Origin of the sequence: Pseudocitrobacter sp. 73, assembly GCF_008369545.1 — a bacterium.
Classification (GTDB): domain Bacteria; phylum Pseudomonadota; class Gammaproteobacteria; order Enterobacterales; family Enterobacteriaceae; genus Pseudocitrobacter; species Pseudocitrobacter vendiensis.
The window spans coordinates 57,518-288,203 of the sequence record NZ_VTZO01000010.1; the positions used below are offsets into that span (position 1 = coordinate 57,518).

The window sequence follows — 230,686 nt, forward strand, 5'->3', positions numbered from 1 at the left end:
TTTTCTAAATATTAATGGTGGGATTATTCGATAAATATTGAGTTATTTAATCGGAAAAAATGAGTTATAGAATTCGCCATTAATTCTAATGGCGAATTCTTCATTTACTCACTAAGGAATAATTCCAATAGCGAGTTCAAAAACAGTTTCCCGTGCTCGGTAATCTGCCAGTACTCTGCGCATTCGGTCAGATATCCCTGCGCCAGCGCTTCGTCAATTTGTGGGCGAATCGCTTGCTCACTGAGCCCCGTATAACGGCTAAACTCATGGCGCGGGGCGGGTTCCAGCAGGCGGAAGCGGTTCATAAAGAACTCAAACGGTTTATCGGCCGCATCGACATCATGCTGGCGTTCCAGGTAGCGTCCTTCCATATAGCCGCGCGGGTGGCGCGTTTTCGCGGTACGTAGAATGCGCCCGTCCGGGAAGGTAACTTTGCCGTGTGCGCCGCAACCAATGCCGAGGTAGTCGCCAAAGCGCCAGTAGTTGAGATTGTGCTGGCACTGATAGCCCGGTTTTGCATAGGCCGAGGTTTCATACTGCTGATAACCTGCTGCCGTCAGCAGCTTATCGCCCTGCTCGAAGATATCCCACAGCGCGTCGTCATCCGGCAGCACCGGTGGGCGCGAGCCAAACAGGGTGTTGGGTTCAATGGTTAATTGATACCAGGAAAGATGCGGTGGATTGAGTGCAATCGCCTGGCGCAAATCGTCGAGTGCTTCTTCCAGAGACTGGTCCGGCAGGCCGTGCATCAGGTCAAGGTTGAAGCTGCGCAGGCCCAGACCTGTCGCCAGATTCGCCGCGCGTTTGGCTTCTTCAGGGCCGTGAATACGCCCCAGTCGCGTTAACTTGGTTTCGCTAAAGCTCTGCACACCAATGGAGATTCGGTTCACGCCCGCACGCTGGTAATCGACAAAGCGATCTGCTTCCACCGTGCCGGGGTTCGCTTCCATGGTGATTTCTGCATCTGCCGCCAGAGTAAGACGCGCACGCACGCCATCCAGCAACGTTTGCATCGCCGGGCCTGAAAGCAGGCTCGGCGTACCGCCGCCAATAAAAATGGTCTTTACTTCACGTCCCTGCGCGTAAGCCACGTCAGCATCTAAATCACTCAGCAGATGCTGAACATAATCGTCGTGCGGCACCTCGCCTTTCAGCGCGTGCGAATTAAAGTCGCAGTACGGACATTTCTGCACGCACCACGGGATGTGAATATAAAGACTCAGAGGCGGCAAATTAGCCATTTCGTAATGCTTCCAGTAACTGTTTCAGCGCCTGACCACGGTGAGAGATGGCAATCTTCTCTTCACGCGTCAATTCAGCGGCGGTTTTCCCAACAGAGGGGACATAAAAAATAGGATCGTAGCCGAAGCCACCGTTGCCCGCAGGCGTGTGGGTGATGACGCCCGGCCAGCGGCCGTGGCACACCAGCGGCGTGGGGTCTTCCGCATGACGCAGGTAAACCAGCACACAGTGGAACTGCGCCTGACGCTGGCCGTCTGGTACATCTTTCAACGTTTCCAGCAGTTTTTGCAGATTGCGCTCGTCGGTCGCGCCTTCACCGGAATAACGTGCGGAATAGATACCCGGCGCACCGCCGAGATAATCCACCGCCAGCCCTGAGTCATCGGCAATTGCGGGCAGGCCGGTAACCTGCGACGCATGACGCGCCTTAATGATCGCGTTCTCAATGAACGTCAGGCCAGTCTCTTCGGCGGAATCGACGCCAAGATCGGTTTGCGCAACGATATCGAGACCAAAATCGCTCAGCAACGAGGCGAGCTCGCGCACTTTACCGGCATTACCGGTAGCGAGGACAACTTTTTGCATGGGATATCCTAATTTATGAGGGTGTCGACGCCCGCTGGGATGTGCTGCGGATGAATGATTTTAACCTGTTTATGGCGACCCAGTTCACCTTTCTCGATGATGACCTGACTTTTGGCGACCTTAAACTGTTTGGCGAGAAATTTCACCAGATGGGCATTGGCCTGCCCATCGACCGGCGGGGCGGTAATGGCGACTTTTAATTCGTCGCCATGCTCACCCACAATGCTGTCACGACTGGCCTTCGGCTGAATATACAGCCGCAGTACCAGCCCGTCGTCGCAGGATATTACGGCACTCATAGCGCCATCCAAAGCCCCGGCAGCAGCATGTTGCCCGTTGCCTGTAACACTTCGGCGATGCCCATATTAAGTACGTAGAGCAGCAACACGAGGATCATCGGCGAGAAATCGATACCGCCCATTGAAGGCAGCAACTTGCGAATTGGGCGCAGCAACGGATCGGCAAGCTGCATCAGTACAAACTCAACCGGGCTACGGCCCTGGCTTACCCAGCTCATAATCGCCATCAGCAGCAGTACCCAGAAGATAAGCAGGCCGGTGGTTTTCAGCAGGATCAGCACCGCCGCAATCCAGATTATCGGCTGGAAGGTGATGACCATAAACAGGGTAATCGCCTTGATAACGCTCAGAATAAAGGCTACCAGCAGAGAAGAACTGTCGAGCGGTCCCATCGCCGGAATGATGCGGCGCAGCGGCCCCACGATAGGTTGGGTGATTTTCACCACAAACTGGGAGAACGGATTGTAAAAATCACAGCGTGCCCACTGCATCCAGACGCGCAGCAGTAGCACCATTGTGTACAGTTCGATCACTGTTGAGAGCAGGAAAGTCAACGTCTTCATGGCGTTCCTCAGAGTTCCTTATTTTTTGTGTAATCACGCGCACCGAAAATCGCGGTGCCGATGCGTACCATAGTGCTACCCGCCGCAATGGCGGCTTCCATATCGTCTGACATGCCCAGTGAGAGCGTATCAACTGTAGGGTAGTGCGTCTTCAGCCGCGCGAATGCTACCGCCATTTGTTGGGCGACGGCAAACTGCTTATCGTACTCGGTTTCCGGTGCCGGAATGGCCATTAAACCGCGCAGACAGAGATTAGGCAGGGCGGAAACCTCCGCCGCTAACGCGTCAACCGCCTCGGGCGCGATGCCTGATTTACTCTGCTCATCGCTAATGTTGACCTGAATGAGCACGTTAAGCGGCGGCAAATGCGCAGGGCGCTGTTCGCTGAGTCGGGTGGCGATCTTTAACCGGTCAACCGTGTGGCACCAGTCGAAATGCTCCGCCACCAGGCGACTTTTGTTGGACTGCAACGGGCCAATAAAGTGCCATTGCAGATCCGTTATGCCTTTGTCCTGAAAGAAACGGATTTTTTCCACGCCTTCCTGAACGTAGTTTTCGCCGAATGCACGTTGGCCAGCAGCCATTGCTTCTTCGACGGCGCTCGCAGGTTTGGTTTTACTCACTGCAAGCAACGTAACTTCTTCTGAAGGCCGGCCGCAACGTGCAGCAGCGGCTGAGATTTTGTCCCGGACCTGTGCCAGGTTATGCGCTATATCGTTCATATTTGCTGGTGGGTCTTATGGAAATACAAGAAATCGTGGCGCTTAGTGTAAAGCATAACGTGTCGGATCTACACCTGTGTAGCGGGGTAATGGCGCGATGGCGACGTCGTGGCTTGCTCGAATCTGCACCATTTTTATCGCCGGAACCAGAAGCACTGTTAGGGCGTTGGTTAAGCGAAGCACAACATCGGCAATGGCGGGCGCAGGGCCAGCTTGATTTCGCAATAGCGCCTTCTGAGGGGCCACGCCTGCGCGCCAACGTATTTCGCCATGCGCGCGGTGTTTCGCTGGCATTGCGCGTGCTACCGACACGCTGCCCAACGCTCGCTGAACTCGGCGTGCCTGCTGCTCTACCCGAACTGTTGCATGAAGAGGGTGGGTTGATACTGGTCACCGGCGCAACGGGGAGCGGTAAGTCAACAACGCTTGCCGCGATGGTTGATTACCTCAACAACACGCTGGATGGGCATATTCTGACGCTGGAAGATCCGGTGGAGTTTATTCACACCAGCCAGCGCTGCTTAATTCAACAACGTGAAATAGGTCAACATACCGCTTCATTCGCTGAGGCGCTGCGCGGCGCGTTACGACAGGACCCCGACGTTATCCTGCTGGGGGAGTTGCGTGATAGCGAGACTATCCGGCTGGCATTAACCGCCGCTGAAACAGGTCATCTGGTGCTGGCGACATTGCATACGCGCGGTGCAGCTCAGGCGATTGAACGTCTGGTTGACGTTTTTCCGGCGCAGGAAAAAGAGCCAGTGCGCAGCCAACTGGCGAACAGTCTGTGTGCGGTGGTGGCGCAAAAACTGGTCGCGGATAAACAAGATGGACGACTGGCGCTCTTCGAGCTGCTGGTGAATACCCCAGCGGTAGGTAACCTGATCCGCGAGGGGAAAAACCACCAGTTACCGGGTGTCATGCAAACTGGACAGCAGGCAGGGATGCAAACTTTTACGCAAAGCTATCAACAATGTATGGCGAAGGGTAAGCTATAAGGATTAGGCTATTTCTCCTGTACTTATTAATTCTATTTCTAATAGATAAGTGTTATTACTGTGATGGCAGTAGGGTTTTTGGAATTAATCAGCAAGGAAAAATGTTTCAATATATGATGAATGTGACGTTTGTTCGTTATTCTGTTGTAATAATGTTTTATTTGTGAATTCAACACTCCGTTATTATTCTGCGAAAATATAATCATCAGTGAAACATGCTGTACCTAAGCTATAATATCTAAGTAATAAGGCTGACGGATTTTTATACGAATGCACAACATTATCTTGTGCAGACATAGAAAAAAAGGGTGATATTCTTTTGACACTCAGCGGGGATCGTTCTATTCTAATTATGGAATTAGGATTATTCTTATGAAATATTGTTTCACTTCATACTGTCTTGATTATTATTATGCATGACAATTAAGATTGCTTTGATTTATTAAAACACCATGATGGTGGCAAAATACTAAGGAGAGTTTCAAATGCTTGATGTATCAGAGAGTGTATCTAAATCCCGCAAAATCATTTTAATCACCCACCCGTCAGTACAGGCCAATGCATTCGCTGGTTATCTTTCTGATTTACTTTCAGTTTCTGTAGATGTTCACAATATCAACAAGCCGATGGTACAGCGCCTTGCTAAAGGTACTGTGGTGCTGTTTGATATCGCGGTATCGAACAAAAAACTGAACGGTATCTGGCGCGATATTATCCGCTCGCAGTTTGATTCTCCACGTCTGCTTATTATTAACAGTGCGCAAAAGTATGAATTATACGAAATGGCGCAGTGGCCCGCGCTGTACGGTGTGTTCCGTCATGATGATGAAGAATCGCGCTTAATTGAGGGTGTCAAAGCCGTGCTGAACGGTGAACAGACTGCTGAATTGAGCGTAATGCATCCGGCAATGTACGCAGTTGAACAGCCGACTGAATCATCAGACAATATTCCGCTGACCGAACGTGAATGCGAAATTCTTAATGAGTTACGTCATGGTGCGACCAATATGGATATTGCTCGTGCGCTGTTCATCAGTGAAAATACAGTCCGTACACACTTATATAATGTTTTCCGTAAGTTAAGCGTGAAAAACAGAACCCAGGCTGTCAGCTGGGCGAATGAAAATTTGCGCCACTAAGTTTTACACTGGAAACGTTGTAGGCCGGATAAGCGCTAGCGCCATCCGGCTTTCCTGTCTCTAACGCCCACTATGTACACGTTATGCTAGCCTGACTACTGACTGTAGCTTTGCTCGAAGTAACTCTCCAGAATCACCACCGCAGAGGCCGAATCCACGCTGCCTTTATCCAGCGCACGAAAACCACCGTGCTCGAATAACCCGGCGCGGGCTTCAACAGTACTCAGACGCTCATCGTGCAGTTTAATCGCCACACCGAAACGGCCATGAATTTTATTGGCGAAGTTACGTGCACGCGCGGTAAGTGGCTGCTCAGTGCCGTCCATATTCAGCGGCAGGCCGACAATCACTAACGCCGGTTGCCACTCTTTCAGCAGCTTCTCAATAAGCGTCCAGTCTGGCGTGCCGTTTTGCGCTTTCAGGGCGTTAAGTGGGCGCGCGGTACCGGTAATTTGCTGGCCGACCGCGACGCCAATGCTGCGGGTGCCAAAATCAAATGCGAGAAAGGTTCCGCTCATTATGCGTGCCCCGCCACACCAGGCATGGTGTGAATATCGATGCCGATAAGTTTTGCCGCGTCGCGCCAGCGATCGGCGATCGGGGTCTTAAACAGAATATTGAGGTCGGCAGGCGCAGTGAGCCAGACGTTATCGAGAATTTCCTGCTCCAGCTGGCCTTTCTCCCAAGATGCGTAACCCAGCGCAACCAGCACGTCAGTTGGCTGTGCCGCTGTGCCCAGGGTTTCCAGCACGTCGCGCGACGTGGTGACGATGGTGTTATCAGAGATACGGATGCTTGAGGAAAACGACGCCGGTGGCGTGTGCAGAATGAAGCCGCGATCTTCCGCCAGCGGGCCGCCGAGCATCACCGGTTTATCGAGGCGAATCGACGGATCGCGCGGATCGGGCGTGATCTTCAGTTTTTCCAGAATGCCTTCAACTTGCAGGTTTTCCAGCGGCTTATTGATGATAATCCCCATTGCGCCATCGTCGTTATACTCGCAGATATAGACAACCGAACGGCGGAAGATGGGGTCCTGAAGAGCCGGCATGGCAATAAGAAAGTGATGCTGTAAATTCATTGTCAGAGGTTCTGTCCTGGTTCAAAAAGCAGCAACGTCCAGTATGCGGGGAAAGAGGCGTGCTGTCACCAGGCAGTCCTGTAAACGCGCGTCAGCGCCTGGCAGAAAAGCCTGGTTGTGGCGGGTTCCCTCCCGCCGCAGAAGTTACTTACCTAAACGTTTTTCGATAGCGTCCATCAGCATCCCGGTGATGGAAATCGGGAACTCCGCTTCGATTTCACGCACGCAGGTTGGGCTGGTGACGTTAATTTCGGTCAGGCGATCGCCGATGATATCCAGGCCGACAAAAATCAGACCTTTCGCTTTCAGCGTCGGGCCCACTTTGCGGGCGATCTCCCAATCGCTTTCGCTTAGCGGACGCGGTTCGCCACGGCCACCGGCGGCCAGGTTGCCACGGGTTTCGCCGCCCTGCGGAATGCGCGCCAGGCAGTATGGAACAGGTTCGCCATCGACGACCAGCACGCGTTTGTCACCGTCTTTGATTGCTGGCAAATACGTTTGCGCCATGCAATAGCGGTTGCCAAGCTCGGTCAGGGTTTCAGCGATAACGCCAATGTTAGGATCGCCTTCCTTCACGCGGAAAATCGACGCGCCGCCCATGCCGTCAAGCGGTTTCATGATGATATCGCCATGCTTTTGCCAGAACGCTTTCAACTGCGCTTTGTTGCGCGTGACCAGTGTTTCTGGTGTTAGCTCAGAGAACCAGGCGGTGAAGAGCTTCTCGTTACAGTCGCGCAGGCTCTGCGGTTTGTTGACGATAAGCGTGCCTTTCTCTTCCGCGCGTTCCAGAATATAGGTCGCGTAGATGAATTCGGTGTCAAACGGCGGATCCTTACGCATCAGAATCACATCGAGGTCGGCAAGCGCGATATCCTGCTCGCTGCCAAATTCGTACCATTTGTCATAGTTCTGCTCAACATTCACCAGACGCGTACGCGCGCGGGATTCGCCGTTGGTCAGATAGAGGTCATTCATCTCCATGTAATGGAGTTCATAGCCCCGGCGCTGTGCCTCCAGCAACATCGCGAAGCTGGTGTCTTTTTTGATATTGATGTTTGCGATGGGGTCCATCACGATGCCGAGCTTAATCATTCTAGTTCTCCTGGAAGCCGGTATTAGCCCAGATCGCCAAAGCGCACCTGCAGTGCGGTAATGGCGGTGAGCGCGGTAGTCTCAGTACGCAGAACGCGAGGTCCCAACAGGATATCAGTAAACTGGTAGCGTGCGGTCATGGCAATTTCATCTGCCGAGAGACCGCCTTCCGGGCCAATCAGCAAACGCACGCGCTCCACCGGCAGCGGCAGCGTATTGATGCTGGCGCTGGCACGCGGATGCAGGTTCAGCTTCAGCCCGCTATCTTCTTCGGCGCACCACTGTTCCAGATTCATCGCCGGGCGAATTTCCGGAATCGTGTTGCGGCCACACTGTTCACAGGCGGCAATCGCGATTTTTTGCCACTGTTGGATCTTCTTATTCAAACGCTCGGCATCCAGTTTAACGCCACAGCGCTCAGAAAACAGTGGCGTTATGAGGCTTACACCGAGTTCTATTGATTTCTGGATGGTGAATTCCATTTTATCGCCGCGCGACATTACCTGGCCCAGGTGAATGTGAATGGGGGATTCGCGGTTATCAATTTCCCCGCTGACAATATTCACGCGCACGCTTTTTTTATCGGCGTGGGTAATTTCGGCATCGAAGATCTGGTTACTGCCATCGAAAAGCTGAATCGCCTGACCCGGCCCCATGCGCAGCACACGGCCAACATGGTTTGCCGCGTCTTCCGACAGGGCGATTTCATGCCCGGCGGTGATGTGTTCAGGGTGATAAATACGGGGGATGCGCATGATGTGACGTTCCATTAATAGCTTAGGTACCAGGCACTGCCCGTTCCCTCTCCCTGAGGAAGAGAGCCAGGGTGAGGGGGAAATGTCCGGCAGAAAATTAAACAATTAGCCGCTAGTGTAGGTTAGCTCTTTTGCGCCTGGCAAGCCTGCAACACGTAAGGGTTATGGTTACCCTGAATTTTGGCGATGCGCCTGTCGCGCTCGCACTCCCATTCACTGACCGGATACAGCTTATTCCACGCGTTGAAAAGCTGCGTCTGCTGGCGGGAAAGATTGATTTGATACGTGTCACGCATATAGAAGTAGGTGCGGGCAATGGCGCCGCGCGAGCGTGTCGGCGGCTCGGCCACTTTCTCTTTAAAGTTTACCTTCATGGCGCACTGACCGTACTGGCCTTCGCCGCCGTTCCACTGGCTATACATAAAGTTACCGCGATCGCCGTTCACCTCTCCGACCGCCGGTTGCAGGTTATGCATATCGCTTTCAATTTTGCGGTACAGCGGATCTTTGGCGCAGTTTTTCCGCCCGCCATCCTGCCAGCACTGACGCTGGTGACCAAACTGCCAGGCGGGCATCACGTGTTCCCATTCAACGCGGCTGGCGCGGTTTTCATTTTTACGCACTTTGTAACCGCAGGACTCAAGGTCAATGACGCCTTTCTTACCCTGCCAGTTAATTTTACAGCCGCAGTAGAAATCACCCGGGACATCGCTGTTAACTTTTACGCCAGCGGTTTTGGCCTGGGAAAAACTTTTGATACCTTCGGCCAGCGCCTGGCCTGAGAGCGCCGCCGTTAAAAACACGACTGCGAATGCTACTTTAGGGGACATCACGAACTCCGTCTCAAAACGAGCCCGCAACGTAGCGAAAGCACCGGTCAGATGCAATCAGTCAGATCAGAAAACTTCCAGAAAATTCCATCAGTTACAATTCGGCAACTAATGGCTCGCCGCAGTGTACACAGCGATAGGTCGCTTCACCGCGCACCACGCGATTATGGCGGCGAATGGTCAATTGATGCAGCTGGCAGCGGCAGCGGTAGGGGAAGGTTTTGCTGCGTATTGAGCTCAGTTCAAACTGATGCGTACGGCGTGCCGGAACGCCGAGTACGGCTTCCATCATCCATTTCCACTCTTTCCCGTGCGGCGCGACGCGGCCAAAGTGTTTCCAGACCAGCAGATGCGCCAGTTCGTGCGGAACCACTTCATCAATAAATGCCTGCTGATTTTCCGCCAGCAGTACCGGATTGAGGCGAATTTCATACTCCTGCAACCACGCGGTACCCGCCGAGGTGCCGCGCTGTTGATAAACCAGCTTTGGCTCGGGGTAGTTACGCTTGAGCGCAAGATTTGCTTTGGCAAGATTTTCCCGCAGACAACGCATCACACTTTGCTGGAGGGCGATAGGAATTCGAGGGCTTTTCATGGAGCAGAGGATAGAGCGGGAAGCAGGGCAAGTGCAAGAGGAAGGTTTGCCCAATGGCGCTTCGCACATCGGGCATACAAGATGATAGGTAGGTCGGGTAAGCGCAGCGCCACCCGACACACCAGGGGGAGATTAGTCGTGTGCGCCGATTTCGCGCAGCTTGCGACCTTTCATCAGGTTACGTTCAATATGTTCCAGCGACACATGTTTGGTTTCCGGAACCAGCCAGATAGTCAGGACGATGAAGAACAAGTTCAGACCGGCGTAAACCCAGAAGGTGTTAGCGTTGCCCAGCGAGTTGAGCATGGTCAGGAACGTTGCGCCGACGATCATGTTGGCAATCCAGTTGGTCGCGGTAGAGCAGGTGATGCCGAAATCGCGGCCTTTCAGCGGCTGAATTTCTGAACACAGTACCCAAATCAGCGGGCCGGCGCTCATGGCGAAACCCACGATAAACATCAGCAGCATGGCAATCGCGAAGTACTGTGCAGACGGCGAATGGATACCGACGTGCATCATTGTACCCAGTACGCCCATGCCGATGGCCATCACCAGGAAGCCCAGCGTCAGCGTTGGTTTACGGCCCCAGCGGTCAACCAGCCCGATGGCAATAAAGGTCGCCAGTACGTTGGTCAGGCCGACGATAACCGTGCCCCACATCTGTTCGTGTGTGTTGGTATAACCCGCCAGTTCGAAGATTTTCGGCGCGTAATACATGATGACGTTCATCCCGGTGAACTGCTGCATTACCTGTAACAGCACGCCCAGGAACACCGCGCGGCGGAAGTTGCTGTTCTCTTTAAACAGCGCCCAGCCACTCTGTTTGACCTGCAGGCTTTCACGGATTTCATCCAGCTCGCGTTTCGCTTCCGCGCTGGTATCGCGCAGACGAAGCAGTACGCGTTCCGCGTCGTGGAAGCGGCGTTTGGCCGCGAACCAGCGTGGGCTGTCCGGAAGGAAGAATACGCCAATCAGCAGCAGAATCGCCGGAATGATAATCACGCCCAGCATCCAGCGCCATGCGCCAGAGTAGCTGAATGCGGTATCTGACAGGTATGCGCCGAGGATACCGATGGTAATCATCAACTGGTACATAGAAATCATACTGCCGCGAATTTTTTCCGGTGCGATTTCAGACAGATAGAGTGGCGCGGTATAAGATGCGACACCCACGGCCAGGCCCAACAGCACGCGAGAGATAATCAGCACTTCCGGGTTTGGCGCGGCAGCGGAGAACAGCGAACCGAGAACAAACAGGATGGCGCCAATCATCAGGCTTTTTTTACGCCCAAGTCGGAAGGAGAGCCAGCCACTGCCGACCGCACCAATTGCGGCACCAAACATCATGGAACTGACCACCCACTCCTGGGTGTGTGGAGAAATCTGAAATTCATCGGTGATAAAGGGTAGGGCACCGGCAATAACACCAATATCAAGACCGAAGAGAAGTCCGGCCAGGGCGGCCAGGAAGCAGACAAAGAAGGTCATTGTCTTGTTAGAACGCCCCTGTTTTTTATTGTCAGGCATTATGCCCTCCATTTGAATTATTAGATTGGTCGATGTAAAGGTTAAGTGAGTCAGGCGTAAAAAGATGTGATAGTAATCACATGAGTGTAATCGCTTACACTATCATTCACAGTGACTATGCATTAAAAATTATAGTAATCAAATGGTTAATTGTGAAATGTGGCGGGAAAAAATAATACTTAAGATTAGCCTGAAAAATAAATGTAACAACAGAGCATTTGCTATGTAACATGCCTGGCTACGTCAATTGGCTTGACAGGCTGTGGCGTGTAATCGCTTTCATAAATCGCGCGTTAGAAATAAAAAAAGGCCAGCGCGAGGCTGGCCTTCAGGCAAGACGGTGGTGAGATTATTTCAGGCCGGCAGCATCGCGCAGCAGCGCCGCTTTGTCGGTTTTTTCCCACGGGAAATGTTCGCGGCCAAAGTGGCCGTAAGCTGCGGTCTCTTTGTAGATCGGGTGCAGCAGATCCAGCATCTGAATCAGGCCGTATGGACGCAGGTCGAAGAACTCGCGCACCAGCAGGGTCAGTTGTTCAGAAGGCACTTTCTCAGTACCGAAGGTTTCCACCATGATGGACGTCGGTTCTGCCACGCCTATTGCGTAGGAAACCTGAATTTCACAACGGTCAGCCAGGCCCGCAGCAACGATGTTTTTCGCTACATAACGTGCCGCGTACGCTGCGGAACGGTCAACTTTAGACGGATCTTTACCAGAGAATGCGCCGCCGCCGTGACGCGCCATGCCGCCGTAGGTATCAACGATAATTTTACGACCGGTCAGACCGCAGTCGCCCATCGGGCCGCCGATCACGAAACGACCGGTTGGGTTGATGAAGAATTTAGTAGACGCGTTCAGCCATTCAGTCGGCAGAACTGGCTTGATGATCTCTTCCATCACTGCTTCTTGCAGGGATTTCTGATCGATGCTTTCAGCGTGCTGGGTGGACAGGACGACCGCATCAATACCGACGATTTTACCGTCGTCATACTGGAAGGTGACCTGGCTTTTCGCATCCGGACGCAGCCATGGCAGCGTGCCGTTTTTACGCACTTCAGCCTGACGCTGCACCAAACGGTGTGCGTAGGTGATCGGCGCTGGCATCAGCACGTCGGTTTCGTTGGTTGCATAACCAAACATCAGGCCCTGGTCGCCCGCGCCCTGTTCCAGCGGGTCAGAACGGTCAACGCCCTGGTTGATGTCCGGAGACTGTTTACCAATTGCGCTCAGTACGGCACAGGAATTGGCGTCAAAGCCCATATCCGAATGCACATAGCCAATTTCGCGAACGGTGTTACGGGTGATCTCTTCGATATCAACCCATGCGCTGGTGGTGATCTCACCGCCAACCAAAACCATGCCTGTTTTTACGTAGGTTTCACAGGCTACGCGCGCTTTCGGGTCCTGTTCGAGGATAGCGTCAAGCACAGCGTCGGAGATTTGGTCCGCAATTTTGTCAGGATGCCCTTCGGATACAGACTCGGACGTAAATAGGTGTTTTGCCATAATTTCTTCACCCTGGAAAAAATAGAGTTAGATAAGCTTCATGTGGCGGTGCCCGCGCGATGCGATGCGCAAAAAACAGGGCAGCAGGTCGGCACACAAGAAGTCAGTATAGACGGATTAACTTCTGGACGGCTATTCTAGGTTACTTCTTAATCCGATTTCCAGCGTTTTTTGATTTGGCTCGCATTCTTGCGCAACGCAAGGTGGAAATTTTTCCTGACATTGCTGGCAGAGCCCGTATTTTTATTTTGCTTTTTACCCGTCTTCCCGGTATAAAACGCGGCGCGCGGCTCATACCAAAAAAGTGCACGAATTGATTTCGTGACGCCACTTCCAGCCGGGCTAAAACATGCGTTTTTTGGCTATAGCAAGCTCTGCGGGGCTGGCGTGGAGGTGATATCAAATAATGAACCGTTGTATTGTGCCAATTCTGTCACACCGTCCTGGTGTGAACCCGACTCCCGTTCTCAGTATCTCTGCTTTGTATACCTGCCGATGTTTTACCCATTTCGGCGCTTCTCAGGACTCCAGGGCCGGCCAGGCTTTCCGGAACTGAACAAGGGCGCTCTTGCAACGGCAAGAGATTTCTCGTGGTTTCTCCGAACATCGTCTTAAGTTCGGTTGTGTGTTTTACAATGATATGAACAAGAAACCGGTCGCACAGTCGATGCACCAGCATAACGCGCTGGGAAATCAGGCTGTATATGGGTTGTTATCGCATCGTTACGCTGCGATAGTAGTTAACTGTTTTACACTAGATACAAATTATTGAGGTTCGCTATGTCTGACGACATGTCTATGGGTTTGCCTTCGTCAGCGGGCGAACAAGGTGTACTACGTTCCATGCAGGAGGTTGCGATGAGCTCCCAGGAAGCAAGCAAGATGCTACGCACATACAACATTGCCTGGTGGGGCAATAACTACTATGACGTCAACGAGTTAGGCCATATCAGCGTATGCCCTGACCCGGACGTTCCGCAAGCTCGCGTTGACCTGGCGCAGCTGGTAAAAGCGCGTGAAGCGCAGGGGCAGCGCCTGCCTGCGCTGTTCTGCTTCCCGCAGATCCTCCAGCACCGTTTGCGCTCGATTAACGCCGCGTTTAAGCGCGCGCGTGAGTCTTATGGTTACAACGGCGATTATTTCCTGGTCTACCCGATCAAGGTAAACCAGCATCGCCGCGTCATTGAATCCCTGATCCACTCCGGCGAACCGCTGGGGCTCGAAGCAGGTTCGAAAGCGGAACTGATGGCTGTACTGGCGCATGCCGGCATGACCCGCAGCGTGATTGTGTGTAACGGCTACAAAGACCGTGAATACATTCGTATGGCGCTGGTGGGCGAGAAGATGGGCCATAAGGTCTATCTGGTTATCGAAAAGATGTCCGAAATCGCCATCGTGCTGGAAGAAGCCGAACGACTGAACGTTGTACCGCGCCTTGGCGTGCGTGCGCGTCTGGCCTCGCAGGGCTCTGGTAAATGGCAGTCTTCTGGCGGTGAGAAATCCAAATTTGGCCTGGCGGCAACGCAGGTGCTGCAACTGGTGGATATTCTGCGTGACGCAGGCCATCTCGACAGCCTGCAACTGCTGCATTTCCATCTGGGTTCTCAGATGGCCAATATTCGCGACATCGCCACTGGCGTGCGTGAATCGGCGCGTTTCTACGTTGAGTTGCATAAACTGGGTGTGAACATCCAGTGCTTCGACGTCGGCGGCGGCCTGGGCGTTGACTATGAAGGGACACGTTCCCAGTCCGATTGCTCGGTAAACTACGGTCTTAACGAATACGCCAACAACATCATTTGGGCGATTGGCGATGCCTGTGAAGAGAACGGCCTGCCGCACCCGACGGTGATCACCGAATCTGGCCGCGCGGTTACCGCGCACCACACGGTGCTGGTGTCGAACATCATCGGCGTTGAGCGCAACGAATATACCGAGGCGACCCCGCCTGCTGACGACGCCCCGCGTGCGCTGCAAAGCATGTGGGAAACCTGGCAGGAGATGCATGAACCCGGCACGCGCCGCTCGCTGCGCGAATGGCTGCACGACAGCCAGATGGATCTGCACGACATTCATATTGGTTACTCCTCCGGCACATTCAGCCTCAAAGAACGTGCATGGGCAGAGCAGCTTTATCTGAACATGTGCCACGAAGTGCAGAAACAGCTTGACCCTAGCAACCGCGCGCATCGCCCAATTATCGATGAACTGCAGGAACGTATGGCGGATAAAATTTACGTCAACTTCTCTCTGTTCCAGTCGATGCCGGATGCGTGGGGTATCGATCAGCTGTTCCCGGTGATGCCGCTGGAAGGCTTAAATCAGGTACCGGAGCGCCGCGCGGTGCTGCTGGATATCACCTGTGATTCCGATGGCGCGATTGATCATTACGTCGACGGCGACGGGATTGCCACCACCATGCCAATGCCGCAGTACGACGTGGACAACCCACCGATGCTGGGCTTCTTCATGGTTGGTGCGTATCAGGAGATCCTCGGCAATATGCACAACCTGTTCGGCGATACCGAAGCGGTTGACGTGTTTGTCTTCCCTGACGGTAGCGTAGAAGTCGAGCTGTCTGATGAAGGCGACACGGTGGCGGATATGCTGCAATACGTGCAGCTTGACCCCAACACGCTGCTGACTCAGTTCCGCGATCAGGTGAAAAACACCGGTCTGGACGACGCGCTGCAACAGCAGTTCCTGGAAGAGTTTGAAGCGGGGCTTTACGGGTATACGTACCTGGAAGACGAGTAACAGACACCCTCACCCTAACCCTCTCCCTGAGGGAGAGGGGACAGAGCGTGCGGGTTTTCTCCCTCTCCCTGTGGGAGAGGGCCGGGGTGAGGGCATCAGACCGCACATTTGCTACACTCACTTGAACCCGCGCAAAATAACGGCGATAATTCGCCCCAACAAGCTGTAATCCAAATCAATCCCTTCCTCGTCGGGCCTAACGACGCGGAGGGGATTTTTTTTACCGACTTTAGATGAGGTCATAGCCATGAGTACCTTAGGAAATCAGTACGATAACTCTCTGGTATCTAACGCATTTGGTTTTTTACGTCTGCCGCTGAACTTCCAACCGTATGACAGCGACGCCGACTGGGTGATCACTGGCGTACCGTTTGATATGGCGACCTCGGGTCGTGCCGGTGGCCGCCACGGCCCGGCGGCGATCCGTCAGGTGTCGACCAACCTCGCCTGGGAGCACAACCGCTTCCCGTGGAACTTCGATATGCGCGAACGCCTGAACGTTGTTGACTGCGGCGACCTGGTGTATGCCTTTGGCGATGCCCGTGAAATGAGCGAAAAACTGCAGGCGCACGCAGAAAAACTGCTGGCCGCAGGCAAACGCATGCTCTCCTTCGGGGGTGACCACTTCGTTACGCTGCCGCTGTTACGCGCGCACGCGAAACACTTTGGTAAAATGGCGCTGGTGCATTTTGATGCCCACACCGACACCTATGCGAACGGCTGTGAATTCGACCATGGCACCATGTTCTATACCGCGCCGAACGAAGGTCTGATCGACCCGAATCATTCCGTGCAGATTGGTATCCGTACCGAGTTCGATAAAGACAACGGTTTCACCGTACTGGACGCCTGCCAGGTGAACGATCGCACCGCTGATGACATCATCGCCCAGGTGAAACAGATTGTCGGTGATATGCCGGTTTATCTGACGTTCGATATCGACTGCCTCGACCCGGCTTTCGCGCCAGGGACCGGTACGCCGGTGATCGGCGGCCTGACCTCTGACCGCGCCATCAAACTGGTGCGCGGCCTGAAAGATCTCAACATCGTGGGTATGGATGTTGTGGAAGTGGCGCCAGCCTACGATCAGTCGGAAATCACCGCGCTGGCAGCCGCGACCCTCGCCCTGGAAATGCTTTACATCCAGGCTGCCAAAAAAGGCGAGTAATTCGTTACGCGCTTACCGCTGCTGCGCGACGCATGCGCAGCAGCAACATACCGCCCGCCAGCAGCGTCACGATTTGCGACGCCACCAGAACTGAAAATCCAGCGCTCACCGACCCCGCATATTTCATCACGACGCCCATCAGGAGCGGAATAAACGCCGCGCAAATATTGCCAATCCCGTTAATGATTCCATAGGCACTGCCCACCGCATCGTGCGCCGCGTGATGCTGTACTACCGCCGGAATGGCTGCGCCCTGTAATCCCCAGAAAATATTGGCCGAGAGTAAAAATAGCCCCAGCATAGCAGGCTGATGGCTGAGCATGAGCGCCAGCACCGAGCACGCCGTCAGCGCGCCACCGGCGACGAACAGCAGCGGGGCCTGTTCCGGGCGTAGTTTATCGAGCAGAACCCCTCCTAAAAATTTTGACCCCAGACTCAGCAGAAACGGAATGGCGGCCAGAAAACCGGTCGCGTGCAGCGAGAAGTGATGCTCATCGCGTAGCCAGGCCGGAAGCCACGCGCTGCTGCCCCACAGATAGCTCAGGGTGGCAATCTCAACCAGCAGGATCCAGCCGAGCAACGGCGTGCGCCAGGCCAGCATAAAAGTCTCGCTCAACCCTTTTTTGCTGGTGGGATTCGCTTTCTGTGGCGCGGGCAGAAAGTGATAAATCAGCCCGCCACCCAGCAGCAGATTCAGCGCGGCAAGCGCATAAAACGACCCCATCCAGCCCAGATGCTGCATCAGAAACGTGACCAGCGGGAAGCCAACTGCCAGCCCGAGCGATACACCCAGGGCGCTTACGGCGTTCGGTTTGCCAATCTCCTGCGCGGCAAAGTGGTCGCTGATGTAACGTGTCTTCAATGAAAAGAGCGGCCCTTCAGCAATGCCGAGGATCACGCGTGCGATAAGCATGCCGAATAGCGATCCGAGTAGGGGAGAGATGGCGCAAACCAGCGCCCAAACCGCGATGCTGATCAACAGTCCCTGGCGATAATCGAGCTTACTTTCCATTACGGGAGTTAATAGTAAAGCCGATAATCCATAACCCAGAAGAAAGAATGTCATTAACATTCCTTGTAACATTCTGTTTTCATTTATATGGAAGTGATTGACAAAATCGGCGTTGAGAATCATCACCGAAATATTTACCCTATCGACATAAGAAATCACAATTAGAAACAATAACGCGATGACGCCCTGCCAGCGTGCTGAAATCATCTCATTTCTCCTGCCACAAATGTTATTTATTATTTTGCATTTATAGTTTCACGTTGAAAATGTATTACCAGTGAAACGGATTGATATTAAAGACAAATTTATTTTACAGTTTCACCTGTGAAACTGAACGGCGAAGCCTTGTGCTATTTATTAATAATCGCATTCTGCAAAAGTCAATATCTTTGAAAGTGAATATCACGCTATTTATAAAACCGATTCTTTACACCTTCATAAATCACAATTTCATATCGATGCAGTTTTTCGTGATCGATTACACACTTAGCTAATTAATTGCATTTCACTTAACAAAAACGTCACATTTGCGCTTGACGAAACATTCACCGCTTTTATATTGAGCGTATTAAATAAGAAACACAGTTTCATATATGAAACAAAGGCCTGGAGGAATGCGATGAGCTGGATAGGCGTATGTGACGCGGAGCAGGTACAGGAAGATTTCCCTTATAGCGGCAACATTGAAGGTAAAGAGATCGGTATTTATCTGGTCGATGGCGAGTTTTACGCGCTGGAAGACGTTTGTCCTCACGCTTACGCGCTGTTGAGTCAGGGGTTTGTCGAAGAGGGAAAAGTGGAATGTCCGCTGCATGAAGCGGTGTTCGACGTTAAAACCGGCCAGTGCCTGCACGGGCCCGGTGGCCGCAACCTGAATCGCTACCCGGTACGGGTAGTCGAAAACCAAATTCAGATCACTTTCATTGAGGAGACCGTGGCATGAGCGAAACCCTGGATTTCAACCCGGCGTTGCCGGAACGCCGCCAGTTTACCCCGCCCGCAGAAGGCGGTAACGGCAACATTCATAAACCGGGTGATTACCAAAACATCATCTGGCAAACCCGCAGCCGCGTGCCGGAGAACTGGGAACTGCTGCTGATTACCGCGCTGGAAGAGTTGTTCGAACAGGGCGTGGAGACGCTGCCGGAACTGGTCAACGGGCTGAACGCGATTCGCATGTACGACCAGCAGGGCGCGCCATGGAGCGATGACAGCTTCCAGGCATTCTTACAGGTTAACGGTTACTGAGGGGCGGGTGATGACAACAACAGTACAGAGCTATCTCGATAAAGGGTTACGCGGTTTGTGGTATCCGGTTCTGGCGAGCTGGGAAGTCCAGTCCGCGCCGGTCGGGATCACCCGCCTGGGCGAACAAATTGTGGTGTGGCGTAACAAAGATGGTCAGGTACAGGCGCTGGAAGATCGCTGCCCGCACCGTGGCGCGCGTCTGTCGATGGGCTGGAACCTCGGCGACCGTATTGCCTGCTGGTACCACGGCGTGGAAGTAGCGGGCAACGGTGAAGTGAAAGATGTTCCGGCGGTGGATCGCTGCCCGCTGGTCGGTCAGCAGTGCGTACGCAGCTACAACGTGCAGGAAGCGCACGGCGCGATTTTCCTGTGGTTTGGCGTCACCGCTGATCAACAGCCGGAAGAACTCACCTTCCCGGAAGAGCTGGCGGACACCGAAAGCTACAGCAACTTCCTCTGTTCCGCCGCGTGGAAATGCAATTACCAGTACGCGCTGGAAAACGTGATGGACCCGATGCACGGCACCTACCTTCACTCGTCTTCGCACTCGATGGCGGAAGGCGATCGCAAAGCCGACATGGTGCTGCAACCGACCCAAACCGGCTTCATCTTCGAGAAAAAAGGGCAGAGCGGCGTCAACTTTGACTGGGTTGAGCTGGGCAATAGCGGCACTTACTGGATGCGTCTCTCCATTCCGTATAAAAGACGTTTTGGGCCGGGCGGTCACTTCTGGATAGTCGGTATGGTGGTGCCGGAAGATAACGACAACTGCCGCGTCTTCTTCTGGCGTATTCGCCGCGTACAGGGCTGGCAGCGCGATCTCTGGCGTTTCATGTACCGCAATCGCCTGGAAAAACTGCACTGGGAAGTGCTGGAGCAGGATCGCGTCGTGCTGGAAAGTCTGGCGCCGAACGCCCGCGATCATGAATATCTCTATCAGCATGATGTCGGCCTTTCCCGCCTGCGCCGCATGATGCAGAAAGCGGCCAAAGAGCAGTTGGCGACGCGCGATGCGCAGCAGGGAGCGGCCTGATGCACGGTTTACTCGACGGCAAGCGTATCGTGGTAACCGGTGCGGCACGCGGGCTCGGCTTCCACTTTGCCAAAGCCTGCGCAGAGCAGGGCGCAACGGTTGTGATGTGCGACATCCTCGCCGGCGAGCTAGCGGAAAGCGCGCACAGCCTGCGTGAGCAGGGCTACCGTATTGAAGATTACGTGATTGATTTAGCCGATAGCGCCTCCATTGACGCCACATTTTCCGCCATCGCTGAACGTGGGGCGATCGACGGGCTGGTGAATAACGCGGCAATGGCGACCGGCGTCGGCGGCAAAAATATGATCGACTACGATCCGGATCTCTGGGATCGGGTGATGAACGTCAACGTCAAAGGCACCTGGCTGGTGACCCGCGCCGCCGTACCACTGCTGCGTGAAGGATCGGGGATCGTTAACGTGGCCTCGGACACTGCCCTGTGGGGCGCGCCGCGTCTGATGGCCTATGTTGCCAGTAAGGGCGCGGTGATTGCCATGACGCGTTCAATGGCGCGTGAACTGGGCGAAAAACGCATCCATATCAATGCTATTGCGCCGGGTCTGACCCGCGTGGAAGCCACAGAATACGTGCCCGCCGAGCGTCATCAATTGTATGAAAATGGCCGGGCGCTGTCGGGCGCGCAGCAGCCGGAAGATGTCACTGGCAGCGTATTGTGGCTGCTGAGCGATCTCTCCGGGTTTGTAACCGGGCAGCTTATTCCGGTCAACGGCGGCTTTATTTTTAACTGATCAGGGCGGAGGCAGTATGGCGAACGAGCACGAAATAAAGTACCTGGTGCCCGGTCTGGAGCGCGGTTTACAACTGCTGCTGGCCTTTGGTGAACAGCACCGCGACCTGACCTTCGCCGAGCTGCATCGGCTGGTGGATATGCCGAAAGCGACGGCTTATCGCGTGGTTCAGACGCTGGAGTACATGGGGTTTCTGGAGCGCAACCCGCGTACTAATACCTTTTCTCTTGGGATGAACGTGCTGCGTCTTGGCTTTGAATATATCGCCTCGCTGGATGTGGCGCAGGTCGGGCAGCCAGTCATTGAGCAACTGCGCGACAGTAGCCAGTGCAGCAGCCACCTGGCGATCCGCGACGGACGCGACATTATCTATATCGCCCGCGTCAGCGCCGCCGGTTCGCGTATCAACCATGTCAGTATCGGCACACGCCTGCCGGTGCACTGCACATCGCTGGGCCGCATGCTGCTGACGGATGTGTCGCGCAGCGAGTTTGAACAGATTTTCCCGAATGAACGTTTGCCGGGGAATACGCTGGGTCAGCCGCATGATCGGGAAGCGTTGTGGCAAATGGTGCAGGAAGATAAAGCGCGCGGCTACGTGATTGGCGAATCATTCTTCCGCGAAGGGATCTCCTCCATCGTCTATCCGGTTTATGACCGCAGCGGGCGCGTGGCGGCGGTCGTGAGCATTCTGGTGCCCTCGGAACAGGTGCCGCAAACCGATCGCTGTCGGTTGCAAAACGACGTTCGCATGGCGGCGGACAAAATCTCTGGCTTTTTAGGGTATCTGTCACAAGCCAGTTAAATCAACCAGTTAGATGCAGGCGCTGAATGGCGTCGGGCATGCTTTACGCCCAAATCTGGGCGTGGGGCGGCAAAGAGGCAACGAACCATGAGTGTAATCGGAATTGAAAAGCTGGAATTTGGCGTCGATGACGTGGCCCATAGCGCGAAATTTATGGCCGATTTTGGCCTGAAAGGCGATGCCAGCGGGCGTCGTTTCACCACCCTGAGCGGTGCAAGCGTTGAGCTGAATCCGCAGGATACCCCCACGCTGCCGGACGCTTTTGAAGCGGGCAATACGCTGCGTCGCATGACCTGGGGCGTGGCGAGCCAGGCGGAACTGGATGCGTTGCGCCCGAAGCTTGCCAGCCAGCCGGGTTTTCGTGAGGTGGACGGTGCGCTGGAATGCCGTGACCCGAACGGCATGACCCTGCGCGTGCAGGTTAGCCAGCAGCAGGCAGTTGAACTCAACGTAGAGCCGATTAACCAGTGGGGCGATGCGCGCCGCATCGACACGCCAAGCCCGGTTTACGATCGTGCGGAGCCGATCAACATCGGCCACGTGGTGTTCTTTGTTGAAGAACTGGCGGCGGTGGAAAAATTCTATCGTGAGGTGCTGGGCTTCCAGGTCTCTGACCGCTACATCAACCGCGCAGTCTTCCTGCGTTGCCAGGCGCGCGGCGGCCATCACAATCTCTTCCTGCTGCAATTGCCCAACCGTAAGCGCGGGCTGAATCACGTTGCTTTCACCGTGCGCGACATCCACGAAGTGATCGGCGGCGGTATTGCCATGAACAAACATGACTGGAGCACCTTTATCGGCCCGGGCCGTCATCCGGTCTCTTCCGCCTATTTCTGGTATGTGAACAGCCCAACCGGCGGCGCGTTTGAGTACTACACCAACGACGACTACCTCACCGAGAAGTGGCAACCGCGCGAGCTGGAACATTCGCTGGTCTCCTTTACCGAGTGGGCGGTGGAAGGCGGTATCGACCACGACACCCGCCGCCAGCAGAAGAAGCCGGAGGCGGTATGACGGCACGCATCGTGATTATCGGCGGTGGTCAGGCGGGCGGCTGGGCGGCGAAAACCCTGCGCGACGACGGATTCGACGGCGAGATCTGCGTGGTAGCGGAAGAGGAGTGGGATTTCTACGAACGCCCGCCGCTGTCGAAAGCCTCGCTGCTGGAAGCATCCCCGACGCTGCCGCGTCTGTTTAGCGAGGACGCGCAGCAGGCGCTGAACCTGCGCTGGTATCGTCCGCTTCGCGCGCAGGCTATCGATCCACACGCAAAAACCGTTGCGTTGAGTAACGGAGAGTCACTCAGCTACAACCAGCTTTTGATTGCTACCGGCGGCCGGGCGCGCCTGCCGGGAGACGCGTGGGCGACGCATCCGCAGGTGTATACCCTGCGCCACTGGCAGGATGCGCAACGTCTGAAAAAACGTCTGTCAGAGAGCCAAACGCTGGCGATTATCGGTGGCGGCTGGATTGGCCTGGAGATTGCCGCCTCGGCGCGCAAAAGCGGTATTGCGGTCACTCTGTTTGAACAACAGCCTGAGCTATGTATGCGCTCGGTCAGTGCGGAAGTCTCCGCTGAACTGCTGGCGATACATCAGCAGCAGGGCGTGGATGTACGCACCGGATGCGGCGCTATCGAACTGGATGAGGGTAATGACAACACCGTGATCCACTGCGACGGCCAGCGCGAAATTTTTGATGCGGTGGTGGTAGGGATCGGTGTCGATCTCAACCTGGAACTGGCACGCGATGCCGGGCTGAAAACCGATCGTGGCATTGTGGTCGATGCCCATGGGCGCACGTCAGATCCGTCGATCTTCGCCGTGGGCGATGTGGCGCAGCACGTGCGTTACGGCCTTTGCGTACAGTCCTGGGCATTTGCGCAGAATCAGGCGGTGGCAACGGCCAAAGCGATGCTGGATGCCAGCGCACCCGGATACGACGAGGTGCCGTGGCTGTGGTCGGATCAATACCAGCACAATATTCAGATCCTCGGCATTCCGCAGCCGGACAGCCGGACGGTGGTTCGCCGGGAGGAAAAAGGATCGCTTTTCTTCTCGCTCAACGCTGACGGCACGCTGAATCAGCTAGTGGCATTTAACGATCCGCGCACCGTGAAGCTTGCGAAACGCTGGATAGCGAGCGGACGCGATCTGAGTGCCGAGCCATTGGGCGATCCCGAATTTTCACTGATGTCACTACGCTAACCGCGACGTAACCCTCAGGGGGGAACATGAGCACATTAGAGAACAACACCGCGTCCGTTGAGGCGCGCGGTGAGGGCGTCTGCACGCCTGAAACGACCGTTCGCTGGGCTATTCCGCTGTCGCTGCTGGCCTGCGTCCTGTTGGCGTTTTTCGACAAAATCAGTATTGCCGCACTCTTTTCTGACAGCCATTTCCAGCAGGCGATGGGCATCGACTTCGACACCACGCGTCTGGGCATTCTGATGAGTGCGTTCCTGCTGAGCTACGGTTTTTCCTCCGTACTGCTGAGCGGGCTGGGAGACAAAATCGCGCCGCTGCGCCTGCTCACCGGCATGATGGTGGTGTGGTGTGTGTTGATGGTGATGATGGGCTTTACGCATAACTACACGCTGATGGTAACGCTGCGCATTCTGCTCGGCGTGGCGGAAGGGCCGCTGTTCCCGCTGGCGTTCGCCATTGTGCGCCAAGCCTTCCCGCAGCATTTGCAGGCGCGCGCCACCATGCTTTGGCTGCTCGGTACGCCCGTGGGTGCGGCAATTGGTTTCCCGCTTTCCATTTGGTTGCTTAATAACTTTGGCTGGCAGAGCACCTTCTTCACCATGGCGCTTCTCACCATCCCGGTGTTGATTCTGGTGCGCATTGGCCTGCGTGGCGTGCAGCTGGCGGCGAAACAGGAACCGACGCAACAGTCGCAGCAGGAGCGTCGGGCGGCGCGTCAGGAACTGTTTGTCAGCACTCACTTCTGGATGATTTGCGTCTTTAACATCGCTTTCCTGACCTATCTGTGGGGCATCAATGGCTGGCTGCCGGGTTACCTGATTAAAGGCAAAGGCATTCACCTGGAGCATGCGGGCTGGCTGTCGTCGATGCCATTCATCGCCATGCTGCTGGGTGAAGTGATAGGCGCGTGGCTTTCCGATCGCGTCGATAAACGCGCAGCCGCCTGCTTTATCTCGATGGTGGGGGCGGCCATTGGCCTGACGGCGGTCATGCATCTGGAAACGCCGCTGACCATCATCGCCGCTATGAGCTTCAGCACCTTTATGTGGGGCGTGGGCGCGCCGAATATTTTCGCCCTGCTGGCAAAAGCGACCCATCCACGGGTGAGCGCCACAGCGGGCGGTATTTTCAACGGGCTGGGAAACTTTGCCGGGGCGTTATCGCCGGCGGTGATGGGGGCGCTGATCGCCTTCACGCACAGTATGGATTCCGGGCTGATCTTTCTGGTGGTGATGGCGACCGTAGGGTGCGTCCTGTTACTGCCGCTGCTTAAACGTTACTGAGGAGTGTGTCATGTCTGATTCAACCGTAAGCGCGAAAACCGGCATCAAGCCAGAAAATCTGAGCATGGAAGAGTGGGTGGAGTCGCGTATTGCCCGCTTTGAAGGCCGAAAATATGACTGGAACGCGCTGAAGTTCCAGGCCGATTTTGACCCGAAATATCGCCGTGCGCAGATGCGCTATATCGGCACCGGGGCGACTGGCGTCGCCAGCGATACCAACACCGTGGCGGCGGAACACTTCACCTTCTCCACCATGGTGCTGCCATCAAAATGTGAAGGCCCGCTGCATCTGCATGATGACGTGGAAGAGGTCTTCTTCATGCTGAAAGGGCAGATAACCCTGATGATTCAGGATGGCGATAACTACACCGAAACGGTACTGCGCGAGCGCGATCTCATCTCCGTTCCGGCGGGGATCTATCGCGGCCTGTTTAATCACGGCGAAGAAGAAGCGCTGATGTGCGTGATGCTCGGCACCAAAAAGCCGGAGATCCCAACCTATCCGGCAGACCATCCGCTGTCGAAAGTGAAACGTAACTAAGGAATGACGATGACGGGTTTTCGTGAACAGGGCCATGGCGTACCGGTGATGCTGCTCCATGGCATCAGTTCTGGTGCCGCTTCCTGGCATAAGCAGATGGCGCTACCGGGCTGCCGCGTGCTGGCCTGGGATATGCCGGGCTATGGCGAAAGCCCGATGCTGGCAACAGAACGAGCGAATGCGGGCGACTACGCCGATGCGCTTGCACTGTTGCTTGACCGGGCGGGCGTCTGGCAAACGGTGCTGGTGGGGCATTCGCTGGGTGCGCTGGTGGCCAGCGCGTTTGCCGCGCGTTACCCCGAACGGGTAGTGCATTTGCTGCTGGCCGACCCGGCGCAGGGTTACGGCAATGCAACGGCGGAAAAGCGCGAGCAGGTGTGGCGCAACCGGGAACAGCAAATCGCGATGGGCGGCGAGATCCTCGCACAAACCCGCGCGGCGGCACTGCTGCAACCGGCGGCACGCCAGGACGATGTGGCGACAGTGGCGGCAGGGATGCGACGTCTGCGTCCCGAAGGGTATCTGGCGGCGGCGTGGATGCTGGCGCACGACGATATTCACCGCTGGCTAGAACAGTATAGAGGCGCGTTCAGCGTGTGCTGCGGCGAGAAGGACACCATCACGCCACCGGATGCGGCGCAGGCGCTGGCCGCCCGTTACGGTATGCCTTACACCGCCGTTCCTGAGGCAGGGCATGCCAGCTATCTCGATAACGAAACGACATTTAATCAATGGCTTTTGCAGGCAATGGAAGAGGTGCGCGATGAATGCACAAATTGAAGGGCGTGTAGCGGTAGTCACCGGAGGATCGTCGGGAATCGGTTTCGAAACCCTGCGCCTGTTACTGGGCGAAGGCGCAAAAGTGGCGTTTTGTGGCCGCGATCCGGACAGGCTCGCCAGCGCGCACGCCGCGTTGCTCAACGAATTTCCGCAGGGTGAGGTTTTCTCTGCCTGCTGTGATGTTCTGAAAGAAGAAGATGTACAGGCGTTCGCCGCCGCCGTTGAGGCGAATCTGGGCCGCGCCGACATGCTAATCAACAACGCCGGGCAGGGCTTTGTCGCCCATTTTGCTGACACCCCGCGCAGCGCATGGCTGCATGAAGCCGAGCTGAAATTGTTTGGCGTCATCAACCCGGTGCAGGCGTTTTTAAGCCAGCTTGAGGCGTCGGATATCGCGTCGATCACCTGCGTCAATTCGCTGCTGGCGCTGCAGCCGGAGGAGCACATGATCGCGACTTCCGCCGCGCGCGCCGCGTTGCTGAACATGACGCTCACCTTGTCGAAAGACCTGGTGGAGAAAGGCATCCGTGTGAATTCCATTCTGCTGGGGATGGTGGAATCCGGCCAATGGCAGCGCCGCTATGAGCAGCGCAGCGATAAAAGCCAGAGCTGGCCGGAGTGGACTGGTGACATCGCCCGTAAACGCGGCATTCCGATGGGTCGCCTGGGCAAACCGCAGGAACCCGCGCAGGCGCTGCTATTCCTGGCATCTCCCCTGGCTTCGTTCACGACCGGCGCGGCGCTGGATGTCTCCGGCGGTTTCTGCCGTCACCTTTGAGGAACAACGATGAAAAAGATCATGTTAATTGGCTACGGCGCGATGGCGCAGGCGGTGATCGAACGTTTACCGGACAACGTGGCGATCGGCTGGATCGTGGCGCGGGAATCACATCATCAGGCGATCCTCGACCGTTTTCACGGTGAGGTAGTCCCGCTGGTTGATCCGCTGGCATGCGATGCCGCGCCAGATCTGGTGCTGGAGTGTGCCAGTCAGCAGGCGGTCGCGCAGTACGGCGAAGCGGTCCTCAAACGCGGCTGGCATCTGGCGGTTGTCTCCACTGGGGCGCTGGCCGATAGCGAACTCGAACAGCGGTTGCTGAACGCAGGCGGGAAATTAACTCTGCTGGCGGGCGCGGTGGCGGGTATCGACGGTTTATCGGCGGCGAGAGAAGGCGGCTTGCAGCGCGTGACCTATCAGTCGCGTAAAAGCCCGGCCAGCTGGCGCGGGAGCTACGCCGAGCAACTGATTGACCTGGCGACAGTGCAGGAAGCGCAAATCTTTTTCGAAGGCAGTGCGCGGGAAGCCGCACGCCTCTTCCCGGCGAATGCCAACGTGGCGGCAACCGTGGCGCTGGGCGGTGTGGGTATGGATGACACCCGTGTTCAGTTAATGGTTGATCCGGCGACGAAACGTAACACCCACACCCTGCACGTTGAGGGGCTGTTTGGCGAATTCCACCTCGAACTCAGCGGCTTGCCGCTCGCCAGTAACCCGAAAACCTCCACTCTGGCAGCACTGAGCGCGGTGCGCGCCTGCCGTGAACTGGCTCAGTGCTAAGAGGCTGATATGCAAGAACTCTCTATTTTTGTTGGCGGAGCCTGGCGACGTGGTAACGGTGAAGCGATGCAGAGCACCTTCCCGGCGGACGGTTCGCTAAACGCCACCCTCAACGCTGCCAGCATCGACGATCTGAATGACGCGGTGAAAAGCGCAGAGCGCGCCTGGCGTGACCCGGCATGGCGCACTGCGCTGCCGCATCAGCGGGCGAAAGTGCTGCACAACGTGGCGGACATTATTGAATCGCGCGTGGATGAACTGGCCCTGATGCAAAGCCGCGACAACGGCAAACCGTTGGCGGAAGCGCGCGGCCTGGTACTGAGTGCGGCGGGAACGGCGCGTTATTTTGCGGCGGCCTGCGAACTGCTGGAAGGCGAGCTACCGACCCCGCGCATGGCGGAGGTATTAACCCTCAGTCGCTATGAGCCGCTGGGCGTCGTCGCGGCCATTACGCCGTGGAACTCGCCGATTGCCAGCGAAATGCAGAAGGTCGCTCCGGCGATTGCGGCGGGCAACGCGGTTATCCTCAAACCGGCGGAAGCCACGCCGCTGATGGCGCTTGAACTGGCACGTATTTTTGAACAGGCAGGGCTTCCCGCCGGGCTGTTGAGCGTGTTGCCGGGGAAAGGCTCGGTGATTGGCGATGCGCTGGCGCGCCATCCTCAGATTCGCAAAATCTCTTTCACCGGTGGCACGACCACCGGGCGGCATCTGGCGCACGTGGCGGCGGAAAAACTGATCCCCGCCTCGCTGGAGCTGGGCGGCAAATCGCCGACCATCGTGCTGGAAGATGCCGATATCGAACAGGCGGCGCGCGGCATTTGCTACGGCATTTTCAGTTCGGCAGGGCAGGCGTGTATCGCCGGTTCGCGTCTGTTTATTCACGAATCAGTTTATCAACCGCTGATGGCACGGCTGCTGGAATTAACCCGTGGGCTGCGCGTTGGGCACCCTCATCAGGAAGGCACGCACATTGGGCCGCTGATTAACGAAAAGCACCGTAAAAGCGTGATGGATTACGTCGCGCTGGCGCAGAAAGAGGGCGGGCGCGTGCTGTGTGGCGGTGAAATTCCCGCTGACCCGGCGCTTGCCAGTGGCAGCTATTTCCAGCCGACGATTATCGATGGCCTGAATAATCAGGCACGTGTCTGTCAGGAAGAGATTTTTGGCCCGGTGCTGGTGGCTATGCCGTTTGCCGACGAAGAGGCGCTGATTTCACAGGCGAACTCATCGGTTTACGGGCTGGCGGCGGGGATCTGGACACGCGACACCGGGCGAGCGCTGCGCTTAAGCGAGCGGCTGGAAGCGGGTACGGTGTGGATCAACACCTACAAAGTTTTTGCCATTTCGACCCCGTTCGGGGGCTTTAAAGAGAGCGGTCTGGGCCGCGAAAAGGGTATTCAGGGGCTGAAAGCCTGGATGCAACAAAAGAGCATTTATCTGGCGACAGGCAATAGCGTCAACCGCTGGTGCGACTAAGAATAAGGGTGAGTTATGAGTGAAATGATTTCCGTCGGCGAGGCCATTGCCAGAACGCTGGAGCAGTATCAGGTAGATGCCATCTACGGCGTTATCTCAATCCACAACCTGCCGATTGCCGATGCCGTCGGGCAGCGCGGCAATATCCGTTTCGTCCCGGCGCGCGGGGAAGCGGGATCGGTGACGATGGCGGATGCGCACGGGCGTTTTTCCGGCCTGGGTGTGGCGCTGACCAGCACCGGCGCAGGTGCGGGCAATGCGGTTGGCGCGCTGGTTGAGGCGATGAATGCCTGTACGCCGCTGCTGCATCTGACTGGCCAGGTGGAAAAAGCCTGGCTGGATGCGGATACCGGGTTTATTCACGAGACGCGCGACCAGTTGACTTTTCTGAAGGCCAGCTCAAAACGCGCCTACCGCATCAGCAATGCCAATCAGGCGATAGCGATTCTGCATAAAGCGATTCAGGACGCACAGACACCGCCGTGTGGCCCGGTGTCGGTGGAAATCCCTATCGATATACAGGGTGCGAAAATTCCCGCTTCGCTGGTGACGGCGGCGGTGCGTCCGGCGACACCTGCGGCGGCGGACACCGCAACCGTTGATGCGCTGTGGGCGCAGCTTAAGCAGGCGAAGCAACCGCTGCTGTGGTTGGGCGGCGGCGCGCTGTCGAGCGCTGCGGCAGTCAAGACGCTAGCCGATGCCGGGATGACGGTCATTTCCAGCACCCATGCCCGCGGTGTGTTACCAGATAATCACCGCGCCAGCCTTCGTGCGTTCCATAACTCACCTTCCGTGGAAGCGATGATGGAAACCTGTGATTTCACCCTGGTGGCGGGCTCGCGTCTGCGCAGTAATGAAACCCGCTCCTGGACGCTGACGCTGCCGGAACCGCGTGTGCAGGTTGATATCGACCCGGCGGCGGCAAGCCGGAATTACCTGATGGATCAAACCATTATCGCGGACTGCGGCGCATTGCTGACGGCGTTAGCTGCAAAAGTGCAGGGGCGTGAATGGGGCAACAGCGCGTGGGATGAGCAGGTGCAACAGGCGGTCGTGGCAGCAGAGCAGGGGTTGCGCGAGCAGTGTGGCGCGTATGCCGGGCTGAATGACGCCATTGAACATGCGCTGCCGGACGATGGCATTCTGGTGCGTGATATCACCGTTTCCGGCAGCCTGTGGGGCAGTCGTCTGTTCCGGGCGCATCAACCATTGAAAAACATCCACTCCCTCGCCGGAGCAATTGGGATGGGGCTGCCGATGGCGATTGGCACCGCAATTGCGAATCCGCAGCACAAAGTAGTGGGGCTGGTGGGCGATGGCGGTCTGAGCCTGAACCTGGGTGAACTGGCGACGCTGGCGCAGGAAAAAGCCAACGTCACGCTGCTGATTATGAATGACGGCGGCTACGGCGTGATGCGCGGTATTCAGGACAAATACTTCGGTGGTCGCCAGTACTATAACGAACTGCACACGCCGGACTTTACCGCGCTGGCGCAGGCCATTGGCTTACAGGCGTGGACGGTGAACCGTGCGGAAGATTTCCAGGCGGCGATGACCGAAGCGCTGGCGATGCCGGGGCCGTCGGTGGTGGAAGTGCGAATGGGTGAGATTGGCGCGTTGCGTTTTGCCGGGCCGCCGCAGAAGACGTTGTATTAAGGTGCGGTCTTTTTCCCCCTCACCCTAACCCTCTCCCAAAGGGCTGAGGGAACAAACAACGCGAGATGTGACATTTTGCGCAGGGTTTTACCCTCTCCCTTTGGGAGAGGGCAGGGTGAGGGGCGGTTTATATCAGAATACGTTGAACGGATACTCGACGTACACGCGAACTTCGTTCCCGCTCACGTTATAGTCGCTGGCGTTGTTAGAGACGCGCAGTACGGAGTAACGGACTTTGAATTTCAGATCCTTCGCCACGCCGTCCTGAACCTGGTATTGCACCTGGTTGAACCATTCGTGTTCCTTACCGTTGCTGGTCTGCGAGGTTTTGATGTTATCGCCGCGCACGTAAGCGGTGGTCCAGCTCAGGCCCGGTAAACCGAGACCCGCGAAGTCCAGGCCGTAAGATGCCTGCCATGAACGTTCGTCTTCCCCGTTAAAATCGGACCAGTAGGAGTTCGCCAGCCAGATGGTGTTGCCGCCATCGCCTACGCCGCCCTGATTACGGTAACCGCCATAGTTATAGCCAGTGCTGCCGCTGCTCTGCTGGTAAGCAATTTTAAAGGTATGAATATCCCAGATATAGCTGGCAGCCAGGCTCCAGATGCTGTTGCTGCGGCCGGTGTCCAGCGATTCAGCATAGCCCGGAGTCAGGCGAGAGTTATAACCGTTGAAATCAAGAACCAACTGCTGGCCGGTGCTGAACGGTTGTTTGTAGTTCAGGCCCAGGTACTGTTTGTTCATCACATCTTCAATGTGAGACGCATAGATTGCCCCGCTGAACTGGTCGTTAAACTGATAGCTCGCGCCGCCGAAGGAGATGCTTTCGAGGCCGGAGTTATGGCTATCGTCACTCTTACGCTGTTCGTCGGTAAAGTGACCGGCGTTCACTTCCAGGCCATCGATCTCTTTAGAGGTCAACAGGGTACCGGTGTAGGTTTCGTATAACAGACGAGAATCATCCGCCGTCAGAATCGGCAGCGCCGGGCGCTGGGTACCGTAGCTCAGTACGGTATTCGAGAAACGGGCTTTAACCGTCGCGCCAAATTTCGCGAGGTCAGATTTCGCGCGACCATCGTTATCCTGGGCGAAGAAGTCGATCCCGCCCGCGCCGCTGCGGCCACGGCCACCGTCCAGACGCACGCCATACTGCGCAATACCGTCAACGCCAAAACCCACCACACCCTGGGTGAAACCAGATTCGAAAGTCGCGATAATACCCTGACCCCATTCGGCTTTATCTTTCAGCCCATCCTGATAATCACGGTTGATATACGCATTGCGCAAAAATACGTCTAAATGGCTGTCATCAACAAAGCCCTGGCTTTCGGATTGCTGGCTGGCAAATGCAGGTGTAGCGGCGATCAGGCCTAATGCAATTAACGATAATTTATTTTTCACGGCGGGAACGTCTCTGTCTGTCTATATTAAAAGTATTGAGTTCCTCGCGATATTCTCCTGAATGAATAACGATTGCAATCATTATGTGTGTAAATGTTTCTTCGTTATTGCCGGGTATGTCAGGCCCCTGCTGGCAAGGCTTACAGGGGATGGACTATGGATTATATGGCATTGGTTTATTCTCAAGGAGAGAATGAACATGAAGTTTGTAAATGGCAAAATAAATATCTTTTGAAACGCGATCTTTTGAAATTATTTATTTGGAAATTTTCAGTTGTTGTTAGCAAATCGTGCTGTTTAATTAGCGATTGATGCGATTTAATGATGAATAAAATAAATGCATTAGCTTTGAACAAATATTCATAACGAGGATGAACGGGAGGGAATGTGCGCGCTGATGCCCTCACCCCGGCCCTCTCCCACGGGGAGAGGGAGAAAACCGGTGCAGAACTGTTCCCTCTCCCTCAGGGAGAGGGTTAGGGTGAGGGGGAGTTACTTAATCCCGTCTGCCGCCAGACGCTGACGAATGTGCGCCGCACGTTCCTGCGATGCCGGGTGATCGTCGAACATGGAACTCTGACGACCGTCTTCCAGTTTCGCCAGTTTTTCAAAGCTGGTGGCAAGGCCGGTTGGGTTGATCCCGCGTTTACGCAGCAGGTCATAAGAGTAATCATCCGCTTCGGATTCCTGGCGCTGTGTAAACTGGGCGTTGACCAGTTTTTCACCCAAATCGCCTAATTGAGACTGGGAAAGACTGCCGACAATTCCACCTGCCGAAGCCGCCGCGGCGCGCAAGGCATTTGTGCCAATGGCCACCTGCATTCCTTTTTTCACGTGACCTAATGCAACGTGACCCATTTCGTGACCAATAACAGCTTCAACTTCATTATCGTTCATCAAGTCCATCAATCCGCTGTAAACGCGGATGCAGCCATTTGCCATGGCGAAAGCGTTGACGTCTTTGGCGACGTACACTTTGTAGTTTACCGGTTGACCGTTGATGTCATTGCCCAATGCCGCGGCGATTTTATTCAGGCGTACTGTGTACTCGCTACTGGCCGGAGCGATGGTTGCTTTACTGTCCATATCCTTACAGGCCTGATCGCTTAACGACTGTACCTGCTCATCACTCAGCGAAAAGGCCTGAAAGGCACCCGCGCCGGAGTTTAACATGCCGTTTGAATCCATATTCTGACAGCCGCTCAGCAGCAGTGAAGCGCCCAGAGCCAGCACGATTGTGCGTGTTTTCATGATGTTTACCGAACTCGCTTATCGATATAAATGTGTAAAAGTGCTCCAGGTAAACGGAGCGGGATTGTAGCTAAGTATAAAGAAAATCCTTAAAGATGAGCGAGAGGTTTGCACAGAGTGTGCCCTGTTCCGGAGATTTCTGAAGCGGCAAAAGGATGGTCCATGTACATGACTTGTCGCTTGGGTTACATTGTTGGCACTTTTTTCTGGCGTAGCCCATAACGCGCGGTCGTCAAGTCGTTAAGGGGCATAGCCTTCAACAGTCCGAACTGGAGTCAAAATGTCCTCACGTAAAGAGCTTGCTAATGCTATTCGTGCGCTGAGCATGGACGCAGTACAGAAAGCCAAATCCGGTCACCCGGGTGCCCCGATGGGTATGGCTGACATTGCCGAAGTCCTGTGGCGTGATTTCATGAACCACAACCCACAGAACCCTTCCTGGGCTGACCGTGACCGCTTCGTGCTGTCCAACGGCCACGGCTCCATGCTGATCTACAGCCTGCTGCACCTCACAGGTTACGATCTGCCGATGGAAGAATTGAAAAACTTCCGTCAACTGCACTCCAAAACTCCGGGTCACCCGGAAGTGGGCTACACCGCCGGTGTAGAAACCACTACGGGTCCGCTGGGTCAGGGTATTGCGAATGCGGTCGGTATGGCGATTGCAGAAAAAACGCTGGCGGCGCAGTTCAACCGTCCGGGCCACGACATCGTTGACCACTTCACCTATGCGTTCATGGGCGACGGTTGCATGATGGAAGGTATCTCTCACGAGGTATGTTCTCTGGCAGGTACCCTGAAACTGGGCAAACTGGTTGCGTTCTACGATGACAACGGTATCTCTATCGATGGTCACGTTGAAGGCTGGTTCACCGACGATACCGCTAAACGTTTTGAAGCTTACGGCTGGCACGTTGTTCGCGGTGTTGATGGCCACGATGCTGATTCCATCAAACGCGCAGTAGAAGAAGCGCGCGCAGTGACTGACAAACCGTCCCTGCTGATGTGCAAAACCATTATCGGTTTCGGTTCGCCGAACAAAGCCGGTACCCATGACTCCCATGGTGCGCCGCTGGGCGACGCTGAAATCGCGCTGACCCGCGAAAAACTGGGCTGGAAATACGCGCCGTTCGAAATCCCGTCTGAAATTTACGCGCAGTGGGATGCGAAAGAAGCAGGTCAGGCCAAAGAATCTGCCTGGAATGATAAATTCGCTGCCTACGCGAAAGCCTTCCCGCAGGAAGCTGCTGAATTCACCCGTCGTATGAAAGGCGAAATGCCGTCTGACTTCGATGCGAAAGCCAACGAATTCATCGCAAAACTGCAGGCTAACCCGGCGAAAATCGCCAGCCGTAAAGCGTCTCAGAATGCGATTGAAGCGTTCGGCCCGCTGCTGCCGGAATTCCTCGGCGGCTCCGCTGACCTGGCTCCGTCTAACCTGACCCTGTGGTCTGGTTCTAAGCCTATCAACGAAGATACTGCCGGTAACTACATCCATTACGGTGTACGTGAATTCGGTATGACCGCGATCGCCAACGGTATCTCCCTGCACGGTGGTTTCCTGCCGTACACCTCTACCTTCCTGATGTTCGTTGAATACGCGCGTAATGCCGTTCGTATGGCTGCGCTGATGAAACAGCGTCAGGTGATGGTTTATACCCACGACTCCATCGGTCTGGGCGAAGATGGCCCGACTCACCAGCCGGTTGAGCAGGTCGCTTCTCTGCGCGTGACCCCGAACATGTCCACATGGCGTCCATGTGACCAGGTTGAATCCGCGGTTGCGTGGAAATATGGCGTTGAGCGTCAGGACGGCCCGACTGCGCTGATCCTTTCCCGTCAGAACCTGGCGCAGCAGGAACGTACTGAAGAGCAACTGGCAAACATCGCGCGCGGCGGTTATGTGCTGAAAGACTGTGCCGGCCAGCCGGAACTGATCTTCATCGCAACCGGTTCTGAAGTTGAACTGGCCGTAGCGGCATACGAAAAACTGACTGCCGAAGGCGTGAAAGCGCGCGTGGTTTCCATGCCGTCTACTGACGCATTCGACAAGCAGGATGCGGCTTACCGTGAATCTGTACTGCCGAAAGCCGTTTCCGCACGCGTTGCTGTGGAAGCCGGTATCGCAGACTACTGGTTCAAATACGTTGGCCTGAACGGCGCGATCGTCGGCATGACCACCTTCGGTGAGTCTGCGCCGGCAGAGCTGCTGTTTGAAGAGTTCGGCTTCACCGTTGACAACGTTGTTGCGAAAGCAAAAGCGCTGCTGTAATCGGTTAGATACTTGTGAGAAGGGCCGCGAAAGCGGCCCTTTTTTATTTCGTCGATATAAACGGCACCGTTGCACCCGGAATCATGGTATCCGGCAGTTTACCGTTCCAGCGTTCAGCAGTCGTTAGCGCGATGAGATTCGGGTTATCGCGCAGCGCTTCTCCTCTCCGCGCAGACGAATGGCTTCTGCTTCTGCTGCCCCTTTTAAACGAATGGTCTCTGCTTCGGCTTTGGTTGAGGCCAGCTTACTTTCGGCTTCTGCCTGCGCCTGGGTGATGGCTATCTGCGCCTGGATTTTTTCGGTCTCCAGATTTTGCTTACGGGTGGCAATGGCGACTTCCGCCTTCATCCTGTCTTCAATCGATTTTTCATAAGCGTCGGAAAAATCGATATTTTCAATTTGTACCCCATCGATAACTACCGGGCCAATGACGGCTTTACGCATCGCGTTTTGCAGATCCTGCACCAGCTTTGTACGATCCTGTACCGCGCTGATGGCGGTGTACTGACCAAATACGTTTTCCAGCTGTGTAGGAAGCTGGCGGACAATCAGCCTGTCTTTAAGTGCGTCAATAGTGTTGTAGGTGGTGTAGACCGCGCCAGCTTCTGAAGGCGGAATATGGAAGCTGACGGATACGGTCATTTGCGCGGGCTGTTGATCGCGACTGTAAGCCTGAAGCCCCTGATAAACCACGGCCTGATTACGAGTGGAGATCTTTTCCACGCTTTCGATAAACGGGATTTTAAACCCGAGACCCGGCTCGGCGACTTTCACAATTTTTCCATAACGCAAGAGAATACCGCGTTCACCTTCGTTGACGGTGTACCAGGAGAGAAGCATCAGGAAAAGAATAATGAGTCCCGAAAAGGTGATGAATACAATTTTTTGGGGCTGAAAAGGTAACTTTAGGGCAGGCGCTTTCATGGCTTTCATCCGTGAGTTAAAAACCGGACGATGGCATAAGAAGTGTGGGGATTGAAGCGCACCAATGCACTTTCAGAATTCATAAAGGGAAGCCCGGCCGGTGGTAAAACGACCGGGCACTCCCTTTTTACTCCACTTTAAGTGTTAAATGATCATAACCCCGTAACCGGTTTTTTTCCTCCGGCTCGCCCATGGCGTTGCACAGATGCGGCAGCCACGGCGCGGGAATCGGTAATTCCTCTGCTGAAGGGTTGTAAAGCCGCACCAGCGTTTGCCCGTACAGCACGTCTACGCCGCTAACGATGAATCCTTCTGGTAGCGCGTTCAGAATTTTCAACCGTGCCATTTCCTGCCGCGGAATATGCAGATCAAAATTATCCAGTCGATGCAGACAGCTACGATCGTGCTGCCATTGCCAGAGTACCGGCGAGAAGCTGTAGTGTTGCTGACGAATGGCAAGCTGTGCAGGCGAGAGCCCTGCCAGGCAGAGTGCAAATTCAAAATGCAGCTTACCAATGAGGTTGCCTTCGGGTGTTGCCATCCGCTGCCCGGAGGCGCGACCCGGACGATAAAGCAGATCATCTTTGCCAAGATTGCCGGTGCCGCGAAACAGCGTCACCCGCAACTCCTGCCCGTGATATTCATACTCTTTCAGGCCACGTGCAAAAAAATGGAAATCAGGATGCGCGCTAAGCTGGTGCATAAACGGTTCGATATCGACAGGCATTTCGGCAAACCCCGCCGCGCTGTTGATGGCCTGGTTTTCGCGCGCGATTGAACCGAAAGGCACGTCGGCGTTTACCGCTCTGATCACTTTTCCGCTGTTAAAACGCAGCTGCAGGCGATGCTCGCGTACCTGATTATCGACGCTCATGGCAAAACGGATGATGTCGTCTTCGAGCGTAACGATCAGTTCTACGGCGACAGATCGTGTGTTTTCACTACGCGTGCGGCGATCGTCGTTCAGCGCTTCCGGCAAAGTGAGCGTGGCGCGAAGGTGCATCTCCTGATGTGCCGGATGAAGGCGTATCGCCACGCGCTGAAATGCCGAAAAGAGCAGACCGTCGTCGCCGGGAAGAGGAGAGAAATCATAAAGATCGCCATCGTCACTGATGTCGTGAAGATGCAGAAGCGGCTCCAGCACGCGGCCCTGAATTTTGTCCTCCAGCCGCAATGCGTTGCGGTGCAGGCTCAGGCGATAGTACGCATTTTCAATCGCTGTCGCTTCCGGCGTGCTGACGAGCAAAGGCTGTGGCGCAGAAGCTGGAGCAACGAAGAATAGCGCCAGACTCAGCGGCGGAACGGGCGCATTAAGGATATCCACCACATTTTCGTAGTACCACGCCTGCTGTTCGGTTTCGACTTCGCCATCCGGGGTGAGTAACACGTGACGCGGGCGCTGAATTTTCTGCTGCTGACGTAAGACAACCTGCAGCGGCTGACCTGTTTTATCCAGTACGCTGAAATTGGGTTGCGGCGTGATGAGCGTTTGGTGACGCACCGTGACGGTTGGGCTACTGGTGCCGTTGCTGAGCAGGAAGCGATAGTTTTTGTCTGGTGCGAGATTCGCCAGAATCTGACGCGCGTGGAGGCTGTAAATCGCTTCGCCAATCTGTTGCGCCTGGCGGCAGCGGTGAAGGATGTCGCGGTTGGTTTCGTCACTGTTGCAGCCGCCCATGCTGTCGTGAGCGTGACTTTCCAGCAGCCAGCGCCACGCCTGTTCAAGAAGTGCGTCGCCGTGGGCGATGCCGTTCAAACGTGCGATTGCCAGCATCGGTTCCGCCAGACGGGTCAGGACCTCTTCGGCATCGAAATTGGCTTTTTTGATGTCGTAGCGTGACGAGCCAATGCTTTTGTGCACGCGGGCAAGGCGTGGGATACGAAACTCTCCGCGCCAGTGCGCTAACGTTTTGCCCTCTAATGTGGCAAAGAAGCGTTCATAGCTGCTCACTTCCCAGCGATCGTGACTGTGATGGTTGATCTCCTCAATAAGCCTTTCGAAATCTGCGTCGCAACTGACCTGATCGCCGCCGATCGGGCAGAGAAGATCTGCCGATGTCGTCAAAGTTTTCATTCGCGCGATCAACGGGAAGGTCTCTTCATCCAGATGGTGGCGAGAGAAATTTCGCCAGCGACCGCCGCGTTCCGGGTGCGCCAGTGAATAGCCGAACGGCGTGATGACGGTGGTTACGCTGTCGCCATTCAGCGCCTCCCAGTTGAGCTCTGTTGGGCCCATCACGTCGGGGTCATAACCGCGCCGCAGCAAAATGGCGGGCAGGCCAAACGCGCGAGCAATTTGAGGAAGCTGCGCGTGGCTGCCAAAGGTATCGGGCAAATAAAGCACCTGCATGCAATAACCCGCCTGATTCGCATGATGAATGCCGATGCGCAGATTACGGAACAGTGACTCGGTGCTGATGTTGAACAGGTCTGGTTGTGTGTACCAAGGGCCAATCAACAACCGCTTTTGTGCCACCAATGCCTGAGCGCGTTGAGCCATTTCGGGCCTGAGGCGAACGAAATCATCGAAAATGGAGCTTTGTCCATCAAGATGAAAAACGAAACGCGGGTTGTTCTCCAGCGCGTCGATTAACTCGCTGAATGCCTTAAGGGCAAACAGCTGCGTATCGAGCGTGGAGAAATACCATTCGCGGTCCCAGTGGGTGTGCGATACCGCGTGGATGGTGCGGGCGTCGCTCATGCGGTTTCTCCCAGGTGGAAATGCAATTGATATTCAGCGTGAATATCTTCCTCATACCACATCGGGAAATTGGTGCCCCAGATGTTGTTGTAAAGCTGGCCGTAGAGGCTGGTGCTGGTTTGCGGGTGATCGTTAAAGCAAAGTACGCGCGGTTCGAACAGTGCCAGCAGCGGGGCGTCAATGGGTTCCAGCGTCCAGTTCGGGGTGCTGGCTGACTCCACGGCGTGCAGGTTGCGGTTGCCATTTTTAATGATGTTATGCCAGTTCAGCGGGTAGCCCAGCTTGTCGCACTGGCTGTGTTGTGTCTCGGCAAGGCCGAGTTGCAGCCAGATCTCCTCCGGCAAGCGGTTGGCCTGTTTGCCAAAAATCGAGACGCGCAGGGTGACATCGTGGTGGCTTTTACTGAAACGGTATTCGGTCCGGATTTCCTCCGGCAGACGGATGATCATGCTGTTGTCCGCCATCGGGCGTGTTATCGCCAGTAAATACCAGGCCTCATCGTCTTCACGCCAGCGGGCCTGGTGTAGCGCAAAATCCGCCTGTTGTGTGGTGACAGGGCGCGAATAGAGCTCCATGCCTGGTTTGGTGAAATCGGAGAGCGACCAGACGGAGGTCACCTCCATGTTTTGCATATAGCGCGCGCGGAACTGGTCATACTCCTGATAACCCACCTGACGGTAAATCAGCCGTCCAAGGGGAGCCTGAAGCTGTTCAGCTTCGCGTATCTGCAGCGAGGTCAGGCTACCATCCTGCGCCAAAGAGAGGGTGTAATCACCAAAGCGGAACAGGCGAGAAGCCGTGACTTCACCCTCCACAGCAACGGGAATGGGCTGGCTTGCCTGCACCAGCGTGTCGGGAAGATGGGTAAACGCGCTCTCCAGATAGTTTCTCTGCTCCTGCCACGACCGGGCAAAATGGCGATAACCCCGAATTTTACGGTGCGGAAGTTTATCGACAAACTGCTGAATAAATGCGTATTTCTCAGGCATCGGTTCGGTCACGTTATCGGCCTTACGCGCGCAATCAAACTCCTCGGGCAGGTAGTGGTTGTAATCGCCAAGATGCAGTTTGAGATCCATACCCCAGGTATGCTCCGGGATCATCAGCAGCGCATCCAGCGCCTGCGGATTGGGCTGCGGCAGTTGTGCAAGCAGGGTTGTCACCCGACGGTAGCGGCTGACTTTTGCCGGGTCGGTGCCGATTCCGTGATTCCAGGTGTCACCCATTTCGGCCTCAATCACCGGTAGCATGTGACGCACGGTTTCCAGCCGCGCGGCGAAGTTATCGAGCGTGGAGGCGCTGACTTCCGCCTCCGGATAGCGCTCCCGGTAGCGGTCGATAAGCTGCAATACATAGCTTGCCGAGGGTGGCGAGCAGTTATCTTCTGCATGGCAGAAGACCAACAGCTCATCCAGCACTTCGCACCAGGTTTCATTGCCATAGCCGCCGAAGGAGTAGTTAACGATCAGACTCTTGTCGCCATATTTCCACAGGAACAGCGGCGGCACGTCGGGTGGGCAGGATGCCGGGTTAACGCCAAGATGCAGATAACTAACGCCCGCATCAGCAAGCCAGGGAATCAGCGTTTGAGGATGGCCAGGAACGTCGGTCATTTTCGCGGCGATGGTGTGACGTCCGAAACGCGCATCCAGCGCCTGACTGTATGAAAGACCGTGTTGTAACAGCTGCGGTGTCAGCAGTTCGCTGTGGGTGGTGAACGGCAGCGCATGCCAGACAATATCGCCCTGCTTAATTGCCTCGACAAGCCTCTCCTGAGACGCGCGATCCGCCTTCTGGAAATAGCGCTGAATGAGCCAGGAGCCGCAGCTCCAGATAAAGTTTTTTTGCCCGTCGCGGTTCACCTGCTGGGCAAGATTGATGACCGACGGAATAAACTCATTCAGGTATTTATCTTCAATCACCTGCGCAAAATCGGTGAAACCGATGTCCAGATGTGTTTTATAGATAATGTGTACGCGTTTCATTTTTCACTCCCTGAAAATGGGGTTGGTAATCAACTGGGCTGTCTGTTCGCGATTAACCCGTAAAAAAGCAAATGTGCTGTCGCTGCAATCGACGTCCTGATTGATATGGCCGTTACGGTTGTTGAGCAGATAGATTTTCTTCTGCGTGTAAAGCATGACCTGGTTGTCGGGGCGGGTATCGAGATTGACCTGAAGCACATGGCTGTTCGTGGTTTCGCCAATACCGACGTCGCCCATGACAAAACGGTTTAGCCGGGTTTCACTGTCGCTATGCAGATAACTTTGCCCACGTTCAAGGCCACGCAAGATATCCTCGCGCTCGGCGCTTTGCGTCAGTACGCTGATGCGCGGCAGGATCTGATCTTTCTCTTTATGAAAATCGCTACCTGCGGTAACCGGTACTTTGATGCCGTCGTACAGCAACTGTAACCAGTACTGGAAGGTCATCTCATTGCCGGTGGCATCCCATGGGCCATTCCATAGCTCCAGCCAGTCGTGGCCGCGAAACGGCAGCATCCAGGGGCAGTAGTGGCAGAAAGGGTGATTGATGCCGATGCGTGCGCCGTTGCGGCGAGCCTCGTCCATTTTGGCCGTGATATCTTGCTCGCTAAAATGCGGAAGAAAGCGTTCCACGGGCTGGGTCAGACCAAGAAAGTTAACGTGCCCGCGATCGGTGGTGAGTTCCATGCCGGGAATTAGCGTCAGCGGCGCGTTCATTCCGGCAATCACCCGGTTCTGTGAGGTGGTGTTGTGATCGGTCAGACACAGGAAATCGAAGTTCAGTCCCATCGCGCGCTCAATTAATGCCTCCACGGAAAGCTTGCCATCGCTGTGTTCCGAGTGGACATGCGTATCGCCCGTCAGCCATCGAGCCGTTTTGCGCTGCAAAGTGATATCGATATCGATGCGGCATTCGCCACGAATTTTGTACAGACCGAGCAGCACCGACCAGGTGCCTTTGCTGATGGGCGTTCGGAGGTAGCCCGGCGTGGCGAATGATTCGCTGATAACCAACTCCTTTCTCGCGCCGCCGCTCCAGCCAATGATCTCATCACCGCGTGCGAGGCCCAGATCCACCACATTTCCTTCGCTAAAACGGTAGCTGATAATCAGCTTATCGACCTCGCCGTCCACTTCGAAGGTAACGGGCATGAGCTGTTTCTCATCGTAAGGATGGGCAACAACACTTTGGTGCAGAGTAGTGGATTCCATTACGCTTCCCCCAGCAGTTCTTTGCAGTCGCCGGCAATCATCACCACTTCCGCGCCGTAAATAACCTGCAGGCCTTTTTCACTGACGTGGACGACGCCTTTCGCACGCAGGCTTTTTTTCCAGACGTCGTCGCTGGCGACGCGAGCCGGGTCAATGACCTCGACGCGGAGTCGGGATATACAGTTATCGAACTGCGAAATATTTTGTGGGCCACCCAGGGCATCAATAATCTGCTGGGCAAAAAGGGTGCTTTGCGGCGTGCTGGCATTCGCTTTGTCTTTAAAGTCTTGCTTACTGAACAGCCTGACGCCTTCGTCTGCGGCGGCGTCCTCTTCGCGGCCTGGGGTCATCACGTTAAAGCGCGTAATCAGATAGCGGAATAAAAAATAGTAAACGGCGAAGAAGAGCGGGGTCAGCCACAGATAACCCCACATATCGAGTTTATCCGGCTGAAGCAGTACAGGAAGAATGTCTTTCAGACAGCCGCCATATACGGAAATATTCGCCATTTCTGACAAGACAAAAATCAGGCCAGTTAGTGGTACGTGCACAAAGTAGAACAGCCATGGCGCGACGAACAAAAAGGTGTATTCAATGGGCTCGGTAATGCCAAACAGCATCATGGTTGCGACGACGGGGAGCAGTAAGCCGGCGACCACTTTTTTATGACTTGAGCGTGAACAGTGGTACATCGCCAGGGCGGCACCCGGCAGTGCACCGAAGTGAATCACCACGCGGCCAGACTGAAAACCGCGTACCAGTAGCTCGTGCGAGGATTCACAACCCAACTGCGCCATATAAATATTGGTGGTACCGCTGACCAGGTTACCGCAAATTTCCATCGAGCCGCCGAGTTCGGTCAGGCGGATAGGTGTCGTGATAAGGTGGTGCAGCCCTACGGGGAGAAGCGATTTATCAGCAATCGCCCAGATAAAGGTGCCGAACAGACCGGAATCGCCGATCATTTTACTGAAATGCGCCAGCATCCAGCCAATGGGGGGCCAGATAAAATAGAGCGCCACGCCCATCAACGCCCCAACAACCAGCGTAACAATGGGTACCGTACGCGTACCGGCAAAGAATGAAAGCACCAGCGGTAGCTTCACGTTATACAGACGATTGTGCAGCCAGGCGGTGGTCAGGCCAACCGCCATCCCGCCAAAAACGCTCATGCGATAGGTGAACATGCCCAGTTCGGTGGTATAGATTGAAGCTTTCTGTACGGCCGCTACCGGGTCCATGTGCTGCTGAGTGATAAACCAGTCTGCGGTGGTAGTCTGCGCGCTGATGCCCTGGGAATCCAACAGTGTGTTGAGGATATAGTGCATCGCCATAAAGCACACTGCGCCAGAAAACGCGGCCCAGGCTTTCTCTTTCTTTGCCAGCCCGAAAGCGACGCCGATGGAGAAAAAGAGCGGAAGATTGCGAAATACGACATCGCCAGTGGCTTTCATGACGCTAAAGGCGATGTATCCAGGCGAACCTTTGCTGATGAGCGAGGAGAGATGCAACGCTGCAAGGGTTTCTGTATTCGTGAAGGCGCTGCCAAAGCCCATAAACATGGAGCCAATGGTGATAATTGATATAGGGACCAGCATGGCCTGGCCAATCATTTGCATCTGCTGCTTCATAAATTATCCTTGTGAATATATCTTCCGATGATAAATCGGCTGAATTCCTCTGTTTTTATTTGCGGCCTTCTGGATTTTTATATTTATATTGCAAATGTTATTAGCGTATTTTTTATTGATGACGCTAATAATTATTAGTTACCACGCAGGCCGCATGGCTGCAGTGTTTATTTAAAAACGAACGGGAAGTTTATCACTGTAAAAATGGGATTGTGTGACAGGGGCGACGATAAATAAATATTGAAGATATCTATGATTAGTGCGTATTTATTTATCGCAAAGAAAAGCTCCGCCGAAGCGGGGCTAGTCAAGGTACAACGTTAGCCAGTTTCAAATTAAGAATAGCGGTACGGAATTTCTCCTTCGCTTAGCGTGTAAATAACGCGATGAACCGGAGAGGGGTGTAAATCATTATGTATCATTGACGATACTGTTATATGAAGTACAACCATCAACATAGCGAATTTCAGAATATCCATACCGCAAATCCTGCTTGAAGCGGCAAGCGTCAGCGGCTATCCTGGACATCTCTGGTGTCATGGATCACCCCCGTAGTTTGCCTGTTTTTATACCGCAACGACGGGGGTTTTCTTTTTTCAGTGCAAGGAGCCGCACGGAAAAAGTCCCCGCGCCGTTGCACCTGTCGATGATTCACGCATCGACGAGCAAATTTTACCCTTCATTTCGCCTCATCACTCATTCAAAGATAGTCTAAATCCGTACCCGGTCTTTATTCCATCGCCCGACACGTTCTGGCATAACGCTGCTAATTATTCCTGTAGAAATGTGATGTATGTCAGATTCCTGGTGCGTTTGTCTGGACAATCATTCCTTTTATTCCAGGTTTCGCTTATTCTGGCTGAAGCGTTTCAGTCGATGAAGTGTTCGACATTTGACCAATCAGTCACTGTTTGTGGCAGGTAAGGTTTCCCGGAATGATTTGCTGCATTACTCTGTCAGCCACATTGCTTTGGGATGACCTTGCAGGAGACCTATGACCGTACGCGTAGCGATTAATGGCTTCGGTCGCATTGGGCGTAACGTGGTTCGTGCTTTGTATGAATCCGGACGCCGTGCGGAAATCACCGTGGTGGCAATCAATGAACTGGCGGATGCTGCGGGCATCGCGCATTTGTTGAAATATGACACCAGCCATGGCCGTTTTGCCTGGGACGTTCGCCAGGAACGGGAACAGCTGTTTGTTGGCGACGACAGCATTCGTCTTCTGCACGAGCGCGAGATTAACGCGCTGCCCTGGCGTGAACTGTCGGTGGATGTGGTGCTTGATTGTACCGGTGTGTACGGTAGTCGAGCGGACGGCGAAGCGCATATCGCCGCAGGCGCGAAGAAGGTGCTCTTTTCACATCCCGGTAGCAACGACCTCGACGCCACGGTGGTTTATGGCGTGAACCATGACGCGTTACGCCCCGAACACCGAATTGTCTCCAATGCCTCCTGTACCACGAATTGCATAATCCCCATCATAAAACTGTTGGATGATGCCTGGGGCATTGAGTCGGGGACGGTGACGACGATTCACTCCGCGATGCACGATCAACAGGTGATTGACGCCTATCATCCGGACCTGCGCCGCACGCGTGCCGCGAGTCAGTCGATCATTCCCGTTGATACAAAGCTTGCCGCAGGAATTACGCGTATTTTCCCGCAGTTTAATGACCGATTCGAAGCGATTGCGGTGCGTGTACCAACCATTAACGTCACGGCAATCGACCTGAGCGTAACGGTGAAAAATCCGGTAAACGCTAATGAAGTCAACAAGTTGCTGCAAAAAGCAGCACGGGATGCATTTCATGGTATAGTTGACTATACGGAATTACCGTTGGTCTCAACAGATTTTAACCACGATCCGCACAGTGCCATTGTCGATGGCACCCAAACGCGGGTGAGTGGGGCGCATCTGATCAAAACACTGGTCTGGTGCGATAACGAATGGGGCTTTGCTAACCGAATGCTCGACACCACGTTAGCGATGGCCGCACAAGGTTTCAGGTAGGACGCGAATGCGTCTGCAAAACTTTATGAATCAACGAGAGGATTCACCATGTCTGTAATTAAGATGACCGATCTGGATCTTGCTGGTAAACGTGTTTTTATCCGTGCGGATCTGAACGTACCAGTTAAAGAAGGGAAAGTAACCAGCGACGCGCGTATCCGTGCTTCCCTGCCGACCATCGAACTGGCCCTGAAACAAGGCGCGAAAGTGATGGTAACCTCCCACCTGGGTCGTCCGACCGAAGGCGAGTACAACGAAGAATTCTCTCTGCTGCCGGTTGTTAATTACCTGAAAGATAAATTGTCTGCTCCGGTACGTCTGGTTAAAGATTACCTGGATGGCGTTGAAGTTGCTGCAGGTGAACTGGTTGTTCTGGAAAACGTTCGCTTCAACAAAGGCGAGAAAAAAGACGACGAAGCACTGTCCAAAAAATACGCTGCGCTGTGCGACGTATTCGTAATGGATGCTTTCGGTACTGCTCACCGTGCGCAGGCTTCTACTCACGGTATCGGCAAATTCGCTGACGTTGCGTGCGCAGGCCCGCTGCTGGCTGCTGAACTGGACGCGCTGGGTAAAGCACTGAAAGAACCGGCTCGCCCGATGGTGGCTATCGTGGGTGGTTCTAAAGTTTCCACCAAACTGACCGTTCTGGACTCTCTGTCTAAAATCGCTGACCAACTGATCGTTGGTGGTGGTATCGCGAACACCTTCGTTGCCGCTCAAGGCCACAACGTCGGTAAATCTCTGTATGAAGCTGACCTGGTTGATGAAGCCAAACGTCTGCTGACCACCTGTGACATTCCGGTTCCAACTGATGTACGCGTAGCAACTGAGTTCTCCGAAACTGCGGCAGCGACTCTGAAATCCGTATCTGACGTGAAAGAAGACGAGCAGATCCTGGATATCGGCGATGCATCTGCACAGCAGCTGGCTGAAATTCTGAAAAACGCGAAAACCATCCTGTGGAATGGTCCGGTTGGCGTGTTCGAATTCCCGAACTTCCGTAAAGGTACTGAAATCGTGGCGAACGCTATCGCAGACAGCGAAGCATTCTCCATCGCAGGCGGCGGCGACACTCTGGCTGCTATCGACCTGTTCGGTATCTCTGACAAAATCTCCTACATCTCCACTGGCGGCGGCGCATTCCTCGAATTCGTGGAAGGCAAAGTACTGCCAGCAGTTGCAATGCTCGAAGAGCGCGCTAAGAAGTAATGTTTGAGCAGGCGGGGAAACCCGCCTGTTTTTCGCGCGCTACATAGCTCGCACTTCTTTTTCTAACGGCCGAAGATACAGATAGGACTCGTAAACATGTCTAAAATTTTTGATTTCGTAAAACCTGGTGTTATCACTGGTGATGACGTTCAGAAAGTGTTCCAGGTAGCAAAAGAAAATAACTTTGCACTGCCAGCAGTAAACTGCGTGGGCACCGACTCCATCAACGCCGTTCTGGAAACCGCTGCAAAAGTTAAAGCACCGGTTATCGTTCAGTTCTCCAACGGTGGCGCAGCATTCATCGCGGGTAAAGGCGTGAAAACTGACGTTCCTCAGGGCGCAGCTATCATGGGCGCTATCTCTGGCGCGCATCACGTTCACCAGATGGCAGAGCACTACGGTGTGCCGGTTATTCTGCACACTGACCACTGCGCGAAAAAACTGCTGCCGTGGATCGACGGCCTGCTGGACGCGGGTGAAAAACACTTCGCTGCTACCGGCAAACCGCTGTTCTCTTCTCACATGATCGACCTGTCCGAAGAGTCTCTGCACGAGAACATCGAAATCTGCTCCAAATACCTGGCGCGTATGTCCAAAATGGGCATGACGCTGGAAATCGAACTGGGTTGCACCGGTGGTGAAGAAGATGGCGTGGACAACAGCCACATGGACGCGTCTGCACTGTACACTCAGCCGGAAGACGTTGACTACGCGTACACTGAACTGAGCAAAATCAGCCCGCGTTTCACCATCGCCGCTTCCTTCGGTAACGTACACGGCGTATACAAACCAGGTAACGTGGTTCTGACCCCGACTATCCTGCGTGATTCTCAGGACTATGTTTCTAAGAAACACAACCTGCCGCACAACAGCCTGAACTTCGTCTTCCACGGCGGTTCCGGTTCTTCTGCTCAGGAAATCAAAGATTCCGTAAGCTACGGCGTAGTGAAAATGAACATCGATACCGATACCCAATGGGCAACCTGGGAAGGTATTCTGAACTACTACAAAACCAACGAAGCTTACCTGCAGGGCCAGCTGGGCAACCCGAAAGGCGAAGACCAGCCGAACAAAAAATACTACGATCCGCGCGTATGGCTGCGCGCTGGCCAGACCAGCATGAGCGCGCGTCTGGAGCAGGCTTTCAAAGAACTGAACGCGGTTGACGTTCTGTAATTTGAGGCAACATGATTGATAAAAGGCTTCCTCCGGGAAGCCTTTTTTTGATTAAAGAACAGATCGTTAGACTGAAATGCAGGTGCCTTTTTTTCCTGCAAGTATTTGTGGCGCATCTTTCAGCGCACCAATAAACGCTGCATTTCCTGTTTGCTTTACAAACTGAATGACCGCAGCGGCTTTTGGCCCCATCGCTCCATCCGGTGCGGCGAACGGGGCCAGTTCCGCAGGGGTAACGTGACGTAAAGCGCGGGCCTGTGGCGTACCCCACTTTTCATACACCGCATCGGCATCGGTCAAAATGAGCAGATGGTCGGCGTTGATTGCCTGAGCCAGCACAGCCGCGGTCAAATCTTTATCAATGACGGCTTCGATTCCCTGATAGCCGCCCTCTTTTGCAATGACCGGAATCCCGCCGCCCCCGCAGCAAATCACCAGATGCCCGTCATCCATTAGCGTGCGGATCGCCTCGCTATCGATAATTTTCAACGGGGTGGGGGAAGCAACCACGCGGCGAATATACTGGCCATCTGCCTTCATTTGCCAGCCATAGCGCGCCTGCAGTTCTGCCTGCTGCTCTGGTGGATATACGGGCCCGATGTATTTGCCTGGCGATGCAAAGGCATCGTCATTCGGATCAACTTCTACGCGAGTCATCAGCGTGGTGATCGGTGCGCTGCTGTTGGCCGTGAGCTCCTGGGCAATCGCAAAGCCAATCATCCCCTGGCTCTCGGCAACCAGGATATCCAGCGGCCAGGCAGGCGCATCCTGATAGGCGGCATTCTGCAACGCCAGCAGACCAACCTGCGGGCCATTGCCGTGAACGATCACCAACTGATAATCACGCTCCAGTTGCGCCACCATTTGGGAAAAGAGTTGAATGCTTTTCTGCTGATTTTCAGCGCTGAGGATCTCGCCACGCTGTAATAATGCATTACCACCAAGGGCAATGACCAGTTTCTTTTTCATTCTTGCCTCACATAATAGATGATGTCGCGCTCAATATAGTTTCTTCATTTCTATTCACTGTGATGGCGATAATGATTTAATTATCGCGAAAAATAACTTGTTAATCCTCGCCATTTTAATTGTTTTTATATAACTAAATTTAAAAGTGATTATTAGACTTTTTTTAATAATTATGCAGTGAGTTACCAGGAATTTATAACAATGGTTTTAGTGTGACTTTGCTCAAATGAAAACTGACTTAACCCCGATATGGTTAAGTCAGTTCAAACCTCACGCCTCCTGACAGAGGCATTCAGCGGTAATGATTACCGGGAGTTCACTTATGTCTGATTCATGTGAAGTGACTGATGTCACAAAAAGAAAAGGAATACCGGCCTGGTGGGTCACCGTATTCCTGTTCTGGTTGGGCTGGATTTTTATGTATGCCGACCGTACCGTTCTTAATCCGGTAATGGGCGAGCTGGAAAAAGAGTTTGGTTTAACAGGGACACAATTAGGTATTCTTAATTCAGTATTCTATTTTTCTTACGCCTTATTACAGGTGCCAGCAGGGATCCTTGGCGATAAAATTGGCAAGAAAAAAGTGTTGGTGCCCGGATTTATTTTGTTTGGCGTTTTTACTGCGGTAACGGGCTGGGCAAAAAGCTGGTACACATTACTTTTTGCTCGCGTGGTCACAGGCGCGGGCGAGGGAACCTATTATGGCCCGCAGTACGGCTTGTCTTCAGAGCAGATCCCGAAAAAATTCCGCTCGCTGGGAAGTGCGATCATCAACAGTGGTATGGCGTTTGGTATTGCGCTGGGCCTGATGACCTCAAGCTGGCTGGTTTACGATCAGGGCCATTCCTGGAGGATGCCGTTCTATGCTATGGCGGTGCCGTCGGTTCTTGTTGGTCTGGCTATTTGGTTCTTTGTCAAAGAGAAGAAACGCACAACAGAAGTTGACGGTAAGCCAATTAAAAAAGGGAAATTTAGCGACCTGCTGAAGAACCGTAATTTAATTCTTACCTACATCATGGTGTTTTGTAGCTTGTTTGGTTTCTTCGTTATCCTGACCTGGCTGCCTTACTATTTACAAAGTGAGCGTGGTATCGCCGGTAGTGAAACAGGATTTATTTCATCACTGGTGGCGTGGATCTCCATTCCAGGCGCACTGTTATTCTCCAGCCTGTCAGATAAATTAGGTAAACGGAAACCATTAATCATGTTCCTGGTGCCCGTTGCCATTCTCAGCATGCTTTCCATCGTTTGGATGCCGAATATGACTGGCGTCATTGTTGCCCTGTGTATTTATGGTTTGGTGGGCAAACTGGCGCTTGATCCGGTATTGGTTGCGCTGGTGGCTGACAGCGTGGATGAAAATAATTACAGCACCGCTTTTGGCTTATTTAATTTCATCGGCATGAGTTCATCTATTCTTGCGCCGATTATCGCCGGTGCGGCACGAGATATGACCGGAAGTCTGGCCTCCAGTTTTTATGTTTCAGCCGTTCTATTGGCTATTGGTCTGGTCGCCATGCTGTTTTTAAAAGAAAAACGTACATAAGAGGTAGCGGTAATGATTTACGCCTTTATTAAAAAGGGAAGTTTTCAGGACTCCGTCAGCCTGATGATTATTTCCCGCAAATTGAGTGAACGTCCGGAAGTGGATCAGGTATCGGTAATGATGGGTACGCCGGCGAATAAATCGATGCTTGAATCGACCGGTTTCTGGCATGACGACTTCGCTGAAGCCACACCTAACGACATCTGTGTGGCGGTACGTACTGAAACAGAACAACCGGCGATTATGGATTTAATCCGTGAGCAACTGGAGAAAGAACTCAGCGCTATTGCCAGCGCATCAGGCAGCTCACAACAACTGCTGAAAGCCCGCCGTTGGGAAAGCGCATGTCAGAAATTACCGCAGGCTAATCTGTTGCTGGTCTCGGTGGCAGGGGAGTACGCCGCCTCGGTGGCAAAAGAGGGGCTGCAGGCAGGTAAAAACGTGATGTTGTTTTCCGATAACGTCCCGCTGGCGCAAGAGTTGGAACTGAAAACGCTGGCGCGTGAACGCGGGCTTATCGTTATGGGGCCAGACTGCGGTACAGCGATGATTGCCGGGAGCCCGCTGGCGTTCGCTAACGTACTGCCGGAAGGGGGCATCGGTGTGATTGGCGCCTCGGGGACGGGCATTCAGGAGATCACCTCGCAGGTGGCCTTGCATCAACAGGGCATCAGTCATGCGATTGGCTTAGGCGGGCGAGACTTAAGTGCCGATATTGGCGGCCTCAGCGCATTGACCGCGCTTGAGATGCTGGCCTCTGATGAGGCGACTCAGGTGATTGCCTTTGTCTCGAAACCTCCATCACCACAGGTTCGCACGCGGATCATCGCGGCGATGCAGAACGTCGGGAAACCCGTCGTCGCGCTCTTTCTTGGCAGTAAGCCGGAACAGCACCGGGAAGGAAACGTCTGGCTGGCGAACTCGTTGTCTGAAGCCGCGCGCCTGGCGGTATTGCTGATGCGCGTCGCGCGGCAGCGGCAGATTCAACCGGAAGTGGCGGGCAAAGGTATTTACGGGCTGTATGCCGGAGGAACCCTGGCGGCGGAAGCGGCGATGCTGCTCTCTGCGGGGTTAAATGTGCCGGTGAGTGAAAGCCATGCGCAAGGCGTGATGCTGGACGCTGGTGGTCACCGGATTGTTGACCTCGGGGATGACAGTTACACCCTCGGCAGGCCACATCCGATGATTGACCCGACTACCCGCAGTATTGAAATCGAAAAACTGGCCGCACAGCCGGATGTTGGCGTGCTGCTGCTGGATGTGGTGCTCGGTTACGGAGCATGTGAAGACCCAGCGGGAGCGGTGGTTCAGACGCTGGAACAGGTACGCGCACGCCGTGCCGCGCCGTTGGTCACTATCGCCACGCTGACGGGCACCGAAGGCGATCCGCAGGGTCGCACCGCACAAAGCGAAAAACTTCGTGAAGCGGGCGTTGCGGTCGTCGAGACCCTGGAAGAGGCGATTCTGCTCGCCATTAGCCTGACGCATCACCAGGAAAGCCATTCGGCAGAAAAACGCTACCCGCTGCTGGACGGCGTGCAGGTCATCAACGCCGGTTTACGCAGTTTCGCGCTGGATCTGCAAAGCAGCGGCACACCTGTTGTGCACTATCAGTGGGCGCCTGTTGCCGGCGGCAACGCGCATCTGGCCAGTCTTCTCAAACAGTTACATTAAGTTAGAGGTACGGATATGTATTCATCAATTGCACAGGCTAACGAAGCCATCATTGAACGCATCAAAGCTGCCCGACCGCACTGGGTTGCCGTTCGACCCGCGAAAGAGGCGGTCGTCACGCTCGCATCAGGCCGCAAACTGCTTCACGCGGGGCCGCCCATTGCATGGGAAGAGATGACCGGGCCGATGCGTGGCGCATGTATTGGCGCGTCACTGTTTGAGGGCTGGGCTGCAACGGAAGAAGAGGCGGTCCGTTTGCTAGGACAGGGCGAGGTAGAATTCATCCCTTGTCATCATGTTGGCGCCGTGGGGCCGATGGGGGGAATCACCTCTGCGAATATGCCGGTTCTGGTGGTGAAAGATACGGTCCACGGTAACCATGCTTGCTGCAATCTGAACGAAGGCATTGGCAAGGTGATGCGCTTTGGTGCCTACGGCGACGACGTCCAGCAACGTTTGCGCTGGATGCGCGATACGCTGGCGCCGGTACTTCAGGATGCGATTAGCAAACTGGATAATGGCATCGATCTTACCGCGCTAATGGCGCAGGCCATCACCATGGGCGATGAATTCCATCAGCGTAATATCGCTGCCTCTTCACTCCTGCTGCGCACGTTATCTCCGGTGATCGCGGGCCTGGCTCGCCCTAAAGCCGAAGTGATTGAGGTATTACAGTTCCTCAGCGTGACCGATCAGTTCTTCCTGAATCTGGCGATGGCCTACAGCAAGGCGGTGATGGACGCCGCGGCAGTGATTAAAGCGGGCTCGGTGGTCACCGCGATGACGCGTAATGGTCGCGAATTCGGTATTCGCGTGAGCGGCACGGGCGATCGCTGGTTTACCGCGCCGGTAAACACGCCGCAGGGGCTATTCTTCACCGGCTACAGCCAGGCGGACGCTAACCCGGATATTGGTGACAGCGCGATCACTGAAACGCTCGGTATTGGCGGTGCGGCGATGATTGCTGCACCGGGCGTAACCCGCTTTGTTGGCGCTGGCGGAATGGGTGCTGCGCTGGAGACATCGGAAGAAATGGCGGAGATCTATCTCGATCACAACCCGCTGTTCCAGATCCCCTCCTGGGATTTTAAAGGCGCGTGCCTGGGGCTGGATATCCGCCGCGTTGTAGAAACGGGCATCACGCCGTTGATTAATACCGGCATTGCGCACCGCGAGGCGGGAATTGGCCAGGTTGGCGCGGGCACCGTACGTGCGCCGCTGCTTTGCTTCGAGAAAGCGCTGGAAGCGCTGGCGGAGCTGCACCACATCACTGCGTAACAAGAGAAGGGGCGGCAGTGCCGCCCCGGAGTGCTGCTGATGAAAATCATTAATGCTCAGGCGTGCGCCGGGTTATCTCATTTACCCGATGGTGAATGGACGCTGCATAGCCGCTTTTCACAGGCAATAAACTACTGTCGCCCGGATGGTACCCTGTTAACGCTTTTCCGCTTCGGCAAAGGTATGGGCCCGGCGGGCGTATTGCTTACCACCCATCACTTTGCAACGTGTTCTCACCTTACGCACGTTATCAAGCAGGGCAATCTGCTTTGGGGGGCGGATATCTTGATTCGCCCGCGTCGCGTGCTTTCACTCACCCCGGAGGTTGCCGAATTCAGGCAGGATAACGTGCATGTCTCGCCTCAACTGAGTGGTTTGTGCGGCGCGCTGAATCAGCCGCTGACAGCAATGCCGATTTTTGACCGTTTCACGCAGCAACTGGAACGCTGGCTAAATGGTGATACGCCGGACTGGTCATGGCTGATTGGTTGCGGACCCGGCCTGACGCCGAGCGGTGATGATATGCTGATTGGGGCGCTTGCTATCTTGTATGCGACAGGTCTCGCTTCACCACAGCGTCCGTTTTTACCCCCGGCGGATCAACTCGCGCATCTCACGACTTCAGTAAGCTGTTGCTATCTTAACAGCGCACGTCACGGCACGTTCTCGACGCCAGTGTTAAGGTTGTTACGGCGCTGGCAATCCACGCGCTGCGCGCAGTCTGCGGTACGGCGTCTGTTGAATATTGGTCACACGTCCGGCGCTGACACATTGGTAGGAATGGCGATGACGCAACAGGGGTTGCGGCAAAGAGAATCAAGGAGAGTGCATGCTCGATCAGGAAACAATACGCACGTTTATTCGGGTTGCTGAAACGGAGAGTTTCTCTCGAGCCGCCAGCGCGTTGCATAAAACGCCAGCGGCGATCAGCTATCGCATTAAGACCCTGGAAGAGCAGGTCGGCACGCAACTCTTTTTACGCACTACCCGCTCTGTCAGCCTTACGCGCGCCGGGCAGCATCTGCTTGAACACTGCCGCCAGTGGCTCAACTGGCTGGACGCCATGCCGGATGAGCTACAGCAAATCAACGCGGGCGTTGAACGACAGGTGAATATTGTTATCAATAACCTGCTCTACCAACCGCAAACCACGGCAGACCTGCTAACCTGGCTGCATCAACAGTTTCCTTTTACCCGTTTTCAGATTTCGCGCCAGGTCTACATGGGTGTGTGGGACTCACTGCTTTACGATGATTTTCAACTGGCGATAGGCGTCACAGGTTCGGAGTCGCTTTCCAATAATATTTCATTGCTGCCGTTGGGCGATATCAGTTGGCAGTTTGTGGTGGCGGCCAATCATCCGCTTGCCACGCTTCCGGCTTCACCGCTTTCGGATGATATCCTGCGGCGTTATCCAGCCATTAATATCGAAGATACTTCAAGAACCCTGACGCGCCGCGTGGCATGGTTATTGAGTGGGCAAAAAGAGATCAAGGTGCCCGACCTCAGCACTAAACTGGCTTGTCATTTAAGCGGCCTTGGCGTCGGTTTTCTGCCGGAACGGATGTGTCGGCCCTATGTGGAATCGGGGGCGCTGGTGGCACGCGACGTTGTTCATCCGCGCCAGCCTTCACCGCTTTCTCTCGCCTGGAAGAATGCCGGCAGCGGCAAGGTGGTGAGCGAAATTGCAGAGATCTTTAAGCAGCGAAACGCCTTAGTAAGTGGTTTCCTGCGTATGGTCGATCGCCCGGCTGGCAACTGATCTCACTGCAATTCACTTTCTGAATCATATTGAAAAATGGAATATTTGACGCTTTTTGTTTACCTTTAAAGAGTCATTTTTCGTGAGAGCCAACTCACATTTTTTTATTTTCGGGGAGTTTGAATGGAAGATTTAAACGTAGTCGACAGCATTAATGGGGCGGGCACCTGGCTGGTGCGCAACCAGGCGCTGTTGCTCAGTTATGCCGTGAATATCGTCGCGGCCATCGCGATTATCATCGTCGGGATGATCATCGCCCGCCTGGTTTCTAACACCGTAAACCGTCTGATGCGCGCGCGTCACATTGACGCCACCGTGGCGGATTTTCTTTCTGCACTGGTTCGCTATGCGATTATCGCGTTTACGCTGATTGCCGCGCTGGGACGTGTAGGCGTTCAGACCGCGTCGGTGATTGCGGTGCTGGGTGCCGCGGGTTTAGCCGTGGGTCTGGCGTTGCAAGGCTCACTTTCCAACCTGGCGGCGGGCGTGCTGCTGGTGATGTTCCGTCCGTTCCGTGCGGGCGAGTATGTTGACCTGGGCGGCGTGGCCGGTACTGTGCTGAACGTGCAGATTTTCTCCACTACCATGCGTACCGTTGACGGTAAAATCGTGGTGATCCCGAACGGGAAAATCATTGCCGGTAATATCATTAACTTCTCGCGTGAGCCGGTGCGCCGTAATGAATTCATTATTGGCGTTGCGTATGATTCTGATATCGATCAGGTGAAATCCATTCTCACCAATATCATCCAGTCCGATGAGCGTATTCTAAAAGATCGCGAAATGACCGTGCGCCTGAATGAGCTTGGCGCCTCGTCGATTAACTTTGTGGTGCGTACCTGGAGTAACAGCGGCGACCTGCAAAATGTTTACTGGGACGTGCTGGAACGCATTAAACGTGAGTTTGACGCCGCCGGTATTAGCTTCCCGTATCCGCAAATGGACGTGAATTTCAAACGCGTGAAAGAAGACGCAGAATAATATTTCCTGCCAATGGCGGAGCGCTGCTCCGCCATTATTAGCCTGCCTTATAAGCGATTAAAATTATCAATTTCCGCTAATGATCATCCCGCGCTATAGTCTGCCGTAAACAGACACAGCTCAGGATAAATCTCGTGATATCTTACTACTTTCAAGGGCTTGCGCTTGGCGCTGCCATGATTCTTCCCCTCGGCCCCCAGAACGCGTTTGTGATGAACCAGGGCATTCGCCGTCAGTACCACATCATGATTGCGCTGCTCTGCGCCGTTAGCGATCTGCTGCTGATTTGCGCCGGTATTTTTGGCGGCAGTGCGCTGCTGATGCAGTCGCCGTGGCTGCTGGCGCTCGTAACGTGGGGTGGCGTCGCCTTTTTGCTCTGGTATGGCTATGGCGCACTGAAAACGGCCATGAGTAGTAATCTGGAACTCGCCAGCGCCGAGGTACTCAAGCAGGGCCGCTGGAAGATTGTCGCCACTATGCTGGCAGTGACCTGGCTGAATCCGCACGTTTACCTCGACACGTTTGTGGTGCTGGGGAGCCTTGGCGGACAGCTTGATGTGGAACCTAAGCGCTGGTTTGCGCTCGGCACTGTCAGCGCCTCGTTCCTGTGGTTCTTTGGCCTGGCACTGTTGGCTGCCTGGCTGGCGCCGCGTCTGCGCACCGCTAAAGCCCAGCGCATCATTAACACCCTGGTCGGTGTGGTGATGTGGTTTATCGCTTTCCAACTGGCGAAAGAGGGCATCGGGCATGTTCACGCCTTGTTCAACTAAGCGTTGTCCGATGGACTTTCGCTTATGAAGCGCTAAGCTTGGATGCGAGTACCTGTATTTTCGGGTGATAACGTAACATGGAGAGACGACAGTGAAGTTTAAAGTGATGGCGCTGACAGCATTAATGGGTTTGAGCGCGATGTCGGTACAGGCGAATGAATTACCTAACGGCCCGCATATTGTCACCTCCGGTACGGCCAGCGTAGATGCGACCCCGGATATTGCCACCCTGGCAATTGAAGTGAATATCGCGGCTAAAGATGCGGCGACGGCGAAGAAGCAGGCGGATCAGCGCGTGGCGCAGTACCTCTCCTTCCTTGAGCAGAATGGCGTAGCGAAGAAAGATATCAGCTCGGCCAACCTGCGTACTCAGCCTGATTATGACTATCAGAACGGCAAAAGCATTCTGAAGGGGTATCGCGCGGTGCGTACCGTTGAAGTGACGCTGCGTCAGTTGGATAAGCTTAATTCTCTGCTGGACGGCGCGTTGAAAGCCGGCCTGAACGAAATTCGCTCTGTATCGCTGGGCGTGGCTCAGCCGGATGCTTACAAAGATAAAGCGCGTAAAGCGGCAATTGATGACGCAATTCATCAGGCTAAAGAACTGGCAGCGGGCTTTAACAGCAAACTGGGGCCGGTTTACAGCGTGCGTTACCACGTGTCGAACTATCAGCCGAGCCCGATGGTTCGCATGATGAAAGCGGATGCCGCACCGGTATCAGCGGAAGAGACTTACGAACAGCCGACCATTCAGTTTGGTGATCAGGTAGACGTGGTATTTGAGCTGCAACCTGCTCAGGCGCAGTCTCAGCCAGCCACCCCCGCGAAAGCGCAGTAATCGTTGATATGTCGGATGGCGCAGCGCCATCCGACGTTAACCTTTAATCCTGCCGTAACACCCGACGCCCATAGGCCAGCAGCGCATCCGTCACATTGCGCATCATGCGGCTTTCCGGCGCAAAGCGGTGCCAGTACAACATCCGACGCTGGAACAGTCCCGGTGTCAGGTCAATCAGCTCACCTGAAGCCAATTCTTTTTCAATCTGCAAATGCGGGATCATGCAGCAGGTCGTTCCTTGACGCGCCAGCTGAACGAAGGCTTCTGATGAATTCACGATATGACACGGCACGCTGCCCGGCGGCAAATCAAAGTTTTGCTGCAGGAAGGCCTGATGCATATCGTCGAGATGGTCGAACGCCACGGCAGGCGCTTTCAGCAGCGCTGAACGCGTCACGCCATTCGGGAAATAGCGCTCGGCAAACGCTTTTGAACCGACAAACAGATAGTCCAGCGCGCCTAACTGATCAACCAGGCAGCTTGGTAGGGCCTGCGGCTGGATACTCACCGCGCCAACCACTTCACCGCGACGCAAGCGTTCTTGTGTGCGAGTTTCATCCTCAACCTGCAAATTCAGACGGATAGGCGAGTTAACCAGCACATCGGCAAGCGCTGGCAGCAGCCAGGTTGCCAGACTGTCGGCGTTGACCGCCAGCGATAGCAGCAGCGGCGTCGAACCCGTTTGCTCATCGCCAAGCCACTCGTCTTCCAGCAGCTCAACCTGACGCAGTAGCGCCAACAGCTTTTGACCCTGCTCCGTAGGGCGTGGCGGCACGGTTCGCACCAGCAACGGTTGCCCGAACATGTTTTCCAGTTGTTTGATTCTCTGCGATACGGCTGACTGGGTGATGCAAAGCTTTTGCGCTGCGCGCTCAAAGCCGCGTTCCCGAATAACCGCATCCAGCGCCTGTAATGTTCTGTAGTCAGGACGTTTCATTGCGTTGAGGGGCTCCTCTAAAATCGTTATCTCGCACTATGACATAAATTGCAGGCAGATACAGACGAAATTGGTGCCTGGCGCAATGCGCCATTGTGTACATATGTTCTATAATGCGGCAAATATCATTACAGCACGGGCAATAATCATGACGCAGGATGAACTGAAAAAAGCAGTAGGCTGGGCGGCGCTTCAATATGTACAACCGGGCACCATTGTTGGAGTGGGCACAGGCTCTACCGCAGCACACTTTATTGATGCGCTGGGTACCATGAAAGGGCAGATTGAAGGCGCGGTATCCAGCTCTGATGCTTCCACCGAGAAACTGAAAAGCCTGGGGATCACTGTTTTTGACCTCAATGAAGTTGACCGTCTGGGGATCTACGTTGACGGTGCGGATGAAATCAACGGCCACATGCAGATGATCAAAGGTGGCGGGGCGGCGTTGACGCGTGAAAAGATTATTGCCTCTGTTGCGGACAAATTTATCTGTATCGCAGATGCCTCTAAGCAGGTCGATATTCTGGGCAATTTCCCGCTGCCGGTTGAAGTCATCCCGATGGCGCGCAGCTGCGTGGCACGCCAACTGGTGAAGATGGGTGGTCGCCCGGAATACCGTCAGGGCGTCGTAACTGACAACGGCAACGTGATTCTGGACGTACATGGTCTGGAAATTCTTGATGCCATCGCGCTGGAAAACGCCATCAATGCTATTCCTGGTGTGGTGACCGTAGGATTATTCGCCAACCGTGGTGCTGATGTGGCACTCATTGGTACGGCTGATGGTGTGAAAACCATCACGAAATGATCTGACTGGGGGAAGCGCAATTCCCCCAAAATTTTTTATCTGCCTCATTTTGGTGACTTGTGTCACATTTTACAAAACCACTTCATTAACATCCCATCTGATTTCTTATGTGTAGCATTTTATGCTGACATTCTGCCCCGCGTGAAATTTCCGCATGACGTACACGCAAACGTTTAGATTGCCGCGATAGTTTTTTTTGATATGTTGCTTAGGTGAACTTTCGTTCATCACAACATCAGTAAAACAAAGACAGGGCGGGGAAATGGCTAAGGTATCACTGGAAAAAGAGAAGATTAAATTTCTGCTGGTAGAAGGCGTACATCAGAAGGCTGTGGATAGCCTTCGTGCAGCAGGTTACACCAACATCGAGTTTCACAAAGGCGCGCTGGACAGCGAGCAGCTGAAAGAGTCTATCCGTGATGCCCATTTCATTGGCCTGCGCTCCCGTACGCATCTGACCGAAGAAATCTTTGCGGCGGCGGAAAAACTGGTGGCTGTGGGTTGCTTCTGCATCGGCACCAACCAGGTTGACCTGAAAGCGGCTGCCAAACGCGGCGTACCGGTCTTTAACGCACCGTTCTCGAACACCCGTTCCGTGGCCGAGTTGGTGATTGGCGAACTGCTGCTGCTACTGCGCGGCGTGCCGGAAGCGAACGCCAAAGCACACCGTGGCGTGTGGAATAAACTGGCGGTGGGCTCTTTTGAAGCGCGCGGCAAAAAACTGGGCATTATCGGCTACGGTCATATCGGCACACAGCTGGGCATTCTGGCGGAATCGCTGGGGATGCACGTTTTCTTCTACGACATCGAAAACAAACTGCCGCTGGGCAACGCGACGCAGGTTCAACATCTCTCCGACCTGCTCAATATGAGCGATGTGGTCAGCCTGCACGTGCCGGAAAACGCCTCCACCAAAAACATGATGGGTGTGGAAGAGCTGGCGCTGATGAAGCCGGGCTCGCTGTTGATTAACGCCTCTCGCGGCACCGTTGTGGATATCCCGGCGCTGTGCGATGCGCTGGCGAGCAAACACCTGGCGGGCGCGGCGATCGACGTCTTCCCGACTGAACCGGCAACTAACAGTGACCCGTTCACCTCGCCGCTGTGCGAGTTTGATAACGTGATCCTGACGCCGCATATTGGCGGTTCAACGCAGGAAGCGCAGGAAAATATCGGCCTGGAAGTGGCGGGTAAACTGGCGAAATATTCCGACAACGGCTCAACCCTTTCTGCGGTGAACTTCCCGGAAGTCTCACTGCCGATTCACGGTGGCCGCCGCCTGCTGCACATCCATGAAAACCGTCCTGGTGTGTTAACTGCCATCAACCAGATTTTCGCTGAGCAGGGCGTCAACATTGCCGCACAGTACCTGCAAACCACGCCGCAGATGGGTTATGTGGTTATCGATATCGAAGCAGAAGAAGACGTGGCACAGAAAGCGCTGCAAAGCATGAAAGCGATTCCGGGCACGGTTCGCGCACGCATGCTGTTCTGATTCTTACGCCTTCACGGGCGGGCCGCTGGCCTGCCCGTCATTTCCCGCTCATCTGCCGCTGTTTTCCATCCTGAAACGAATGTAATCAACCATTGCGAAGCGAGTCGTAAAAGGCAACTAAAGCCGCGCGACGGCATCTTTACGTGTGCAGGAAAGATTAGGATAGGGGCAGCATGATGCTAAAACGGGAAAGCCCCTACCGAAGCAGGGGCTCAAAGGAGAAGGGTTATGATGAAGTTAGTCATCATCCTGGTTATTCTGTTGATGATAAGCACGCCAGCTTTCTAAACAGTGTTCCAGAGGGAGGAGCAATCCTCCCTTACCCTTACTCACTAAATTAGGGCAAAGAATCAGCAAAGTCAATCGGGGCGGAGTGGGAAACTTCGCCCTACCACACCCAGGTTTTCGACGGCGTCACCACCGCTGGCAGAGGGATATCCCATTCTTCAACCGGCAAGCGTTCCACCAACTGACAATCGTGTGCGTAGCCTACCGGGCTGATGCCATGCTGCTGCCAGTTTTGCAGCGTGCGATCGTAAAACCCACCGCCCATTCCCAGTCGTTGCCCTTGCTCGTCAAAAGCGACCAGCGGCGTGATCAGCACATCCAGTTTGCTCAACGGCAGAACATTGCGGACATCCAGTTTTGGTTCGTGGATTTTCAGGCGATTCACCACCAGTTCGCTGTGTGGGTGATAGTGCAGAAACAGCAGGTTTCCAGGGCTGAAGGGATGAAGCACTGGCAGATAGATGCGTTTACCTGCGCGCCAGAGTTGTTCTATTAGCGGTTGAGTGTCGAGCTCGCCATCAAAGGACAAAAACAGCGCCACCGTATGCGCCATCACCATGGGCGGATACGCCATCATGCGGGTGGCGGCCTGTTCGCCGAAATCGATTTGCTGTTGTTCTGTTAGCGCGCGACGCCGTTGCCGAATCATCTTGCGGATGTCTTGTCGGGAGAGGGCGAGTTCAGGAAGTTGAGTCATAAGGGCTGGTAGTAAAAGAAGGGGAATCTCCGAGATGCCGCCGCAGGCTGTAACCCTTGAACCCTTGGTTCAAGGTGAATGTGTCGTCACAGTTTTAAGGCTTCTCGGACGGGCCGAGCATGCTCACCAACCATGGAGCGCCACATTCTTGTGGTATGAAATATCGGCTCAGGGGACTGGCCCGCTTGCGAACATCTCAGAGAAATTTTGTCTTCACAGTCACTCTACCACAGTAAACTGCAAAGTGTTATTCAAAGTTTTGCCCTGACTTTTCGGAGGTGCGACCCTGGTCAAGCAATGCTTGTTCAATGGTCTGCTGAAGCATCCGAATGCGCTGCTCCATACTGGAAGCGTAGTCGCGCGTCTTGGACTTTTCCTGAGTTAATTCATAGCTGATGTTCAACGCGGCGATGAAGACCAACTGCTCAGTATTTGTGACTCTAGTGCGTTCTTTCAGATCTTGCAACCGCTGATTCAGATCGTCCGCGGCCTGATTCAAAGCATCCCTTTGTTCAGGCGGGCAATTCACGCGAAGCGAACGGCCAAAAATGTGAATATCGACGGGTTCTGCAGACATGCCACCTTCCTGCTGATTGACTGCGCGGCCTTCACACCCAGGATGCGAAGGGGCGACACTATAGCTACCCTGGTATGAACATACAAGCCCTTTTCTGGTATCACCAGGGTCCAAAGTGGTAGCATACCATGAATATTCCTCCCAACGATGATGAATGCGCATGTCTATACAGAACGAAATGCCTGGTTACACCGATGTGAACCAGTTACTGAACCAACAAGGGGTAGGCCTGACGCCTGCGGAAATGCATGGCCTCATCAGCGGGATGCTCTGTGGCGGAAACAGCGACAGCTCATGGCAGCCGCTGCTTCACGACCTCACCAACGAAGGGCTTGCCTTCGGCCACGAGCTGGCTGAAGCGCTACGTACCATGCATGCGGTGACTAGCGATTCGCTGGAAGACGACGGTTTTCTTTTTCAGCTTTATCTGCCTGAAGGCGACGATGTCAGCGTGTTTGAACGCGCCGATGCGCTTTCTGGCTGGGTGAATCACTACCTGCTGGGGCTGGGCGTGTCTCAGCCGAAGCTGGATAAAGTGAAAGGCGAAACCGGGGAAGCGATTGACGATCTGCGCAATATCGCGCAGCTGGGCTATGACGAAGACGAAGACCAGGAAGAGCTGGAGATGTCGCTGGAAGAGATCATCGAGTACGTGCGCGTTGCGGCGCTGCTGTGCCACGATACCTTCACGCGCCCGCAGCCGACGGCGCCGGAAGTGCAAAAGCCAACGTTACACTAAATATTCAGGGTTGCGGGTCAATGTGCGTTCTGCCGGCTTTGCCCGATGGCGCTGCGCTTATCGGGCCTACAAAGTGATGTCGTCGAACTAGGTCGGATAAGGCGTTGCTGCCATCCGACAAACCGTCCGCATTTTACGTATTAAGGAGATGTCATGACACAGCAAGAGTTTCTCCGTCGCCGTCAGGCACTGCTGGCGCAAATGCAGCCAGGCAGCGCGGCGCTGATTTTTGCCGCGCCGGAAGTGACCCGCAGCGCGGATTCCGAGTATCCCTATCGCCAGAGCAGCGATTTCTGGTACTTCACAGGCTTTAACGAGCCGGAAGCCTTGCTGGTGCTGATTAAAAGCGATGACACTCACAACCACAGCGTGCTGTTTAACCGTGTTCGCGACCTGACGGCGGAGATCTGGTTTGGCCGCCGTCTCGGCCAGGATGCGGCCCCGGAAAAGCTGGGTGTAGACCGCGCGCTGGCTTTCAGCGAAATCAACCAGCAACTGTTCCAGTTGCTCAATGGGCTGGACACGATTTATCACGCGCAGGGTGAATACGCCTGGGCCGATGAAATCGTCTTCACCGCGATGGACAAACTGCGCAAAGGTTCGCGCCAGAATCTGGTGGCCCCGTCCACGGTGATTGACTGGCGTCCGCTGGTGCACGAAATGCGGCTGTTCAAATCGGAAGAAGAGATTGCCGTGATGCGCCGCGCTGGTGAAATCAGCGCGCTGGCGCATACGCGCGCGATGGAAAAATGCCAGCCGGGGATGTTTGAGTACCAGCTCGAAGGGGAAATTCTGCACGAGTTTACCCGCCACGGCGCGCGCTATCCGTCTTACAACACTATCGTTGGCGGCGGCGAAAACGGCTGCATTCTGCACTACACCGAAAACGAATCCGAACTGCGCGATGGCGAACTGGTGCTGATTGACGCCGGTTGCGAATACAAAGGCTACGCCGGTGATATCACCCGTACCTTCCCGGTGAACGGCAAGTTTACCCCGGCACAGCGCGCCATTTACGACATCGTGCTGGAATCGCTGGAAACCTCGCTCAAACTCTATCGTCCAGGCACCTCCATTCAGGAAGTGACCGGCGAAGTGGTGCGCATCATGATTACCGGCCTGCGCGATCTGGGGATTCTGCACGGTGAAGTCGATGAACTGATCGCGGAAAACGCCCATCGCCCGTACTTCATGCACGGCCTGAGCCACTGGCTGGGGCTGGATGTACATGACGTCGGCGTTTACGGCGTGGATCGCTCGCGCGTGCTGGAGCCTGGCATGGTATTAACCGTCGAGCCGGGCCTGTACATCGCGCCGGATGCAGATGTGCCGGCCGAGTATCGCGGCATCGGTATTCGTATTGAAGATGACATTCTGATAACCGCAGACGGCAATGAAAACCTGACTGCCTCGGTAGTCAAACGCGCGGATGATATTGAAGCGCTGATGGCGGCGGCGCGTCGCCTATGAGCCTGATTATTGTCGGCGGTGGGATGACCGGCGCGACGCTTGCGCTGGCGGTGTCGCAGATGACCGGTGGGCGTTTACCTGTGCATCTGATTGAAGCGGCGGAAGTGGATTCTCTGCAACATCCGGGCTTTGATGCCCGGGCGATTGCGCTGGCGGCGGGCACCTGTCAGCAACTGGCGAAAGTCGGCATCTGGCAGGCCATCGCTAACTGCGCGACGGCAATCCATACCGTTCATGTGAGCGATCGCGGCCATGCCGGGTTTGTTACGCTGGAAGCAGAAGATTATCGTCTGCCTGCACTTGGCAACGTGGTGGAACTGCATGATGTCGGGCAACGTCTTTTCGCGCTGCTGCGCAAAGCGCCTGGTGTAACGTTGCATTGCCCCGCGCGCGTTTCCCGTGTCAATCGCACTCAGGATGCCGTGAGCGTCACGCTTGAAAGTGGCGAGACGATCAACGGGCAAATGTTGGTGGCAGCCGACGGTTCCCGCTCGGCGCTGGGTGAACAGTGCGGAATTAGCTGGCAACAAGAACCGTATCAACAGCTTGCTGTTATTGCCAACGTTACTACCGCCGTTCCGCATCAGGGGCGCGCATTTGAACGCTTCACCGCGAATGGCCCGCTGGCGATGCTGCCGATGTCACAAGGCCGCTGCTCGCTGGTGTGGTGCCATGCGCTGGAAAATCGTGATGAGGTGATGGGCTGGTCGGACGAACGTTTCTGCAATGAACTTCAGCAGGCGTTTGGCTGGCGCTTAGGACGCATTACACAGGCTGGCGCACGTAATGCGTATCCGTTGTCTCTCACCACGGCCACTCGGGCTGTATCACACCGTCTGGCGCTGGTCGGTAATGCGGCGCAGACGCTGCATCCGATTGCCGGGCAGGGATTTAACCTTGGCCTGCGCGACGTCATGTCGCTGGCGGAACTGCTGGCGCAGGCGCATGACGCGGGTCAGGATATCGGCAGCTATGGGCTGCTGTGTCGTTATCAACGTCAGCGCGCGGACGATAAAGCCGCCACTATCGGCGTGACCGATGGTTTAGTGCATCTGTTTGCCAATCGTTGGGCCCCGCTGGTTGTTGGGCGCAATGTCGGTTTAATGGCGATGGAATTATTTACCCCGGCACGCGATGTGCTGGCGCAGCGTACGCTGGGCTGGGTAGCCCGTTAAGGAGTCAATGTGCAGAGTGTAGATGTCGCTATCGTTGGCGGTGGAATGGTGGGCCTTGCAGTTGCCTGTGGTTTACAGGGCAGCGGGCTGCGCGTCGCGGTGCTCGAACAAGCGTTGCCCCAGCCGCTGGCGGCGGATGCGCCTCCGGCGTTGCGTGTGTCGGCTATCAATGCGGGTAGCGAAAAATTACTCAACAAGCTGGATGTATGGTCCGCCATTCTTGCCCATCGCGCCAGCCGCTATCACGGCATGGAAGTGTGGGATAAAGATAGCTTCGGGCGCATCGCCTTTGATGATAAAAGCCTGGGTTACGGTCATCTCGGCCATATCGTTGAGAACGCGGTGATCCACAACGCGCTGTGGGAAAAAGCGCAGCGTTGTCAGGATATTACCTTAATGGCTCCCGCTGAACTTCAGCAGGTTGCCTGGGGGGAGAACGACGCATTTCTGACGTTGAAAGATGGCACGATGCTGACGGCGCGTCTGGTTGTGGGGGCCGATGGCGCAAATTCCTGGCTGCGTAATAAAGCGGATATCCCGTTAACCTTCTGGGATTATAAACATCACGCGCTGGTGGCAACCATTCGCACCGAGGAACCGCATGATGCCATCGCCCGTCAGGCATTCCATGGCGAAGGTATTCTGGCCTTCCTGCCGCTTTCCGACCCACATCTTTGCTCGATAGTCTGGTCGCTGTCGCCGCAGGAAGCTGAACGGATGCAGCAGGCCGATGAGCATACATTTACCAAAGCGCTCAACATCGCTTTCGACAATCGCCTCGGTTTGTGTACGCTTGAAAGCGATCGTCAGGTTTTTCCGCTGACCGGACGTTACGCGCGTCAGTTCGCCGCGCACCGTCTGGCATTAGTCGGCGATGCGGCGCATACCATTCATCCGTTGGCGGGTCAGGGCGTTAACCTGGGCTTTATGGATGCGGCTGAACTGATTGATGAAGTTCGCCGTCTGCACGCGCAGGGCAAAGATATCGGTCAGCATTTCTATCTGCGCCGCTATGAGCGTAGTCGTAAACACAGTGCGGCGATGATGCTGGCCGGCATGCAGGGTTTCCGCGAACTCTTCGCGGGTGAAAATCCGGCGAAAAAGCTGCTGCGCGATATTGGCCTGAAACTCGCCGATACATTACCGGGTGTTAAACCTCAGTTAATCCGCCAGGCAATGGGTCTGAATGACCTTCCAGAGTGGCTTCGTTAACTGCGTCACACTTCTTCTCCCGGCGCTCTGCCGGGAGATCCTTCCTCTCGTTTGAAATATTCTAATTTCACGCCTTTTTTCGCATTAGTTTTTCTAATTCAGCGTTTTTGAGATAACGAAAAACACGCCTCGTTTTCCGCACTAAATATGGTTTTATGCTAAACGCTCATGCACGAATGTTAATTATATGTGGCTCTATTCGCATTTTTATAGCGAATAACTCTGTAAGCTTTTTGGCTGATTTTGACCATAAGCTAATCTGATGACCTGCCTTTGCTTATGGTTTACCGACGATTTCGGTGGTAAGTTCAGGCAAAAGAGAACGTTTGCGTCGGAGCCTGTTCGCGCTGTCGACGCCAGATTTTTCTAATGGAATGTGGTTGGCTTTGCTTACTCAACGAGGACAAGATGGCACAACAAACGCCTTTGTATGATCAACACGTGCAGTGCGGCGCGCGAATGGTGGATTTTCACGGCTGGATGATGCCGCTGCATTACGGCTCGCAAATTGATGAGCACCATGCGGTGCGCACCGACGCCGGGATGTTTGATGTGTCGCACATGACCATCGTCGACCTGCACGGCAGCCGCACCCGCGAGTTTCTGCGCTATCTGCTGGCAAACGACGTTGCCAAACTAACGAAACCCGGCAAAGCGCTTTACAGTGGCATGCTAAATGCCTCGGGCGGCGTGATTGACGACCTCATCGTCTACTACCTCACCGAAGATTATTTCCGCCTCGTCGTAAACTCCGCCACCCGCGAAAAAGACCTCTCCTGGATCACCCAACACGCTGAACCGTTCGCCATTGAAATCACCGTTCGTGACGACCTGTCGCTCATTGCAGTTCAGGGGCCAAATGCCAAAGCCAAAGCCGAAACCCTGTTTAGCGATGAACAGCGTCGGGCCGTTGAGGGCATGAAGCCGTTCTTTGGCGTACAGACGGGCGATTTGTTCGTGGCCACCACCGGCTATACCGGTGAAGCGGGATACGAAATTGCGATGCCGCGCGAGAAATCCGCCGATTTTTGGCGCGCGCTGGTTGAAGCGGGTGTAAAACCGTGTGGTCTGGGCGCGCGCGATACGCTGCGTCTGGAAGCCGGGATGAATTTATACGGTCAGGAGATGGATGAAGGTATCTCTCCGCTGGCGGCCAACATGGGCTGGACGATTGCCTGGGAACCTGCCGATCGCGACTTTATCGGTCGCGAAGCGCTGGAGATGCAGCGTGAAAAAGGTACCGAGCAACTGGTTGGCCTGGTGATGACCGAAAAAGGTGTACTGCGCGGTGAACTGCCGGTGCGTTTCACCGACGCCCACGGCAATGCACAGGAAGGCGTGATCACCAGCGGGACATTCTCCCCGACGCTCGGTCACAGTATTGCGCTGGCTCGCGTGCCAGCGGGCATTGGCGAAACCGCGATCGTCCAGATCCGCAACCGTGAAATGCCGGTAAAAGTAACGAAACCTGTTTTTGTGCGTAACGGTAAGGCCGTCGCGTAATTCCCCCTTTTCTGGAGACTTTTTGATGAGCAACGTACCCGCAGAACTGAAATACAGCAAAGAACACGAATGGCTGCGTAAAGAAGCCGATGGCTCTTACACCGTGGGCATCACCGAACACGCACAGGAATTACTGGGCGATATGGTGTTTGTTGACCTGCCTGACGTCGGTGCGACAGTTGCCGCAGGCGATGACTGCGCAGTCGCAGAATCCGTTAAAGCGGCGTCTGACATCTACGCGCCAATCAGTGGTGAAATTGTTGCGGTAAATGATGAACTGAGCGACTCGCCGGAGCTGGTCAACAGCGAACCGTACGCGGGCGGCTGGATCTTCAAAATCAAAGCCAGCGATGAAGCGGAAGTTGCCGCGCTGCTGGATGCGACAGCCTACGCAGCACTGTTAGAAGACGAGTAACCGTTTTTCTCCCTCTCCCTCAGGGAGAGGGCCGGGGTGAGGGTGCCAATGTGCTCCTTACCCTAACCCTCTCTCCAGGGGAGAGGGCATTCTAAAATCACCGCACGTTTCAGGAACCATCGCTCATGACACAGACTTTAAGCCAGCTTGAAAACCGTGATGCTTTTATCGAACGTCACATCGGGCCGGACGCTCAGCAACAGCAGGAAATGCTGAAAACGGTTGGCGCGGATTCATTAACTGCACTGATTTCTCAAATCGTGCCGAAAGATATCCAGCTTGCCACCCCACCGCAGGTGGGCGACGCGACGACAGAATTCGCCGCACTGGCGGAGCTGAAAGCGATTGCCGGACGTAACAAGCGCTTTAAGTCTTATATTGGCATGGGCTACACCGGCGTCCAGTTACCGCCGGTTATCCAGCGCAATATGCTGGAAAACCCGGGCTGGTACACCGCGTACACCCCTTATCAGCCGGAAGTTTCCCAGGGCCGTCTTGAGTCACTGCTGAACTTCCAGCAGGTGACGCTGGATCTGACCGGTCTCGATATCGCCTCCGCTTCTCTGCTGGACGAAGCCACTGCCGCCGCCGAAGCGATGGCGATGGCAAAACGCGTCAGCAAACTGAAAAACGCGAATCGTTTCTTTGTGGCTGCTGACGTTCACCCGCAGACGCTGGATGTGGTACGCACCCGTGCAGAAACCTTTGGTTTTGATGTCATTGTTGATGATGCCAGCAAAGCGCTGGATCACCAGGACGTTTTCGGTGTGCTGTTGCAGCAAGTGGGCACTACCGGTGAAGTCCACGATTACACGTCGCTGATCGCTGAACTGAAATCCCGAAAAGTTGTGGTAAGCGTTGCCGCTGATTTTATGGCGCTGGTGCTGTTAACCGCACCGGGTAAACAGGGCGCGGACATTGTTTTCGGCTCAGCCCAACGCTTCGGCGTTCCGATGGGCTACGGCGGCCCGCACGCGGCGTTCTTTGCCGCGAAAGATGAATTTAAACGCTCCATGCCGGGCCGTATTATCGGCGTATCGAAAGATGCGGCGGGTAATACCGCGCTGCGCATGGCGATGCAGACCCGCGAGCAGCATATCCGCCGCGAGAAAGCGAACTCCAATATTTGTACTTCTCAGGTTCTGCTGGCCAACATTGCCAGCCTGTATGCCGTTTTCCACGGCCCGGTTGGCCTGAAACGTATCGCCAATCGTATTCATCGCCTGACCGATATCCTGGCGACCGGCCTGCAGCAGAAAGGGCAGAAACTGCGCTTTAAACACTTCTTCGACACCCTGTGTGTCGAAGTGGCGGACAAAGCCAGCGTGCTGGCGCGTGCCGAAGCGGCAGAAATCAACCTGCGCAGCGACATCCACAACGCGGTAGGTATTACGCTTGACGAAACCACCACGCGTGACGATGTACTGAAGTTGTTCAGTGTGATCCTCGGTGACAACCACGGCCTGAATATCGACACGCTGGATAAAGACGTGGCACTCGATAGCCGTTCGATTCCGGCGGCGATGCTGCGTGATGACGCGATCCTGACGCATCCGGTCTTTAACCGCTATCACAGCGAAACCGAGATGATGCGCTATATGCACTCGCTGGAGCGTAAAGATCTGGCGCTGAATCAGGCGATGATCCCGCTGGGTTCCTGTACCATGAAACTGAATGCGGCCGCCGAGATGATCCCGATCACCTGGCCTGAATTTGCTGAACTGCACCCGTTCTGTCCGGCAGAACAGGCGGAAGGATATCATCAGATGATCGGTCAGCTTTCTGACTGGCTGGTGAAACTGACCGGTTACGATGCGGTTTGCATGCAGCCGAACTCCGGCGCGCAGGGCGAATACGCGGGCCTGCTGGCGATTCGCCATTATCACGAAAGCCGCAATGAAGGCCATCGCGATGTGTGTCTGATCCCGGCTTCCGCGCACGGTACTAACCCGGCTTCCGCACAGATGGCGGGAATGCAGGTTGTCGTGGTTGCCTGTGATAAACAGGGCAACATCGACCTGGCCGATCTGCGTGCGAAAGCCGAGCAGCACGGCGAGAGCCTCTCCTGCATCATGGTGACTTACCCGTCCACGCACGGCGTGTATGAAGAGACGATCCGCGAAGTATGTGAAATTGTGCATCAGTTCGGCGGTCAGGTTTACCTTGATGGCGCAAACATGAACGCACAGGTCGGGATTACCTCGCCGGGCTTTATCGGCGCGGATGTTTCGCACCTTAACCTGCACAAAACCTTCTGCATTCCGCATGGTGGCGGCGGCCCGGGTATGGGGCCGATCGGCGTGAAAGCGCATCTGGCGCCGTTCGTTCCAGGCCACAGCGTGGTGCAGATTGAAGGCATGCTGACCCGTCAGGGCGCGGTTTCAGCGGCACCCTTCGGAAGCGCTTCTATTCTGCCAATCAGCTGGATGTACATCCGCATGATGGGTGCGGAAGGGCTGAAGCAGGCAAGCCAGGTGGCAATCCTGAATGCGAACTATATCGCCAGCCGTCTGAAAGACGCTTTCCCGGTGCTGTATACCGGTCGTGAAGGTCATGTAGCGCACGAATGTATTCTTGATATTCGTCCGCTGAAAGAAGAAACCGGCATCAGCGAACTGGATATCGCCAAGCGTCTGATCGACTACGGTTTCCATGCGCCAACCATGTCCTTCCCGGTTGCGGGTACGCTGATGGTTGAACCGACGGAATCGGAAAGCAAAGTTGAGCTGGACCGCTTTATCGATGCGATGCTTGCCATTCGTGCGGAAATCGACCGTGTCAAAGCGGGTGAGTGGACGCTGGAAGATAACCCGCTGGTGAACGCCCCGCACACGCAGAACGAGCTGGTTTCTGAGTGGAACCACGGTTACAGCCGTGAAGTGGCGGTCTTCCCGGCAGGCGTGGAGAACAAATACTGGCCGACCGTGAAACGTCTGGATGACGTCTATGGTGACCGTAACCTGTTTTGCTCCTGCGTGCCGATGAGCGAATACCAGTAAGCTATTCAGCTATGCTGTTAAGGGCGCTTCGGCGCCCTTTTTTACAGGAGACAGTTATGGGCATTGCACTGGTAACCGGCGCGAGTCGGGGAATTGGCAGGGCTACTGCGCTGCAACTGGCGCAGGAAGGGTACAGCGTTGCCGTCAACTATCGGCATAACGTGCAGGCGGCAGCCGATGTGGTACGCGAGATAACCGAAGCCGGTGGCGAGGCTTTCGCCCTGCGTGCTGACATCAGCGATGAATCGCAGGTAGTGGCGATGTTTGAGGCCATAGACAAGCACAATCAGCCGCTGGTGGCGCTGGTGAATAACGCGGGTATTCTGTTTCAGCAAAGCCGCGTGGAGTCGCTCACGGCAGATCGCATCAACCGCGTGCTGGCGACCAACGTGACAGGATATTTCCTCTGCTGTCGCGAAGCGGTTAAACGGATGGCGCATCAGCACGGTGGCGTGGGTGGGGCTATCGTGAATGTCTCTTCTGCGGCGGCGCGATTGGGGGCGCCGAGTGAGTATGTGGACTATGCGGCGTCGAAAGGGGCGGTGGATACCTTAACCACCGGGCTGGCGCTGGAAGTCGCCGCACAGGGGATTAGGGTAAACGGCGTGAGGCCTGGATTTATCTACACTGAAATGCACGCCGACGGCGGCGAGCCGGGACGGGTTGAGCGGGTGAAATCGGTGTTGCCAATGCAACGTGGTGGTCAGCCGGAAGAGGTTGCGCAGGCGATTGTCTGGCTGTTAAGCGATAAAGCGTCGTATGTGACAGGGAGTTTTCTCGAGCTGGCGGGCGGGAAGTAGTTTGTTGTCGGGTGGCGGCTGCGCCTTACCCGACCTACAACGTGCGGGCGGGAAGTGAGGTTTTTTGTTTCCCCTCACCCTAACCCTCTCCCACAGGGAGAGGGAATCGATCGAGCGTGGTCTAAAGAACTGCGCGGGTTTTTACCCTCTCCCTGCGGGAGAGGGCAGGGTGAGGGGGCCGTATTTAAAGCGTCTCGCCGTTGCTGGCAATCACCGCTTTGTACCACTCAAAACTTTTCTTGCGTGAGCGCGACATGTCGCCCGTGCCGTCGTCGTGCTTGTTGACGTAAATGAAACCGTAGCGCTTGCTGTACTGACCGGTGGTGAACGAAACACAATCGATGCAGCCCCACGGCGTGTAGCCCATTAAATCCACGCCATCGTAGGTCACCGCTTTCATCATCTCTTTGACGTGCGCGCGCAGGTAGTCGATGCGATAGTCATCGTTGATGCTGCCGTCTTCTTCCACTTTGTCGTACGCGCCGAAGCCGTTTTCGACAATAAATAACGGTTTCTGGTAACGCTCATACAGCTCACACAGCGAATAACGCAAGCCTACCGGGTCAATTTGCCAGCCCCAGTCGGAGGCCTTCACGTGCGGGTTTGGCACGCTACCCTCGAAGCCGGAAATAGCATCCCCGCTGCCGCCTTCTGCTTTAACCGCGTTGGTCATGTAGTAGCTGAAGCCAAGATAATCACAGGTACCTTCGCGCAGAATCGCTTCGTCGCCGTCTTCCATCTTGATGTTAAAGCCACGCCGTTCCCACTCGTTCAGAACGTAGGATGGGTAATAACCGCGCAACTGGACGTCGGTAAAGACATAACGCTCGCGCATTGATTCCTGAGCGAACATCACGTCTTCCGGTTTGCAGGAGAACGGATAGAGCGCCACCATTGCCAGCATGCAGCCGACTTTCATTTCCGGGTTGATGCGACGTGCCGCTTTCACCGCCAATGCGCTGGCAACGAACTGATGATGCAGCACCTGATACATTGTCTCTTCCGGGTTTTCATGCTCGGTGTAAACCACGCCGGAGCAGCAGTAACCGAACAGTGGCGCGCGCCAGTTGCGCTGGTTGTTGATTTCGTTGAAGGTCATCCAGTATTTGACCTTGTGTTTGTAGCGCTCGAAAACAACCTCAGAGAAACGGACAAAGAAATCAACGACTTTGCGGTTGGTCCAGCCGCCATATTCCTGCACCAAATGCAGCGGCATTTCAAAGTGGGAGAGGGTGATAACCGGTTCGATGTTGTATTTCAGCAGTTCATCGAACATGTCATCGTAGAATTTTAAGCCTTCTTCATTCGGCTGCATTTCGTCGCCTTTCGGGAAGATTCGCGTCCAGGCGATAGAGGTCCGGAAACATTTGAAGCCCATCTCAGCAAACAGCTTAATGTCTTCTTTGTAATGGCCGTGAAAGTCGATGGCTTCGTGGTTTGGGTAGTATTTCCCGGGAACCACTTCCTGAGTGATTTCGCGCGGTACGCCGTGTGCGCCGCCGGTCAGTACGTCGCAAATGCTCGGGCCTTTGCCGCCTTTATTCCAGCCGCCTTCAACCTGATGCGCTGCGACCGCGCCGCCCCATAAAAAATCTTTCGGTAAGGTCAGTTTTTTCATTGTGCTCTACTCACTCGTTAATACAATTAAAGTGAGTCTAACAAAGGGTATCGAAAAGTCACGATATAACAAATGTTGCGCCGTGTTATATGTTACATCGGAAAAACACCCTGTATTTTTATGCTAATTTCTTCGCCAGTTTACGGCCCAACGATTCCAGAATATAAACTACCGGGATCTGCGTCGTAATATCATAAACGCCACCAATACGCGTTTGAGGGAAATGCCAGGAGAGATTAAAGTCGGCGAGCTTTGCCAAACGGGAGTGTTCGTGGCTGGTTATGGACATCACCTTGCAGCGATGCAGGCTGAACTGGCTGGCAAAGCGCAGGATCTCCTCTGTTTCTCCGGAAACAGATAACACAATTGCCAGCGCGTTTTTCGCCATGTCGTTGGTTACCGGGAAATAGGGGTCATCAATGTGATTACTGAATTTACCGATATTCGAGAAAAAGCGTGCGCCATATTTTGCCAGCGAGCCTGACGTGCCCGCGCCGACGAAAATAATTCGTTCCGAAGATAATATGATATCGACGGCATCATCGAGTAATTTATCAAACTCGTCATTGTTGACGCTTTTAAAAAAGCCAATAATTTCACTGGCACCGAAATTAGCCTGTTGCGGCTCGTTTTGTTCCAGATACAATTTAAAACGTACACGAAATTCAGAGTAGCCGTCGCAGTTGAGCTTGCGACAGAAACGCATCACGGTGGTGGTGGAGACGCCCGCCGCATCGGCCAGTTCGCGAATGGTCATATACATCACTTTGTCGCGGTTTTTGATAACGTAGTGATAGACCATCATCTCAAGATTATTGAGGCTGGCAACGGCGGTGTGGGTAAACATGCTCACGGTGGCGATACTCGTATAATTCATAGACCTTAAAGGAATAGTACCATGCAGCCCAACGACATCACTTTTTTTCGCCGCTTTCAGGACGATATTCTGGCAGGGCGGAAAACGATTACCCTGCGTGACGATGCGGAGTCTCATTTTAAGGCCGGAGATATTTTACGCGTCGGGCGTTATGAAGATGATGGTTACTTCTGCACCATCGAAGTGCTGGCCACCTCGCGCATTACGCTTGATACGTTAACGGAGTGGCACGCGCAGCAGGAAAACATGACGCTTGCCGAACTGCGCCGGGTGATTACCGACATTTATCCCGGCCAAACGGTGTATCACGTGATTGAGTTCAAATGCCTGCACGAAAATAATGAACAAGTGTGAGGTGAATGATTTTTATAACTATATGATTTTTAGTTATTTATAATTATACATCTTTTTATTTTAGCGAACAGGTGTTCACTGGAATCATTCTCAGTTACGCTAGGGGCGTTTAACAGATTGTGTTGTTCACCCGGAGTACGTAATGGATCAGAAACCGCTCATTAAACAGGGTTACTCGTTGGCAGAGGAAGTTGCCAACAGCATCAGCCATGGAGTGGGTTTTGTATTTGGTATTGTGGGGCTGGTTCTGCTGCTGGTGCAGGCGGTGGATACCAACGCCAGCGCAATGGCAATCACCAGCTATAGCCTTTATGGCGGCAGCATGATTTTGCTGTTTCTCGCCTCGACGCTGTACCACGCGATCCCACATCAGCGGGCCAAAATCTGGCTGAAGAAATTTGACCACTGCGCTATCTATTTGCTGATTGCGGGGACTTATACGCCATTTTTGCTGGTGGGCCTCAATTCCCCGCTGGCGCGCGGGTTGATGATAGTTATCTGGAGCCTGGCGCTGCTGGGGATCTTGTTTAAGCTCACCATCGCGCACCGCTTCAAAGTGTTGTCGCTGGTCACCTATCTCACGATGGGCTGGTTGTCGCTGATCGTGGTGTATCAACTGGCGATTAAGCTGGCGATTGGCGGTGTGACGCTGCTGGCTGTGGGTGGGGTAGTGTATTCGCTGGGCGTGATTTTCTACGTCTGTAAGCGTATTCCCTATAATCACGCTATCTGGCACGGTTTTGTGCTGGGCGGCAGCGTTTGCCACTTCCTGGCGATTTATCTTTATGTTGGGCAGGCGTAATTGATTGCCGGATGGCGCTTCGCTTATCCGGCCTACAAACCACGTCATGCCTGGCGTGGGCCGGATTAGGCGAAGCCGCATCCGGCACTGGCATCCTTACTCTTCCAGCGAATACGGTAGCGGCTCTATGCTTAAGGTATTGGCATCGTCACGCACGCGGAACACGCTATCAGGTTCCATATCGTTATTCATCACCGCCTGCACCAGCAGTCGGCCATCATCAAGCTGTACCGCGGCTAAAACGGTACCGGTACGGCGCCAGTTCTCGCCCATCTTCAGTTCCAGGTCTTCCCCGGCATCAGGTACGCGGCTGGCCGTTCCCGCCAGTGACCACAACGCACGTTTGTTGGCGCCACGGAATTTGGCGCGCGCCACCATCTCTTGCCCGGTGTAACAGCCTTTCTTAAAGCTGATGCCGCCCAGCGCCTGAATGTTGGTGGCTTGAGGAATGAACTGCCCGCTGTTGGCTTCATCAATAACCGGTAGACCCGCTTCAATGTTCAGCGCCAGCCACTGCTGACTATTGTTGAGCTGCGCTTCGCCGCGCAGGGCGTCGGTGACGCGCGTGGCGGTGGCTTCGTCGGTGACAAGAAGGAAGCGCTCGTCCGGGTGGGCAAACCACAGCAGTGAGGTTTCGCCTTCCTGCACCAGTGGCTTGTCGGCATCTGGCAGTTCGGCAAACAGATTCGCCAGCGCCGCACGCGCCTGGAAGCCCGCTACGCCAAGCAGCACCAGCGTATCGTTCGGTTCGATAACCACTTTTGAGAATACAGCATACTTTTTCAGCTGCGTCAGCTGCGCGTCACGCAGGCTGCGACGTTCGATCCAGGCGAACCCCTCGTTACGGCGAAACAGGCGCAGGTTGCTCCACATCTTGCCTTTGGCATCGCAATGGGCCGCTAACAGATGTTGATTGGCACCCAGTTCCGCGACATCGGCGGTAACCTGGCCTTGCAGATACTTTTCACTGTCGGCACCGGTAAGGGTCGCCAGCGCCCAGTCATCAAGTGTCATAAGCGTCAGCGGTAAACGCGCAGAAGCGGAAGGCTGACGAGGAGGAAAAGGTGTAAAAGCCATAGTGATGTCCTGAATTGCTTAACGCACGGGTAGATAACTCATGGTAAAAGAGATGGTCATCAATGCAAGCGCTTTCAACAGCCGATTCGTGCCCTGACGCGCGGTTTGCGATAAGGTACGCAGGCAATCTGAAAATCCATTTAGTTTGCGTGGTTTTTCTGAATGTTGCCCGCGATTAACGAGATTGCTGTAAAGTAAGTGCAAAAAACACGTTAAACTAATGACATCGTTATGCTGGAAGGAAATTATGGACATCAATAATAAAGCCCGTATCCACTGGGCATGCCGTCGCGGTATGCGTGAACTCGATATCTCCATCATGCCGTTTTTCGAGCATGAGTACGATTCGCTGAGCGACGGCGACAAAGCGATTTTTATTCGTCTGCTGGAGTGCGACGATCCAGATTTATTCAACTGGCTGATGAATCACGGTAAGCCGGCGGATGCTGAACTTCAGCGCATGGTGCATTTAATTCAGACTCGGAATCGGGAACGTGGTCCTGTGGCAATCTGATTTACGCGTCTCCTGGCGCTCACAATGGCTCTCTTTACTGCTCCATGGCCTGGTGGCGGCATTCATCTTGCTGATGCCCTGGCCGTTAAGCTACACCCCGCTGTGGTTGTTGCTGCTGTCGCTGGTGGTTTTTGACTGCGTGCGCAGTCAGCGGCGGATCAACTCTCATCAGGGAGAGATCAAACTGTTGATGGACTCGCGCCTTCGCTGGCGCGATCAGGAGTGGGAGATCCTCGGGCAACCGTGGGTACTGAACTCAGGCATGATGCTGCGCTTACGCAGGCTGGCAAGCCGTCGTCGTCAGCATTTATGGATTGCAGCAGACAGTATGGATGCCGAAGAGTGGCGCGACCTGCGGCGTATCGTGATGCAGCAGCCCGCGCCGAGTAAGCATTAAGAGAACTGTTCGGCCATTTCGCCAAGAATTTGTTCACACCAGTTCTGAATGCGTTCATCGCTAAGGTCGTACTGGTTGGTTTCGTCGAGTGCGAGGCCGACAAACAGTTGACCGTCGGCGATGACCGGTTTCGGGCTGGTGAATTCATAGCCTTCGGTCGGCCAGTAGCCGACAAATTTCACGCCTTTGGTCGCCAGTTTATCGTGCAGCATGCCGAGCGCGTCCAGGAACCATTCGCCGTAACCTAACTGATCGCCCATACCATAGAGCGCAACAACTTTGCCCTCAAGATTCAGCGTATCCAGTTGTTCCCAGATGGCTTCCCAGTCTTCCTGAATCTCACCGAAATCCCAGGTCGGAATGCCGAGGATCAGCACATCGTACTGCTCCATGAGCGCCGGAGCGTCATCTTTCACATTGTGCAGCGTCACCAGTTCCGGGCCGATGATGTCGCGAATTTTCTCCGCCGCCATTTCGGTGTAGCAGGTACTGGAACCATAAAAAAGGCCGATGTTCATAACGTAAAGGTCTCGATTCTTGCAGTGACTATGCGGCCAGTGTACCAGAAGAGACATCAATTCAGGCATAATGGTGCCGATGAAACAGGCAAAGGGGAGAACGTGGAACAGGATCTCGCACGAATCGAACAATTTCTCGATGCGCTGTGGCTGGAGCGCAATCTTGCCGAAAACACGCTGAGCGCCTATCGTCGCGATCTCACCATGGTGGTTGAATGGCTGGCGCATCGTGGCCTGACGCTTGATACCGTGCAGCATGATGATTTGCAGAATTTGCTCGCGGAACGCCAGCAGGGTGGGTATAAAGCCACCAGTTCGGCGCGTCTGTTAAGCGCCATGCGCCGCTTTTTCCAGCATCTTTATCGCGAAAAAGTGCGTGCCGATGATCCCAGTGCCTTGCTGGCCTCGCCGAAGCTGCCTCAGCGTTTGCCGAAGGATTTAAGCGAAGCGCAGGTTGACCGGCTGCTTCAGTCGCCAGTGACCGATATCCCGCTGGAACTGCGCGATAAAGCGATGCTTGAGGTACTCTATGCCACCGGCCTTCGCGTCTCTGAGCTGGTCGGGCTAACGATGAGCGATATTAGCCTGCGTCAGGGCGTGGTGCGCGTCATCGGCAAAGGCAACAAAGAACGCCTCGTCCCGCTGGGGGAAGAAGCGGTATATTGGGTGGAAACGTATCTGGAACATGGCCGCCCGTGGCTGCTTAACGGGGTATCGATAGACGTTCTGTTTCCCAGCCAGCGCGCGCAACAAATGACGCGCCAGACGTTCTGGCATCGCATTAAACACTATGCTCAACTGGCGGGTATCGACAGCGAAAAGCTCTCCCCGCACGTGTTACGCCACGCATTTGCCACCCATTTGCTCAACCACGGCGCAGATTTGCGTGTGGTGCAGATGCTGTTAGGTCATAGTGATTTATCGACAACACAAATTTATACGCATGTGGCGACAGAGCGACTGCGACAACTACATCAACAGCACCACCCACGCGCGTGATGCTGACTACAAAGGACGAGTTCATGAAAAAAGGTTTAGTGATGTTTACCCTGCTGGCGGCGGCTTTTTCCGCCACTACCCACGCGGATGATGCGGCGATTAAACAGTCGCTGGCTAAACTGGGTGTTCAGAGTACGGATATCCAGACTGCGCCGGTCGCGGGCATGAAAACCGTGCTGACCAACAGCGGCGTGCTTTACGTGACTGAAGATGGCAAACACATTATTCAGGGGCCGATGTATGACGTCAGCGGCGCGCAGCCGGTCAACGTGACCAACCAGTTGCTGATGACCCATCTGAACGCGCTGGAAAAAGAGATGATTGTCTACAAAGCGCCAAAAGAGCAGCACGTGATTACCGTCTTTACCGATATCACCTGCGGCTACTGCCACAAGCTGCATGAAGAAATGAGCGACTACAACGCGCTGGGTATCACCGTGCGCTACCTCGCTTTCCCGCGTCAGGGCATTCAGAGCCAGGCCGAGCAGGATATGAAAGCCATCTGGTGCGCGAAAGATCGCAACAAAGCGTTTGATGACGCAATGAACGGCAAAGGTGCACAGCCTGCCAGCTGCGATATCAATATCGCGGATCACTACGCGCTGGGTGTGCAGTTTGGCGTTAACGGTACGCCGGCGATTGTCCTGAACGATGGCTACGTTGTGCCGGGTTATCAGGGGCCGAAAGAGATGAAAGCCTTCCTCGACGAACATAAAAAACAGACCAGCGGTAAATAATTCGCGTGAAACCACAGATTCAACTTCGCCGCCGCGAGGCGGTTGATTCAGATTCGCTGCCCGCTGATTTACCGCCGCTGCTGCGTCGTTTGTACGCCAGCCGTGGCGTGAAGTCGGCGGACGATCTGGAGCGCGGCCTGAAAGGCATGCTGCACTGGCGCACATTAACGGGCGTCGAAAAGGCCGTTGAGATGCTGCACGATGCGTTCGAGAAAAACCTGCGCATTATGGTTGTCGGCGATTTTGACGCCGATGGCGCGACCAGCACCGCGTTGAGCGTGCTTTCGCTGCGCGCGATGGGCTGCCATAACGTGGAATATCTGGTGCCGAACCGTTTTGAAGACGGTTATGGTCTGAGCCCGGAAGTTGTCGATCAGGCGCATACGCGCGGCGCGCAGATGATCATGACGGTGGATAACGGGAGCTCTTCCCATGCGGGCGTCGATCATGCGCATGCATTGGGGATCAGCGTGCTGGTGACCGATCATCACCTGCCAGGCGAGACGCTGCCGGATGCTGATGCGATGGTGAACCCAAACCTGTCTGACTGCCCGTTTCCGTCGAAATCGCTGGCGGGCGTAGGCGTGGCGTTCTACCTGATGCTGGTGCTGTGTAATCATCTGAAGGCCAAAGGCTGGTTTGAATCGCGCGGCATCGCGGTGCCGAAGATTGTCGAGTTCCTCGACCTGGTGGCGCTGGGCACCGTCGCCGACGTGGTGCCGCTGGACGCGAATAACCGCATTCTGACCTGGCAGGGCCTGAGCCGCATTCGCGCGGGTGTATGTCGTCCTGGCATCAAAGCCTTGCTGGAAATTGCCAATCGCGACCCGCAAAAGCTGGTGGCGAGCGATCTCGGTTTCGCCCTCGGCCCACGCCTGAATGCTGCCGGTCGTCTGGATGATATGTCTGTTGGTGTAGCGCTATTACTGAGCGAAAACCTCGGTGAAGCCCGTATGCTGGCAAATGAACTCGATGCGCTCAACCAGACGCGTAAAGAGATTGAGCAGGGCATGCAGGCAGAAGCGCTGACGCTGTGCGAAAAGCTGGAGCGAAGCAGCGAAACATTGCCCGGCGGGCTGGCGATGTATCACCCTGAATGGCATCAGGGCGTGGTGGGCATTCTTGCCTCGCGTATCAAAGAGCGTTTCCATCGCCCGGTGATTGCCTTTGCCCCTGCCGGAGACGGCATGCTGAAAGGGTCTGGCCGTTCGATTCAGGGCTTACATATGCGCGATGCGCTGGAACGCCTGGACACGCTTTATCCTGGCCTGATGGTGAAGTTTGGCGGCCACGCGATGGCGGCAGGTTTATCGCTGGAAGAAACGAAGTTTGATGAGTTCCAGCAGCGTTTTGGCGAACTGGTCACTGAATGGCTCGACCCGGCCCTGTTGCAGGGGGAAATTCTTTCAGATGGCGAACTTTCCCCGCAGGAGATGACGCTGGACGTGGCGCAGATGCTACGTGAAGCCGGGCCGTGGGGGCAGATGTTCCCGGAACCGCTTTTTGATGGGCATTTTCGTCTGCTGCAACAGCGCATTGTCGGTGAACGTCACCTGAAAGTGATGGTGGAACCCGTGGGCGGCGGCCCGCTGCTGGACGGCATCGCGTTTAACGTTGATACCGCCTGCTGGCCGGATAACGGCGTGCGCGAAGTTAAGCTTGCCTACAAGCTCGACATCAACGAGTTTCGCGGAAACCGCAGTGTGCAGTTAATCATCGACAATATCTGGCCAATTTAGCGCCAGTAATCGCTATAAATAAGGGCGCAGATCCGGTAAAATCTCGCCCTTATAACCGCATTTTGACTCGTCCATTAAAAGAAAACAGACCATGTTTGAAATTAACCCGGTAAATAACCGCATTCAGGACCTCACGGAGCGCTCTGACGTTCTTAGGGGGTATCTTTGACTATGATGCCAAGAAAGAGCGTCTTGAAGAAGTAAACGCCGAGCTGGAACAGCCGGACGTCTGGAACGAACCTGAGCGCGCACAGGCGCTGGGCAAAGAACGTTCCTCTCTTGAAGCCATCGTCGATACGCTGGATCAAATGTCTCAGGGCCTGGAAGATGTCTCCGGGCTGCTGGAGCTCGCTGTAGAAGCGGATGACGAAGAGACCTTCAACGAAGCCGTTGCGGAACTCGATACGCTGGAAGAGAAGCTGGAACAGCTGGAATTCCGCCGCATGTTCTCCGGTGAATACGATAGCGCCGACTGCTACCTGGATATCCAGGCAGGTTCCGGCGGCACCGAAGCGCAGGACTGGGCCAGCATGCTTGAGCGTATGTATCTGCGTTGGGCTGAAGCGCGCGGCTTCAAAACCGAAATCATCGAAGAATCTGAAGGTGAAGTTGCGGGTATCAAATCCGTTACCATCAAGATTTCCGGTGATTACGCGTACGGCTGGTTACGTACTGAAACCGGCGTTCACCGCCTGGTGCGTAAGAGCCCGTTCGATTCTGGTGGCCGTCGTCATACCTCTTTCAGCTCTGCGTTTGTTTATCCGGAAGTGGATGACGATATCGATATCGAAATCAACCCGGCTGACCTGCGTATTGACGTGTATCGCGCGTCAGGGGCGGGTGGTCAGCACGTTAACCGTACAGAATCTGCGGTACGTATTACCCATATTCCGACCAACACGGTTACCCAGTGCCAGAACGATCGTTCTCAGCACAAGAACAAAGACCAGGCCATGAAGCAGATGAAAGCGAAGCTTTATGAACTGGAAATGCAGAAGAAGAACGCGGAAAAACAGGCGATGGAAGACAACAAGTCCGACATTGGCTGGGGTAGCCAGATTCGTTCTTATGTCCTGGACGACTCCCGCATCAAAGACTTGCGTACCGGTGTAGAAACCCGTAACACGCAGGCGGTGCTGGACGGCAGTCTGGATCAATTTATCGAAGCAAGTTTGAAAGCAGGGTTATGAGGAACCAACATGTCTGAACAACAAGCACAAGGTGCTGACGCGGTAGCTGACCTTAACAATGAACTGAAAGCGCGCCGCGAGAAGCTGGCAGCACTGCGCGAGCAGGGCCTCCCGTTCCCGAACGATTTCCGTCGCGACCACACCTCAGACCAACTGCACGCTGACTTCGACGCCAAAGAGAACGAAGAGCTGGAAGCGCTGAACATCGAAGTGTCCGTTGCTGGCCGCATGATGACCCGCCGTATTATGGGTAAAGCCTCTTTCGTGACCTTACAGGATGTGGGTGGCCGCATTCAGCTGTACGTTGCCCGTGACGATCTGCCGGAAGGCATCTATAACGAGCAGTTCAAGAAATGGGACCTCGGCGATATTCTCGGCGCGAAAGGTAAACTATTCAAAACCAAAACCGGTGAACTGTCTATCCACTGCACCGAGCTGCGTCTGCTGACCAAAGCGCTGCGCCCGCTGCCGGACAAATTCCATGGTTTGCAGGATCAGGAAGCGCGTTATCGCCAGCGTTACCTGGATCTCATCTCTAACGATGAATCCCGCAAAACCTTTAAAATCCGCTCCCAGATTATGGCCGGTATCCGCCAGTTCATGGTTGCCCGCGACTTTATGGAAGTGGAAACCCCGATGATGCAGGTGATTCCTGGCGGCGCGTCTGCTCGTCCGTTTATCACCCACCACAACGCCCTGGACCTGGACATGTACCTGCGTATCGCGCCGGAACTGTACCTGAAACGTCTGGTTGTTGGCGGCTTCGAACGCGTCTTCGAAATCAACCGTAACTTCCGTAACGAAGGTATCTCCGTACGTCACAACCCAGAGTTCACCATGATGGAACTCTATATGGCGTATGCGGATTACAAAGACCTGATCGAACTGACCGAATCTCTGTTCCGCACCCTGGCGCAGAATATCCTCGGTACCACCGAAGTGCCTTATGGCGAAGAAACCTTCGACTTCGGTAAGCCGTTCGAAAAACTGACCATGCGCGAAGCGATCAAGAAATACCGTCCGGAAACGGATATGGCCGATCTGGATAACTTCGACTCGGCAAAAGCGATTGCGGAAAGCATCGGTATTCATGTTGAGAAGAGCTGGGGTCTGGGCCGTATCGTGACCGAAATCTTCGAAGAAGTGGCCGAAGCGCACCTGATTCAGCCGACCTTCATCACTGAATACCCGGCTGAAGTGTCTCCGCTGGCGCGTCGTAATGACGTTAACCCGGAAATCACTGACCGCTTTGAATTCTTCATCGGTGGTCGTGAGATCGGTAACGGCTTTAGCGAGCTGAACGATGCAGAAGATCAGGCACAGCGTTTCCAGGATCAGGTTGATGCGAAAGCCGCAGGCGACGACGAAGCGATGTTCTTCGACGAAGACTACGTAACTGCACTGGAACACGGCCTGCCGCCGACTGCGGGTCTGGGTATCGGTATCGACCGTATGGTGATGCTGTTCACCAATAGCCACACCATCCGCGACGTGATTCTGTTCCCGGCGATGCGCCCGGTGAAATAAATCACTGAGATGTAAAAAAGCCCCGATGTGTGAGCATCGGGGCTTTTTTTAACCCCTCACCCCGGCCCTCTCCCCAAAGGAGAGGGAGAAAACCAGCGAAGATTTCAACCACTTGCACAATCTGTTCCCTCTCCCTGTGGGAGAGGGTTAGGGTGAGGGGACAAACCGCGCCAGCTTATCCCGCGCTTCTTGCGAACGATACTGCAATATCATCCACGGGCTAAATGCCCACGGCGTGGCAGCCAGCGCCTGAAAAAGCGCATCTAATGAAACCCAGTGGCTATCCATCACTTCGTCCGGGTTCAATGCAATGGTATTGGTTAACCTTGCCGCATAGACCGGGCAGACTTCATTTTCCACAATACCGCTGGCGTCCGTTTCGCAATAACGAAATTCAGGATAAACCGGCGTAATGTCGGTGAGTGCCGCGCCGACTTCGAAACGGCAGCGACGGGTAATCGCCTGCTCGAACGATTCGCTCAGTTGCGGATGACCGCATACCGAATTGGTCCAGACGCCCGGCCAGGCTTTTTTGCTGAGCGAGCGTCGGGTAATCAGAACCTCACCCTGGTTATTGAAAATCCAGCAGGAGAAGGCGAGGTGGAGAGGCGTGTGGGCGGTATGTACGGCATATTTTTCCGCAGAGCCAATCTGTTCACCTTTTTCATTCAGCAAAATGACGTGTTCTTGCCCTTTCATCCTGGCTCCCGATAGCGAATTCAAAAACGCCGGATGGCGCTACACCACCGGGCAAAGCTATTATACCTCAGGCTTAAGGAAACAAACTGGCCCGCAGTGCGGAAATTGGCACAACCAGAATTAAACCCGACAGCATATTAGTGATGGATTTGGTGGTGGAAGGGTATTCTTTCAACACTCATCCTTCTGTCTGAGATATTGGCATCCGCCATCAGCCTGCTATCATAGGCGACCTGACTGAACTAACCTGAGGACGATGTTTTGCTAGCAGGATGCCTGAGTACCCAGCCAATGCGTTTTATACTGTGCCTGTTTCTCGGCGTGGTGCTGGTGGGCTGTTCCGGGAGCAAATCGGGCTCCGGCAGCTATGATGGTTCGGTCTATACCGTCAAACGCGGCGACACACTGTCGCGTATCTCTCGTGCAACCGGCACCAGCGTGGCCGAACTGGCGCGTCTGAACGGTATCAAGCCGCCCTATACCATTGAGGTCGGGCAGAAGATTAAAACCGGCAGTTCCTCAAAACTGTTAGGTAAAAAATCAAGCAGCACGGCGAAAGTGACACCATCCTCGGCCGTGCCGCAGGCATCATGGCCTCCGGTGGGGCAACGCTGCTGGCGCTGGCCGACCAGCGGGAAAGTGATCATGCCTTACTCCACCGCTGACGGCGGTAATAAGGGTATCGATATTTCCGGCAGTCGCGGTCAACCGGTGTATGCAGCAGGAGCCGGGAAAGTGGTCTACGTCGGCAACCAACTGCGCGGTTACGGTAATCTGATCATGATTAAACACAGTGAGGATTACATCACCGCCTACGCGCACAACGACACGCTATTGGTGAACAACGGCCAAAGTGTGAAGATTGGCCAGAAGATTGCCACCATGGGCAGCAGCGATGCAGATTCCGTGCGTCTGCACTTCCAGATTCGCTACCGCGCGACGGCGATTGACCCACTGCGCTACTTACCGCCGCAAGGCAGTAAGCCTAAGTGCTAAAAGACTATTTTATCGCCAGTCAGTGGCGATGAGGCTTGCCAGCGAGGGCATAAGGTTTATAATGCTCCTCGCACACGCCGAAGCGGGCGTAGTTCAATGGTAGAACGAGAGCTTCCCAAGCTCTATACGAGGGTTCGATTCCCTTCGCCCGCTCCAAACTCCTGATAAATCAGCAAGTTAATATCGTTCAGTTAATTACGTTGCCTCGTCTTAGCAGGTACAACTTAAACTCCCCTTTGCTCTACGCCCGCACCTGTCGCATGATTGGTCTGTGGTACAAGAGAGCATATCATCACGCTGGCGGTGGTTCCTGCTTCTTACCGCGACAGCGCAACAATGAATGAAATTCCGCATGCCAGGCATAACTCCCGAAACAGATTGATCACACGCATTCAAGCCCAATGTGTGGCCCTATGAGCCACGTAAAGAGCTAATAGTGGTAATGCCCCGGTAGCTACAGATCCGGCTCTGCCAGCTTCGCTCACGCTCCTAACGGTACACGAGCACTCTGATAAGGTGTGATTTCTCTTTTCTGAACATTGATGTAGTCACCTAACTGCTTCGCTTGTTGCTTGTGTAAATAGACCCGTTTTAGTTCCATGCATTTTTTGAGAACCCGCCCAAGATGTTCCTGGCCCAAAATCAATAGGGCCATATCCCGTTAGCCCCTCTCGTAAAAGCTCTGTGAAAGTGCTTTATGATACGTCTACATCAAGTTTTCAGGATTTATGATTGGACTGACATTTGATTCATCTTCTGATTTATGACCATTTAAAACAATAAAAACACGAATTATTAATGTAATTGCAACAATCTAGAATCATAAAAAAAACACCCTCACGTTTGAGAGATTATTTTTTAACTATTTGTGCTGTTATTTTTTAACCGATTACATGCCTGAACACTGGAATATTCCTACATCCCTCCAGGATAATCTTAATGTTTTTTTCAGGAACTTAAATCTCACTAGGAAAAATCCTATCAAAAATAGATGGTTATAAAATAAATGTTATTTCATGACCTTAAGAATTTCATGAGATTTTAAACACTTAACATTTGTGCGTTAAAGTTGTCACATTAGTTTACTGTACGTAATATGTACTCACCGCAGGACGTGAACATTAAACGGAGGCTTTTATCGAGAATGCCTTTGCAGAAATATGAGTTAGTACGTTGCATAAGTTGTCATTATCGGTGTGAACTAACAGCTCAGCCTACTGTGAAAATGATGAACTGCGTTGAGAACCAATATTGCATATGGCCAAATGACAATACGTATTTGCAAATTGGGATAAGAACGCTTCTTATCAATACATATTACACTCTTACGCATACGGGGCTGATTTTTGTTGATTTTTCCAGGTATAAAATAAATCTGTTCACCAACAGCAAGTGGATTGAACACCTGAAGAAGACAGGTCTGAGAATAATTCTTGTATCAGATAAACAGATGCAGCTATTAGCATCCTATTGGAAGAAGAACTATCAACAGATTGTTTCAATTATAGGCGCTACCGATAGCCATGAGGAGGTTAAGAGGAAGATCCGAACCTCGTTTTTGGGGCGCAGAGATATGTCTATATCAAGGAATCAACTAACGGATTTGGAAATACATGTCCTTGATCTTTTTATTAGTGAATACACGGTGCGGCAAATAGCGGCAATACTGAATATAACTAATAAAAAGGTCTATGCAACAAAGCAGAGCTTGAAAAATAAAATGGGAGGAAGGGGGATATTGAATAGCATCATCTCTGGATAGTACGAATACAGTTATTTGAAAAATAATGGATATAAATTTACTCACTCAGGATTAATTAAAATGAAAAAAATTGTATTAGCTGGTTTAATTGCATTAGGTTGCGTCTCCTCCCAGGCTATGGCTGATGTTACTGCGTCTGCAACTGCCAGCTGGGATGCAAGTGCAACCAAAGATACAACCAGTGCTTTGGTTGTTACCCCATTAAAATCACTGACGTTCCAGTATGCCGAAGGTATTAAATCATTTAATACCCAAAAAGGCGCATTTGATATCACTATCGAAGGCCAATCCGGCGCAACTGATTTTATGTTGACCTCGCAGATTGTCAATAACACCCTGAGCCGCACGACTGACGCATCGACACTCGATGTGGGTGTTAACTGGAACGGTGCCGCACTGAGCAAAACAACCCCAGTAACGATGATTGATACTGCCAACAATATCTCAGCTGGCCTTGATGCTCTGGCCGTAAGTACCGCTTACGCAGGTACCGATCGTGTAAGTACTCAGGGTAACTTCGATTTCAATATTGAATCAGCGACTTCTGACGGTAGCACCGCAGCAGAATTCAGTGCACTGACTGACGGTTATTGGAGTGGAGATGTCCGCGTTCAATTTAATGCCGTTTGGACCATCTGATTTATAGCTCTCCTGCCCGGTGATTTAAAGGAGGCTTCGGCCTCCTTTTGAGGATATAAGATGAAATACTGCGCTGCTTTTGTTCTGGTCATGTCATCAGCCAGTCCATTCTATGCAAATGCGATAAATGTTGGTGAAGTTACTTCAATGATGAGTAGCGATGCATCGAGTCTGGCTAAGGAGATTAAAAACACAACGGATGTCGCCCGCTATGTGAGCGTGTCGTTAGAGCGTATCAGTTCTCCAATGGCAGGTGGGAAGGTTATTCCCATGGATTCTAAAGGCGAATTATTATCCACCCCTGCGAGTTTAATTTTACCCGGCAACTCAAGTGAAAACTTTAGGTTTTTTTATAAAGGACTCCAGGATAACAAAGAGCGTTACTACCGACTTTCGTGGACAGACGAGCCTGTTACTGAATTTGATAATGTGAAAAAAAAGAAACAGGGTGAAGCAACAACATCCGCAATTATTGGAACAATTTTGGTTGTAGCTCCACACGATGAAAATTTTGATTATACCTGGCAAGGCGATACGGTTACAAATACAGGGAATGTCTCATTCCGTGTGATTTCGTACGGGCCATGCCGAGATAAGTCTAAAGATGCCGGTGAAGGGTGCAGAGAACGTTATTATCTGATGCCAGGAATAAGTGTGAAGGTAAAATATACCGACCTTACTAATAAAAAAACGCGAATCGGCATTTGGCATAATGAACAGTACATTAACGTAAACTGAGAATAGCTATGGATAATCTGGGGTATGTGAAAGGGACTCTACTTCTGGGGCTTATGATTTCTTTAAATCATAGCCTCTCGGCAGCCCCGATGACTCCTGTTAGAGTCAGTAATTACGTTATTCCTTCTGTATTTGCCAATGCGCTTTATCAGGGGATGACGGTTCCCGTTTTCATTCGATATGAGGGTGATGACAGTACTCAACGCAGCCAACAAAAAATTGCTGATGCGGTACTAACCATCAAAGATAACGAGTTTCGATTAAACCAACTGACGTTAAGTGAGTTACCTGACCGTACAGAGCTTTCCCCTAAAATTAAAACATTAATAGCAGAACTTCAGAACAAAAATATCGGAGATGGTAACCGGATTTGGCTCAGTAAAGATGCATCACTTACTCTGGATACGCGTTCTTTCTATATAGAGCTTACTGTCAACAAAGAAGCGATGCAGGCAGCGATATTGCCACGTTCGAATGTGCTCGGCGAGTCATCTTCAGAACATTTGTCCTCGGTATTAAATTACTCTGTGGGCAGCTATTACAATAAATATAAAGATAATGATAATGCCAGTAGCTATCTGACGCTTGATAATACGGTTTCTCTTCGCGAGCATCATGTTAACTTGAACGGGTCGGTATACGGTATAGGGACAAGTAACCAGCATAGTGATCTGTATCGAGCAATGTATGAACGGGATTATACCGGTCATCGCTTTGCAATGGGGATGGTTGATACCTGGAATTTACAATCAATTGCCAGTATGAGCGCCCTCAACTCCAGCCGGATTTATGGGGTAAGCTATGGGAACAAGAGTAGCTCTCAGATAGAAGATAATACATTAGCACTTATTCCCGTGACCGTTTTCCTGCCAGCCGCAGGTGAGGTTCATGTGTACCGTAATGGAAAGCTACTGAGTATCCAAAATTTCTCGATGGGGAGCTATGAGCTTGATACTTCTCGCTTGCCTTTTGGTATCTATGATGTTGATGTGCAGGTTGTTGTGAATGGTAGAGTAGTCAGCTCGCGCACGGCCAACATTAACAAAACGTTCGCAAGAAAGTCGAGCGTCACAGGAAACATTTCCTGGCAAATGTTTGGCGGTAGTCTTGAATATAATAAAACAGATTACCGACGTCATACCAATATCAACTACGGCAAAAAAGACACATGGATTGCTGGTATTGCTGCCGCCACTAGCCAACCCTGGTTATCTGGTGTAAATCTGAAGTCAACGTTCTACGGTTTTGATAACAATGGAATTAACGAAACAGAAGCTAATGTGATTTTCAATAATGCATTTAGCTATAATCAACAGATGTTGCTCGCAACAGATAGCAGTTGGCAAAGCATCTCGACTCTTAATTTAAGTGTCCCGGGCGGATATGGTAATGTTTGGGGTTCACGTCAATTCAGTAGAATTGGCGATCGCTTGCCTATGCAACAAAATGATTATGTCACTATTGGGGCAACTGCTAATTTGAGAAAAATTGTACCATTCCTTGGTACACTTACCGTTAGCCGCACTAATAACAAATACAATAAAAACACTTATACCAATATAGATTATGATCAGTCACTTTTCGCTAATCGTTATGCTACCGTCTCTTTACGAACCGGTATACAGAATTATCAATATGACGATCACGAGAGCCTAAGAGAGAAATATATCAATATAGATGTGTCGATTCCTTTTGGCACATGGTTTAGTACCGGTATCTCTAGCCAGAACGGAAATATGCTGGCAAATGCTACCGTAAGGAAACGGTTCGAAAACAGTGCGATTACCCAGGTTGGGGCCTCGTTATCGAAACGTATCAAACAAAATAATGATGACAATGGTAACTATCGCTCAGATGATTTTGCCGCTAATGGGTATGTCACTTACGATACGAAATATAATGCAGGTACTGTTGCTGTTACCCGGTCGTCGGATCGCAGCGCAAACTACAGTTTGAGTTCACAAGGCAGTATCGCCTGGACGCAAAAATCAATTTACGCCGGGAAAGGTTCGCAAAGTGCTGGTCTGGTGATTAATACTAATTTCCGCGAGCAGGGGAAAATGATGGCGCAGGTTAACGGTCAAAATTATCCGCTTACGGGTAAAAGTAATTTTATTAGTCTGCCACCGTATGCTGAATACAAGGTGGAACTCATGAACGATAAAAATTCAGAGGATAGCGTAGATATTATTAGTGGGCGTCGGAATCGAGTTGTACTTTACCCTGGGAATATTGGCGTGATTACACCTGAAATAAAACAGCTTGTCACCGTTTTTGGTCGGATGAAAAATCCAGCTGGTCATTATTATGTCAATGCGGATATTCACAATCATATAGGTAAAACTAAAACCGATAATAACGGTGAATTTGCTATGGATGTTGATAAAAGATATCCAGTGATTACTGTACTTGAAGCGAATGGAAGCCTTTGTGAAGCCGATCTTGACCTTAAAGACTCTAAAGGGGCTGTATGGCTTGGTGATATTCAATGTGAAGGACAGCAACAAACAGCATCACGAAATGGAGAAGTAGAATATGTTTATTAAGCCCTCTACCATTTTACTTTTTTTTAGTGTGTTTGTGGCTAATCCAGCCATTGCATTAACATCAAGTAGCAGTGGGAGTGGTAGCAATACCTATCTCTTTATTGACAATACTATTGATAATGAGTATTTCATAACATCCGGCTCACTTTCTCCACGTTTTAGTGGCGCAAATGTATGGACTAAATATAAAACTAACCAGCGAAGTCTGGGATATATGGGCAACTCCGGGTGGAGTTACAGTAATCGTTACTTTGACTTGTGGATTACGAACTCACCCATTACTCAGCCATTTCTTGGTATTCGCTGCATGACAACTGGTAGTGATTGTCCTGCATCGGGGTATATTTCTCCAGATGTCATGGATAATGAAGGATTTTTTCATGCAAAATCAGGTAGTAGTGCTGCAAACGGCAGTTATGGTGCGGGAACTTTAAGCCCGGTTGCCTATGAGTATTTCCGTAGCCAGTCAGTCGGTTCCAGTGATACTTTCGAACTTAATCTGTGCTACATGAATTCCAATACGGATTATGACTATGCTGCAGGTGAACGCTGTAAGGACCTGGCGAAGGGTGGTACATGGCGTTACTACACAATGACCCTGGAGAAAGTAGGTCATCTAACGCTTAATAGTACGGGTGCAATGGCAGAAATATGGGTTGCAAGTGATGGCACACCCAGTGTGAATGTCGGGTCTGATCTTTGCCAGGTGGGGGTTGTAGCTGGTTCTACCGGGCTTATCTGTAAAATGGTCTCTTATACACTCCAGCAGACCAAAAATGTGACTAACTCTCTGGATTTTCAGATGGTTATTGATACCGCCCTACTGGGTTTTTCACCTTCATCATCCGATGTAAAGTACAGTGGTGATGGTTCCAGTTGGAGTAACTATTCCTCGTCGAGTACTTACTCAAAAGTTTTCACGACCACTGGGGAGTATGTTTATGTTTTTTTATCAAACTCTTTCTTTAAAAAGGCACTCGCGGCCGGAACGAGTTTGTCTAATAAAGATTCATTATTTACTTTCTATTTTGATAACTCTGTTACCCCGCAATCAGGATACTATCAATTTACCCCCTCGACGCTTATCAACATTACCCCTAAAGAATATGGGATCAGTATCGTATCAACAGATGGAACGACAACACCTTCGGCATCAGGAAAGATTGGTGATGAAAATCCAATTACCTTTGAATATAAAGTAACGACATCGGCAATACGCCAGGCCGACAGCATCACTGCACAGGTAGTGGGGGATTCAACAACACTCAATGGTATTCCGTACTGTACTTTTACATCTTCAGATTCTTCAATGACTGTCCCCATCCCGGCTTATCTATCATGGATATCGGCGTCTGGAGGTGAAGTTAAAGCCAGAAACAGTTGTAGCGAAGACCCTATTAATATGACCAATGCAAATTGGGTTCAAACCGCATGGAACGCGAATGTCGATGAAGGGTATTATTTCACGACGACATTAAAACTGCTCTTTCCTATGAATGATACCCGATCAAAACTGACTGTAGATGGAAGTGACTGGATGGGTACGGTAAATGCAAGTGGCGAAGTGAAGGTCACTGCGACGTGGGTCGGTGTTGATAAGTAGGAATACGGATGAGATTTTTATTTGCTTTTTTTCTTAGTTGTTCTGTTTTTTTTGTTTCAACACAGGCTTTTGCGGTTTATTTTAATGCCATTATCTATGATATGGATTCGAGCAAGAGTTTTACGGCCAGGCCTATCTATAATGATACCCAGGCGACTAATTTTTATACGATCTCTGCCTATAAAATTGCTCGTCCAGGCGATGGTGATGAAGCCAGTGTCAAGGAGGAGAGTAAAGATCTTATCTGGTCACCACTAAAACTGACTGTGCAACCGAAAGGAAAAGAGTATTTTAAACTATACTATCGCGGTCCGTCTGACAGCACTGAAAGATATTATCGTGTTATATTCAAGGAGGCACCTGTTACCCTGTTTCCATTTCGAATGACTCAAAAGCATATGGACGTCGTTCCTGTTGTTTCGATGAGTACTATTCTTATCGTTCGGCCAAGAAATATTGATTTAAAGTATGATGTTGATGAGTTAAATGGGGTTATAAAAAATACCGGCAATACCTTTTTTAGAGTGATACTCCAGAAAGGGTGTGATGGAGATGATGAAAGCTCAAAACAATTCTATATGTTGCCTGGCGAAACCTGGCGTGGTAAGGAAGCAAAATCCAGTAATAGAAAGTTTATTGTTGCACAGGAACGCTATCATCATCTTGGGAAAGGATGTTTCGATACGGACTAGCTATTACTGTATGTTAATTATAGTGAAAAGGTCCTTAAAATTATTTAATCCACCTATTTTCCGGCGTAGTGAGTATCGAGAGTCATAAACGTTGCGGACAGTACAGCTCAACTTTTTTGCAATATCTCTGGTTGAGTAACCCTGAAGTAACAGTTTGAGTGTGGTCATTTCCTTTCGTGAAAATACAGGGCGTTTTCGTCCTGGTATCCAGCCTCCTTCTAATAACTTTCTGAATCTTAGGATGATGGTGTTAATACCATCATCAACCTCTATAATAGACAATATGGATTCAGAGCGATTCAACCAGTAATTAGCGAGGGCAACCATTGATGCCTCAGCTACAATGATAATCTTTAGGCCAATCTTTTCTAACTCGTTTATCCAGTTTTCGTCCAGGTAATGTGTGATGTTAATACATGAGAAATCGACCACAATGACGCCATCAATGAAGCAACACGTGACTTTCTCTATAAAAATATTATGTATTGCTATCTTGAAATAATGATTTCTTTCTGGCCATATTACAAGTTGCTTAAAGCTACATCGTAATTCATATTTACATATATCAGGTAAATGACTGCAGTTGAGCCCACAGCCAATACAGGTTACTTCCATTTTTTGTTCTCCTTGACAAGACGTCTTCCTTAAACTAGGCCGTGCTATACGGCATCCGGTTCACGGCGAACCATTATAGTGAAAAATATCTTAACTCAGTTTATCGGTAACAGGGTATTTACGGTAAATATAAAAATAATAGAAATCTTTAAGCAAATGATTGTAATTGATTCGTTTTTCATCAAATCGAATGTTCTCTGATGTAAGGTAATGGTTAAAAATTATAATAAAAATTTGTTTCTACCGCGATCGGAAGTATAATTTCCATTTCTGCATATAATCCTTTCATCAAATCCACAATAGCTATTTGTTTTCGCTGTAAACGACTTCGCCTGCTTCAAAACCAGCGCCTTGCTCGTCTCTTTACCATTTAGTTCGCGCCCCGAATGCTTATTGAACAACCCCTTTCGCCATCGCCGCGCCAATTTCTGCGCACACTACCAGCCCCTGCACAAACGGTCTGTCATGCATCAGCCAGGGCAACGCGCCAAAGGCAATTCGCCCGCGCACGTTCTCCGGCGCCTGTAAGGTATAGTCGTCATCTACATCCGGGATGTTATCGCCGCAGGCCAGCAGCTGTTTACGCAGTGTGGGGAAGGGGAGGTCTTTAGTTTTTAGCGCCTTCTGGCCACGGGCGTCGATAAACATATCAAACTCATAACGCGCATCATCGGTGGTAATGATTGTCAGGCCGTCGTTGACCTGCATCTCATAGTCGTTACCCAGTGCCCGGATATGTATCAGCCCGGCTTCGCGAAGCGCCAGTAGACGGCGGATAGATTCAGACGGAATGGCGGCATAGTTGTCGATAAAGACGCGCGCTAACCCTTTTTTAAAACGCTGATGATCCTCTTCATTCAAATGCGGGACAATCTGCTCCACCACTTCATGCAGCCGCAGAACGGTATAGCGCCAGGGTACCGTGTGTTTCTCGCGCTTATTGCGTTCCACTTCTTCAAGATTTTCCACTGCCCAGTGAAAAGGGTCGTGTGCTTTACGCTCGGCAAACCAGGCGTCGGCAAGCGTGTCGGCATTAAGGGTTTTTAAGCCTATTTGCGCAGCCCATTGTGGGTCAGCCTGTTCCAGCTCAGCAATAATCAACTGAAATACTCTATTCAACAGGCCATCACTGCCCTTCGCGATTTCAGCTTCAATGGTCAGCTCCGTCACTATCGCCAGTGGCTCGTAGGGCAGCGGACAGTAAAAATCAGCCTCCGGCAGAATGCCGCTGCGGGACATTAGCGTCAGCTGAAGCGTCTGGCTTTGCGCATTAAGTTGAAAAGAGGCAGTTTTGCCCTCTTCAATAATAAATTTGCCATGCTGGGAGACGACGGCCATTGCCGCATCCAGACCACTCAACGATGCGCCCGTAATGCCCACCCGGCATGGTGCGATGCGCGCGTCCATCAGGCCAGTCCACGGGCTGGGATAAAAGTCACGCGGCGAGTCATCGTCTTCAGGCCACAGGTGTCCGGTGGCGATAACCGCATAATCAAAGGGTTCCGGGGTATTACGATTTTCGCTCCACAACAATACGCCATCCCCGGCGGCTTTCAGATCGGTGACTTTGCTTGCTTCACGCACTGAAACGCTAAATCCTGAACGCTCTGCTTTTTCGACCAGCGCCAGAAAGCGGTCACGGTAATAATCGCCGAGGATCACGCGCGGCAAAAATTGTCTGTCATGCAGTGCTTCACGTTTAATCTCAAAGCGCGCCAGGTAGCTGTCGCTCTGTTGATGCAGCCATTCAAGATAAGTGATAAAAATTGGCGGGATCTCGATGCTGGCGATATTCGCCAGCATCAGCGTGGCAGTATTATCATCGTTATAGGGCATGCCGACGCCTGCTTCTTCAGCCTGCTCAAAGAGCGTAATTGCAAGCGGTTCGCCGCGCTCAATAAGCGCATAAAAGGTGTAAATCCCGGTCGGCCCGACGCCGACAATCGCTACGTTTTTCATGATTATCCTGAATGAGAAACACAGCGATAAGTCTGGTTGAAAAAGGCGATTGCGCCAGACCCGGCAGCATAAATTCGGAAAAGGGAAAAACGGCACCGGGCGGTGCCGTTAGTGGAAATCAGAAGCTATAGGTGCCGCTGACCGAGAAGTTACGCGGTGCGCCGTACACGCCGTAAGTGCCCAGGTAGTCGTAATACTCTTTATCGAACAGGTTGTTCAGGTTGGCCTGGAGGGCAAAGTTTTTGCTGACCTGATAACGGCTGAAGAGATCGACCACCGCATACCCACCCTGTTTAATGCGCATATCGCCGTTCGGCCCGGCAATATCCTGCCAGGTTTTATTCTGCCAGCGTACGCCGCCGCCGACTGCAAGTTCAGGCAACATCGGCAACTGATAGCGGGTAAACAGTTTCGCCGTAGTGCGCGGTTGCTCCGGGTTCACTGCCACGCCGTCACCGTCTTCTGCGATGTAGCGTGATGCGCCGAAGGTGAGCTGCCAGCGGTCGGTCAGTGCGCCGTTTATTTCAAATTCCACGCCTTTACTCACGGTACCATCGACTGATTTATACGCCGTCTGGCCGCCGGAGCCAGGAATGGTCTGCCCGGTGCTGACGGCAACTTTATCCTGCTCGGTACGGAATACGGCAAGCGTCGCGGTCAGGCGGGTGTTAAACCAGTCACCTTTCACGCCCGCTTCATAGCTCTTCCCGGTGGTTGGATCGAGGAACTCGCTGTTAGCGTTACGCTTACTGGTTGGCTGGAAAATAGAGGTGTAGCTGGCATAGGCCGACCACTCATCATTGATGTCATATACCAGGCCCGCATACGGCGTAACGTCATCGAATTTGCTGTCGCGGGTTTCGTCCGGTTTGCGCTCCAGATTGTAATGGGCGCTCCATTCTGTCCAGCGCACGCCGAGGATCAGATTCAGCGGGTCGGCCAGCGAGAGACGCGTCGCGGTGTAGAGCGATTTCTGGCGGATGATATCTCGCTGATAGAGTGCCCAGTCAGACCACTCCGGATACGCCAGTTTGCCGTCATAGTTGTGAATATTGCCGACATCCATCAACCCGTAGTTATCGGTAACCGGATACGAGTTGTCGTAGTTGTTGCGCTGACGGCTGTAGCTGCCGCCGAACATTATCTGGTGCTGGCGGCCAAACAGTTCATAACCACCGCGCACAAAGGCGTCCACGGAGTCCTGTTTACGCTCGCCGCGGTTCCAGCCGCCCCACGCCCCCTGGTACAGTGCGCCGTTATACAGGCCGGTATTTTTATCCGGGAAGCCGTCGATATACATCAGGCGGCTGTCAAAATTGGTTTCCGCGTGCATGGCGTTCACTTTCGCCTCCCAGCCGTTGTCGAAACGCTGGGTCAGGTTAGCGAAGACGCGCGAGGTATCCTGATTAGAGTAGGTCCAGTCGGCGGCGGTATTGAATTCGCGGCGGAAATCGGTGCGGCTGCCGTCGCTCCACAGGGAAGGGAAACCGCCCCAGGTTGGGCTGTCTTCTTCGCTCTCCTGGTAATCGTAGGCCAGCGAGAGGGTGGTGGAGTCAGTGATATCGGCATCCACGACGCCGGTGATGAATTTTTTGCGGTAGTGGTTGCGCTCAAGCCAGCTGTCGTTGTCCTGATACCCGGCAATCACGCGGCCACGCACGTCACCGGACTCAGTCAGTGGGGCTTGTAAATCCAGCACATAACGTTGTTTATCCCAGCTACCGTAGGTTGCGGAAGCCGAGCCTTTAAACTCACGGCTATCGGCGTGCTTACGCACCATGTTGACGTACGCCGATGGGTTGCCCGTGCCACTCATCAAACCGGCAGCGCCACGCACGACCTCGATGCTCTCAAAAATCGCCGTATCGCCCGCTGTGTCGCCAAAATTCCAGCGATCGTCGAGGAACGTTGGCATATCGTCGAAGGCAAAGTTACTGACGAAGAAACCGCGCGAGAAGATATTGGTGCGATGGCTGTCGATACGGGAAACGCTCACGCCGGTGGTGTTATCCAGCACTTCTTCAATCGAATTCAGCTCCTGATCTTTCATTCGCTGCTGGCTGATAACGCTGACCGACTGCGGGATATCGCGCTGCACCAGCAGCATTTTGGTGCCGGTGGTGGTGGTTTTAACGCTGTAATCCTGGTCCTGACCTTCGTCACCCGGCGTGGTGCTCTCTTCCACCACAATGGTGTCATCGCTGTTCGCAGCGGCGGCAAATGATAGCGCAGGCGTAAACGCCATCGCCACGGAGAGGGCGAGCAAAGAAGGGGAACATCCGAGCGGGCGACGCGTTTCCCGGATCTGATAAGTGAAAGACATGATAAACCCTTAAGTGTGTTTGCGGGATTGCCCGACAGCGGTACATAGCCGCGCCGGGATCTGTATTTTTAAGTAATCAATGAGCATAAAAATGCGAATGAGAAATATACGCATTAGTGTTTTAGATGTAAATGGATGTAAGCGGATTTTATGGAACCGCTTTCACATAAGGGGAACAGCCTGCAGAACGTCAGGGATGTTTATTACGTAGCGCGTCGACCACCAGGGAAAATGCCGGAGAGGGCTGTTTACGGCTGGGATAGTAAAGATAGTAACCGGGGAAAGGCATACACCAGGGTTCGAGTATGCGAATCAGGCGACCTTCGGCAATGTGTGTTCCAAACTCTTCTTCAGGCAGGAAAGCGATACCAAAACCGGCCAGCGCCGCATCAACGATATGTTCTGAGGTGTTAAAGGTGAGCTGCCCGCTGACGCGCACATTTAAATCCCCGCCGTCCTGGTCGAAATCCCACACATACAGCCCGCCGGATTTAACCATGCGCTGATTAATACACTGATGCTGCGTTAACTCGTGGGGCGTGGTGGGCACGGGATGACGGGCAAAGTAGTCCGGTGAGGCGACCGCCGCCATGCGCAGTTTCGGGCCAATCGGCACTGCAATCATATCCTGGTCGATGGTATCGCCCAGACGCACGCCTGCATCGAAGCGATCCGCCACGATGTCGCGAAAGCCGTGGTTGGCATCAAACTCAACGTGAATGTCCGGATATTCGCGCAGCAGCGGCGTGAGCTTTGGTAAAAGCGTGGTACGCAGGACGTTGGGCCCGCAGGTAATGCGTACGGTGCCTGCCGGTTTGTCGCGCAGTTCGGTCAACATATCCAGTTCGGCTTCGATTTCATCAATGCGCGTACCGACTGATGCCATCAACCGCTCACCCGCCGCCGTGGGCGACACGCTGCGGGTGGTGCGGGTGAGCAGGCGAATCTGCATCCGCGCTTCCAGTGCAGAAATCGCCTGACTGATCGCTGGCTGCGTGACGCCCAACAGCGCCGCTGCGCGGGTGAAGCTTCCTTCGCGGGCAACGGTCACAAAATACAGCAGATCGTTCAGGTTACGTTTCATGGTCGGAATGCCCGATTAATAAGTATGGCTTATAAGCCTATTAAGTATTCATTAGCTAGTTATCCTACGCCTGCCGTGTAAAATTTTCAGCAACGAATATTCCCGCCAATTTAATGACGTTATTCCTGCGAATAACGTGCGGCCCCGGCTTGCCTGAAAACAGCCGGTAAAACAGGAGATAAAACATAATGGCTTTGCAGGCTGAAGTTCAACGCGCCCATTGGGGCGGCATTTATGCCATGACGCTGTGTGTTTTTGTATTAATTGCCTCCGAATTTATGCCGGTCAGTTTGTTATCGCCCATCGCGGCTGATTTAGGCGTGACGGAAGGCCTGGCGGGCCAGGGCATTGCCATTTCCGGGGCGCTGGCGGTCATCACCAGCCTGACGCTCTCGCGGCTCACCGCTGGGCTGGATCGCCGATATCTGCTGCTTGGCATGACTGCGCTGATGGCATTCTCAGGCGCGATGATCGCCATGGCCGCGAATTATGTTGTTTATATGGTGGGGCGTGCGCTGATTGGTATTGCCATTGGCGGCTTCTGGTCCATGTCGGCAGCGACGGCTATCCGTCTGGTTCCTGAATCGCAGGTGCCTCGCGCATTAGCCATTTTCAACGGGGGTAACGCGCTGGCGACGGTGATTGCCGCGCCGCTTGGGAGTTATCTCGGCGACGTGATGGGCTGGCGGGGCGCATTTTTCTGTCTGGTGCCTGTCGCGATTGCCGCTTTCATCTGGCAATGGTTTAGCCTGCCAGCTATGCAATACAGCCAACAGCGCAGCAGGGTGCTTCCTCTCTTCGCACGTCCTGTTGTGGCAGTGGGGCTTCTTGCTTGCGGCCTCTTTTTTATGGGCCAGTTCACGCTCTTCACCTACGTGCGTCCTTTTCTTGAAGGCATCACGCAGGTGAGGGGAACGGCCTTGTCTGCCGTTCTGCTGATCATCGGTGTGATGGGATTTATTGGCACGCTGATAGTGGGTCGCCTGCTGAAACAGGGTATTTATCGCACGCTAATTCTCATTCCACTGTTTATGGCAGCGATGGCTATCGCACTGGTGATTTTTGGTCATCAGCTTTGGTTAGTCGCGCCCCTGTTGGGCGGCTGGGGGCTGGTCGCAACCGCAGCTCCGACAGGCTGGTGGACGTGGCTCGCGCGGACGCTACCCCATGACGCGGAAGCCGGCGGCGGCGTGATGGTCGCCATCATTCAGCTTTCTATTGCCCTGGGATCCACGCTGGGTGGCCTGATGTACGACCATCACGGCTGGCACAGCACCTTTGTACTGAGCGCTGGCGTTTTGCTCTGCGCGTCGGTCATCACTTTCACAACCTCACGTAAACACACACTCAGGAGTTAACCTATGAAAAACGTCACACTGGCGTTGGGCTTACTGATTAGCGCATTTGCCTCTTCCGCTGCGGATATGTCACGCGGAGCGGACAATTTCTACAAAAGCGACAGCGTGACCCAGCAGCGCGTCAGCTTTAAAAACCAGTATCAAATGAACGTGGTGGGCAATCTGTTTATGCCTGAGGGGCTGGATAAAAACACGAAGCATCCGGCGATTATCGTTGGGCATCCGATGGGCGCGGTAAAAGAACAGAGTTCAAACCTCTACGCGCAAAAACTGGCGGAGCAGGGCTTCGTTACGCTGGCCATTGATCTCTCTTTCTGGGGCGAGAGCGAGGGCAAACCGGGCCATATGATTTCGCCGGAAATCTACGCCGATGATTTCAGCGCGGCTGTTGATTACCTCAGCACGCAGCCGTGGGTGGACGCGGAAAATATTGGCGTACTGGGTATCTGCGGTAGCGGTAGTTTTGTGATCAGCGCAGCTAAAATCGACCCGCGTATGAAAGCGATAGCGACCGTCAGCATGTACGACATGGGCGCCGCGTTTCGTAATGGCCTGAAGCATTCGCAGACCGTTGAACAGCGCGAAGCGTTGATTAAGACGGCCATTGAGCAGCGCTTTGCCGAGTACAAAGGCGGTGATACTGCTTATATTCCTGGCACCGTGAACGAGCTGGATGACTCCACGCCGGAAATACAGCGCGAATTCTTTGATTTCTACCGTACGTCACGCGGCGGCTATACGCCGAAAGGCGAGAAAGAAGCGCTGACGACCAAACCCATGCTGAGCAGTATTGGTAAATTTATGAATTTTTATCCGTTCAATGATATCGAGACAATTTCGCCACGACCCATGCTGTTTATCGCCGGCGATCGCGCGCATTCTAAGGAGTTTAGTGAAGATGCCTATCAACGCGCCTGGCAGCCGAAAGAACTGTATATCGTGCCGAACGCCGGGCATGTTGATCTCTACGATCGTACCGATCTCATTCCCTTCAACAAACTGACGGCATTCTTTAAAACCAATCTGAAGTAAATCCTCAGCGTTATCCGTAATTATTATTACGTATATCCTGATGTGCATTATTTGTTATAGAATATCGCCTGATGACATTTTTATCAGGCGATTTTTATATTTATCCCTTATCGTCTGGCGCAAAAAAGGAAAGTTGCGATGGAAATGAGCCAGGGAGGTTCAATGAAAATGGTTTCGTTAATTACGTTATCGTGTGCGGGTATTTGGCTTATCTTGCATGGGCTCTGGATGTGGTTGCCCCTACGATAATCACGCGGTTAATTATAACGCCATACGCGTTCATTACTAATAACGGGCGTTATCTCTTCGCAGAAAATCACTTTGTCAGATAAGCCGACATATTTTCGCGTCATCTGTTTTATATCGACAATCCACTTATATACCCCGGCGCTGGCCACCAGAGAACAATACTCTTCATAGCCTATTTCACCTGCGAAATGGCGGCGTGACGCTGCGCGAATGAGGTCTTCATTGGCCCGCAGATTGACGCGTTTGAGGCTGTACTCGCCTTCTATAATACGAATACAACCGTCGTTATCGACCAGATTGACGTTCCCGGTAGAGACGAAATGAACGTAGAAAACGATGTTCTGTTTTTCGAGTTCTTTGATCAGTTCATGCAGCGTTATCTGCGTTCGAGCCTCAGAAAATAGAGTGCGTAAAATAATCTGTGCCTCAATAATAATGATTGCAATAGTTACAATAATGCTAATTAAAGTAAGCAAAGGTAACTATCTTCTAACAGAGAGCCACTATACGGGCAAAACGAATCCATAGACAATTGAAATTTGTGTTATCTCTATCACAAAAAATGACTATACCAAATTTCATGTTTCCGCTTTGTTTCTTTAATTCATATTCTTGATGGAATATATCAACATCATTAATACATATGATCGATTTTTGATCTAATTTAGGTACTATATATCATCGAATATTATGATAATACTTTAGTGGTGTATTATTTATCAGAGTGATATTCACGTTATTATTTAACAATGAAATCGTTTTCCTGCGCTGAAAAGGGCGTTGGGGTACACAGCGTCACAATTCGATTTTCAGACCAACGGAGTTGGGCTAAAAACAGTGGTGTGGGCAAGCAACTGTCGAAATCGGCGATGCGCCAGATCTGGCTGCCTGCCTGTTTAAGCATCGCCTCTTTGCGCGTCCAGATTTGCCAGAACGCGACGAGCTTATCTTCCGCCGCTGCAATCTGCGCCTGTTCACCGGGGCTGAATACCGATTCAACAATACGCTGGCTATTTTTACGCGGGCGTATGACTTCAATATCGCAACCCACCTCGCCCTCGTCGCTCAGCAGCAGCACAATGTCATCGCCGCTGTGGCTGATGTTAAACCACAGCGGATACCCACGAGCAAAGCCGGGTTTGCCGTTAGGGTTGCGAGTAATCTCTGGCAGCACGGCGGGGAAAATCGCCCGTTCAAGCAGAGCGCGTCCCGCAGCCTGAGCGTCGATGTAGTCCGATACCTTTCCGCGCAGCAGGCGATACATGCTTATGCCCAGCGCTTGATGACCAGCGAGGTGTTGATCCCGCCGAAAGCGAAGTTATTGCTTTGCAGATATTCGCAGTCAATGTGACGCGCTTCGCCCATGATGTAATCCAGCGCGCCGCAGGCTTCATCGGGCTGTGTCAGGTTAATGGTCGGTGCGAACCAGCCTTCGCGCATCATCTGTAAGCTCATCCACGCCTCCAGTGCGCCGCAGGCTCCCAGCGTATGGCCGAAATAACTTTTCAGCGAGGAGATCGGCGTGGTATCACCGAAGATCGCCGCCGTCGCCTGGCTTTCCGCCAGATCGCCGCGATCGGTGGCCGTACCGTGTGCGGAGATATAGCCAATCTGCTGAGCGCCAATACCCGCCATCTGCAACGCCTGCTCCATGCAAATTTGCATCGTATCGCGCTGCGGTTGGGTGATATGCGCGGCATCGCAGTTGGTGGCGAAGCCGACGATTTCGCCGTAGATGGTCGCGCCACGCGCCTTCGCGTGTTCCAGTTCTTCCAGAATCAGCGTACCGGCGCCTTCGCCAATCACCAGCCCGTCACGCGTCTGGTCGAACGGCGAGGGCGTGGTTTTCGGCTGATCGTTACGCTGGCTGGTGGCAAAGAGCGTATCGAAAACGGCGGCTTCCGAGGGGCAGAGTTCTTCTGCGCCGCCCGCGACCATCACGGTTTGATAGCCGTGGCGAATCGCTTCCCAGGCGTAGCCAATCGCCTGGCTACCGGAAGTGCAGGCGCTGGAGGTGGGAATGACCCGCCCGCGCAGGCCGAAAAACAGCCCGGTATTCACCGCCGTGGTGTGCGGCATCATCTGTACGTAAGTGGTGCCGGTAATATTATTGGTATGCTTTTCGGTCAGCATGGTGGCGAATTCGCTCACCGGGCCGGTGCTGCCGGTCGATGAACCATAGGCGATACCGGTCTGGCCGTTGGTCAGAACCGGGTCGTCAATCAGCCCGGCCTGCTCCAGCGCCAGTTCAGTGGCGCGGGTAGAAAGCAACGACACGCGACCCATGGCGCGGATGCGCTTGCGGGTGTAGTGAGCGGGCAGCGTGAAGTCATCGATGGGCGCGCCCAGTAGGGTATGCAGGCCAGCGTAGACCTGCCACTCCGGCATATGCCGCACGGCGTTTTCATAATCCAACAGGCCGCGCGATACGTCCTGCCAGTTTTCGCCGAAAGCGGTGACGCCGCCCATGCCCGTGATCACGACACGACGTGTCATAACATGCCTCCGTTGATCGAAATCACCTGCCGGGTGACGTAGCCCGCGATGTCCGACATTAAATAACTCGCCAGCCCGGCGACCTCTTCGGCCTGACCCATGCGTTTCATTGGGATCATCGCCATGGCATCTTTCAGCGCGGCCTCTTCCATTGCAATCATTCCGGTGTCAATCAACCCAGGGGCGATACAGTTGACGGTGATTTTGCGCTTGGCGAGTTCAATTGCCAACGCTTTGGTGGCCCCGATGATCCCCGCTTTGGCGGCGCTGTAGTTCACCTGCCCTCGGTTACCCATCATGCCGGAAACGGATGACAGCGTGATAATTCGCCCGCCTTTGCGCGCGCTTATCATGGGCATGATGCAGGGGTGAATCACGTTGTAGAAGCTGTCGAGGTTAGTGTGAATGACCGAATCCCAGTCTTCTTCGCTCAGCGCCGGGAATGCGCCGTCGCGGGTAATTCCGGCGTTGCTCACCACGCCGTACCACGCGCCGTTCTCGGCCATATCCTCTTCCAGCACCGCTAAGCACTGGGCGCGATCGCCCACATCAAAGCGTAGTAAACGTCCTTTGCCGCCAGCCTGCTCAATGGCGACCAGCGTTTCGCGCGCGCCGGGTTCATCCTGATGATAGTGAACACCAAGGGTAAAGCCATCAGCGGCCAGCTGAAGGGCAATAGCCCGGCCAATACCTTTGCTGGCGCCGGTAACCAGAACGGAACGACTCATGCGCTTTCTCCCTGCTGAAACAGCGACGTTAACTCTTCGGTCGACGGCTGGAATGTGTTGACGCGGCCCGTGGCGACCACGGTGTTATTAATCATTATTGTGCATTCAAAACTGCCGAAACGGCTGTCGCGCATCAGCAGGTGAGCGTGAATATCCAGCGTGGCGTGTGCCGGAAAAGAACCCGCCGCGCACACCAGTTCACGCGCGCCGAGGACCATGCCCAGCGTCAGTTGTTGCTCGCCATCATCCTGACGGTGCCAGCCGGACCAGACGCCGACCGTCTGCGCCATCAGCTCCAGCGCGTACCAGCCGGGCAGATTGCCCGACGCATCAAGAAACGGCCCCAGCACGCCCGCAGAATTAACCGTCACCCGGCACTGCACATCGTTTTCGCCGACGGCGGAAACCTGCTCAAGCAGCAGCATCGGCGCGTCGTGCGGCAAATAGTCCGCTGGCGGTAAGTAGTGGCTCATGGGTGTCGTCCTAACAAAATACTGGTGTTGTTACCGCCAAAGGCGAAAGAGTTGGAAAGAATCACCGGGCGCGCCAGCGGTGCGGCGGTGTGAAGCAGGCCGCAGGGCAGCAGCGTGTCATCGACGGGCATTTGGCTGAAGTCCTGCGGTGGCAGCGGCAGGTTATGCTGCAAAATCAACATGGCAATACCTGCTTCGGTGATACCCGCCGCGCCTAACGTATGTCCGGTAAGATGTTTTGTGGAGCTACAGGGAACGGTATCACCGAAGATATGATTCACCACCTGCGATTCAATTTTGTCATTCAGCGGTGTGGCGGTGCCGTGCATATTGATGTAGCCCACGTCCTGCGGCGCGAGGTCGGCCTCTTTCAGCGCCTGAAGAATTGCGCGAATTGCGCCTTCACCTTCCGGATGCGGAGCTGACATATGCCACGCATCGCTCGATTCGCCGACGCCCAGCAGCGCGATTGGCTGCGGCTCGCGGGTCAGCAGCATCAGCCCCGCGCCTTCACCGATGGTAATGCCGCTGCGATCGCGACCAAATGGCTGGCAGCGTGAGGGTGAGAGCGACTCCAGGCTGTTGAAGCCGTTGATCGGCATCCGGCTCAAGGTGTCCGCTCCGCCAACAATCGCCACATCCGCTAAACCCGCTTCAATCAGACGGCGACCGCTAATAATGGCGCGCGCACTGGATGAGCAGGCGGTGGAGAGGGTAAATGCCGGGCCGTCGAGCGCCAGCCAGTGGCTGAGAAATCGCGATGGGTCGCCCAGTTCCTGCTGTGCGTAGTGCCACCGGGGATGTTGCTGGCTGACATGTTTATCGCCTTCGTCCAGCCCGGAGGTGCTGGTGCCCATCACCACGGCAACGCGCTCGCGCCCATAGCGGGCAATCGCGTCATCCACCTGCGGCTGGATTTGCGCCAGCGCCGCCAGCAGGAGCTGATTATTGCGGCTGTGATGTTCGGCAAAGGTGTCCGGAATGACGGGCAGTTCCGCCTCAACGCCGCCAAAAACGGCATCTGAATTGCCCTGCAACCAGCCTGCGCGGGCACGCATTCCGGGCGCGATGCCGCGCGTCAGGTTCGTGGCGACCTCAAGCGCGTTGTTACCCAGCGCGTTAATCATGCCCACGGCAGAGATATAAATCATATCAGTCATCCAGGTATTGAATGGTGATGTAGTATTTGAAGGCGTGCTGCTCAATGCTGACCGGCTCGCGTTTGCCTTTGCGCGTCAGGTAGGTTATCTCGGTTACCGTTTCGCCACGGGCGTTACGCAGCGCGCGTTTGTCGCCCGCATCGGTGAGCGTCCAGCCTTTCGGCAACTGCGGCTGCCACGCGCTAATCGGCAGATAGCTGAGCATCACATCAGCCAGCACCTGGCTTGCGGGCGGCAATTGCGGTACGACGATGTTTTGTTCCGTGCGCAGGCCTTTTTCATCATAGGTCAGCAGGAAAAGACGGATCCCCAGCGACGATAGCCCGGCGAGGGTAATTTTGTGTTCATCGGCATCCAGCATCACCATTAATGATTGGGTTTTGCCGTTGAAGGTGCCGGTCAAAAGCTGCTGCGACGTAAAAGCGGGCGACATGCCCGCTTCAGGCAGCGTCACGCGCGCGCCCGGTTGCAGCCAGGCGGTGGGGCGTGTGCTATCATGATCGTGGCTACAGCCCGCAAGCAGTAGCGCGGTTGCCAGCGCAAGGGCGCGCCAGGCGTTGCGTATCATCATCGTTTTTCTCTTTTTTTCGTTGGCATCGCCAGCGGCGACAGTAGCCAGGCAGTGAAGATACCGCAGACCAGGACAATCCCAAAACTGCTAATGGCCTGGGTGCTGCTGAAGACCAGCATGCCCAGGGTCAACAAGGTGGTCATCATTGCAAGCGTGATGGCGAGCAGCGACGTCAGTGGCGTGCCGCGCGGGTTGCTGAAGAACAGGGTGTAGTTAATGCCGATACCCAATACCAGCACCAGCGCCAGCAGTGAGAAGAGGTTGACGCTGTGCCCGCTCAAGGAGAGCGCCGCCAGCCCGCAGCCCAGCGAGAGCAGGGACGGAACCAAACTGATTAACCCCTTTCGCCAGCCCATTCGTACGACTGCGCCAATCGCGATAGCCGCCAGCGCCACGCCAAGCAGCACCGTTAATACAGTGCGGTATAGCGCGAACAGCGCATCGAAACTCTGTTTTCTGTCAACCCAGGCGACGCCGGTGTGGTGTTCCGCCAGCGCCTTTAACGCCGCGCTATCTTTCACGCCGTCCACGGGAATAAGCACGCCACTTATGCCGTGCGGCAGCGTCAGCCACATCAACCGCCAGCCTTCACTGACAGGGCTTGCCAGCCAGTCGGATACGTTCACCGGCATCGCGCGAAGGTCGGGTTTCACGTCATGCAGTCCCGCCTGTAACAGTGCCTGGCCGATTGCCGGCGCAGCGTGGTTGAGCAGCGCCAAATCCTGCGCCTGACGCGCCTGTGAATTGAGCGGAATCGTGCGATAACGGGCGAGTAAGCCTTGCTGGCGAGCGGTATCCAGATGCGCGGTAAACGCCTCCATACGCGTCAGCGTCTGCTCTGGCGAGTCACCGTAAACCACAAACCATTTCTGATCGACGTTCTGCCCGGTGAGCTGCGTGATCTGCTTTTCCTGTTCCAGCAGATGCGGCGGCAGCGCCTGCAACTGGGCGATATCATCGTTAACGTGAAGTGTGGAAAGGCCGATCAGCGAAACCACGGTCAGCGCGGCGGGCAGGCCGTAAATCAGGGCGTTATTGCGTCGCCACAGGGCGAGCCAGCGCAGCAGCAGGCCGAGCATCGGCACCGGGCGCACCGGCAGCCCGCGGCACAGCCACGGATGCCAGAACACCACCGTCAGGCAGGACGCGCTCAGCCCCACGGCGGCAAAGATTGCCATCTGGCGAATACCCGGAAACGGGGCCAGCATCATAATCAGATAGGCGACAACTGTGGTCAGCAATGCCAGCAGCAGCGCGTTTCGTACTTTGGCGAGACTCTGCCACGGCGAGTTCTCCGCGCCGTGCACCATCCGTTCGGTCAGATAATAGAGTGTGTAATCGGCGGAGATGCCGATAATGCTCATGCTCATCACCAGCGTCATCAGATGCAGTTCGCCAAACAACAGTAGCGTCACCGTGGTACCCGCCAGTGCGCCAATGCCGATGGAGAGCAGGCTCAACAGCAGCGGACGCAGCGAGCGGAACACCAGCACAATCAGCAGCAGCACGCCGAATACCGTTGCCGCGCCGAGCGTGGAGATATCGCGTTTCGCCTGCTGGCTGGCGTAATCGCTGTACAACACCGTGCCGCGCGATAACACCTGCGCCTGCGGGAAGCGTGTTTTAAGCCGGGCTTCGGCGGCGGTCAGTTCCTGCACCAGTTGATGGGTTTGCTGCATATCAAACGCGTCGCTTTGCAGCTCCCCGTGTAACAGATACCAGTAGTTACCGTCTTTATCCTGCGTGGCCAGCCAGCCGTCCATCAGGCGTAAGCGCTGGCTGTTTTGCATTAACGCCAGTTGGGAACCGCGCGTCAGCATGAAGGGATCGTTTTGCAGTTCTTTGCCGCTGACGCCGGAAAAGGCGGAGTAGAGCTGCGAGAGGACCCACTGCGCCTGTGCCTCGCCGCCGTTTTGCAGGCGAGCGCGGGTGGCGCTGTCGACCATGCCGTTGCGGTGCTGCCAGTAAAATGTGCCCCAATCCTGCTGGCTTTTGGCATCCATCGGCCCTTTTACCTGCGCCAGCGCCGGGGTGCTTTTCAGTTGATCGAACCACGCCTGCGCGACGTGGGGATCGGGCGTTTTACCAGGGCTAACCAGCCACATCATTTGCTTATCAAGGCGTGAGATAAAACCATCATTCAGCGCGGGTGGAATATCACCTAACGCCTGCTTTGGCAGCATCGCCAGCACGCTGCTATTCATCCTCGCGCCGGGTAACAGTGCCAGCAGCGTGCCCAGCAATATCAGGCAAAAAACAGCCCAGATCAGCGCCGGACGGCGGGCGTTATTGGGCGCTAAAACGTTGTTGTTCGTCATGGGTCAGGGTGGCTGGCGTCAGGCGGTGTTGTGAGAGGGCGATATCGGTGCGGTCACCCTGTTGATCATTCAACTGGATAGTGTCGAGAAACTGCTGCCCGCTCAGGTCGATAGAGGCAAAAATCTTATCCAGCGGCGAGGTGATGGGCGTCAGGCGCAGCGCCCAGCGGTTATCACCTTTGTCCTGAAGGTTGATGCGGAAGTTTTGTTCCAGCACGCGGCGATCGGCCTGGAATAAGGCGCGCAGCAGATGATTAAGCTGAAACATCTGCGGGTTATTGTCGGCGGTGATCACCTGCGGCGGCTGGCCGTTAACCTGCTGTACCATGCGGGTGTCGGTAAGCATCAGCTGCATCGGGAACGGCGTTTTCTGATCCCACAGTAAGCCGTTGTCACGCGCAATCAGCATCTCGCCCTGAGAACGCAGCGGCTGCGGCATCGTTTTAATGGTGCGGGTTTGCTCGAAGTGGGCGCGCACAATCGGCTGTTCGGTAAAACGCTGTTGCAGGGTGTCCAGCGTCACGGCGTGTACCCACGGCGCAATCAACAGGAAAATAAGCGGCAGGAGTTTCATGGCGCGACTCCCATACGTTCAAAAAGGATAGCCGGGCTGACGAAGCACATCTCTTTGCTGGCTTCCTCAACCGCCACCTGGATGGTGTAGCCGGTGGTGGTGCGCTTGCCGCTTTCGGCGTCGAAAATCTGGTAGGCAATGCGCAGTCGATTTTCATACTCTTCCAGATGCGCTCGCACGCGGATACGCTGCTCGAAGGTCAGGGCATCGCGATATTTGACGCGCGTATCCACCACTGGCCAGACATAGCCTGACGCTTTCATCTGGCGATAGCCGTAGTCGAACTGGTTGAGTAGCGCTTCGCGGGCGATTTCGAAATAACGGAAATAGTTGCCGTGCCACACCACGCCCATCGCATCGACGTCATGAAACGGGATGGTGAGTTCAACCTCAGTGGTAAAGCGGGGATCGTTAAGCACCCTTTACTCCTTATTGGCTGCGTCGGGCAGCCGCCAGAAATCAAAAAAGTTAAACCAGTCCAGCGGCGCCAGAAGCGCATAATGCTCCAGCCGCTGTGCATAGCGGTCTACTGCCTGCTGAAGCGCCGCCTGGCGCTCTGCGCGCGGCAGCAGCAACGGGTCGGCGAACGGTTCGCAATGAATGTGTAATTGGCCCTGCTGTTTCAGTGCGAAAATCAGTAAGGTCGGGCAGCGCAGCAGCGCGGCGAGAATAAACGGCCCCTGCGGGAACGGCGCGGGCTGGCCCATAAAGCGGCTCCAGATAACGCGCCAGTCGCCGCCGCGCTGACGGTTAACGGCAATGCGATCGCCGACGATCGCCACCCATTCGCCGCGATCCAGTTTCTCTTTCAGCAGCATGGCGGTATCCGGGCCGATATCGGTGACCGGCATCAGGTTCAGCCCGGCCTGCGGCGCCATTTCCTGCATGATCTTCTTAAATCGCTGGGCGTTTTCACTGAACACCAGCGCGTTGATCACCCGGCCTTCTTCGCGCTGCGCCAGCGCCCGACAGGCTTCCACATCGCCAAGATGCGATGCCAGTAGCAATTTGCCGCGCGGTTCATGCATTGCCAGCGCCGCTTCCGCGCCGGGGGCAAACACCACCTCGTGGCCAAAACGCAGCTCCCCGCGCCAGCTGGCGACTTTATCGAGCATCGCCTCGCCAAAGCGCAGAAAGTGGCGATAGCTGCTCAGTGGCTTCGCGTTCGGCTGCTGTTGATGTACGCGTGAGAGCCACTGCTGCGAGGCGCGTCGTTCAGCCCCTGCAATCAGCCAGTACACTGCGACCACCGGTTTCAGCAGCAGTGAAAATGCGCCACGCCCCAACCGTTGCCACACACGCAGCATCAGGCGCATGCCCCATAATCCCTTTACCTCTTTTTGCTCTGCCCAGTGCACATTGCGACGGCGAAACAGCAGCGACGGAATACGCGGCAGCATGCCGAAGAAAAGTCGGGTGTGCATCCATGAGATGCGCACGTTGTCTTTCAACGCATCGAAATGGGAAAGCCCATCCTGCGGGTAGGTGACGCGCGTTGGCAGAAAATAGCTGCGATGACCTTGCCAGTAGAGACGCACCATCACTTCGGTGTCGAAATCCATTCGCTTGCCGAGCGGCACACGCTGTGCCAGTTGCAGCGTCGGCGTAATCGGATAAACGCGAAAACCGCACATGCTGTCTTTAAGCTGCAACGACAGCGTTTCAATCCACACCCAGACGTGGGTTATCCAGCGGCCATACAGGCGCGAGCGGGGGATGGAGTCATCGTAAATCGGCTGACCCGAAATCAGCGCCTCGGGATGTTGCTGCGAAAGCGCAAGCAGCGCCGGGATATCTTCAATCGCGTGCTGACCGTCAGCATCGACCTGAACCGCATGGCTGAAACCTGCGCGCGCTGCCTCTTCCAGCCCGCGGATCACCGCTGCGCCTTTCCCCGCATTTTGCGGCTGGCGAATGAGCGTGACGCTGGGGTGATTCTCGGCAAGCGTGTGTAATTCGCACCGGGTCGCGTCGTCGCTGCCATCGTCGACGAGGATAATGGGCAGGGCAAACGGCGCAAGACGCGCCAGCACCCGCGCCATCATCGCGCCGTGGTTGTAGCAGGGGATCACCACGCAGGGCGTGAAGGTTAACGGCATAAACGGATTTTCCCGCTGCTGGTGGTGTGGCGCGCATCGCCGTCGTGGCGCTGGTAGCGGAAGGCGAGTATCTGGCGCGACGCCTGCCAGGTCAGCGTTAAGGTGATGCGGTTTTCCGGCAGTAGCGGCGCCTGGAACTTCACATTTTGAATGCTGTGAAAGCGATAGTCAGGCGTCAGTAAACGGCTGGCATAGTGCATGACCCACTCCAGCTGTGCGACGCCCGGCAGCAGTGGCTGGACGGCAAAGTGCCCCTTAAACCAGAACAGCGTGGCGGGCAGGTGCAGGACAATCTCCGCCTCGTCCTCGCCCGTATGCTGGCAGGAAATTTCATCGGGCGACATGGTCATGAAAGCACTCCTGTAATTGCGCATCGATGCGCTTATTCATTGTGTTTGTCGGAATAGCATCCACCACGCGCCAGTAACGGGGAAGTGCGACGGACTCCAGCCAGGGGCGCAGCGCCTGACGCCACGCCAGCTCCTGTTTTCGGCTCGCGCGCTGCCAGGCCTGGCGCATAGCATCATCAAGCACCAGCAGTACACCAATGCTCTGGCGCGTGCCGCGCGTAATCAGTATGGCTGCAGCATCGCGCACGCCCGCCAGCGACAACACGCGCTGCTCAACTTCGGCCAGCGAAATCCGTTTTTCGGCGATTTTCACTACACGCCCGCGCCGCCCAAGCAGATGAAAGTGGTTATTCGCCGTGAAGCGCAGCGCGTCTTCCAGCACCAGACCACCAGGCTCGGCAATCAGCGGTGATGTCACACGCCAATTATCATTCTCTGCCGTGAACGTCACGCCGGGGAAGGGCTGCCAGGGGGTATCGTCCATGCTGCGTTGCCGCCATGCGAGGACACCCGTCTCGCTGCTGCCATAGATTTCGTCGGGCCAGATGTGCAGCCAGAGGAGCGCGTGTTGCGCGTCGCGCCAGTGCAGCATGCCGCCCGCGGTTAACACCATGGCGACGTCAGGGGCCGTCAGCCGCGTATCCAGATGCTTCAGAAACGCCGGGCTGCTGATAAACAGGTAACGCGAACGCGTATCGAGCGCAGCCAGCTGTTCAGGCCAGGCAAGGGTGTCGGCATGCAGCGGCAGGCCCAATGACATCGGCAGAAAAATACGGAAGGTCAGGCCGTAGAGATGCTGCGGCGAGACGGAAGCAACCACCCGGCAATCGGCCAGCCGCCCGGCGAAGCGCGCGGTCAGCAGGGCGGATTCCGCATCCAGCACCGACAGACTTTTATGAATGCGTTTGGGCTGCCCGGTGGAGCCGGAGGTAAACAGTTCCAGCCCGGCGCCATCGGGGATCGCGGGAAGCGGTTGAGCATCTTCACGGGCGTGGGTATTGATGATGTGTAAAGGGCCATCCCAGCTCAGAGGTCCATCGCTTAAGACGCCGTCGAATAACGCACGTTGTTCCTCAAGCTGCAAAGGGCGAGCGTGACCTGGCAGCACCGGCGTTTTTCCGGCATGCAGCGTCGCCAGCAGGGCGACAAGAAACAGATAGCTCTCTTCCAGACACAGCGCCCAGCGCTGGCCCTTCTGCGTTTGCAGCCACGCGCAGTGCGTGGCCACGTCGTTACGCAGTTGGCCCAGCCTCCAGAGGCGCTCGCCTGACCAGGCGACGGGCGTGGTATCGGGACGTTCGGTACTCAGCCAGCAGGATAACGGGCGCGGCGCGTTCATGCGGTTTCTCGCTTCATCACCCGGCGGCGCACCAGCCATTCACCAGCCATGAGCGCCCCCATCAGCAGGTAGGCGATCATCCCGTTCCACGCGCTCCATAGCGCCATATCGCCGATCCGCGCGGTGATCAGGGCAACGCTACCATTGAGAATAAAAAAGCCGCACCAGATTTGCGTCACGCGTCGCGTGTAGCGCACACCCTGCGCGGAGAGTTGCGGATATTGCAGGCGCGCCAGCCGTTCAAGCAGCGGCATCGCGCCAAACAGCGAACTGCCAAACAGTGCGAGCATGATGCCATTGACCGCCACAGGCCAGTAGAGCAACAACTGATGCGTTCCCAGCAGCGCGCTGGCAAGACAGAGCGCCAGCCCGGCTAGTGCGACGCTTTGCATCACCCGGCGCATCGGCCCGGCGTTGTCCTGCGCCTGACGCAGACGAAGCAGCAGAACGACCGCCAGCGTGGGCAGCAGCCATTGCAGGCCGTTATGCGCCAGGCCAAACCAGACCAAAAATGGCCAGGCCAGCAGCACACACGCGGTGATTATCTTGAGGAGCGGTAAACGCACGAAAAATCAGGCTTCCCGCAGCAGGCGCTCAACGGCGTCAACCACATCCTGCACGGTGCGCACGGCTTTGAACTCTTCCGGCTTAATTTTTTTGCCGGTCTTCTTCTGCAACTGGACGATCATATCAACGGCATCAATGCTATCGAGTTCAAGATCTTCATACAGACGTGCCTCGGGGGTGATGGCCGCCGGGTCGACTTCGAACAGTTTTACCAGCAGGGAAGTGACTTCCTGATAGACAGCAGTTTGGTCGGTCATGATGGCATCTCCTCAGGCGCGTTGGGATTGAATAAAAGCAGCGAGCGTCGCCACCGAATAGAAATGCTGACGCATCGCTTCATTTTCAGCAGAAAGCACAATGCCATACTGGTTTTTTACCGCCAGCCCCAGCTCGAGCGCATCAATAGAATCCAGGCCTAAACCGTCGCCGAACAGGGCCGCATCGGTATCAATGTCGTCCACGCTCAGTTCGTCCAGATTCAATGTGTTAATGATGAGATGTTTAATCTCAGAATAGAGCTCTTGCATCGTTAATTCCTGCACAATGATGTTTTAACAAATTAATTGTAATTTCTGTAAAAGATGCCGGTTTAGCGCGCGCGCGGCCAGCGCCGGTTCTTGCTTATTCACGGTAATAAAGTCGTTAATACAGATTTTCTCCCGGACGATAACCTCAAACTGCGGCGTCGTCTCCGGGACGTGATACCACGGACGCTGCTTATCAAGCAGGTGCTCGCTACAGCGTATGTTCACCAGACGTAAATCGCGTTCGCAGCGTACCGCGATATTGGCGGCACCGCGCTGGAGAGTCATGGTTTCGCCGTGACGGGTACGCGTACCTTCCGGAAAGATAATCAGCGTGTCGCCGCGCTGCAAACGGGCCTGGCTTTCGGCCAGCAGTCGTTCTGCCTCGCTGTTTACCAGGTAATCTGCTGCGCGGATCACACCACTGACAAACGGGTTCTTTAATAGCGCGCTCTTAACCAGACAGTCTGTTTCCGGCATCACCGAGGCCAGCAGTACATAATCAATCAGCGTCGGATGATTCGCTACCACCAGGCAACCGCGCGCCTGACGTAAAATATCGGCGCCCTGCACGCGATAGCGCAGCACTCCCGTCATGCTGGCAAATCTTAAAAAGGCGCGGAAGCTGGACGAAATGCTGCGGCGCGCCAGGCGGCGGCGTTTATCGTCATCGCGCATGACCAACAGCAGCAGGTTAAACCAGAAAAGCGACAACAGCAGGCCGCCCAGACCAAACAGCGCAAAGCACAGTACGGTCATCAGTAATCGCCAAAGGTGATTGACGCGCCTGGCGATCATGTTCGGCTCCAGCACCAGCGTAACCGTTCGCCTTCAAGGACGAAATGGGCGTTGCGGCCCAGGTAATTCTGTAAAAATTGCAGGCTTTGCGGCAGCGCAGGCTCTTCTTTCGTTCCACCCGGTTCGGTGTTGCACTGAACCTGGGTACCCGCTTCGATCACCAGCGCTGTCGCAAAGGCCCAGGTGGGCATCTGGGCGGGTAGTGAGGCTCGGTAAAAATCTGGCAGCGTACCGTCAAAATCGACCATTAAAATACGCTGGTGGCCCGCCTGTAGCAGGCACATCACCTCACATAAGCCTTGCAGGAACGTATCGCGCCCGGCGCTGAGCGATGACGAGACAATCGCCTGCTTTGCGGCAATGGTGAGATTCCCGACCGCCGCGTTATGCACTGACATCGCGAAATCGGTCGGTGAAATGGTCTGTTCGCTCGCCAGCGCGCTAAGGATACGGTAATTACGCTCCAGCTCGCCGTGGCGACTGGTGTAGATCACGGCATCAATAGCATGGCGACGCAGCAGAGTAAGGCCACACTCTACGGCCAGCTTACTGCCTGAACTCAGACGGCGCGCGGTCATCATTGGCAATTCAACCAGTTTCGCCTGCGGGCTGGCAGGGTCAATGGCATAAGGCGATTGCGCCCACGAAAGCCACTGGTCAGCCTCGCCCAGTCCAGGCGCTCGGGCGATCCAGTCGATGATATTGAATGCTAATTTCATTAACGCGCGTCCGCGGGGAAAGAAACGTACTTAAAATACGCCGGGCGTAATGCCGCGATCGCGTTATTTTAACGTCCAGGGTATTTCTTATCTATCTTCTACAAAATAGTGGGGACTTTACAAAAAAAAACCATTTTAGTCATGCGGAACAAACTGATTTTTGCTCATCGAATGAATTCAGGAAGGATAACAGGGCAGCCAGAACTGCCCTGTTATCGGCGTTAGCCGAGGAACATCACGGAGACGCAGAGCAGACCCACAATCAGCGTAATCAGGCTGCCGATAGAGCGGTATGGCTTCAGCGACGGGATGAGATACGTAGAAAGCGTCGGCATGATAAACAGAATCATGGCAATCAGCGGGCCGCTTATCGCGTAGATCATCGAAATGGCGTTCGGGTTGATGCAGCACACGATGAAGGTCAGCGTCGAGACCAGCAGAATCGACATCATGCGGTTAAACGAACGGCTTTTGCGCACGCCAACCTGATTCAGCGACGCCTTAACCATCTCGCTCGCGCCTTCAATCACGCCAAAGTAAGTGCCAAGGAACGATTTCGACATCGCCACAATCGCCACAATAATACCGGATACGGACAGCCAGTTTGGCGAATTGGGCATCATTGACAGTGCTGACAGAATCGTCACGCCCTGATCTTTGGCGGTATTGATGTAATCAACCGGAATAGAGAGCAGGCAACTGAAGACAAAGAACAGCACGCTCAGGCAGATAATCAGATACGCGACCTTCATGATTTTTTTGCATTTACCCATCGCAAGCTCGCCATATTTCTCTCTGCGATCAATGGCAAAGGTAGAGATAATCGGCGTATGGCTAAAAGCAAAAACCATCACAGGAATGGATAACCACACCTGATGCAGCGTGTGCGGCGTCACTTCCATTTGCCCGGTGAGTAGTGCGGGCTGCCAGCTGCCTGTCAGGTAGATTGATAAAAACAGGAAGTAGGCGATCAGCGGGAACACCAGGAAGCCCATCACTTTGATGGTGGCCTGGCGACCGGCAAGGAAAATCACGTTCAGCAGCAATACCACGCCGAAACTCACCAGCACGCGTAGCGTAAGATCGACCGGCATATGCTTGGCTATCTGTTCGGTGATGGAGTTGGTGATGGCAACGGCGTAAATCAGAATCACCACAAAGAACGCCAGGAAATAGAGCGAGGTGATGAGGTTGCCAATTTTCCTGCCGTAGTAGTGGGTGACTGCGCCGGTTATCCCGACACCCGCTGGGGTGTTGGAGGAGAGGATAAACTGACACAGGGCGCGATGGGGCCAGTACGTCAACGGCCACGCGACCAGCGCGGTAACAAACAGTACCACTGCCCCTGCGGACCCTAACTGGATCGGCAGGAACAGCGTACCGGCGCCTACAGCCGTGCCGTACAGGGCAAAGCTCCAGAGCGTCTCTTCTTTTGACCAAATTTTAGACATTGTGCGAATTTAATAACCATGGAACATACAAAATGGAGCGTAATTTACCATAATTATGATTCGTGGTGGTTATGAATACTATTGAGTGTTTTTATCCCTCACCCTAACCCTCTCCCAGAGGGAGAGGGGACAGATTGTGCACATACGTAACTCACCCTCTCCCTGTGGGAGAGGGCCGGGGTGAGGGCATCAGCGCGCACAATCCAACGCCCGTTGCACACGGCGCTTCATTACGCGCTCGCGCAGCATGTCGTACACCCAGTTATAGAGCATGGTGTACGGCAGGAAGAACAGGAAGAAACCAATCTCCAGCGTGAGTGCCTGCATCAGCGTCACGCCCAGCACCGCCGCCACAATGCTCACGCCAATCACAATAAAGCCACACTCAAATCCCAGCGCGTGGAAGGCGCGGATTTTTGCCGTACGGGTAACGCGCGTCACCGGCCACAGGCGGTCAAAAATGGCGTTATAAATGATGTTCCACACCATCGCCGTGGTGGCGAGAATGATGGTTAACCCACCCATTTCAAGCACCGAACGTTGCATCAGGTACGCGGCGGTTGGGGCGAGGATCGCCGTGGCGATGCCCTCAAAGCACACGGCGTGGAAAATGCGTTCCGGCAGCTTTCTGCGGTGAAGGTTGTCGTGTTGCATGGTATATGACCTCAATTTGTGACCTGTATTGCTAGGCATTTTATGGATTAATATGATAAGTAAAAGATAGATTCCATCGATAAAGTAGATAGGTTATGCGCTATTCTCCCGAAGCTCTTACCGCATTTGTAGAAACCGTGGACAGCGGTTCGTTCTCTGCGGCCGCGCGGCGCTTACGAAAAAGCCAGTCCACCATCAGCACCGCCATTGCCAACCTTGAGGCCGATCTCGGTGTGACGCTGTTCGATCGCACATCACGCCAGCCGGTGCTGACGGCTGAAGGCCAGCGTGTGCTGAGTTACGTGCAGGCGATTCTGGCCGCCAGCGAGCGACTGGATGAGCTGGCGGTGGCCCTGAGCAGCGAAACGGAAGCGCGGCTGGCATTTGTGTTGTCTGATACGCTCCATCCGGATGTGCTGGAGGATTTAATGGTGCAGTTCGATCGTCGTTTCCCGCACACGGAGTTCGAATGTCTGGTGGGCGAAAATGACGATGTTATCGATTTGCTGCAAAAAGGGCGCGCGCAGGTGGGGCTGATTGAGGCGCGCGAAAGTTATCCTACCGATATTGGCCACACGCGCCTGCCGATGCAGACGCATATGGCGATTTACGTTTCCCTCGATCATCCTTTAACCGCACAGCCCAGCGTCGAGTGGGATCAACTGCATACCTGGCGCGAACTGCGGCTGAATACCTATCTTGAAAATCGCCCCACGCCTGCGCGTGGGCCGGTGTGGTCTGCACCTAACTATCTGATGTTAATGAGTATGGCCGCACAGGGATTCGGCTGGTGCGTGCTGCCCTGTGCGCTGGTGGAGGAGTTTTCCTGCTCCGCACCGTTAACGATGCTGACACTTCCTGGCTGGCCGATTGCTGTCTCCATCGATTTGCTGTGGAACAAAAGCGCGCCGCCGGGCGCGGCCGGAAGCTGGGTCAAAGCGTATCTGCAACAGGTGTCAGCCTGATGGAAAACCTTTGTGATAAATCTCACTTTTTTTAAACAATTACGATAAATGTTGATAACAATAATCTACTATAGCCGGGTTATTTTGCGCTGAGGTAGAGATGAAAGATGTCGTTATCGTAGGTGCAGTCCGTACACCCATCGGCTGCTTTCAGGGGGCGCTCTCCCGCCATTCGGCTGTCGAACTGGGCAGCCTGGTGATCAATGCGCTGGTCGAACGCAGCGGGATTGAGCCGCATGTTATTGATGAAGTGATTATCGGTCAGGTGCTGACGGCGGGCACCGGGCAAAACCCTGCCCGGCAATCGGCGATCAAAGGCGGCCTGCCCAATACCGTTTCAGCCATCACCATCAATGACGTCTGCGGCTCGGGTCTGAAAGCGCTGCATCTGGCGACGCAGGCCATCCAGTGCGGTGAGGCGGATGTGGTGATTGCGGGCGGACAGGAGAACATGAGCCGTGCGCCACACGTTTTGACCGACAGCCGCACCGGCGCGCAACTGGGTAACAGCCAGTTGATTGATAGTCTGGTGCACGACGGATTGTGGGACGCGTTTAACGATTATCATATGGGCGTGACGGCGGAGAATCTGGCTCGCGAGTATGGCATCAGCCGTGAACAACAGGATGCATGGGCGCTAAGTTCCCAGCATAAGGCACGCAAGGCGATTGATTCCGGGCGCTTTCGTGCTGAAATCGTCCCGGTAGTGAATGCGCAGCCTAACGGTGAAACCCTGCGCGTCGAAACCGATGAACAGCCGCAAACCGATCCCAGTGCGGAAGGTCTGGCGCGGCTTTCACCGGCATTCGATCAACTGGGTTCCGTCACCGCCGGGAATGCGTCGTCGATCAACGATGGCGCTGCGGCGGTGTTAATGATGAGCGAAAGCAAAGCGCTGGAGCTGAATTTACCGATCCTGGCGCGCATCCGAGCGTTTGCAAGCGTCGGTGTCGATCCCGCACTGATGGGGATTGCTCCGGTGTACGCCACCCGCCGTTGCCTGGAGCGTGCGGGCTGGCAACTGAACGATGTTGATCTTATCGAAGCTAACGAAGCGTTTGCCGCGCAGGCGATTTCTGTCGGCAAGATGCTGGAGTGGGATGAGCAAAAAGTGAATGTAAATGGCGGCGCTATCGCCCTGGGTCATCCTATTGGCGCTTCCGGCTGCCGTATTCTGGTTTCTCTGGTTCACGAAATGATAAAACGCGATGCCCGCAAAGGCCTGGCGACGCTGTGTATTGGCGGCGGTCAGGGCGTGGCGCTGGCCGTGGAACGTGATTTGCCTGCTGCATAATCTCTTACAACGCTACTAAAATCCCCGGTAGCGTTAAGATTACCCTGAGTTAATCCCTCTTTATCCTCCTCACTATTAACGCTAATACAAATGACGTAACGAAAAGCGTTTTGCTTACACTTTTGTCGTCGTTTGTAATGTTTTGCGTTGCGTAAATTCTATAAAAAGCACATTAATAAAATCCTTATTATTTGATGAAATAAAATAACCCTGGTTATTTTATTTTTTACTGCATTCATAACTTGTTGATTTTTATTGTTTATTTAAAAGGTGTGTTTTAGCAGATTATGTGTAAAAAATGAATTACATGTGACTTATATCTCATATTTATGGTGTTTTGATATTTTTTTATTGAAGCCGATCACGCCATTTCGTGCCGTATTTTTTGAAACAAATAATTACGATCCTGATCACTAAAACACATGGGTTAAAAAAATAAAATGCAATTCCATAAAAACGAAACATGATTTCAATTGAGGGATGGCAAATGTTTAAAAAAACTCTGGCCCTGGCTGTATTGTGTGGAGCATCTTTTGCTGCATCAGCGGTAACTGTCGATTTACGTCATGAATTCATTGATGGTGGTAAAACAGATAAATCTAACGCTGACCGCGTTTCTGTTTCTCATCGATTTGCAAATGGCTTTGGTTTCTCTGTTGAAGCAAAGTGGAAGTCGGGTGGTGATAATACCGATAAGCCGTATGCGGATTTTATCGGTAATGGTCATGAAGAATCGATTAGCTGGCAGTGGAAAGCCAATAAGAATTTCTCGGTAACGCCGGGGTTCAATATTGAGAGTAATGATAGCCGCTCAATTTATAAACCGAACCTGCGTGTTCAGTACAGCTTCGACAGCGGTTTTTATGTCGCCGCACGTTATCGTTATGATTACACACGCTATCCTTCAAATGCCGGTAAAGACGATGACAAAGTTAACCGTGGCGATGCCTGGGCGGGTTATGTGTTCGGCGACTGGCGTACCGAGCTGAACTATGTTTATGCGCGCAGCAGCGAAGGTACCGCGCGTAATAATAACAAACCATATTCTCAGGAATATAACGTTAAGCTGGCTTATCGTTGGGATAAAAACTGGGCACCGTATGGCGAAGTGGGTAACGTGGGTGTGAATGACCGTAGCGATCGCCAGACGCGTTTCCGTGTCGGTGTGGCGTACACCTTCTAATTAATTCTTCCACCTCGTTATTAACCCGGCGTAGTTAGCCGGGTTTTTCTGTTTTCTTTTTTCTAATATAAATGGCAGACAAAAAAAGGCCCTCCATAAAGGAGGGCAAGGCCAGTTACAGAAACACTACATCAAACACTCAGTCACTCATACTTTATATTCAGCCATTCAGGCCTGAATGAAATCACGCTGCGTCGGTAATTTGGCGATATAAAGCGCCGGTTTGCCGTCTTTATCGGAGCTGAACAGCACCGCGCCATCGTGTGGCAGGAAAGAAGGGTGTGGATGCGTGACCTGGCGACTGTTTTGTACCGTCGCCCAGGAGGTGTCGTGACGCGCGATGCGGAAGTACGCTTTTTTCGCCACGTCGAAACCGTATAAATAGGGATCGTTGTCGATGGTGTAGCCGCTGGTGTCTTTCACATCGACCGGTGTACCGGAACCATCACCGACCAGCAGCGTACCGTCAAAGTTGCTCATCAGATGCGAACAGGCCGGCATCTGCATCAGCGCTTCGTTAACCCCGGTGTCCGGGTTGTAACGATAAATCGTTCGACCCTGCTTGCCCTTCAGATAAGAGACATACACCAGCGCTGAGCCGTTTGGTACCCAGAATTCATGGGTGCAGCTTTCGCCTTCCGCATGCTCTTTGACTTTGCGCACATTGCTGCCGTCTTCGTTAACCAGCCACATACGGGCATCGACTAAATCGTGCGGGCCTTCGTGGCAGAACGCGACGGTATTATCGTCAAACGGGCGGTAAATGGGGTGACCGAGCCAGTTTTTTTCTTCGTGAATAACCGAGCTTTCACCGGTTTGCAGGTCAACGCGCAGCAGGCGGCAGTGTGGCCCTTTATGGAAGAAGTCGTGGAACAGCTGCCAGCTGTTGAGCGGCGTCCAGTCACTTTTGGCAATCTCAATGCCCACCAGTTTGGTGCAGTCGCTGTTGGAAACCCAGGTACCGTAGCCGACCCATTCGTCCGGCACGCGATACACTTCCCGTTCCACCAACGTTTTCAGGTTAACTTCCAGCAGGGTGCGATCGTTTTTCACGTAATAGAGCGATTTGTCATCCGGCGAGAGAAAACCACCGAAGGTGTTATCGCCTTCACCTTCCGTTAATTGCACTGCTTCTGCATTGGCGACATCCAGCAGGTAGTAGTTCCAGTGGCCGTCGAATTCACCCGCGAAAAGAAGATGGCTGCCATCATTGAAAAAGCACTTCTGATAGAAGTAGTTACGATGACAGGTGACGTCTGGTGGGGTTAAGCGGGTGACTTCCGCGCCTGTGTCTGGATCGCGGCTGACCTCATAGTTCAGTTTTACCCGCATACCTTTAGCCATGTTGCACTCCTTTTTCTCAAGCAATGGTGGCGTAACGCTCACCGGCCGATGTGGATGTCGTTTTAAAAATGTAGTGATAATTTATCAAAACATTGTTTCATTGTTTGTGATGATGAGCGCATTTTGTACGAAAAGGCAGTAAATTCAATCCAGAGGACGTTGCCCAACACGATGTCTCCATAAATGAACTTTGTTTTCTGACGGATATTTCTCACATTTCAGCTAATTCTTAATGTTTCTATTTTACTGAATTACAAAGGCTTTATTTAATCGCGGGTGATAAGGAGAGGCATATTCGTGATCCCTTCTGCATTTTCAGTAATATCACGCAGAAAAAGTGAAACAACGTTTTAATTTTAATTGAAAACCCATTTCATCAGCGATAAGATGACCTCATTGACAAAGCGGAACCCTGTTTCAGGTCCCTTAATAAAGAACAACAGATTTTCTGGAGGCATTCGGTGGACGTAAGACAAAGCATTCATAGTGAACATGCAAAAACGCTGGATACGCAGGGCCTGCGCAACGAATTTCTCGTTGAGCACGTCTTTGTCGCGGATGAGTACACCATGGTGTACAGCCACATCGACCGCATCATTGTCGGCGGCATTATGCCGGTGGCGAAAACCGTTTCCGTGGGCGGTGAAGTGGGCAAACAACTGGGCGTAAGCTACTTCCTGGAACGTCGCGAGCTCGGCGTGATTAACATCGGCGGCGCAGGCACCATTACCGTTGACGGTAAATGTTATGAAATCGGCCACCGCGACGCGCTGTATGTCGGGAAAGGGGCAAAAGAAGTGGTCTTCGCCAGCGTCGATACGACGAAACCGGCGAAGTTCTACTATAACTGCGCACCGGCCCACACCACTTATCCGACCAAAAAAGTCACGCCGGATGACGTTTCTCCGGTCACGCTGGGCGATAACCTCACCAGCAACCGTCGCACCATCAATAAATACTTTGTGCCTGATGTGCTGGAAACCTGCCAGCTTAGCATGGGGCTGACTGAACTCGCGCCGGGAAATCTGTGGAACACCATGCCGTGCCACACCCACGAGCGCCGTATGGAAGTGTACTTCTACTTCAATATGGATGAAGACGCCTGCGTGTTCCACATGATGGGACAACCGCAGGAAACGCGTCACATCGTGATGCATAACGAACAGGCAGTGATTTCGCCGAGCTGGTCTATTCACTCTGGTGTGGGCACCAAAGCGTATACCTTCATCTGGGGAATGGTTGGCGAGAACCAGGTCTTCGATGACATGGATCACGTGGCGGTTAAGGATCTGCGCTAAGTCGCGGGCAGCAAAAGAAACAATGCCTGTCGCGAACAGGCGCAATCAATAAGGAATTTAACATGATTTTAGATGCATTCTCTTTGCAGGGTAAAGTAGCGGTTGTCACCGGTTGTGATACCGGCCTGGGTCAGGGTATGGCTGTTGGCCTGGCGGAAGCGGGCTGCGACATCGTGGGTATCAACATTGTTGAGCCAGCTGAGACCATCGAGCGCGTCACCGCGCTGGGTCGTCGCTTCCTGAGCCTGACTGCCGATCTGCGTTCTATTGACGGCATTCCTGCGCTGCTTGATCGTGCCGTTGCGGAATTCGGTCATATCGATATCCTCGTAAACAACGCCGGTCTGATTCGCCGTGAAGACGCTATCGACTTCAGCGAAAAAGACTGGGACGACGTGATGAACCTGAACATTAAGAGTGTGTTCTTTATGTCTCAGGCAGCGGCGAAACACTTCATCGCGCAGGGCAAAGGCGGCAAAATTATCAATATCGCGTCTATGCTCTCCTTCCAGGGCGGGATCCGCGTGCCGTCTTACACCGCATCGAAAAGCGGCGTAATGGGCGTCACTCGCCTGATGGCTAACGAGTGGGCGAAACACGGTATTAACGTGAACGCCATTGCTCCGGGCTACATGGCGACCAACAATACCCAGCAACTGCGTGCAGATGAAGAGCGTAGTGCGGCGATCCTCGACCGTATCCCGGCGGGTCGTTGGGGTCTGCCGAGCGATCTGATGGGGCCGATTGTTTTCCTGGCTTCTCCGGCGTCTGACTACATCAACGGCTATACCGTTGCAGTCGATGGCGGCTGGCTGGCTCGCTAATTTCTGGCTGGTGGTAATAACCCTGCTTCGCGGCAGGGTTTTTTTTGCCTGTTAATGGCATAGATCCATATCGTAAAAATTGATTTATCCATGTGATTATTGCTTTAATGAAATTAATAATAATAAATTTGTTCAAAAACAGTTAATTAAAAATAATTGATTCAATGTGTCTCATTTTTAAAATTGTAATGTCCATCACATAACCGATATGCCCAGCTATTTAATCCATATCTACGCGATGAACCGCCTGACGTATTTCCATAGAAATCCCGTATGTTCAGGGAATGTTTTATACAGTGCAGGCAGGAAAAGATGGTTACCTTAAATAGTGATTCAGTTGTGTCTCCACGCTCGCTGCGCGATACGCGGCGAATGAATCTGTTTGTCTCCGTTTCTGCGGCGGTTGCCGGTCTGTTGTTTGGTTTAGATATTGGGGTGATTGCCGGAGCGCTACCCTTTATCACCGACCATTTTGCCCTGAGCAGCCGTTTGCAGGAGTGGGTGGTCAGCAGCATGATGCTCGGCGCGGCGCTGGGTGCGTTGTTTAACGGTTGGCTCTCTTTCCGCCTGGGGCGTAAATACAGCCTGATGGCCGCGGCGGTGCTGTTCGTGCTGGGCTCGCTGGGTTCTGCGCTGGCCAGCAGCGTGGAAATTCTGATTGCGGCGCGTGTGCTGTTGGGCGTCGCGGTGGGGATTGCGTCTTACACTGCACCGCTTTATCTCTCTGAAATGGCGAGCGAAAACGTGCGCGGTAAGATGATCAGCATGTATCAGTTGATGGTTACGCTGGGCATTGTGCTGGCGTTCCTCTCGGATACCGCATTCAGCTACACCGGTAACTGGCGCGCGATGCTTGGCGTGCTGGCGTTGCCAGCGGTGATCCTGATTGTGCTGGTGGTCTTCCTGCCGAACAGCCCGCGCTGGCTGGCGGAGAAAGGGCGGCATATCGAAGCAGAAGAAGTGTTGCGGATGCTGCGCGATACCTCTGAAAAAGCGCGCGAAGAGCTGAATGAAATTCGCGAAAGCCTGAAGCTGAAGCAGGGCGGCTGGAAGCTGTTTAAAGCTAACCGCAACGTACGCCGCGCGGTGTTCCTCGGTATGCTATTGCAGGCGATGCAGCAGTTTACCGGGATGAACATCATCATGTATTACGCACCGCGCATCTTCAAAATGGCGGGTTTCACCACCACGGAACAGCAGATGCTGGCGACGCTGGTCGTCGGGTTGACCTTTATGTTCGCGACCTTTATCGCCATCTTTATGGTGGATAAAGCCGGGCGTAAACCGGCGCTGAAGATTGGTTTTAGCGTGATGGCGCTGGGTACGCTGGTGCTGGGCTACTGCCTGATGCAGTTCGATAACGGCACGGCGGGGAGCGGGCTTTCATGGCTGTCGGTTGGCATGACCATGATGTGCATCGCTGGCTATGCGATGAGTGCCGCGCCGGTGGTGTGGATCCTGTGTTCTGAAATTCAGCCGCTGAAATGCCGCGACTTTGGTATCACCTGTTCCACCACCACCAACTGGGTTTCCAATATGATTATCGGCGCAACCTTCCTGACGCTGCTCGATAGCATTGGCGCGGCAGGCACGTTCTGGCTCTATACCGGGTTGAATATTGCGTTTATCGGCATTACGTTCTGGCTGATACCGGAAACCAAAAATGTCACGCTGGAACATATCGAACGCAAACTGATGGCAGGAGAGAAGCTGCGAAATATTGGGGTGTGAAGGACAGTTGGGGTGTGTGCGCGCTGATGCCCTCACCCCGGCCCTCTCCCACGGGGAGAGGGAGAAGTAACAATTGTGCACCGTCAGTCCCCTCTCCCTGAGGGAGAAGTAACAATTGTGCACCGTCGGTCCCCTCTCCCTGAGGGAGAAGTAACAATTGTGCACCGTCGGTCCCCTCTCCCTGAGGGAGAGGGTTAGGGTGAGGGTTTACACCTTTGCCAAATACAGCGCCGGCATCCCCTCAACATCCGACGTATACAGCACCCATTGATTATCCGGTGAAAACGAAGGATGCGGATGTGTCACCTGGCGGTCACCGTCCAGCACCTTCCAGCTACTGTTATGCTGACACACCGCTTTCTGCTCCCCGCTGTGAATATCAAATACCCAGATAAACGGATCGTTGCTACCATTATGCGGTGCACCGTCGCCCACAATGAGCGATCCGTCATGATTACTCATCAGGTGAGAGCAGGGCGGGATCGCCATCAGTAGCGTATTCTCAAACGTTATCGGGTCGGCGCGATATAAATAGCGCTGCGGAGAATTGTCCTGATGCGCCACGTAATAAAGCGCAGTTCCATTTGGCACCCAGAATTCATGGGTAAAACTTTCACCAGGCTGATGCTGGCGAACCTTGCGCAGGTTACTGCCGTCGGCATTGACTAGCCACATACGTGCATCGATTGCATCGCGCGGGCCTTCGTGGCAGAACGCCACCGTATTATTATCAAACGGGCGGTAAATCGGATGCCCCAGCCAGCGCTTCTCCTGCAAAATAGTGCGCTGTGCGCCCGTTTTCAGGTCGATGTTTATCAGACGGCACTCCGGCTGCGTAAAGTAGAAATCGCGAAATTTGCTCCAGTCGGTCAGCGGCTGCCAGTCGTTTTTTTTGATTTCGATACCGACCAACTGGGTACAGTCGCTGTTGGCGACCCAGGTGCCATAGGCCACCCATGCTTCATCCACTTCGTAAATCACGTGCTCTTCCCGCGAATCGAGATCCACACGCCTTAACTGGCGATTGTTTTTCACATACCACAGCGATTGATCGTCTGCGGAGAGGAACCCCCCAAAGGTGTTATCGCCTTCGCCGTCCGTCAATTGCGTAGCGTGCTGCGCTTCAAGATCCAACAGGTAGTAATTCCAGTGCCCTTCAAACGCGCCGCCAAAAATGAGTTTTTTGCCATCGCGCGTAAAACACTTCTGATAGAAGTAGTTACGGTGACAAATAATATGCGGCGGCGTCAGGCGAATAACCTCATGCCCCGTTTCGGGGTCCGGCTGTGAACGGAAATTTAGCGGGATAATTTTACCTTTCATTAATCAGCTCCTGATAAAAAAATACCCCGCCGCCGAAGCGCCAGGGTATTGAGAGATAAGGTCGGGATTAACGCATGGCGCGACGCAGAATACGTTCCGCCTGGCGCTGGAAGTCTGTGGCAGCATCTTCCACAGATTTCTGACCGTAATCGATGTATTGCAGCGTGGTGCCGAACTGAGCGACGATCTGCGGGTCATCAAAGTACGGAGACACGCTCAGTTTGGTCGGCAGAGACTGTGCCAGACGCAGGCCGGAGACCGCCGGGTCATCCTCTTTGATGATGCCGTCTTCGGTCAGGAATTTCACCGCGGCCTTGCTCAGCGGCACGCCGCGCTCCAGGCCCAGCGTATCGACCGCTTCTTTATTGTTAAGCAGGAAGTTGATCAACTTCGCTGCCGCTTCCGGGTTTTTCGTCGACTTACCGATAGAGAGCATTTGCGCCGGTTTGAAGAACAGGCCCGCGTCGGTTGCGCCTTCCAGCATCGGATAGTTACCCAGCTCCAGTTTTGCTGGCGGCTTCAGGTTGTCGGAATATTTATTGATGGTGGAGTTCCACATGTAGGTTCCCCCCCATTCACCCTGGATCCACGGCTTCATTTCGTACATGTTGCTCTTACCGAAAGAAGCGTAGTACTTGGTATCCGGCATCACGTGACTGTCGACGAGCTTTTTGTACATCTGGAAAAACTCATTCCACTGATCTTTGCTCCAGGCCAGCTTTTTGGTCTTCTCATCAATGGCGGCCGTGTTGTACTTCTGCACCATATACGAGTTCAGCAGCGCCAGGGTATCCTGATGCTCAAGCACCACCGGGTAGTACTGTTTACCCAGTTTGCTTTCGAAGGTTTTCCCCGCTTCCATCAGCGCGTCCCAGGTTTTCGGGTACTCCACGCCAGCTTTTTTCCAGGTTTCATCGTTGAAGTAGAATACGCGCGCCGTGACGGAAATTGGAATACCGTTCAGCTTGCCGTTCACCGTGGTTGTTTGCAGCTCTTTGGCATCGAACTGGCTCAGGTCGATGACATCTTTCATTTTATTCAGGTCGTAGAAGCCATCACCCGTTTTGGAGAAAATCGGCAACCAGTTCCAGTTGGTTTGCATCACATCCGGCTCGGTACCGCCCGCAATTTGGGTGGTCAGACGGGAGAGGTGACCATCCCAGCCGGTATATTCCGCTTTAACGTTGATGTCAGGGTTCTGTTTATGGAACTCTTCCAGCGCCTTCAGAGTGACCTGGTGACGGCCATTACCGCCCCACCAGGACATACGTAAATCCACATCTTTTGCCATTGAGGGTAAAGCAGTCAGCCCCAAAATGGTGGAGATTGCTGCGCTTAAAAGCACTTTTTTCATTTTAATACTCCATTAAAGAGAGAGGTTCTGTTCTGTTTTTGCGTCAAAGATATGACACTTATTCATATCAAACTTAAAGTACACTTTACGGTTAAGCCCTTTATCAATCATTGGCTTAGCTTCATCCGATGGAATGCGCGCCGTCAGCTCGTAGTTGGCGACTTTCAGGTAAACGAAGAACTCATGGCCCATGTTTTCAACGCGAACCATCTCGCCGGTGCAACCGCCTTCGGCATAAGGCTCATCTGATACGGAAACGAATTCCGGGCGAATGCCGTAGAACACGTCTTCATTTTTATGGCCCGCCAGTTTCTGCTCTAACACGTTGCTCAGCGGCAGGAACTCGTCACCGATGGTCAGAGAGAGGTGTCCTTCTTTCTCCACCAGTTTGCTGGCGCGAATGTTCATTTCCGGTGCGCCGATAAAGCCCGCGACGAACATGTTTTTCGGCTTGTGGTAGAGGTTGTCCGGCGTATCGACCTGCATGATGTGACCCAGCTTCATGACGCAGATACGGTCGCCCATGGTCATCGCTTCGGTCTGATCGTGGGTGACGTAAACGGTGGTCGCCGGTTTGCCCGATTTCTTCAACTGCTTATGCAGGTCAGAAATACGGATGCGCATCGACGCACGCAGTTTGGCGTCAAGGTTGGAGAGCGGTTCATCGAACAGGAACACGTCTGGCTTTTTCACAATCGCGCGCCCTACGGCCACACGCTGTGCCTGGCCGCCGGAGAGCTGGCGCGGCAGTCTGTCCAGCAGTTCATCCAGCTCAAGAATTTTCGCCGCTTCATCGACCCGCCTGTCGATTTGATCTTTTGGCATTTTGCTCAGCTTCAGGCCGAACGCCAGGTTCTCGCGCACGGTCATGTGCGGATAAAGCGCGTAGTTCTGGAACACCATCGCAATGCCACGCTCTTTCGGCGCGAGGTTATTCACCACTTTCTCGCCGATGCGCACTTCGCCACCGCTGATGGTTTCCAGCCCGGCCAGCATGCGCAGGGTGGTGGATTTGGCGCAGCCCGATGGGCCAACGATCACCATAAATTCGCCTTCAGCAATTTTAAGGTCGATACCATGTACCGCTTTGAAGCCGTTGGAGTACACTTTTTCCAGTTTGTTGAAAATCACTTCAGCCATGATATATCCCTCTTAACCTTTAATTCCGCTGCTGGTCACGCCCTGTACGAAGTAGCGTTGAGCCAGGAAGAACACAATGATGGACGGCAGAATGGAGATGCTCGCCATTGCCAGAATTTCGTTCCACGGCGCACCTTCGGTGACGTCGATGGACATTTTCAGTGCCAGTGCAATCGGGTACTTATCGACGCTGTAGACGTAGATCAGCGGGCCGATAAAGTCGTTCATGGACCACATAAACTGAAACAGTGCGACGGAGATAATGGCCGGTTTCAGAATCGGCACCACCACGTACCACAGCACCTGAATAGAGTTACAGCCGTCAATTTGCGCCGCTTCTTCCATGTCACGCGGTACACCGCGCAGGAACTGAATCAGCATGAAGACGAAGAACCCCTGCGTGGCGAACGCCAGCGGCAGATACAGCGGCATGTAGCTGTTCAGCATGCCCATTTCACGGAACATCAGGTACTGAGGAATCAGCAGTACGGTGCTCGGCAGCAGCATGGTGGTGATGAGCGTGGCAAACCAGAATTTCTTCCACGGAATTTCGAAGCGGGCAAAGCCGTAGGCCACGATAGTGGAAGAGATAATGGTCAGAATTACTTTCGGGATCACATACTTGAAGGTGTTCAGCATGTAATGGCCGAAGTTGTATTCGGTACCGGTTTTCCAGCCGTTGATAAACCCTTCCCAGGTGGCGTTTGCTGGCCACAGGCCCAGGGTGGTGAAGATCTCGTGGTTCGGTTTGAACGACGCCGAGAACATCCACGCCAGCGGGTAAAGCATCAGCAGGCCGACAAACAGCAGGATGGTGTAGCGAACCCAGGCGTTAATCTTCTCGCGTCTCAGGGTGCGGGCAACCTCACGTTCAGCGATGCTTCTTGCTTCGTCGATTTGTTGAATATCAGCCATTTTTGCCTCCCTTATCGGCGGAGTAGAACACCCAGTATTTTGAAGACTTAAAGGCGATGGCGGCGAAGACCGCGACGACCAGGAACAGAACCCACGCCAGCGCTGCGCCATAACCCATATCGAAATATTTAAACGCGGTGTCGTAGATGTAGAGCGAGAACAGGTACGTGGAGTAAGTTGGGCCGCCGCCGGTAATCACATACGGGCCGGTAAACTCCTGGAACGCCTGAGTGGTTTGCATGATGAAGTTGAAGAAAATAACCGGCGTGATCAGCGGCACGGTGACCTTCATAAACATCTGCCATTTGGATGCGCCATCGATCATCGCGGCTTCGTACTGCGATTGCGGCACGTTTTGCAGTGCGGCCAGGAAGATAACCATCGCGGAACCGAACTGCCAGACACGCAGCAGCGTAACGGACATCAGCGCCAGAGACGGCTCGCCCAGCCAGTTAATAGCATCAAAACCGAACACGCCGAGGAAGCTGTTCAGCAGGCCGTCGATGGCAAACAGGGCGCGCCACAACACGGCAATGGCTACAGAACTGCCAAGAATAGACGGAATATAATAGGCGGTACGGAAGAACCCGATGCCGCGTAATTTAAAGTTAAGAACAAACGCAATGCCAAGGGCGAAAGCGAGTTTCAGTGGAATGGTTAAAAATACATACGCGAACGTCACGCCCATTGATTTCCAGAAGAGCGTATCTTCGGTAAACATATAGCGATAGTTCTCAATGCCGTTAAATACCGGCGGACTCATCAAGTCGTACTCAGTAAAACTGAGAAAGAAAGATGACACAAACGGGAAGGCCGTAAAGATTATCAACCCAATGATATAGGGCGAAATCCAGGCCAAACCCAGCATTCTGTTTTCATTCATAGATACCTACCTGGCAAACAAGTTTGTAAAACGGATTGAGGTTCGGTCATCGCTCCACACGAGGGGCACGGGGCGCGGAATTCACGGTGTTAGCTTGGTGTCGGTCATACGATCCTTCCCTGTAAATAAATGTTATGTAAGACTTTTTTACTACTCATTCCATTGGTGGCGTTTTGCTGTTTCATCTCTGGCGTTTTGTAACGTGCGATTAGTAAAACGCCGTTTTAATTTTATTTTATTGCTATTTGTTTCCGCGTCATGCGTTTAATGATGGAAATGTGATCGAAGTCGAAACGATGTTTCAATTAAGTGAGATGGGTGGTGTTTCTACTAAGGTGGTATGGAAGTAGATAAGAGAAAACACGCATTAACCGGCTGAAATTAGTGGTTCCGTTAATGGTTAACAGGCTAATGCTTAATTATTTGAAGTAAAAAAAACCTTCGCTAAACGAAGGCTTTTGGTGGTGTGAAAATATTAGCCCTTGAGGAAATCCTGGCGCATTGGGGTAAAGGTATCCAGCAGCGTACCGGCTTGCAGGCAAACACAACCGTGCATAATTTCCGGTTTTTTATACAGCGTGTCGCCTGCGCGCACGACGTGTTTTTCGTCGCCGATCGTGAACTCAAATTCACCGGAAAGCACGTAGGTCAACTGCTCGTGCGGGTGGTTATGCAGCGGGCCAACGGCGCCTTGCTCAAAGTTGACCTCTACCGCCATCATCTTGCCCTCATGGGCGAGGATACGACGGGTGACGCCGTTACCCAGGTCTTCAAGGGTGGTCTCTTTATGAAAAATAAACATCAGGCAGTCCTGTAGTAAGTTGAAACAATGTTTCATTTAACTTATCTCAGAATACGTGAAAAAGAAAACCACGGCTGGAGAAGTGGAAAGTTGATCACAAGTTTGCTTCACTGGAAGGCACGCGAAAAACCGAGGCATAAAAATGAAAACGATTGGGCTGTTAGGTGGCATGAGCTGGGAATCGACAATCCCCTATTATCGGCTGATTAATGAAGGCGTAAAGCAGCGCCTGGGTGGGCTACATTCGGCGCAAATACTGCTGCATAGCGTTGATTTTCAGGAGATTGAAGCCTGTCAGTCGAGCGGTGACTGGCAGCGCGCGGGCGACATTCTGGCGCAGGCGGCAAAAGGGCTGGAGCAGGCCGGTGCACAAGGGATTGTGCTGTGTACCAACACCATGCACAAAGTGGCGGATCACATCGAGAACGCTGTGACTGTGCCGTTCCTGCACATTGCCGATGCGACCGGACGCGCCATCCAGAAAACGGGAATGCGTAACGTTGCGCTGTTGGGCACACGCTACACCATGGAACAGGATTTCTATCGCGGCCGTCTGCAACAGGAATTTGCCATCAGCACGCTGATTCCGGACAGCGACGACCGCGCGCGTATCAACCAGATAATCTTTGATGAGCTGTGCCTTGGCACCTTCAGCGAGGCGTCACGTGACTATTACCTCGAGGTGATTTCGGCACTTAAAGCGCAGGGTGCGCAGGGCGTGATTTTTGGCTGCACCGAAATTGGCCTGCTGGTGCCTGCGGAACTCAGTCCGCTGCCGGTGTTCGATACGGCGGCGATCCACGCCGCTGATGCGGTGGATTTCATGCTCTCCTGAGCCTTAATGCCCGGTGGCGCTTCGCTTACCGGGCCTACAATATTGCCGCCATCCGGCAAACACGCACGATTCGTAGGCCGGATAAGGCGCAGCCGCCATCCGGCAAAACACGCACGATTCGTAGGCCGGATAAGGCGCAGCCGCCATCCGGCATCCCTTTACGGTGCGAGAACCTTATTCAACGTATCGGTAATCACGCCCAGGTTTGCCTGCATATGCTGCGTAAATGCCTCAACCAGCGCCGAACCGGGTCGGTGGAGCGGACGAATCAGGCTCACGGTAAACGGCACATCTCTACTGAAACGGCGGATCACCACACCGCTATTAACGTAATCCAGCGCGGTGAACGGGTTAACCACTGAAATTCCCGCGCCTGCCCGCACCATCGCACAAATTGACGCCGCGCTGTGGGTTTCTACCACCATTCTCCGTTTCACCTGATGCTCGGTGAATAATGCATCCAGCAGTTGGCGATAGCTGTCGGTACGCGACAGGCTGATGTAATTTTCGCCCTGAAAATCTTCCGGCGTCAGTACGCTTTTTGCCGTCAGTGGATGATCCTGCGGCAGCACGCAGACTTCGTTGAGCGTCAGCAGAGGCGTGCGCTCAGTCCCTGCGGGCGTGTGCAGCGTTTCCGTCAGCCCTAAATCATGGCGCTGTGCCGAGAGCCACTCCTCCAGCAACGGCGACTCCTGCGGCACGATTTGCAGGCTGACATCCGGGTAGCGCGCCAGAAAAGGCTGGATCAACAACGGTAAAAAGGATTGTGAAAAGACCGGCAGGCACACAATTGACAGCTCGCCCTGGCGGAACTCGCGCAGGCTTTCCGCCGCGCTAACGATACGATCGAGCCCGTACCAGGAGCGTTGCACCTCTTCAAACAGTCTTAATCCTTGAACGGTAGGATGTAAGCGGCCACGGCTGCGTTCAAAGAGCTTCAATCCGAGCACTTTTTCAAAGCGCGCCAGTTCGCGGCTGACCGTGGGCTGCGAGGTATGCAGCAGGCGCGCGGCTTCCGTCAGGTTACCGGCGGTCATAACCGCATGGAAGATTTCAATGTGGCGCAGGTTGACGGCGGGCATTGTGGGCTCCTGGTTTGTGGGTTTGTTTGACCCCTCACCCTAACCCTCTCCCCAAAGGGGCGAGGGGACTGACCGTGCGCGTGTTTCTCCCTCGCCCCTTTGGGGAGAGGGTTAGGGTGAGGGGTATACCGCGCACAAATCCAAACCATATCATTTTTGCATAGACTCGCCATAAAACGATATTTTTTATTCCCTTCATCCTGTGGCGTAATCGGTAAAAAGCAACATCTGACACCGGAGCCTTTTATGCCACGCCCGCTTAACAGTACCGACACCGACCTGACTGCAGAAAATCTGCTGCGCCTGCCCGCTGAATTTGGCTGCCCGGTCTGGGTGTATGACGCGCAAATTATTCGCCAGCAGATTGCCAAATTGAGCCAGTTTGATGTCGTGCGTTTTGCCCAAAAAGCATGCTCGAACATCCATATTCTGCGTCTGATGCGCGAGCAGGGTGTGAAGGTAGATTCAGTGTCATTGGGTGAGATTGAGCGCGCGCTGGTGGCGGGCTATCAGCCGGGTGCTGATTCTGATGATATCGTTTTCACCGCTGACACTATCGACGAGGCGACGCTTTCGCGCGTGCATGAGTTGCAGATCCCGGTTAACGCCGGTTCCGTCGATATGCTGGCGCAACTGGGTGAGGTGTCTCCAGGTCATCGCGTGTGGCTGCGCGTGAATCCAGGCTTTGGTCACGGTCACAGTCAGAAAACCAACACCGGCGGCGAAAACAGCAAACACGGTATCTGGTATAGCGATCTTCCGGACGCGCTGGACGTGATTCAGCGTTATCAGCTAAAGCTGGTGGGCATTCACATGCACATCGGTTCCGGCGTGGATTATGGGCATCTGGAACAGGTTTGCGGCGCAATGGTGCGTCAGGTTATTGAATTTGGTCAGGATCTGGAAGCGATCTCTGCGGGGGGCGGGCTGTCTATCCCCTATCGTGAAGGCGAAGAAGCGATCAACACCGATCACTACTACGGCCTGTGGAACGGTGCGCGTGAACAGATTGCCAAACATCTGGGGCATCCGGTCAAGCTTGAACTTGAGCCGGGGCGCTTCCTGGTGGCGGAGTCTGGCGTGCTGGTGGCGCAGGTGCGTAGTGTGAAAGCGATGGGGAGCCGCCACTTTGTGCTGATCGATGCCGGATTTAACGATCTGATGCGTCCGGCCATGTACGGTAGCTATCACCACATTTCAGCGTTCGCCGCTGACGGGCGCGACCTCTCCCAGGCACCGCTGATTGAAACGGTGGTTGCCGGCCCGCTGTGCGAGTCGGGCGATGTCTTTACGCAGCAGGAAGGTGGAAAAGTGGAAACGCGCGCCTTGCCTGCGGTGAAGCCGGGCGATTATCTGGTACTGCACGACACCGGTGCGTACGGTGCGTCGATGTCATCGAACTACAACAGTCGCCCGCTATTGCCGGAAGTGCTGTTTGATAATGGCGCGGCGCGTTTGATTCGCCGCCGCCAGACAATTCAGGAACTGCTGGCGCTGGAACTGGCGTAAAACGGTCCCGTCGTCACCGTATCACGTAGCACGAGCGTGCCGGTAAACGGCGGGATGGTTTCAATTGGCTCGTCATTGGCGAGCTTAATGGCTTGATCGATAGCGGTCACTATCATGTTATCGATCGGCAGATAAACCGTCGACAGCCCCGGCTCCAGCCATTTCGCGCTCGGCGCGTCATCGAACCCGAACAGTGAAATATCCTGCGGAATGCGTAGCCCCGCCTGATGCAGCGCTTTTGATGCGCCCAGCGCCATATCATCGTTACAGGCAAACAGCGCGCTAAATGGCACCTTTTCGCTCAGCAGTTCATTGCACTTCTCAAAGCCGCAGGTCATACCCGCATCGCCATATTTTACCTTCGCCGGATCCCATGCAATACCATGTTTTTCCAGCGCATTTTTATACCCTTCTAAACGCGCTTTCCCGGTCGGCGTGTGGATGGGTACCGTGAGGCAGGCGATGTCGCGATGGCCCTGAGAAATCAGGTACTCCACTGCCTGAAAGGCGGCATCCTGCTGTTCGAAGAAGACGCAGCGCTCGCGCGCCTGACTGACGTCGCGGTTGATCACCACCAGCGGCATGGGAATGGAATCGATGAGCGACATGATGGTTTCTTCGCTCATAAAACGGGTGTAGAGCACAATCGCATCGCACTGGCGATCGGCCAGCATCTGCACTGCCTGCTTTTCTCGCTCTGGCTCGTCGTGCCCGTCGGCGACAATCAACTGCTTGCCCCAGACTTCCGTCTGACGCGATGCCTGTTGTAACAGGCGGCCAAAATAGAAGCCGTCAAAGGTTGAGACAATCAGCCCAATGCTATTGCTGGTGCGGTTTGCCAGTGAGCGCGCCAGAAAATTTGGCCGGTAGCCCAACTCTTCCATTGCTTTGAACACCTGCTGACGGGTGCTCTCTTTTACCTGACCTGTGCCGTTCAAAACGCGGGAAACCGTTGCTTTCGAAACGCCTGCGCGAATTGAGACATCCAGCATTGTTGTCATTGTCTGTTCCTGATGCCACGTGATTTCCGCAGTTTATCACAGACATTCAGGGGCATATGCTTTGAGAACGCGGCAAATAACTATCGGGATCACGCTTTTTAGCGTGAGGGGGAGAAAAATAGCCGTGATTTTAATGTGGTATACCAATGATGATATTTTTGCTTATTTTGGAATACCAGAAGAGAAGGTGAGAGTTTAATCACAGAACTTTTTCTGACCTGTGACTATTTTTGGTATGCCAAATGGTATTCAGCTGTCTACCCATTCGATAATAAAGCCCTACATTTTTGAGGTACCAACTCATGGCATTTCAGGAAAAAGTCATCGATTCCCTGGGAAGTTTCGCCACAAAATTCAATAGCTACCGCTATATAATGGCGATCAAATCTTCCTTTATCACCCTCATGCCGGTGATCATCGTCGGCGCGTTTTCAGTGCTGATTTCTAACATGGTACTGGATCCAAAAAATGGTTTAGCCAGCTTCCAGGCGCTCTCGTTTCTGGCGGCATTAAAACCTATCACCAGTGCAATTAACTATGCGACGCTTAACTTTCTTAATATCGGCGCCGTGTTTCTAATTGGCATCGAGTTAGGCCGAATTAACGGCATAAAAACCCTGTTTCCCGGCCTGCTGGCGGTGATCTGTTTTATCTGCGTGACGCCTACCACCGTTGAGATGATGGTGGATGGGCAGATGCATGAAGTTAAAGATGTGCTACTGCGCCAGTTCTCCGATACCCGCAGTCTGTTCCTCGGCATGTTTATCGCTATTTTGTCGGTAGAGGTTTATTGCTGGCTTGAGAAGCGGGAGGGGCTAAAGATCAAAATGCCCGATACCGTGCCGCCAAACGTCTCGGCCTCATTTTCTGCGCTGATCCCGGCGATTATTACCACCACGGCAATCGCCACCTTTGGCTTTATTTTTCATCAACTTACCGGCATGTATCTCTACGATGCGGTATATCAGGTGGTGCAGCAACCGCTGGAACGTGTGGTGCAAAGCCTGCCGGGGATCCTGCTACTGATGTTTGTCGCCCAGCTGTTTTGGGTGATCGGCATTCACGGCAATCAGATGATCAAACCGATCCGCGAGCCGCTGCTGCTGGGGGCGATCACCGTCAACATGAGCGCTTTTGAACAGGGCAAAGAGGTGCCGAATATCATCACCATGCCGTTCTGGGACGTCTACATGAGTATTGGCGGCTCCGGTCTGACGATCGGCTTGCTAATTGCAGTCATGATTGCGACCAAACGCAAAGAGATGAAAGAGATAGCCAAGCTGTCGATAGGTCCAGGGCTGTTTAATATCAATGAGCCGGTGATCTTCGGCATGCCGATCATGCTTAATCCGATCCTGGCGATCCCGTTTATCATCACCCCGCTGGTGACCGGCACGATCGGCTATTTTGCAACGTTAACCGGTTTTGCCGGGAAAGCGGTGGTAATGGTGCCGTGGACCACACCGCCGTTGATCAACGCCTGGCTTTCGACGGCGGGGTCGATGGGCGCGGTGGTCACGCAGCTTATCTGCATCGTGACGGCGGTGATTATCTATCTGCCGTTCGTCAAAATCGCCTCGCGCCGTGCCGCGCTGGCTCAGCAGGCTGCGGAAAATCAGCAAGCCGCCAACAACGCGTGAGGGAAAAATGAGCGTAAAAACAGCAGAAATTCCGCACGATTTTATTCTTGGCGCGGCCGCATCCGCCTGGCAAACCGAGGGCTGGAGCGGGAAAAAAGAGGGCCAGGACTCATGGCCCGATCTCTGGTATAAAAACGACCGCCACGTTTGGCACAATGGTTACGGTCCGGCGGTCGCCACCGATTTTATCAATCGTTTTCGCGAAGATGTGCAACTGATGAAGCAGGCGGGGCTCACCCATTTTCGCACTTCAATTAACTGGTCACGTTTTCTCACCGACTATGAAAATGTGTCGGTCGATGAAGAGTACGCCCGCTACTATGACCAGCTATTCGACGAGATGCGCGCCAACGGCATCGAACCAATGATCTGCCTGGAACATTACGAGCTACCGGGTTATTTGCTGGAAACTTACGGCGGCTGGGGCTCGAAAAAAGTGGTCGAGCTATATGTGCGTTACGTTGAACAGGTGTTTGCCCGCTATCACCTGAAAGTGACACGCTGGTTCACCTTCAACGAGCCCATTGTGGTGCAAACCCGCGTTTATCTGGACGCCCTGCGCTGGCCGTATGAGCAAAACACCAGTACCTGGATGCAATGGAACCACCACAAGGTGCTGGCGACTGCCAAAGTGGTGAAGTTGTTTCGTGAGAAAGGTTATCGCGGCAGTGTGGGTTGTATTCTTAACCCGGAAGTGACCTATCCGCGATCTCGCGCTGCGCATGATAAGCGCGCCGCCGAGGTGTACGATCTCTTCTACAACCGTGTCTTCCTCGATCCGCTGGTGCATGGTGAATATCCCGCCGAACTGGTTTCCCTGCTGGAGCAGCATCACATCGCGTGGGATTACAGCGAAGCAGAGCTTACGCTTATCCGTGAGAATACAGTCGATGAGTTGGGCATCAATCTATATTATCCGCACCGCGTGAAAGCACCTTCGCGCGCGTGGCACCCGCAAACGCCGTTTCACCCAGCCTGGTATTACGAACCCTTCGAGCTGCCGGGGCGCAAGATGAATAACTCGCGCGGCTGGGAAATATACCCGCAGATTATTTACGACATGGCGATGCGCATCAAAAATGAGTACCGCAATATTCCATGGTTCGTCGCGGAAAGCGGCATGGGCGTTGAAAATGAAGGGCAATTCCGTAACCGTGACGGCGTGATTGAGGATGATTACCGCATCGATTTCATCAGCCAGCATTTGTGGCAAACGCTACGTGCGCGTGCTGATGGCGCTAACTGTCACGGCTATATGCTGTGGGCTTTTACGGATTGTGTCTCGCCGATGAACGCGTTTAAAAATCGCTATGGGCTAATTGAAATAGACCTCGATAATCATCGCGCACGGCGGGCGAAAAAATCGGCCTCGTGGTTCAGAACATTGCGCGAATCGCGAAGCCTGACGCTGACGATTGATGACGAGTGGAAATAAGCCGGGCAAATTTTGTTAAGATACTCGCCAGGACATCCGTTATCTGAAACAGGTGATATTGTGGAAAAGGCCGTCACTCCGCCGGAAAAAAAACCGTACCAGGAAATAGGTGAGGATCTCCGCTCGCAAATTATTCAGGGGCAGTATCCCGTCGGCTCGCGGCTGCCGCCGGAGCGCAATATCGCCGAAAAGTACGGCGTTAGCCGAACCATTGTCCGCGAGGCGCTGCTGATGCTGGAACTACAGGGGATTGTCGATATACGCCAGGGCTCCGGTGTCTATGTGATGCGCGTCCCTCAGGAGAATGACGGCGATGAAGAGCAACTGCTGAACAGTGACGTTGGCCCGTTTGAGATCCTTCAGGCGCGTCAGTTGCTGGAAAGTAATATCGCCGCTTTCGCCGCCAAAATGGCCACGCGGGCGGATATCGACAACCTGAGGCGCATCATCGAGCAGGAGCAGCACGCCATCGCCAGCAATGATACTCGCCAGGATAACAGTAAAATGTTTCACCTGGTGCTGGCGGGGGCGACGCAAAATCAGATGATGCTGGCGACGGTCGAGCGCATTTGGCTGCAAATGGACAGTAGCCCACTATGGCAGCAATTTAATGTGCATATCGCCAGCCGCGCTTACCGGCTGAAATGGCTCGGCGAGCGGCAGGCCATCCTTGCCGCGCTGCGCCGTCGCGATGTAATGGGGGCCTGGCAGGCAATGTGGCAGCATCTGGAGAATGTGAAAAACAGTATGCTTGAACTTTCGGACGCCGACGCGCCCGATTTTGATGGTTTCTTGTTTGAATCGGTGCCGATTTTTCAGGGCAAGCTGATGTAAACGCGGTTAAGCCTTATCGCTCTCTGCCGGCACCGACACCGAATGACGACGCACAAGCGTCGGGCTGAAGAGGTGGGTGACATCCGGCACCGGGCGTTTTTCCGCCAGTGCCAGCGCCAGCTCTGCTGCCTGCGTCGCCATGGTCACGATTGGATAACGAATAGTGGTTAAACGCGGGCGCACATAGCGTGATACCAGTACATCATCGAAACCAATCAGCGAAATCTCCTGCGGCACGTCGATGCCGTTATCATTGAGCACGCCCATTGCGCCTGCTGCCATCGAGTCGTTATAGCAGGCCACGGCGGTAAACTGTTTTCCGCGCCCCAGTAGCTCGGTCATTGCCTGCTCGCCGCCGCTTTCGTCGGGTTCCGCGAAGGTCACCAGCCGATCGTTACACGGCAGCCCGTTCTCTTTTAGCGCGTCGTAATATCCCTGCAAGCGGTCTTCCGCATCGGAAATCGCGTGGTTTGAGCAGATGTAGCCAATCCGGGTATGCCCCTGCTGAATCAAATGACGTGTCGCGAGCCACGCGCCATAGCGGTCGTCCAGCGCCACGCAGCGTTTTTCAAAGCCGGGCAATATGCGGTTAATCAGCACCATGCCGGGTATTTGCTTCATCAACCCGACCAGTTCCGCATCAGGAATCATTTTGGTGTGTACCACCAGCGCCGCACAGCGATGGCGAATTAACTGCTCAATGGCCTGACGCTCTTTTAATTCGTTGTGATAGCCGTTACCGATCAGCAAAAAGTTGCCGGTGTGATACGCCACCTGCTCAACAGCTTTGACCATGGCGCCAAAGAAGGGGTCAGACACATCGCCTACCACCAGCCCCACGGTTTCCGTTGACTGCTGCGCCAGGGCGCGCGCGTTAGCGTTCGGGTGGTAATTGAGTGTTTCCATGGCCGAAGACACCGACTGACGCGAAGCATCGCTGGCTTTCGGGGAATTATTGATTACGCGGGAGACGGTGGCGACAGAGACGCCAGCCAGTCGAGCCACATCTTTGATAGTCGCCATACACTGCCTTTTCGATGGGTAAACGGTTACACCACTGTAGTGTTACGGAAATTTCGCGCAGGTTCAAGGGCGCGAGGCGCTTGAAGGGAAGATCTTTGATAGTCCCCTGTTGACACGAAAAAGCACTAAGTGATTCTAAAAAAACGAATACAAACTTTTGCTTACACTTTGCGAAGGGCTGTTGCGGTTCTGTACTGGAGAAAACAGCGGCGGGATTGCTACTCTGATTATCCCAGAGGTATTGATAGGTGAAGTCATCCGTAAGGTTGACTGACTTGAATTACACCAACCTGCGCAGATGCGCAGGTTTTTTTTTGTCAAGAATTGGGGGTTTACTGCTTTTACGCTGTTTTCTCATGTACCCTTCATGCAGAGAAAACTTTGGCAAAAGGAGTTGGTATGGTTATTGGCTTTTTTCGGCAGCTTTTTAAAGTTCTGTTTCGGGTAAGAATGACCGGCGACACAGCGGCTTTAACACAATCAAAGGTGCTGATTACCCCGAACCATGTCTCATTTATTGATGGTATTTTGCTGGCGCTATTTCTGCCAGTACGTCCGGTATTTGCAGTTTACTCCTCGATTTCGCAAAAATGGTTTATGCGCTGGCTCACGCCACTGATCGACTTTGTACCGCTCGACCCGACTAAACCAATGTCTATCAAACACCTGGTGCGCCTGATTGAACAGGGTAGACCGGTGGTGATTTTTCCCGAAGGGCGTATTTCGGTTTCTGGTTCGCTGATGAAAATCTACGACGGCGCGGCCTTTGTGGCGGCAAAATCGGGCGCGACCATTATCCCGGTACGTATTGAAGGGGCAGAACTGACCTACTTCAGCCGCCTGAAAGGGCTGGTGAAGCAGCGTCTCTTCCCGCAAATTCGGCTGCATCTGTTGCCGCCAACCCGTATTGAGATGCCGGATGCGCCGCGTGCGCGCGATCGCCGCAAAATTGCTGGCGAAATGCTGCATCAAATTATGATGGAAGCGCGGATGGCGGTGCGTCCGCGTGAAACGCTTTTTGAATCGCTGATTAACGCCCAGTATCGTTATGGCGCAAAAAAACCATGCGTGGAAGACATTAACTTCCAGCCCGACAGTTACCACAAACTGATGACCAAAACGCTGTTTGTGGCGCGTATCCTCGACAAATACACCCGGAAAGGCGAACGCATCGGCCTGATGCTGCCGAACGCAGGGATCAGCGCGGCGGTGATTTTCGGGGCGATTGCGCGCGGGCGTATTCCGGCGATGATGAACTACACGGCGGGCGTGAAGGGGCTTTCCAGCGCGATTACCGCGGCGGAACTGAAGACGATATTTACCTCACGTACCTTCCTTGATAAAGGCAAACTCTGGCACCTGACCGAACAGCTGACTCAGGTACGTTGGGTGTTCCTCGAAGATTTAAAAGGTGATATCACTCCCCAGGACAAACTGTGGATTTTCTCGCGCCTGCTGGTGCCGCGTCTGGCGCAGGTCGAACAGAAACCGGAAGATCCGGCGATTATCCTCTTCACTTCCGGTTCTGAGGGGAACCCGAAAGGTGTGGTGCACAGCCATAAAAGCATTCTGGCGAACGTCGAGCAGATTAAAACCATCGCCGATTTCACCGCTAACGATCGCTTTATGTCCGCGCTGCCGCTGTTTCACTCTTTCGGTCTGACAGTTGGGCTGTTTACGCCGCTGCTGACGGGCGCTCAGGTTTTCCTTTATCCGAGCCCATTGCATTACCGCATCGTGCCGGAGCTGGTTTATGACCGTAACTGTACCGTACTGTTTGGTACCTCCACCTTCCTTGGTCACTACGCGCGCTTCGCGAATCCGTATGATTTTTATCGTCTTCGCTACGTGGTCGCGGGGGCGGAAAAACTGCAGCAAAGTACCAAAGAACTCTGGCAGGACAAGTTCGGCCTGCGCATTCTGGAAGGCTACGGCGTGACGGAATGCGCGCCAGTGGTTTCTATCAACGTGCCGATGGCGGCGAAGCCGGGTACTGTGGGGCGCATTTTACCTGGAATGGATGCGCGTTTGCTGGCAATCCCTGGCATTGATAAAGGCGGACGTTTGCAGTTGAAAGGGCCGAATATCATGACCGGCTATCTGCGCGTCGAGAACCCTGGCGTGCTGGAAAAACCGAGCGCCGAGAACCAACACGGCGAGCTGGAAGAGGGCTGGTACGACACGGGCGATATCGTCGCCTTTGACGAACAGGGCTTTGTGCAAATTCAGGGCCGTGCCAAACGCTTCGCGAAAATTGCCGGGGAAATGGTATCCCTGGAAATGGTCGAGCAGGTGGCGCTGGCGGTATCCCCAGAGAAAATGCACGCCACAGCTGTGAAAACAGATGCCAGCAAAGGGGAGGCGCTGGTGCTGTTTACCACCGATAATGAGCTGACCCGCGACAAACTGTTGCAGTACGCGCGGGCACATGGCGTACCGGAACTGGCCGTGCCGCGCGATATCCGCTGGCTGAAACAACTCCCGCTATTGGGCAGCGGCAAGCCGGACTTCGTGACGCTCAAAGGTATGGTTGAAGAGGCAGAACAGCACAATGAGTGAGTCAGTACACACTAACACCTCTATCTGGTCGAAGGGCATGATGGCGGTGATTGCCGCTCAGTTTCTCTCCGCGTTCGGTGATAACGCCCTGCTTTTTGCCACGCTGGCATTGATGAAACAGCAGTTTTATCCCGACTGGAGTCAACCGGTTTTACAGATGGTGTTTGTGGGCGCTTACATTCTTTTCGCACCGTTCGTAGGGCAGATAGCAGACAGCTTTGCCAAAGGTCGCGTCATGATGATGACCAACGGCCTGAAACTGATTGGTGCAGCGAGCATCTGCTTCGGTGTAAACCCGTTCATCGGTTATTTGCTGGTGGGCATTGGGGCGGCGGGTTACTCACCGGCCAAGTATGGCATTCTGGGCGAGCTGACGACCGGCGATAAACTGGTGAAAGCCAACGGGTTGATGGAAGCATCGACCATTGCCGCCATACTGCTGGGCTCGGTGGCGGGCGGAGTGCTGGCCGACTGGCACGTGATTGCGGCGCTGGTAGCCTGCGCTATCGCTTACGGCGGCGCAGTGGTCGCTAACCTTTTTATTTCCAGGCTTGCGGCGGCGCGCCCAGGGCAATCCTGGCGATTTCGCCCGATGACCAACAGTTTCTTCAGCGCTTGCAAAACCCTGTGGCACAACGGCGAAGCGCGTTTCTCGCTGTTGGGGACCAGTCTGTTCTGGGGCGCCGGCGTGACGCTGCGCTTCCTGCTGGTGCTGTGGGTACCTGTGGCGCTCGGCATTACCGATAACGCCACGCCCACGTATCTTAACGCCATGGTCGCCGTAGGGATTGTGGTCGGTGCAGGCGCAGCGGCCAAACTGGTGACGCTGCAAACCGTCGCCCGTTGCATGCCAGCAGGCGTGTTAATTGGTGTGGTAGTGGCGATTTTCGCCCTGCAACACGCGATTCTGCCAGCCTATGCACTGCTGTTTGTCATCGGGATTTGCGGCGGTTTCTTTGTCGTGCCGCTTAACGCGCTGCTTCAGGATATCGGCAAACACTCGGTGGGCGCAGGTAACGCTATCGCCGTGCAGAACCTGGGCGAAAACAGCGCGATGCTGATTATGCTGGGAATTTACTCGCTGGCGGTGATGGTAGGAATTCCGGTCATTGGCGTAGGCATTGGCTTTGGCGTGCTGTTTGCGCTGGCGATTATCGGCCTGTGGCTGTGGGGGCACAGGCGCTAAGCGTGAATAGGGTGGCGTTTAACGCCACCCGCTGAATTTATAATCCTGAAGGCGTGATTTTTTTCGGATACTTCACCGTATAGGAGAACGGCAAACTGACGTTCTCTTTCCCCGCCAGATGCAGTTTCCAGCTCAGCTCGCCGGTTTTGGCGTTGTACTGCGCCTGGCCATACTGCACTTTTTCCACCGTAATATCGCTGTTGGCGCTGACCGGGATTTGATCGAGAAGGGTTAAATCCACGGCTTCGGCATAGCTGTTTTTCACGTTCAAGGAATAGCTGAAGTTGCGTACCGCATCGTCGTTAAAGATTGAGACCGCATTCTCTTTCTTCTGCACCGTTTTACGCTGGATAATCAGCTTCGGATCACGATTAAGCTGAATGTTCAGTGATTTACCATCTTCCGGCGGCTGTAAATAACCGACTCCGGTACGGTTGTTGCCAAAGAAAATCTGGCTTTCGCCGGGGATCAGGTTCAGATCTTCCCACGCGTTAATCTGCACCTGCAAATAGGCGTCATTGCTGATTTTCGGAATCGCAAAGAAGCGATAGTTGCCGGAGACGGACTCTTCTTTAATCACCACCGTACGCGCGTTGTTATCGCTGTCGATTTGCCAGGGAAGGGTGAGCGCATAACGGACGTTTAATGCGGTGAAGTTTTCTGCGGGCCGTGGGGATGGTGCTTTTACCGGGGCGGCATAACGACGACCGGCTTCTGCTGCTTTTTTATCAGCGGCGGCTTTTGTCGCCGCTGCCGCTTCCTCGGCGGCATAAGCGTCCTTACGAGCCGTCGCTTTCTCTTGTGCCTGGAAGGCCGCATCAAGTGAACCGCTGCCGGATCCGTATGCATAGCCCGACATCTTTATACTCTCATCGCGTACATCCACATACTGCGTCTCCATGCGCGGCAACGTCAGATGCGTATTCGGCTCGCTGGTGGAGAGCACCAGCTTAACGTTCTTCCACGCCAGCCCCGTATACTGGCGAATACTGGCCTTATAGACCAGCCGCAGCGGTTGATTAATGGCGCTGGCGTGAATATCGTAGAGCGGCGTCCATGAGGCGGCTCGGGTCATATAACGCACCACTGCCCGGGAGCTGACGGCTTTGGGGGCATACACTCTGGCGATAATCACCTGCGGTTCGTTTTCGCCGCCCAACTCACCTTTGCTCATACTTTCGCGCAGCTCCAGCTTATCGATATCCCGCTGCTTGTCGCTGATTTTCTGCGTCAATTGACCGGCGGCTAACAGCAGTTCACCGTTCTTTTCTTTGACCATTTGCAGATATTTTCCCACCTCCGCCGCGCTCTTGGTGGTTAACGAACGGTTAGCCTCCAGCACCTTAATTTGCGCGTTGATATTGTTTTTCTCGGCGGTCAGTTTCTCTTTTTCTTGTCTGGCGGCGTTAAGCTGCTGCTGGATGTCGGACAGGTCCGCGCCGGATTGTGTTTCCTGCAGCGCGACGCGCGAGGAAAGTACGGTGACGCCGTTATCCATGGCAATGGCGATGCTGTCAGGAAGAACGGAATCGGCAACCTGCGTAAAGGTAATTTCGCTCTCTCCGGCAGGGAGATTTAGCGCCTCTTCACTTTGCAGACTCGCACCGCGCAGATAAACGGTGACCTCTTTAAGCGAGAGCGGCTGCGTAAGCTGTGCAGACCAGGCTGATGAAACGGACGCGCCTGCCAGAAACAGGGCGAGGGGAAGCGGTTTTAAAATAAACATGGTTGTCCTTAACGAAGAAAAACGCCCGCGTGGCGTCGGCGTAAGTCTATTGCGCGTCGTTAAGAAAAACGTGACTAAAACGTGTGAATGAATTCTGAAAAAGGGGAAAACGAGAGGCCTGACGCAAAACGTCAGGCCGGGGAATTACGGTGCCGGATAGGTATAAACCTGATGCACCGCTTCAATCTCTGCCAGCACCTCTTCGCTTAGCTCAAGGTGATAGCTCTCGACGTTGGTTTTCAGCTGTTCAAGCGTGGTGGCGCCCAGCAGCGTACTGGCGACAAACGGCTGACGACGCACAAAAGCCAGCGCCATCTGCGCCGGGTCGAGCCCGTGGCGTTTGGCGATATCGACATAAGCTGCCACCGCTTTCTGCGCCTGCTCACCGCTGTAGCGGGTGAAGCGGCTGAACAGCGTATTGCGCGCCCCAGCGGGTTTTGCGCCGTTAAGATATTTGCCGGTTAATGTGCCAAAGGCCAGGCAGGAGTAGGCCAGCAGTTCAACGCCTTCAAACTGACTCACTTCCGCCAGACCCACTTCATAGCTGCGGTTGAGCAGGCTGTACGGATTCTGGATGGTGACGATCCGCGGCAGATCGTGTTTATCCGCCAGATGCAGATAGCGCATTACACCGAAAGCCGTTTCGTTCGAGACGCCAATGTAGCGAATTTTCCCGGCGCGCTGGAATTCGCTTAGCGCGTCCAGCGTATCGAGTAATGAGACTACCGGCGCAGAATCGGCCCAGGTGTAGCCCAGTTTGCCAAAGCAGTTGGTTGGGCGCTGCGGCCAGTGTACCTGGTATAAATCGAGATAATCCGTTTGCAGGCGGGTCAGGCTGTCATGCAGGGCTTCACGAATGTTTTTGCGGTCCAGCGCCTGATTCGGGCGGATACCGCTGTCGTTATTGCGTGAAGGGCCGCTGACTTTTGAGGCCAGGATCAGTTTTTCGCGGTTGCCACGTTTGGCAATCCAGTTACCGACGTAGGTCTCGGTCAAACCCTGTGTTTCCGGGCGAGGAGGCACCGGATACATTTCGGCGACGTCAATTAAGTTGATACCCTGACTGACGGCGTAATCGAGCTGTGCGTGGGCGTCGGCTTCACTATTTTGTTCACCAAACGTCATAGTGCCCAGCCCAAGAGTACTTATCTCAAGTGAGCTGTGGGGAATACGGTGGTAGTGCATAGCCAGCTTCCTTTTTCTTAACAACGTCAGGAATATCCCGACAAAGGAATATAAAAATGGCAGAGGGAGAGAGAAAGTGGAAGCAAAAAGATCAAAAAAGGCCAGCAGGCGGCTGACCTCATTTTCTTAGCGTTTAATGATTTGCGAAACGTCGTCGCGATTAATCTGCATTCTGTTGCCCTGCTGATCTTCGTAGCTAATCAGCCCGGTGTCGTCATCGACCTCCGGTTTTCCGTCCGTCAGGATCATCCTGCCATCCTTGGTTGCCATCACGTAATCACTGCTGCAACCCGATACAGCAAAAGCCAAACCCACTGCGGAAATCAACACTGCCCATTTTTTCATCCTTAATCCCCTTTTATGGCCGCACGTTTATCATTGTAGTAATAACTCAATATTTTGAGAGGATAAAGCAGTAAAGTCTTAAAAAAATAAGACTCAGCCCTCAAAAGAGGGCTGAAGAGAGGGATTAAAGCGGATTCTTTTTATTGCGGATGAGGTTCAGGCTTTCTACGGCGATTGAGAAGAACATCGCGAAGTAGATGTAACCTTTCGGCACATGAACGTCGAAACTTTCCAGAATCAGGGTGAAACCCACCAGAATCAGAAACGACAGCGCCAGCATTTTGACCGACGGATGGCGGTCAACAAAATCGCCAATTGGACGCGCGGCAAACATCATCACACCGACTGCAATCACCACGGCGGCCATCATGATAAACAGGTGATCGGACAGCCCCACCGCCGTAATCACCGAATCAAGGCTGAAAATAATGTCGAGCAGCATAATCTGCACAATGGCGCCCATGAAGGAGTGAACGTTGGTTTTCAGCCCCTCTTCATCGCCTTCAATAGACTCGTGGATCTCTTTACTGGCTTTCCAGATGAGGAATAGCCCACCGACCAGCAAGATGAGATCGCGCAGCGAAATTTCCTGTCCCATCACAGAGAACAGTGGGTTTGTCAGTTTGACGACCCAGGCGATGGAAGCCAGCAGGCCCAGACGCATAATCATTGCGCCCAGCAACCCTAAGCGACGGGCGTGGGCACGTTGTGCGGTGGGAAGTTTCGCGACAACCAAAGAGAGGAAGATAATATTGTCGATCCCAAGGACGATTTCCAGAAGCGTCAGTGTTCCAAGCGCCAGCCAGGCGTTGGGATCGGTTATCCATGCAAATAACATCTATAAAGTCCTGCCAAAAACGAAAGCGTTAATTATAAGCTTGTGCGGCGGCGGGGTAAAAAGATTAATACGTTTGTAGCATGAAGTGACGGGCCAGCAGGGCGGAGGTGAAGTTTTTCTTCAGATAAAAACCGCGCGGAAGCGTCAGAATGGGTTCGCCGTGTGCGCCAATGGCTTCGGTCAGCGCTTTACTGTTGGCGGCTTTGGGGCGCAGTTGCAGCACTTCGCCGTGGCGGGCGGTGATCTTCTCGACCTGTCCGAGCACGATAAGATCCATCAGTTCCTCCCAGTCCATCTGCAACTGTCTCTCTTCTTCAGCGCTCGGCGTCCACAGCAGCGGCGATCCCACCCGGCGTTCGGCCAGCGGAATGGAACGCTCGCCTTCAACCGGGATCCACAAAACGCATTTCAGTTTATGCCGAACGTGACTGTTCTCCCAGGTCACCCCGGTATTGCCGGTGAGCGGTGCAACACAGACAAACGTGGTTTCCAGTGGGCGGCCCAGACTATCAATCGGAATCGTTTTAAGCTCGACGCCGAGCGCAGCGAAATCTTGCTCAGGTTTACTGCCGGCGCTAGCCCCCAGCCAAAGCTCCAGAAGAATGCCAATCCAGCCTTTATCGCGTTTCAAATCTTTCGGAATGGGTAGCCCTGCCATCGCCGCCAGTTCCCCCAGTGAATACCCGGCAAGACGTTGCGCTTGTGTTAACAACTCAAGCTGAGTTTGCGGGGAAGTGGTCAATGGAATCAGGGCGGACATGGGGTTAAACCTTTTGGTTAAAAAATGAACGAGAGTTTTGCACACTGTGGATAGAGTTTAACTTTTTCTGAGTAAATATACCAATGTCATGATTAATATGGTTTTTTTCTCAGTCTTTGCTCATGAAAAAGTTGTAGGAAAAAGGTTTTCCAATTCTGGTCACTGGCAATGAACAGGATCTTACACCATGTTATCCACAGAAAAGTGGGATAACTGGGGAAAAGCCCCACTACTGTTTCGATTTACAGCCTTGACGTGCGACGAAAATCGAATTTTCGCACAAAAGATGCCTAAGATATTGGCACAATCTGTGGATAAAACCTACGTTGCTCGATCTTTCATCAATCAAAGGATCGGTGATGTGATGATCATCACGTTATGCTGTAATAACTGATAAATGATGATAATAACTTTATGAAAAATAGCGTTTTCCTGAGATGCTCTCATCCCTGTTGATTAGGACTACTCCGGGTTTTCCCTGGTTAATTCCATACTTCTTCACAACTCTATCCACAGAAAAAGTGAATAAAATCGCCTTTGTGCTCGCGCCTCTGTTTATAACTCGGGTCATTACTGTGAGTTATTCAAATGTTATTCGTTGTGAGCGGGGTGATAGAGTGGTTTACCGTTTCCGGGGAGTATGAAACAATCATTCACATTGAAGCTTATTTTGAGGTAGTCCGGTGATTGATGACGATGGCTACCGCCCAAATGTTGGTATTGTAATTTGCAACCGTCAGGGCCAGGTTATGTGGGCTCGGCGCTATGGTCAGCACTCCTGGCAATTCCCGCAGGGCGGGATAAATCCAGGAGAAACCGCAGAGCAGGCGATGTATCGGGAACTGTTTGAAGAAGTAGGATTAAGCCGCAAGGATGTGCGGATCCTCGCTTCAACCCGAAACTGGTTGCGTTACAAGTTGCCGAAACGTTTGGTGCGTTGGGACACAAAGCCGGTTTGTATCGGCCAGAAGCAGAAGTGGTTTCTCTTGCAGTTGATTGGCAATGACGCAGATATCAATATGCAAACCAGCAGCACGCCGGAATTTGATGGCTGGCGCTGGGTGAGTTACTGGTATCCGGTGCGTCAGGTCGTCTCGTTTAAGCGCGATGTATACCGCCGGGTGATGAAAGAGTTCGCCAGTGTTGTGATGGCGCTTGCGGAAAGCAATTCCAGACCGCAAAGCGCACCAGCTTATCGACGTAAAAGAGGTTAAGCCACGCACATTATGCTCACTCGCTTACGCGAAATTGTCGAGAAGGTTGCCAGTGCGCCGCGTTTAAACGAGGCGCTGGATATCCTGGTTACGGATATCTGCCTGGCGATGGAAACCGAGGTGTGCTCGGTTTACCTGGCCGACCACGACCGACGCAGCTATTACCTGATGGCGACGCGCGGCTTAAAAAAACCGCGCGGTCGTACGGTCACGCTCGCCTTTGATGAAGGTATTGTCGGCCTGGTTGGCCGACTTGCCGAACCCATCAACCTGGCCGATGCGCAGAAACACCCCAGTTTTAAATATATTCCCTCCGTAAAAGAAGAGCGTTTCCGCGCCTTCCTTGGCGTGCCGATTATTCAGCGGCGACAGCTGCTTGGCGTGCTGGTCGTTCAGCAGCGCGAGCTGCGTCAGTACGATGAAAGTGAAGAGTCTTTCCTGGTCACCCTCGCGACGCAAATGGCGGCGATACTTTCGCAGTCGCAGCTGACGGCGCTGTTTGGCCAGTATCGCCAGACGCGTATTCGCGCGCTTCCGGCGTCGTCCGGGGTGGCGATTGCCGAAGGCTGGATGGATGCCACGCTGCCATTAATGGAGCAGGTTTACGAAGCTTCGACGCTCGACACCGCGCAAGAGCGTGAACGCCTGACCGGCGCGCTGGAAGAGGCGGCCAATGAGTTCCGTCGCTACAGCAAGCGTTATGCCGCTGGCGCACAGAAAGAAACGGCGGCGATTTTCGACCTTTACTCACACCTGCTTTCCGATGCCAGCCTGCGCCGGGCGCTGTTTGCCGAAGTGGATAAAGGCTCGGTCGCTGAGTGGGCGGTCAAAAAAGTTATAGAGAAGTTTGCCGAACAGTTTGCAGCGCTGAGTGACGGCTATCTGAAAGAGCGCGCGGGCGATCTGCGTACGCTGGGCCAGCGTCTGCTGTTCCATCTCGACGATACCATTCAGGGCGCAAATGCCTGGCCGGAACGTTTCGTGCTGGTGGCGGATGAACTCTCGGCTACCACGCTTGCGGAAGTGCCGCAAGACAGACTGGTGGGGGTGGTCGTTCGCGATGGCGCAGCAAACTCGCATGCGGCGATCATGGTACGCGCACTCGGCATTCCTACCGTCATGGGCGCGGATATTCAGCCGTCGGTGCTGCATGGTCGCAACCTGGTGGTGGATGGCTATCGCGGTGAATTGCTGGTTGACCCTGAACCGATCCTGATTCAGGAATATCAACGCCTTATCAGCGAAGAGCATGAACTCAGCCGCATCGCCGAAGATGATGTGGAACGCCCGGCGCAGCTTAAAAGCGGCGAACGGGTAAAAGTCATGCTCAACGCCGGTCTTAGCCCGGAACATGAAGAGAAACAGGGGCGGCGCATTGACGGCATTGGCCTCTACCGCACCGAAATTCCGTTTATGCTGCAAAGCGGCTTCCCGTCGGAAGAGGAACAGGTCGCCCAGTATCAGGGCATGTTGCAGATGTTCAACGACAAACCGGTAACCTTGCGTACGCTTGATGTTGGTGCGGATAAACAACTGCCTTACATGCCCATCAGCGAAGAGAACCCGTGCCTGGGCTGGCGTGGGATCCGCATAACGCTCGATCAGCCGGAGATCTTTCTGATCCAGGTGCGCGCTATGCTGCGTGCCAACGCCGCGACCGGTAACCTCAGCATTTTGCTGCCGATGGTCACCAGCCTTGAAGAGGTTGATGAAGCGCGAAGGCTTATCGACCGCGCCGGGCGGGAAGTGGAAGAGATGATCGGCTATGCGATCCCGAAACCGCGTATCGGCATCATGCTGGAAGTGCCGTCGATGGTCTTTATGCTGCCGCATCTGGCGAATCGCATCGATTTTATTTCCGTCGGGACCAACGATCTTACCCAGTACATTCTGGCGGTCGATCGTAACAATACGCGCGTGGCGAGCATCTACGATAGCCTGCATCCGGCCATGCTGCGCGTGCTGTCGATGGTGGCTCAGGAAGCGGAGCGCTACGATATCGATCTTCGTCTGTGTGGTGAAATGGCGGGCGACCCAATGTGTGTGACGATTCTGGTTGGGCTGGGTTTCCGGCATTTGTCGATGAATGGCCGCTCCGTAGCGCGCGTGAAGTATTTGCTTCGCAACGTTGAGCTTGAAGAGGCGCAAACGCTGGCGCAGCGTAGCCTGGAAGCACAACTCACCACAGAAGTACGCCATCAGGTGGCGGCGTTTATGGAACGTCGCGGGTTGGGTGGGTTAATTCGCGGCGGGCGGTAAATCGGGGGAGTGGGCACGCTTTTGCCCTCTCCCTATACACATCTTTTACATCTTCCCGGCATCCTCTCCTGCAAGCCTTGTGCTATCATTCTGCCCTTTGGCGCGCTCGTTTCACGTAGGCGCACATCCATACCGCTGACCACTTTCGGCGGAATAACAAGAACTTGTGGTGACAGATGAATAGTGGGTATCTGCGTTTCCCGGAATTTGACCCGGTAATTTTTTCGATTGGACCGGTCTCGCTGCACTGGTATGGCGTGATGTATCTGGTCGGCTTCGTCTTTGCGATGTGGCTGGCGGGCCGCCGGGCGAATCGCCCTGGCAGTGGTTGGACGAAAAACGAAGTTGAAAATCTGCTGTATGCGGGCTTCCTCGGGGTATTCCTCGGCGGGCGTATCGGTTACGTGTTGTTCTATAACTTTGACCTCTTCCTGAGCGATCCGCTGTATCTGTTCCGCGTCTGGGATGGCGGCATGTCCTTCCACGGCGGCCTGATTGGCGTGATTATCGTGATGATCGTCTTCGCGAAACGCACCAAACGTACCTTCTTCCAGGTTTCTGACTTTATTGCTCCGCTGATTCCGTTTGGTTTGGGTGCCGGGCGTCTGGGCAACTTTATCAACGGCGAACTGTGGGGGCGCGTAGACCCCGGCTTCAAGTACACCATGCTCTTCCCGAATTCACGCGCGGAAGACCTGGCGCTGCTGCCATCACACCCGGAATGGCAATCGCTGTTTGATACTTATGGTTCGCTGCCGCGTCATATGTCTCAGCTGTATGAAATGGCGCTGGAAGGTGTGGTGCTGTTCCTGATCCTCAACTGGTTTATCCGCAAACCGCGCCCGGCGGGGTCGGTCTCCGGTTTATTCCTGATCGGCTATGGCCTGTTCCGTATCATCGTCGAATTCTTCCGCCAGCCGGATCAGCAGTTCACCGGCGCGTGGGTACAGTACATCAGCATGGGACAGATCCTTTCCATTCCAATGGTGCTTGCGGGTATCATTATGATGGTTTGGGCATTCCGCCGTCCGCAGCAACACGTCTCCTGAGGAATCATGAAACAGTATCTTGAACTGATGCAGAAGGTGCTTGATGAAGGCACCCAGAAAAATGACCGTACCGGCACGGGCACGACCTCTATTTTTGGCCACCAGATGCGCTTTAATCTGCAGGATGGCTTCCCGCTGGTGACGACGAAACGTTGTCATTTACGCTCCATCATCCACGAACTGTTGTGGTTCCTGCAGGGCGACACCAACGTGGCGTATCTGCGTGAAAATAACGTCACCATCTGGGACGAATGGGCCGATGAAAACGGCGATTTAGGCCCGGTTTACGGCAAACAGTGGCGCGCCTGGCCGACGCCGGATGGCCGTCACATCGACCAGATCGCAACAGTAATGAATCAGCTGAAAAACGACCCGGATTCCCGCCGCATTATTGTGTCGGCATGGAATGTCGGCGAGCTGGATAAAATGGCGCTGGCGCCGTGCCACGCGTTTTTCCAGTTCTATGTTGCAGATGGCAAACTCTCCTGCCAGCTCTATCAGCGCTCCTGCGATGTGTTCCTCGGCCTGCCGTTTAACATCGCCAGCTATGCGCTGCTGGTACATATGATGGCGCAGCAGTGCGATCTTGAAGTGGGCGATTTTGTCTGGACGGGGGGCGACACGCACCTGTACAGCAACCATATGGAGCAGACCGCGTTGCAGCTGACGCGTGAACCACGCGCGTTGCCGAAGCTGGTCATTAAACGTAAGCCAGAATCTATCTTTGATTACCGTTTCGACGATTTCGAGATTGAAGGCTACGACCCGCATCCGGGAATTAAAGCGCCTGTGGCGATTTAATCGCAGTGTATGAAAAACCGGCACCTTCTGCGTGCCGGTTTTTTTATGTCTGGAATTCGTCTTCCCATTTTTTTGCAAGCCGCTGCAATCACGTAAATTCACTGGAAAGCCCCTCGTAGAAATGCAATCTGCCCCTCGCAACGCATCTCCGGTTTGCTGATACTCCCCGTCATGAACAAGCAAACGGGTTATACCCTGATTGAAACATTGGTTGCGGTCTCGCTGGTTATCATCCTTAGCGCGGGTGGACTATACGGCTGGCAAAGCTGGCAGCAGCAACAGCGGCTATGGCAAACCGCGACGCAGCTGCGGGATTACCTGCTATTTCTGCGTAATGACGCTAACTGGCATAACCGTGATCGGATGATTAAAGCTCATTATGTCGATACGCGCTGGTGTCTGGTGGCAGATGACATCGTGACGGATGGTTGCCCACTGGCTAATCCGTTGGTTTTCTTGCCGCCATGGGCTGAGGTACACCTGGCGAGCATCACACCGTCTTTGGGCTTTTTTGGATTACGTAATACCGCCTGGGCCGGGAGTATTTCAGTTCAAAGCGCTGCCGGACACTGGGAGGTGATTCTCTCAAGTTTTGGGCGATTACGTTTGTGCGAGCGTGAAGGAGGCAATGAGTGCCAGTGATCATGCGCGGTTTTTCGCTGCTGGAAGTACTGATTTCAATGGCTATCAGCAGCGTATTGCTGCTGGGGGCATCGCGTTTTCTACCCGCGCTACAGCGTGGCATTTTACAACAGACCCGCCAGCAGGCGCTGGACGATGAGGTCTGGCAGCGGCTTTACACGGTGGCGAAACATCTGCAACGCGCCGGATACTGCTACGGAGAATGTCAGGGCGAAGCGCTGGAACTTGCACAGCAGGGGCAATGCGTCATTATTCGCTGGGATGCTAACAGCGACGGTATCTGGCAGGCGTCACCGATGACCGATGCCGACAGCATCGGGTTTCGCCTGCAAAAGGGCGTACTGGAAACCTTACGCGGCGCATCGAGCTGCGAGGGAAAAGGCTGGGATAAAATGACCGACCCGGCGACGGTAACCATCACCCACTTTCAGGTTACGCGGCAAAACAGCGCCGGTTTTCCACCGGAGTTAACGGTCGCGCTAAGTGCGTCCGGTATACATGGCGCGGGTAACGTTAACGCGTTGTATAGCGTGACGGGATATAACCTGTGAATCGCGAGCGGGGGGCATCGTCACTGGCGCTGGTTCTGTTACTGCTGGTGTTAGGCAGTTTGATGTTACAGGGGCTAAATCAGTCCCAGCGTCGGCAAGTCGCAATGGTGAATGATGAAACGCTGGCCTTGCGCGATACGGCGCGGGCACACTCAGCACTTCAGTGGGGGAAAACCTTATCATGGCAGATGGCGATGAGAGTCCAGTGCCGGATAAACAGCGACGGCGCTCGCGCGTGTCTGCGGCAGCTTAATGATGACGCCATACTGCTGATGGCGGAGAGTAACGGCATTCAGCTTTGGCAATCCGGCACGCGGCAGGATAACAGCGTGGTGTTTTCGTCCCACGGCTGGAGTGATTTTTGCCCCTTACAGGAGAAAGCCCTATGCCAGATGCCTTAGCCAAAATGCGCGGCTTTAGCCTGCCAGAAGTGTTACTGGCGATGCTGCTGATGGTCAGCGTCATTACGGCGTTGGGCGGATATTATCGTAGCCTGGCGCTGAGCAACCATCAGCTTAATCAGTATCGCCAGCTTTGGCGCTATGCATGGCTGCAAACGCAGCGGCAGGCTCAACCCCTACCGGAAGGCTGGAGCAGCCAGCGTGTGCAGACAACAAGCCAACGTTGTGTCAGCATCAATGTTACTATTATTGCCCCGCTGGATAAGCAAGGTCACATGACGCGGCTGCATTGTCCCGTCAATCTGTAGTCAGGAGCGAATATGTTACGGGTCTACCACTCCAACCGTCTGGATGTGCTGGAAGCATTAATGGAGTTCATTGTTGAGCAACAGCGGCTCGATGACCCCTTCGAGTCTGAAATGGTGCTGGTGCAAAGCACCGGGATGGCGCAATGGCTACAGATGACCCTGTCGCAACGATTTGGCATTGCCGCGAATATCGACTTCCCGCTGCCCGCCAGCTTTATCTGGGATATGTTCACCCGCGTGCTGCCGGATATTCCCGGCGAAAGCGCCTTCAACAAGCAGAGCATGAGCTGGAAGCTGATGACCCTGCTGCCGCAAATGCTGGATGACGACGCATTTACCCCGCTGCGCCACTATCTGCACGATGATGCTGACAAGCGCAAACTGTTCCAGCTTGCCTCACGGGTGGCGGATCTCTACGACCAGTATCTGGTGTATCGCCCGCAGTGGCTAACTGACTGGGAAAATGACAAACTGGTGGATGGCCTCGGTGAGGCGCAGCTCTGGCAGGCACCGTTGTGGAAATCGCTGGTGGCGCACACCGAAGCGCTAGGCCAGCCGCTGTGGCACCGCGCCAATTTGTATCAACGGTTTATCGATATCCTTGAACACAGCGAGACGCGCCCGGAAGGCCTGCCGTCGCGTGTATTCATCTGCGGTATTTCGGCGCTGCCGCCGGTTTATCTCCACGCCTTACAGGCGCTGGGCAAGCACATTGATATTTACGTGCTGTTCACCAACCCTTGCCGTTACTACTGGGGCGATATTCAGGACCCGGCGTTTCTGGCGCGTTTGCAGGCGCGCCAGCGTCGGCATTTCCGTGAAGAACGCGAGTTGCCGCTGTTTCGTGACGCCGACGCCGCACCGGGTTTGTTTAACGACGACGGCGAGCAGAACGTCACTAACCCGATGTTGGCCTCATGGGGCAAGCTGGGGCGCGATTATATTTACCTGCTTGCTGGCCTGGAGCGTTATCAGGAGCTGGAAGCGTTTGTGGATATCGACCCTGATAACCTGCTGCACAACCTGCAACATGACGTTCTCGAATTAAAAAATTCCGCCATCGCCGGGCGCACGGCGCAAGAGTTTGCCCACAGTGGTGCCAAACGCCTGTTGAAGCCCGACGATCGCAGCCTGACGGTTCATGTTTGCCACAGCCCGCAGCGTGAAGTGGAAATATTGCACGATCGCCTGCTGGCGATGCTGGAAGCAGACCCGACCCTGACGCCGCGCGATATCATTGTGATGGTGGCAGACATCGACAGCTACAGCCCCTTTATTCAGGCGGTGTTTGGCAGCGCCACCGGCGAGCGCTATCTGCCGTATGCAATTTCAGACCGTCGCGCACGCCAGGCACATCCGGCGATGCAGGCCTTTATCACGCTGCTCTCGCTGCCTGATAGCCGCTTTGTCAGTGAAGACGTGCTGGCGCTACTGGACGTACCGGTGCTTGCTGCCCGCTTCAATATTGATGAAGAGGGGCTGCGTTACCTGCGTCAGTGGGTAAATGAGTCTGGTATTCGCTGGGGCCTCGATGACGATAACGTGCGAGAGCTCGACCTTCCTGCCACCGGGCAACATACCTGGCGCTTTGGCCTGACGCGTATGCTGCTTGGCTACGCGATGGAAAGCCAGCAGGGCGAGTGGCAATCTGTCTTACCTTATGATGAGTCCAGCGGTCTGATTGCCGAACTGGTGGGGCATCTGGCCTCGCTGTTAATGCAACTTAACCACTGGCGGCAGGGCTTGTCGCAGGATCGTCCGCTGGAAGAGTGGCTACCGGTGTGTCGCGATATGCTTAACGACTTCTTCCTTCCGGATCAGGATACGGAAGCCGCGCTGGCACTGATTGAGCAGCAGTGGCAGGCGATTATTGCGCAGGGAACACAGTCTCAATACGAGGGCATGGTCCCGCTGTCACTGTTGCGCGACGAGTTAGCTTCGCGGCTCGATCAGGAGCGTATCAGTCAGCGCTTCCTCGCGGGGCCGGTGAACATTTGTACCCTGATGCCGATGCGTTCAATACCGTTCAAAGTGGTGTGCCTGCTGGGCATGAATGACGGTGTGTATCCACGTGCGCTACCGCCACTGGGGTTCGATTTGATGAGCCAGAAACCGGTGCGCGGCGACCGCAGCCGTCGCGATGACGACCGCTATCTTTTCCTCGAAGCGTTGATGTCTGCCGGGCAGACGCTCTATATCAGCTACATTGGCCGCTCTATTCAGGATAACAGCGAACGCTATCCGTCAGTATTGGTACAGGAACTGCTGGATTACATCGGGCAAAGCCATTGTCTGGAAGGCGATGAAGCGCTGAACTGCGACGAGAGCGATAAGCGCGTGAAAGCGCACATCATGCATCAACACACGCGCATGCCGTTTGATGCCGAGAACTTCACGGCCAATGAGCGGCAAAGTTACGCCCGCGAATGGCTGGCGGCGGCCAGCCAGCAAGGCGAGGCGCATTCGCCGTTTATCCAGCCACTCGCTCCACTCGATATCATGCATCTCCCGCTGGAGCAGCTTCAGCGCTTCTGGCAGCACCCGGTACGCGCCTTCTTCCAGATGCGCTTACAGGTGAATTTCCGCGCGGAAGAGAGTGAAATCCCTGAAACCGAACCGTTTACCCTGGAAGGGCTAACCCGTTATCAGCTCAATCAACAGCTACTGAACACGCTGATTGAAGAGCAGGACGCCGGGCAGATGTATCGCCGTTATCGGGCAGCGGGGACGCTGCCTTACGGTCCTTATGGGGAAATCGCCTGGGAGGTGCAGCGTCAGGAAATGGAGGCGTTGGCCTCGCGCGTTATCGAGCTGCGCGAGCCTGCGCAAAGCATGGAAATCGACCTAGATTGTGCGGGCATTAACATCACTGGCTGGCTGGCGCAAGTACAGTCGAACGGATTGTTGCGCTGGCGCCCATCTTTGCTCAGCGTTTCACAGGGAATGCAACTTTGGCTGGAACACCTTGTCTACTGTGCCAGTGGCGGAACCGGCGAGAGCCGTCTGCTGCTGCGCAAAGAGGGGGAGTGGCGCTTCCCGCCGCTGTCGGTCACACAGGCGAATGGCTATCTTGCTGAACTGGTTGAAGGTTACCGACTTGGTATGACGCAGCCGCTACTGTTCCTGCCAGAAAGTGGCGGTGCCTGGCTTAAAGCCTGCTTTGACGCCGAGAGCAACACGCTCCTGATGGACGACGAAACGCAGCAAAAAGCGCGAAGTAAGTTCCTTCAGGCGTATGAAGGGAATATGGTAGTCAATGGCGAAGGCAGTGATTTATGGTATCAACGCCTGTGGCGCACGCTCGAAAATGAGCAATATGAAGCCATTATCGAACAGACGCAGCGCTACCTGTTGCCCGTTTTTCGTCATCACCAGTCATAATGGCTGTATAAAAATTGCGCAATTAAAACCCTTCGTTTACTATGCGCAAGAAGTCACGGACTGATGCGCATACGATACACCGGCTGACATGTTCAGCCGCCGGTTTGTTAATGATGAGGTCCGTGAATGCCCCGTAGTATCTGGTTGAGTGTTGTTGTTTTGATTACCGCCCTTTGGGCACCTATTAGTCAGGCAGACACAGGATGGCAACCCATACAGGAGACCATCCGCAAAAGTGAAAAAGATCCTCGTCACTATCAGGCTATCAAGCTCGATAACGGCATGGTGGTACTGCTGGTTTCCGATCCTCAGGCGGTGAAATCCCTGTCGGCACTGGTTGTGCCTGTAGGCTCATTGCAGGATCCCGAATCTCACCCGGGCCTTGCGCACTTCCTCGAACATATGACGCTGATGGGCTCGAAAATGTATCCGCAGCCTGACAGCCTCGCTGAATATCTGAAAATGCACGGTGGCAGCCACAACGCCAGTACCGCGCCTTACCGCACGGCTTTTTATCTGGAAGTTGAAAACGATGCGTTGCAGGGCGCGGTTGACCGTCTTGCCGACGCGATCGCATCACCTAAACTCGATAAAAAATATGTTGAGCGTGAACGCAATGCGGTGAACGCCGAGCTGACCATGGCCCGCTCGCGCGACGGCATGCGCATGGCGCAGGTGAGCGCCGAAACCATTAACCCGGCACACCCCGGTTCACGCTTCTCCGGCGGTAACCTTGAAACGCTGAGCGACAAGCCCGGCAGCCCGGTGCACCAGGCGCTGCTCGCCTTTCGCGATCAATACTACTCTGCCAACCTGATGAAAGCGGTTATCTACAGCAATAAACCGCTGCCGGAGCTGGCGCAGATGGCGGCGCAAACCTATGGTCGCGTGCCCAACAAATCCATTACCGTGCCGCAAATTGATGTGCCCGTGGTGACCGACGCGCAAAAGGGCGTATTGATTCACTACGTCCCGGCGCTGCCGCGTAAAGTGCTGCGCGTGGAATTTCGCATCGACAACAACACCCCCCAGTTCCGCAGTAAAACCGATGAGCTGGTTACCTACATGATTGGCAACCGTAGCCCGGGTACGTTGTCCGACTGGCTGCAAAATAAGGGGCTGGTGGAAGGCATTCGCGCCGACTCTGACCCGGTGGTGAACGGCAACAGCGGCGTGCTGGCGATTTCCGCGACCTTAACCGATAAGGGCCTCGCGCATCGCGATGAGGTTGTCGCCGCTATCTTTAGCTATCTCAATTTGTTACGTGAAAAAGGCATCGATAAACGTTACTTCGATGAGCTGGCCCACGTGCTGGATCTCGACTTCCGTTATCCGTCAATCAACCGCGATATGGGCTATGTCGAATGGCTGGCGGATACCATGATCCGCGTGCCGGTCCAGCATACGCTGGATGCGGTGAATATCGCCGACCAGTTTGATGCACAGGCGGTAAAAGCGCGTCTGGCGATGATGACGCCGCAGAATGCGCGCGTCTGGTATATCAGCGAGAAAGAGCCGCATAACAAAACGGCTTACTTCGTGAATGCGCCGTATCAGGTCGACAAAATCAGCGCAAAGACGTTTAGCGAGTGGAAGCAAAAAGCCGAAACGATCTCGCTGAAGCTGCCGGAACTGAATCCCTATATCCCGGATGATTTCACCCTGATTAAGCCGGAAAAAAGCTATACGCACCCCGAACTTGTCATTGATGAGCCGACGCTGCGTCTGGTGTATATGCCGAGCCACTACTTTGCCAGCGAACCGAAGGCCGATGTCACGCTGATTCTGCGTAATCCGAAAGCGATGGATAGTGCCCGCAATCAGGTAATGTTTGCGTTCAATGATTATCTGGCAGGTATCTCGCTGGACCAGCTCAGCAATCAGGCGGCGGTAGGCGGCATCAGCTTCTCAACCGGCGCAAATAATGGCCTGATGCTGAACGCTAACGGGTATACCCAGCGTTTGCCTCAGCTGTTTGATGCGCTGTTGCAGGGCTATTTCAGCTATCAGACTACGGAAGAACAACTGGCTCAGGCGAAATCCTGGTACGCGCAGATGATGGATTCCGCCGATAAAGGCAAAGCCTACGAACAGGCGATTATGCCGGTGCAGATGCTTTCTCAGGTCCCGTACTTCCAGCGTGAAGAGCGTCGCGCATTGTTGCCGTCCATTACATTGCAAGAAGTGATGGCTTATCGCGAACGCCTGAAAACCAACGCCCGCCCGGAATTTATGGTGATTGGTAACCTGAGCAAAGAGGCCTCCAGCACGCTGGCACACAATATCCAGACGCAGCTTGGCGCAAAAGGGACCGAATGGTGTCGTAACAAAGATGTGCTGATTGATAAAAAACAGTCGGCGATTTTTGAAAAAGCGGGCCCGAGTACGGACTCCGCTCTGGCGGCCGTTTTCGCACCGATGAATGCCGATGAGGCCAGCACCTCCGCGACCAGTGCCGTCCTGGCGCAAATTGTTCAACCGTGGTTCTACACGCAGTTGCGCACGGAAGAGCAGTTGGGTTACGCGGTATTTGCCTTCTCGATGAACGTGGGTCGTCAGTGGGGTATGGGCTTCCTGCTGCAGAGCAGCGACAAGCAACCGGCCTTCCTGTGGGAGCGTTTTAAAGCGTTCTTCCCAACGGCGGAAGCGAAGCTGCGTGCCATGAAACCCCAAGAGTTTGCCCAAATTCAGCAGGCCGTGATTGCACAAATGCTGCAGGCCCCGCAAACCCTGAGCGAAGAAGCATCACAGCTCAGTAAAGATTTCGACAGGGGTAATATGGCGTTCGATTCACGTGATAAAGTAGTGGCCCAGATTAAGTTACTGACGCCGCTTAAGGTTGCCGACTTCTTCCATCAAACGGTGGTTGAGCCGCAGGGTATGACCGTACTGTCGCAGGTTTCCGGGAGTGATAACGGAAAACAGGACTATGCGCATCCTGAAGGCTGGAAAGTATGGCAAAGCATCAGTGAATTGCAGCAAACCTTACCGTTGAGACGAGAGAACGAATGACCGATACCGCCGAGTCCCTTGATCCCCTGCGCTTGCCCCTTTATGGCGAGCGTCTGATTGAAGCCTCTGCGGGCACCGGAAAAACCTTCACCATCGCCGCACTCTATCTGCGGCTCTTATTAGGCCTGGGCGAAAGCGCCGCTTTCCCCCGGCCCGTCAACGTCGAAGAACTGCTGGTTGTGACCTTCACCGAAGCGGCGACAGAAGAGCTTCGCGGGCGTATCCGCAGCAACATTCATGAGCTGCGTATTGCTTGTCTGCGCTATAACCCCGATGAATCTGAAACCACCGTTGACCCCCTGTACGCCAGGCTGCTGAATGAAATCGCCGATAAACAGCAGGCGGCAGAAGTGCTGCTGCTGGCCGAGCGGCAGATGGACGATGCGGCGGTCTTTACCATTCACGGCTTCTGTCAGCGCATGCTTAGCCTCAACGCTTTTGAGTCAGGCATGCTGTTTGAACAACAGCTCATTGAAGATGAATCTCAGCTTCGCTACCAGGCCTGTGCCGATTTCTGGCGACGTCACTGCTACCCGTTGAAGCGCGAAATCGCGCAGGTGATTTTTGACACCTGGAAAGGGCCGCAGGATCTCCTGAAGTCCATTGACCGATACTTACAGGGCGAAGCGCCAACTATCAAGCGCCCGCCGGACGACAGCGAGACACTGGAATCGCGGCATGAAAAAATCGTCGCCCACATTGATGCGGTTAAAAACCAGTGGCTTGCGGCTGTCGGTGAACTGAATGATGTGCTGGAAAACTCCGGTATTGACCGGCGCAAATTTAATCGTGGCAACCAGGGCAAATGGATTGATAAGGTCAGCGCCTGGGCGAGCGAGGAAACCCGGGGGTATCAGTTTCCGGATGCGCTGGAAAAGTTCTCACAGGCCTTTTTAGTCGAACGTACCAAAGCAGGCGGTGAGGTGCCGACGCATCCGCTGTTCAGTGCCATTGAGGCACTGCTTGCCGCGCCGCTCAGCCTGAACGACCTGGTGATCACTCAGGCGATGGTAGAAATTCGTGATGCGGTGGCGCAGGAGAAACGCCGCCGCGGCGAACTGGGTTTTGACGACATGCTTAGCCGTCTGGACACCGCGCTGCAAAGCGAAAGCGGCGACGCGCTGGCCGCGGCGATTCGTCAGCGTTTTCCGGTGGCAATGATTGATGAATTCCAGGATACCGACCCTCAGCAGTACCGTATTTTCCGCCGTATCTGGCGACAGCAACCAGAGACAGCGCTGCTGCTGATTGGCGACCCGAAACAGGCGATTTACGCGTTTCGCGGTGCGGATATTTTTACCTATATGCGCGCGCGCAGCGACGTGGCGGCGCACTATACGCTGGACACCAACTGGCGTTCCGCGCCGGGCGTGGTAGCAAGCATCAACAAGCTTTTCACCACGGTTGATAACCCCTTCATGTTCCGCGACATCCCATTTTTGCCGGTAAAATCCGCCGCGAAAAACCAGTCGCTGAAATTTGAAATTAATGGCGAAACGCAACCGGCGATGAACGTCTGCCTGATGCCAGGGCAGGGCGTTGGCGCGGGCGATTATCAGGCCTTTATGGCACGCCAGTGCGCGGCGCAAATTCGTGACTGGCTGACCGGCGGGCAACGGGGCACGGCGCTGCTATGGCGCGGTGAAAAAGCCCGTCCGGTACAGGCGTCCGACATCACGGTGCTGGTGCGTAATCGCCTGGAAGCATCATTGATTCGCGATGCGCTCAATGCGCTGGCGATCCCTTCGGTTTATCTCTCCAACCGTGACAGCGTGTTTGAAACGCCGGAAGCTCAGGAGCTGCTTTGGGTACTGCAGGCGGCATTAAGCCCTGAGCGTGAAACCACGTTGCGCAGCGCGCTGGCGACGGCGATGTTTGGCCTGAACGCGCAGGATATCGAGCGCCTGAATCAGGATGAAAATGCCTGGGATGCGCTGGTGGAAGAGTTCAGCCAGTACCGCGATATCTGGCAAAAGCGCGGCGTGATGCCGATGCTCCGCGCTCTGATGAGCGCGCGAAACATTGCCGAAAACCTGCTGGCGACCCACGGCGGCGAGCGCCGATTAACCGACATTCTGCATTTAAGCGAACTGTTGCAGGAAGCGGCGACTCAGCTTGAGAGTGAGCACGCGCTGGTGCGCTGGCTAAATCAACAAATCGCCGAGCCCAACACCAACGCCTCGAATCAACAGATGCGTCTGGAAAGTGACAAGCACCTGGTGCAAATCGTCACCATCCACAAATCGAAAGGGCTGGAGTATCCGCTGGTCTGGCTGCCGTTTATTGCCCGTTTCCGCAAACAGGATCAGGCGTTTTACCACGATCGTGAATCCTTCTCGGCGGTGCTGGATCTCCAGCAGGGCGAAGAGAGCCTGGAACTGGCAGAAGCGGAACGGCTGGCGGAAGATTTGCGCCTGCTCTACGTGGCGCTAACCCGCGCCGTTTGGCACTGTAGTCTTGGCATGGCACCGCTCACTTCGCGGCGCAGCGACAAAGCGACCGAAACCGATATCCACCACAGTGCACCGGGCCGCCTGTTGCAAAAAGGCGAGCAGCTTGACGCCGCCGGGCTGGAAGCCGCACTGCGCGCGCTGTGTGATGAACATATTGCGCTGACGATTGCCAGCGAACCCGACGACACCCGCTGGCAGGCGTTACAGCCAGAGGTGCCTGAACTGACGGCGCGTCAGGTTATGCGCCGGATGGTCGATGACTGGCGCGTTACCAGCTACTCCGGCCTGCAACAGCGCGGCCATAGCATGGCGCAGGATCTGCTGCCGCGTCTGGATATCGACGCCGCAGGCGTAGGGGAGGCGATGGAAGAGGAGGCGCTCACGCCGCATCACTTCCCGCGCGGCGCATCGCCGGGCACTTTCCTGCACAGCCTGTTTGAAGATCTCGATTTTACGCAGCCGGTTGCTGCCGAATGGATGCGCGAAAAACTGCTGATTAATGGCTTTGAAGCGCACTGGGAACCGGTGCTGACGCGCTGGATTTCTCAGGTGCTGGCAACGCCGCTTACGCCAGATGGTATGGCGCTGAATCAACTGGATGCACGGCAAAAACAGGTGGAGATGGAGTTCTATCTTCCTATTGAAAAGCCGCTCGATCCGGTGGCGCTGGATGCCGTGGTGCGCCAATACGACTCGCTTTCGGCGGGCTGTCCGCCCCTTGATTTCCGTCAGGTGCGCGGGATGCTGAAGGGCTTTATCGACCTGGTCTTCCGCCACAACGGGCGCTACTACCTGCTTGACTATAAATCGAACTGGCTGGGCGCGAACAGCGATGCCTACACCCAGCAGGCGATGGCGCAGGCGATGCAGTCGCACCGCTACGATTTACAGTACCAGCTCTATACGCTGGCGCTGCACCGCTATTTGCGTCACCGCCTGGCCGATTATGATTATGAGCAACATTTTGGCGGCGTGATTTATCTCTTCCTGCGCGGCGTGGACGGTGAGCCGGGTCAGCAGGGGATTTTCAGCACTCGTCCTCAACGGGAACTGATTGATGCAATGGACGCCCTGTTTGCCGGGCAGACGCAGGAGATGGCATCGTGAGCCTGGAAAATTTACTGATTGAAGCCGCAGAGCTAAAGCTGCTGCGCCCGCTGGATGTGCAGTTTGCGCTGACAATCGCCCGCAATGAGCATCCCGCCGTGATGCTGGCGGCAGCTCTTTTGAGCCGCGACGCTGGTGAGGGGCACGTTTGCCTGCCGCTCAGCCATTTGCAGCACGCGCCGACGCTGAATGGTCGGGCAAACGTCTTGTGGTCGCAGTTGCTGGACGCGGTCGAAATACCCGACGACTGGGCGGCTCTGCTATTGGCCTCGCAGGCGGTGAGCCAGGGTGAGCGCCCGACGCCGCTGATTCTCTGCGGGGACCGTCTTTACCTGAACCGCATGTGGTGCAATGAACGTAGCGTGGCGCGTTTCTTCCGCGATGCGCAACTTGCTGAGAATATTAATGAGTCGCTAATTGCCGAGACGCTCGCCGATCTTTTCCCGCCATCCGACACCATCGACTGGCAAAAAGTCGCTGCCGCCGTCGCGCTTACCCGACGTATTTCGGTGATCTCAGGCGGGCCTGGCACCGGGAAAACCACCACCGTCGCAAAACTGCTGGCGGCGCTGGTGCGCATTGCGGGTGAAAATAAATGCCGTATTCGCCTGGCCGCGCCGACCGGAAAAGCCGCGGCGCGACTCACTGAATCGCTGGGCGCTGCGCTGCGCAAATTGCCGCTGAGCGAAAGTCAGAAAGCGATGCTGCCAACCGATGCCAGTACGCTGCATCGTCTGTTAGGCGCGCAGCCGGGCAGCCAGCGCATGCGATATCATGGCGGAAACCCGCTGCATCTGGATGTGCTGGTGGTGGACGAAGCGTCAATGATTGACCTGCCGATGATGGCGCGCTTGATTGACGCGCTGCCGCGTCACGGGCGGGTGATTTTCCTTGGTGACCGCGACCAGTTAGCATCGGTGGAAGCCGGCGCGGTACTGGGCGATATCTGCGCGTGGGTTAACAGCGGCTATACACCAGAACGTGCGCTGCAGCTTAGCCGCCTGACGGGCACGACGGTGCCGGCAGGAGAAGGTGAGACGGCTGGCGCATTGCGTGATAGCCTCTGTCTGCTGCGTACCAGCTATCGCTTCGGCAGTGATTCCGGAATTGGGCAACTGGCACGCGCGGTGAATCAGGGCGATCGCGCGGCCGTGCGTGAGGTCTTTGCACGCGGCTTTACGGATATTGAACTGAAATCCCTGCGCACCAGCGACGAGTATGAAACGATGCTCGACGATGCGCGCGCGGGCTATGGGCGTTATCTGCAATGCCTGCGCCAGCAGGCCGAGCCGGCTGAAATTTTGCAGGCTTTTGGTGAGTATCAACTCTTGTGCGCGCTGCGCGAAGGGCCGTGGGGCGTTAGCGGACTGAATCAGCAGCTTGAACTGTCGCTGGTGCGCCATCGCATGATTGCGCCGCAGCGGCATTCTCGCTGGTATGAAGGGCGTCCGGTGATGATCGCCCGAAACGACAGTGCGCTGGGGCTGTTTAACGGTGACATTGGCGTGGCGCTCGATCGTGGACAGGGGTTGCGCGTCTGGTTCCCGATGCCGGACGGAACCATTAAATCGGTGCAGCCGAGTCGTTTGCCAGAGCACGATACGGCCTGGGCGATGACGGTGCATAAATCGCAGGGCTCTGAATTTGACCATGCCGCGCTGGTCTTGCCAACGCAGCCTGTGCCGATTGTGACGCGGGAGCTGGTGTATACGGCGATTACGCGTGCGAAATCACGTTTGTCGATGTATGCCGATGCTGCGTTGTTAGGTCAGGCGATCGTCGCCAGAACCGAGCGACGCAGCGGGCTGGCGGCGATTTTCGCCGAGAATTAATGGGGTTGTCGGATGGCGCTAACGCTTATCCGACCTACATCGTGAAGTCTTGTAGGCCGGATAAGCGTTTGCCCCATCCGGCGTAAAACGTCACCCCAAATCCGCCATCAGTACTTTTGAGCGTCGCTGGTAGTTATACATCTGCTTTTTGCTTTCCGGCAGCAGCTCAACGTCCACCGGCTGGAACCCACGTTCCTGGAACCAGTGAATGCTGCGGGTGGTCAGCACAAACAGTTTGCTCAGCCCCATCTGCTTTGCCTGCGTAGAGATACGCTGCAACAGCACTTCCCCGCGCGATGAACTTTGATAATCCGGATGTACCGCCACGCAGGCCATCTCGCCGATTTTCTCTTCCGGGAACGGATAGAGCGCCGCACAGGCGATGGTGGTGTTATCGCGCTGAATAATGGTGAATTTGTCGATCTCCATCTCCAGTTGTTCGCGGGAGCGGCGCACCAGGATACCCTGCTGTTCCAGCGGATGGATGAGATCGAGGATGCCGCCAATATCGTTGATGGTGGCGCGGCGGATCTGCTCGGCGCTCTCCATGACAATTTGAGTACCAATACCGTCGCGGGAGAACAGTTCCTGTAACAGCGCGCCATCTTCCTGATAGCTGATTAAGTGGCTACGGCGCACGCCGCTGCGGCAGGCTTTGACCGCTCCGCGCAGGAAACGCACGGTGCCAGATAAGTAATCGCCTTCTTGCTCAAGCTCCTCAACGCGGGCCTGAGCTTCGTTAGGGAACAGCTCTGGTACGATGTTACCCTCCCGATCAAAAACCCCCTGAGAAGAGCAGAAGCCAATCATCTTTTCCGCTTTCAGTTTGATAGCCAACTGCGTGGCAATCTCTTCAGATGTCAGGTTGAAGCTTTCGCCGGTGACGGAAACGGCGACCGGCCCCATCAGAACGATTGCGCCGCTGTCGAGCTGACGATGAATTGCTTCTTCATCGATACGACGAATGCGCCCGCTGTGGCAGTAATCGACGCCATCATCAACGCCCAGCGGCTGGGCAATGATAAAGTTACCGCTAACCACGTTGATATGCGCACCCTGCAACGGTGTGTTGTTGAGGCTCATGGATAAACGCGCTGTGATATCGAGCTGTAACAACCCCGCTGCCTGTTTAACCAGTTCCAGACTTTTCGCGTCGGTCACGCGAATTTGTTTATGGTAGAGAGGCTCATGATGATGCGCTTCAAGATTGGCATCGATTTGCGGACGCGCACCATAGACCAGCACCAGGCGAATGCCCAGGCTATGCAACAGGCCAATGTCATTGACAATGCTGGAGAAATTGTCATGTTCGATGGCTTCTCCGCCCAGCATGATGACAAACGTTTTTCCCCGATGGGCATTGATATAGGGAACTGAATGACGAAACCCTTCGACCAGTTCGGTTTTACGTTCCTTCACCACGGCATGACCTCTCAGTGCATTTTTATTCGCAATAAATGTATTTTTATTCTGTTTTGGCCGTGAGTGCAAGCGCGAATTTTCCGCGAAAGGGTAAAATGAATTCTGAAAAAGGGCTTAGCAAAAGAATGTTTACCCTTTTATAGATGACAGTTTATGCGCCTTTGGTTAAAGTTTTTGGTCAAACTTATTATGCGTAATACCAAAGTAAACATTATTGGCTCGGGAGAAGCATGTCGGGAAGTCAGTCATTTAGCCGCCGCCGCTTGTTAAAAGGGGCGGGCGCCATGTGGTTATTAAGCGTCAGTCAGGTAGGTATGGCTGCTACAAGCCAGGTGGTGGCCGTGCGCGTCTGGCCTGCGTCCAGCTATACGCGTGTGACGGTTGAGTCGAATCGGGAACTGAAATACCGACAGTTTGCGCTGAGCAACCCGGAACGTCTTGTCGTCGACCTTGAAGGCGTGAATCTGAACTCGGTGTTGAAAGGCATGACGGCGCAAATCCGTGCTGACGATCCTTTTATTAAATCCGCACGTGTCGGGCAGTTCGATCCGCAAACCGTGCGGATGGTGTTCGAACTCAAGCAGAACGTCACGCCGCAGCTGTTTGCGCTGGCGCCGGTTGCCGGATTTAAAGAGCGTCTGGTCATGGACCTGTACCCGGCGAATGCGCAGGATGTGCAGGATCCGCTGCTGGCGCTGCTGGAAGATTACAACCGTGGCGATCTCGATAAGCAGGTGCCGCCTGCGCAGAGTGGGCCGCAACCGGGCAAGGCCGGGCGCGATCGTCCTATCGTTATCATGCTCGATCCGGGGCACGGTGGGGAAGACTCCGGCGCGGTGGGTAAATATAAAACACGTGAAAAAGATGTCGTGCTGCAAATTGCCCGACGCCTGCGCTCTCTTATAGAGAAAGAAGGCAACATGAAGGTCTACATGACGCGAAATGAAGATATCTTTATTCCGCTGAAGGTGCGTGTGGCAAAAGCTCAGAAGCAGCGCGCAGATCTGTTTGTCTCGATTCACGCCGATGCTTTCACCAGCCGTCAGCCGAGCGGATCATCGGTTTTTGCGCTCTCAACCAAAGGCGCAACCAGTACCGCCGCGAAATACCTCGCGCAAACCCAGAACGCCGCCGACTTAATTGGTGGGGTGAGTAAAAGCGGCGATCGCTACGTCGACCACACCATGTTTGACATGGTGCAGTCGCTGACCATCGCCGATAGCCTGAAATTCGGCAAAGCGGTGCTTAAACATATGGGCAAGGTGAATAAGCTGCATAAGAATCAGGTTGAGCAGGCAGGCTTTGCCGTGCTGAAAGCACCGGATATCCCGTCGATCCTCGTCGAAACAGCGTTCATCAGTAACGTTGAAGAGGAGAGAAAACTTAAGACGGCAGTGTTCCAGCAGGAAGTTGCGGAGTCGATTCTGGCGGGGATAAAAGCCTATTTTGCCGATGGCGCGACGCTGGCGAGGCGATAAAGCACAGGAAGAGGGCGCTGCGGCGCTCTTTTTTATGGCTGGGCTAAATGACAGGCAAAAAAAAACACCCAAATGGGTGCTTGATTTTGTTGGTTGCGGGGGCCGGATTTGAACCGACGACCTTCGGGTTATGAGCCCGACGAGCTACCAGGCTGCTCCACCCCGCGTCCGTGGATGCGCACTATACTCTGCTCGCTTTCTGATGCAACTATTTTTTGATTTAAATGGTTATTTTTTCCGAAAACGCGTTAAAAAGCGTCAGTTCGGTTTGTTTTTTGTACGAAATTGCGTTCAGGGGACGTTATCACGTTTCAATAGGCCTGGCGGTTTGTTATCTTCTTCGGGCATTCACGATTTACGTAGAAGACGAGATACCATGAAAGGACGTTGGGCAAAGTATGTGGTGACGGGCGCAATGCTGGCGATGCTGGCAGCCTGTTCTTCCAAACCGACCGATCGCGGTCAACAGTATAAAGACGGGAAATTTACCCAGCCTTTCTCACTGGTCAATCAACCTGAAGCCGTCGGCGCGCCAATCAACGCCGGTGATTTTGCAGAACAGATTAATCAAATTCGCAGCGCGTCGCCGCGCCTGTACGGCAACCAGAGCAACGTGTATAACGCCGTACAGCAGTGGCTACGTGCCGGAGGCGATACGCGCAACATGCGTCAGTTCGGCCTCGACGCCTGGCAAATGGAAGGTGCCGATAACTACGGTAACGTCCAGTTTACCGGTTACTACACGCCGGTGATTCAGGCGCGCCATACCCGTCAGGGTGAGTTCCAGTATCCGATTTACCGTATGCCGCCGAAGCGCGGAAAACTGCCGTCGCGCGCCAGCATTTATGCCGGTGGCCTGAGCGACAGTTACATCCTGGCCTACAGCAACTCGCTGATGGATAACTTCATTATGGATGTGCAGGGTAGCGGCTATATCGATTTTGGCGACGGTTCGCCGCTCAACTTCTTTAGCTACTCCGGCAAAAACGGCTGGCCGTATCGCAGCATTGGTAAAGTGCTGATCGATCGTGGGGAAGTAAAACGCGAAGATATGTCGATGCAGGCTATCCGTGAGTGGGGCGAAAAACATAGCGAAGCCGAAGTGCGTGAGTTGCTGGAACAGAACCCGTCGTTCGTCTTCTTTAAACCTCAATCGTTTGCGCCAGTGAAAGGGGCAAGCGCGGTGCCGCTGATTGGTCGCGCGTCTGTGGCATCGGACCGTAGCATCGTTCCGGCAGGCACCACGCTGCTGGCGGAAGTGCCGCTGCTGGACAACAACGGCAAGTTTAACGGTCAGTACGAGCTGCGTCTGATGGTTGCGCTGGATGTGGGCGGGGCGATTAAAGGCCAACACTTTGATATCTATCAGGGAATTGGCCCGGATGCCGGACACCGCGCAGGCTGGTATAATCACTATGGCCGTGTGTGGGTGCTGAAAACCGCGCCAGGCGCGGGGAATGTGTTTAGCGGCTGATGCAGACACCCTCACCCTAACCCTCTCCCTGAGGGAGAGGGAACCGATTGTGCTCGCTTTTCTCCCTCTCCCTCAGGGAGAGGGCCGGGGTGAGGGTGAATCCTTACTCCGCTCTTTATGTTTTTCAACTCCGAGGTTCTATGTCAGTTGTCATCAGTGACGCCTGGCGCCAGCGTTTTGGCGGCACGGCGCGGTTGTACGGTGAACAAGCGTTGCAGCTCTTTGCGGGCGCGCAAGTTTGCGTGGTGGGGATCGGCGGCGTTGGCTGCTGGGCGGCAGAAGCGCTGGCGCGTACCGGTATTGGCGCAATCACGCTTATCGATATGGACGACGTCTGTGTGACCAACACCAACCGTCAGCTTCATGCGCTGACTGGCAATGTCGGGCAGGCTAAGGCGGAAGTGATGGCCGAGCGTATTCGCCAGATCAACCCGGAATGCCGCGTCACGGTGATAGATGATTTCGTTACCCCGGAAAACGTCGAACAGTATATGAGCGCAGGCTATGACTACGTGATTGATGCCATCGATAGCGTTCGACCTAAAGCGGCGCTGATTGCTTACTGTCGCCGTTATAAAGTACCGCTGGTGACCACCGGCGGGGCGGGCGGGCAAATCGATCCAACGCAGATTCAGGTGACCGATCTGGCGAAAACGATTCAGGATCCGCTGGCAGCTAAACTGCGTGAGCGGCTGAAGAGTGAGTTCAACGTGGTGAAAAACAGTAAAGGCAAGCTGGGTGTGGACTGCGTATTTTCCACCGAAGCGCTGGTTTATCCGCAATCTGATGGCTCAGTGTGTGCGATGAAAAGCACGGCAGAAGGGCCAAAACGAATGGACTGCGCCTCGGGATTTGGCGCGGCGACGATGGTCACCGCAACCTTTGGCTTTGTTGCGGTATCCCATGCGTTGAAAAAAATGATGGCGAAAGCGGAGCGTCAGGCAAGCGCCTGACGTGCAGCGTGCGTAACCGCCTCACTCAGGGCCGCGAGGCCCTGCGTGCGTGAGGCGCTCAACTGACCACGCAGCCCCAGTTCATCAAACAACGCCAGCGGGTCTGCTGTTGCTAAGTCACTCGCGCTACGTCCTTCTACCGCTGTCAGCAAGACCGCCAGCAATCCGCGCACAATTCTGCCTTCACTGTCACCAAAGAAATGCATTGCGCCATCCGGCGCAACACGATAGCCCAGCCAGACGCGATTTTCACAGCCGGGGATTTCCTGTGCCTGTGCTTTGAGATCGTCACTGAGTGCCGGAAGCTGCTTGCCCAGCAGAATCACCTGTCGGTATTTCTCTTCCCACTGCTGCAATGGGGCAAAAAGCTGGCGCAGCGAGTCGGGGGTCACGGTTGTGCCGAACGGATGTCCGGCGAGTAGGGAAGCTGTCATTAATCCACCAGTAATTCGAGCGCCCGATCAACAGCGTTGACCAGCGCGTAAACGTCATCCTGTGTATTATAGGGCGCAAAGGAAGCTCGCAGCGTGCCGCTTACGCCGAGTGCGGCCAGCAGCGGCTGTGCGCAGTGCTGCCCGGCGCGCAGGGAGATACCGTACTCTGCCAGCAGCGTAACCATATCGCTGTGGTGAACCCCGTTAAAATCGAAGGCCAGCAGGCTGGAATCCTGGCAGCGGAAGGAACGGAACCCCGGTCGCTTTGCCAGTTCGTCTTCCGCAAGCGTTGCCAGCCCACGGCTCCAGTTTTCTGCCTGCACGATATCGATATCTGCAAGCCACTCCAGTGCGGCGCTCAGGCCAATGACCCCCGCGACGTTTGGCGTACCTGCTTCAAGGCGATAAGGTACCGGTTGCGTGGTAAATCCGTCGAAGGTGACTTCACTGATCATCTTGCCGCCGCCAAGCCATGGCGACATATCGTCGAGAAGGTCGCTTTTGCCGTACAGCGCGCCGATGCCGGTCGGGCCATACAGTTTATGCCCTGAAAAAGCGTAGAAATCGATATCAAGAAGTTGCACATCCGCCGGGCAATGTACTGCGCCCTGGGCTCCGTCGACCATCACAACCATATTTGCCTGATGAGCAAGGGTAATGGCGCGAGCTAAATCCGGACAGCCGCCGGTCACGTTGGACATTTGCCCCAGCGCCAGAAGCTTACTGCGCGGTGTAATAAGCGAAGGCAAAAGGCTGAGATCGGGCAGACGATCGCTTCCCAGTGGGAGCTTAACGATTTTCGCCCCGGTCTGCTGCGCAACCATCAGCCACGGTACCAGGTTGGCGTGGTGTTCTGCTTCGCTGACGATTATCTCGTCACCTGCCTGTAATCGAGGCCGTGCATAACACTGTGCCACCATGTTGATGGCTTCTGTCGTACCGCGCGTCCAGACGATATTTTTACCGGAGGGCGCGTTCAGCCGCGTGGCAACCTTTTCTCGCGCCGCTTCATAACGCGCGGTCAGCTTTTGCGCCTCTGAAAACTGGCTGCGGTGGACGTTGCCTGCGCTGAGCGAATAGAAGTGCTGCGTGGCTTCAATGACGGCCTGCGGCTTAAGGGCCGTGGCGGCACTGTCGAGATAGACACCTGCGTCTGCCAGTGCAGGGAACTGGGCGCGAAACTGTGCGGGGTTAAAAGCGTTCATGTTATTCCTCGGTTCAGTTATACGATCGTGGCGTAAAACGGACCCGGTGACAAGGTTTGTACTAACCACCAGAATAATCTGGATATGCTGGCGAAATCTGACCAGTGACATATGCTAAATAATGTTAGGCAAATGTTTTTGCCTGTTACGGAAAATGAACTATCTGGCATAAATCGCTTAAAGGAGTAGAAGATGAAAAAGACTGCCGCAATTATTTCAGCTTGTGTAATGACCTTTGCCCTGGGCGCCTGTTCTTCCCCGAACTACGTCATGCACACGAATGATGGCCGTAGTATCGTCTCTGATGGTAAGCCGAAAACGGATGACGAAACCGGGATGATTTCTTACAAAGATGCCAACGGTAATAAGCAGCAGATTAACCGTACCGATGTGAAGGAGATGGTTGCCCTGGAAGACTAATGCCTGTTTACAGGCAAAAAAAAGCACCGCAATTGGGCGGTGCTACATTAATCACTATGGACAGACAGGGTAAATGTACAGGAAGTGAAAAAGGGTAGCGTTGCTACCGTGGTCTGAATCGCAGACCAATTGCAAACACAACAACACAACATCACAACCGTAAGCCAAAAGCCCATCAGAACACGCATTCCGAAAAAAGCTTCTCGTTCCGGCTCAGGAAGTGCCGCCACTATAGGTATTTGCTGGTAGAAGCTCAACGGACAATTTATAATGGCTCAGATAAAAAAAACTAATAGGTTAAACGTTGTTTCCTATTTGTTAAATCCTATTAACATTCGGGTTCTGGGACCATGTCGAAGCGATTGCCACCTCTGAATGCATTACGTGTATTTGATGCAGCAGCCCGCCATTTAAGTTTTACTCGCGCCGCCGATGAGCTTTTTGTGACACAGGCCGCAGTAAGCCACCAAATCAAGTCACTTGAGGATTTTTTGGGGCTGAAGCTGTTCCGACGTCGCAATCGTTCGCTGTTGCTCACGGAAGAGGGGCAGAGCTATTTCCTCGACATCAAAGAGATCTTTTCGCAATTAACCGAGGCTACGCGTAAACTACAGGCACGAAGTGCAAAAGGGGCGTTGACGGTCAGTTTATTGCCCAGTTTTGCCATTCAGTGGTTGGTGCCTCGTCTTACAAGCTTTAACTCAGCTTATCCGGGAATCGACGTCAGAATCCAGGCTGTTGACCGTCAGGAAGACAAGCTGGCTGACGATGTTGACGTGGCTATTTTCTATGGTCGCGGTAACTGGCCGGGGCTGCGTGTCGAAAAATTGTACGCAGAATACCTGCTGCCGGTTTGCTCACCGTTACTGCTGACGGGTGATAAAGCGCTTAAAACGCCGGCAGATCTCGCGAAGCACACGTTATTACACGATGCATCGCGTCGCGACTGGCAAACCTACACTCGTCAGTTGGGGCTTAACCACATCAACGTTCAGCAGGGACCGATCTTCAGCCATAGCGCGATGGTGCTGCAGGCTGCCATTCATGGACAAGGCGTTGCGCTGGCGAATAACGTCATGGCACAGTCGGAAATAGAAGCAGGCCGCCTGGTCTGCCCGTTTAATGATGTCCTGGTCAGTAAAAATGCTTTTTATCTGGTTTGTCATGACAGTCAGGCTGAACTGGGTAAAATAGCTGCCTTCCGGCAATGGATACTGGCGAAAGCGGCCAATGAACAAGAGACATTCCGCTTTCGCTACGAACAATAAATGAATGTAGGGTAATCGCATGACCAGCCGTTTTATGCTGATTTTCGCCGCCATTAGCGGCTTTATCTTTGTTGCACTGGGCGCATTTGGCGCGCACGTGTTAAGCAAATCTCTGGGTGTTGTTGAGATGGGCTGGATCCAGACCGGCCTCGAGTACCAGGCGTTCCATACGCTGGCGATCCTCGGCTTATCTGTTGCGATGCAGCGTCGCATCAGCATCTGGTTCTACTGGAGCAGCGTCTTCCTGGCATTAGGAACCGTGTTATTCAGCGGCAGCCTTTACTGCCTGGCGCTCTCTCATTTACGCCTGTGGGCGTTTGTTACCCCGGTGGGCGGCGTAAGCTTCCTCGCGGGTTGGGCACTGATGTTGGTCGGTGCTATTCGCCTTAAACGTAAGGGTGTTGTTCATGAATAAGGTTGTGCTCTATTGCCGCCCTGGGTTTGAGAAAGAGTGTGCTGCGGAAATTACTGATAAGGCCGCACGCCGCGAAGTCTTTGGTTTTGCACGAGTAAAAGATAACTCGGGCTATGTGATTTTTGAGTGTTATCAGGAAGGCGAGGCCGATAAACTGGCCCGTGAGCTGCCGTTTAGCTCACTGATTTTCGCCCGTCAGATGTTTGTTGTCGGTGAGCTACTCAAAGATTTGCCGCCGGAAGATCGCATTACGCCGGTTGTCGGTATGTTGCAGGGCGTGGTCGAGAAAGGCGGCGATCTGCGTGTGGAAGTGGCCGACACCAACGAAAGTAAAGAGCTGATGAAGTTCTGCCGTAAGTTCACCGTACCGCTGCGTTCGGCACTGCGTGAGGCTGGTGTATTAGCTAAATACGACACGCCGAAGCGCCCGGTGGTGCATGTGTTCTTTATCGCACCGGGTTGCTGCTACACCGGTTATTCCTACAGCACCAATAATTCCCCGTTCTATATGGGTATTCCGCGTCTCAAGTTCCCATCCGATGCGCCAAGCCGTTCAACCCTGAAGCTGGAAGAGGCGTTCCACGTCTTTATTCCCGCCGATGAGTGGGACGAGCGTCTCGCAAATGGCATGTACGCGGTTGACCTCGGGGCGTGCCCTGGCGGCTGGACCTATCAGCTGGTGAAACGCAACATGTGGGTTTCCTCGGTCGATAACGGCCCGATGGCACAAAGCCTGATGGATACCGGGCAGGTGACCTGGCTGCGTGAAGATGGTTTCCGTTATCGCCCGAGTCGCAATAACATCTCGTGGATGGTGTGCGACATGGTCGAGAAACCGGCGAAAGTCGCCGCGCTGATGGCGCAGTGGCTGGTAAATGGCTGGTGTCGCGAGACTATCTTTAACCTCAAGCTGCCAATGAAAAAGCGCTATGAAGAAGTATCGTCAAACCTTGCCCACATTGAGCAAGCGCTGCAAGAACATGGCATCAATGCAGAGATTCAGGCGCGTCAGTTGTACCATGACCGTGAAGAAGTGACGGTTCACGTGCGTCGCTGGTGGGCAGCGGTCGGTGGACGTCGGGACGAGCGGTAAGGCCCCCCTCACCCTAACCCTCTCCCGCAGGGAGAGGGAACCGATTGTGCATATCTGACAGAACTGAGCCGGTTTTCTCCCTCTCCCTGCGGGAGAGGGCGGGGTGAGGGGGAGTTCTATCGCATCAACCGCAACTGCTGCAAATTCCCATCCAGTTGTAGATTCGTCTCCAGTCGCGCAACGTCGCGGCAGATAAATGCCATCTCTTTATGCTCTTCCAGCTTTTTGCGCCACTTTTCCGGCACGTTATCCAGATGCGCGTAAATGCCTTCCAGCGAACCAAACTCATTCAGCAACTGCGTGGCGCTCTTTGGCCCGATTCCCGCAACGCCCGGTACTTTTGAACTGCTAATTCCCGCCAGCCCCCAGTAATCTGGCAACTGCTGCGGCGTGACGCCAAATTCGCTGGCGATAAATGGCGCATCCAGCCAGCGTTTCTGGAAGTAATCACGAATGCGAATCGTGGGTGAGAGCAACTGACAGTAGCCTTTATCCGTTGACACAATCGTCGCCTGATGCCCGGCCTGCGCGACTTTCACCGCAAGCGTCGCTGCAAGGTCATCGGCTTCACTGCCCGGTAGCGCCCAGCACCGGAAGCCGCGCTGTTCGAACGCTGTACGCAGTGCTGGCATCTCTTCTATCAGCGTGTTCGGCATCGGCGCACGGCCCGCTTTATAGTCGGGCAGACGCTGGTGCCGCCAACCCTGACCCCGCTCTTCATCATCAAACACGGCGACCACGTGCGTGGGTTGACTATGGGCAATCAGTTGCTCCAGCGCCCGCAGACACGTTTCACCGCAGGGAGAACCCTGTACGGCATGAATTCGGCGAATCAAGTTGAGTGCGTCGACGATAAGCAGATGAACGGACACCGGGACCTCCTTGTAACAATTGAGGCTAGGGTAACATTTGCATCAGGGGGAGGCTACGCGGGATAAAAAAACAGGAAGGAGACTCGCAAAAAACTGCCCGGCGCAGCGTGCCACCGGGCAGTTGGGGGATTAATCGCAGGCAACCACTTTCATTGCCAGGCCGCCGCGAGAGGTTTCACGGTACTTGGCGTTCATGTCTTTGCCGGTTTCATACATGGTTTCGATGACCTTATCGAGGCACACGCGCGGCTCGCTGGTACGGCGCAGCGCCATACGGGCAGCGTTGACCGCTTTGACAGAGGCAATCGCGTTACGCTCGATGCACGGCACCTGAACCTGACCGGCGACCGGGTCGCAGGTTAAACCGAGGTTATGCTCCATGCCGATTTCAGCGGCAATGCACACCTGAGCCGGGCTACCGCCCAGCAGTTCCGCCAGGCCTGCTGCGGCCATGGAACAGGCCACGCCCACTTCGCCCTGACAGCCGACTTCGGCACCAGAGATTGACGCGTTCATCTTGTAGAGCGAGCCAATTGCGCTGGCCACCAGCATGTAGCGCGCCAGCGAGTTGGCGTTCACTTCGCGGATAAATTTGTCGTAGTACGCCAGCACAGCCGGAACGATCCCGCAGGCGCCGTTCGTTGGCGCAGTGACGACGCGCCCGCCCGCAGCGTTTTCTTCGTTGACCGCCAGTGCGAACATGTTGATCCAGTCAACGACCGCCATCGGGTCACTGCTGATTTTATCCTGGCTGACCAGCATACGGCGCAGCGCGGCGGCACGGCGAGGTACGCGCAGTTTGCCCGGCAGAACGCCTTCGGTGGTGGTGCCATGTTCGATACCGCCTTTCATGACCGCCCAGACGTCAGCAAAGTGCTTTTCCAGCTCTTCTTTGCTGTGTAACGCCAGTTCGTTCTGCATCATCAGGCCAGAGAGGGAAAGCCCTGTCTCGCTGCAATGACGCTGTAAATCTGCCGCGCTGCTATAGGGATAAGGCACGGCGACCGGCGCTTCAGTCTGCTGACCGAAATGCTCTTCATCGACGATGAAACCACCACCGATGGAATAATAGGTTTTGCTGTAAACCGCTTTTTCGCCCACCAGTGCGGTGATGCGCATGCCGTTTTCATGCAAAGAGAGGTTGTCGGCATGGAAGTTCATGCACTTATCAACCGGGAATTCCACTTCGTGCTGACCGTTTGCCAGCAGTAAACGACCGTGGGTATTCACGTCCTGGATAAAGCCAGGAATGCTATCGATATCAACGGTGTCCGGCAGGTTACCCGCCAGGCCCATGATGATGGCGATATCGGTATGGTGGCCTTTCCCGGTGAGGGAGAGTGAACCATATACATCGACGACGACGCGGGTGATGTCGGTCAGGATCCCACGCGCAATCAAGTCGTCCGTGAATTGTTTGCCTGCTTTCATTGGCCCGACAGTATGAGAGCTGGAGGGACCAATGCCGATTTTGAAAATATCGAATACGCTGATCATGATGCATCCATTGCTGTAGGAGAAGAAGAGACGCGCCGCCCGAAGGCGGCGCGGGGGATATTAGCTGAACAGAGAGTAGAAGATAGCGGAGATAGCAATCAGACCCATAACCACAACGAAGACGTTGCTGATGTGGCCGCTGTATTTACGCATCGCCGGTACTTTCTGAATCGCATACATCGGCATCAGGAACAGAATCATCGCGATAACCGGGCCACCCAGGGTTTCAATCATACCCAGGATGCTTGGGTTCAGGGTCGCCACAATCCAGGTGGTAACCAGCATGAACAGCGCAGTGATTTTGTTCAGTTTGTTGATTTCGATGGATTTGCCTTTGCCACGCAGAGACTTAATCACCATCCCGTTGAAGCCTTCACGTGCCCCCAGGTAGTGGCCTAGGAACGATTTAGTGATAGCAATAATCGCGATGATTGGCGCCATCCATTCGATGAAGGAGACGTTAAAGTGGTTCGCAAGGTAAGACAGGATCGAGATGTTCTGTGCTTTCGCCGCCGCCAGGTCTGCCGGAGTCAGACTCAGTACACAGCTGAAGACGAAGAACATTACGGTCAGCACCATCATGATGTGTGCACATGCCAGAATTTTGGAGCATTTCTTCTCTGCGCCCTGGCCGTATTCTTCACGTTTCGCAACAGCGAAAGAGGAGATGATCGGCGAGTGGTTGAAGGAGAAGACCATAACCGGGATAGCCAGCCACAGCGTCATCCACAGACCGTTACCGGTAGAGGAGGCAGAGCTAAAGGACAGAGTTTCCAGCGCCGCACCACTCCACTGAGGGATAAGGTACAGAGCCAGCAGCATCAGGGCTGCAACGAACGGGAACACCAGAATACTCATCGCCTTAACAATCATCTGCTCACCGAAGCGAACGATGGTCATCATACCGACAATCAGAATCAGTGACAGAATCGCACGCGGCGGCGCGGTCATCTGCAGCTGGTGCGTCATGAAGCTTTCTACGGTATTGGTGATGGCTACGCTGTACACCAACAGAATCGGGTAGATAGCGAAGAAGTAGAGCAGGGTAATCAGTTTACCTGCGCCCACGCCGAAGTGTTCTTCAACCACTTCCGTGATGTCTTCACCCGGGTTTTTACCGGACAGCACGAAGCGGGTCAGACCGCGGTGTGCGAAGAAGGTCATCGGGAAGGCAAGGATTGCCATGATAATCAGCGGGATCATACCGCCGACGCCTGCGTTGATCGGCAGGAACAGAACGCCCGCGCCGATTGCTGTACCGTACAGACCCAGCATCCACATGGTATCTGTTTTGCGCCATCCGCTAGCGGATTGTGTTGACGCGATGGTGCTGGTTTGAGTGCTTTCCATCTGTATCTCCTGGAGGACTAAAATTGCCGGTTTTTAGTTAAATCCAATGGAATTAAGACCGACAGTAATATGAAATCTTTTCAGTGACGGTTTTTTTATGATTTTCCACCCATCACTACGACGGGGCGGAAAGATACATTTAACTGATGAATCTATCAGTGATCATGATCCCAAATGTAATAATTCACTCCTCTTCGCTGTGTTTGCAGTTCATCTGCCTGTGATTGTTATTTGGGCAGAAATTTATGGGCGCGAAACCTAGCATTAGCAGTATGGGTGGTAAATAGGCAGGAGTGTAAATACGCGGTTTGCACTGATAAAAGTGTCAAAAATAGCGTTTTAGACGGTTTATTTATCTTTGTTGTTAATAATTCACGCTTTGTGTGAAGCGCAAACGATTGAGGGAAAGCGATTAACGATAAGGGATTGTTGTCATTTTTTGTTCAACGCCCTCAGCACAAGTGAGGGGATAAACGAAACGGGGTGGCGTTTTATGCTAATGGATTCAATGGGCCAGAAGGGATAAGTCGCCCGGCGAGCGGGCGACGGTGTGACGGGCCTATCAGGCCATGATTTCGTAGCAAGGGATATAAGCAGAGCCAGGCAGCTTCATACGGTGCTGGGCGACGAAACCCTGTAAGAGATCGTCCATGCGGCGCATCATCTCTTTATCGCCGTGGATCTTAAACGGCCCATGCTCCTCAATGGCGCGGATACCGACTTCTTTCACATTACCGGCAACGATGCCCGAGAACGCGCGACGCAGATCAGCGGCCAGCACTTCAACCGGCTGGTCCGGATAAAGCTTCAGATTCGCCATGTTTTCGTGGGTCGGTTCGAACGGCATCTGGAGATCCGGTGCGATTTTAATCGACCAGTTAAAGCTGTAGGCATCGCCCGTATCGCGACGATTTTCTTTCACCAGCGGCATCGCTTTCTTCATCTGACGAGCCACTTCCGCCGCATCGTCGATGATGATTTTGTAGTGGCGACGTGCGTTTTCACCCAGCGTGTGGACGATAAACTCATCCAGCACGCGGAAGTAATCGGCGCTCTCTTTCGGGCCGGTGAGGATGAGCGGCAGCACCTGGTTCTTATTCGCCGGGTTCATCAGGATACCGAGCAAATAAAGCAGCTCTTCCGCCGTACCGACACCGCCTGGGAAGATAATGATGCCGTGAGCGATACGGACAAACGCTTCGAGACGTTTTTCGATATCCGGCATAATGATCAGCTCGTTAACCAGCGGGTTAGGCGGCTCAGCGGCAATGATTGACGGTTCAGTCATGCCAATGAAACGGCCTTCTTTGTAACGCTGCTGTGCGTGACCGACCGCCGCGCCTTTCATTGGTGCTTCCATCGCCCCCGGACCGCAGCCGGTACAAATGTTCAGCTCGCGCAGGCCAAGCTGATTCCCCACGCGACGCGCGTAGAGGTATTCATTTTCGTTAATGGAGTGACCACCCCAGCACACGACCATGCTCGGGGCTTCGCCGACGTGGAGCGCACGCGCGTTACGCAGAATGCTGAAAACCAGGTTGGTGATGTGCGTAGAGCTTTCCAGATCAAGATTCGGGAAGCGCACGGCGTTATGAATCTGGCCGTAAACGAACAGAATATCGCGCAGAACGGCAAACAGGTTCGCCTGCAACGAGCGAATAATATGGCCATCAACGAACGCCTCTTCCGGCGGGTTGATGAGTTCCAGCTTCACGCCGCGCTCGCGGCGCAGCACGTTAATATCGAAATTCTCAAAACGTGACAGCAGTTCTTTACTGTTATCGGTCAGGCTGCCTGAATTCAGTACCGCCAGCGAGCAGTTACGAAACAGATGGTACAGGTCGCTGCTGGCCGTGCGTTTAAGCATGTCGACTTCCAGCTGCGACAACATATCCATTGAGCCAAGCGGGCTAATATGTGTAATCAAGTGAGCTCCTTACGGGACGAGAATCGTCTTCCCTGCTGATTACAATAGCCTTGCCTGTAGGAATACTACAACCATCCTGTGTGGGAGAATGGTTGCAAATTGAGAAATTATTTAGGTTTGTGAGGAAAGGGCCTTCACCCCGGCCCTCTCCCACGGGGAGAGGGAGAAAACCGCGCTGAACGTAACAATGTGCACAATCGGTCCCCTCTCCCCGCGGGAGAGGGTTAGGGTTAGGGGGAATTTACTGCCTGACCAACCGCCCAATCGCCGGCACAAACTCCGTATTCGAACGCCACGGATTAATATCCAGCCCGCCGCGACGGGTATAGCGCGCATAGACGCTCAGACTTTCCGGCTTACAGAAGCGCAAAATATCGCTAAAAATACGCTCGACGCACTGCTCGTGGAACTCATTATGGTGACGGAACGACACCAGATAGCGCAGCAGCTTTTCGCGGTCAATCTGTGGCCCGCGATACTGGATTTGCACCGAGCCCCAGTCTGGCTGGTGGGTAATCAGGCAGTTGGATTTCAGCAGATGGCTGACCAGCGTCTCTTCCACTTTCTTGCTGCCGGTTGAGTTCAGCAGGTAATCGGCACTGAACTGATAGTTATCGATTTCGATATCCTGATTATCAATGCAGGTACCGTGGAAGTGGGCAATAGGCTGCCCTTCGATTTCATCCAGACGATAAAGCGAAACGGTGACATCGCCCTGCGCGCAGGCGCTGAGATCGCGCTCCAGCGTATGGCGGACATCTTCCCATGAGCCAAATCGCGTCTGGTTAAAACTGTTGAGATACAGCTTGAAGCTTTTGGACTCAACCAGGTTGACGGTAGTGTGGCTCAGCTCAACGTGACCCACCGCCACCTGCGGCAACCCTTTGGCGTTGAGCCAGGAGAGTTCATACAGCGTCCAGATGTCAGCGCCGTGAAACGGCAGCGCGTTGGCATGCAGGCCCAGCGGATCGCGGTTGAGGCTACGCGGAACGCCCTGTAATAACCCGGCATCGTAAGTGTCGCGGTAATCCGTTGATTTACCAAGCGTCAGGCCCGTCAGCGCCTGATGATTCTCATAAGAAGACATGTTTCACCGTTATAAAGCAGGTAGACTATGCGCCAAGTGTAACCTGACTAACCAGAAGAGAGAAATCGGTGGACCATCAGACCGCAGAAGCGCTTAAAGCCTTTACCCAACGTTATTGCGACGCCTGGCAGCAGCAGAATCACTGCTGGCCGCGCAGCGAAGAGCTGTTTGGCGTAGCGTCTCCCTGCATCGTTAATACCACCGACGACGCGGTTTTTTGGCAACCGTTGCCGTTTAGCGGTGAACAAAATGTAAATGGCGTTGAACGTGCGTTGGACATTGTGGTACAACCACCTCTTCATACTTATTATACCACTCAGTATGCTGGCGACATGGAAGCCCGTTTTGCCGGACAACGACTGACGTTGCTACAGGTATGGAGCCCGGACGATTTTCGTCGCGTGCAGGAGAATCTGATAGGCCATTTAGTCACTCAGAAACGCCTGAAGCTTTCGCCGACGCTGTTTATCGCCACGCTCGACAGTGAAATGGACGTGATTTCCGTCTGTAATCTGACCGGCGAAGTGGTTAAAGAGACGCTCGGCACCCGCAATCGCCAGACGCTCGCCCCCTCTCTTGAGAGCTTCCTCAATCAATTAGCCCCCGATTTGTAATCCAGTTTGCCCGAATGCTTGTGAGAGATCTCTTACAAGCCTTGTAGGAGATCGCCAGGCTGTAAGTAGGACAGGTACTGATAGATTATTATGTTTTCCTTATAAATCAGCTTATTAAGATTTTTCTTAGGCTCTTTCATATGAAAATGTCCTTACAGGATTGCCTGAAGGGCCCTTGTAAGACGGGGCGGAATAAGCGATTCTATGTCCGTCGACAAGAAGTCGCACAACGAAGTGAACATCAGGATGATGACACTTCAAACAGGACACACCAGGACGGTGCTTCAGGGATAGGCCTCAGGATGAGGTAAGTGGATACGCCAGGATGGTGTAACAAGGAAAGGCTTCAGGACGAGGCAAAAGGATAACGCAGGACGCGTTAAAGGACACCTCCAGGACGGAGAATGAGAGCCAGACAGGATGCCTGGTGGAGCAAGAAGTTCAGGACATACTCAGGGATTGGGTAGATTCGCATCGGGGTGGTGTGAGCAGGACGCAAAAGTTTACGGATGAACAGGTCGCAAGGCCGCAGGAAAAGTTGTCACGGACGAGCAGGGAGCACGAAAAGTAGCTGGAATGCTGCGAAACGAACCGGGAGCACTGTTTATACAGTGCTCCCTTTTTTTGTTTTGCGTCCGGCTGGTGTATCCTGCACGCGATTTTGTTTCTACCGAGGTAGCCATGACCCTTCACCATAATTTGCGCGAACAACTTCAGGCCATCGAAGCGATGCTGCGTCTGCATCAACACTGGCAGGATGAAGCGCCGCATGCCAGCAAATTTACCAGCGATCAACCCTTTTGCATGGACACGCTGGAGCCGCTGGAGTGGTTGCAGTGGGTATTGATTCCACGCATGCATCAATTGCTGGATAACGGTCAGCCGCTGCCGCAAAGCTTTGCCATCGCGCCGTATTATGAAATGGCGCTGGATGCACAGCATCCGCAGCGCGAGATTATTCTGCTGGAGCTGCAAAAGCTGGACGCCTTTTTTGCCGATGATGCCCACTGATGCTGGAAATAATTTACCAGGATGAGTGGCTGGTGGCCGTTAACAAACCTTCCGGCTGGCTGGTTCACCGCAGTTGGCTCGATCGCGATGAAAAAGTGGTGGTGATGCAAACGGTGCGCGACCAGATAGGTCAGCACGTGTTTACCGCACATCGCCTCGATCGCCCGACCTCCGGCGTTCTGCTAATGGGGCTTTCCAGCGAGGCGGGGCGTTTGTTGTCTCAGCAGTTCGAACAGCATCAAATGCAGAAGCGCTATCATGCGATTGTGCGCGGCTGGCTAATGGACGACGCGGTGCTCGATTACCCGCTGGTGGAAGAGCTCGACAAAATCGCCGATAAATTCGCCAAAGAGAATAAAGATCCGCAGCCTGCGGTGACGCACTATCGTGGGCTGGCGACGGTCGAAATGCCGGTCGCCACCGGGCGCTATCCAACGACCCGTTACGGGCTGGTTGAGCTGGAACCGAAAACCGGGCGTAAACACCAGCTACGTCGCCACCTGGCGCATCTGCGTCATCCGATCATTGGCGACAGCAAGCACGGTGATTTACGTCAGAACCGTAGCGCGGCGGAACATTTCGGCTGCCAGCGCCTGATGCTGCACGCCAGCTCGCTTTCGCTGACGCATCCGTTTACCGGCGAACCGCTCACGCTGCGCGCCGGGTTCGACGAGACCTGGATGCAGGCCCTGTCACACTTTGGCTGGCGCGGGCTTCTCCCCGATAACGAAAGGGTTGAGTTTGTCGCCAACAGCGGTCAGGATGAGAACATCTGAAAGTAAACAGGGAGTTAAATCATGGCTGAAGTAGGGATTTTTGTTGGCACCATGTATGGCAATTCGCTATTAGTCGCTGAAGAGGCACAGGCGATTCTGGGTAATCAGGGCCATACCGCCAACGTGTTTGAAGACCCGCAGATCAGCGAGTGGGAAGAGTATGTCGGGAAATACGTACTGGTGGTGACCTCCACGACCGGGCAGGGCGATTTGCCAGACAGCATCGTGCCGCTGTTTAACGATCTCAAAGATATGTATCAGCCGCATCTGCGCTACGGCATTATCGCGCTGGGTGACAGTACCTATGCTAATTTCTGCGGCGGCGGGAAAACGTTTGATGCGTTATTACAGGAACAGGGCGCGCAGCGTATCGGCGACATGCTGATGATCGACGCCAGTGAAAATCCTGAACCAGAGGGGGTGTCGAACCCGTGGGTTGAGCAGTGGGCAACATTGCTTAAGTAAGGTGTCGCCCTCTCCCTACGCAGAGGGCGTTCCCTTAAATCGCCAGTTCGCTGCACTAGCAGCTTTCACTATCTTATTCCTCATTCTCCCCATCCGCTTCGGGCGAATGCCAATATTTCCCCATTTAATAATGGGTTAGCGCGGTGCATTTTCACTGCGTCAAGAGAGCAGTTTCACACTCTGCCTTTCTCCTTGCTTGTAACGTGCATTTCCCGCCAACACTTTTCATTTCCGTGAGGTACCTTCCAGCGCGTTGTGCATAAGCCATAGATCTCTTTTATTTACCACGTGAATACTGTGAAGATGCACGGTGAGCCACAGGTATCCTCTTTTTATACTTCCTGAGCCAGTTATAAAACGCAGTCAGCAAGACATAACGACACGCTGCGATAAAAACACAAATACGTCATTCTGATTACCCTACAGGTTGTGCTGTTCAGAGTGAATGTAGCCGAAAGCTATAATTCAGGAGTACAACAATGAGTTCATTAAGTCAGGCTGCGAGCGCCGCTGAAAAGCGCACCAATGCTCGTTACTGGATAGTGGTAATGTTGTTTATTGTCACATCCTTCAACTACGGCGACCGTGCCACCTTGTCTATTGCCGGTTCGGAGATGGCGAAGGATATTGGCCTGGACGCGGTGGGTATGGGTTACGTTTTCTCCGCATTCTCATGGGCCTATGTTATCGGCCAGATACCGGGCGGCTGGCTGCTTGACCGCTTTGGTTCAAAACGCGTTTACTTCTGGTCCATCTTTATCTGGTCGATGTTTACCCTTTTGCAGGGTTTCGTCGATATCTTTAGTGGTTTTGGCATTATTATCGCGTTGTTTACCTTACGTTTCCTGGTCGGTCTGGCGGAAGCGCCTTCCTTCCCAGGCAACAGTCGAATCGTCGCAGCATGGTTCCCGGCGCAGGAGAGGGGCACAGCAGTAGCGATTTTTAACTCCGCGCAGTATTTCGCCACGGTTATTTTCGCGCCGATCATGGGCTGGTTGACTCATGAGGTGGGCTGGTCGCACGTGTTCTTCTTCATGGGCGGGCTTGGGATCGTTATCAGTTTTGTCTGGCTGAAAGTGATCCACGAACCGAATCAACATCCGGGTGTGAACAAAAAAGAGCTCGAATACATCGCGGAAGGCGGTGCGCTGATCAACATGGATCAGGCGGGGGCAAAAGCCAAAGTTCCGTTCAGCGTGAAGTGGGGGCAAATCAGGCAACTGCTGGGTTCTCGCATGATGATTGGCGTTTATATTGGCCAGTACTGCATTAACGCCCTGACCTACTTCTTTATCACCTGGTTCCCGGTTTATCTGGTGCAGGCGCGCGGCATGTCGATTCTGAAGGCGGGCTTCGTGGCCTCCATTCCGGCAATTTGCGGCTTCGCGGGCGGCGTGCTGGGCGGCATTATTTCCGACTGGCTCATGCGTCGTACCGGTTCGCTGAACATTGCGCGTAAAACGCCTATCGTCATGGGTATGCTGATGTCGATGGTGATGGTGTTCTGTAACTACGTGAACGTTGAGTGGATGATCATCGGCTTTATGGCGCTGGCCTTCTTCGGTAAAGGCATCGGTGCGCTGGGCTGGGCGGTGATGGCTGATACCGCACCGAAAGAGATTAGCGGTCTCTCCGGTGGCCTGTTCAATATGTTCGGTAACATTTCCGGTATCGTCACGCCGATCGCCATTGGCTATATCGTCGGGACCACGGGCTCGTTTAACGGTGCGCTGATTTATGTCGGTGTGCATGCCCTGGTGGCGGTACTGAGCTATCTGATACTGGTTGGCGACATTAAACGTATCGAACTCAAACCTGTTGCGGGGCAATCATCATGACAACGCAATCCAGCCCCGTCATTACGGACATGAAGGTCATTCCGGTCGCCGGGCATGACAGCATGCTGCTTAACATCGGCGGCGCACACAACGCGTATTTCACCCGTAATATCGTGGTGCTAACCGACAACGCCGGGAATATTGGCGTGGGTGAGGCACCGGGTGGTGAAGTGATTTACCAGACGCTGGTGGATGCGATACCGATGGTGTTGGGCCAGGAGATAGCCCGGCTGAATAAAGTGGTTCAGCAGGTGCACAAGGGAAACCAGGCGGCAGATTTTGACACCTTCGGCAAAGGCGCGTGGACTTTCGAACTGCGAGTTAACGCGGTGGCAGCACTGGAAGCCGCGCTGCTCGACCTGCTTGGCAAAGCGCTCAATGTCCCGGTTTGTGAACTGCTGGGCCCTGGTAAGCAGCGTGATGCGGTGACGGTGCTGGGCTACCTCTTCTACGTCGGTGACCGTCGCAAAACGGATTTGCCGTATCTGGAGAGCACGCCGGGCAACCATGACTGGTATCATCTGCGGCATCAGGAAGCGCTCTCCAGCGATGCGGTGGTGCGTCTGGCAGAAGCCTCGCAGGACCGCTACGGCTTTAAAGATTTCAAACTGAAGGGCGGCGTCCTGCCGGGCGAGCAGGAAATTGAATCAGTGAAGGCGCTGAAAAAACGCTTTCCTGATGCGCGTATCACCGTCGATCCCAACGGGGCCTGGTTACTGGATGAAGCGATTTCCCTGTGTAAGGGGCTGAACGATGTGCTGACCTACGCGGAAGATCCCTGCGGTGCTGAGCAGGGGTTCTCCGGGCGAGAAGTGATGGCGGAATTCCGCCGCGCCACCGGCCTGCCGGTCGCCACCAATATGATTGCCACCAACTGGCGCGAAATGGGCCATGCGGTGATGCTCAATGCGGTGGATATCCCGCTGGCAGACCCACACTTCTGGACGCTTTCCGGCGCAGTGCGTGTCGCACAGCTTTGTGACGACTGGGGCCTGACCTGGGGTTGCCACTCCAATAACCACTTCGACATCTCGCTGGCGATGTTTACCCATGTGGGCGCAGCCGCACCCGGTCATCCGACAGCGATTGATACCCACTGGATCTGGCAGGAAGGCGACGCGCGCCTGACCAAAAATCCGCTACAGATAACCAACGGCAAAATTGCCGTTCCCGATGCGCCCGGATTGGGCGTAGAGCTGGACTGGGATCAGGTGCAGAAGGCGCATGACGCCTACAAAAGCCTGCCGGGCGGCGCGCGTAACGACGCCGGCCCGATGCAGTATCTGATCCCCGGCTGGACATTTGACCGCAAACGTCCCGTTTTCGGCCGCAACTCATTAAAAAAGGACTGAATCATGTCTCACTATTCAACGCCAGTAGTTACTTCCATGCAGGTGATCCCGGTTGCGGGCCACGACAGTATGCTGATGAACCTGAGCGGGGCGCACGCGCCGTTCTTTACCCGCAACATTGTGGTAATTAAAGACAATTCCGGACATACAGGTGTGGGGGAAATCCCTGGCGGCGAGAAGATTCGCACTACGCTTGAAGATGCTATCCCGCTGGTTGTCGGTAAAACCCTGGGCGAATACAAGAACGTCCTGACGCTGGTGCGTAATACCTTTGCCGATCGTGACTCCGGCGGTCGCGGGCTGCAAACCTTCGACCTGCGTACCACCATTCACGTGGTTACCGGTATTGAAGCGGCAATGCTGGATTTGCTGGGCCAGCATTTAGGTGTAAATGTGGCTTCTCTGCTGGGCGATGGTCAGCAGCGTAGCGAAGTGGAAATGCTTGGCTATCTGTTCTTCGTTGGCGATCGCAAAGCGACGCCGCTGCCGTATCAGAGCCAGCCGGATGAAAAATGCGACTGGTATCGTCTGCGTCACGATGAAGCGATGACCCCGGATTCCGTGGTCCGTCTGGCGGAAGCGGCGTATGAAAAATACGGTTTTAACGACTTTAAACTGAAGGGCGGCGTGCTGGCCGGGGAAGAAGAGGCCGAGTCTATCGTGGCGCTGGCAAAACGCTTCCCGCAGGCGCGCGTCACGCTTGACCCGAACGGAGCATGGTCGCTCAACGAAGCGATTAAAATCGGTAAATACCTGAAGGGCGTGCTGGCGTATGCGGAAGATCCGTGTGGCGCGGAGCAGGGCTTCTCCGGGCGTGAGGTGATGGCTGAATTCCGTCGCGCGACTGGCCTGCCGACCGCGACCAACATGATCGCCACCGACTGGCGTCAGATGGGCCACACGCTTTCGCTGCAATCTGTCGATATTCCGCTGGCGGACCCGCACTTCTGGACCATGCAGGGTTCGGTGCGCGTGGCGCAGATGTGTCATGAATTTGGCCTGACCTGGGGCTCACACTCCAACAACCACTTTGACATTTCGCTGGCGATGTTCACCCATGTGGCGGCTGCCGCGCCGGGTAATGTCACCGCGATTGACACTCACTGGATCTGGCAGGAAGGAAATCAACGTCTCACCAAACAACCGTTTGAAATTAAAGGTGGAATGGTACAGGTACCTTCCACGCCGGGGCTGGGCGTTGAACTGGATATGGATCGCGTTATGCAAGCCAACGAGCTGTATAAGAAACACGGGCTGGGCGCACGCGACGACGCGATGGGCATGCAGTATCTCATCCCGAACTGGACGTTCGATAATAAGCGCCCTTGCATGGTGCGCTAATGAAAATGCCGATCCCTGCCGGGGTCGGCATTTTTTCTGATTCAGATGTAAGATCATGGCACTCCCAACGCATAAGGACAGCCAATGAAGATTGTAATTGCACCGGATTCATACAAGGAAAGCCTGAGCGCGCTGGAGGTGGCGAGTGCCATCGAGCGGGGTTTTCGCGAAATTTACCCCAACGCGGATTACCATAAACTTCCCGTTGCGGATGGCGGTGAAGGCACCGTCGAAGCGATGGTGGCCGCCACTCAGGGGCGTGTCGTTGAAGTAGAGGTGACAGGCCCGCTGGGCGACACGGTGCAGGGTTTTTACGGCCTGTCTGGCGATGAGCAGAGCGCCTTTATCGAAATGGCGGCGGCCAGCGGGCTGGAGCTTGTAACGTCCGACAAACGCTGTCCGCTTACCACAACGTCCTGGGGAACTGGTGAACTGATTCGCCACGCCTTAGACGCGGGCGTAAAGCATATTATTATTGGCCTCGGCGGCAGCGCGACCAATGACGGCGGCGCAGGCATGGCACAGGCGCTGGGCGTGAAGCTGCTGACGGCGGATAATCAGGCCATTGCCCCCGGCGGTGCGGGTCTTGAGACGCTAGAACGTATCGATATCAGCGAGCTGGATGCGCGGCTGGCTGAGTGCCGTATTGAAGTCGCCTGTGACGTTACTAACCCGTTAACGGGCGAAGAGGGCGCTTCCGCCGTGTTTGGCCCACAGAAAGGCGCAACGCCTGAGATGATTTCCCGCCTTGATGCGGCCCTTGAGCACTATGCGCAATGTGTAAAGCGCTGTCTGGATATTGACGTACTGAGGCTGGAAGGGGGCGGCGCGGCAGGTGGAATGGGTGCGGCGCTGTATGCATTCTGCGGCGCAGAGCTTCGACCAGGCATCGAAATTGTCACCGACGCGCTGCATCTCGATAAGCTGGTAGCAGACGCTGACCTGGTCATTACCGGGGAAGGGCGTATCGACAGCCAAACCATTCACGGCAAAGTACCGGTAGGCGTGGCGCGCGTGGCAAAGCGTTATAACGTGCCAGTTATCGCGATTGGCGGCAGCCTGACGCCGGATGTCGGTGTCGTGCATGAGCATGGCTTAGATGCGGTGTTTAGCGTGTTGTATCGCATCTGCACGCTGGAAGATGCTTTGCGGAATGCTGAAGAGAATCTGTTTATGGCTGCGCGGAATATCGCGGCGGTGCTGAAGATAGGGCAGGGGATGTGAGGTTGGATGGATTACCCCTCACCCCGGCCCTCTCCCACAGGGAGAGGGAGAAAACCAGCGCAGTTCTACAACATCAGCACGGTCAGTCCCCTCTCCCTTGAGGGAGAGGGCCAGGGAAAGCAGGCACTCACCCCAACATCTTCTTCGTTTCCCGCGTCACGTTATCCATCTCATCCAGCAGTTCCAGGAACTCTGGCTCCAGATCTTCTGCAGGCGTTCCGTTGCGCAGTTGTCCTTCAATCAGATGACACAAGTGTTTCAGGCGCGGCACGCCGCTGTAACCGCAACTGCCGTGCAGTTTATGAATGGCGTCCACCAGATTTTCCGGTTCTTCTCCTACCAGTTGCTCTTCCACCTTGTTACGCACCTCTGGCAGGAAGGCGACCAGCATTTGCAGCATCTCACGTGCAAGGTCCGGTTTATACGCGGCCTGACGCAGTGCCAGCTGCCAGTCGAGGGTAGTGTTGAGATCGACTGTCGGTTCTACGGGTTCAACTGCCGTGGGCAGCGTTGCAGCAGATAACCCCGGCTTGTAACGCAGCAGAAGATTGTGAAGTTTATCTTCCTCAATCGGTTTCGCCAGATAATCGTTCATGCCCGCGCTCAGTAGTTTCTCTTTCTGCCCGGCCATGGCGTGCGCGGTCACCGCTATTACCGGCGTTTGCTGCTGATGCGGCAACTGACGAATCAACTCGCAGGCGCGAATGCCATCGATATCAGGCATCTGAATGTCCATCAGAATCAGGTCAAATTGCATTTCCCGGGCGCGCTCAATGGCCTGCTTGCCGCTTTCGCACAGTTCAACATGCTGTACCTGATCGCTAAGCAGTGCACCAATCAGCTTGAGGTTGGCCGGGTTATCGTCCACCGCCATCACCGTCATGGCAATGCGCGAATCATCATCCTGTAAGGTGAGCGCAGGTTCGGTGAGGTGGCAATAATCCGTCAGCGCGGGAAGAAGACGCGTGGAGGTGAGCGGTTTTAACAGACAGGCCGCCGCGCCCTCTTTTTTCAATGCTTCGGCATCGACCTGCGCGTGGCATGGCAAGGCAAGCAGCAGATAGTCGGTCATTGCGCGCGCCTGAGCGAGTTTCTCACGATGATGGGCCAGGTCGCGTACTGATACCGGAATCGCTGCCAGCATCATGTCGTAATGTTCTACCGGCAGCGCCGAGAAGGTCTGGCTGTAGATGACTTCCAGCGGCGTTGAGGCCAGCATATCAAGCGTTGACTGCGCTGCCGCGGCGTTAGCTTCCACATATGCAAGGCGCTTGCCTTTCAGACACTGTGTGGGTGGCCCGTCGGAGAGAACATTTGGGTTGAGATCCAGATTGATGTTGAACCAGAAGGTTGAGCCGCGATTGGGCTGGCTGTGGAAGGAGATATTTCCGCCCATCTCTTTGACCAGTTTCTGGGTAATCACCAGCCCCAGCCCGGTGCCGCCGTGGCGGCGAGAAATGCTGGCATCGGCCTGACGGAATGCCTGAAACAGTCGCGACTGATCGCGCTCCGGAATGCCAATTCCTGTGTCGCGAATTTGCACTTCGATTTGCACTTTGTTGTTGCTGAGCGCGCGTTTCTCAACCAGCACATCAATGTTGCCGTGTTCAGTAAATTTAATCGCATTTCCGACCAGGTTGGTGATCACCTGCTGTAAGCGTAGTGGGTCGCCAATTACGTTATCCGGCACATCATTTTTAATATTAAGAGTGAGCTCCAGCCCTTTGTCATGGGCAGAGTGAGCAAGCAGCGTCACGACCTCATCCAGCGAGTTACGCAGCGGGAACGGGATGCTTTCCAGAATCAGCTTACCGGCTTCCAGTTTCGAGAAGTCGAGGACATCGTTAATGATCGCCAGCAGATTATTCGCCGAGCGCTCAATGGTATTCAGGTGATCACGCTGGGTGGGATTCAGCTCGCTTTTCAGCGTCAGGCGGGTAAAGCCAATGACCCCGTTGAGCGGCGTACGCAGTTCGTGCGACATGTTGGCAAGAAACTCGGACTTAATACGCGCCGCTTCCTGAGCGCGCTTTTTCGCCAGATCCAGCTCGACGTTCTGAATTTCCATCTGCTCCAGCGTTTCACGTAGATCGGAGGTCGCCTGGTCGACGTTGTGCTGCATCTCTTCGTGATACGCTGCCAGCGACATCGCCATAGAGTTAATGCCGTTTTTCAGCATATCCAGCTCGCCCAGCATAAAGCCTTCCACGCGGCTATCGAGTTGCCCGCGTCGGATGCGGTCAACCGTATTCACCATGTTGCGAATGGGCCCAGTGACATCGCGCATTAAACGCCAGCCGAAGATCAGCGCAATGCCAATACAGAACAGCATCATCACGCTGGAGATGAATATCTCTTTGTATTGCTGAAGCCGCACGGAGCGGAGATCCAGTTCCAGCGCGACATAGCCCAACATATTGATCGGGGTTTTTGCCTCTGATTGCGGCGATTCATCCGGTGAATAGTGTTCGGAGATAATCGGCGTGCGTAAAATCATGATATCGCCGTGACGTACTACACTCAGCCGCCGGGGAAACGACTGGCCGTTGGGCAAACGCAGTTCGGTTGGGTCAAGCTGGTAGTTTGAGGTGACGAACAGTTTATTATGTTCGTCATACACGGAAATCGCCCGCACGATATCCGAATGGCGGCGATGTAATACGCTGATGAGCTGGCCAATGGATTCGCGGTTCTGCAAATTCATTCCATATTCGCTGGAGACGGCCAGCGGTTCGATAATGCTGGCGCCAGCGTCTTCGAGTTGACGCTGCAGGTCGTTATAGCGGTGAACGACAAAGAAGATGCTGAGCAGTAAACCGATGAGTACGGTCGGGGCCAGGATCAAAATCATCATGCGCGCACGCAGGCTGTAGTTGGTCATGAAGGTCCGTTGTGGGAGAATCAGGGTAATATGTTTGATTGAGAAAAATCTCTACGATGGCGCAATTCTACTCTGCAAAACGGCGCGTGACGACGCGCCAGATCATAACTGTGACAGTCAGTGACCTCGATCCCTTCGGTCAGGGTGTTGCGCGTAATAACGGTAAGGCGCTATTTATCAATGGGTTACTTCCAGATGAGCGCGCGGAAATTACCCTGACGGAAGATAAAAAACAGTATGCCCGTGGGCAGGTAAAACGGCGCTTAAACGACAGCCCGGAGCGTGTAAAACCGCGTTGCCCGCATTTTGGCGTCTGCGGTGGGTGCCAGCAGCAACACGCCTCAATTGCACTACAGCAGCGCAGTAAACAGGCCGCACTGGCTCGTCTGATGAAGCGCGACGTAGAAGACGTGATTGCGGCCCAGCCCTGGGGCTACCGCCGCCGCGCGCGCCTCAGCCTGAATTACCAGCCTAAAACACAGCAGTTGCAGATGGGTTTTCGCAAGGCCAACGCCAGCGATATCGTCGATGTGGTGCAGTGCCCCGTTTTGGTGCCCACTCTTGAGGCGTTGTTGGTGCCGTTGCGCGAATGTCTGAATACGCTGCAAGGCAAACGCAGCCTGGGGCACGTTGAGTTAGTGAGCGCTGACAACGGCCCGCTGCTGGTGCTTCGCCATACCGCGCCGCTGAGTGCGCAGGACAGAGAAAAACTGGAACGCTTTTCGCATTCTTCAGGTCTTTCCCTGTATCTCGCGCCCGAAAGCGAGATACTTGAACGCGTAAGCGGCGAAGCGCCCTGGTATTCCTCAGACGGACTACGCTTAACGTTCAGTCCGCGCGACTTCATTCAGGTGAACGATGGCGTAAACCAGAAAATGGTCGCCACGGCGCTTGAATGGCTCGATATACAGAAAGAGGACCGTGTGCTCGATCTGTTCTGCGGTATGGGCAATTTCACGCTGCCGCTGGCAAAACGCGCCGCCAGCGTGATTGGCGTAGAAGGCGTTCCGGCGCTGGTGGCGAAAGGCCAGGAAAATGCGGCGCTGAATAATTTACAGAATGTCACATTTTTCCATGAGAATCTGGAAGAGGACGTGACGCGTCAGAGCTGGGCGAAGCACGGTTTTGACAAAGTTTTACTCGATCCTGCTCGCGCAGGCGCACCGGGCGTGATGCAACATATTATAAAATTAGCGCCAACGCGGATGGTCTATGTGTCCTGTAACCCCGCTACGCTTGCGCGTGACAGTGAAGCGCTTTTACGTGCGGGTTACCAAATTCAGCGTATGGCAATGCTTGACATGTTCCCGCACACTGGGCATCTGGAATCAATGGTGTTGTTTGAGCGTAAGTAATAATTGTGGCTTGTCGACTTCGACAGGCCCGGTCCCTTAAGGAGAGGACAATGGTTGCGGTAAGAAGTGCACATCTAAATAAAGCTGGTGAGTTTGACTCACAAAAATGGATCTCAAGCCTGGGAATTTCCAGCCAGCAGTCGTGTGAGCGCTTAGCCGAGACCTGGGATTATTGTCGACAGCACACCCAGAATCACCCGGATGCCGAGCTTCTGCTCTGGCGCGGGGTGGAGATGGTAGAGATTCTGTCGATGCTCAGTATGGATAACGACACCCTGCGCGCCGCCTTGCTGTTCCCGTTGGTGGACGCTAACGTGGTTTCTGAAGAGGTGCTTGCCGAAAGTGCCGGGAAATCCGTCGTCACCCTGATCCACGGCGTGCGCGATATGGCAGCCATTCGCCAGCTGAAAGCCACCCACACGGATTCCGTTTCCTCCGATCAGGTCGATAACGTGCGTCGCATGTTGCTGGCGATGGTGGACGACTTCCGCTGCGTGGTTATCAAGCTGGCAGAGCGCATTGCCCATCTGCGTGAAGTGAAAGACGCGCCAGAAGATGAACGCGTTCTGGCGGCGAAAGAGTGTACCAACATCTACGCGCCGCTGGCGAACCGACTCGGTATCGGCCAGTTGAAGTGGGAGCTGGAAGACTACTGCTTCCGCTATCTGCACCCGGCGGAGTACAAACGCATTGCCAAACTGCTGCACGAACGCCGTATCGACCGCGAACACTACATTTCTGAGTTCGTGGGTCACCTGCGTGCCGAAATGAAAACCGAAGGCGTGAAAGCGGAAGTGTACGGGCGACCAAAACACATCTACAGCATCTGGCGCAAAATGCAGAAAAAACAGCTCGCGTTTGATGAGCTGTTTGATGTGCGCGCGGTGCGAATCGTCGCCGAGCGGTTGCAGGACTGCTATGCCGCACTGGGGATAGTACACACTCACTATCGCCACCTGCCGGATGAATTTGACGACTATGTTGCCAACCCGAAACCGAACGGTTATCAATCCATCCACACCGTGGTGCTGGGGCCTGGCGGCAAAACGATTGAGATTCAGATCCGTACCAAACAGATGCACGAAGATGCCGAGCTGGGCGTCGCCGCGCACTGGAAATACAAAGAGGGTACGGCGGCTCCAGGCCCGCGTAGCGGCCATGAAGACCGCATTGCCTGGCTGCGTAAGCTGATTGCGTGGCAGGAAGAGATGGCGGACTCCGGCGAAATGCTCGACGAAGTGCGCAGCCAGGTCTTTGACGACCGCGTGTATGTGTTTACACCGAAAGGTGATGTTGTCGATTTACCGGCAGGCTCGACGCCGCTTGATTTCGCCTATCACATTCACAGCGATGTCGGCCACCGCTGCATCGGCGCTAAAATTGGCGGGCGCATCGTGCCGTTCACTTATCAGTTGCAGATGGGCGATCAGATTGAAATCATCACCCAGAAGCAGCCGAACCCGAGCCGTGACTGGCTGAACCCGAACCTGGGCTACGTCACAACCAGCCGCGGGCGTTCGAAAATTCACGCCTGGTTCCGTAAACAGGATCGCGATAAAAACGTGCTGGCCGGACGTCAAATTCTGGATGACGAGCTTGAGCATTTGGGTATCAGCCTGAAGGAAGCGGAAAAACATCTGCTGCCACGTTACAACTTCAACGACGTGGAAGAGCTGTTAGCGGCGATTGGTGGCGGAGACATTCGTCTCAACCAGATGGTCAACTTCCTGCAGGCGCAGTTCAATAAACCGAGCGCGGCAGAAGAAGACGCCGCAGCGCTGAAACAGTTGCAGCAGAAAACCTACACGCCGCAAAACCGCAGCAAGGATAATGGCCGTGTGGTAGTTGAAGGTGTCGGTAACCTGATGCACCACATTGCGCGTTGCTGCCAGCCGATTCCGGGCGATGAGATTGTTGGCTTTATCACCCAGGGGCGTGGGATCTCCGTGCACCGTGCCGACTGCGAACAGCTGGTCGAACTGCGCGCGCATGCGCCGGAACGCCTGGTGGACGCCGTTTGGGGCGAAAGCTACTCAGCGGGTTACTCGCTGGTGGTGCGCGTCACGGCGAACGACCGTAGCGGCCTGCTGCGTGATATCACTACCATTCTCGCCAACGAAAAGGTCAACGTCCTCGGCGTCGCCAGCCGCAGCGATACCAGGCAACAGATGGCGACCATCGACATGACCATTGAAATCTACAACCTGCAGGTGCTGGGCCGTGTGCTTGGCAAACTGAACCAGGTGCCGGATGTGATAGACGCGCGGCGTTTGCACGGGGGGTAAACAATTCCTCTCTGAGAATAATAAATGCCTGGTTAGCGCTTTGCGGCCGGGCTATTTTCCGATTTTGTTCCGCAGTAATGAAGCAATAGGATGAACAGCGATAAAATGAGTAATGCTGCGCAGGGGCGCATTAATTGCTGGTAAGGGCAATCAGGCATGACGCTCAGCTTTACTTTTTTTATTCTCTATCTTCTCACTTCGCTTGCCATGTTGTTACTGCAAATCTGGTGCTTTGCGTTGAACATGTTTCTTTGCGCAAATAGCCTGATTCTCTTTTGGATCTATCATCTTGTAGTAATAGCCCTGGAAGGATTTCAAATCTATCTTGCCAGGTCTGGGCGTTTTCCCTTTGAGCTAATGGCGTCGCAAAACCACTTTGTTGATGACACCGTGCGTATTTTGGCCGTGATTTTTTTTGTGTTTCATATGCTGGTGACACTCTTGCTACGTCTTATAACTGCATACAAAAGTGAATGGCGGGATTGAATGCGTTACTCTTGTAAAAAAAATCAGGAGTGACACATTGCTATGACATCGCCAGAAAATCAAATCACCCGCCTTCTCACCATTATGCAGCGCCTTCGCGACCCAGAAACCGGCTGCCCATGGGATAAAGAACAAACCTTCAGCACCATCGCGCCATACACCCTTGAAGAAACTTACGAAGTGCTCGACGCTATCGCCCGTGAAGACTTTGACGACCTGCGCGGCGAACTCGGCGACCTGTTGTTCCAGGTGGTGTTTTACGCCCAGATGGCGCAGGAAGAGGGGCGTTTTGACTTCAACGATATCTGCGCGGCCATTAGCGATAAATTAGAACGCCGCCACCCGCATATCTTTGGCGATGCGGCCGCAGGCAACAGCAGCGAAGTACTGGCGCGCTGGGAGCAAATCAAAACCGCTGAACGCGCTGAAAAAGCGCAGACTTCTGCGCTGGATGATATTCCGCACAGCTTCCCTGCATTAATGCGCGCGCACAAAATACAGAAACGCTGCTCGGCGGTTGGCTTTGACTGGGACACGCTTGGCCCGGTGCTGGATAAAGTGCATGAAGAAATTGACGAAGTGATGCACGAAGCGAAGCAGGCGGTGATTGATGAAGCCAAACTGGAAGAGGAAGTGGGGGATCTGTTGTTCGCCACGGTGAATCTTTCACGTCATTTAGGTGTAAAAGCCGAAACCGCGTTGCAAAAGGCCAATCTTAAATTTGAACGCCGTTTTCGTGAAGTTGAGCGAATCGTCGCCGCCAGGGGCCTGGAAATGACCGGAGTAGACCTGAATACCATGGAAAGGGTATGGCAGGAGGTAAAACGACAGGAACATGATCTCTAAGGAAATTTCGCGATCAAGCGCAATTTGTGTGATTTTTTAAATGACAAGCGCTTGATTTGCGTCAAAAACATTTAGCCAAAAGCGGCTATTTTCTCACTCCTTATCTCTGTTGAGACTCCGTGCTGAGATGCATTCATCACTAATTCGTGAGACATCAAGGTGATAACGGAGTAATTCTCTGGGTGAATAGCAGTGTAATGCCCTGTTTAACCCGGAGAAAACCAACATTAACGCGGCCTGAAGAACACAGGGGAGGGAGAATGAAAGTTTGTGGCGCTCGTCATGTTCGGGTATACTGTTTTCCCGTCCTGGTTATTCCATCGTTTCACCCTAACTTCTCAGGTTCAGCATGACAACGAACTATATTTTTGTGACCGGCGGGGTCGTATCCTCTCTGGGTAAAGGCATTGCCGCAGCCTCCCTGGCAGCCATTCTTGAAGCCCGTGGCCTCAACGTAACCATGATGAAACTGGATCCGTACATCAACGTCGATCCAGGCACCATGAGCCCGATCCAACACGGCGAAGTGTTCGTTACTGAAGACGGCGCAGAAACCGACCTGGACCTGGGTCACTATGAGCGTTTCATCCGCACCAAAATGACTCGCCGCAATAACTTCACGACCGGTCGTATTTACTCAGATGTCCTGCGCAAAGAGCGCCGCGGCGACTATCTGGGCGCGACCGTACAGGTTATCCCGCACATCACTAACGCTATCAAAGAACGCGTACTTGCTGGCGGTGAAGGCCATGACGTGGTTCTGGTTGAAATCGGCGGTACCGTAGGTGATATCGAATCCCTGCCGTTCCTTGAAGCGATTCGCCAGCTTGCGGTTGATATTGGCCGTGAACACGCGCTGTTCATGCACCTGACCCTGGTGCCTTATCTGGCAGCGGCGGGTGAAGTCAAAACCAAACCGACTCAGCACTCTGTAAAAGAACTGCTGTCCATTGGTATTCAGCCTGACATCCTGGTTTGCCGTTCCGATCGCGCCATTCCGGCGAACGAACGTGCAAAAATTGCATTGTTCTGTAACGTGCCAGAAAAAGCCGTTATTTCGATGAAAGATGTCGATTCCATTTATAAAATTCCGGGCCTGTTGAAATCGCAGGGGCTGGACGATTATATTTGTAAACGATTCAGCTTGAACTGTCCGGAAGCTAACTTGTCTGAATGGGAACAGGTTATCTATGAAGAAGCCAACCCGGCAGGCGAAGTAACGATTGGTATGGTCGGCAAGTACATTGAACTGCCGGATGCCTACAAATCCGTTATCGAAGCGCTGAAACACGGTGGCCTGAAAAATCGTGTAACCGTCAACATCAAACTGATCGATTCGCAAGATGTTGAAACACGTGGCGTCGAAATTCTGAAAGATTTAGATGCTATCCTGATTCCTGGTGGTTTCGGCTACCGTGGTGTCGAAGGTAAAATTGCTACCGCACGCTATGCGCGTGAAAACAATATTCCGTATCTGGGCATTTGCCTGGGTATGCAGGTTGCGTTGATTGAGTTTGCTCGTAACGTGGCGGGTATGGATAACGCCAACTCTACGGAATTTGTGCCAGACTGTAAGTACCCGGTTGTGGCGCTCATTACCGAGTGGCGTGATGAAGAAGGTAATGTTGAAGTGCGTACCGAGAAGAGCGATCTCGGCGGCACCATGCGCCTGGGCGCACAGCAGTGCCAGCTCTCCGACGATAGCCTGGTTCGTCAGCTGTACAATGCGCCAACTATCGTTGAGCGCCATCGTCACCGCTACGAAGTCAACAATATGCTGTTGAAACAGATTGAAGCTGCAGGTCTGCGCGTTGCGGGCCGTTCCGGGGATGATCAGTTGGTCGAGATCATCGAAGTTCCGAATCACCCGTGGTTCGTTGCTTGTCAGTTCCATCCGGAGTTTACTTCTACACCGCGTGATGGGCATCCGCTGTTTGCAGGCTTTGTAAAAGCCGCCAGCGAGTACCAGAAACGTCAGGCGAAGTAAGTAAAAAAGTTAGAACGGCAACGCCCCATGAGGGGCGTTGTTTGTCTGGAGTTTTAGTTTAACTTGTACTGAGGAAAACCTAATGTCCAAAATCGTTAAAATCATCGGTCGTGAAATCATCGACTCCCGTGGTAACCCGACTGTTGAAGCAGAAGTTCACCTGGAAGGTGGTTTCGTCGGTATGGCAGCTGCTCCGTCAGGTGCTTCTACTGGTTCCCGCGAAGCTCTGGAACTGCGCGATGGTGACAAATCCCGTTTCATGGGTAAAGGCGTACTGAAAGCTGTTGCAGCTGTTAACGGCCCAATCGCTCAGGCTCTGCTGGGTAAAGATGCTAAAGATCAGGCTGGCATCGACAAAATCATGATCGACCTGGACGGTACTGAAAACAAATCTAACTTCGGTGCGAACGCAATCCTGGCCGTTTCTCTGGCTGCTGCTAAAGCTGCTGCTGCCGCTAAAGGTCTGCCGCTGTATGCTCACATCGCTGAACTGAACGGCACCCCGGGTAAATACTCCATGCCGGTTCCGATGATGAACATCATCAACGGTGGTGAGCACGCTGACAACAACGTCGACATCCAGGAATTCATGATTCAGCCGGTTGGCGCGAAAACCCTGAAAGAAGCCGTACGTATGGGTTCCGAAGTGTTCCACAACCTGGCTAAAGTTCTGAAAGCTAAAGGTATGAACACTGCAGTTGGTGACGAAGGTGGCTATGCGCCGAACCTGGGTTCCAACGCAGAAGCGCTGGCTGTCATCGCTGAAGCGGTTAAAGCAGCAGGCTACGAACTGGGCAAAGACATCACTCTGGCGATGGACTGCGCAGCGTCTGAATTCTACAAAGACGGTAAATACGTTCTGGCTGGCGAAGGCAACAAAGCGTTCACCTCTGAAGAATTCACTCACTTCCTGGAAGAACTGACCAAACAGTACCCGATCGTCTCCATCGAAGATGGCCTGGACGAATCTGACTGGGATGGTTTCGCATACCAGACCAAAGTACTGGGCGACAAAATCCAGCTGGTTGGTGACGATCTGTTCGTAACCAACACCAAGATCCTGAAAGAAGGCATCGAAAAAGGCATCGTTAACTCCATCCTGATCAAATTCAACCAGATCGGTTCCCTGACCGAAACTCTGGCTGCGATCAAAATGGCGAAAGACGCTGGCTACACTGCTGTCATCTCTCACCGTTCTGGCGAAACTGAAGACGCTACCATCGCTGACCTGGCGGTCGGTACTGCTGCAGGCCAGATCAAAACCGGTTCTATGAGCCGTTCTGACCGTGTTGCTAAATACAACCAACTGATTCGTATCGAAGAAGCTCTGGGCGAACAAGCTCCGTACAACGGTCGTAAAGAGATCAAAGGCCAGGCTTAATCGCCGCGCTTTTAACTCTTGATAAAAACCCGCTTCGGCGGGTTTTTTTATGTCTGTAAGAGAATGTACGGGCAAACATGACCCTCCCGCATAAATCTGCGATAATTACCGCATACCCCTTTTACAGAGATGATTATGCAGTACCCGATTAATGAAATGTTCCAGACCCTGCAAGGCGAGGGTTACTTCACTGGCGTTCCCGCTATCTTTATTCGTTTACAGGGATGCCCGGTGGGCTGCGCCTGGTGTGATACCAAGCATACCTGGGAAAAACTTAGCGATCGGGAAGTGTCTCTGTTCAGCATCCTGGCAAAAACCAAAGAGAGCGATAAATGGGGCGCGGCAGGGGAAGACGATCTGTTAACCGCCATTGCCCGTCAGGGCTGGACAGCGAAGCATGTTGTCATCACCGGCGGCGAACCCTGCATTCACGACCTCACCCCGCTAACGACCTTGCTCGAGCAAAATGGTTACAGCTGCCAGATTGAAACCAGCGGTACTCACGAAGTACGTTGCACACACACCACGTGGGTCACGGTTTCCCCGAAAGTGAATATGCGCGGCGGCTATGACGTGCTATCGCAGGCGCTGGAGCGGGCTGATGAAATCAAGCACCCGGTAGGCCGTGTGCGCGATATTGAAGCACTGGACGAGCTGCTGGAGACGCTGACGGATGACAAACAGCGTGTGATTGCCCTGCAGCCGATCAGTCAGAAAGAAGATGCCACACGCCTTTGCATTGATACTTGCATCGCGCGCAACTGGCGTTTGTCGATGCAGACGCATAAGTATTTGAATATTGCCTAATAAAAAGGCCCGGTAACATAGCATCTACCGGGCCTTAATCGTTTCGCAGGAAATCACTCCCCGCGATAAACACAACCCGCCGTACAGGTCTCTTTCACCATCACCGCGCTCAGCAGCGGCACAACCGGTTTCACCTGTTCCCAAATCCAGCGCGACAGCACTTCGCTGGTCGGATTCTCAAGGCCCGGAATATCATTGAGATAGTAGTGATCCAGACGATCGTAAGTCGGTTTAAACGCCGCTTTCAGTTCGGCGAAATCCATGATCCAACCGGTATGCGGATCGACTTCACTCGTAATCTCAAGGCGCACCATAAAGGAGTGGCCGTGCAGGCGACCGCATTTATGCCCTTCGGGTACGTGAGGCAAATGGTGAGCGGCTTCAAAAGTGAAATCTTTAAACAGTGTGGTGGACATCATGAACTCTCAGTCTTGCGGAAAAAACCGCCGCATAGTACCGGAAAGCACATTTTTTATCATTAACTAAAACCCACAAATGGGCCTGAAGAGCGTAATGGATTGTGTCCATGCTTCATTTGCTATCTATATCAATAGCTTATCCAATCACTTTTATTGCTAATAACTACCTGGAAATCAGGTTAGTCCATTTGGTTATTTGATATTTCCAACCCTTCTTTAATTGTTATTATCCAGCTCGTTAACCTTACATTCAGTTTTGTTTTTCCCGATTTAAAACAGCTTTGATACTGGAACATAACAAGCATGACAACACAGGTCCCCCCTTCCGCGCTGCTGCCGCTTAATACGGAGCAACTGGCACGCCTTCAGGCGGCCACGACTGACTTAACGCCGACCCAGCTTGCCTGGGTTTCCGGCTATTTATGGGGCGTGCTCAACCAGCAGCCTGGTGCGGCAACCGTTGCTGCAACGCCTGCTGCGGTTGAAGCCCCAACCATTACACTTCTCTCTGCCTCGCAAACCGGTAACGCTCGCCGCGTTGCTGAAGCGCTGCGTGATGATTTACTCGCCGCGAAGCTGAACGTGAACCTGGTGAATGCCGGGGATTATAAATTCAAACAAATCGCGTCAGAAAAACTGCTGGTTGTCATTGCTTCCACGCAAGGGGAAGGGGAGCCGCCGGAAGAAGCGGTGGCGCTGCATAAGTTCCTGTTCTCGAAAAAAGCGCCGAAGCTTGATGGCACCGCATTCGCGGTCCTTGGGCTTGGCGATACGTCGTATGAATTCTTCTGCCAGGCCGGTAAAGATTTCGACAGCAAGCTGGCGGAACTGGGCGGTGAACGTCTGCTCGACCGTGTCGATGCCGATGTTGAATATCAAACGGCAGCCAGCGAATGGCGGGCCCGCGTGGTTGATGTTCTGAAGTCCCGCGCGCCTGTCGCACCGCCTTCGCAATCCGTCGCCACGGGCGCAGTAAATGAGATCTACACCAGCCCATACAGCAAAGAAGCTCCGTTGACGGCAAGCTTGTCCGTTAATCAGAAAATCACCAGTCGTGATTCAGAAAAAGACGTTCGCCATATCGAAATTGACTTAGGTGATTCTGGCCTGCGTTACCAGCCTGGCGATGCGCTGGGCGTCTGGTATCAGAACGATCCGGCACTGGTGAAAGAACTTGTCGAATTGCTGTGGCTGAAAGGCGATGAATCTGTCACCGTTGACGGCAAAACCCTGCCGTTGGCTGAAGCTTTACAGTGGCATTTTGAACTGACCGTCAACACCGCCAACATCGTTGAGAACTACGCCACGCTTACCCGCAGCGAAACGCTGCTGCCGCTGGTGGGCGATAAAGCGAAGTTGCAGCATTACGCCGCGACGACGCCGATTGTCGACATGGTGCGTTTCTCTCCGGCGCAGCTTGACGCTGAAGCCCTGATTAACTTGCTGCGCCCGCTGACCCCGCGCCTGTATTCCATCGCCTCCTCGCAGGCGGAAGTCGAGAACGAAGTACACGTCACCGTTGGTGTCGTTCGTTATGACATTGAAGGCCGCGCCCGTGCTGGCGGTGCCTCCAGCTTCCTCGCGGACCGTGTGGAAGAAGAGGGCGAAGTCCGCGTATTTATCGAACATAACGACAACTTCCGCCTGCCCGCTAACCCGGAAACGCCGGTGATTATGATTGGCCCAGGCACCGGCATCGCGCCATTCCGCGCCTTTATGCAGCAACGCGCCGCTGACGAAGCGCCAGGCAAAAACTGGCTGTTCTTCGGCAACCCACACTTTACCGAAGATTTCCTCTACCAGGTGGAGTGGCAGCGCTATGTCAAAGAGGGCGTGCTGACACGTATCGATCTTGCCTGGTCGCGCGATCAAAAAGAAAAAATTTACGTACAAGACAAACTGCGCGAACAGGGCGCAGAGCTGTGGCGCTGGATCAATGACGGTGCCCACATTTATGTCTGCGGCGACGCTAATCGCATGGCGAAAGACGTTGAACAGGCACTTCTGGAAGTGATTGCCGAATTTGGTGGCATGGACACCGAAGCGGCGGATGAATTTTTAAGTGAGCTGCGCGTAGAGCGCCGTTATCAGCGAGATGTCTACTAATGAGCGAAAAACATCCAGGGCCTTTAGTGGTCGAAGGTAAACTGACAGACGCCGAGCGCATGAAGCTTGAGAGCAACTACCTGCGCGGGACCATTGCGGAAGATTTAAACGACGGTCTGACCGGCGGTTTTAAGGGCGACAACTTCCTGCTGATCCGTTTCCACGGTATGTATCAGCAGGATGACCGCGATATCCGCGCCGAACGTGCTGAACAGAAGCTGGAACCGCGTCATGCGATGCTGCTGCGCTGCCGTCTTCCGGGGGGCGTGATCACCACTAAACAGTGGCAGGCAATTGATAAATTCGCCGGTGAAAACACCATTTATGGCAGCATTCGCCTGACCAACCGCCAGACGTTCCAGTTCCACGGCATTCTGAAAAAGAACGTCAAACCGGTGCACCAGATGCTGCATTCGGTCGGTCTTGATGCGCTGGCGACCGCCAACGACATGAACCGTAACGTACTCTGCACCTCGAACCCGTACGAGTCGCAACTGCACGCAGAAGCGTATGAGTGGGCGAAGAAGATCTCTGAACATCTGCTGCCGCGAACCCGCGCCTATGCGGAGATCTGGCTCGATCAGGAAAAAGTCGCCACCACTGACGAAGAACCGATCCTTGGTCAGACCTATCTGCCGCGTAAATTCAAAACCACGGTAGTGATCCCGCCGCAGAACGATATCGATCTGCATGCCAACGACATGAACTTCGTGGCGATCGCGGAAAACGGCAAGCTGGTGGGCTTCAACCTGCTGGTGGGTGGTGGGCTTTCTATCGAACACGGCAACAAGAAAACCTACGCCCGCACGGCGAGCGAGTTTGGTTATCTGCCGCTGGAGCATACGCTGGCGGTGGCGGAAGCGGTCGTTACCACTCAGCGTGACTGGGGTAATCGTACTGACCGTAAAAACGCCAAAACCAAATACACGCTGGAGCGCGTGGGGGTTGAGACGTTTAAAGCAGAAGTGGAACGTCGCGCGGGGATCAAATTTGAGCCGATCCGTCCATATGAATTTACCGGGCGCGGCGATCGTATCGGCTGGGTAAAAGGGATCGACGACAAATGGCACCTGACGCTGTTTATCGAAAATGGTCGAATTCTTGATTATCCGGGGCGTCCGCTGAAAACCGGCCTGCTGGAGATCGCGAAGATCCACAAAGGTGATTTCCGCATTACGGCGAACCAGAATCTGATCATCGCCGGTGTACCGGAAAGCGAGAAAGCGAAGATTGAGAAGATCGCCAAAGAGAGCGGATTGATGAATGCCGTCACGCCGCAGCGCGAAAACTCAATGGCCTGCGTGTCATTCCCGACTTGCCCGTTGGCGATGGCGGAAGCGGAGCGTTTCCTGCCGTCGTTTATCGATAACATCGATAATTTAATGGCGAAACATGGTGTCAGCGATGAGCATATCGTGATGCGTGTAACAGGCTGCCCGAACGGTTGTGGTCGCGCGATGCTGGCGGAAGTGGGCCTGGTGGGTAAAGCACCGGGTCGCTACAACCTGCATCTTGGCGGCAACCGCATTGGGACACGTATCCCACGGATGTATAAAGAAAACATCACCGAACCGGAAATCCTGGCGTCGCTTGATGAACTGATAGGGCGCTGGGCGAAAGAGCGCGAAGCGGGTGAAGGCTTCGGCGACTTTACGGTGCGTGCGGGCATCATTCGCCCGGTGCTCGATCCGGCGCGTGATTTGTGGGATTAACCATCAGTCCAGTCTTGTAGGCCTGATAAGACGCGTAAGCGTCGCATCAGGCAAGGCAAACAGTGAGGAATCTATGTCCAAACTCGATCTAAACGCCCTGAACGAACTGTCGAAGGTAGATCGCATTCTGGCACTGGCGGAAACTAACGCCGAGCTTGAAAAACTGGATGCTGAAGGCCGCGTCGCCTGGGCGCTGGATAATCTGCCCGGTGAATATGTGCTTTCTTCCAGCTTCGGCATTCAGGCGGCGGTGAGCCTGCATCTGGTGAATCAGATTCGCCCGGATATTCCGGTGATCCTCACCGATACCGGTTATCTGTTCCCGGAAACCTACCACTTTATTGACGAGTTAACGGACAAACTCAAGCTCAATCTGAAAGTGTACCGCGCTACCGAAAGCGCCGCCTGGCAGGAAGCGCGCTACGGAAAACTGTGGGAGCAGGGCGTTGAAGGCATTGAAAAGTACAACGATATCAACAAAGTCGAACCGATGAACCGGGCGCTGAAAGAACTGAACGCACAAACGTGGTTTGCTGGCCTGCGCCGTGAACAATCCGGCAGCCGCGCTAATTTACCGGTGCTGGCAATTCAGCGTGGCGTATTTAAAGTGCTGCCGATTATCGACTGGGATAACCGAACTATTTATCAGTACCTGCAAAAACATGGCCTGAAATATCACCCATTATGGGACGAAGGATATTTATCGGTTGGTGATACCCATACAACTCGAAAATGGGAACCCGGTATGGCGGAAGAAGAAACGCGTTTCTTTGGCTTAAAAAGGGAATGTGGGCTGCACGAAGGGTAAAACTTCGCACCGCGTAATAAATGCCTCTGTCTGAAATGATGGGGGCGTTTTTATTTTGCGAGCAGCATTCCGGCATTTAAACGTGAATATAGCAGGGGAAATCAACAGTTATAGAATGGCGTCGGGTGCTTGAGGCTGTCTGGCGTTGAGCATTCGCGAGGTTCCAGATGGACAAAAGCCCCAGGCGATATTTCTATCAACCTGAGGCTCGCGTTCGAACGTAGCAATTCGAATGTTAGTCTCTTCTTTGCAGGGAGGCAAGACATGCTAACAAAATATGCCCTTGTGGCAATCATAGTGCTGTGTTTTACAGTACTGGGATTCACGCTGATGGTAGGCGACTCGTTGTGTGAGTTGAGTATCAGAGAACGTGGTCTGGAGTTTAAGGCAGTTCTCGCTTACGAATCGAAGAAGTAGCCACCACGCGGGGATAAACCCCCGCGTATTGGATTGTGATGGTTTGGTCTCCGGCGCCCTTTTACCTAAACCTTCCCCGCCTTTGCCAGTTCCTTCACCAGCGGCATCATCACCTTCACTACATCACGGCTGCGGCGTTCTATTCTGCCCGGTAGGGCTTTATCAAGATACTGCTGATTATCCAGCCGTGCGTCGTGCCAGCTGTTCCCTTCGGGGAAGCTGCGCGTTTTGGCACGTTGCTGATAACCATCTTTTTTCCCTAACGACCAGTTCGTGGCTTCGACAGACAACACGGGAATACCCGCGTTATCAAACACCTCAGCGTCATTACAGCACCCGGTACCTTTAGGATAATCAGGATTCAAACCTGGGTTGGTAAAGGCGGAAATACCCTTGCTGCGCGCAATTGCCAGCGCGCGGTCACGCGTGAGTTTTCGTACCGACGCCGGGGTTTTGACGCCGCTATTGAAATAGAGCTTATCGCCGACGACCAGATTATCGAGGTTGATAACCAGCAGTGTATTTTTCTTCTCGGCGGCGCTCATGCGTTTGAGCAGATTCTCCGCGCCCAGCTTGCCTTCTTCCTCGCCGCTGGTGGCGACGAAGCGAATGCCGTACTCCGTCGGCACGTCTTTCAGACGCTCTGCCAGCTCAAGCATCACGCCCAATCCCATCGCGTTATCATCAATACCCTGAAGCGTCAGCCCGCCGAGATTATTTTCGACATCGCCATCGTTTTGCGGCGCATAGGTGTCCAGATGCGCCATCACAATAATCTGCTGCTGCGATTTACCTTCATGCGCCGCGATAACGGTGCTGCCAATCACGTTATGCCAGTTCTGGCGGTTATTTTTGGCGGTGTAGATATAGCGGCTGTGGAACGTGCGGATATCGCTTTGATAACCCATTTTGGCAAACTGCTGACGCAAATAATCTGCCGACAGCATCTCTGCCGGTGTGCCGGTAATACGGCCAGGGAAATAGGTTGCGATATAGCGAGCCTGGGTGTTTGCGATAGAACCGGGCGACGTCGTTGTCGCCAGTACCGGGAAGGCAGAGCATACGCCAAGCGCCAGTGCAAAGAGGCGGCGACGCAGTGCGGAAGACATAGGGAAATCCTTTAAACAATGCAAAAAATTAGACGCAGCCAGTATGAAACCGAGGCGGTAAATACACAATTTCATTTCTTCTTAAATGCCCAAAAAAGAGGGTGTTAAGCACTTTTTGATCTTTGCTTTTTCAGGTTGTTATTCCTTTGAGGAACTACTCATTCCATTTCGTAATTTCATTTGCACTATGGGGCACCCTATAGTCCCCCTATGACTGATTGTTAGTGAGTTGTAACTCTGTGGATTATCTGCCCCTTTTTGCCGCTGTGAAAGACCGCACTGCCCTAGTGGTGGGCGGTGATGACACTGCTGCTCGTAAGATTACGTTTCTGCTTCGCGCGGGGGCTAACGTTCAGGTCGTGAGCGAAATGCTGTGCGACGAGTTGGCGGCTCTGGTGGCGGATAACAAGATCGCATGGCTGGCAGACTCTTTTCAGGAAATACAGCTCGATAGCGTTTTCCTCGTGATTGCCGCCACTGAAAATACTGCTCTCAATCAGCGCATTTATGATGCGGCAAATGACCGTCAGCGGTTGGTGAATGTGGTGGATAGCCCATCGCAGTGCTCCTTTATTTTCCCGTCGATTGTCGACAGATCGCCACTGCTGGTGGCGATCTCATCCGGAGGCACCGCGCCGGTACTGGCACGCATCCTGCGCGAAAAAATTGAAGCGCTGCTGCCAACGCGCTTAGGCCTGCTGGCTGAAGCGGCCAGTTACTGGCGTCATGCGATTAAAACGCACCTGAAAACCACCGACGAACGCCGTCGATTCTGGGAGCGCGTGTTCCGTGGTCGTATTGCCAACATGTTGCTTGCCGGCAATCAGCAGGCGGCGGAAGCGGCATTACAGGACGAGTTGACCCAGCCTCAGCGACGTGTGGGCGAGATTATTCTGGTGGGCGCAGGGCCGGGTGATGCCGGGCTGCTGACGCTGCGCGGGCTTCAGGTTATTCAGCAGGCGGATATCGTTTTCTACGATCATCTGGTCAGCGATGCCGTACTCGAACTGATTCGCCGCGACGCGGAGCGGGTGTGTGTGGGTAAACGCGCAGGCGCCACCTCCGTTCCTCAACACGAAACCAATCGCCTGCTGGTTGACGCGGCGCGAGAAGGCAAAAACGTGGTGCGTCTTAAAGGGGGTGACCCGTTTATTTTCGGGCGCGGCGGCGAAGAACTTCAGGCGGCAGCAGAAGCGGGAATTCCTTTCCAGATCGTCCCTGGCGTGACGGCAGCCGCAGGCGCAACGGCATATGCGGGTATCCCGCTAACCCACCGCGACTACGCGCAAAGCGTCACTTTCGTCACCGGGCACTACAAAGCGGACAGCACGCCCTTTGACTGGAAACAACTGGCGCAAAGCCGTCAGACGCTGGCGATTTATATGGGCACCATGAAAGCGGCGGAAATTAGCCAACAACTGATTCAACACGGACGCGATAGTGAAACGCCGGTGGCGGTAATTTCGCGCGGTACGCGTGCGGACCAACAGATAAAAACAGGCACCCTGCAACAACTCGAAAACCTGGCGAAAGAGGCCCCCATGCCAGCACTGCTGGTGGTCGGCGAAGTGGTGGAACTGCATCACCAGCTCACCTGGTTTCAACACACAACAGACTCAGAAAATTTCGATTCTTCTGTAGTGAATCTGGCTTAAGGAACGGTTATGGACCAAAAACGACTCACTCACCTGCGGCAACTGGAGGCGGAAAGCATCCATATCATCCGTGAGGTGGCCGCCGAATTCGCCAACCCGGTCATGATGTATTCGATCGGCAAGGACTCCAGCGTGATGCTGCACCTGGCGCGTAAAGCGTTCTATCCGGGAACCCTGCCGTTCCCGCTGCTGCACGTAGATACCGGCTGGAAATTCCGTGAGATGTACGAGTTCCGCGACCGTACCGCGAAAGCCTATGGCTGTGAGCTGCTGGTGCATAAAAACCCGGAAGGCGTGGCGATGGGGATCAACCCGTTCGTGCACGGCAGCGCCAAGCACACCGATATCATGAAAACTGAAGGCCTGAAACAGGCGCTGAATAAATACGGTTTTGACGCCGCGTTCGGCGGGGCGCGTCGTGATGAAGAGAAGTCGCGTGCCAAAGAGCGTATCTACTCTTTCCGCGACCGTTTCCACCGCTGGGACCCGAAAAATCAGCGCCCGGAGCTGTGGCACAACTACAACGGTCAGATCAACAAAGGCGAAAGCATCCGCGTCTTCCCGCTCTCCAACTGGACCGAGCTGGATATCTGGCAATATATCTATCTGGAAAATATCGAAATTGTACCGCTGTATCTGGCGGCAGAGCGCCCGGTGCTGGAGCGCGACGGTATGCTGATGATGATCGATGACGATCGCATCGATTTACAGCCGGGTGAGGTTATTAAAAAACGCATGGTGCGCTTCCGTACCCTCGGCTGCTGGCCGCTGACCGGCGCAGTAGAATCTGATGCGCAGACGCTGCCGGAAATCATCGAAGAGATGCTGGTTTCGACCACCAGTGAGCGTCAGGGCCGCGTGATTGACCGCGACCAGGCAGGCTCGATGGAGCTTAAAAAACGTCAGGGTTATTTCTAAGGAGCCGCCATGAACAGTTCAATTGCACAACAAATTGCGGATGAAGGCGGCGTTGAAGCGTACCTGCACGCCCAGCAACACAAAAGCCTGCTGCGTTTTCTGACCTGCGGCAGCGTGGATGACGGCAAAAGTACGCTGATTGGCCGTTTGCTGCACGATACCCGTCAGATTTATGAAGATCAGCTCTCTTCGCTGCACAATGACAGTAAACGTCACGGTACGCAGGGTGAGCGTCTGGATCTGGCGTTGCTGGTCGATGGCCTTCAGGCTGAACGCGAGCAGGGCATTACCATTGATGTGGCGTATCGCTATTTCTCTACTGAGAAGCGCAAATTTATTATTGCCGATACCCCTGGGCACGAGCAGTACACCCGTAACATGGCGACCGGCGCGTCCACCTGCGACCTGGCGATCCTGCTGATCGACGCCCGTAAAGGCGTGCTCGATCAAACCCGCCGCCACAGTTTTATCTCCACGCTGCTGGGGATCAAACACCTGCTCGTCGCGGTCAACAAAATGGATCTGGTTGAATTCAGCGAAGAGAAGTTTGAGCAGATCCGTCAGGACTATCTGACCTTTGCCGAACAATTGCCTGGCAACCTTGATATCCGTTTCGTGCCGCTATCGGCGCTGGAAGGGGATAACGTTGCCAGTCAGAGTGAAAAAATGCCGTGGTACAGCGGCCCGACGCTGCTGGAAGTGCTCGAAACCGTGCAGATTCAGCGTGTGGTCGACACTCAGCCAATGCGTTTCCCGGTGCAGTATGTGAACCGCCCGAACCTCGATTTCCGCGGATTCTCCGGCACGCTGGCTTCGGGTCATGTTCAGGTTGGGCAACGCATTAAAGTGCTGCCGTCAGGCGTGGAATCTTCCATCGCGCGCATTGTCACCTTCGATGGCGACTTGCAGGAGGCGTTTGCCGGCGAAGCTGTGACGCTGGTGCTGAAGGACGAAATCGACATCAGCCGTGGCGACCTGCTGCTGGATGCCACCGAAACGCTGCCGGCTGTGCAGAGCGCATCCGTGGATGTGGTGTGGATGGCGGAGCAACCGCTGGCGGCGGGCCAGAGCTATGACATTAAAATCGCAGGCAAGAAAACCCGCGCCCGCGTGGACGGTATTCAGTATCAGGTGGATATCAATAACCTGACCCAGCGTGACGTTGATAACCTGCCGCTGAACGGGATTGGCCTTGTGGATCTGACCTTTGATGAACCGCTGGTGCTGGATAAATACCAGCAAAACCCGGTGACCGGCGGCCTTATCTTCATTGATCGTCTGACCAACGTCACGGTGGGCGCTGGCATGGTGCGCGAACCGAATACGACCCCGACGGCTGTGGCATCGGAATTCAGCGCCTTTGAGCTGGAACTCAACGCGCTGGTGCGTAAACACTTCCCACACTGGGGCGCGCGTGACCTGCTGGGAGGCAAGTGATGGCGGTGCATGACGAAAACGTCGTCTGGCACGCTCATCCGGTCACCGCACAACAGCGTGAGCAACTCCACGGTCATCGTGGGGTTGTGCTGTGGTTTACCGGGCTTTCGGGCTCGGGTAAATCGACCGTTGCCGGGGCGCTGGAAGAAGCGTTGCATAAGCTTGGCGTCAGCACTTATCTGCTGGATGGCGACAACGTGCGTCACGGTTTGTGCAGCGATCTGGGTTTTAGCGATGACGATCGCAAAGAGAATATCCGTCGGGTGGGCGAAGTGGCTAACCTGATGGTAGATGCCGGGCTGGTAGTTTTAACGGCGTTTATCTCTCCGCATCGTGCTGAGCGTCAGATGGTGCGCGAGCGAGTGGGGGAAGGGCGCTTTATCGAAGTGTTTGTTGATACGCCGCTTGATACCTGCGAGGCCCGCGATCCCAAAGGCTTATACAAGAAAGCGCGTGCCGGTGAACTGCGCAATTTCACCGGTATTGATTCAGTCTATGAATCCCCTGAGCGTCCTGAAATCCACCTCGATGGTGAACAATTGGTAACAAATTTAGTGGACCAAATGTTAGACCTGCTGAGACAGGACGATATCATCAGATCCTGAGAGAGTGCCGGGCGTATCGTTGCCCGGCCTGACAGGATTAACTATGCGCAATACTCAAAACATCAGCCTGACGCGTTCAGAGTCCATCCCCCCGCCCGATGACGAAACCACCTGGTCTTTGTCAGGCGCCACCGTGGGTTTCGTCGCCTGGCTGATTGCATTGGGTATTCCCTACCTTTGGTATGGTAATAACACCCTGTTCTTCTTCCTCTATACCTGGCCTTTCTTCCTTGCGCTGATGCCCGTTGCCGTGGTGATTGGCGTGGCAATCCACTCGCTGGTGAACAGCAAATTGCGCTACAGTATTATCGCAACGTTGGTTACCGTCGCCGCGTTGTGCGGTCTATTATTTCTATGGTTGATGGGCTAAGCCTGACGTTTTTTGTGAAAATCCGCATAATCGCCCGACAACGAGACATAAGTATCGGCAGGCAAAATGTGATACATTGCCCGCGTGACGCGGTATCGTCCGCAGCCGGCGTAGAGTACGACGGCAAGTTTTGGGATGATGATGCCGTTTTTCAGGGGGCAGGATGGGTAAATTAACGCTGCTATTACTGGCTTTGCTGGTGTGGTTGCAGTATTCGCTGTGGTTCGGCAAAAATGGTCTGCATGACTTTAGCCGTGTCCGTGATGATGTGTCAGTACAAGAGGCGACTAACGCCAAATTAAAAGCGCGCAACGATCAGCTTTTCGCCGAAATTGATGACCTTAACGGCGGCCAGGAAGCTATCGAAGAACGCGCACGCAATGAACTCAGCATGACGAAACCGGGTGAAACCTTCTACCGTCTGGTGCCGGATGCGTCGAAACGCAATCAGAGTTCAGGGCAAACAAACCGATAAACAGAATAAGCCCAGGATTAACACATGGCAGCAACTTTTCCGGGCGTTTGCGCCGTGGTTCCGGCGGCCGGATTTGGTCGCCGCATGCAAACGGACTGCCCGAAACAATATCTCTCAATCGGTAACAAAACGATTCTCGAACATTCGGTGGATGCGCTGCTGGCAAATGCGCGCGTCCAGCGGGTGATCATCGCTGTCTCTCCCGGAGACGAGCGTTTCAGCCAACTCTCTCTGGCACAGCATCCGCAAATTACCGTCGTTGACGGCGGCGCCGAACGTGCCGATTCTGTGCTTTCAGGCCTGAAAGCCGCTGGGGATGCTGAGTGGGTGCTGGTGCACGATGCCGCGCGGCCTTGTTTACATCAGGATGACCTGGCGCGTCTGCTGGCGCTGTGCGCAACCAGCCGCGTCGGCGGTATTCTGGCCGCCCCGGTGCGCGATACCATGAAACGCGCGGAGCCCGGCAAACCGACTATCGCCCATACGGTTGACCGCAACGATCTGTGGCATGCCCTGACACCGCAGTTTTTCCCCCGCGAATTACTCTTCGATTGCCTGACCCGGGCGCTCAACGAAGGCGCAACCATCACCGATGAAGCATCGGCGCTGGAATATTGTGGTTTTCATCCGGCGCTGGTTGCCGGACGCGCTGATAATATTAAAGTGACACGCCCGGAAGATCTGGCGCTGGCAGAATTTTACCTCACCCGATCGGGACACCAGGAGAAAGCATAATGCGAATTGGACACGGTTTTGATGTACACGCGTTTGGCGGCGAAGGGCCGATTATTATCGGCGGCGTGCGCATCCCTTACGAGAAAGGGCTGCTCGCCCACTCGGACGGCGACGTCGCTCTCCATGCGCTGACCGATGCCCTGCTTGGCGCGGCGGCACTGGGCGATATTGGGAAACTTTTCCCGGACACCGACCCGGCGTTCAAAGGCGCAGACAGCCGCGCGCTGCTGCGCGAAGCCTGGAAACGCGTGCAGGCGAAGGGCTACACCCTGAGCAACGTCGATGTCACTATCATTGCCCAGGCGCCGAAAATGCTGCCGCATATCCCGCAAATGCGTGTCTTTATCGCTGAAGATCTTGGCTGCCATATGGATGACGTTAACGTAAAAGCGACCACCACTGAAAAACTCGGTTTTACCGGGCGCGGTGAAGGCATCGCCTGCGAAGCGGTCGCTCTGTTGTATAAGGCAAACAAATGATTGCATTCGATGACCTGACTTACCTGCACGGTAAGCCGCAGGGACACGGGCTGCTGAAAGCCAACCCGGAAGATTTTCTGGTGGTGGAAGACTTAGGATTCGAGCCCGACGGCGAAGGTGAACACATTCTGGTGCGCATCCTGAAAAATGGCTGCAATACCCGTTTCGTGGCTGACGCGCTGGCGAAATTCCTGAAAATTCACGCTCGCGAAGTGAGCTTTGCCGGGCAGAAAGACAAACACGCGGTCACCGAGCAGTGGCTCTGCGCGCGCGTGCCGGGCAAAGAGATGCCCGATTTAAGTAAGTTCGAGCTGGAAGGCTGCCAGGTGCTGGAGTATGCGCGACATAAGCGTAAACTGCGTTTAGGCGCGCTGAAGGGCAATCAGTTCACGATTATTCTGCGCGAAGTCAGTCATCGCGAGGATGTCGACACGCGCCTGCAGGCGATTAACGCCCAGGGTGTGCCGAACTATTTTGGCGCTCAGCGTTTTGGTATTAGCGGCAGTAATCTTCAGGGTGCGCTGCGCTGGGCCGAAAGCGGTGCGCCGGTGCGCGATCGCAATAAACGCAGTTTTTGGTTGTCGGCAGCGCGAAGTGCGTTGTTTAATCAGTTGGCGAGCGCGCGCTTACAGAAACCGGAATTTAATCAAGTTGTTGATGGCGATGCGCTACAATTAGCGGGACGCGGCAGCTGGTTTGTCGCCACGCCTGAAGAAATGCCCGAATTGCAAACGCGAGTGGACGCGCACGAATTGATGATCACCGCGTCAATGCCGGGTAGCGGCGACTGGGGAACCCAGCGTGAAGCGCTCGCATTTGAACAACTTCAGCTTGCAGAAGAAACCGCGCTCCAGTCGCTGCTGGTGCGCGAAAAAGTAGAGGCCGCGCGGCGCGCGATGCTGCTCTATCCACAACAGCTTGAGTGGAACTGGTGGGACGACGTAACCGTCGAGTTGCGTTTCTGGCTCCCGGCGGGCAGCTTTGCGACCAGCGTGGTAAGGGAACTTATCAATACAACAGGTGAATATGCGAATATTGCTGAGTAACGATGACGGGATCCACGCGCCAGGCATACAGGCACTGGCCAGAGCCTTACGGGAGTTTGCCGAGGTTCAGGTAGTTGCACCCGATCGTAACCGCAGTGGCGCATCAAACTCGCTGACGCTGGAATCTTCTCTTCGTACTTTTACGTTTGAAAACGGCGATATCGCCGTGCAGATGGGCACGCCGACGGACTGTGTCTATCTCGGCGTCAATGCCCTGATGCGCCCGCGTCCTGATATCGTCGTGTCAGGTATTAATGCCGGGCCGAATCTGGGCGATGACGTTATCTATTCCGGCACCGTCGCGGCGGCGATGGAGGGGCGTCACCTCGGTTTTCCGGCGCTGGCGGTTTCGCTGAATGGCACGCAGCATTACGACACGGCGGCGGCGGTCACCTGTACGTTACTGCGCGCGCTGGCGCGTGAACCACTGCGCACCGGGCGTATTCTCAACGTCAACGTGCCGGACTTACCGCTCGATCAAATCAAAGGCATTCGCGTTACCCGCTGCGGCAGCCGGCATCCGGCAGATAAAGTGATTCCGCAGCAGGATCCCCGCGGCAATACGCTTTACTGGATTGGCCCGCCCGGCGAAAAACAGGACGCTGGCCCGGATACGGATTTTGCCGCGGTTGACGCCGGGTATGTTTCCGTCACGCCGCTGCATGTCGATTTAACCGCGCACAGCGCCCGTGAAGTTGTCGGCAGCTGGCTGGAACAGGCGGGAGTGGATACGCAATGGTAAGCGGACGCGTACTGGCCCTTCTGGAACAACTTCGCACACAGGGCATTCGTGACGAGCGGGTGCTGGATGCCATTGCTCGTGTTCCACGCGAAAAATTTGTCGATGAAGCGTTTGAACATAAAGCCTGGGAAAACGTCGCCTTGCCGATAGGGCAGGGGCAAACTATTTCTCAGCCTTATATGGTTGCGCGAATGACCGAGCTGCTTGAACTGACGCCGGAGTCGCGGGTGCTGGAAATTGGCACGGGCTCAGGCTATCAAACGGCGATTCTGGCGCATCTGGTGCAGCGCGTATGTTCGGTTGAACGTATCAAAAGTCTGCAATGGCACGCAAGACGTCGCCTGAAGCAGCTTGATTTGCATAATATCTCTACTCGCCATGGCGATGGCTGGCAGGGTTGGCAGGCGCGTGCGCCTTTCGACGCCATTATCGTCACGGCTGCACCGCCGGAAATTCCGGTGGCGCTGATGTCGCAGCTGGATGAAGGCGGCATTCTCGTTTTACCCGTGGGCGATGAACATCAGTTTTTAAAACGTGTTCATCGATGGGGAGGCGAATTCATTATTGATACCGTGGAAGCTGTGCGTTTTGTTCCTTTAGTCAAAGGAGAGTTGGCCTGAGACCCGGATTTTTCTTAGGTTTTTCGGCGCAATTCAGCGTATCGTGGGGAGACTTTGTAAGAGTCCACGATGGACGCGACACGGTTATTAAAACACTGGCAGTTAACACTATTCCTGGGGGATAAATGAGCGCGGGAAGCCCAAAAATCACCGTACGCCGTGTTGCGGCATTATCACTGGTTTCACTCTGGCTGGCAGGCTGTACGTCTTCGGACAATCCCCCTGCGCCAGTAACCTCTGTTAACGGAAACACCTCCAGCAGCACCAATTCCGGCATGCTCATCACGCCGCAGCAGAAAGCGGGCGCGACGGCGCAAAACAACGTGCCAGCCACGCCGCAAATCCAACCGGTGCAGCCGGTACAAACTCAGCCGACGCAGATTCAGCCGGTCACTCAGCAACCTGTTGCCCAGCAGCCGGTGCAAATGCAGAACGGCCACATCGTCTATAACCGTAAATACGGCGATATTCCGAAAGGCAGTTACGCGGGCGGAAGCACCTACACCGTCAAGCATGGCGACACGCTTTTCTATATCGCATGGGTCACCGGTAACGACTTCCGCGACCTGGCGCAGCGCAACAATGTCGCCGCGCCTTACGCGCTGAATGTCGGCCAGGTGCTGCAAGTTGGGAACGCGTCCGGTCAGCCGATTACCGGTAATAATCCGGTCGCCATGGCCAGCACGCAGGCGGCAACCACTTCTCAGACGGCGGTCGCAAAACCTGCACAAAATTCAACCGTGGCTGTTGCGTCGCAACCAACAATTACGTATTCTGAGGATTCAGGTGAACAAAGTGCTAACAAGATGTTGCCTAATAACAAGCCTGCGACGACAGTCACAGCGCCTGTAACAGCACCGGTTGCGAGCTCTTCCGTACCCAATGCCAGCAGTACGACAACCAGCGCGCCAATTTCGTCCTGGCGCTGGCCAACTGACGGCAAAATCATCGAAGGCTTTGGCGGCTCCGAAGGAGGCAACAAAGGCATCGATATCGCAGGTAGCAAAGGACAGGCTATCACCGCGACCGCGGATGGTCGCGTTGTGTATGCCGGTAATGCGCTGCGAGGTTACGGTAACTTAATTATCATCAAACATAACGATGATTACCTGAGCGCCTACGCCCATAACGACACAATGCTGGTCCGGGAACAACAAGAGGTCAAGGCGGGGCAAAAAATAGCTACCATGGGTAGCACCGGAACCAGTTCTACACGCTTGCATTTTGAAATTCGTTACAAGGGGAAATCCGTAAACCCGCTGCAGTATTTGCCGCAGCGATAATTCGGCAGAGTACTAAGCACGGAGTCATTCAGGCGGTGTAAACGCGCCGTCTGAAGATGAAGTGATAAGGTGCTTTGCCTGGGGATCACGGGTAGGAGCCACCTTATGAGTCAGAATACGCTGAAAGTTCATGATTTAAATGAAGACGCGGAATTTGATGAGAACGGAGCAGAGGTTTTCGATGAGAAAGCCTTAGTAGAAGAGGAACCCAGTGATAACGACCTGGCTGAGGAAGAGCTGTTATCGCAGGGTGCCACACAGCGTGTGCTGGACGCGACTCAGCTTTACCTTGGAGAGATCGGTTATTCTCCACTGTTAACAGCCGAAGAAGAAGTCTATTTTGCACGTCGTGCATTGCGTGGAGACGTCGCCTCCCGTCGCAGGATGATCGAGAGTAACCTGCGTCTGGTGGTAAAAATTGCCCGCCGTTATGGCAATCGTGGTCTGGCATTGCTGGATCTTATCGAAGAGGGCAATTTGGGGCTGATCCGCGCTGTTGAGAAGTTTGACCCGGAACGCGGGTTCCGCTTTTCAACCTACGCGACCTGGTGGATCCGCCAGACGATTGAACGGGCGATTATGAACCAAACCCGTACGATTCGTTTGCCGATTCACATCGTCAAAGAGCTGAACGTCTATTTGCGTACGGCACGTGAGTTGTCCCATAAACTGGACCACGAGCCAAGCGCAGAAGAGATAGCCGAACAGCTGGACAAACCGGTTGATGACGTAAGCCGTATGCTGCGTCTCAACGAGCGCATTACCTCAGTCGACACGCCGCTGGGCGGAGACTCTGAAAAAGCGCTGCTGGACATCCTGGCCGATGAAAAGGAAAACGGCCCGGAAGACACCACGCAGGACGATGACATGAAACAGAGCATCGTCAAATGGCTGTTCGAGCTGAACGCCAAACAGCGTGAAGTGCTGGCACGTCGTTTCGGTTTACTGGGGTACGAAGCTGCAACGCTTGAAGATGTGGGCCGCGAAATTGGCCTGACTCGTGAACGCGTTCGTCAGATTCAGGTTGAAGGCCTGCGCCGTCTGCGTGAGATCTTGCAGACTCAGGGGCTGAATATCGAAGCGCTGTTCCGCGAATAAGTGAACATCCGTCAAAAAGGCCAGTCGAGAGACTGGCCTTTTTCTTTTTGGGCAGGTCATTCACCCCATCATTTTCCTCACCAGCCGCGTAAACTGTTCGCGCTCTTCCTCGCTTAATCGCGCTAAAAATGCCTGATCGACGTTATTACCAATGGGTTTTTTAGCGTTCAGTAATGCTTCGCCTTCCTCGGTGAGAAAGACAAAACGGCGGCGTTTGTCGGCGGGATCGTGCTCGCGGCGGACCAGATTGCGGCTCTCCATGCGGCTCAACATCTCAGCAAGCGTCGCCTTAGTGCTTACCGCCACTTCCGTTAGTTCAACCTGCTCAATGCCAGGATGTTCGGCAATCGATCGCATGACGGCGTACTGGGGCTTGGTCAGCTCCGGCAATTCTTGCTGCCAGCGTGCGGTATGTTGCTGAAAGAGCTGGCGCAGCAGGTGAAATGCTTCGTTTCTTAACTCCATGAAAACCCCATCATAAAAAACGTTCTCTCATGATAGCCGTTACACGCCGCTTTTTTAATCCTTCATTTTTTAGCTTTGAGTGCGATCGTATACGAACAATATTGTGTGTAAGGACATTCTGACGTAGGTTATACAAAACGTTCGTACACGAACAAATATTGAGGTGATGAATGAGACTGATTGTGGGGATGACTGGCGCGACGGGCGCACCGCTTGGCGTCGCGCTGCTGAAGGCGTTGCGCGAAATGCCGGAGGTTGAAACACATCTGGTGATGTCGAAGTGGGCCAAAACCACTATCGAACTGGAAACGCCCTACAGCGCGCGTGATGTTGCCGCATTAGCGGATTTCAGCCACAGCCCGGCGGACCAGGCGGCGACCATCTCATCAGGCTCATTCCAGACCGATGGCATGATTGTTATGCCGTGCAGCATGAAAACGCTGGCGGGCATCCGCGCCGGGTACGCCGACGGCCTGGTAGGGCGCGCGGCGGATGTCGTGCTCAAAGAGGGGCGCAAGCTGGTACTGGTGCCGCGTGAAATGCCGCTTAGCACCATTCATCTGGAAAATATGCTCGCGCTTTCCCGCATGGGTGTGGCGATGGTGCCGCCGATGCCTGCCTTCTATAACCATCCTGAATCGGTGGGTGACATTGTCGATCACATTGTCGCTCGCGTGCTGGACCAATTTGGCCTGAAGTATGACAAGGCCCGCCGCTGGAATGGCCTTCCGTCGGCACACTCATTTTCACAGGAGAATGCATAATGGCTTTTGATGATTTACGCAGCTTTTTACAGGCGCTCGACGACCAGGGGCAATTGCTGAAAATCAGCGAAGAGGTGAACGCCGAGCCGGATTTGGCTGCCGCTGCCAACGCCACCGGGCGCATCGGTGACGGCGCGCCCGCGTTGTGGTTTGATAATATTCGCGGCTTTACCGATGCGCGCGTGGCGATGAACACCATCGGCTCCTGGCAGAACCACGCGATTTCCCTCGGGCTGCCACCGAACACACCGGTTAAAAAACAGATTGATGAGTTTATCCGCCGCTGGGATAACTTTCCCATTGCCCCGGAACGCCGCGCCAATCCTGCCTGGGCGCAGAACACCGTCGATGGCGACGAGATCAACCTGTTCGATATTCTGCCACTGTTTCGTTTAAACGATGGCGATGGCGGTTTCTATCTCGACAAAGCGTGTGTGGTTTCCCGCGATCCGCTCGATCCGGATAACTTC

At 54.2% G+C, this 230,686-nt stretch carries 206 protein-coding genes, 2 tRNA genes, 1 other RNA gene and 1 pseudogene (1 of these 210 only partly in view); 126 read left to right on the forward strand and 84 right to left on the reverse strand.

From position 1 onward, the window contains the following. Nucleotides 1-104: 104 nt before the first annotated feature. Genes hemW through F0Q32_RS12040 form a run of 5 tightly spaced genes read right to left on the reverse strand, consistent with a single transcriptional unit; the run spans nucleotide 105 to nucleotide 3,411 of the window. Nucleotides 105-1,241: a radical SAM family heme chaperone HemW gene (gene hemW, locus F0Q32_RS12020; RefSeq protein ID WP_149463244.1), complete on the reverse strand. Its 1,137-nt coding sequence runs from the start codon at nucleotides 1,239-1,241 to the stop codon at nucleotides 105-107. After that, nucleotides 1,234-1,827, reverse strand: a complete 594-nt coding sequence (locus tag F0Q32_RS12025; RefSeq protein ID WP_149463245.1) for an XTP/dITP diphosphatase — start codon at nucleotides 1,825-1,827, stop codon at nucleotides 1,234-1,236. The genes hemW and F0Q32_RS12025 overlap by 8 nt, the downstream gene beginning before the upstream one ends. Before the next feature lie 8 nt (nucleotides 1,828-1,835). Next, nucleotides 1,836-2,126 carry a DUF167 family protein YggU gene (gene yggU, locus F0Q32_RS12030; RefSeq protein WP_149463246.1) on the reverse strand — a complete coding sequence of 97 codons (291 nt, stop codon included), beginning with the start codon at nucleotides 2,124-2,126 and terminating at the stop codon, nucleotides 1,836-1,838. Then, nucleotides 2,123-2,689, reverse strand: coding sequence for a YggT family protein (locus tag F0Q32_RS12035; RefSeq protein WP_108475809.1), 567 nt, complete (start codon nucleotides 2,687-2,689; stop codon nucleotides 2,123-2,125). The genes yggU and F0Q32_RS12035 overlap by 4 nt, the downstream gene beginning before the upstream one ends. An 8-nt stretch (nucleotides 2,690-2,697) precedes the next feature. Continuing rightward, entirely contained in the window at nucleotides 2,698-3,411 is a 714-nt protein-coding gene (locus F0Q32_RS12040; protein WP_149463247.1) for a YggS family pyridoxal phosphate-dependent enzyme, read from the reverse strand. A 17-nt stretch (nucleotides 3,412-3,428) separates the two neighbouring features. Between F0Q32_RS12040 and F0Q32_RS12045 the strand changes: the two genes are divergently transcribed. Further along, entirely contained in the window at nucleotides 3,429-4,409 is a 981-nt protein-coding gene (locus F0Q32_RS12045) for a type IV pilus twitching motility protein PilT (RefSeq protein WP_149463248.1), read from the forward strand. 485 nt (nucleotides 4,410-4,894) lie between these two features. Next, a complete protein-coding gene (locus F0Q32_RS12050; protein ID WP_015963067.1) occupies nucleotides 4,895-5,548 on the forward strand; it encodes a LuxR C-terminal-related transcriptional regulator in 654 nt (217 codons plus the stop codon). 95 nt (nucleotides 5,549-5,643) lie between these two features. On the opposite strand, the gene ruvX is transcribed toward F0Q32_RS12050, so the two are convergent. From ruvX to metK, 8 genes are all read right to left on the reverse strand, one after another. Continuing rightward, nucleotides 5,644-6,066, reverse strand: coding sequence for a Holliday junction resolvase RuvX (ruvX, locus tag F0Q32_RS12055; RefSeq protein ID WP_149463249.1), 423 nt, complete (start codon nucleotides 6,064-6,066; stop codon nucleotides 5,644-5,646). Next, nucleotides 6,066-6,629, reverse strand: coding sequence for a YqgE/AlgH family protein (locus tag F0Q32_RS12060; RefSeq protein ID WP_188016855.1), 564 nt, complete (start codon nucleotides 6,627-6,629; stop codon nucleotides 6,066-6,068). Before F0Q32_RS12060 ends, ruvX begins: the two co-directional genes overlap by 1 nt. A 144-nt stretch (nucleotides 6,630-6,773) precedes the next feature. Next, on the reverse strand, nucleotides 6,774-7,721 hold the full coding sequence (gene gshB / locus F0Q32_RS12065; RefSeq protein WP_149463250.1) for a glutathione synthase: 948 nt from the start codon (nucleotides 7,719-7,721) through the stop codon (nucleotides 6,774-6,776). Nucleotides 7,722-7,744: 23 nt separating this feature from the next. Then, nucleotides 7,745-8,476, reverse strand: coding sequence for a 16S rRNA (uracil(1498)-N(3))-methyltransferase (gene rsmE / locus F0Q32_RS12070; RefSeq protein WP_149463251.1), 732 nt, complete (start codon nucleotides 8,474-8,476; stop codon nucleotides 7,745-7,747). Nucleotides 8,477-8,598: 122 nt separating this feature from the next. Continuing rightward, nucleotides 8,599-9,306, reverse strand: coding sequence for a deoxyribonuclease I (gene endA / locus F0Q32_RS12075; protein WP_149463252.1), 708 nt, complete (start codon nucleotides 9,304-9,306; stop codon nucleotides 8,599-8,601). Between the two features lie 94 nt (nucleotides 9,307-9,400). Then, complete coding sequence (locus F0Q32_RS12080; RefSeq protein ID WP_149463253.1) at nucleotides 9,401-9,901, reverse strand: SprT family zinc-dependent metalloprotease; 501 nt, start codon at nucleotides 9,899-9,901, stop codon at nucleotides 9,401-9,403. Between the two features lie 132 nt (nucleotides 9,902-10,033). Continuing rightward, nucleotides 10,034-11,428: a galactose/proton symporter gene (gene galP, locus F0Q32_RS12085; RefSeq protein WP_149463254.1), complete on the reverse strand. Its 1,395-nt coding sequence runs from the start codon at nucleotides 11,426-11,428 to the stop codon at nucleotides 10,034-10,036. 349 nt (nucleotides 11,429-11,777) lie between these two features. Further along, nucleotides 11,778-12,932 carry a methionine adenosyltransferase gene (gene metK, locus F0Q32_RS12090; RefSeq protein ID WP_015963075.1) on the reverse strand — a complete coding sequence of 385 codons (1,155 nt, stop codon included), beginning with the start codon at nucleotides 12,930-12,932 and terminating at the stop codon, nucleotides 11,778-11,780. 640 nt (nucleotides 12,933-13,572) lie between these two features. On the opposite strand from metK, the gene yqgB reads away from it, so the two are divergent. The 3 genes from yqgB (at nucleotide 13,573) to speB (ending at nucleotide 16,857) form a co-directional block, all read left to right on the forward strand. After that, nucleotides 13,573-13,704, forward strand: a complete 132-nt coding sequence (yqgB, locus tag F0Q32_RS12095; RefSeq protein WP_149463255.1) for an acid stress response protein YqgB — start codon at nucleotides 13,573-13,575, stop codon at nucleotides 13,702-13,704. Nucleotides 13,705-13,712: 8 nt separating this feature from the next. Next, a complete protein-coding gene (speA, locus tag F0Q32_RS12100) occupies nucleotides 13,713-15,689 on the forward strand; it encodes a biosynthetic arginine decarboxylase (RefSeq protein ID WP_149463256.1) in 1,977 nt (658 codons plus the stop codon). A 247-nt stretch (nucleotides 15,690-15,936) separates the two neighbouring features. Then, nucleotides 15,937-16,857, forward strand: a complete 921-nt coding sequence (gene speB, locus F0Q32_RS12110) for an agmatinase (RefSeq protein ID WP_015963077.1) — start codon at nucleotides 15,937-15,939, stop codon at nucleotides 16,855-16,857. A gap of 4 nt (nucleotides 16,858-16,861) precedes the next feature. Here the strand turns inward: speB and F0Q32_RS12115 are convergent, their stop codons facing one another. Then, a complete protein-coding gene (locus F0Q32_RS12115; RefSeq protein WP_149463452.1) occupies nucleotides 16,862-18,073 on the reverse strand; it encodes an MFS transporter in 1,212 nt (403 codons plus the stop codon). A 415-nt stretch (nucleotides 18,074-18,488) separates the two neighbouring features. Here F0Q32_RS12115 and F0Q32_RS12120 point away from each other — a divergent pair, with 415 nt between their 5' ends. The 14 genes from F0Q32_RS12120 (at nucleotide 18,489) to F0Q32_RS12185 (ending at nucleotide 31,208) form a co-directional block, all read left to right on the forward strand. Beyond that, on the forward strand, nucleotides 18,489-18,812 hold the full coding sequence (locus F0Q32_RS12120) for a non-heme iron oxygenase ferredoxin subunit (RefSeq protein ID WP_149463257.1): 324 nt from the start codon (nucleotides 18,489-18,491) through the stop codon (nucleotides 18,810-18,812). Then, a complete protein-coding gene (locus F0Q32_RS12125; RefSeq protein ID WP_149463258.1) occupies nucleotides 18,809-19,117 on the forward strand; it encodes a recombinase-like helix-turn-helix domain-containing protein in 309 nt (102 codons plus the stop codon). Before F0Q32_RS12120 ends, F0Q32_RS12125 begins: the two co-directional genes overlap by 4 nt. A 10-nt stretch (nucleotides 19,118-19,127) precedes the next feature. Continuing rightward, nucleotides 19,128-20,150: an aromatic ring-hydroxylating dioxygenase subunit alpha gene (locus F0Q32_RS12130; RefSeq protein WP_015963081.1), complete on the forward strand. Its 1,023-nt coding sequence runs from the start codon at nucleotides 19,128-19,130 to the stop codon at nucleotides 20,148-20,150. Then, complete coding sequence (locus tag F0Q32_RS12135) at nucleotides 20,150-20,899, forward strand: SDR family oxidoreductase (protein ID WP_149463259.1); 750 nt, start codon at nucleotides 20,150-20,152, stop codon at nucleotides 20,897-20,899. Before F0Q32_RS12130 ends, F0Q32_RS12135 begins: the two co-directional genes overlap by 1 nt. Nucleotides 20,900-20,915: 16 nt before the next feature. Then, entirely contained in the window at nucleotides 20,916-21,704 is a 789-nt protein-coding gene (locus F0Q32_RS12140) for an IclR family transcriptional regulator (protein ID WP_149463260.1), read from the forward strand. An 87-nt stretch (nucleotides 21,705-21,791) separates the two neighbouring features. Next, nucleotides 21,792-22,718 (forward strand): VOC family protein, encoded by a 927-nt coding sequence (locus F0Q32_RS12145; RefSeq protein ID WP_149463261.1) that lies wholly within the window; start codon nucleotides 21,792-21,794, stop codon nucleotides 22,716-22,718. Next, nucleotides 22,715-23,911, forward strand: coding sequence for an NAD(P)/FAD-dependent oxidoreductase (locus tag F0Q32_RS12150; RefSeq protein ID WP_149463262.1), 1,197 nt, complete (start codon nucleotides 22,715-22,717; stop codon nucleotides 23,909-23,911). The genes F0Q32_RS12145 and F0Q32_RS12150 overlap by 4 nt, the downstream gene beginning before the upstream one ends. Before the next feature lie 26 nt (nucleotides 23,912-23,937). Beyond that, a complete protein-coding gene (locus F0Q32_RS12155) occupies nucleotides 23,938-25,194 on the forward strand; it encodes an MFS transporter (protein ID WP_149463263.1) in 1,257 nt (418 codons plus the stop codon). 10 nt (nucleotides 25,195-25,204) lie between these two features. Beyond that, entirely contained in the window at nucleotides 25,205-25,735 is a 531-nt protein-coding gene (locus tag F0Q32_RS12160; protein WP_015963087.1) for a cupin domain-containing protein, read from the forward strand. Nucleotides 25,736-25,744: 9 nt separating this feature from the next. Further along, entirely contained in the window at nucleotides 25,745-26,515 is a 771-nt protein-coding gene (locus F0Q32_RS12165; RefSeq protein WP_149463264.1) for an alpha/beta fold hydrolase, read from the forward strand. Next, complete coding sequence (locus F0Q32_RS12170) at nucleotides 26,499-27,293, forward strand: SDR family oxidoreductase (RefSeq protein ID WP_149463265.1); 795 nt, start codon at nucleotides 26,499-26,501, stop codon at nucleotides 27,291-27,293. Before F0Q32_RS12165 ends, F0Q32_RS12170 begins: the two co-directional genes overlap by 17 nt. A gap of 9 nt (nucleotides 27,294-27,302) precedes the next feature. Next, entirely contained in the window at nucleotides 27,303-28,073 is a 771-nt protein-coding gene (locus F0Q32_RS12175; protein ID WP_149463266.1) for an aspartate dehydrogenase, read from the forward strand. Nucleotides 28,074-28,082: 9 nt separating this feature from the next. Next, complete coding sequence (locus F0Q32_RS12180) at nucleotides 28,083-29,552, forward strand: aldehyde dehydrogenase (protein WP_149463267.1); 1,470 nt, start codon at nucleotides 28,083-28,085, stop codon at nucleotides 29,550-29,552. Nucleotides 29,553-29,567: 15 nt separating this feature from the next. After that, nucleotides 29,568-31,208 carry a thiamine pyrophosphate-binding protein gene (locus F0Q32_RS12185; RefSeq protein ID WP_149463268.1) on the forward strand — a complete coding sequence of 547 codons (1,641 nt, stop codon included), beginning with the start codon at nucleotides 29,568-29,570 and terminating at the stop codon, nucleotides 31,206-31,208. Nucleotides 31,209-31,340: 132 nt separating this feature from the next. Here F0Q32_RS12185 and F0Q32_RS12190 read toward each other — a convergent pair whose 3' ends face one another. Together F0Q32_RS12190 and F0Q32_RS12195 are read right to left on the reverse strand one after the other, a co-directional pair. Further along, complete coding sequence (locus F0Q32_RS12190) at nucleotides 31,341-32,609, reverse strand: OprD family outer membrane porin (protein WP_149463269.1); 1,269 nt, start codon at nucleotides 32,607-32,609, stop codon at nucleotides 31,341-31,343. Between the two features lie 492 nt (nucleotides 32,610-33,101). Beyond that, on the reverse strand, nucleotides 33,102-33,860 hold the full coding sequence (locus F0Q32_RS12195; protein WP_149463270.1) for a M48 family metallopeptidase: 759 nt from the start codon (nucleotides 33,858-33,860) through the stop codon (nucleotides 33,102-33,104). A gap of 280 nt (nucleotides 33,861-34,140) precedes the next feature. Here F0Q32_RS12195 and tkt point away from each other — a divergent pair, with 280 nt between their 5' ends. Further along, the gene (gene tkt, locus F0Q32_RS12205; RefSeq protein ID WP_149463271.1) at nucleotides 34,141-36,132 is read left to right on the forward strand and encodes a transketolase; all 1,992 of its coding nucleotides are present in this window, start codon (nucleotides 34,141-34,143) and stop codon (nucleotides 36,130-36,132) included. Between the two features lie 43 nt (nucleotides 36,133-36,175). On the opposite strand, the pseudogene F0Q32_RS12210 reads toward tkt, so the two are convergent. The 5 genes and pseudogenes from F0Q32_RS12210 to F0Q32_RS12230 all read right to left on the reverse strand — a co-directional run bounded on the left by F0Q32_RS12210 (nucleotide 36,176) and on the right by F0Q32_RS12230 (nucleotide 44,585). Next, nucleotides 36,176-37,056 (reverse strand): annotated as a pseudogene (locus F0Q32_RS12210) (SPFH domain-containing protein). Between the two features lie 127 nt (nucleotides 37,057-37,183). Next, entirely contained in the window at nucleotides 37,184-39,757 is a 2,574-nt protein-coding gene (locus F0Q32_RS12215; protein WP_149463272.1) for a hypothetical protein, read from the reverse strand. Continuing rightward, nucleotides 39,754-41,742: a DUF5054 domain-containing protein gene (locus F0Q32_RS12220; protein ID WP_149463273.1), complete on the reverse strand. Its 1,989-nt coding sequence runs from the start codon at nucleotides 41,740-41,742 to the stop codon at nucleotides 39,754-39,756. The genes F0Q32_RS12215 and F0Q32_RS12220 overlap by 4 nt, the downstream gene beginning before the upstream one ends. Nucleotides 41,743-41,745: 3 nt before the next feature. Further along, nucleotides 41,746-42,954 (reverse strand): CehA/McbA family metallohydrolase, encoded by a 1,209-nt coding sequence (locus F0Q32_RS12225; RefSeq protein WP_149463274.1) that lies wholly within the window; start codon nucleotides 42,952-42,954, stop codon nucleotides 41,746-41,748. Further along, a complete protein-coding gene (locus F0Q32_RS12230) occupies nucleotides 42,954-44,585 on the reverse strand; it encodes a PTS transporter subunit EIIC (protein ID WP_149463275.1) in 1,632 nt (543 codons plus the stop codon). Before F0Q32_RS12230 ends, F0Q32_RS12225 begins: the two co-directional genes overlap by 1 nt. Before the next feature lie 994 nt (nucleotides 44,586-45,579). Between F0Q32_RS12230 and epd the strand changes: the two genes are divergently transcribed. The 3 genes from epd (at nucleotide 45,580) to fbaA (ending at nucleotide 48,987) form a co-directional block, all read left to right on the forward strand. Continuing rightward, nucleotides 45,580-46,599 (forward strand): erythrose-4-phosphate dehydrogenase, encoded by a 1,020-nt coding sequence (gene epd, locus F0Q32_RS12235; protein WP_149463276.1) that lies wholly within the window; start codon nucleotides 45,580-45,582, stop codon nucleotides 46,597-46,599. A gap of 48 nt (nucleotides 46,600-46,647) precedes the next feature. After that, nucleotides 46,648-47,811, forward strand: a complete 1,164-nt coding sequence (pgk, locus tag F0Q32_RS12240) for a phosphoglycerate kinase (protein ID WP_149463277.1) — start codon at nucleotides 46,648-46,650, stop codon at nucleotides 47,809-47,811. A gap of 96 nt (nucleotides 47,812-47,907) precedes the next feature. Next, nucleotides 47,908-48,987 (forward strand): class II fructose-bisphosphate aldolase, encoded by a 1,080-nt coding sequence (gene fbaA / locus F0Q32_RS12245; RefSeq protein WP_149463278.1) that lies wholly within the window; start codon nucleotides 47,908-47,910, stop codon nucleotides 48,985-48,987. 66 nt (nucleotides 48,988-49,053) lie between these two features. Here fbaA and F0Q32_RS12250 read toward each other — a convergent pair whose 3' ends face one another. Then, on the reverse strand, nucleotides 49,054-49,956 hold the full coding sequence (locus tag F0Q32_RS12250; RefSeq protein WP_149463279.1) for a carbamate kinase: 903 nt from the start codon (nucleotides 49,954-49,956) through the stop codon (nucleotides 49,054-49,056). A 322-nt stretch (nucleotides 49,957-50,278) separates the two neighbouring features. Here F0Q32_RS12250 and F0Q32_RS12255 point away from each other — a divergent pair, with 322 nt between their 5' ends. The 8 genes from F0Q32_RS12255 (at nucleotide 50,279) to F0Q32_RS12290 (ending at nucleotide 58,805) form a co-directional block, all read left to right on the forward strand. Further along, nucleotides 50,279-51,502: an MFS transporter gene (locus tag F0Q32_RS12255; RefSeq protein ID WP_149463280.1), complete on the forward strand. Its 1,224-nt coding sequence runs from the start codon at nucleotides 50,279-50,281 to the stop codon at nucleotides 51,500-51,502. A 12-nt stretch (nucleotides 51,503-51,514) separates the two neighbouring features. After that, nucleotides 51,515-53,176 (forward strand): acyl-CoA synthetase FdrA, encoded by a 1,662-nt coding sequence (locus F0Q32_RS12260; protein ID WP_149463281.1) that lies wholly within the window; start codon nucleotides 51,515-51,517, stop codon nucleotides 53,174-53,176. Nucleotides 53,177-53,191: 15 nt separating this feature from the next. Continuing rightward, nucleotides 53,192-54,454, forward strand: coding sequence for a DUF1116 domain-containing protein (locus F0Q32_RS12265; RefSeq protein WP_149463282.1), 1,263 nt, complete (start codon nucleotides 53,192-53,194; stop codon nucleotides 54,452-54,454). Nucleotides 54,455-54,493: 39 nt separating this feature from the next. After that, nucleotides 54,494-55,327, forward strand: a complete 834-nt coding sequence (locus F0Q32_RS12270) for a DUF2877 domain-containing protein (RefSeq protein WP_149463283.1) — start codon at nucleotides 54,494-54,496, stop codon at nucleotides 55,325-55,327. After that, entirely contained in the window at nucleotides 55,284-56,216 is a 933-nt protein-coding gene (gene allS, locus F0Q32_RS12275) for an HTH-type transcriptional activator AllS (protein ID WP_149463284.1), read from the forward strand. Before F0Q32_RS12270 ends, allS begins: the two co-directional genes overlap by 44 nt. A 123-nt stretch (nucleotides 56,217-56,339) precedes the next feature. After that, entirely contained in the window at nucleotides 56,340-57,197 is an 858-nt protein-coding gene (locus F0Q32_RS12280; RefSeq protein WP_149463285.1) for a small-conductance mechanosensitive channel MscS, read from the forward strand. A gap of 134 nt (nucleotides 57,198-57,331) precedes the next feature. Continuing rightward, complete coding sequence (gene argO / locus F0Q32_RS12285; protein WP_015963107.1) at nucleotides 57,332-57,967, forward strand: arginine exporter ArgO; 636 nt, start codon at nucleotides 57,332-57,334, stop codon at nucleotides 57,965-57,967. A 91-nt stretch (nucleotides 57,968-58,058) separates the two neighbouring features. After that, nucleotides 58,059-58,805, forward strand: coding sequence for an oxidative stress defense protein (locus F0Q32_RS12290; protein WP_113857766.1), 747 nt, complete (start codon nucleotides 58,059-58,061; stop codon nucleotides 58,803-58,805). A gap of 43 nt (nucleotides 58,806-58,848) precedes the next feature. Here the strand turns inward: F0Q32_RS12290 and argP are convergent, their stop codons facing one another. Beyond that, the gene (gene argP / locus F0Q32_RS12295) at nucleotides 58,849-59,742 is read right to left on the reverse strand and encodes a DNA-binding transcriptional regulator ArgP (RefSeq protein ID WP_015963109.1); all 894 of its coding nucleotides are present in this window, start codon (nucleotides 59,740-59,742) and stop codon (nucleotides 58,849-58,851) included. Nucleotides 59,743-59,890: 148 nt separating this feature from the next. Here argP and rpiA point away from each other — a divergent pair, with 148 nt between their 5' ends. The 3 genes from rpiA to F0Q32_RS26805 all read left to right on the forward strand — a co-directional run bounded on the left by rpiA (nucleotide 59,891) and on the right by F0Q32_RS26805 (nucleotide 62,333). Continuing rightward, nucleotides 59,891-60,550, forward strand: a complete 660-nt coding sequence (rpiA, locus tag F0Q32_RS12300) for a ribose-5-phosphate isomerase RpiA (RefSeq protein WP_149463286.1) — start codon at nucleotides 59,891-59,893, stop codon at nucleotides 60,548-60,550. Nucleotides 60,551-60,812: 262 nt separating this feature from the next. Then, nucleotides 60,813-62,045 (forward strand): phosphoglycerate dehydrogenase, encoded by a 1,233-nt coding sequence (gene serA, locus F0Q32_RS12305; RefSeq protein ID WP_149463287.1) that lies wholly within the window; start codon nucleotides 60,813-60,815, stop codon nucleotides 62,043-62,045. Nucleotides 62,046-62,273: 228 nt separating this feature from the next. Then, a complete protein-coding gene (locus F0Q32_RS26805; protein WP_149463453.1) occupies nucleotides 62,274-62,333 on the forward strand; it encodes a type I toxin-antitoxin system Ibs family toxin in 60 nt (19 codons plus the stop codon). Between the two features lie 100 nt (nucleotides 62,334-62,433). Here F0Q32_RS26805 and F0Q32_RS12315 read toward each other — a convergent pair whose 3' ends face one another. From F0Q32_RS12315 to zapA, 3 genes are all read right to left on the reverse strand, one after another. Then, nucleotides 62,434-63,030 carry a 5-formyltetrahydrofolate cyclo-ligase gene (locus tag F0Q32_RS12315; RefSeq protein ID WP_149463288.1) on the reverse strand — a complete coding sequence of 199 codons (597 nt, stop codon included), beginning with the start codon at nucleotides 63,028-63,030 and terminating at the stop codon, nucleotides 62,434-62,436. Nucleotides 63,031-63,052: 22 nt separating this feature from the next. Next, a non-coding RNA gene (gene ssrS / locus F0Q32_RS12320) (6S RNA) lies at nucleotides 63,053-63,236 on the reverse strand. Nucleotides 63,237-63,277: 41 nt separating this feature from the next. After that, nucleotides 63,278-63,607, reverse strand: coding sequence for a cell division protein ZapA (gene zapA, locus F0Q32_RS12325; protein WP_015963113.1), 330 nt, complete (start codon nucleotides 63,605-63,607; stop codon nucleotides 63,278-63,280). 160 nt (nucleotides 63,608-63,767) lie between these two features. Between zapA and F0Q32_RS12330 the strand changes: the two genes are divergently transcribed. The 8 genes from F0Q32_RS12330 to F0Q32_RS12365 all read left to right on the forward strand — a co-directional run bounded on the left by F0Q32_RS12330 (nucleotide 63,768) and on the right by F0Q32_RS12365 (nucleotide 73,920). Next, nucleotides 63,768-64,346: a YecA family protein gene (locus tag F0Q32_RS12330; RefSeq protein ID WP_149463289.1), complete on the forward strand. Its 579-nt coding sequence runs from the start codon at nucleotides 63,768-63,770 to the stop codon at nucleotides 64,344-64,346. Between the two features lie 153 nt (nucleotides 64,347-64,499). Then, nucleotides 64,500-65,816 carry a Xaa-Pro aminopeptidase gene (pepP, locus tag F0Q32_RS12335; RefSeq protein ID WP_149463290.1) on the forward strand — a complete coding sequence of 439 codons (1,317 nt, stop codon included), beginning with the start codon at nucleotides 64,500-64,502 and terminating at the stop codon, nucleotides 65,814-65,816. Further along, nucleotides 65,813-66,991: a 2-octaprenyl-6-methoxyphenyl hydroxylase gene (ubiH, locus tag F0Q32_RS12340; RefSeq protein WP_149463291.1), complete on the forward strand. Its 1,179-nt coding sequence runs from the start codon at nucleotides 65,813-65,815 to the stop codon at nucleotides 66,989-66,991. The genes pepP and ubiH overlap by 4 nt, the downstream gene beginning before the upstream one ends. A 9-nt stretch (nucleotides 66,992-67,000) precedes the next feature. Next, nucleotides 67,001-68,203, forward strand: coding sequence for an FAD-dependent 2-octaprenylphenol hydroxylase (gene ubiI, locus F0Q32_RS12345; protein WP_149463292.1), 1,203 nt, complete (start codon nucleotides 67,001-67,003; stop codon nucleotides 68,201-68,203). A 408-nt stretch (nucleotides 68,204-68,611) separates the two neighbouring features. Next, a complete protein-coding gene (gene gcvT / locus F0Q32_RS12350) occupies nucleotides 68,612-69,706 on the forward strand; it encodes a glycine cleavage system aminomethyltransferase GcvT (RefSeq protein WP_149463293.1) in 1,095 nt (364 codons plus the stop codon). A gap of 25 nt (nucleotides 69,707-69,731) precedes the next feature. Continuing rightward, a complete protein-coding gene (gene gcvH, locus F0Q32_RS12355; protein ID WP_108475859.1) occupies nucleotides 69,732-70,121 on the forward strand; it encodes a glycine cleavage system protein GcvH in 390 nt (129 codons plus the stop codon). A gap of 125 nt (nucleotides 70,122-70,246) precedes the next feature. Then, complete coding sequence (gene gcvP, locus F0Q32_RS12360) at nucleotides 70,247-73,120, forward strand: aminomethyl-transferring glycine dehydrogenase (protein WP_149463294.1); 2,874 nt, start codon at nucleotides 70,247-70,249, stop codon at nucleotides 73,118-73,120. A 56-nt stretch (nucleotides 73,121-73,176) separates the two neighbouring features. Continuing rightward, entirely contained in the window at nucleotides 73,177-73,920 is a 744-nt protein-coding gene (locus tag F0Q32_RS12365; RefSeq protein ID WP_149463295.1) for an SDR family oxidoreductase, read from the forward strand. A 184-nt stretch (nucleotides 73,921-74,104) separates the two neighbouring features. Here the strand turns inward: F0Q32_RS12365 and bglA are convergent, their stop codons facing one another. After that, nucleotides 74,105-75,538, reverse strand: coding sequence for a 6-phospho-beta-glucosidase BglA (gene bglA, locus F0Q32_RS12370; RefSeq protein ID WP_149463296.1), 1,434 nt, complete (start codon nucleotides 75,536-75,538; stop codon nucleotides 74,105-74,107). A 118-nt stretch (nucleotides 75,539-75,656) separates the two neighbouring features. After that, nucleotides 75,657-76,385 (reverse strand): MurR/RpiR family transcriptional regulator, encoded by a 729-nt coding sequence (locus F0Q32_RS12375; protein WP_149463454.1) that lies wholly within the window; start codon nucleotides 76,383-76,385, stop codon nucleotides 75,657-75,659. 51 nt (nucleotides 76,386-76,436) lie between these two features. Here F0Q32_RS12375 and yqfB point away from each other — a divergent pair, with 51 nt between their 5' ends. Continuing rightward, nucleotides 76,437-76,769: a N(4)-acetylcytidine aminohydrolase gene (gene yqfB / locus F0Q32_RS12380; RefSeq protein ID WP_149463297.1), complete on the forward strand. Its 333-nt coding sequence runs from the start codon at nucleotides 76,437-76,439 to the stop codon at nucleotides 76,767-76,769. 142 nt (nucleotides 76,770-76,911) lie between these two features. Continuing rightward, entirely contained in the window at nucleotides 76,912-77,571 is a 660-nt protein-coding gene (locus tag F0Q32_RS12385) for a hemolysin III family protein (RefSeq protein WP_149463298.1), read from the forward strand. Between the two features lie 96 nt (nucleotides 77,572-77,667). On the opposite strand, the gene ygfZ is transcribed toward F0Q32_RS12385, so the two are convergent. After that, a complete protein-coding gene (gene ygfZ / locus F0Q32_RS12390) occupies nucleotides 77,668-78,648 on the reverse strand; it encodes a tRNA-modifying protein YgfZ (protein ID WP_149463299.1) in 981 nt (326 codons plus the stop codon). Nucleotides 78,649-78,895: 247 nt separating this feature from the next. Here ygfZ and sdhE point away from each other — a divergent pair, with 247 nt between their 5' ends. Continuing rightward, nucleotides 78,896-79,162: an FAD assembly factor SdhE gene (gene sdhE / locus F0Q32_RS12395; protein ID WP_149463300.1), complete on the forward strand. Its 267-nt coding sequence runs from the start codon at nucleotides 78,896-78,898 to the stop codon at nucleotides 79,160-79,162. Beyond that, on the forward strand, nucleotides 79,143-79,559 hold the full coding sequence (locus tag F0Q32_RS12400) for a protein YgfX (RefSeq protein ID WP_149463301.1): 417 nt from the start codon (nucleotides 79,143-79,145) through the stop codon (nucleotides 79,557-79,559). Before sdhE ends, F0Q32_RS12400 begins: the two co-directional genes overlap by 20 nt. Here F0Q32_RS12400 and fldB read toward each other — a convergent pair. Continuing rightward, nucleotides 79,556-80,077, reverse strand: coding sequence for a flavodoxin FldB (gene fldB / locus F0Q32_RS12405; RefSeq protein ID WP_149463302.1), 522 nt, complete (start codon nucleotides 80,075-80,077; stop codon nucleotides 79,556-79,558). The genes F0Q32_RS12400 and fldB overlap by 4 nt on opposite strands. 102 nt (nucleotides 80,078-80,179) lie before the next feature. On the opposite strand from fldB, the gene xerD reads away from it, so the two are divergent. The 5 genes from xerD to lysS all read left to right on the forward strand — a co-directional run bounded on the left by xerD (nucleotide 80,180) and on the right by lysS (nucleotide 86,269). Beyond that, nucleotides 80,180-81,076 carry a site-specific tyrosine recombinase XerD gene (gene xerD / locus F0Q32_RS12410; RefSeq protein ID WP_149463303.1) on the forward strand — a complete coding sequence of 299 codons (897 nt, stop codon included), beginning with the start codon at nucleotides 80,180-80,182 and terminating at the stop codon, nucleotides 81,074-81,076. A gap of 23 nt (nucleotides 81,077-81,099) precedes the next feature. Then, nucleotides 81,100-81,813 (forward strand): bifunctional protein-disulfide isomerase/oxidoreductase DsbC, encoded by a 714-nt coding sequence (dsbC, locus tag F0Q32_RS12415; RefSeq protein WP_149463304.1) that lies wholly within the window; start codon nucleotides 81,100-81,102, stop codon nucleotides 81,811-81,813. 5 nt (nucleotides 81,814-81,818) lie between these two features. Continuing rightward, complete coding sequence (gene recJ, locus F0Q32_RS12420) at nucleotides 81,819-83,552, forward strand: single-stranded-DNA-specific exonuclease RecJ (RefSeq protein ID WP_149463305.1); 1,734 nt, start codon at nucleotides 81,819-81,821, stop codon at nucleotides 83,550-83,552. A 91-nt stretch (nucleotides 83,553-83,643) separates the two neighbouring features. After that, a protein-coding gene (gene prfB / locus F0Q32_RS12425; RefSeq protein ID WP_015963134.1) for a peptide chain release factor 2 occupies nucleotides 83,644-84,742 on the forward strand; the annotation gives its coding sequence in 2 pieces (ribosomal slippage) (nucleotides 83,644-83,718 and nucleotides 83,720-84,742; 1,098 coding nt in all). A gap of 9 nt (nucleotides 84,743-84,751) precedes the next feature. Beyond that, nucleotides 84,752-86,269 carry a lysine--tRNA ligase gene (lysS, locus tag F0Q32_RS12430; protein ID WP_149463306.1) on the forward strand — a complete coding sequence of 506 codons (1,518 nt, stop codon included), beginning with the start codon at nucleotides 84,752-84,754 and terminating at the stop codon, nucleotides 86,267-86,269. A gap of 147 nt (nucleotides 86,270-86,416) precedes the next feature. Here lysS and idi read toward each other — a convergent pair whose 3' ends face one another. Continuing rightward, nucleotides 86,417-86,968, reverse strand: coding sequence for an isopentenyl-diphosphate Delta-isomerase (gene idi, locus F0Q32_RS12435; RefSeq protein WP_149463307.1), 552 nt, complete (start codon nucleotides 86,966-86,968; stop codon nucleotides 86,417-86,419). 291 nt (nucleotides 86,969-87,259) lie between these two features. On the opposite strand from idi, the gene actS reads away from it, so the two are divergent. The 7 genes from actS (at nucleotide 87,260) to F0Q32_RS12475 (ending at nucleotide 95,944) form a co-directional block, all read left to right on the forward strand. Beyond that, the gene (gene actS, locus F0Q32_RS12440) at nucleotides 87,260-87,964 is read left to right on the forward strand and encodes an amidase activator ActS (RefSeq protein WP_370516879.1); all 705 of its coding nucleotides are present in this window, start codon (nucleotides 87,260-87,262) and stop codon (nucleotides 87,962-87,964) included. Nucleotides 87,965-88,046: 82 nt separating this feature from the next. Further along, nucleotides 88,047-88,120 (forward strand) — tRNA-Gly (locus F0Q32_RS12445). A 1,666-nt stretch (nucleotides 88,121-89,786) separates the two neighbouring features. Continuing rightward, nucleotides 89,787-90,365 (forward strand): common pilus major fimbrillin subunit EcpA, encoded by a 579-nt coding sequence (locus F0Q32_RS12455; protein ID WP_149463310.1) that lies wholly within the window; start codon nucleotides 89,787-89,789, stop codon nucleotides 90,363-90,365. A gap of 60 nt (nucleotides 90,366-90,425) precedes the next feature. Beyond that, nucleotides 90,426-91,103, forward strand: a complete 678-nt coding sequence (locus tag F0Q32_RS12460) for a hypothetical protein (RefSeq protein WP_149463311.1) — start codon at nucleotides 90,426-90,428, stop codon at nucleotides 91,101-91,103. An 8-nt stretch (nucleotides 91,104-91,111) separates the two neighbouring features. Beyond that, entirely contained in the window at nucleotides 91,112-93,649 is a 2,538-nt protein-coding gene (locus F0Q32_RS12465) for a TcfC E-set like domain-containing protein (protein ID WP_149463312.1), read from the forward strand. Further along, nucleotides 93,639-95,252 (forward strand): fimbrial protein, encoded by a 1,614-nt coding sequence (locus tag F0Q32_RS12470; RefSeq protein ID WP_149463313.1) that lies wholly within the window; start codon nucleotides 93,639-93,641, stop codon nucleotides 95,250-95,252. Before F0Q32_RS12465 ends, F0Q32_RS12470 begins: the two co-directional genes overlap by 11 nt. An 8-nt stretch (nucleotides 95,253-95,260) precedes the next feature. Next, nucleotides 95,261-95,944, forward strand: coding sequence for a molecular chaperone (locus F0Q32_RS12475; protein WP_149463314.1), 684 nt, complete (start codon nucleotides 95,261-95,263; stop codon nucleotides 95,942-95,944). A 3-nt stretch (nucleotides 95,945-95,947) separates the two neighbouring features. On the opposite strand, the gene F0Q32_RS12480 is transcribed toward F0Q32_RS12475, so the two are convergent. The 4 genes from F0Q32_RS12480 to F0Q32_RS12495 all read right to left on the reverse strand — a co-directional run bounded on the left by F0Q32_RS12480 (nucleotide 95,948) and on the right by F0Q32_RS12495 (nucleotide 101,925). Further along, on the reverse strand, nucleotides 95,948-96,559 hold the full coding sequence (locus tag F0Q32_RS12480; protein WP_149463315.1) for a LuxR C-terminal-related transcriptional regulator: 612 nt from the start codon (nucleotides 96,557-96,559) through the stop codon (nucleotides 95,948-95,950). A 390-nt stretch (nucleotides 96,560-96,949) separates the two neighbouring features. Further along, nucleotides 96,950-98,518: an FAD-NAD(P)-binding protein gene (locus tag F0Q32_RS12485; RefSeq protein ID WP_149463316.1), complete on the reverse strand. Its 1,569-nt coding sequence runs from the start codon at nucleotides 98,516-98,518 to the stop codon at nucleotides 96,950-96,952. 118 nt (nucleotides 98,519-98,636) lie between these two features. Further along, the gene (fhuE, locus tag F0Q32_RS12490) at nucleotides 98,637-100,841 is read right to left on the reverse strand and encodes a ferric-rhodotorulic acid/ferric-coprogen receptor FhuE (protein ID WP_149463317.1); all 2,205 of its coding nucleotides are present in this window, start codon (nucleotides 100,839-100,841) and stop codon (nucleotides 98,637-98,639) included. A 190-nt stretch (nucleotides 100,842-101,031) separates the two neighbouring features. Then, the gene (locus F0Q32_RS12495) at nucleotides 101,032-101,925 is read right to left on the reverse strand and encodes a LysR family transcriptional regulator (protein WP_149463318.1); all 894 of its coding nucleotides are present in this window, start codon (nucleotides 101,923-101,925) and stop codon (nucleotides 101,032-101,034) included. A 188-nt stretch (nucleotides 101,926-102,113) separates the two neighbouring features. Between F0Q32_RS12495 and F0Q32_RS12500 the strand changes: the two genes are divergently transcribed. Further along, complete coding sequence (locus tag F0Q32_RS12500; RefSeq protein WP_149463319.1) at nucleotides 102,114-103,283, forward strand: MFS transporter; 1,170 nt, start codon at nucleotides 102,114-102,116, stop codon at nucleotides 103,281-103,283. Between the two features lie 3 nt (nucleotides 103,284-103,286). Beyond that, entirely contained in the window at nucleotides 103,287-104,315 is a 1,029-nt protein-coding gene (locus F0Q32_RS12505) for an alpha/beta hydrolase (RefSeq protein ID WP_149463320.1), read from the forward strand. Nucleotides 104,316-104,572: 257 nt separating this feature from the next. On the opposite strand, the gene F0Q32_RS12510 is transcribed toward F0Q32_RS12505, so the two are convergent. The 20 genes from F0Q32_RS12510 to F0Q32_RS12605 all read right to left on the reverse strand — a co-directional run bounded on the left by F0Q32_RS12510 (nucleotide 104,573) and on the right by F0Q32_RS12605 (nucleotide 121,385). Further along, nucleotides 104,573-105,040, reverse strand: coding sequence for a DUF1398 family protein (locus tag F0Q32_RS12510; RefSeq protein ID WP_149463321.1), 468 nt, complete (start codon nucleotides 105,038-105,040; stop codon nucleotides 104,573-104,575). A gap of 263 nt (nucleotides 105,041-105,303) precedes the next feature. Then, nucleotides 105,304-105,828, reverse strand: coding sequence for a 4'-phosphopantetheinyl transferase AcpT (gene acpT, locus F0Q32_RS12515; protein WP_149463322.1), 525 nt, complete (start codon nucleotides 105,826-105,828; stop codon nucleotides 105,304-105,306). Nucleotides 105,829-105,830: 2 nt separating this feature from the next. After that, a complete protein-coding gene (locus F0Q32_RS12520) occupies nucleotides 105,831-107,060 on the reverse strand; it encodes a beta-ketoacyl-ACP synthase (protein ID WP_149463323.1) in 1,230 nt (409 codons plus the stop codon). After that, the gene (locus F0Q32_RS12525) at nucleotides 107,057-107,788 is read right to left on the reverse strand and encodes a 3-ketoacyl-ACP reductase FabG2 (protein ID WP_149463324.1); all 732 of its coding nucleotides are present in this window, start codon (nucleotides 107,786-107,788) and stop codon (nucleotides 107,057-107,059) included. Before F0Q32_RS12525 ends, F0Q32_RS12520 begins: the two co-directional genes overlap by 4 nt. After that, nucleotides 107,785-108,261, reverse strand: coding sequence for a 3-hydroxy-fatty acyl-ACP dehydratase (locus F0Q32_RS12530; protein ID WP_149463325.1), 477 nt, complete (start codon nucleotides 108,259-108,261; stop codon nucleotides 107,785-107,787). Before F0Q32_RS12530 ends, F0Q32_RS12525 begins: the two co-directional genes overlap by 4 nt. Next, on the reverse strand, nucleotides 108,258-109,412 hold the full coding sequence (locus F0Q32_RS12535) for a beta-ketoacyl-[acyl-carrier-protein] synthase family protein (RefSeq protein WP_149463326.1): 1,155 nt from the start codon (nucleotides 109,410-109,412) through the stop codon (nucleotides 108,258-108,260). The genes F0Q32_RS12530 and F0Q32_RS12535 overlap by 4 nt, the downstream gene beginning before the upstream one ends. Before the next feature lies 1 nt (nucleotide 109,413). Continuing rightward, nucleotides 109,414-109,989, reverse strand: a complete 576-nt coding sequence (locus F0Q32_RS12540) for a DUF3261 domain-containing protein (RefSeq protein ID WP_188016860.1) — start codon at nucleotides 109,987-109,989, stop codon at nucleotides 109,414-109,416. Then, nucleotides 109,989-112,310 (reverse strand): MMPL family transporter, encoded by a 2,322-nt coding sequence (locus F0Q32_RS12545; protein ID WP_149463328.1) that lies wholly within the window; start codon nucleotides 112,308-112,310, stop codon nucleotides 109,989-109,991. The genes F0Q32_RS12540 and F0Q32_RS12545 overlap by 1 nt, the downstream gene beginning before the upstream one ends. Continuing rightward, nucleotides 112,279-112,884, reverse strand: coding sequence for an outer membrane lipoprotein carrier protein LolA (locus tag F0Q32_RS12550; RefSeq protein ID WP_149463329.1), 606 nt, complete (start codon nucleotides 112,882-112,884; stop codon nucleotides 112,279-112,281). The genes F0Q32_RS12545 and F0Q32_RS12550 overlap by 32 nt, the downstream gene beginning before the upstream one ends. Beyond that, nucleotides 112,881-113,303, reverse strand: coding sequence for a thioesterase family protein (locus F0Q32_RS12555; protein WP_149463330.1), 423 nt, complete (start codon nucleotides 113,301-113,303; stop codon nucleotides 112,881-112,883). Before F0Q32_RS12555 ends, F0Q32_RS12550 begins: the two co-directional genes overlap by 4 nt. Before the next feature lie 3 nt (nucleotides 113,304-113,306). Beyond that, complete coding sequence (locus F0Q32_RS12560; protein ID WP_149463331.1) at nucleotides 113,307-114,983, reverse strand: glycosyltransferase; 1,677 nt, start codon at nucleotides 114,981-114,983, stop codon at nucleotides 113,307-113,309. Next, entirely contained in the window at nucleotides 114,974-115,327 is a 354-nt protein-coding gene (locus F0Q32_RS12565; protein WP_149463455.1) for a hydroxymyristoyl-ACP dehydratase, read from the reverse strand. The genes F0Q32_RS12560 and F0Q32_RS12565 overlap by 10 nt, the downstream gene beginning before the upstream one ends. Then, nucleotides 115,314-116,672: an acyl-CoA synthetase gene (locus F0Q32_RS12570; protein ID WP_149463456.1), complete on the reverse strand. Its 1,359-nt coding sequence runs from the start codon at nucleotides 116,670-116,672 to the stop codon at nucleotides 115,314-115,316. Before F0Q32_RS12570 ends, F0Q32_RS12565 begins: the two co-directional genes overlap by 14 nt. Next, the gene (locus F0Q32_RS12575; RefSeq protein ID WP_149463332.1) at nucleotides 116,669-117,238 is read right to left on the reverse strand and encodes a hypothetical protein; all 570 of its coding nucleotides are present in this window, start codon (nucleotides 117,236-117,238) and stop codon (nucleotides 116,669-116,671) included. Before F0Q32_RS12575 ends, F0Q32_RS12570 begins: the two co-directional genes overlap by 4 nt. Before the next feature lie 6 nt (nucleotides 117,239-117,244). Next, nucleotides 117,245-117,496, reverse strand: coding sequence for an acyl carrier protein (locus F0Q32_RS12580; RefSeq protein WP_015963162.1), 252 nt, complete (start codon nucleotides 117,494-117,496; stop codon nucleotides 117,245-117,247). 12 nt (nucleotides 117,497-117,508) lie between these two features. Continuing rightward, nucleotides 117,509-117,766 carry a phosphopantetheine-binding protein gene (locus F0Q32_RS12585; protein ID WP_015963163.1) on the reverse strand — a complete coding sequence of 86 codons (258 nt, stop codon included), beginning with the start codon at nucleotides 117,764-117,766 and terminating at the stop codon, nucleotides 117,509-117,511. Nucleotides 117,767-117,790: 24 nt separating this feature from the next. Beyond that, on the reverse strand, nucleotides 117,791-118,579 hold the full coding sequence (locus F0Q32_RS12590) for a lysophospholipid acyltransferase family protein (protein WP_370516881.1): 789 nt from the start codon (nucleotides 118,577-118,579) through the stop codon (nucleotides 117,791-117,793). Then, entirely contained in the window at nucleotides 118,558-119,280 is a 723-nt protein-coding gene (locus tag F0Q32_RS12595; RefSeq protein WP_149463334.1) for a beta-ketoacyl synthase chain length factor, read from the reverse strand. Before F0Q32_RS12595 ends, F0Q32_RS12590 begins: the two co-directional genes overlap by 22 nt. A gap of 221 nt (nucleotides 119,281-119,501) precedes the next feature. Continuing rightward, entirely contained in the window at nucleotides 119,502-120,731 is a 1,230-nt protein-coding gene (locus F0Q32_RS12600; RefSeq protein ID WP_149463335.1) for an amino acid permease, read from the reverse strand. Nucleotides 120,732-120,920: 189 nt separating this feature from the next. Next, nucleotides 120,921-121,385, reverse strand: coding sequence for a multidrug/biocide efflux PACE transporter (locus F0Q32_RS12605; RefSeq protein WP_149463336.1), 465 nt, complete (start codon nucleotides 121,383-121,385; stop codon nucleotides 120,921-120,923). 95 nt (nucleotides 121,386-121,480) lie between these two features. Between F0Q32_RS12605 and F0Q32_RS12610 the strand changes: the two genes are divergently transcribed. The 3 genes from F0Q32_RS12610 (at nucleotide 121,481) to F0Q32_RS12620 (ending at nucleotide 124,827) form a co-directional block, all read left to right on the forward strand. Next, nucleotides 121,481-122,350, forward strand: coding sequence for a LysR family transcriptional regulator (locus F0Q32_RS12610; RefSeq protein WP_149463337.1), 870 nt, complete (start codon nucleotides 121,481-121,483; stop codon nucleotides 122,348-122,350). A 100-nt stretch (nucleotides 122,351-122,450) separates the two neighbouring features. Continuing rightward, nucleotides 122,451-123,644 carry an acetyl-CoA C-acetyltransferase gene (locus tag F0Q32_RS12615; protein ID WP_149463338.1) on the forward strand — a complete coding sequence of 398 codons (1,194 nt, stop codon included), beginning with the start codon at nucleotides 122,451-122,453 and terminating at the stop codon, nucleotides 123,642-123,644. Nucleotides 123,645-124,131: 487 nt separating this feature from the next. After that, nucleotides 124,132-124,827 (forward strand): oligogalacturonate-specific porin KdgM family protein, encoded by a 696-nt coding sequence (locus F0Q32_RS12620; RefSeq protein WP_149463339.1) that lies wholly within the window; start codon nucleotides 124,132-124,134, stop codon nucleotides 124,825-124,827. A gap of 168 nt (nucleotides 124,828-124,995) precedes the next feature. On the opposite strand, the gene F0Q32_RS12625 is transcribed toward F0Q32_RS12620, so the two are convergent. Continuing rightward, the gene (locus tag F0Q32_RS12625) at nucleotides 124,996-126,171 is read right to left on the reverse strand and encodes an oligogalacturonate lyase family protein (RefSeq protein ID WP_149463340.1); all 1,176 of its coding nucleotides are present in this window, start codon (nucleotides 126,169-126,171) and stop codon (nucleotides 124,996-124,998) included. A gap of 461 nt (nucleotides 126,172-126,632) precedes the next feature. Here F0Q32_RS12625 and kduI point away from each other — a divergent pair, with 461 nt between their 5' ends. From kduI to F0Q32_RS12640, 3 genes are all read left to right on the forward strand, one after another. Further along, nucleotides 126,633-127,469 (forward strand): 5-dehydro-4-deoxy-D-glucuronate isomerase, encoded by an 837-nt coding sequence (gene kduI, locus F0Q32_RS12630; RefSeq protein ID WP_149463341.1) that lies wholly within the window; start codon nucleotides 126,633-126,635, stop codon nucleotides 127,467-127,469. 62 nt (nucleotides 127,470-127,531) lie between these two features. Further along, nucleotides 127,532-128,293, forward strand: a complete 762-nt coding sequence (gene kduD / locus F0Q32_RS12635) for a 2-dehydro-3-deoxy-D-gluconate 5-dehydrogenase KduD (RefSeq protein WP_149463342.1) — start codon at nucleotides 127,532-127,534, stop codon at nucleotides 128,291-128,293. A 312-nt stretch (nucleotides 128,294-128,605) separates the two neighbouring features. Next, complete coding sequence (locus tag F0Q32_RS12640) at nucleotides 128,606-130,024, forward strand: sugar porter family MFS transporter (RefSeq protein ID WP_149463343.1); 1,419 nt, start codon at nucleotides 128,606-128,608, stop codon at nucleotides 130,022-130,024. Between the two features lie 207 nt (nucleotides 130,025-130,231). Here F0Q32_RS12640 and F0Q32_RS12645 read toward each other — a convergent pair whose 3' ends face one another. The 6 genes from F0Q32_RS12645 to F0Q32_RS12670 all read right to left on the reverse strand — a co-directional run bounded on the left by F0Q32_RS12645 (nucleotide 130,232) and on the right by F0Q32_RS12670 (nucleotide 136,441). Beyond that, on the reverse strand, nucleotides 130,232-131,347 hold the full coding sequence (locus F0Q32_RS12645; RefSeq protein WP_149463344.1) for an oligogalacturonate lyase family protein: 1,116 nt from the start codon (nucleotides 131,345-131,347) through the stop codon (nucleotides 130,232-130,234). A 67-nt stretch (nucleotides 131,348-131,414) separates the two neighbouring features. Next, on the reverse strand, nucleotides 131,415-132,701 hold the full coding sequence (locus F0Q32_RS12650) for an ABC transporter substrate-binding protein (RefSeq protein WP_149463345.1): 1,287 nt from the start codon (nucleotides 132,699-132,701) through the stop codon (nucleotides 131,415-131,417). A gap of 12 nt (nucleotides 132,702-132,713) precedes the next feature. Further along, nucleotides 132,714-133,841, reverse strand: coding sequence for an ABC transporter ATP-binding protein (locus F0Q32_RS12655; protein WP_149463346.1), 1,128 nt, complete (start codon nucleotides 133,839-133,841; stop codon nucleotides 132,714-132,716). A 12-nt stretch (nucleotides 133,842-133,853) separates the two neighbouring features. Next, nucleotides 133,854-134,756, reverse strand: coding sequence for a carbohydrate ABC transporter permease (locus F0Q32_RS12660; protein WP_149463347.1), 903 nt, complete (start codon nucleotides 134,754-134,756; stop codon nucleotides 133,854-133,856). Then, on the reverse strand, nucleotides 134,749-135,639 hold the full coding sequence (locus tag F0Q32_RS12665) for a carbohydrate ABC transporter permease (RefSeq protein WP_108475941.1): 891 nt from the start codon (nucleotides 135,637-135,639) through the stop codon (nucleotides 134,749-134,751). Before F0Q32_RS12665 ends, F0Q32_RS12660 begins: the two co-directional genes overlap by 8 nt. 475 nt (nucleotides 135,640-136,114) lie before the next feature. Continuing rightward, complete coding sequence (locus F0Q32_RS12670; RefSeq protein WP_149463348.1) at nucleotides 136,115-136,441, reverse strand: cupin domain-containing protein; 327 nt, start codon at nucleotides 136,439-136,441, stop codon at nucleotides 136,115-136,117. A gap of 142 nt (nucleotides 136,442-136,583) precedes the next feature. Between F0Q32_RS12670 and F0Q32_RS12675 the strand changes: the two genes are divergently transcribed. Further along, nucleotides 136,584-137,276, forward strand: a complete 693-nt coding sequence (locus F0Q32_RS12675; protein ID WP_149463349.1) for an aspartate/glutamate racemase — start codon at nucleotides 136,584-136,586, stop codon at nucleotides 137,274-137,276. Between the two features lie 158 nt (nucleotides 137,277-137,434). On the opposite strand, the gene F0Q32_RS12680 is transcribed toward F0Q32_RS12675, so the two are convergent. Beyond that, the gene (locus F0Q32_RS12680) at nucleotides 137,435-138,358 is read right to left on the reverse strand and encodes a LysR family transcriptional regulator (RefSeq protein ID WP_149463350.1); all 924 of its coding nucleotides are present in this window, start codon (nucleotides 138,356-138,358) and stop codon (nucleotides 137,435-137,437) included. 246 nt (nucleotides 138,359-138,604) lie between these two features. Here F0Q32_RS12680 and lysA point away from each other — a divergent pair, with 246 nt between their 5' ends. Next, entirely contained in the window at nucleotides 138,605-139,867 is a 1,263-nt protein-coding gene (gene lysA / locus F0Q32_RS12685; RefSeq protein WP_149463351.1) for a diaminopimelate decarboxylase, read from the forward strand. Here the strand turns inward: lysA and F0Q32_RS12690 are convergent. Next, nucleotides 139,837-140,868, reverse strand: coding sequence for a LacI family DNA-binding transcriptional regulator (locus F0Q32_RS12690; protein WP_149463352.1), 1,032 nt, complete (start codon nucleotides 140,866-140,868; stop codon nucleotides 139,837-139,839). The genes lysA and F0Q32_RS12690 overlap by 31 nt on opposite strands. A 302-nt stretch (nucleotides 140,869-141,170) precedes the next feature. On the opposite strand from F0Q32_RS12690, the gene F0Q32_RS12695 reads away from it, so the two are divergent. Genes F0Q32_RS12695 through F0Q32_RS12705 form a run of 3 tightly spaced genes read left to right on the forward strand, consistent with a single transcriptional unit; the run spans nucleotide 141,171 to nucleotide 144,777 of the window. Further along, nucleotides 141,171-142,508 carry a PTS sugar transporter subunit IIC gene (locus F0Q32_RS12695; RefSeq protein ID WP_149463353.1) on the forward strand — a complete coding sequence of 446 codons (1,338 nt, stop codon included), beginning with the start codon at nucleotides 141,171-141,173 and terminating at the stop codon, nucleotides 142,506-142,508. Nucleotides 142,509-142,515: 7 nt separating this feature from the next. Beyond that, the gene (locus F0Q32_RS12700; RefSeq protein ID WP_149463354.1) at nucleotides 142,516-143,943 is read left to right on the forward strand and encodes a glycoside hydrolase family 1 protein; all 1,428 of its coding nucleotides are present in this window, start codon (nucleotides 142,516-142,518) and stop codon (nucleotides 143,941-143,943) included. Between the two features lie 60 nt (nucleotides 143,944-144,003). Then, nucleotides 144,004-144,777 (forward strand): GntR family transcriptional regulator, encoded by a 774-nt coding sequence (locus F0Q32_RS12705; protein ID WP_149463355.1) that lies wholly within the window; start codon nucleotides 144,004-144,006, stop codon nucleotides 144,775-144,777. Between the two features lie 6 nt (nucleotides 144,778-144,783). Here F0Q32_RS12705 and galR read toward each other — a convergent pair whose 3' ends face one another. Beyond that, nucleotides 144,784-145,800, reverse strand: coding sequence for an HTH-type transcriptional regulator GalR (gene galR / locus F0Q32_RS12710; RefSeq protein ID WP_149463356.1), 1,017 nt, complete (start codon nucleotides 145,798-145,800; stop codon nucleotides 144,784-144,786). A gap of 399 nt (nucleotides 145,801-146,199) precedes the next feature. Here galR and aas point away from each other — a divergent pair, with 399 nt between their 5' ends. Together aas and lplT are read left to right on the forward strand one after the other, a co-directional pair. Continuing rightward, a complete protein-coding gene (gene aas / locus F0Q32_RS12715) occupies nucleotides 146,200-148,359 on the forward strand; it encodes a bifunctional acyl-ACP--phospholipid O-acyltransferase/long-chain-fatty-acid--ACP ligase (RefSeq protein ID WP_149463357.1) in 2,160 nt (719 codons plus the stop codon). Then, nucleotides 148,352-149,545: a lysophospholipid transporter LplT gene (gene lplT, locus F0Q32_RS12720; protein WP_149463358.1), complete on the forward strand. Its 1,194-nt coding sequence runs from the start codon at nucleotides 148,352-148,354 to the stop codon at nucleotides 149,543-149,545. The genes aas and lplT overlap by 8 nt, the downstream gene beginning before the upstream one ends. Before the next feature lie 37 nt (nucleotides 149,546-149,582). Here lplT and F0Q32_RS12725 read toward each other — a convergent pair whose 3' ends face one another. The 6 genes from F0Q32_RS12725 to F0Q32_RS26165 all read right to left on the reverse strand — a co-directional run bounded on the left by F0Q32_RS12725 (nucleotide 149,583) and on the right by F0Q32_RS26165 (nucleotide 154,629). Next, the gene (locus F0Q32_RS12725; protein WP_149463359.1) at nucleotides 149,583-151,271 is read right to left on the reverse strand and encodes a DUF4139 domain-containing protein; all 1,689 of its coding nucleotides are present in this window, start codon (nucleotides 151,269-151,271) and stop codon (nucleotides 149,583-149,585) included. A gap of 144 nt (nucleotides 151,272-151,415) precedes the next feature. Then, nucleotides 151,416-152,456 (reverse strand): NADP(H)-dependent aldo-keto reductase, encoded by a 1,041-nt coding sequence (locus F0Q32_RS12730; RefSeq protein ID WP_149463360.1) that lies wholly within the window; start codon nucleotides 152,454-152,456, stop codon nucleotides 151,416-151,418. Between the two features lie 126 nt (nucleotides 152,457-152,582). Then, nucleotides 152,583-152,801 (reverse strand): YgdI/YgdR family lipoprotein, encoded by a 219-nt coding sequence (locus tag F0Q32_RS12735; protein WP_015963194.1) that lies wholly within the window; start codon nucleotides 152,799-152,801, stop codon nucleotides 152,583-152,585. A 124-nt stretch (nucleotides 152,802-152,925) separates the two neighbouring features. After that, nucleotides 152,926-153,639 (reverse strand): TerC family protein, encoded by a 714-nt coding sequence (locus tag F0Q32_RS12740; RefSeq protein WP_149463361.1) that lies wholly within the window; start codon nucleotides 153,637-153,639, stop codon nucleotides 152,926-152,928. A gap of 64 nt (nucleotides 153,640-153,703) precedes the next feature. Next, nucleotides 153,704-154,399 carry a DNA mismatch repair endonuclease MutH gene (gene mutH, locus F0Q32_RS12745; protein ID WP_149463362.1) on the reverse strand — a complete coding sequence of 232 codons (696 nt, stop codon included), beginning with the start codon at nucleotides 154,397-154,399 and terminating at the stop codon, nucleotides 153,704-153,706. Between the two features lie 92 nt (nucleotides 154,400-154,491). Beyond that, the gene (locus F0Q32_RS26165) at nucleotides 154,492-154,629 is read right to left on the reverse strand and encodes a hypothetical protein (protein ID WP_188016858.1); all 138 of its coding nucleotides are present in this window, start codon (nucleotides 154,627-154,629) and stop codon (nucleotides 154,492-154,494) included. 453 nt (nucleotides 154,630-155,082) lie between these two features. Here F0Q32_RS26165 and rppH point away from each other — a divergent pair, with 453 nt between their 5' ends. The 12 genes from rppH (at nucleotide 155,083) to recD (ending at nucleotide 173,409) form a co-directional block, all read left to right on the forward strand. Next, entirely contained in the window at nucleotides 155,083-155,613 is a 531-nt protein-coding gene (gene rppH, locus F0Q32_RS12755) for an RNA pyrophosphohydrolase (RefSeq protein ID WP_015963199.1), read from the forward strand. A 12-nt stretch (nucleotides 155,614-155,625) separates the two neighbouring features. Next, complete coding sequence (gene ptsP / locus F0Q32_RS12760) at nucleotides 155,626-157,872, forward strand: phosphoenolpyruvate--protein phosphotransferase (protein ID WP_149463364.1); 2,247 nt, start codon at nucleotides 155,626-155,628, stop codon at nucleotides 157,870-157,872. Between the two features lie 176 nt (nucleotides 157,873-158,048). After that, the gene (gene lgt, locus F0Q32_RS12765) at nucleotides 158,049-158,921 is read left to right on the forward strand and encodes a prolipoprotein diacylglyceryl transferase (protein ID WP_149463365.1); all 873 of its coding nucleotides are present in this window, start codon (nucleotides 158,049-158,051) and stop codon (nucleotides 158,919-158,921) included. 6 nt (nucleotides 158,922-158,927) lie between these two features. After that, complete coding sequence (thyA, locus tag F0Q32_RS12770; protein WP_149463366.1) at nucleotides 158,928-159,722, forward strand: thymidylate synthase; 795 nt, start codon at nucleotides 158,928-158,930, stop codon at nucleotides 159,720-159,722. A gap of 171 nt (nucleotides 159,723-159,893) precedes the next feature. Next, nucleotides 159,894-160,364: a prepilin peptidase-dependent protein gene (locus F0Q32_RS12775; RefSeq protein WP_149463367.1), complete on the forward strand. Its 471-nt coding sequence runs from the start codon at nucleotides 159,894-159,896 to the stop codon at nucleotides 160,362-160,364. After that, nucleotides 160,355-160,915: a prepilin peptidase-dependent protein gene (locus F0Q32_RS12780; RefSeq protein ID WP_149463368.1), complete on the forward strand. Its 561-nt coding sequence runs from the start codon at nucleotides 160,355-160,357 to the stop codon at nucleotides 160,913-160,915. The genes F0Q32_RS12775 and F0Q32_RS12780 overlap by 10 nt, the downstream gene beginning before the upstream one ends. Then, complete coding sequence (locus F0Q32_RS12785) at nucleotides 160,912-161,316, forward strand: DUF2509 family protein (protein WP_149463369.1); 405 nt, start codon at nucleotides 160,912-160,914, stop codon at nucleotides 161,314-161,316. The genes F0Q32_RS12780 and F0Q32_RS12785 overlap by 4 nt, the downstream gene beginning before the upstream one ends. After that, the gene (locus F0Q32_RS12790; protein ID WP_149463370.1) at nucleotides 161,301-161,624 is read left to right on the forward strand and encodes a prepilin-type N-terminal cleavage/methylation domain-containing protein; all 324 of its coding nucleotides are present in this window, start codon (nucleotides 161,301-161,303) and stop codon (nucleotides 161,622-161,624) included. Before F0Q32_RS12785 ends, F0Q32_RS12790 begins: the two co-directional genes overlap by 16 nt. 12 nt (nucleotides 161,625-161,636) lie before the next feature. Then, on the forward strand, nucleotides 161,637-165,005 hold the full coding sequence (gene recC, locus F0Q32_RS12795) for an exodeoxyribonuclease V subunit gamma (protein ID WP_149463371.1): 3,369 nt from the start codon (nucleotides 161,637-161,639) through the stop codon (nucleotides 165,003-165,005). A gap of 126 nt (nucleotides 165,006-165,131) precedes the next feature. After that, nucleotides 165,132-168,017, forward strand: a complete 2,886-nt coding sequence (gene ptrA / locus F0Q32_RS12800; protein WP_149463372.1) for a pitrilysin — start codon at nucleotides 165,132-165,134, stop codon at nucleotides 168,015-168,017. Then, nucleotides 168,014-171,577 carry an exodeoxyribonuclease V subunit beta gene (recB, locus tag F0Q32_RS12805; protein ID WP_149463373.1) on the forward strand — a complete coding sequence of 1,188 codons (3,564 nt, stop codon included), beginning with the start codon at nucleotides 168,014-168,016 and terminating at the stop codon, nucleotides 171,575-171,577. The genes ptrA and recB overlap by 4 nt, the downstream gene beginning before the upstream one ends. Continuing rightward, complete coding sequence (gene recD / locus F0Q32_RS12810) at nucleotides 171,574-173,409, forward strand: exodeoxyribonuclease V subunit alpha (RefSeq protein ID WP_149463374.1); 1,836 nt, start codon at nucleotides 171,574-171,576, stop codon at nucleotides 173,407-173,409. Before recB ends, recD begins: the two co-directional genes overlap by 4 nt. A gap of 90 nt (nucleotides 173,410-173,499) precedes the next feature. Here recD and argA read toward each other — a convergent pair whose 3' ends face one another. Beyond that, nucleotides 173,500-174,831 carry an amino-acid N-acetyltransferase gene (gene argA / locus F0Q32_RS12815; protein ID WP_149463375.1) on the reverse strand — a complete coding sequence of 444 codons (1,332 nt, stop codon included), beginning with the start codon at nucleotides 174,829-174,831 and terminating at the stop codon, nucleotides 173,500-173,502. Nucleotides 174,832-175,061: 230 nt separating this feature from the next. Here argA and amiC point away from each other — a divergent pair, with 230 nt between their 5' ends. Further along, nucleotides 175,062-176,309, forward strand: coding sequence for an N-acetylmuramoyl-L-alanine amidase AmiC (amiC, locus tag F0Q32_RS12820; RefSeq protein WP_149463376.1), 1,248 nt, complete (start codon nucleotides 175,062-175,064; stop codon nucleotides 176,307-176,309). A 90-nt stretch (nucleotides 176,310-176,399) separates the two neighbouring features. On the opposite strand, the gene F0Q32_RS12825 is transcribed toward amiC, so the two are convergent. Further along, nucleotides 176,400-176,476, reverse strand: a tRNA-Met gene (locus F0Q32_RS12825). 209 nt (nucleotides 176,477-176,685) lie between these two features. Here F0Q32_RS12825 and mltA point away from each other — a divergent pair. Together mltA and tcdA are read left to right on the forward strand one after the other, a co-directional pair. After that, a complete protein-coding gene (gene mltA / locus F0Q32_RS12830) occupies nucleotides 176,686-177,783 on the forward strand; it encodes a murein transglycosylase A (RefSeq protein ID WP_149463377.1) in 1,098 nt (365 codons plus the stop codon). Between the two features lie 140 nt (nucleotides 177,784-177,923). Next, a complete protein-coding gene (gene tcdA, locus F0Q32_RS12835) occupies nucleotides 177,924-178,736 on the forward strand; it encodes a tRNA cyclic N6-threonylcarbamoyladenosine(37) synthase TcdA (protein ID WP_149463378.1) in 813 nt (270 codons plus the stop codon). Here tcdA and csdE read toward each other — a convergent pair. Together csdE and csdA are read right to left on the reverse strand one after the other, a co-directional pair. Beyond that, the gene (gene csdE / locus F0Q32_RS12840) at nucleotides 178,721-179,170 is read right to left on the reverse strand and encodes a cysteine desulfurase sulfur acceptor subunit CsdE (RefSeq protein ID WP_149463379.1); all 450 of its coding nucleotides are present in this window, start codon (nucleotides 179,168-179,170) and stop codon (nucleotides 178,721-178,723) included. The genes tcdA and csdE overlap by 16 nt on opposite strands. Then, nucleotides 179,170-180,375 carry a cysteine desulfurase CsdA gene (gene csdA / locus F0Q32_RS12845; RefSeq protein WP_149463380.1) on the reverse strand — a complete coding sequence of 402 codons (1,206 nt, stop codon included), beginning with the start codon at nucleotides 180,373-180,375 and terminating at the stop codon, nucleotides 179,170-179,172. The genes csdE and csdA overlap by 1 nt, the downstream gene beginning before the upstream one ends. A gap of 192 nt (nucleotides 180,376-180,567) precedes the next feature. On the opposite strand from csdA, the gene F0Q32_RS12850 reads away from it, so the two are divergent. The 4 genes from F0Q32_RS12850 to rlmM all read left to right on the forward strand — a co-directional run bounded on the left by F0Q32_RS12850 (nucleotide 180,568) and on the right by rlmM (nucleotide 183,571). After that, the gene (locus F0Q32_RS12850; protein WP_015963218.1) at nucleotides 180,568-180,795 is read left to right on the forward strand and encodes a YgdI/YgdR family lipoprotein; all 228 of its coding nucleotides are present in this window, start codon (nucleotides 180,568-180,570) and stop codon (nucleotides 180,793-180,795) included. A 350-nt stretch (nucleotides 180,796-181,145) separates the two neighbouring features. Continuing rightward, nucleotides 181,146-182,063 (forward strand): glycine cleavage system transcriptional regulator GcvA, encoded by a 918-nt coding sequence (gene gcvA / locus F0Q32_RS12855; RefSeq protein WP_015963219.1) that lies wholly within the window; start codon nucleotides 181,146-181,148, stop codon nucleotides 182,061-182,063. A gap of 19 nt (nucleotides 182,064-182,082) precedes the next feature. Beyond that, complete coding sequence (locus tag F0Q32_RS12860; RefSeq protein WP_108477165.1) at nucleotides 182,083-182,478, forward strand: DUF423 domain-containing protein; 396 nt, start codon at nucleotides 182,083-182,085, stop codon at nucleotides 182,476-182,478. Further along, nucleotides 182,471-183,571, forward strand: coding sequence for a 23S rRNA (cytidine(2498)-2'-O)-methyltransferase RlmM (gene rlmM, locus F0Q32_RS12865; protein ID WP_149463381.1), 1,101 nt, complete (start codon nucleotides 182,471-182,473; stop codon nucleotides 183,569-183,571). Before F0Q32_RS12860 ends, rlmM begins: the two co-directional genes overlap by 8 nt. Before the next feature lie 116 nt (nucleotides 183,572-183,687). Here rlmM and xni read toward each other — a convergent pair whose 3' ends face one another. The 5 genes from xni to queF all read right to left on the reverse strand — a co-directional run bounded on the left by xni (nucleotide 183,688) and on the right by queF (nucleotide 190,304). Continuing rightward, complete coding sequence (xni, locus tag F0Q32_RS12870) at nucleotides 183,688-184,443, reverse strand: flap endonuclease Xni (RefSeq protein ID WP_149463382.1); 756 nt, start codon at nucleotides 184,441-184,443, stop codon at nucleotides 183,688-183,690. 129 nt (nucleotides 184,444-184,572) lie between these two features. Continuing rightward, nucleotides 184,573-185,940, reverse strand: coding sequence for an L-serine ammonia-lyase (locus tag F0Q32_RS12875; RefSeq protein ID WP_149463383.1), 1,368 nt, complete (start codon nucleotides 185,938-185,940; stop codon nucleotides 184,573-184,575). Nucleotides 185,941-186,000: 60 nt separating this feature from the next. Next, complete coding sequence (locus tag F0Q32_RS12880; RefSeq protein ID WP_149463384.1) at nucleotides 186,001-187,290, reverse strand: HAAAP family serine/threonine permease; 1,290 nt, start codon at nucleotides 187,288-187,290, stop codon at nucleotides 186,001-186,003. A 562-nt stretch (nucleotides 187,291-187,852) separates the two neighbouring features. Next, nucleotides 187,853-189,217 carry a nucleotide 5'-monophosphate nucleosidase PpnN gene (gene ppnN / locus F0Q32_RS12885; RefSeq protein WP_149463385.1) on the reverse strand — a complete coding sequence of 455 codons (1,365 nt, stop codon included), beginning with the start codon at nucleotides 189,215-189,217 and terminating at the stop codon, nucleotides 187,853-187,855. A 241-nt stretch (nucleotides 189,218-189,458) separates the two neighbouring features. Continuing rightward, a complete protein-coding gene (queF, locus tag F0Q32_RS12890) occupies nucleotides 189,459-190,304 on the reverse strand; it encodes an NADPH-dependent 7-cyano-7-deazaguanine reductase QueF (protein WP_149463386.1) in 846 nt (281 codons plus the stop codon). Nucleotides 190,305-190,372: 68 nt separating this feature from the next. Here queF and syd point away from each other — a divergent pair, with 68 nt between their 5' ends. The 8 genes from syd (at nucleotide 190,373) to F0Q32_RS12935 (ending at nucleotide 198,925) form a co-directional block, all read left to right on the forward strand. Next, nucleotides 190,373-190,918, forward strand: a complete 546-nt coding sequence (syd, locus tag F0Q32_RS12895) for a SecY-interacting protein (protein ID WP_149463387.1) — start codon at nucleotides 190,373-190,375, stop codon at nucleotides 190,916-190,918. A 681-nt stretch (nucleotides 190,919-191,599) separates the two neighbouring features. Next, nucleotides 191,600-191,929 (forward strand): YqcC family protein, encoded by a 330-nt coding sequence (locus F0Q32_RS12905; protein WP_149463388.1) that lies wholly within the window; start codon nucleotides 191,600-191,602, stop codon nucleotides 191,927-191,929. Then, nucleotides 191,929-192,705 carry a tRNA pseudouridine(65) synthase TruC gene (gene truC / locus F0Q32_RS12910; protein WP_149463389.1) on the forward strand — a complete coding sequence of 259 codons (777 nt, stop codon included), beginning with the start codon at nucleotides 191,929-191,931 and terminating at the stop codon, nucleotides 192,703-192,705. The genes F0Q32_RS12905 and truC overlap by 1 nt, the downstream gene beginning before the upstream one ends. Before the next feature lie 21 nt (nucleotides 192,706-192,726). After that, complete coding sequence (locus F0Q32_RS12915; protein ID WP_149463390.1) at nucleotides 192,727-193,170, forward strand: flavodoxin; 444 nt, start codon at nucleotides 192,727-192,729, stop codon at nucleotides 193,168-193,170. Nucleotides 193,171-193,649: 479 nt separating this feature from the next. Continuing rightward, nucleotides 193,650-195,008, forward strand: coding sequence for a galactarate/glucarate/glycerate transporter GudP (gudP, locus tag F0Q32_RS12920; RefSeq protein ID WP_149463391.1), 1,359 nt, complete (start codon nucleotides 193,650-193,652; stop codon nucleotides 195,006-195,008). Further along, entirely contained in the window at nucleotides 195,005-196,360 is a 1,356-nt protein-coding gene (locus F0Q32_RS12925) for an enolase C-terminal domain-like protein (protein ID WP_149463392.1), read from the forward strand. Before gudP ends, F0Q32_RS12925 begins: the two co-directional genes overlap by 4 nt. Nucleotides 196,361-196,363: 3 nt before the next feature. Then, complete coding sequence (gene gudD / locus F0Q32_RS12930) at nucleotides 196,364-197,701, forward strand: glucarate dehydratase (protein ID WP_370516880.1); 1,338 nt, start codon at nucleotides 196,364-196,366, stop codon at nucleotides 197,699-197,701. 84 nt (nucleotides 197,702-197,785) lie between these two features. Next, entirely contained in the window at nucleotides 197,786-198,925 is a 1,140-nt protein-coding gene (locus F0Q32_RS12935) for a glycerate kinase (protein ID WP_149463394.1), read from the forward strand. A gap of 127 nt (nucleotides 198,926-199,052) precedes the next feature. On the opposite strand, the gene barA is transcribed toward F0Q32_RS12935, so the two are convergent. Continuing rightward, on the reverse strand, nucleotides 199,053-201,806 hold the full coding sequence (barA, locus tag F0Q32_RS12940; RefSeq protein WP_149463395.1) for a two-component sensor histidine kinase BarA: 2,754 nt from the start codon (nucleotides 201,804-201,806) through the stop codon (nucleotides 199,053-199,055). 56 nt (nucleotides 201,807-201,862) lie between these two features. Between barA and rlmD the strand changes: the two genes are divergently transcribed. The 7 genes from rlmD to queE all read left to right on the forward strand — a co-directional run bounded on the left by rlmD (nucleotide 201,863) and on the right by queE (nucleotide 210,953). After that, a complete protein-coding gene (gene rlmD, locus F0Q32_RS12945; protein ID WP_149463396.1) occupies nucleotides 201,863-203,161 on the forward strand; it encodes a 23S rRNA (uracil(1939)-C(5))-methyltransferase RlmD in 1,299 nt (432 codons plus the stop codon). Nucleotides 203,162-203,211: 50 nt separating this feature from the next. Next, nucleotides 203,212-205,446: a GTP diphosphokinase gene (gene relA / locus F0Q32_RS12950; RefSeq protein WP_149463397.1), complete on the forward strand. Its 2,235-nt coding sequence runs from the start codon at nucleotides 203,212-203,214 to the stop codon at nucleotides 205,444-205,446. A gap of 156 nt (nucleotides 205,447-205,602) precedes the next feature. Beyond that, nucleotides 205,603-205,932, forward strand: a complete 330-nt coding sequence (locus F0Q32_RS12955; protein ID WP_149463398.1) for a hypothetical protein — start codon at nucleotides 205,603-205,605, stop codon at nucleotides 205,930-205,932. A gap of 42 nt (nucleotides 205,933-205,974) precedes the next feature. Next, complete coding sequence (gene mazG / locus F0Q32_RS12960) at nucleotides 205,975-206,778, forward strand: nucleoside triphosphate pyrophosphohydrolase (RefSeq protein WP_149463399.1); 804 nt, start codon at nucleotides 205,975-205,977, stop codon at nucleotides 206,776-206,778. A gap of 349 nt (nucleotides 206,779-207,127) precedes the next feature. Next, a complete protein-coding gene (pyrG, locus tag F0Q32_RS12965; protein ID WP_149463400.1) occupies nucleotides 207,128-208,765 on the forward strand; it encodes a glutamine hydrolyzing CTP synthase in 1,638 nt (545 codons plus the stop codon). 82 nt (nucleotides 208,766-208,847) lie between these two features. Further along, nucleotides 208,848-210,146, forward strand: a complete 1,299-nt coding sequence (eno, locus tag F0Q32_RS12970; protein WP_005130911.1) for a phosphopyruvate hydratase — start codon at nucleotides 208,848-208,850, stop codon at nucleotides 210,144-210,146. 135 nt (nucleotides 210,147-210,281) lie between these two features. Continuing rightward, nucleotides 210,282-210,953, forward strand: a complete 672-nt coding sequence (gene queE, locus F0Q32_RS12975) for a 7-carboxy-7-deazaguanine synthase QueE (protein WP_015963240.1) — start codon at nucleotides 210,282-210,284, stop codon at nucleotides 210,951-210,953. Between the two features lie 53 nt (nucleotides 210,954-211,006). On the opposite strand, the gene queD is transcribed toward queE, so the two are convergent. Further along, nucleotides 211,007-211,372, reverse strand: a complete 366-nt coding sequence (gene queD / locus F0Q32_RS12980) for a 6-carboxytetrahydropterin synthase QueD (protein ID WP_188016859.1) — start codon at nucleotides 211,370-211,372, stop codon at nucleotides 211,007-211,009. A gap of 303 nt (nucleotides 211,373-211,675) precedes the next feature. Between queD and cysJ the strand changes: the two genes are divergently transcribed. The 4 genes from cysJ (at nucleotide 211,676) to F0Q32_RS13005 (ending at nucleotide 216,415) form a co-directional block, all read left to right on the forward strand. Then, nucleotides 211,676-213,478, forward strand: a complete 1,803-nt coding sequence (gene cysJ, locus F0Q32_RS12985) for an NADPH-dependent assimilatory sulfite reductase flavoprotein subunit (protein ID WP_149463401.1) — start codon at nucleotides 211,676-211,678, stop codon at nucleotides 213,476-213,478. Then, nucleotides 213,478-215,190, forward strand: a complete 1,713-nt coding sequence (cysI, locus tag F0Q32_RS12990) for an assimilatory sulfite reductase (NADPH) hemoprotein subunit (protein ID WP_001290696.1) — start codon at nucleotides 213,478-213,480, stop codon at nucleotides 215,188-215,190. Before cysJ ends, cysI begins: the two co-directional genes overlap by 1 nt. 73 nt (nucleotides 215,191-215,263) lie before the next feature. Continuing rightward, nucleotides 215,264-215,998 carry a phosphoadenosine phosphosulfate reductase gene (cysH, locus tag F0Q32_RS12995; protein ID WP_149463402.1) on the forward strand — a complete coding sequence of 245 codons (735 nt, stop codon included), beginning with the start codon at nucleotides 215,264-215,266 and terminating at the stop codon, nucleotides 215,996-215,998. Nucleotides 215,999-216,262: 264 nt separating this feature from the next. After that, nucleotides 216,263-216,415, forward strand: a complete 153-nt coding sequence (locus F0Q32_RS13005; RefSeq protein WP_149463403.1) for a Hok/Gef family protein — start codon at nucleotides 216,263-216,265, stop codon at nucleotides 216,413-216,415. Between the two features lie 65 nt (nucleotides 216,416-216,480). On the opposite strand, the gene F0Q32_RS13010 is transcribed toward F0Q32_RS13005, so the two are convergent. Further along, nucleotides 216,481-217,524: an aminopeptidase gene (locus F0Q32_RS13010; protein WP_149463404.1), complete on the reverse strand. Its 1,044-nt coding sequence runs from the start codon at nucleotides 217,522-217,524 to the stop codon at nucleotides 216,481-216,483. Nucleotides 217,525-217,772: 248 nt separating this feature from the next. Between F0Q32_RS13010 and cysG the strand changes: the two genes are divergently transcribed. The 13 genes from cysG to rpoS all read left to right on the forward strand — a co-directional run bounded on the left by cysG (nucleotide 217,773) and on the right by rpoS (nucleotide 228,987). Beyond that, on the forward strand, nucleotides 217,773-219,179 hold the full coding sequence (cysG, locus tag F0Q32_RS13015; RefSeq protein WP_188016861.1) for a siroheme synthase CysG: 1,407 nt from the start codon (nucleotides 217,773-217,775) through the stop codon (nucleotides 219,177-219,179). A gap of 9 nt (nucleotides 219,180-219,188) precedes the next feature. After that, nucleotides 219,189-220,097, forward strand: coding sequence for a sulfate adenylyltransferase subunit CysD (gene cysD, locus F0Q32_RS13020; RefSeq protein WP_015963247.1), 909 nt, complete (start codon nucleotides 219,189-219,191; stop codon nucleotides 220,095-220,097). A 9-nt stretch (nucleotides 220,098-220,106) separates the two neighbouring features. Continuing rightward, nucleotides 220,107-221,534 carry a sulfate adenylyltransferase subunit CysN gene (gene cysN, locus F0Q32_RS13025; RefSeq protein ID WP_149463405.1) on the forward strand — a complete coding sequence of 476 codons (1,428 nt, stop codon included), beginning with the start codon at nucleotides 220,107-220,109 and terminating at the stop codon, nucleotides 221,532-221,534. Beyond that, nucleotides 221,534-222,139, forward strand: coding sequence for an adenylyl-sulfate kinase (gene cysC / locus F0Q32_RS13030; RefSeq protein ID WP_149463406.1), 606 nt, complete (start codon nucleotides 221,534-221,536; stop codon nucleotides 222,137-222,139). Before cysN ends, cysC begins: the two co-directional genes overlap by 1 nt. A gap of 43 nt (nucleotides 222,140-222,182) precedes the next feature. Beyond that, nucleotides 222,183-222,509, forward strand: a complete 327-nt coding sequence (locus tag F0Q32_RS13035; RefSeq protein ID WP_149463407.1) for a DUF3561 family protein — start codon at nucleotides 222,183-222,185, stop codon at nucleotides 222,507-222,509. A 163-nt stretch (nucleotides 222,510-222,672) separates the two neighbouring features. Then, nucleotides 222,673-222,984: a cell division protein FtsB gene (gene ftsB / locus F0Q32_RS13040; RefSeq protein ID WP_015963251.1), complete on the forward strand. Its 312-nt coding sequence runs from the start codon at nucleotides 222,673-222,675 to the stop codon at nucleotides 222,982-222,984. 24 nt (nucleotides 222,985-223,008) lie between these two features. Beyond that, complete coding sequence (gene ispD, locus F0Q32_RS13045) at nucleotides 223,009-223,719, forward strand: 2-C-methyl-D-erythritol 4-phosphate cytidylyltransferase (RefSeq protein WP_149463408.1); 711 nt, start codon at nucleotides 223,009-223,011, stop codon at nucleotides 223,717-223,719. After that, the gene (ispF, locus tag F0Q32_RS13050; protein ID WP_015963253.1) at nucleotides 223,719-224,198 is read left to right on the forward strand and encodes a 2-C-methyl-D-erythritol 2,4-cyclodiphosphate synthase; all 480 of its coding nucleotides are present in this window, start codon (nucleotides 223,719-223,721) and stop codon (nucleotides 224,196-224,198) included. The genes ispD and ispF overlap by 1 nt, the downstream gene beginning before the upstream one ends. Continuing rightward, a complete protein-coding gene (truD, locus tag F0Q32_RS13055) occupies nucleotides 224,195-225,244 on the forward strand; it encodes a tRNA pseudouridine(13) synthase TruD (protein ID WP_149463409.1) in 1,050 nt (349 codons plus the stop codon). The genes ispF and truD overlap by 4 nt, the downstream gene beginning before the upstream one ends. Further along, nucleotides 225,225-225,986 (forward strand): 5'/3'-nucleotidase SurE, encoded by a 762-nt coding sequence (gene surE / locus F0Q32_RS13060; RefSeq protein WP_015963255.1) that lies wholly within the window; start codon nucleotides 225,225-225,227, stop codon nucleotides 225,984-225,986. The genes truD and surE overlap by 20 nt, the downstream gene beginning before the upstream one ends. Then, nucleotides 225,980-226,606 carry a protein-L-isoaspartate(D-aspartate) O-methyltransferase gene (locus F0Q32_RS13065; protein ID WP_149463410.1) on the forward strand — a complete coding sequence of 209 codons (627 nt, stop codon included), beginning with the start codon at nucleotides 225,980-225,982 and terminating at the stop codon, nucleotides 226,604-226,606. Before surE ends, F0Q32_RS13065 begins: the two co-directional genes overlap by 7 nt. Nucleotides 226,607-226,731: 125 nt before the next feature. Further along, nucleotides 226,732-227,889, forward strand: a complete 1,158-nt coding sequence (gene nlpD, locus F0Q32_RS13070; RefSeq protein WP_149463411.1) for a murein hydrolase activator NlpD — start codon at nucleotides 226,732-226,734, stop codon at nucleotides 227,887-227,889. 105 nt (nucleotides 227,890-227,994) lie between these two features. After that, nucleotides 227,995-228,987 (forward strand): RNA polymerase sigma factor RpoS, encoded by a 993-nt coding sequence (gene rpoS, locus F0Q32_RS13075; RefSeq protein WP_015963258.1) that lies wholly within the window; start codon nucleotides 227,995-227,997, stop codon nucleotides 228,985-228,987. Between the two features lie 60 nt (nucleotides 228,988-229,047). Here the strand turns inward: rpoS and F0Q32_RS13080 are convergent, their stop codons facing one another. Then, on the reverse strand, nucleotides 229,048-229,452 hold the full coding sequence (locus F0Q32_RS13080) for a MarR family winged helix-turn-helix transcriptional regulator (RefSeq protein WP_149463412.1): 405 nt from the start codon (nucleotides 229,450-229,452) through the stop codon (nucleotides 229,048-229,050). 170 nt (nucleotides 229,453-229,622) lie between these two features. Between F0Q32_RS13080 and F0Q32_RS13085 the strand changes: the two genes are divergently transcribed. Continuing rightward, nucleotides 229,623-230,216, forward strand: coding sequence for a non-oxidative hydroxyarylic acid decarboxylases subunit B (locus F0Q32_RS13085; protein ID WP_149463413.1), 594 nt, complete (start codon nucleotides 229,623-229,625; stop codon nucleotides 230,214-230,216). Then, nucleotides 230,216-230,686: the beginning of a non-oxidative hydroxyarylic acid decarboxylases subunit C gene (locus F0Q32_RS13090; protein ID WP_149463414.1), read on the forward strand. 957 nt of this gene lie beyond the right edge of the window; only the first 471 of its 1,428 coding nucleotides appear in the window; its start codon is at nucleotides 230,216-230,218; its stop codon lies off the right edge, out of view. The genes F0Q32_RS13085 and F0Q32_RS13090 overlap by 1 nt, the downstream gene beginning before the upstream one ends.

Excerpts from the sequence above, each read along its gene's own strand:
- hemW (WP_149463244.1), bottom strand. The coding sequence starts at position 1,241 with ATGGCTAATTTGCCGCCTCTGAGTCTTTATATTCACATCCCGTGGTGC.
- F0Q32_RS12025 (WP_149463245.1), bottom strand. The coding sequence starts at position 1,827 with ATGCAAAAAGTTGTCCTCGCTACCGGTAATGCCGGTAAAGTGCGCGAG.
- yggU (WP_149463246.1), bottom strand. The coding sequence starts at position 2,126 with ATGAGTGCCGTAATATCCTGCGACGACGGGCTGGTACTGCGGCTGTAT.
- F0Q32_RS12035 (WP_108475809.1), bottom strand. The coding sequence starts at position 2,689 with ATGAAGACGTTGACTTTCCTGCTCTCAACAGTGATCGAACTGTACACA.
- F0Q32_RS12040 (WP_149463247.1), bottom strand. The coding sequence starts at position 3,411 with ATGAACGATATAGCGCATAACCTGGCACAGGTCCGGGACAAAATCTCA.
- F0Q32_RS12045 (WP_149463248.1), top strand. The coding sequence starts at position 3,429 with ATGGAAATACAAGAAATCGTGGCGCTTAGTGTAAAGCATAACGTGTCG.
- F0Q32_RS12050 (WP_015963067.1), top strand. The coding sequence starts at position 4,895 with ATGCTTGATGTATCAGAGAGTGTATCTAAATCCCGCAAAATCATTTTA.
- ruvX (WP_149463249.1), bottom strand. The coding sequence starts at position 6,066 with ATGAGCGGAACCTTTCTCGCATTTGATTTTGGCACCCGCAGCATTGGC.
- F0Q32_RS12060 (WP_188016855.1), bottom strand. The coding sequence starts at position 6,629 with ATGAATTTACAGCATCACTTTCTTATTGCCATGCCGGCTCTTCAGGAC.
- gshB (WP_149463250.1), bottom strand. The coding sequence starts at position 7,721 with ATGATTAAGCTCGGCATCGTGATGGACCCCATCGCAAACATCAATATC.
- rsmE (WP_149463251.1), bottom strand. The coding sequence starts at position 8,476 with ATGCGCATCCCCCGTATTTATCACCCTGAACACATCACCGCCGGGCAT.
- endA (WP_149463252.1), bottom strand. The coding sequence starts at position 9,306 with ATGTCCCCTAAAGTAGCATTCGCAGTCGTGTTTTTAACGGCGGCGCTC.
- F0Q32_RS12080 (WP_149463253.1), bottom strand. The coding sequence starts at position 9,901 with ATGAAAAGCCCTCGAATTCCTATCGCCCTCCAGCAAAGTGTGATGCGT.
- galP (WP_149463254.1), bottom strand. The coding sequence starts at position 11,428 with ATGCCTGACAATAAAAAACAGGGGCGTTCTAACAAGACAATGACCTTC.
- metK (WP_015963075.1), bottom strand. The coding sequence starts at position 12,932 with ATGGCAAAACACCTATTTACGTCCGAGTCTGTATCCGAAGGGCATCCT.
- yqgB (WP_149463255.1), top strand. The coding sequence starts at position 13,573 with ATGAACAAGAAACCGGTCGCACAGTCGATGCACCAGCATAACGCGCTG.
- speA (WP_149463256.1), top strand. The coding sequence starts at position 13,713 with ATGTCTGACGACATGTCTATGGGTTTGCCTTCGTCAGCGGGCGAACAA.
- speB (WP_015963077.1), top strand. The coding sequence starts at position 15,937 with ATGAGTACCTTAGGAAATCAGTACGATAACTCTCTGGTATCTAACGCA.
- F0Q32_RS12120 (WP_149463257.1), top strand. The coding sequence starts at position 18,489 with ATGAGCTGGATAGGCGTATGTGACGCGGAGCAGGTACAGGAAGATTTC.
- F0Q32_RS12125 (WP_149463258.1), top strand. The coding sequence starts at position 18,809 with ATGAGCGAAACCCTGGATTTCAACCCGGCGTTGCCGGAACGCCGCCAG.
- F0Q32_RS12130 (WP_015963081.1), top strand. The coding sequence starts at position 19,128 with ATGACAACAACAGTACAGAGCTATCTCGATAAAGGGTTACGCGGTTTG.
- F0Q32_RS12135 (WP_149463259.1), top strand. The coding sequence starts at position 20,150 with ATGCACGGTTTACTCGACGGCAAGCGTATCGTGGTAACCGGTGCGGCA.
- F0Q32_RS12140 (WP_149463260.1), top strand. The coding sequence starts at position 20,916 with ATGGCGAACGAGCACGAAATAAAGTACCTGGTGCCCGGTCTGGAGCGC.
- F0Q32_RS12145 (WP_149463261.1), top strand. The coding sequence starts at position 21,792 with ATGAGTGTAATCGGAATTGAAAAGCTGGAATTTGGCGTCGATGACGTG.
- F0Q32_RS12150 (WP_149463262.1), top strand. The coding sequence starts at position 22,715 with ATGACGGCACGCATCGTGATTATCGGCGGTGGTCAGGCGGGCGGCTGG.
- F0Q32_RS12155 (WP_149463263.1), top strand. The coding sequence starts at position 23,938 with ATGAGCACATTAGAGAACAACACCGCGTCCGTTGAGGCGCGCGGTGAG.
- F0Q32_RS12160 (WP_015963087.1), top strand. The coding sequence starts at position 25,205 with ATGTCTGATTCAACCGTAAGCGCGAAAACCGGCATCAAGCCAGAAAAT.
- F0Q32_RS12165 (WP_149463264.1), top strand. The coding sequence starts at position 25,745 with ATGACGGGTTTTCGTGAACAGGGCCATGGCGTACCGGTGATGCTGCTC.
- F0Q32_RS12170 (WP_149463265.1), top strand. The coding sequence starts at position 26,499 with ATGAATGCACAAATTGAAGGGCGTGTAGCGGTAGTCACCGGAGGATCG.
- F0Q32_RS12175 (WP_149463266.1), top strand. The coding sequence starts at position 27,303 with ATGAAAAAGATCATGTTAATTGGCTACGGCGCGATGGCGCAGGCGGTG.
- F0Q32_RS12180 (WP_149463267.1), top strand. The coding sequence starts at position 28,083 with ATGCAAGAACTCTCTATTTTTGTTGGCGGAGCCTGGCGACGTGGTAAC.
- F0Q32_RS12185 (WP_149463268.1), top strand. The coding sequence starts at position 29,568 with ATGAGTGAAATGATTTCCGTCGGCGAGGCCATTGCCAGAACGCTGGAG.
- F0Q32_RS12195 (WP_149463270.1), bottom strand. The coding sequence starts at position 33,860 with ATGAAAACACGCACAATCGTGCTGGCTCTGGGCGCTTCACTGCTGCTG.
- tkt (WP_149463271.1), top strand. The coding sequence starts at position 34,141 with ATGTCCTCACGTAAAGAGCTTGCTAATGCTATTCGTGCGCTGAGCATG.
- F0Q32_RS12215 (WP_149463272.1), bottom strand. The coding sequence starts at position 39,757 with ATGAGCGACGCCCGCACCATCCACGCGGTATCGCACACCCACTGGGAC.
- F0Q32_RS12220 (WP_149463273.1), bottom strand. The coding sequence starts at position 41,742 with ATGAAACGCGTACACATTATCTATAAAACACATCTGGACATCGGTTTC.
- F0Q32_RS12225 (WP_149463274.1), bottom strand. The coding sequence starts at position 42,954 with ATGGAATCCACTACTCTGCACCAAAGTGTTGTTGCCCATCCTTACGAT.
- F0Q32_RS12230 (WP_149463275.1), bottom strand. The coding sequence starts at position 44,585 with ATGAAGCAGCAGATGCAAATGATTGGCCAGGCCATGCTGGTCCCTATA.
- epd (WP_149463276.1), top strand. The coding sequence starts at position 45,580 with ATGACCGTACGCGTAGCGATTAATGGCTTCGGTCGCATTGGGCGTAAC.
- pgk (WP_149463277.1), top strand. The coding sequence starts at position 46,648 with ATGTCTGTAATTAAGATGACCGATCTGGATCTTGCTGGTAAACGTGTT.
- fbaA (WP_149463278.1), top strand. The coding sequence starts at position 47,908 with ATGTCTAAAATTTTTGATTTCGTAAAACCTGGTGTTATCACTGGTGAT.
- F0Q32_RS12250 (WP_149463279.1), bottom strand. The coding sequence starts at position 49,956 with ATGAAAAAGAAACTGGTCATTGCCCTTGGTGGTAATGCATTATTACAG.
- F0Q32_RS12255 (WP_149463280.1), top strand. The coding sequence starts at position 50,279 with ATGTCTGATTCATGTGAAGTGACTGATGTCACAAAAAGAAAAGGAATA.
- F0Q32_RS12260 (WP_149463281.1), top strand. The coding sequence starts at position 51,515 with ATGATTTACGCCTTTATTAAAAAGGGAAGTTTTCAGGACTCCGTCAGC.
- F0Q32_RS12265 (WP_149463282.1), top strand. The coding sequence starts at position 53,192 with ATGTATTCATCAATTGCACAGGCTAACGAAGCCATCATTGAACGCATC.
- F0Q32_RS12270 (WP_149463283.1), top strand. The coding sequence starts at position 54,494 with ATGAAAATCATTAATGCTCAGGCGTGCGCCGGGTTATCTCATTTACCC.
- allS (WP_149463284.1), top strand. The coding sequence starts at position 55,284 with ATGCTCGATCAGGAAACAATACGCACGTTTATTCGGGTTGCTGAAACG.
- F0Q32_RS12280 (WP_149463285.1), top strand. The coding sequence starts at position 56,340 with ATGGAAGATTTAAACGTAGTCGACAGCATTAATGGGGCGGGCACCTGG.
- argP (WP_015963109.1), bottom strand. The coding sequence starts at position 59,742 with ATGAAACGTCCTGACTACAGAACATTACAGGCGCTGGATGCGGTTATT.
- rpiA (WP_149463286.1), top strand. The coding sequence starts at position 59,891 with ATGACGCAGGATGAACTGAAAAAAGCAGTAGGCTGGGCGGCGCTTCAA.
- serA (WP_149463287.1), top strand. The coding sequence starts at position 60,813 with ATGGCTAAGGTATCACTGGAAAAAGAGAAGATTAAATTTCTGCTGGTA.
- F0Q32_RS12315 (WP_149463288.1), bottom strand. The coding sequence starts at position 63,030 with ATGACTCAACTTCCTGAACTCGCCCTCTCCCGACAAGACATCCGCAAG.
- zapA (WP_015963113.1), bottom strand. The coding sequence starts at position 63,607 with ATGTCTGCAGAACCCGTCGATATTCACATTTTTGGCCGTTCGCTTCGC.
- F0Q32_RS12330 (WP_149463289.1), top strand. The coding sequence starts at position 63,768 with ATGTCTATACAGAACGAAATGCCTGGTTACACCGATGTGAACCAGTTA.
- pepP (WP_149463290.1), top strand. The coding sequence starts at position 64,500 with ATGACACAGCAAGAGTTTCTCCGTCGCCGTCAGGCACTGCTGGCGCAA.
- ubiH (WP_149463291.1), top strand. The coding sequence starts at position 65,813 with ATGAGCCTGATTATTGTCGGCGGTGGGATGACCGGCGCGACGCTTGCG.
- gcvT (WP_149463293.1), top strand. The coding sequence starts at position 68,612 with ATGGCACAACAAACGCCTTTGTATGATCAACACGTGCAGTGCGGCGCG.
- gcvH (WP_108475859.1), top strand. The coding sequence starts at position 69,732 with ATGAGCAACGTACCCGCAGAACTGAAATACAGCAAAGAACACGAATGG.
- gcvP (WP_149463294.1), top strand. The coding sequence starts at position 70,247 with ATGACACAGACTTTAAGCCAGCTTGAAAACCGTGATGCTTTTATCGAA.
- F0Q32_RS12365 (WP_149463295.1), top strand. The coding sequence starts at position 73,177 with ATGGGCATTGCACTGGTAACCGGCGCGAGTCGGGGAATTGGCAGGGCT.
- bglA (WP_149463296.1), bottom strand. The coding sequence starts at position 75,538 with ATGAAAAAACTGACCTTACCGAAAGATTTTTTATGGGGCGGCGCGGTC.
- F0Q32_RS12375 (WP_149463454.1), bottom strand. The coding sequence starts at position 76,385 with ATGTTTACCCACACCGCCGTTGCCAGCCTCAATAATCTTGAGATGATG.
- yqfB (WP_149463297.1), top strand. The coding sequence starts at position 76,437 with ATGCAGCCCAACGACATCACTTTTTTTCGCCGCTTTCAGGACGATATT.
- F0Q32_RS12385 (WP_149463298.1), top strand. The coding sequence starts at position 76,912 with ATGGATCAGAAACCGCTCATTAAACAGGGTTACTCGTTGGCAGAGGAA.
- ygfZ (WP_149463299.1), bottom strand. The coding sequence starts at position 78,648 with ATGGCTTTTACACCTTTTCCTCCTCGTCAGCCTTCCGCTTCTGCGCGT.
- sdhE (WP_149463300.1), top strand. The coding sequence starts at position 78,896 with ATGGACATCAATAATAAAGCCCGTATCCACTGGGCATGCCGTCGCGGT.
- fldB (WP_149463302.1), bottom strand. The coding sequence starts at position 80,077 with ATGAACATCGGCCTTTTTTATGGTTCCAGTACCTGCTACACCGAAATG.
- dsbC (WP_149463304.1), top strand. The coding sequence starts at position 81,100 with ATGAAAAAAGGTTTAGTGATGTTTACCCTGCTGGCGGCGGCTTTTTCC.
- lysS (WP_149463306.1), top strand. The coding sequence starts at position 84,752 with ATGTCTGAACAACAAGCACAAGGTGCTGACGCGGTAGCTGACCTTAAC.
- idi (WP_149463307.1), bottom strand. The coding sequence starts at position 86,968 with ATGAAAGGGCAAGAACACGTCATTTTGCTGAATGAAAAAGGTGAACAG.
- actS (WP_370516879.1), top strand. The coding sequence starts at position 87,260 with ATGCGTTTTATACTGTGCCTGTTTCTCGGCGTGGTGCTGGTGGGCTGT.
- F0Q32_RS12455 (WP_149463310.1), top strand. The coding sequence starts at position 89,787 with ATGAAAAAAATTGTATTAGCTGGTTTAATTGCATTAGGTTGCGTCTCC.
- F0Q32_RS12460 (WP_149463311.1), top strand. The coding sequence starts at position 90,426 with ATGAAATACTGCGCTGCTTTTGTTCTGGTCATGTCATCAGCCAGTCCA.
- F0Q32_RS12465 (WP_149463312.1), top strand. The coding sequence starts at position 91,112 with ATGGATAATCTGGGGTATGTGAAAGGGACTCTACTTCTGGGGCTTATG.
- F0Q32_RS12470 (WP_149463313.1), top strand. The coding sequence starts at position 93,639 with ATGTTTATTAAGCCCTCTACCATTTTACTTTTTTTTAGTGTGTTTGTG.
- F0Q32_RS12475 (WP_149463314.1), top strand. The coding sequence starts at position 95,261 with ATGAGATTTTTATTTGCTTTTTTTCTTAGTTGTTCTGTTTTTTTTGTT.
- F0Q32_RS12480 (WP_149463315.1), bottom strand. The coding sequence starts at position 96,559 with ATGGAAGTAACCTGTATTGGCTGTGGGCTCAACTGCAGTCATTTACCT.
- F0Q32_RS12485 (WP_149463316.1), bottom strand. The coding sequence starts at position 98,518 with ATGAAAAACGTAGCGATTGTCGGCGTCGGGCCGACCGGGATTTACACC.
- fhuE (WP_149463317.1), bottom strand. The coding sequence starts at position 100,841 with ATGTCTTTCACTTATCAGATCCGGGAAACGCGTCGCCCGCTCGGATGT.
- F0Q32_RS12495 (WP_149463318.1), bottom strand. The coding sequence starts at position 101,925 with ATGAAACGTAACCTGAACGATCTGCTGTATTTTGTGACCGTTGCCCGC.
- F0Q32_RS12500 (WP_149463319.1), top strand. The coding sequence starts at position 102,114 with ATGGCTTTGCAGGCTGAAGTTCAACGCGCCCATTGGGGCGGCATTTAT.
- F0Q32_RS12505 (WP_149463320.1), top strand. The coding sequence starts at position 103,287 with ATGAAAAACGTCACACTGGCGTTGGGCTTACTGATTAGCGCATTTGCC.
- acpT (WP_149463322.1), bottom strand. The coding sequence starts at position 105,828 with ATGTATCGCCTGCTGCGCGGAAAGGTATCGGACTACATCGACGCTCAG.
- F0Q32_RS12520 (WP_149463323.1), bottom strand. The coding sequence starts at position 107,060 with ATGACACGTCGTGTCGTGATCACGGGCATGGGCGGCGTCACCGCTTTC.
- F0Q32_RS12525 (WP_149463324.1), bottom strand. The coding sequence starts at position 107,788 with ATGAGTCGTTCCGTTCTGGTTACCGGCGCCAGCAAAGGTATTGGCCGG.
- F0Q32_RS12530 (WP_149463325.1), bottom strand. The coding sequence starts at position 108,261 with ATGAGCCACTACTTACCGCCAGCGGACTATTTGCCGCACGACGCGCCG.
- F0Q32_RS12535 (WP_149463326.1), bottom strand. The coding sequence starts at position 109,412 with ATGATTTATATCTCTGCCGTGGGCATGATTAACGCGCTGGGTAACAAC.
- F0Q32_RS12540 (WP_188016860.1), bottom strand. The coding sequence starts at position 109,989 with ATGATACGCAACGCCTGGCGCGCCCTTGCGCTGGCAACCGCGCTACTG.
- F0Q32_RS12545 (WP_149463328.1), bottom strand. The coding sequence starts at position 112,310 with ATGACGAACAACAACGTTTTAGCGCCCAATAACGCCCGCCGTCCGGCG.
- F0Q32_RS12550 (WP_149463329.1), bottom strand. The coding sequence starts at position 112,884 with ATGAAACTCCTGCCGCTTATTTTCCTGTTGATTGCGCCGTGGGTACAC.
- F0Q32_RS12560 (WP_149463331.1), bottom strand. The coding sequence starts at position 114,983 with ATGCCGTTAACCTTCACGCCCTGCGTGGTGATCCCCTGCTACAACCAC.
- F0Q32_RS12565 (WP_149463455.1), bottom strand. The coding sequence starts at position 115,327 with ATGTCGCCCGATGAAATTTCCTGCCAGCATACGGGCGAGGACGAGGCG.
- F0Q32_RS12570 (WP_149463456.1), bottom strand. The coding sequence starts at position 116,672 with ATGAACGCGCCGCGCCCGTTATCCTGCTGGCTGAGTACCGAACGTCCC.
- F0Q32_RS12580 (WP_015963162.1), bottom strand. The coding sequence starts at position 117,496 with ATGACCGACCAAACTGCTGTCTATCAGGAAGTCACTTCCCTGCTGGTA.
- F0Q32_RS12585 (WP_015963163.1), bottom strand. The coding sequence starts at position 117,766 with ATGCAAGAGCTCTATTCTGAGATTAAACATCTCATCATTAACACATTG.
- F0Q32_RS12595 (WP_149463334.1), bottom strand. The coding sequence starts at position 119,280 with ATGAAATTAGCATTCAATATCATCGACTGGATCGCCCGAGCGCCTGGA.
- F0Q32_RS12600 (WP_149463335.1), bottom strand. The coding sequence starts at position 120,731 with ATGTCTAAAATTTGGTCAAAAGAAGAGACGCTCTGGAGCTTTGCCCTG.
- F0Q32_RS12605 (WP_149463336.1), bottom strand. The coding sequence starts at position 121,385 with ATGCAACACGACAACCTTCACCGCAGAAAGCTGCCGGAACGCATTTTC.
- F0Q32_RS12610 (WP_149463337.1), top strand. The coding sequence starts at position 121,481 with ATGCGCTATTCTCCCGAAGCTCTTACCGCATTTGTAGAAACCGTGGAC.
- F0Q32_RS12615 (WP_149463338.1), top strand. The coding sequence starts at position 122,451 with ATGAAAGATGTCGTTATCGTAGGTGCAGTCCGTACACCCATCGGCTGC.
- F0Q32_RS12620 (WP_149463339.1), top strand. The coding sequence starts at position 124,132 with ATGTTTAAAAAAACTCTGGCCCTGGCTGTATTGTGTGGAGCATCTTTT.
- F0Q32_RS12625 (WP_149463340.1), bottom strand. The coding sequence starts at position 126,171 with ATGGCTAAAGGTATGCGGGTAAAACTGAACTATGAGGTCAGCCGCGAT.
- kduD (WP_149463342.1), top strand. The coding sequence starts at position 127,532 with ATGATTTTAGATGCATTCTCTTTGCAGGGTAAAGTAGCGGTTGTCACC.
- F0Q32_RS12640 (WP_149463343.1), top strand. The coding sequence starts at position 128,606 with ATGGTTACCTTAAATAGTGATTCAGTTGTGTCTCCACGCTCGCTGCGC.
- F0Q32_RS12645 (WP_149463344.1), bottom strand. The coding sequence starts at position 131,347 with ATGAAAGGTAAAATTATCCCGCTAAATTTCCGTTCACAGCCGGACCCC.
- F0Q32_RS12650 (WP_149463345.1), bottom strand. The coding sequence starts at position 132,701 with ATGAAAAAAGTGCTTTTAAGCGCAGCAATCTCCACCATTTTGGGGCTG.
- F0Q32_RS12655 (WP_149463346.1), bottom strand. The coding sequence starts at position 133,841 with ATGGCTGAAGTGATTTTCAACAAACTGGAAAAAGTGTACTCCAACGGC.
- F0Q32_RS12660 (WP_149463347.1), bottom strand. The coding sequence starts at position 134,756 with ATGGCTGATATTCAACAAATCGACGAAGCAAGAAGCATCGCTGAACGT.
- F0Q32_RS12665 (WP_108475941.1), bottom strand. The coding sequence starts at position 135,639 with ATGAATGAAAACAGAATGCTGGGTTTGGCCTGGATTTCGCCCTATATC.
- F0Q32_RS12670 (WP_149463348.1), bottom strand. The coding sequence starts at position 136,441 with ATGTTTATTTTTCATAAAGAGACCACCCTTGAAGACCTGGGTAACGGC.
- F0Q32_RS12675 (WP_149463349.1), top strand. The coding sequence starts at position 136,584 with ATGAAAACGATTGGGCTGTTAGGTGGCATGAGCTGGGAATCGACAATC.
- F0Q32_RS12680 (WP_149463350.1), bottom strand. The coding sequence starts at position 138,358 with ATGCCCGCCGTCAACCTGCGCCACATTGAAATCTTCCATGCGGTTATG.
- lysA (WP_149463351.1), top strand. The coding sequence starts at position 138,605 with ATGCCACGCCCGCTTAACAGTACCGACACCGACCTGACTGCAGAAAAT.
- F0Q32_RS12690 (WP_149463352.1), bottom strand. The coding sequence starts at position 140,868 with ATGACAACAATGCTGGATGTCTCAATTCGCGCAGGCGTTTCGAAAGCA.
- F0Q32_RS12695 (WP_149463353.1), top strand. The coding sequence starts at position 141,171 with ATGGCATTTCAGGAAAAAGTCATCGATTCCCTGGGAAGTTTCGCCACA.
- F0Q32_RS12700 (WP_149463354.1), top strand. The coding sequence starts at position 142,516 with ATGAGCGTAAAAACAGCAGAAATTCCGCACGATTTTATTCTTGGCGCG.
- galR (WP_149463356.1), bottom strand. The coding sequence starts at position 145,800 with ATGGCGACTATCAAAGATGTGGCTCGACTGGCTGGCGTCTCTGTCGCC.
- aas (WP_149463357.1), top strand. The coding sequence starts at position 146,200 with ATGGTTATTGGCTTTTTTCGGCAGCTTTTTAAAGTTCTGTTTCGGGTA.
- lplT (WP_149463358.1), top strand. The coding sequence starts at position 148,352 with ATGAGTGAGTCAGTACACACTAACACCTCTATCTGGTCGAAGGGCATG.
- F0Q32_RS12725 (WP_149463359.1), bottom strand. The coding sequence starts at position 151,271 with ATGTTTATTTTAAAACCGCTTCCCCTCGCCCTGTTTCTGGCAGGCGCG.
- F0Q32_RS12730 (WP_149463360.1), bottom strand. The coding sequence starts at position 152,456 with ATGCACTACCACCGTATTCCCCACAGCTCACTTGAGATAAGTACTCTT.
- F0Q32_RS12735 (WP_015963194.1), bottom strand. The coding sequence starts at position 152,801 with ATGAAAAAATGGGCAGTGTTGATTTCCGCAGTGGGTTTGGCTTTTGCT.
- F0Q32_RS12740 (WP_149463361.1), bottom strand. The coding sequence starts at position 153,639 with ATGTTATTTGCATGGATAACCGATCCCAACGCCTGGCTGGCGCTTGGA.
- mutH (WP_149463362.1), bottom strand. The coding sequence starts at position 154,399 with ATGTCCGCCCTGATTCCATTGACCACTTCCCCGCAAACTCAGCTTGAG.
- ptsP (WP_149463364.1), top strand. The coding sequence starts at position 155,626 with ATGCTCACTCGCTTACGCGAAATTGTCGAGAAGGTTGCCAGTGCGCCG.
- lgt (WP_149463365.1), top strand. The coding sequence starts at position 158,049 with ATGAATAGTGGGTATCTGCGTTTCCCGGAATTTGACCCGGTAATTTTT.
- thyA (WP_149463366.1), top strand. The coding sequence starts at position 158,928 with ATGAAACAGTATCTTGAACTGATGCAGAAGGTGCTTGATGAAGGCACC.
- F0Q32_RS12775 (WP_149463367.1), top strand. The coding sequence starts at position 159,894 with ATGAACAAGCAAACGGGTTATACCCTGATTGAAACATTGGTTGCGGTC.
- F0Q32_RS12790 (WP_149463370.1), top strand. The coding sequence starts at position 161,301 with ATGCCAGATGCCTTAGCCAAAATGCGCGGCTTTAGCCTGCCAGAAGTG.
- recC (WP_149463371.1), top strand. The coding sequence starts at position 161,637 with ATGTTACGGGTCTACCACTCCAACCGTCTGGATGTGCTGGAAGCATTA.
- ptrA (WP_149463372.1), top strand. The coding sequence starts at position 165,132 with ATGCCCCGTAGTATCTGGTTGAGTGTTGTTGTTTTGATTACCGCCCTT.
- recB (WP_149463373.1), top strand. The coding sequence starts at position 168,014 with ATGACCGATACCGCCGAGTCCCTTGATCCCCTGCGCTTGCCCCTTTAT.
- amiC (WP_149463376.1), top strand. The coding sequence starts at position 175,062 with ATGTCGGGAAGTCAGTCATTTAGCCGCCGCCGCTTGTTAAAAGGGGCG.
- mltA (WP_149463377.1), top strand. The coding sequence starts at position 176,686 with ATGAAAGGACGTTGGGCAAAGTATGTGGTGACGGGCGCAATGCTGGCG.
- tcdA (WP_149463378.1), top strand. The coding sequence starts at position 177,924 with ATGTCAGTTGTCATCAGTGACGCCTGGCGCCAGCGTTTTGGCGGCACG.
- csdE (WP_149463379.1), bottom strand. The coding sequence starts at position 179,170 with ATGACAGCTTCCCTACTCGCCGGACATCCGTTCGGCACAACCGTGACC.
- csdA (WP_149463380.1), bottom strand. The coding sequence starts at position 180,375 with ATGAACGCTTTTAACCCCGCACAGTTTCGCGCCCAGTTCCCTGCACTG.
- F0Q32_RS12850 (WP_015963218.1), top strand. The coding sequence starts at position 180,568 with ATGAAAAAGACTGCCGCAATTATTTCAGCTTGTGTAATGACCTTTGCC.
- gcvA (WP_015963219.1), top strand. The coding sequence starts at position 181,146 with ATGTCGAAGCGATTGCCACCTCTGAATGCATTACGTGTATTTGATGCA.
- F0Q32_RS12860 (WP_108477165.1), top strand. The coding sequence starts at position 182,083 with ATGACCAGCCGTTTTATGCTGATTTTCGCCGCCATTAGCGGCTTTATC.
- rlmM (WP_149463381.1), top strand. The coding sequence starts at position 182,471 with ATGAATAAGGTTGTGCTCTATTGCCGCCCTGGGTTTGAGAAAGAGTGT.
- F0Q32_RS12875 (WP_149463383.1), bottom strand. The coding sequence starts at position 185,940 with ATGATCAGCGTATTCGATATTTTCAAAATCGGCATTGGTCCCTCCAGC.
- F0Q32_RS12880 (WP_149463384.1), bottom strand. The coding sequence starts at position 187,290 with ATGGAAAGCACTCAAACCAGCACCATCGCGTCAACACAATCCGCTAGC.
- queF (WP_149463386.1), bottom strand. The coding sequence starts at position 190,304 with ATGTCTTCTTATGAGAATCATCAGGCGCTGACGGGCCTGACGCTTGGT.
- F0Q32_RS12905 (WP_149463388.1), top strand. The coding sequence starts at position 191,600 with ATGACCCTTCACCATAATTTGCGCGAACAACTTCAGGCCATCGAAGCG.
- truC (WP_149463389.1), top strand. The coding sequence starts at position 191,929 with ATGCTGGAAATAATTTACCAGGATGAGTGGCTGGTGGCCGTTAACAAA.
- F0Q32_RS12915 (WP_149463390.1), top strand. The coding sequence starts at position 192,727 with ATGGCTGAAGTAGGGATTTTTGTTGGCACCATGTATGGCAATTCGCTA.
- gudP (WP_149463391.1), top strand. The coding sequence starts at position 193,650 with ATGAGTTCATTAAGTCAGGCTGCGAGCGCCGCTGAAAAGCGCACCAAT.
- F0Q32_RS12925 (WP_149463392.1), top strand. The coding sequence starts at position 195,005 with ATGACAACGCAATCCAGCCCCGTCATTACGGACATGAAGGTCATTCCG.
- gudD (WP_370516880.1), top strand. The coding sequence starts at position 196,364 with ATGTCTCACTATTCAACGCCAGTAGTTACTTCCATGCAGGTGATCCCG.
- F0Q32_RS12935 (WP_149463394.1), top strand. The coding sequence starts at position 197,786 with ATGAAGATTGTAATTGCACCGGATTCATACAAGGAAAGCCTGAGCGCG.
- barA (WP_149463395.1), bottom strand. The coding sequence starts at position 201,806 with ATGACCAACTACAGCCTGCGTGCGCGCATGATGATTTTGATCCTGGCC.
- rlmD (WP_149463396.1), top strand. The coding sequence starts at position 201,863 with ATGGCGCAATTCTACTCTGCAAAACGGCGCGTGACGACGCGCCAGATC.
- relA (WP_149463397.1), top strand. The coding sequence starts at position 203,212 with ATGGTTGCGGTAAGAAGTGCACATCTAAATAAAGCTGGTGAGTTTGAC.
- F0Q32_RS12955 (WP_149463398.1), top strand. The coding sequence starts at position 205,603 with ATGACGCTCAGCTTTACTTTTTTTATTCTCTATCTTCTCACTTCGCTT.
- mazG (WP_149463399.1), top strand. The coding sequence starts at position 205,975 with ATGACATCGCCAGAAAATCAAATCACCCGCCTTCTCACCATTATGCAG.
- pyrG (WP_149463400.1), top strand. The coding sequence starts at position 207,128 with ATGACAACGAACTATATTTTTGTGACCGGCGGGGTCGTATCCTCTCTG.
- eno (WP_005130911.1), top strand. The coding sequence starts at position 208,848 with ATGTCCAAAATCGTTAAAATCATCGGTCGTGAAATCATCGACTCCCGT.
- queE (WP_015963240.1), top strand. The coding sequence starts at position 210,282 with ATGCAGTACCCGATTAATGAAATGTTCCAGACCCTGCAAGGCGAGGGT.
- queD (WP_188016859.1), bottom strand. The coding sequence starts at position 211,372 with ATGATGTCCACCACACTGTTTAAAGATTTCACTTTTGAAGCCGCTCAC.
- cysJ (WP_149463401.1), top strand. The coding sequence starts at position 211,676 with ATGACAACACAGGTCCCCCCTTCCGCGCTGCTGCCGCTTAATACGGAG.
- cysI (WP_001290696.1), top strand. The coding sequence starts at position 213,478 with ATGAGCGAAAAACATCCAGGGCCTTTAGTGGTCGAAGGTAAACTGACA.
- cysH (WP_149463402.1), top strand. The coding sequence starts at position 215,264 with ATGTCCAAACTCGATCTAAACGCCCTGAACGAACTGTCGAAGGTAGAT.
- F0Q32_RS13005 (WP_149463403.1), top strand. The coding sequence starts at position 216,263 with ATGCTAACAAAATATGCCCTTGTGGCAATCATAGTGCTGTGTTTTACA.
- F0Q32_RS13010 (WP_149463404.1), bottom strand. The coding sequence starts at position 217,524 with ATGTCTTCCGCACTGCGTCGCCGCCTCTTTGCACTGGCGCTTGGCGTA.
- cysD (WP_015963247.1), top strand. The coding sequence starts at position 219,189 with ATGGACCAAAAACGACTCACTCACCTGCGGCAACTGGAGGCGGAAAGC.
- cysN (WP_149463405.1), top strand. The coding sequence starts at position 220,107 with ATGAACAGTTCAATTGCACAACAAATTGCGGATGAAGGCGGCGTTGAA.
- cysC (WP_149463406.1), top strand. The coding sequence starts at position 221,534 with ATGGCGGTGCATGACGAAAACGTCGTCTGGCACGCTCATCCGGTCACC.
- F0Q32_RS13035 (WP_149463407.1), top strand. The coding sequence starts at position 222,183 with ATGCGCAATACTCAAAACATCAGCCTGACGCGTTCAGAGTCCATCCCC.
- ftsB (WP_015963251.1), top strand. The coding sequence starts at position 222,673 with ATGGGTAAATTAACGCTGCTATTACTGGCTTTGCTGGTGTGGTTGCAG.
- ispD (WP_149463408.1), top strand. The coding sequence starts at position 223,009 with ATGGCAGCAACTTTTCCGGGCGTTTGCGCCGTGGTTCCGGCGGCCGGA.
- ispF (WP_015963253.1), top strand. The coding sequence starts at position 223,719 with ATGCGAATTGGACACGGTTTTGATGTACACGCGTTTGGCGGCGAAGGG.
- truD (WP_149463409.1), top strand. The coding sequence starts at position 224,195 with ATGATTGCATTCGATGACCTGACTTACCTGCACGGTAAGCCGCAGGGA.
- surE (WP_015963255.1), top strand. The coding sequence starts at position 225,225 with ATGCGAATATTGCTGAGTAACGATGACGGGATCCACGCGCCAGGCATA.
- F0Q32_RS13065 (WP_149463410.1), top strand. The coding sequence starts at position 225,980 with ATGGTAAGCGGACGCGTACTGGCCCTTCTGGAACAACTTCGCACACAG.
- nlpD (WP_149463411.1), top strand. The coding sequence starts at position 226,732 with ATGAGCGCGGGAAGCCCAAAAATCACCGTACGCCGTGTTGCGGCATTA.
- rpoS (WP_015963258.1), top strand. The coding sequence starts at position 227,995 with ATGAGTCAGAATACGCTGAAAGTTCATGATTTAAATGAAGACGCGGAA.
- F0Q32_RS13080 (WP_149463412.1), bottom strand. The coding sequence starts at position 229,452 with ATGGAGTTAAGAAACGAAGCATTTCACCTGCTGCGCCAGCTCTTTCAG.
- F0Q32_RS13085 (WP_149463413.1), top strand. The coding sequence starts at position 229,623 with ATGAGACTGATTGTGGGGATGACTGGCGCGACGGGCGCACCGCTTGGC.